179 protein-coding genes, 11 pseudogenes and 1 riboswitch (1 of these 191 only partly in view) are annotated in these 230,686 nt (G+C 71.1%); of the genes and pseudogenes, 95 read left to right on the top strand and 95 right to left on the bottom strand.

Translation table 11 applies throughout. The features are described 5' to 3' along the window. Positions 1-359: 359 nt before the first annotated feature. Positions 360-2,462, bottom strand: coding sequence for an MMPL family transporter (locus OG251_RS04610; protein WP_326675833.1), 2,103 nt, complete (start codon positions 2,460-2,462; stop codon positions 360-362). A gap of 145 nt (positions 2,463-2,607) precedes the next feature. Further along, positions 2,608-3,099 carry a MarR family winged helix-turn-helix transcriptional regulator gene (locus OG251_RS04605; RefSeq protein WP_326675832.1) on the bottom strand — a complete coding sequence of 164 codons (492 nt, stop codon included), beginning with the start codon at positions 3,097-3,099 and terminating at the stop codon, positions 2,608-2,610. Here OG251_RS04605 and OG251_RS44950 point away from each other — a divergent pair. Further along, positions 3,072-3,254 (top strand): annotated as a pseudogene (locus OG251_RS44950) (hypothetical protein); the annotation flags it as partial. The gene OG251_RS04605 and the pseudogene OG251_RS44950 overlap by 28 nt on opposite strands. A 71-nt stretch (positions 3,255-3,325) precedes the next feature. On the opposite strand, the gene OG251_RS04600 reads toward OG251_RS44950, so the two are convergent. Beyond that, positions 3,326-3,745, bottom strand: coding sequence for an IS3 family transposase (locus OG251_RS04600; protein ID WP_326675831.1), 420 nt, complete (start codon positions 3,743-3,745; stop codon positions 3,326-3,328). A 322-nt stretch (positions 3,746-4,067) separates the two neighbouring features. On the opposite strand from OG251_RS04600, the gene OG251_RS04595 reads away from it, so the two are divergent. The 4 genes and pseudogenes from OG251_RS04595 to OG251_RS04575 form a co-directional block, all read left to right on the top strand. Then, positions 4,068-4,256: a transposase gene (locus OG251_RS04595; RefSeq protein WP_326675830.1), complete on the top strand. Its 189-nt coding sequence runs from the start codon at positions 4,068-4,070 to the stop codon at positions 4,254-4,256. Between the two features lie 719 nt (positions 4,257-4,975). Continuing rightward, positions 4,976-6,394 (top strand): annotated as a pseudogene (locus OG251_RS04590) (NF041680 family putative transposase). A gap of 482 nt (positions 6,395-6,876) precedes the next feature. After that, a complete protein-coding gene (locus OG251_RS04585; RefSeq protein WP_326675829.1) occupies positions 6,877-7,320 on the top strand; it encodes a hypothetical protein in 444 nt (147 codons plus the stop codon). Positions 7,321-7,561: 241 nt separating this feature from the next. After that, positions 7,562-7,648: pseudogene (locus tag OG251_RS04575) on the top strand (cold-shock protein); the annotation flags it as partial. A 570-nt stretch (positions 7,649-8,218) separates the two neighbouring features. On the opposite strand, the gene OG251_RS04570 reads toward OG251_RS04575, so the two are convergent. From OG251_RS04570 to OG251_RS04560, 3 genes are all read right to left on the bottom strand, one after another. Then, complete coding sequence (locus OG251_RS04570; protein WP_326675827.1) at positions 8,219-8,851, bottom strand: hypothetical protein; 633 nt, start codon at positions 8,849-8,851, stop codon at positions 8,219-8,221. Continuing rightward, on the bottom strand, positions 8,848-9,099 hold the full coding sequence (locus OG251_RS04565; protein ID WP_326675826.1) for a hypothetical protein: 252 nt from the start codon (positions 9,097-9,099) through the stop codon (positions 8,848-8,850). Before OG251_RS04565 ends, OG251_RS04570 begins: the two co-directional genes overlap by 4 nt. A 187-nt stretch (positions 9,100-9,286) precedes the next feature. After that, entirely contained in the window at positions 9,287-12,115 is a 2,829-nt protein-coding gene (locus OG251_RS04560) for an AfsR/SARP family transcriptional regulator (RefSeq protein WP_326675825.1), read from the bottom strand. A 479-nt stretch (positions 12,116-12,594) separates the two neighbouring features. On the opposite strand from OG251_RS04560, the gene OG251_RS04555 reads away from it, so the two are divergent. The 5 genes and pseudogenes from OG251_RS04555 (at position 12,595) to OG251_RS44945 (ending at position 17,791) form a co-directional block, all read left to right on the top strand. Then, entirely contained in the window at positions 12,595-13,275 is a 681-nt protein-coding gene (locus OG251_RS04555) for a vWA domain-containing protein (protein WP_326675824.1), read from the top strand. Next, a complete protein-coding gene (locus tag OG251_RS04550; protein WP_326675823.1) occupies positions 13,272-13,694 on the top strand; it encodes a protein phosphatase 2C domain-containing protein in 423 nt (140 codons plus the stop codon). Before OG251_RS04555 ends, OG251_RS04550 begins: the two co-directional genes overlap by 4 nt. Before the next feature lie 419 nt (positions 13,695-14,113). Continuing rightward, entirely contained in the window at positions 14,114-16,204 is a 2,091-nt protein-coding gene (locus OG251_RS04545) for a polymorphic toxin-type HINT domain-containing protein (protein WP_326681153.1), read from the top strand. Further along, positions 16,201-16,533 (top strand): hypothetical protein, encoded by a 333-nt coding sequence (locus OG251_RS04540; protein WP_326675822.1) that lies wholly within the window; start codon positions 16,201-16,203, stop codon positions 16,531-16,533. The genes OG251_RS04545 and OG251_RS04540 overlap by 4 nt, the downstream gene beginning before the upstream one ends. Positions 16,534-17,498: 965 nt before the next feature. Beyond that, a pseudogene (locus OG251_RS44945) lies at positions 17,499-17,791 on the top strand (TreTu family toxin). 572 nt (positions 17,792-18,363) lie between these two features. On the opposite strand, the gene OG251_RS04530 reads toward OG251_RS44945, so the two are convergent. Beyond that, positions 18,364-18,996 carry a transposase family protein gene (locus OG251_RS04530; RefSeq protein WP_326681152.1) on the bottom strand — a complete coding sequence of 211 codons (633 nt, stop codon included), beginning with the start codon at positions 18,994-18,996 and terminating at the stop codon, positions 18,364-18,366. Positions 18,997-19,122: 126 nt separating this feature from the next. Between OG251_RS04530 and OG251_RS04525 the strand changes: the two genes are divergently transcribed. Continuing rightward, positions 19,123-19,422: a tyrosine-type recombinase/integrase gene (locus tag OG251_RS04525; RefSeq protein ID WP_326675821.1), complete on the top strand. Its 300-nt coding sequence runs from the start codon at positions 19,123-19,125 to the stop codon at positions 19,420-19,422. Positions 19,423-20,033: 611 nt separating this feature from the next. Here the strand turns inward: OG251_RS04525 and OG251_RS04520 are convergent. Beyond that, on the bottom strand, positions 20,034-21,290 hold the full coding sequence (locus OG251_RS04520) for an FAD-dependent monooxygenase (protein ID WP_326675820.1): 1,257 nt from the start codon (positions 21,288-21,290) through the stop codon (positions 20,034-20,036). Positions 21,291-21,505: 215 nt separating this feature from the next. Here OG251_RS04520 and OG251_RS04515 point away from each other — a divergent pair, with 215 nt between their 5' ends. The 6 genes from OG251_RS04515 (at position 21,506) to OG251_RS04490 (ending at position 36,032) form a co-directional block, all read left to right on the top strand. Next, positions 21,506-22,432: a LysR family transcriptional regulator gene (locus OG251_RS04515; RefSeq protein ID WP_326675818.1), complete on the top strand. Its 927-nt coding sequence runs from the start codon at positions 21,506-21,508 to the stop codon at positions 22,430-22,432. Positions 22,433-23,081: 649 nt separating this feature from the next. Continuing rightward, complete coding sequence (locus tag OG251_RS04510; RefSeq protein WP_326675817.1) at positions 23,082-23,942, top strand: DUF4132 domain-containing protein; 861 nt, start codon at positions 23,082-23,084, stop codon at positions 23,940-23,942. Beyond that, the gene (locus OG251_RS04505; protein WP_326675815.1) at positions 23,939-29,125 is read left to right on the top strand and encodes a hypothetical protein; all 5,187 of its coding nucleotides are present in this window, start codon (positions 23,939-23,941) and stop codon (positions 29,123-29,125) included. The genes OG251_RS04510 and OG251_RS04505 overlap by 4 nt, the downstream gene beginning before the upstream one ends. After that, entirely contained in the window at positions 29,122-30,345 is a 1,224-nt protein-coding gene (locus OG251_RS04500) for an ATP-binding protein (RefSeq protein ID WP_326675813.1), read from the top strand. Before OG251_RS04505 ends, OG251_RS04500 begins: the two co-directional genes overlap by 4 nt. Before the next feature lie 3 nt (positions 30,346-30,348). Continuing rightward, the gene (locus OG251_RS04495) at positions 30,349-34,236 is read left to right on the top strand and encodes a vWA domain-containing protein (protein ID WP_326675811.1); all 3,888 of its coding nucleotides are present in this window, start codon (positions 30,349-30,351) and stop codon (positions 34,234-34,236) included. Continuing rightward, positions 34,233-36,032 carry a hypothetical protein gene (locus OG251_RS04490; RefSeq protein WP_326675810.1) on the top strand — a complete coding sequence of 600 codons (1,800 nt, stop codon included), beginning with the start codon at positions 34,233-34,235 and terminating at the stop codon, positions 36,030-36,032. The genes OG251_RS04495 and OG251_RS04490 overlap by 4 nt, the downstream gene beginning before the upstream one ends. Before the next feature lie 238 nt (positions 36,033-36,270). On the opposite strand, the gene OG251_RS04485 is transcribed toward OG251_RS04490, so the two are convergent. Together OG251_RS04485 and OG251_RS04480 are read right to left on the bottom strand one after the other, a co-directional pair. Next, positions 36,271-36,711, bottom strand: coding sequence for a hypothetical protein (locus tag OG251_RS04485; protein ID WP_326675809.1), 441 nt, complete (start codon positions 36,709-36,711; stop codon positions 36,271-36,273). A 246-nt stretch (positions 36,712-36,957) separates the two neighbouring features. Next, positions 36,958-38,163 carry a Dyp-type peroxidase gene (locus tag OG251_RS04480; protein ID WP_326675807.1) on the bottom strand — a complete coding sequence of 402 codons (1,206 nt, stop codon included), beginning with the start codon at positions 38,161-38,163 and terminating at the stop codon, positions 36,958-36,960. A gap of 30 nt (positions 38,164-38,193) precedes the next feature. Here OG251_RS04480 and OG251_RS04475 point away from each other — a divergent pair, with 30 nt between their 5' ends. Further along, the gene (locus OG251_RS04475) at positions 38,194-39,561 is read left to right on the top strand and encodes a right-handed parallel beta-helix repeat-containing protein (protein WP_326675805.1); all 1,368 of its coding nucleotides are present in this window, start codon (positions 38,194-38,196) and stop codon (positions 39,559-39,561) included. Positions 39,562-39,688: 127 nt separating this feature from the next. On the opposite strand, the gene OG251_RS04470 is transcribed toward OG251_RS04475, so the two are convergent. The 10 genes from OG251_RS04470 to OG251_RS04425 all read right to left on the bottom strand — a co-directional run bounded on the left by OG251_RS04470 (position 39,689) and on the right by OG251_RS04425 (position 53,548). Further along, complete coding sequence (locus OG251_RS04470; RefSeq protein ID WP_326675803.1) at positions 39,689-40,510, bottom strand: hypothetical protein; 822 nt, start codon at positions 40,508-40,510, stop codon at positions 39,689-39,691. A 115-nt stretch (positions 40,511-40,625) separates the two neighbouring features. Further along, a complete protein-coding gene (locus OG251_RS04465; RefSeq protein ID WP_326675801.1) occupies positions 40,626-43,397 on the bottom strand; it encodes an SdrD B-like domain-containing protein in 2,772 nt (923 codons plus the stop codon). A gap of 424 nt (positions 43,398-43,821) precedes the next feature. Then, complete coding sequence (locus OG251_RS04460) at positions 43,822-45,387, bottom strand: carbamoyltransferase C-terminal domain-containing protein (RefSeq protein ID WP_326675800.1); 1,566 nt, start codon at positions 45,385-45,387, stop codon at positions 43,822-43,824. Beyond that, positions 45,381-46,238, bottom strand: coding sequence for a histidinol-phosphatase (gene hisN / locus OG251_RS04455; protein ID WP_326675798.1), 858 nt, complete (start codon positions 46,236-46,238; stop codon positions 45,381-45,383). The genes OG251_RS04460 and hisN overlap by 7 nt, the downstream gene beginning before the upstream one ends. A gap of 46 nt (positions 46,239-46,284) precedes the next feature. Further along, on the bottom strand, positions 46,285-46,974 hold the full coding sequence (locus OG251_RS04450; protein ID WP_326675796.1) for a methyltransferase: 690 nt from the start codon (positions 46,972-46,974) through the stop codon (positions 46,285-46,287). Between the two features lie 26 nt (positions 46,975-47,000). Continuing rightward, positions 47,001-48,290, bottom strand: coding sequence for a DegT/DnrJ/EryC1/StrS aminotransferase family protein (locus OG251_RS04445; protein ID WP_326675794.1), 1,290 nt, complete (start codon positions 48,288-48,290; stop codon positions 47,001-47,003). Positions 48,291-48,391: 101 nt separating this feature from the next. After that, a complete protein-coding gene (locus OG251_RS04440) occupies positions 48,392-49,360 on the bottom strand; it encodes a Gfo/Idh/MocA family protein (RefSeq protein WP_326681151.1) in 969 nt (322 codons plus the stop codon). Positions 49,361-49,503: 143 nt separating this feature from the next. After that, positions 49,504-49,977: an NUDIX hydrolase gene (locus OG251_RS04435; RefSeq protein ID WP_326675793.1), complete on the bottom strand. Its 474-nt coding sequence runs from the start codon at positions 49,975-49,977 to the stop codon at positions 49,504-49,506. Positions 49,978-51,267: 1,290 nt separating this feature from the next. After that, on the bottom strand, positions 51,268-52,110 hold the full coding sequence (locus OG251_RS04430) for an SAM-dependent methyltransferase (RefSeq protein ID WP_326675792.1): 843 nt from the start codon (positions 52,108-52,110) through the stop codon (positions 51,268-51,270). Positions 52,111-52,330: 220 nt separating this feature from the next. Next, entirely contained in the window at positions 52,331-53,548 is a 1,218-nt protein-coding gene (locus OG251_RS04425) for a 3-deoxy-7-phosphoheptulonate synthase class II (RefSeq protein ID WP_326675791.1), read from the bottom strand. A gap of 367 nt (positions 53,549-53,915) precedes the next feature. Between OG251_RS04425 and OG251_RS04420 the strand changes: the two genes are divergently transcribed. Next, positions 53,916-54,731, top strand: coding sequence for a mycofactocin-coupled SDR family oxidoreductase (locus tag OG251_RS04420; RefSeq protein WP_326675790.1), 816 nt, complete (start codon positions 53,916-53,918; stop codon positions 54,729-54,731). 57 nt (positions 54,732-54,788) lie between these two features. Here the strand turns inward: OG251_RS04420 and OG251_RS04415 are convergent, their stop codons facing one another. Further along, on the bottom strand, positions 54,789-55,415 hold the full coding sequence (locus OG251_RS04415; protein WP_326675788.1) for an HAD family hydrolase: 627 nt from the start codon (positions 55,413-55,415) through the stop codon (positions 54,789-54,791). An 84-nt stretch (positions 55,416-55,499) separates the two neighbouring features. Here OG251_RS04415 and OG251_RS04410 point away from each other — a divergent pair, with 84 nt between their 5' ends. Continuing rightward, the gene (locus tag OG251_RS04410) at positions 55,500-56,387 is read left to right on the top strand and encodes a MaoC/PaaZ C-terminal domain-containing protein (RefSeq protein ID WP_326675786.1); all 888 of its coding nucleotides are present in this window, start codon (positions 55,500-55,502) and stop codon (positions 56,385-56,387) included. Positions 56,388-56,454: 67 nt separating this feature from the next. Here OG251_RS04410 and OG251_RS04405 read toward each other — a convergent pair whose 3' ends face one another. Continuing rightward, positions 56,455-57,543, bottom strand: coding sequence for a GDP-L-fucose synthase family protein (locus OG251_RS04405; RefSeq protein WP_326675785.1), 1,089 nt, complete (start codon positions 57,541-57,543; stop codon positions 56,455-56,457). A 76-nt stretch (positions 57,544-57,619) separates the two neighbouring features. Then, entirely contained in the window at positions 57,620-58,891 is a 1,272-nt protein-coding gene (locus tag OG251_RS04400) for an acyltransferase domain-containing protein (RefSeq protein WP_326675783.1), read from the bottom strand. 110 nt (positions 58,892-59,001) lie between these two features. Between OG251_RS04400 and OG251_RS04395 the strand changes: the two genes are divergently transcribed. After that, positions 59,002-59,562, top strand: a complete 561-nt coding sequence (locus OG251_RS04395; protein WP_326675781.1) for an AAA family ATPase — start codon at positions 59,002-59,004, stop codon at positions 59,560-59,562. Between the two features lie 93 nt (positions 59,563-59,655). Here OG251_RS04395 and OG251_RS04390 read toward each other — a convergent pair whose 3' ends face one another. The 18 genes from OG251_RS04390 to OG251_RS04305 form a co-directional block, all read right to left on the bottom strand. Then, complete coding sequence (locus tag OG251_RS04390; RefSeq protein WP_326675780.1) at positions 59,656-60,771, bottom strand: hypothetical protein; 1,116 nt, start codon at positions 60,769-60,771, stop codon at positions 59,656-59,658. A gap of 4 nt (positions 60,772-60,775) precedes the next feature. Then, positions 60,776-62,044, bottom strand: coding sequence for an MFS transporter (locus OG251_RS04385; protein WP_326675779.1), 1,269 nt, complete (start codon positions 62,042-62,044; stop codon positions 60,776-60,778). A gap of 42 nt (positions 62,045-62,086) precedes the next feature. After that, the gene (locus OG251_RS04380) at positions 62,087-63,184 is read right to left on the bottom strand and encodes an inositol-3-phosphate synthase (protein WP_326675778.1); all 1,098 of its coding nucleotides are present in this window, start codon (positions 63,182-63,184) and stop codon (positions 62,087-62,089) included. A gap of 100 nt (positions 63,185-63,284) precedes the next feature. Beyond that, a complete protein-coding gene (locus tag OG251_RS04375) occupies positions 63,285-64,277 on the bottom strand; it encodes a Gfo/Idh/MocA family protein (protein ID WP_326675777.1) in 993 nt (330 codons plus the stop codon). Next, the gene (locus OG251_RS04370; protein ID WP_326675776.1) at positions 64,274-65,566 is read right to left on the bottom strand and encodes a nucleotide disphospho-sugar-binding domain-containing protein; all 1,293 of its coding nucleotides are present in this window, start codon (positions 65,564-65,566) and stop codon (positions 64,274-64,276) included. Before OG251_RS04370 ends, OG251_RS04375 begins: the two co-directional genes overlap by 4 nt. A 43-nt stretch (positions 65,567-65,609) precedes the next feature. Next, positions 65,610-66,350: a 3-oxoacyl-ACP reductase FabG gene (gene fabG, locus OG251_RS04365; protein ID WP_326675775.1), complete on the bottom strand. Its 741-nt coding sequence runs from the start codon at positions 66,348-66,350 to the stop codon at positions 65,610-65,612. Beyond that, entirely contained in the window at positions 66,347-67,390 is a 1,044-nt protein-coding gene (locus OG251_RS04360; RefSeq protein WP_326675774.1) for a hypothetical protein, read from the bottom strand. Before OG251_RS04360 ends, fabG begins: the two co-directional genes overlap by 4 nt. Further along, positions 67,387-67,677, bottom strand: coding sequence for an acyl carrier protein (locus OG251_RS04355; protein ID WP_326675773.1), 291 nt, complete (start codon positions 67,675-67,677; stop codon positions 67,387-67,389). Before OG251_RS04355 ends, OG251_RS04360 begins: the two co-directional genes overlap by 4 nt. A gap of 58 nt (positions 67,678-67,735) precedes the next feature. Further along, positions 67,736-69,094, bottom strand: a complete 1,359-nt coding sequence (locus OG251_RS04350) for a class I adenylate-forming enzyme family protein (protein WP_326675772.1) — start codon at positions 69,092-69,094, stop codon at positions 67,736-67,738. Beyond that, the gene (locus tag OG251_RS04345; RefSeq protein ID WP_326675771.1) at positions 69,091-69,891 is read right to left on the bottom strand and encodes a 3-oxoacyl-ACP synthase; all 801 of its coding nucleotides are present in this window, start codon (positions 69,889-69,891) and stop codon (positions 69,091-69,093) included. Before OG251_RS04345 ends, OG251_RS04350 begins: the two co-directional genes overlap by 4 nt. Next, positions 69,891-71,018 (bottom strand): beta-ketoacyl synthase N-terminal-like domain-containing protein, encoded by a 1,128-nt coding sequence (locus OG251_RS04340; RefSeq protein ID WP_326675769.1) that lies wholly within the window; start codon positions 71,016-71,018, stop codon positions 69,891-69,893. Before OG251_RS04340 ends, OG251_RS04345 begins: the two co-directional genes overlap by 1 nt. Further along, positions 71,015-71,266: an acyl carrier protein gene (locus tag OG251_RS04335; protein ID WP_073720599.1), complete on the bottom strand. Its 252-nt coding sequence runs from the start codon at positions 71,264-71,266 to the stop codon at positions 71,015-71,017. Before OG251_RS04335 ends, OG251_RS04340 begins: the two co-directional genes overlap by 4 nt. A 3-nt stretch (positions 71,267-71,269) precedes the next feature. Then, positions 71,270-72,505, bottom strand: coding sequence for an aspartate aminotransferase family protein (locus OG251_RS04330; RefSeq protein ID WP_326675766.1), 1,236 nt, complete (start codon positions 72,503-72,505; stop codon positions 71,270-71,272). A gap of 34 nt (positions 72,506-72,539) precedes the next feature. Then, positions 72,540-74,279 carry an N-acyl-D-amino-acid deacylase family protein gene (locus OG251_RS04325; RefSeq protein WP_326675764.1) on the bottom strand — a complete coding sequence of 580 codons (1,740 nt, stop codon included), beginning with the start codon at positions 74,277-74,279 and terminating at the stop codon, positions 72,540-72,542. A gap of 4 nt (positions 74,280-74,283) precedes the next feature. Next, positions 74,284-75,213 carry an FkbM family methyltransferase gene (locus OG251_RS04320; protein ID WP_326675763.1) on the bottom strand — a complete coding sequence of 310 codons (930 nt, stop codon included), beginning with the start codon at positions 75,211-75,213 and terminating at the stop codon, positions 74,284-74,286. A 94-nt stretch (positions 75,214-75,307) separates the two neighbouring features. Continuing rightward, the gene (gene gmd, locus OG251_RS04315; RefSeq protein WP_326675761.1) at positions 75,308-76,366 is read right to left on the bottom strand and encodes a GDP-mannose 4,6-dehydratase; all 1,059 of its coding nucleotides are present in this window, start codon (positions 76,364-76,366) and stop codon (positions 75,308-75,310) included. A 43-nt stretch (positions 76,367-76,409) separates the two neighbouring features. After that, positions 76,410-76,925, bottom strand: coding sequence for a hypothetical protein (locus tag OG251_RS04310; RefSeq protein ID WP_326675759.1), 516 nt, complete (start codon positions 76,923-76,925; stop codon positions 76,410-76,412). 289 nt (positions 76,926-77,214) lie between these two features. After that, positions 77,215-78,024 carry a streptomycin biosynthesis protein gene (locus tag OG251_RS04305; protein WP_442818307.1) on the bottom strand — a complete coding sequence of 270 codons (810 nt, stop codon included), beginning with the start codon at positions 78,022-78,024 and terminating at the stop codon, positions 77,215-77,217. 798 nt (positions 78,025-78,822) lie between these two features. On the opposite strand from OG251_RS04305, the gene OG251_RS04300 reads away from it, so the two are divergent. Then, the gene (locus OG251_RS04300; protein ID WP_326675757.1) at positions 78,823-80,016 is read left to right on the top strand and encodes a 4-hydroxybenzoate 3-monooxygenase; all 1,194 of its coding nucleotides are present in this window, start codon (positions 78,823-78,825) and stop codon (positions 80,014-80,016) included. A gap of 176 nt (positions 80,017-80,192) precedes the next feature. Here OG251_RS04300 and OG251_RS04295 read toward each other — a convergent pair. Further along, positions 80,193-80,729: pseudogene (locus tag OG251_RS04295) on the bottom strand (serine hydrolase domain-containing protein); the annotation flags it as partial. Between the two features lie 141 nt (positions 80,730-80,870). After that, positions 80,871-81,827 carry a helix-turn-helix domain-containing protein gene (locus OG251_RS04290; protein ID WP_326675755.1) on the bottom strand — a complete coding sequence of 319 codons (957 nt, stop codon included), beginning with the start codon at positions 81,825-81,827 and terminating at the stop codon, positions 80,871-80,873. 138 nt (positions 81,828-81,965) lie between these two features. On the opposite strand from OG251_RS04290, the gene OG251_RS04285 reads away from it, so the two are divergent. Genes OG251_RS04285 through OG251_RS04275 form a run of 3 tightly spaced genes read left to right on the top strand, consistent with a single transcriptional unit; the run spans position 81,966 to position 85,109 of the window. Next, positions 81,966-82,883 carry an MBL fold metallo-hydrolase gene (locus OG251_RS04285; protein WP_326675753.1) on the top strand — a complete coding sequence of 306 codons (918 nt, stop codon included), beginning with the start codon at positions 81,966-81,968 and terminating at the stop codon, positions 82,881-82,883. A gap of 29 nt (positions 82,884-82,912) precedes the next feature. After that, positions 82,913-84,391, top strand: a complete 1,479-nt coding sequence (locus tag OG251_RS04280; protein WP_326675752.1) for a carboxylesterase/lipase family protein — start codon at positions 82,913-82,915, stop codon at positions 84,389-84,391. A 34-nt stretch (positions 84,392-84,425) separates the two neighbouring features. Then, positions 84,426-85,109, top strand: coding sequence for a hypothetical protein (locus OG251_RS04275; protein ID WP_326675751.1), 684 nt, complete (start codon positions 84,426-84,428; stop codon positions 85,107-85,109). Here OG251_RS04275 and OG251_RS04270 read toward each other — a convergent pair. After that, on the bottom strand, positions 85,040-86,080 hold the full coding sequence (locus OG251_RS04270) for a TSUP family transporter (RefSeq protein ID WP_326675749.1): 1,041 nt from the start codon (positions 86,078-86,080) through the stop codon (positions 85,040-85,042). The two genes, OG251_RS04275 and OG251_RS04270, sit on opposite strands and share 70 nt — an antisense overlap. 201 nt (positions 86,081-86,281) lie before the next feature. Beyond that, positions 86,282-86,776 (bottom strand): Lrp/AsnC family transcriptional regulator, encoded by a 495-nt coding sequence (locus OG251_RS04265; protein WP_326675748.1) that lies wholly within the window; start codon positions 86,774-86,776, stop codon positions 86,282-86,284. A 235-nt stretch (positions 86,777-87,011) separates the two neighbouring features. On the opposite strand from OG251_RS04265, the gene OG251_RS04260 reads away from it, so the two are divergent. After that, complete coding sequence (locus OG251_RS04260) at positions 87,012-87,503, top strand: DUF2000 domain-containing protein (RefSeq protein ID WP_326675747.1); 492 nt, start codon at positions 87,012-87,014, stop codon at positions 87,501-87,503. Positions 87,504-87,631: 128 nt separating this feature from the next. Here the strand turns inward: OG251_RS04260 and OG251_RS04255 are convergent, their stop codons facing one another. The 3 genes from OG251_RS04255 to OG251_RS04245 all read right to left on the bottom strand — a co-directional run bounded on the left by OG251_RS04255 (position 87,632) and on the right by OG251_RS04245 (position 90,082). Beyond that, positions 87,632-88,519 (bottom strand): hypothetical protein, encoded by an 888-nt coding sequence (locus OG251_RS04255; protein WP_326675746.1) that lies wholly within the window; start codon positions 88,517-88,519, stop codon positions 87,632-87,634. Between the two features lie 412 nt (positions 88,520-88,931). Continuing rightward, positions 88,932-89,489 (bottom strand): TetR/AcrR family transcriptional regulator, encoded by a 558-nt coding sequence (locus OG251_RS04250; protein WP_326675745.1) that lies wholly within the window; start codon positions 89,487-89,489, stop codon positions 88,932-88,934. A gap of 14 nt (positions 89,490-89,503) precedes the next feature. After that, positions 89,504-90,082 (bottom strand): sugar O-acetyltransferase, encoded by a 579-nt coding sequence (locus tag OG251_RS04245; RefSeq protein WP_326675744.1) that lies wholly within the window; start codon positions 90,080-90,082, stop codon positions 89,504-89,506. 26 nt (positions 90,083-90,108) lie between these two features. Between OG251_RS04245 and OG251_RS04240 the strand changes: the two are divergent. Continuing rightward, positions 90,109-91,380 (top strand): annotated as a pseudogene (locus OG251_RS04240) (MFS transporter); the annotation flags it as partial. 160 nt (positions 91,381-91,540) lie between these two features. Here OG251_RS04240 and OG251_RS04235 read toward each other — a convergent pair. After that, positions 91,541-91,639: pseudogene (locus OG251_RS04235) on the bottom strand (MSMEG_1061 family FMN-dependent PPOX-type flavoprotein); the annotation flags it as partial. A 360-nt stretch (positions 91,640-91,999) separates the two neighbouring features. On the opposite strand from OG251_RS04235, the gene OG251_RS04230 reads away from it, so the two are divergent. The 6 genes from OG251_RS04230 to OG251_RS04205 all read left to right on the top strand — a co-directional run bounded on the left by OG251_RS04230 (position 92,000) and on the right by OG251_RS04205 (position 102,751). Further along, positions 92,000-96,295 carry a discoidin domain-containing protein gene (locus OG251_RS04230; RefSeq protein WP_326675743.1) on the top strand — a complete coding sequence of 1,432 codons (4,296 nt, stop codon included), beginning with the start codon at positions 92,000-92,002 and terminating at the stop codon, positions 96,293-96,295. 77 nt (positions 96,296-96,372) lie between these two features. Continuing rightward, positions 96,373-97,380, top strand: coding sequence for a LacI family DNA-binding transcriptional regulator (locus tag OG251_RS04225; protein WP_326675741.1), 1,008 nt, complete (start codon positions 96,373-96,375; stop codon positions 97,378-97,380). 268 nt (positions 97,381-97,648) lie between these two features. Further along, entirely contained in the window at positions 97,649-99,064 is a 1,416-nt protein-coding gene (locus OG251_RS04220) for an extracellular solute-binding protein (RefSeq protein ID WP_326675740.1), read from the top strand. Positions 99,065-99,150: 86 nt separating this feature from the next. Further along, positions 99,151-100,110, top strand: coding sequence for a carbohydrate ABC transporter permease (locus OG251_RS04215; RefSeq protein WP_326675738.1), 960 nt, complete (start codon positions 99,151-99,153; stop codon positions 100,108-100,110). An 18-nt stretch (positions 100,111-100,128) separates the two neighbouring features. Beyond that, positions 100,129-101,004, top strand: a complete 876-nt coding sequence (locus OG251_RS04210) for a carbohydrate ABC transporter permease (protein WP_326675737.1) — start codon at positions 100,129-100,131, stop codon at positions 101,002-101,004. Between the two features lie 142 nt (positions 101,005-101,146). Beyond that, entirely contained in the window at positions 101,147-102,751 is a 1,605-nt protein-coding gene (locus OG251_RS04205; RefSeq protein WP_326675736.1) for a glycoside hydrolase family 13 protein, read from the top strand. A gap of 207 nt (positions 102,752-102,958) precedes the next feature. Here the strand turns inward: OG251_RS04205 and OG251_RS04200 are convergent, their stop codons facing one another. The 9 genes from OG251_RS04200 to OG251_RS04160 all read right to left on the bottom strand — a co-directional run bounded on the left by OG251_RS04200 (position 102,959) and on the right by OG251_RS04160 (position 115,112). Next, entirely contained in the window at positions 102,959-105,310 is a 2,352-nt protein-coding gene (locus OG251_RS04200) for an arylsulfatase (RefSeq protein ID WP_326675735.1), read from the bottom strand. Continuing rightward, the gene (locus OG251_RS04195) at positions 105,307-107,106 is read right to left on the bottom strand and encodes a sulfatase (protein WP_326675734.1); all 1,800 of its coding nucleotides are present in this window, start codon (positions 107,104-107,106) and stop codon (positions 105,307-105,309) included. Before OG251_RS04195 ends, OG251_RS04200 begins: the two co-directional genes overlap by 4 nt. After that, entirely contained in the window at positions 107,103-107,933 is an 831-nt protein-coding gene (locus OG251_RS04190; protein ID WP_326681150.1) for a formylglycine-generating enzyme family protein, read from the bottom strand. Before OG251_RS04190 ends, OG251_RS04195 begins: the two co-directional genes overlap by 4 nt. A 95-nt stretch (positions 107,934-108,028) precedes the next feature. Next, on the bottom strand, positions 108,029-109,885 hold the full coding sequence (locus tag OG251_RS04185) for an ABC transporter ATP-binding protein (RefSeq protein WP_326675732.1): 1,857 nt from the start codon (positions 109,883-109,885) through the stop codon (positions 108,029-108,031). Then, positions 109,882-110,784 carry an ABC transporter permease gene (locus OG251_RS04180; RefSeq protein ID WP_326675730.1) on the bottom strand — a complete coding sequence of 301 codons (903 nt, stop codon included), beginning with the start codon at positions 110,782-110,784 and terminating at the stop codon, positions 109,882-109,884. The genes OG251_RS04185 and OG251_RS04180 overlap by 4 nt, the downstream gene beginning before the upstream one ends. A gap of 5 nt (positions 110,785-110,789) precedes the next feature. Then, positions 110,790-111,734 carry an ABC transporter permease gene (locus OG251_RS04175; RefSeq protein ID WP_326675728.1) on the bottom strand — a complete coding sequence of 315 codons (945 nt, stop codon included), beginning with the start codon at positions 111,732-111,734 and terminating at the stop codon, positions 110,790-110,792. Between the two features lies 1 nt (position 111,735). Continuing rightward, entirely contained in the window at positions 111,736-113,328 is a 1,593-nt protein-coding gene (locus OG251_RS04170; protein WP_326675727.1) for an ABC transporter substrate-binding protein, read from the bottom strand. A 406-nt stretch (positions 113,329-113,734) separates the two neighbouring features. Next, positions 113,735-113,818, bottom strand: coding sequence for a putative leader peptide (locus tag OG251_RS04165; protein ID WP_326681148.1), 84 nt, complete (start codon positions 113,816-113,818; stop codon positions 113,735-113,737). An 88-nt stretch (positions 113,819-113,906) separates the two neighbouring features. Continuing rightward, the gene (locus tag OG251_RS04160; protein WP_326675726.1) at positions 113,907-115,112 is read right to left on the bottom strand and encodes an ROK family transcriptional regulator; all 1,206 of its coding nucleotides are present in this window, start codon (positions 115,110-115,112) and stop codon (positions 113,907-113,909) included. 507 nt (positions 115,113-115,619) lie between these two features. Here OG251_RS04160 and OG251_RS04155 point away from each other — a divergent pair. The 5 genes from OG251_RS04155 (at position 115,620) to OG251_RS04135 (ending at position 120,466) form a co-directional block, all read left to right on the top strand. Then, entirely contained in the window at positions 115,620-116,579 is a 960-nt protein-coding gene (locus tag OG251_RS04155) for a TauD/TfdA dioxygenase family protein (protein ID WP_326675724.1), read from the top strand. Beyond that, positions 116,576-118,051 (top strand): sulfatase-like hydrolase/transferase, encoded by a 1,476-nt coding sequence (locus OG251_RS04150; protein ID WP_326675722.1) that lies wholly within the window; start codon positions 116,576-116,578, stop codon positions 118,049-118,051. The genes OG251_RS04155 and OG251_RS04150 overlap by 4 nt, the downstream gene beginning before the upstream one ends. A 324-nt stretch (positions 118,052-118,375) precedes the next feature. Next, positions 118,376-118,567 (top strand): hypothetical protein, encoded by a 192-nt coding sequence (locus tag OG251_RS04145; protein ID WP_326675720.1) that lies wholly within the window; start codon positions 118,376-118,378, stop codon positions 118,565-118,567. 92 nt (positions 118,568-118,659) lie between these two features. After that, complete coding sequence (locus tag OG251_RS04140) at positions 118,660-119,529, top strand: JmjC domain-containing protein (RefSeq protein WP_326675718.1); 870 nt, start codon at positions 118,660-118,662, stop codon at positions 119,527-119,529. Between the two features lie 34 nt (positions 119,530-119,563). Further along, positions 119,564-120,466: a JmjC domain-containing protein gene (locus OG251_RS04135; RefSeq protein WP_326675716.1), complete on the top strand. Its 903-nt coding sequence runs from the start codon at positions 119,564-119,566 to the stop codon at positions 120,464-120,466. Between the two features lie 157 nt (positions 120,467-120,623). Here OG251_RS04135 and OG251_RS04130 read toward each other — a convergent pair whose 3' ends face one another. From OG251_RS04130 to OG251_RS04120, 3 genes are all read right to left on the bottom strand, one after another. Beyond that, positions 120,624-121,448: a M55 family metallopeptidase gene (locus OG251_RS04130; protein WP_326675715.1), complete on the bottom strand. Its 825-nt coding sequence runs from the start codon at positions 121,446-121,448 to the stop codon at positions 120,624-120,626. A 93-nt stretch (positions 121,449-121,541) separates the two neighbouring features. Next, positions 121,542-122,816, bottom strand: a complete 1,275-nt coding sequence (locus OG251_RS04125) for a YhgE/Pip domain-containing protein (RefSeq protein WP_326675714.1) — start codon at positions 122,814-122,816, stop codon at positions 121,542-121,544. 222 nt (positions 122,817-123,038) lie between these two features. Continuing rightward, a complete protein-coding gene (locus tag OG251_RS04120; protein WP_326675713.1) occupies positions 123,039-124,049 on the bottom strand; it encodes a hydroxyacid dehydrogenase in 1,011 nt (336 codons plus the stop codon). 486 nt (positions 124,050-124,535) lie between these two features. Here OG251_RS04120 and OG251_RS04115 point away from each other — a divergent pair, with 486 nt between their 5' ends. The 8 genes from OG251_RS04115 (at position 124,536) to OG251_RS04080 (ending at position 133,871) form a co-directional block, all read left to right on the top strand. Further along, positions 124,536-125,864 carry a sugar ABC transporter substrate-binding protein gene (locus tag OG251_RS04115; protein ID WP_326675712.1) on the top strand — a complete coding sequence of 443 codons (1,329 nt, stop codon included), beginning with the start codon at positions 124,536-124,538 and terminating at the stop codon, positions 125,862-125,864. Continuing rightward, entirely contained in the window at positions 125,861-126,835 is a 975-nt protein-coding gene (locus OG251_RS04110) for a carbohydrate ABC transporter permease (protein ID WP_326675710.1), read from the top strand. The genes OG251_RS04115 and OG251_RS04110 overlap by 4 nt, the downstream gene beginning before the upstream one ends. Next, entirely contained in the window at positions 126,832-127,698 is an 867-nt protein-coding gene (locus tag OG251_RS04105; protein WP_266809758.1) for a carbohydrate ABC transporter permease, read from the top strand. Before OG251_RS04110 ends, OG251_RS04105 begins: the two co-directional genes overlap by 4 nt. Positions 127,699-127,849: 151 nt before the next feature. After that, positions 127,850-129,196, top strand: coding sequence for an alpha-L-fucosidase (locus OG251_RS04100; RefSeq protein WP_326675708.1), 1,347 nt, complete (start codon positions 127,850-127,852; stop codon positions 129,194-129,196). Between the two features lie 43 nt (positions 129,197-129,239). Continuing rightward, positions 129,240-130,673: a polysaccharide lyase 6 family protein gene (locus OG251_RS04095; RefSeq protein ID WP_326675706.1), complete on the top strand. Its 1,434-nt coding sequence runs from the start codon at positions 129,240-129,242 to the stop codon at positions 130,671-130,673. 128 nt (positions 130,674-130,801) lie between these two features. Further along, complete coding sequence (locus tag OG251_RS04090; RefSeq protein WP_326675705.1) at positions 130,802-132,226, top strand: polysaccharide lyase 6 family protein; 1,425 nt, start codon at positions 130,802-130,804, stop codon at positions 132,224-132,226. Between the two features lie 173 nt (positions 132,227-132,399). Next, complete coding sequence (locus tag OG251_RS04085; RefSeq protein ID WP_326681147.1) at positions 132,400-133,146, top strand: sugar phosphate isomerase/epimerase family protein; 747 nt, start codon at positions 132,400-132,402, stop codon at positions 133,144-133,146. Then, the gene (locus OG251_RS04080) at positions 133,143-133,871 is read left to right on the top strand and encodes an SGNH/GDSL hydrolase family protein (RefSeq protein WP_326675704.1); all 729 of its coding nucleotides are present in this window, start codon (positions 133,143-133,145) and stop codon (positions 133,869-133,871) included. Before OG251_RS04085 ends, OG251_RS04080 begins: the two co-directional genes overlap by 4 nt. Positions 133,872-133,921: 50 nt before the next feature. On the opposite strand, the pseudogene OG251_RS04075 reads toward OG251_RS04080, so the two are convergent. Further along, positions 133,922-134,087 (bottom strand): annotated as a pseudogene (locus tag OG251_RS04075) (nitroreductase/quinone reductase family protein); the annotation flags it as partial. A gap of 106 nt (positions 134,088-134,193) precedes the next feature. Between OG251_RS04075 and OG251_RS04070 the strand changes: the two are divergent. Next, the gene (locus OG251_RS04070) at positions 134,194-134,622 is read left to right on the top strand and encodes a pyridoxamine 5'-phosphate oxidase family protein (RefSeq protein ID WP_326675703.1); all 429 of its coding nucleotides are present in this window, start codon (positions 134,194-134,196) and stop codon (positions 134,620-134,622) included. A gap of 95 nt (positions 134,623-134,717) precedes the next feature. Here the strand turns inward: OG251_RS04070 and OG251_RS04065 are convergent, their stop codons facing one another. The 6 genes from OG251_RS04065 to OG251_RS04040 all read right to left on the bottom strand — a co-directional run bounded on the left by OG251_RS04065 (position 134,718) and on the right by OG251_RS04040 (position 141,741). After that, entirely contained in the window at positions 134,718-135,995 is a 1,278-nt protein-coding gene (locus OG251_RS04065; protein WP_326675702.1) for an alpha/beta hydrolase, read from the bottom strand. A gap of 153 nt (positions 135,996-136,148) precedes the next feature. Continuing rightward, positions 136,149-137,330 (bottom strand): hypothetical protein, encoded by a 1,182-nt coding sequence (locus tag OG251_RS04060; RefSeq protein WP_326675700.1) that lies wholly within the window; start codon positions 137,328-137,330, stop codon positions 136,149-136,151. 285 nt (positions 137,331-137,615) lie between these two features. Then, positions 137,616-138,581 carry an aldo/keto reductase gene (locus OG251_RS04055; RefSeq protein ID WP_326681146.1) on the bottom strand — a complete coding sequence of 322 codons (966 nt, stop codon included), beginning with the start codon at positions 138,579-138,581 and terminating at the stop codon, positions 137,616-137,618. Positions 138,582-138,746: 165 nt separating this feature from the next. Then, positions 138,747-139,538: a class I SAM-dependent methyltransferase gene (locus OG251_RS04050; RefSeq protein ID WP_326675698.1), complete on the bottom strand. Its 792-nt coding sequence runs from the start codon at positions 139,536-139,538 to the stop codon at positions 138,747-138,749. Between the two features lie 168 nt (positions 139,539-139,706). Next, the gene (locus OG251_RS04045; RefSeq protein ID WP_326675697.1) at positions 139,707-140,426 is read right to left on the bottom strand and encodes a response regulator transcription factor; all 720 of its coding nucleotides are present in this window, start codon (positions 140,424-140,426) and stop codon (positions 139,707-139,709) included. After that, on the bottom strand, positions 140,419-141,741 hold the full coding sequence (locus tag OG251_RS04040) for a sensor histidine kinase (RefSeq protein WP_326675695.1): 1,323 nt from the start codon (positions 141,739-141,741) through the stop codon (positions 140,419-140,421). The genes OG251_RS04045 and OG251_RS04040 overlap by 8 nt, the downstream gene beginning before the upstream one ends. A gap of 378 nt (positions 141,742-142,119) precedes the next feature. On the opposite strand from OG251_RS04040, the gene OG251_RS04035 reads away from it, so the two are divergent. Next, a complete protein-coding gene (locus OG251_RS04035; RefSeq protein WP_326675694.1) occupies positions 142,120-142,803 on the top strand; it encodes a response regulator in 684 nt (227 codons plus the stop codon). 43 nt (positions 142,804-142,846) lie between these two features. After that, on the top strand, positions 142,847-145,393 hold the full coding sequence (locus tag OG251_RS04030) for a DUF4118 domain-containing protein (RefSeq protein ID WP_326675693.1): 2,547 nt from the start codon (positions 142,847-142,849) through the stop codon (positions 145,391-145,393). A gap of 181 nt (positions 145,394-145,574) precedes the next feature. On the opposite strand, the gene OG251_RS04025 is transcribed toward OG251_RS04030, so the two are convergent. Then, entirely contained in the window at positions 145,575-146,135 is a 561-nt protein-coding gene (locus tag OG251_RS04025) for a hypothetical protein (RefSeq protein WP_326675691.1), read from the bottom strand. A 245-nt stretch (positions 146,136-146,380) separates the two neighbouring features. Between OG251_RS04025 and OG251_RS04020 the strand changes: the two genes are divergently transcribed. Next, positions 146,381-148,378, top strand: coding sequence for an APC family permease (locus OG251_RS04020; protein WP_326681145.1), 1,998 nt, complete (start codon positions 146,381-146,383; stop codon positions 148,376-148,378). A gap of 60 nt (positions 148,379-148,438) precedes the next feature. Here OG251_RS04020 and OG251_RS04015 read toward each other — a convergent pair whose 3' ends face one another. Then, complete coding sequence (locus tag OG251_RS04015) at positions 148,439-149,086, bottom strand: class I SAM-dependent methyltransferase (protein WP_326675689.1); 648 nt, start codon at positions 149,084-149,086, stop codon at positions 148,439-148,441. 148 nt (positions 149,087-149,234) lie between these two features. Then, positions 149,235-149,546: pseudogene (locus OG251_RS04010) on the bottom strand (response regulator transcription factor); the annotation flags it as partial. A 401-nt stretch (positions 149,547-149,947) separates the two neighbouring features. Between OG251_RS04010 and OG251_RS04005 the strand changes: the two are divergent. Then, positions 149,948-150,628: an HNH endonuclease gene (locus OG251_RS04005; RefSeq protein ID WP_326675687.1), complete on the top strand. Its 681-nt coding sequence runs from the start codon at positions 149,948-149,950 to the stop codon at positions 150,626-150,628. A 113-nt stretch (positions 150,629-150,741) separates the two neighbouring features. Beyond that, entirely contained in the window at positions 150,742-150,993 is a 252-nt protein-coding gene (locus tag OG251_RS04000; protein ID WP_326675686.1) for a hypothetical protein, read from the top strand. A gap of 49 nt (positions 150,994-151,042) precedes the next feature. Here the strand turns inward: OG251_RS04000 and OG251_RS03995 are convergent, their stop codons facing one another. Both OG251_RS03995 and OG251_RS03990 read right to left on the bottom strand, forming a co-directional pair. Further along, the gene (locus OG251_RS03995; RefSeq protein WP_326675685.1) at positions 151,043-152,680 is read right to left on the bottom strand and encodes a fatty acid--CoA ligase; all 1,638 of its coding nucleotides are present in this window, start codon (positions 152,678-152,680) and stop codon (positions 151,043-151,045) included. Between the two features lie 49 nt (positions 152,681-152,729). Then, a complete protein-coding gene (locus tag OG251_RS03990; protein WP_326675684.1) occupies positions 152,730-153,698 on the bottom strand; it encodes an esterase/lipase family protein in 969 nt (322 codons plus the stop codon). A gap of 207 nt (positions 153,699-153,905) precedes the next feature. Between OG251_RS03990 and OG251_RS03985 the strand changes: the two genes are divergently transcribed. After that, the gene (locus tag OG251_RS03985; protein ID WP_326675682.1) at positions 153,906-155,129 is read left to right on the top strand and encodes a PucR family transcriptional regulator; all 1,224 of its coding nucleotides are present in this window, start codon (positions 153,906-153,908) and stop codon (positions 155,127-155,129) included. A 154-nt stretch (positions 155,130-155,283) separates the two neighbouring features. Continuing rightward, positions 155,284-156,195, top strand: coding sequence for an FkbM family methyltransferase (locus OG251_RS03980; protein ID WP_326675680.1), 912 nt, complete (start codon positions 155,284-155,286; stop codon positions 156,193-156,195). A gap of 73 nt (positions 156,196-156,268) precedes the next feature. Here the strand turns inward: OG251_RS03980 and OG251_RS03975 are convergent, their stop codons facing one another. Continuing rightward, positions 156,269-158,158 (bottom strand): ABC transporter ATP-binding protein, encoded by a 1,890-nt coding sequence (locus tag OG251_RS03975; RefSeq protein ID WP_326675679.1) that lies wholly within the window; start codon positions 158,156-158,158, stop codon positions 156,269-156,271. A 411-nt stretch (positions 158,159-158,569) separates the two neighbouring features. Here OG251_RS03975 and OG251_RS03970 point away from each other — a divergent pair, with 411 nt between their 5' ends. After that, the gene (locus OG251_RS03970; protein ID WP_326675677.1) at positions 158,570-159,199 is read left to right on the top strand and encodes a DUF6629 family protein; all 630 of its coding nucleotides are present in this window, start codon (positions 158,570-158,572) and stop codon (positions 159,197-159,199) included. A gap of 73 nt (positions 159,200-159,272) precedes the next feature. Continuing rightward, the gene (locus OG251_RS03965; RefSeq protein ID WP_326675675.1) at positions 159,273-159,980 is read left to right on the top strand and encodes an RNase H family protein; all 708 of its coding nucleotides are present in this window, start codon (positions 159,273-159,275) and stop codon (positions 159,978-159,980) included. A gap of 187 nt (positions 159,981-160,167) precedes the next feature. On the opposite strand, the gene OG251_RS03960 is transcribed toward OG251_RS03965, so the two are convergent. Beyond that, on the bottom strand, positions 160,168-160,560 hold the full coding sequence (locus tag OG251_RS03960; RefSeq protein WP_442818410.1) for an ATP-binding protein: 393 nt from the start codon (positions 160,558-160,560) through the stop codon (positions 160,168-160,170). A 213-nt stretch (positions 160,561-160,773) separates the two neighbouring features. Here OG251_RS03960 and OG251_RS03955 point away from each other — a divergent pair, with 213 nt between their 5' ends. The 4 genes from OG251_RS03955 to OG251_RS03940 all read left to right on the top strand — a co-directional run bounded on the left by OG251_RS03955 (position 160,774) and on the right by OG251_RS03940 (position 163,650). Then, entirely contained in the window at positions 160,774-161,610 is an 837-nt protein-coding gene (locus OG251_RS03955; protein WP_326675674.1) for a Scr1 family TA system antitoxin-like transcriptional regulator, read from the top strand. Positions 161,611-161,674: 64 nt separating this feature from the next. Further along, the gene (locus OG251_RS03950) at positions 161,675-162,766 is read left to right on the top strand and encodes a PP2C family protein-serine/threonine phosphatase (RefSeq protein WP_326675673.1); all 1,092 of its coding nucleotides are present in this window, start codon (positions 161,675-161,677) and stop codon (positions 162,764-162,766) included. Positions 162,767-163,000: 234 nt separating this feature from the next. Further along, positions 163,001-163,255, top strand: a complete 255-nt coding sequence (locus tag OG251_RS03945; RefSeq protein WP_326675671.1) for a WhiB family transcriptional regulator — start codon at positions 163,001-163,003, stop codon at positions 163,253-163,255. 68 nt (positions 163,256-163,323) lie between these two features. Next, positions 163,324-163,650 (top strand): YkvA family protein, encoded by a 327-nt coding sequence (locus OG251_RS03940; protein ID WP_326675670.1) that lies wholly within the window; start codon positions 163,324-163,326, stop codon positions 163,648-163,650. 387 nt (positions 163,651-164,037) lie between these two features. Here the strand turns inward: OG251_RS03940 and OG251_RS03935 are convergent, their stop codons facing one another. From OG251_RS03935 to OG251_RS03925, 3 genes are all read right to left on the bottom strand, one after another. Next, positions 164,038-164,436, bottom strand: a complete 399-nt coding sequence (locus tag OG251_RS03935; protein WP_326675669.1) for an ATP-binding protein — start codon at positions 164,434-164,436, stop codon at positions 164,038-164,040. A 20-nt stretch (positions 164,437-164,456) separates the two neighbouring features. Then, complete coding sequence (locus OG251_RS03930) at positions 164,457-165,725, bottom strand: transposase (RefSeq protein WP_442818306.1); 1,269 nt, start codon at positions 165,723-165,725, stop codon at positions 164,457-164,459. A 148-nt stretch (positions 165,726-165,873) separates the two neighbouring features. Next, the gene (locus OG251_RS03925; protein WP_326675668.1) at positions 165,874-166,374 is read right to left on the bottom strand and encodes a GNAT family N-acetyltransferase; all 501 of its coding nucleotides are present in this window, start codon (positions 166,372-166,374) and stop codon (positions 165,874-165,876) included. A gap of 109 nt (positions 166,375-166,483) precedes the next feature. Here OG251_RS03925 and OG251_RS03920 point away from each other — a divergent pair, with 109 nt between their 5' ends. The 14 genes and pseudogenes from OG251_RS03920 to OG251_RS03855 all read left to right on the top strand — a co-directional run bounded on the left by OG251_RS03920 (position 166,484) and on the right by OG251_RS03855 (position 186,948). Beyond that, entirely contained in the window at positions 166,484-167,206 is a 723-nt protein-coding gene (locus OG251_RS03920; RefSeq protein ID WP_326675667.1) for an ArsR/SmtB family transcription factor, read from the top strand. Between the two features lie 798 nt (positions 167,207-168,004). Then, on the top strand, positions 168,005-171,358 hold the full coding sequence (locus tag OG251_RS03915) for a LamG-like jellyroll fold domain-containing protein (protein WP_326675665.1): 3,354 nt from the start codon (positions 168,005-168,007) through the stop codon (positions 171,356-171,358). 510 nt (positions 171,359-171,868) lie between these two features. Further along, positions 171,869-172,954: an ABC transporter substrate-binding protein gene (locus tag OG251_RS03910; protein ID WP_326675663.1), complete on the top strand. Its 1,086-nt coding sequence runs from the start codon at positions 171,869-171,871 to the stop codon at positions 172,952-172,954. Between the two features lie 94 nt (positions 172,955-173,048). Next, positions 173,049-174,749: a sugar ABC transporter ATP-binding protein gene (locus OG251_RS03905; protein WP_326675661.1), complete on the top strand. Its 1,701-nt coding sequence runs from the start codon at positions 173,049-173,051 to the stop codon at positions 174,747-174,749. Continuing rightward, the gene (locus OG251_RS03900; protein ID WP_326675659.1) at positions 174,746-175,729 is read left to right on the top strand and encodes an ABC transporter permease; all 984 of its coding nucleotides are present in this window, start codon (positions 174,746-174,748) and stop codon (positions 175,727-175,729) included. Before OG251_RS03905 ends, OG251_RS03900 begins: the two co-directional genes overlap by 4 nt. After that, the gene (locus OG251_RS03895; protein WP_326675658.1) at positions 175,726-176,787 is read left to right on the top strand and encodes an ABC transporter permease; all 1,062 of its coding nucleotides are present in this window, start codon (positions 175,726-175,728) and stop codon (positions 176,785-176,787) included. The genes OG251_RS03900 and OG251_RS03895 overlap by 4 nt, the downstream gene beginning before the upstream one ends. A gap of 44 nt (positions 176,788-176,831) precedes the next feature. Then, a complete protein-coding gene (locus OG251_RS03890) occupies positions 176,832-177,866 on the top strand; it encodes a LacI family DNA-binding transcriptional regulator (RefSeq protein ID WP_073728815.1) in 1,035 nt (344 codons plus the stop codon). A 37-nt stretch (positions 177,867-177,903) separates the two neighbouring features. Further along, on the top strand, positions 177,904-179,076 hold the full coding sequence (locus OG251_RS03885) for an aldose epimerase family protein (RefSeq protein ID WP_326675657.1): 1,173 nt from the start codon (positions 177,904-177,906) through the stop codon (positions 179,074-179,076). A 130-nt stretch (positions 179,077-179,206) separates the two neighbouring features. Further along, positions 179,207-181,225 carry a translation factor GTPase family protein gene (locus tag OG251_RS03880; protein ID WP_326675655.1) on the top strand — a complete coding sequence of 673 codons (2,019 nt, stop codon included), beginning with the start codon at positions 179,207-179,209 and terminating at the stop codon, positions 181,223-181,225. Between the two features lie 456 nt (positions 181,226-181,681). After that, positions 181,682-182,902 (top strand): cytochrome P450, encoded by a 1,221-nt coding sequence (locus OG251_RS03875; RefSeq protein ID WP_326681143.1) that lies wholly within the window; start codon positions 181,682-181,684, stop codon positions 182,900-182,902. A gap of 21 nt (positions 182,903-182,923) precedes the next feature. After that, positions 182,924-184,054 (top strand): annotated as a pseudogene (locus OG251_RS03870) (type III polyketide synthase); the annotation flags it as partial. A 100-nt stretch (positions 184,055-184,154) separates the two neighbouring features. After that, a complete protein-coding gene (locus tag OG251_RS03865; RefSeq protein ID WP_326675653.1) occupies positions 184,155-185,354 on the top strand; it encodes a S8 family peptidase in 1,200 nt (399 codons plus the stop codon). A 108-nt stretch (positions 185,355-185,462) separates the two neighbouring features. After that, a complete protein-coding gene (locus tag OG251_RS03860) occupies positions 185,463-185,780 on the top strand; it encodes a cupin (RefSeq protein WP_326675651.1) in 318 nt (105 codons plus the stop codon). A gap of 250 nt (positions 185,781-186,030) precedes the next feature. After that, positions 186,031-186,948 carry a YihY/virulence factor BrkB family protein gene (locus tag OG251_RS03855; RefSeq protein WP_365601842.1) on the top strand — a complete coding sequence of 306 codons (918 nt, stop codon included), beginning with the start codon at positions 186,031-186,033 and terminating at the stop codon, positions 186,946-186,948. Between the two features lie 51 nt (positions 186,949-186,999). Here the strand turns inward: OG251_RS03855 and OG251_RS03850 are convergent, their stop codons facing one another. Beyond that, entirely contained in the window at positions 187,000-188,232 is a 1,233-nt protein-coding gene (locus OG251_RS03850; RefSeq protein ID WP_326675650.1) for an MFS transporter, read from the bottom strand. A gap of 80 nt (positions 188,233-188,312) precedes the next feature. Here OG251_RS03850 and OG251_RS03845 point away from each other — a divergent pair, with 80 nt between their 5' ends. Then, positions 188,313-189,215, top strand: coding sequence for a LysR family transcriptional regulator (locus OG251_RS03845; RefSeq protein ID WP_326675647.1), 903 nt, complete (start codon positions 188,313-188,315; stop codon positions 189,213-189,215). A 96-nt stretch (positions 189,216-189,311) separates the two neighbouring features. On the opposite strand, the gene OG251_RS03840 is transcribed toward OG251_RS03845, so the two are convergent. Continuing rightward, a complete protein-coding gene (locus OG251_RS03840; RefSeq protein WP_326675646.1) occupies positions 189,312-190,148 on the bottom strand; it encodes a M12 family metallo-peptidase in 837 nt (278 codons plus the stop codon). Between the two features lie 530 nt (positions 190,149-190,678). On the opposite strand from OG251_RS03840, the gene OG251_RS03835 reads away from it, so the two are divergent. The 10 genes from OG251_RS03835 (at position 190,679) to OG251_RS03790 (ending at position 202,418) form a co-directional block, all read left to right on the top strand. Beyond that, entirely contained in the window at positions 190,679-191,566 is an 888-nt protein-coding gene (locus OG251_RS03835; RefSeq protein WP_326675645.1) for an ABC transporter substrate-binding protein, read from the top strand. Positions 191,567-191,732: 166 nt separating this feature from the next. After that, positions 191,733-192,665, top strand: a complete 933-nt coding sequence (locus tag OG251_RS03830) for a carbohydrate kinase family protein (protein ID WP_326681141.1) — start codon at positions 191,733-191,735, stop codon at positions 192,663-192,665. 280 nt (positions 192,666-192,945) lie between these two features. Then, positions 192,946-193,971 (top strand): beta-ketoacyl-ACP synthase 3, encoded by a 1,026-nt coding sequence (locus OG251_RS03825; RefSeq protein ID WP_326675643.1) that lies wholly within the window; start codon positions 192,946-192,948, stop codon positions 193,969-193,971. Beyond that, entirely contained in the window at positions 193,955-195,205 is a 1,251-nt protein-coding gene (locus OG251_RS03820) for a beta-ketoacyl-[acyl-carrier-protein] synthase family protein (RefSeq protein ID WP_326675642.1), read from the top strand. Before OG251_RS03825 ends, OG251_RS03820 begins: the two co-directional genes overlap by 17 nt. A 71-nt stretch (positions 195,206-195,276) precedes the next feature. After that, the gene (locus OG251_RS03815; RefSeq protein WP_326681140.1) at positions 195,277-197,304 is read left to right on the top strand and encodes an acyl-CoA dehydrogenase family protein; all 2,028 of its coding nucleotides are present in this window, start codon (positions 195,277-195,279) and stop codon (positions 197,302-197,304) included. Positions 197,305-197,428: 124 nt separating this feature from the next. After that, entirely contained in the window at positions 197,429-197,689 is a 261-nt protein-coding gene (locus OG251_RS03810; RefSeq protein WP_326681139.1) for an acyl carrier protein, read from the top strand. Further along, a complete protein-coding gene (locus tag OG251_RS03805; protein WP_326675641.1) occupies positions 197,686-198,909 on the top strand; it encodes a beta-ketoacyl-[acyl-carrier-protein] synthase family protein in 1,224 nt (407 codons plus the stop codon). The genes OG251_RS03810 and OG251_RS03805 overlap by 4 nt, the downstream gene beginning before the upstream one ends. A 221-nt stretch (positions 198,910-199,130) precedes the next feature. Beyond that, positions 199,131-199,317: riboswitch (cobalamin riboswitch) on the top strand. Positions 199,318-199,378: 61 nt separating this feature from the next. Further along, a complete protein-coding gene (locus tag OG251_RS03800; protein WP_326675640.1) occupies positions 199,379-200,419 on the top strand; it encodes an ABC transporter substrate-binding protein in 1,041 nt (346 codons plus the stop codon). Between the two features lie 116 nt (positions 200,420-200,535). Further along, the gene (locus OG251_RS03795) at positions 200,536-201,543 is read left to right on the top strand and encodes a FecCD family ABC transporter permease (protein WP_326681138.1); all 1,008 of its coding nucleotides are present in this window, start codon (positions 200,536-200,538) and stop codon (positions 201,541-201,543) included. Next, positions 201,540-202,418, top strand: a complete 879-nt coding sequence (locus tag OG251_RS03790; RefSeq protein WP_326675639.1) for an ABC transporter ATP-binding protein — start codon at positions 201,540-201,542, stop codon at positions 202,416-202,418. The genes OG251_RS03795 and OG251_RS03790 overlap by 4 nt, the downstream gene beginning before the upstream one ends. Before the next feature lie 129 nt (positions 202,419-202,547). Here the strand turns inward: OG251_RS03790 and OG251_RS03785 are convergent, their stop codons facing one another. After that, positions 202,548-203,555, bottom strand: a complete 1,008-nt coding sequence (locus OG251_RS03785; protein WP_326675638.1) for a PRC and DUF2382 domain-containing protein — start codon at positions 203,553-203,555, stop codon at positions 202,548-202,550. Positions 203,556-204,026: 471 nt separating this feature from the next. On the opposite strand from OG251_RS03785, the gene OG251_RS03780 reads away from it, so the two are divergent. Further along, positions 204,027-204,611 carry an adenosylcobinamide amidohydrolase gene (locus OG251_RS03780; RefSeq protein ID WP_385898619.1) on the top strand — a complete coding sequence of 195 codons (585 nt, stop codon included), beginning with the start codon at positions 204,027-204,029 and terminating at the stop codon, positions 204,609-204,611. 3 nt (positions 204,612-204,614) lie between these two features. Here the strand turns inward: OG251_RS03780 and OG251_RS03775 are convergent, their stop codons facing one another. From OG251_RS03775 to OG251_RS03750, 6 genes are all read right to left on the bottom strand, one after another. After that, the gene (locus tag OG251_RS03775) at positions 204,615-205,100 is read right to left on the bottom strand and encodes a nuclear transport factor 2 family protein (protein WP_326675637.1); all 486 of its coding nucleotides are present in this window, start codon (positions 205,098-205,100) and stop codon (positions 204,615-204,617) included. A 126-nt stretch (positions 205,101-205,226) separates the two neighbouring features. Beyond that, a complete protein-coding gene (locus tag OG251_RS03770; protein ID WP_326675636.1) occupies positions 205,227-206,492 on the bottom strand; it encodes a sulfite oxidase in 1,266 nt (421 codons plus the stop codon). After that, the gene (gene metX / locus OG251_RS03765; protein ID WP_326681136.1) at positions 206,489-207,676 is read right to left on the bottom strand and encodes a homoserine O-acetyltransferase MetX; all 1,188 of its coding nucleotides are present in this window, start codon (positions 207,674-207,676) and stop codon (positions 206,489-206,491) included. The genes OG251_RS03770 and metX overlap by 4 nt, the downstream gene beginning before the upstream one ends. After that, positions 207,673-209,034, bottom strand: a complete 1,362-nt coding sequence (locus OG251_RS03760; RefSeq protein ID WP_073728775.1) for a bifunctional o-acetylhomoserine/o-acetylserine sulfhydrylase — start codon at positions 209,032-209,034, stop codon at positions 207,673-207,675. The genes metX and OG251_RS03760 overlap by 4 nt, the downstream gene beginning before the upstream one ends. A 158-nt stretch (positions 209,035-209,192) precedes the next feature. Next, positions 209,193-210,086 carry a SigB/SigF/SigG family RNA polymerase sigma factor gene (locus OG251_RS03755; RefSeq protein WP_326675635.1) on the bottom strand — a complete coding sequence of 298 codons (894 nt, stop codon included), beginning with the start codon at positions 210,084-210,086 and terminating at the stop codon, positions 209,193-209,195. Positions 210,087-210,497: 411 nt separating this feature from the next. Next, positions 210,498-210,872 (bottom strand): VOC family protein, encoded by a 375-nt coding sequence (locus OG251_RS03750; RefSeq protein WP_326675634.1) that lies wholly within the window; start codon positions 210,870-210,872, stop codon positions 210,498-210,500. 392 nt (positions 210,873-211,264) lie between these two features. On the opposite strand from OG251_RS03750, the gene OG251_RS03745 reads away from it, so the two are divergent. From OG251_RS03745 to abc-f, 8 genes are all read left to right on the top strand, one after another. Further along, on the top strand, positions 211,265-212,185 hold the full coding sequence (locus OG251_RS03745) for an NADP-dependent oxidoreductase (protein WP_326675633.1): 921 nt from the start codon (positions 211,265-211,267) through the stop codon (positions 212,183-212,185). Positions 212,186-212,328: 143 nt separating this feature from the next. After that, positions 212,329-213,159 (top strand): GNAT family N-acetyltransferase, encoded by an 831-nt coding sequence (locus tag OG251_RS03740; RefSeq protein ID WP_326675632.1) that lies wholly within the window; start codon positions 212,329-212,331, stop codon positions 213,157-213,159. A gap of 98 nt (positions 213,160-213,257) precedes the next feature. Further along, the gene (locus OG251_RS03735) at positions 213,258-214,472 is read left to right on the top strand and encodes a PP2C family protein-serine/threonine phosphatase (RefSeq protein WP_442818305.1); all 1,215 of its coding nucleotides are present in this window, start codon (positions 213,258-213,260) and stop codon (positions 214,470-214,472) included. Between the two features lie 103 nt (positions 214,473-214,575). Then, a complete protein-coding gene (locus OG251_RS03730) occupies positions 214,576-215,247 on the top strand; it encodes a TetR family transcriptional regulator (protein WP_326675630.1) in 672 nt (223 codons plus the stop codon). Then, positions 215,244-216,020 carry an SDR family NAD(P)-dependent oxidoreductase gene (locus OG251_RS03725; protein WP_326675629.1) on the top strand — a complete coding sequence of 259 codons (777 nt, stop codon included), beginning with the start codon at positions 215,244-215,246 and terminating at the stop codon, positions 216,018-216,020. Before OG251_RS03730 ends, OG251_RS03725 begins: the two co-directional genes overlap by 4 nt. A gap of 67 nt (positions 216,021-216,087) precedes the next feature. Continuing rightward, positions 216,088-217,128, top strand: a complete 1,041-nt coding sequence (locus OG251_RS03720) for an NAD(P)-dependent alcohol dehydrogenase (protein ID WP_326675628.1) — start codon at positions 216,088-216,090, stop codon at positions 217,126-217,128. A 217-nt stretch (positions 217,129-217,345) separates the two neighbouring features. Then, complete coding sequence (locus OG251_RS03715; protein ID WP_073728759.1) at positions 217,346-217,663, top strand: DUF6191 domain-containing protein; 318 nt, start codon at positions 217,346-217,348, stop codon at positions 217,661-217,663. 396 nt (positions 217,664-218,059) lie between these two features. Continuing rightward, a complete protein-coding gene (abc-f, locus tag OG251_RS03710; protein ID WP_326675627.1) occupies positions 218,060-219,766 on the top strand; it encodes a ribosomal protection-like ABC-F family protein in 1,707 nt (568 codons plus the stop codon). Here the strand turns inward: abc-f and OG251_RS03705 are convergent. Next, positions 219,730-220,233: an NUDIX domain-containing protein gene (locus OG251_RS03705; RefSeq protein ID WP_326675625.1), complete on the bottom strand. Its 504-nt coding sequence runs from the start codon at positions 220,231-220,233 to the stop codon at positions 219,730-219,732. The two genes, abc-f and OG251_RS03705, sit on opposite strands and share 37 nt — an antisense overlap. A gap of 224 nt (positions 220,234-220,457) precedes the next feature. Here OG251_RS03705 and OG251_RS03700 point away from each other — a divergent pair, with 224 nt between their 5' ends. Next, on the top strand, positions 220,458-223,919 hold the full coding sequence (locus OG251_RS03700; protein ID WP_326681135.1) for a phosphodiester glycosidase family protein: 3,462 nt from the start codon (positions 220,458-220,460) through the stop codon (positions 223,917-223,919). A gap of 132 nt (positions 223,920-224,051) precedes the next feature. Here OG251_RS03700 and OG251_RS03695 read toward each other — a convergent pair whose 3' ends face one another. The 7 genes and pseudogenes from OG251_RS03695 to OG251_RS03665 all read right to left on the bottom strand — a co-directional run. Continuing rightward, on the bottom strand, positions 224,052-224,462 hold the full coding sequence (locus tag OG251_RS03695) for a PTS-dependent dihydroxyacetone kinase phosphotransferase subunit DhaM (RefSeq protein WP_326675623.1): 411 nt from the start codon (positions 224,460-224,462) through the stop codon (positions 224,052-224,054). Beyond that, a complete protein-coding gene (dhaL, locus tag OG251_RS03690; protein WP_326675621.1) occupies positions 224,459-225,109 on the bottom strand; it encodes a dihydroxyacetone kinase subunit DhaL in 651 nt (216 codons plus the stop codon). The genes OG251_RS03695 and dhaL overlap by 4 nt, the downstream gene beginning before the upstream one ends. 123 nt (positions 225,110-225,232) lie before the next feature. Next, positions 225,233-226,219 (bottom strand): dihydroxyacetone kinase subunit DhaK, encoded by a 987-nt coding sequence (gene dhaK, locus OG251_RS03685; RefSeq protein WP_326675618.1) that lies wholly within the window; start codon positions 226,217-226,219, stop codon positions 225,233-225,235. A gap of 129 nt (positions 226,220-226,348) precedes the next feature. After that, on the bottom strand, positions 226,349-227,368 hold the full coding sequence (locus OG251_RS03680) for a TolB family protein (protein WP_326675616.1): 1,020 nt from the start codon (positions 227,366-227,368) through the stop codon (positions 226,349-226,351). Next, on the bottom strand, positions 227,365-228,711 hold the full coding sequence (locus tag OG251_RS03675) for an MFS transporter (RefSeq protein ID WP_326675615.1): 1,347 nt from the start codon (positions 228,709-228,711) through the stop codon (positions 227,365-227,367). The genes OG251_RS03680 and OG251_RS03675 overlap by 4 nt, the downstream gene beginning before the upstream one ends. A gap of 69 nt (positions 228,712-228,780) precedes the next feature. Next, a complete protein-coding gene (locus OG251_RS03670; RefSeq protein WP_326681134.1) occupies positions 228,781-230,097 on the bottom strand; it encodes a discoidin domain-containing protein in 1,317 nt (438 codons plus the stop codon). Continuing rightward, positions 230,071-230,686 (bottom strand): annotated as a pseudogene (locus OG251_RS03665) (chitosanase) (its annotated part continues 224 nt past the right edge of the window); the annotation flags it as partial. The gene OG251_RS03670 and the pseudogene OG251_RS03665, both read right to left, overlap by 27 nt.

The following is a 230,686-nucleotide window of genomic DNA, read 5'->3' as shown; positions in this document are numbered from 1 at the left end:
CCGGCCAGGATTCGGGTCAGCGGCGAAGCGCGGCCGGCCCGGCTCTTGCACATGGAGGCGGTGACGGTGGTGCAGAGGACCACCGTCACCGTCCGTCCAGCTCCGCACGGTTCCTCCCGGCGGGCGGGGCCGGTGCTGAGGGTGCGGCGTCCGGCCGGCCGTACGACGGGAGGTACGGCGAGGGCGTCGGCCAGGCGTTCGGCGGCGAGCACCGCCAGGGGCGCGCCAGCGGGTATGGCGGGTCCTGTGCCCAGGGTGCGGCGGGTGGTCACCGGGCGGTTCTCGCATACCGGACGTCGGCACGGCGGCGGTACCGGTGTTGCCGGGCTGCTCGCGTGCAGTGACTGTCGGCTCGTCCTTCAGTTCCTCCCCTGCGGTCGGTGGCTCAGGGCTCCCGGCCACCAGGCCTTCGGGCCGATGTCCCGGACCAGCGCGGGCACGAGGAGGGACCTGACGACGAGGGTGTCCAGCAGTACGCCGAAGGCGACGATGAACGCGATCTGGACGAGAAAGGCCAGCGGGATGACACCGAGGGCTGCGAACGTGGCGGCAAGAACGACGCCGGCGGATGTGATGACGCCTCCGGTGGCTGTCAGGCCGCGTAGCACCCCTTCGCGCGGGCCGTGCTTCAGTGATTCCTCGCGCACACGCGACATGAGGAAGATGTTGTAGTCCACACCGAGTGCCACAAGGAAAACGAATCCGTAGAGCGGCACCGAGGCGTCGGTTCCGGAGAAGCCGAAGACGCCCCGGAAGACGAGGGAAGCGATGCCGAGTGTCGCCAGGTAGTTCAGCGCCACGGTCGCCACGAGGAGAACCGGCATAAGCAGGGAGCGGAGCAGCCCCACGAGAATGACCAGGATGATCCCCAGAACTACGGGCACGATCAGCGTGCGGTCGCGTTCGGCGGTCTGCTGCGTGTCGTACTGCTGGGCCGTGTAGCCCCCGACCAAGGAGTCGGATCCGGGGACCGCGTGCACGGCTTCGCGTAGACGGGCGATGGTCTCCTTGGCCGCGTCGCTGTCCGCCGGGGCTTCCAGCGTTGCGTTGATGCGGATCTTGCCATCGGCCACCTGGGGTGCCCCGATGCCGGGCTTGCCGGAAGCGGTCACTGGTAGCGCTGTCACTACGCCGGTGGTTCCAGCAGCCGCCGAAGCCACGCGATCAACTGTGTCGGCGTTGGCGATGACAACTGCCGGGTTGCCCGAACCCCCGGGAAAGTGTTTTCCCAGCACTGTCTGCGCGGCGACGGACGGTGCATCGTTGACGAAGAGTTCGTCGAGCGGGACCCCCTTGGATTCGAGGGTCGGCGCGAACGCAGCACAAGCGAGCAGCCCTGCGAGGGTGAAGCCCCATACCTTGCGGGGAGCGCGATCAACCAGAGCCGAGATCCTGAGCCATATTCCGTGACCGCGGCTGTTCTCCTCAGCGGCTCCGGTCGGCTTCGGGCGAGTCGGCCAGTAGGCGCTGCGGCCGAGCAGTACGAGGGCCGCGGGGAGGAAAGTGAGAGTGGTGAGGACGGCACACACGATGCCGATGGCTCCGACCGGCCCCAGCGCGCGGTTGTTGGTCAGGTCGCTGAGCAGCAGTGCGATCAGGCCCAGGGCGACGGTGGCGGCGCTTGCCACGATGGGCCCCGCTGATTCTCGTACTGCTGACCGTATGGCCGTCACACGGTGCTCGTGGCGCTCCAGCTCTTCTCGGAAGCGGGCTGAGAGAAGCAGCGCGTAGTCCGTCGCGGCGCCGATCACGAGGATGGAGAGAATCCCCTGTACCTGCCCGTCGACTCGTACCATGTCCCGATCCGCCAGCATGTACACCACGCCGCACGCCAGTCCGAGCGCGAAGACGGCGCTGATGATGATGACGAGCGGAAGGATGAGGCTGCGGTACACCAGGAGCAGGATGATAAGAACCGTCGCAAGAGCGACGCCGAGAAGCAGACCGTCGATTCCCGCGAACGCGCCTGACAAATCTGCCTGACTGGCCGCTGGTCCGGCAATCTGCACGGACGTGCCGGGCACCTGCTCTGCCGCCTTGCCGACCTGTTCCAGTGCGACGGGAAGCCGGTCGCCGAGGTTGGGGCGCAGTTGCACCACTCCCTGCAGGGCCCGGCCGTCCTTCGACGGGAAAGCCGCAGTTGCGACGCCCTGGGTTCCGGGCACACCTTCGAGCGAAGCCAGCGCTCTGGTTGCGGATTCGCGCTGGCCGACGGTTACTTCGCTGCCGTCCACAGTGGTCCAGACGACGATGGCGGGGAGAGTCTCGTCCTGACGAAAGGCCTTCTGCGCGTCGATGACCTTGGTGGACTCAGCGTTCTGCGGTAGGAAGGCCGCCTGGTCATTGGTTGCGACCTCACCGAGCTTGCCTGCGTATGGGCCGAGTATCCCGCCGATTCCGACCCAGGCCACGAGCAGGATCACGGGCGCAAACCACCGCACAAGCCGCGTGGAGTTGAACATTGCACTCCTGGTGAGAAGATGAGAGTACCTCGATGGGAGACTATCTCAACCGTTAAGATACCCGCCTTACGGCTGGACCCACAGCTGCTCTCGGCATACCCGTAGCCGTAGGCTGAGGTTTGCGGCATTGCAGGCGGAGAGTGGGTCAGCGTTCTTGACGTAGCTGACCCAGTTCGGCGTTCAGTGTCTCCACGAAACGCAGCACCGTTGCGAGCTCGTCGCTGCTGAACCGGCTCTGTGCGCGGGCGGTGGCCTGAGCGAGCGGCATGAAGTGGTGGCGAGCCGCCGACCGGGCATGCGGAAGGTAGTGCAGGTGCACCACGCGACGGTCGTGACTCTCCCGGGCTCTGCGGATATGCCCGGCCTTCTCCAGCCGGTCGATGCATGCGGTGACCGCCCCCGAGGTGAGGCCAAGGTGTTCACGCAGGCGGCCCGGCGTCAGGGGCGTCTCCGAATCCAGGATTGCGGCAAGCGCCTGGACGTCAGTGGCGTGCAGGCCCTGATCGGCGGTGAATGTGTGCGCGATTCGGTTGATCTCGCCGTTCATCTGCCGCAGCTGCACCGCGAACGCCTGCAGCTCATGTCCGTGGGACTCGGCGCTGGTGTCCGCTGCCTGGGTCTTTCTGGTGTTCGCCACCCCGTCAGCCTATAGAGAGGGTCACGTTTCGTGACTCGGAGCATGCGCGGCGAAGGCTGACCGTGCGGGAGATCCATGCCGAACCCGGGCCTGCAGCCTCACCACGGGGGCGTCAGATCCTCTCAAGGTTCCCGGACGCCGACATCGTCTCCATCGCAGCGTGACCTGCCGGTTCAAGACGGGCGGGCAGCGGCGGGAGACGCCGCCAGAGTTCGGAGCCTGGTCATCAACCGCCTGACAGGCCAACCTGACCGCTACTGGTGCCTGATCCTGCCCGGAACGCAGGCGTTCCGTCCGACCGCACTACGGGCACCGCCGGTTCCCGGAGCCCACACCCGCGAACCCAGCCCTTTGCAATCCTGGGCATGAAAGGGCGCTCGCGCATGACGCGGGCGATGCGCTCGCGGTTCACTCGCCGCCCCGGACACCGCAGCTCGGCGTGGATGGGCGGGGCGCCGTACGTCTTGCGGGAAGCGATGTGCAGCATGGTGATCTCGTGCGCGAGCGCGTCGTCGGCCGCCTGGCGGGCGGCCTCGCCCTCGCGCCAGGCGTAGTAGGAGGAGCGGGTCACGTGCAGCACCCGGCACAGCATCGTGACCGGATAGATCGCCTTCTCCGCGTGGATCAGCCGGTACGACGCGGTCACCGGTCGCTCTCCTTCACGAAGACGGCGGGCCGCGGTCCCCGGGGTGGGGCCCGGTGTCCGCGGCTCGATGAACTCCCGCTGCCCGCAGCGACGTTGCGGCCCGCCCCTTGCGTGTGGAACTCGTGTCGTGAACGCCATCGGCCCGGGCTCCATCTCGCCCCCGGTCGTCATACAGGACCGATCCCGGCACTGAGAGGGCGTTTGATCTAGGCGAATTAACCTTTCTGTCCTAAGTCCTGTCCCGCAAGGGGATGGGCCTTGACCCTGGGTTTAGGACACCGAAGAGACTTGGATCTTGATGGTCCAGGAGAACGGAGTCCCCGTGCGGATGAAGCATTGCCCGGCCGAGTTCAAGGCGGGCGCGGTCGCGTTGTACCGGCCCAGGCCGGGAGCGACGATCAAGTCGGTGGCCGGTGATCTCGTAGTGAACACCGAGACGCTGCGGAACCGGATCCGGGCGTCGTTCCGGCGCCCACTCCTCGCCGCCGGCCGTCGTTCCTGCCAGTGGTGACGCCGTCGAGGTGGAGCTGGCCGCTGCCCGGAAGAGGATCCGTGAGCTGGAAGAAGAGCGCGACATCCTCCGCAAGGCGGCCCGGTAATTCGCGACGGAGACGCGCTGGTGAACCGCTACCAGTTCGTTGAAGACAACCAGCGCCGACACGGCGTGAAGCGGCTCTGCGACATCCGTCGCAGATCTCGCCGGACGGCGGCCGAAGCAGGGCTGAGCTCATCAGTGTCTGTCTGGCATCCCTAGCCGTCGCGTCTGAGTTGGCCCTCGACGGCGCTCCTGCCGCTGCGTGCGACACGCACCTCATCGTTCGGGTGCGGGCCCAGGTTGCGCTGGTCAAGGTTCGAGTCTTTCTCGATCACGGTGACGGGGATGACCACGGAAGTGACAGAGAGCCTCTGACCACCGTGTTCGACGGGCATCTTCTGCTGAGTGACGGTCGGCTCGTAGTGGGGGATGCCGTTGGCGAGAGCCGATTCACCACTTCCCTGCTCGGGAAGCCAGGTAGGCGGCGGGTTCGGGTCTCGGTTGACGATCCGCAGGGATGGGCTCGCGCGGTTGACGTCGTCATCAGCGCCGAGGCAGTGTGACGGAGCCGCGTATCAGCTCGAATGATCTTCGAACTAGGTGGCTCACGTGTAGATTCGCCGGACGTGGGGGCGGCCTTCGTTTGATCCTGTGCTCCGACCAAGGTGCACGTGACCAAGACGAAGGCCGTGAGGGTGAGTCTGCTGCCTGACGCTGTCCGGAGGGAGGCGCTCGCGGAAGCGTCACGCTTCCGGGGCGAGTTCTACGAGTGTCTTACCGCGCGACGCGACGAGCTGTTCGATCTGGTGGACGCGATGCTGTGTGCGGACGGGGCGGTGAGGACGCCGGTGGACCTGACGTTGCTGCCCGAGCATCGACGTGGCCACGAAGCGATGTACGGCGGCCTGAACCACGGCAGGATTGACGCCGACCAGCTGCGTATCGCGCTGGCCGGGCTGTCGCTGCCGCGGTTCGACGGCGGACGCCTGGTCCTGGCGGTCGATGTCTCGCCGTGGCTTCGTTCGGACGCGCCTTGTTCGGCGGACCGGCTGTTCTGCCATGTCTACGGCCGTGCGAAGACGGCCTCGCAGTTCATCCCTGGCTGGCCCTACTCCTTCGTCGCTGTGCTGGAGCCGGGCGCCACGTCCTGGACCGCGATCCTGGATGCGGTGCGGCTGGGACCAGTGGACGACGCGACCGCCATCACGGCCGGCCAACTGCGAGGCGTCGTCGAGCGGCTCATCACCGCTGGCCAGTGGAAGGCCGGGGACCCGGCCATCGTGATCGTCAGTGACGCGGGCTATGACGTCACCCGTCTGGCCTGGGTCCTGCGCGACCTGCCGGTCCGACCGCGTCATGCGCCTGCCGAAGCCACCGAGGATGCACGGTGTCAATGGCCGACCGCCTAAGCACGGCCCGGAATTCCGCTTTGCCAAACCGGAGACCTTGCCCGAGCCGACCATCACCACGATCACGGACACCCCCAACTACGGCAAGGCCGAAACCCAGGCATGGGAGCGGGTCCACCCCCGGCTCACCCACCGGTCCTCATGGCTGGACCACGAAGGCGAACTGCCCTTGGTCGAAGGGACGCTGATCCGCCTGAAGGTTGAGCACTTGTCGAAGGACCGGGATGCTCCGCCGGTCTGGTTGTGGTCCTCGAAGACCGGCGCCACCGCGGATGACGTGGACCGCTTCTGGCAGGCATTTCTCCGTCGTTTTGATCTGGAGCACACCTTCCGCTTCGCGAAACAGACCCTCGGCTGGACCACCCCGAAACTCCGTACTTCTGACGCCGCAGACCGCTGGACCTGGCTCCTGATCGTCGCGCACACCCAGCTTCGGCTCGCCCGGCCTCTGGCTGCGGACCTCCGCAGGCCCTGGGAGAAGCCCACCACCTCCGGCCGGCTCACCCCGGCCCGGGTCCGCCGAGGGTTCAGGAACATCCGCGCTCATCTCGCCTGCCCGGCCCGCGTTCCCAAACCTCAAGGCGCCGGACCCGGACGGCCACCCGGCGCCAAGAACAAACACCGGGCCCCCGCTACGACGTCGGCAAAACCGTCAAGCGCCCCGAGACCCTCAAGGCCATCGGCAAGCCCGGAAGATCCTGGTAGATAAAGAACAAACTTAGTCAGATCATCTGCGTCGAGGTGTGGCCTCCCATGAGCTCTACCTCGTATCGTCGTCGAGCCGATCTTCCCCTTCTCGTAGTGCCGGGAAAGGGAGCTGACGACCTTGACGGAACTCCTGCCCCGGGTGTTTCACCCCGGCGGGGGGATCGCGGGCGGTGACGCCGTGCAGGGTGAGGCGGCTGCCTGGTGTGCCGCGGTAGGAGAAGACCGGGACGGTTCCGGCCGGGGTGGCGGTGGCGTGATGGTGTCGCTGTCCGTGATGCTCCGGTCGGTCGCCGACTGGTCGCCCAGGTGGAACACAAAGGCCGGCTGTCTTCCCGTGAGCGTGGGGCCGTGTCATTGCCGGTTTCCGGCAGGTTTCATCCGTCACGCTCTGCCGGTCGTGGCTCTTCTGGATCTCGCCTGTCCGTGCCAGCCTGGGGCGTCTGGGGGACTTGGTGGGTCACCGATGAGGGGAGGCGAGGGTGGGGGACGTCGCAGTGCGGGTGAACAGCGGCTTCGACGGCCGATTGAAGTGGCGCTCTCGCTATCTGATCCACAGAGCCCGCCGTCGAGGACGGTCCGGGCTGCTGTTGCAGGTGGACCTGCGTGATCCGCCCCGCAGCATGTCACTCAAGTGGTGCCTGGTGTCGGTCGCCGAAAGTGGGCGCCAGCTCTGCAGGGTCGATCGGACCAGCATCAGAAAGGTCCGTTTCATCGCTTTGCCTCCAGGGCCGCGCCTGCTGCAGCTGGAGGTCACGCGGTATCGCAAACGTTCTTCCACACAGGCCCAGCGGAATGTTGTGCTCGGTCAGGGAGACATTCTCCTGGTGACGTGCGACCCAGTGCAGCCGAACGTCTTCTACCGGCGCAGCCCCGTGGTGGACACCTGGAGTGTGCAGTTCCTTCAAGCGGATCCGAACGCCTGAGGAGCTGAAGCGCGCCAAGGGCTGCCCGAGTCTCGCTTTCTGCCGCGATGTGTCCCGACGGGCAACTGCTCAGACGGATATCAGGGCTGGACGCTTCGCAGTTCCGCGAGCTGGTCGTGCTTGGTGTGCCGTTGTGGCGGCGACGTCCGGTGTGGCCGGCCCTGGCGGCTCTGCCTGGGGGACCTGTTGCTGCGGGTGGTCACCTACCGGCGCACAGACCTGACGTTGCGGCAGATCGAGCCGCGAGCTCCAGGAGGGCCAGAAGGTCCAGTTCGACGTCACGAAGGGCCAGAAGGGCCCGCAGGCGGAGAACATCACCGTGGTCTGAGCGTTCCGTTTTCCTGACGCCCCGTCGGCAGCCGCCCCCGGCTCCCGGCGGGGCGTTCGCTTGTTCGGCCGTGACGGTCGGGTTCTCGCATGCCTGCCGCTGCCAGGCCGTTGAGTCCTATGCAATTTTGCACATTTTGTCCGCTGGGTTGACTTCGATGTGCGTCTGGGAGGCCGCGTGAGCCGTCGCAGCCGCAGGGCGTCCCTTCCGCCTGCTGATCACAGCCGTCCTGGGCGGACCAGTCCGAAAGGTTTGATGTCTGCCTGGAGCCTGGCCGGCCGCATCCGAGAGTTCCGGGCACGAGACTCCGGCGCCGGGAAGGGAAGGAAGAATGAGGGCATGGTGATGTGCAAGAAGTGCGGTGGGCGAAAGCGCCGTTGGCCCCGGTCCTGCCCGCGGTGCCGTTCCGAGTCGGACCGGGCGGACACGGCCGCGGATGCCGCCGAGCTGGCTGTGGAGGCAGGAGTGCTCGGGTGGATCGGGCGAGGGGCCGCGGGAGTTGTGCGGATGGTGTTGCGGGCGTTCGACTGACCGGACTCGCGCGGGCGTGATGCGCTGACGGCCGCTCGGTCACCAGGCGGTCAGGTCGACGGCGTGTACGCAGTGTGGGTCGGTCGTGTCCTTCTCCCAGCGTTCCTTCTCGTGGACGAGTGCGGGGAGTGCGGCCAGCAGGGCTGTCAGCGCGCCGGTGAGCCGCACGTCGGCCGCGATCAGGCCGCCGGCTTCCTCGACCGCGACGTAGAGGCGCATGCTGTCCTGTCCGGTGAGGAGGAAGCCGCAGAGGGCGGGGCTCGGTGGTGTCTCGACATACGGCCTGGCCAGTGTCCGCAGCACGCGCAGCGCCCGGTCCGTACGGGTCGGGGCGGCGGCTTCGAGGACGGCGGTGTCCACCGGGACCAGAGCCATGCCCATCACGGACGTGTTCACGTGGGGGAGAGCGCTGGATGCGAGCGTTCGTGTCCAGCCCAGGATCAGAGGGGCTGTGACCGCTTCGTCGTCCTCGTCCGTGAGCGGGATCTCGTAGGCGACCAGCTCTCCGGCCGCCGTCGCGTCGGCTGGGCCGGTCACGATGCGGACCGCTTCCCGCCCCGGGAGGACACCACGCAGATATGTCGCCCCGGCAAGGGGTACCGCGGTGTAGTCGAGAAGGAACCGCGTGATGTAGGCCTGCTGCTCGATCCCTTCCTCACCCGGGCCGTTCACTCGTTGACCCAGTTCGGGCACTTGGTGACGCCCTTGCAGTAGGCCGTGATGACACCGATCTTCTCGCCCCTGCCCGCGTCGTACTCCCCATCGGCGGTACGGCGGGCGTACTGCACGATGACCACGATGGTGACCAGCTTGGTCCTGTTGCGGGCAACCCCGTAGCACTCCAGGCGCCCCCCGCTCTTCTTGTCCACTTTCCCGGCCAGGGCCGCGTCACTGATCCGGCACAGCAACGAGCACGGCACCCACAACCGCTGCGGCCACGAAGCTGATCATCCTCATGACCCGACCGTGCCACACCACACACCGGCCCATGCCCCGCCCACCGCAAGATACGTTTCGCCGCTCCCTGAAAGGATGAACTCGTCCGGTCCGGGCGCGCGGGTTTCTCTGTCTCTGCGCCCGAATTCCCAGGAGCGCGCTTCCCACAGGTCATGCAGTCCCGCTGGCGCGCAGCCCTGCTTCGGCCCGTGCGTGTTCGAAGATGTGGGCTTCGGCGCCGGGTACGGCGAGGGCGGCTTGGAACTGTTCGCGCGCCTCACGGCGGCGTCCCGTCGCTGCGTACGTCTGGCCGAGACGGCAGCGGATGTCCATCTCCAGGCGGTAGTACTGCGGTTCGGCCAACGAGTCGAGCAGGTCGTGCCGGGCGAGTGCCTCATGGTGGTGGGCGAGGGCGCTGTCCGCGTCGCCGGTGCCTTCCTCCGCTGTGCCCAGCCGGGCCAGCAGGAGCGCCTGGAACAATCCGTCGTCGTCCTGTGCGATCAGGTCCATGGCGCGGCGGAACATGTCTCTCGCCGCGTCATTGCGGCCCAGGGCGAGTTGGACGTCCGCGATGCCGCACAGGGCCCGGCTCACCAAGTGGGGTCTGTCGCTGGCCTCGGCGTGGAGGTAGGCGCGGCCGAGGCAGTCCAGTGCCGCGGCGTTGTGTCCTTGTACGTGGTACATCATGCCGAGCGTGCCGAGCGACAGTCCGGCGAGCCAGCGGTCGCCTTCTGCCTCGGCCAGGGCTACCGCTGTGACCAACGGGCCGGCCGCTTCCTCACCCCGGCCGGAGTTCAGGTCGGTGGCGCCCAGCCCGGTGAGGGCACGGGCCTCTTCACGGGGTTGTGCCGCGTGGCGGCTGATCCGGAGAGCGGCGGCGAACCATGTGCGGGCCTTTGCGAACCGCCCCTGATAGAAGTCGATCATTCCCATGCAACTGCGCAGGGCGGCGGCCATCCGGCGGTCGGTCGCCTCGTCCGCAAGGGCGAGTGCGGTCTCCAGGGCGGTACGGCACTCGTGATAGCGCCCGCGGCGCAGCAGGTAGTCGCTCAGGGCCTCCGCGATCCAGCAGGCGTGATCCGTTTCCCCCAGCGCTACGGCGTAGGCCACGACGTCCGGCAGTTCCGCGCCTGCCGCGTCCAGCCACTTCTCCGCCTCCTTCCAGTCCGAGAACGCTGTGCCGGTCGGCTGCGGTCCGGTGGGGAATCCGTCGGGGCCCCAGTCGCTGGCGATGCGGCCCGCGTCCAGGTAGAGGCGGAGCACGGCGGTGCGCGCCGGGATCTCCTCGGCAGGAATGGTGCGGGCGAGCCGCCGGGCGTGGGTCCTGACGAGATCGTGGAGTCGGTAGCGGCCCGGGCCCGGCTGCTGGAGCAGACTGGCGTCGACCAAGCCCTCCAGTACCTCCTCCGCGTCAGCGGCCGGGCAGCCCAGCATGGCTGCCGTGCCCAGCCGGTCGACCTCGGCCGTCGGCGCGATGCCCAGGACACGGAATCCGTGCCGCAACGGCGGCGGGAGCTGTTCGTAGGAGAGACGGAACGCGGCTTCCACACTGCGGTCCCCGGCGCTGAGTTCACCGAGCCGCCCTTCGTCACCGGCCATGCGTTCCACCATGTACGCCAGCGTCCACGTGGGCCGGGTCTGCAGCCGTGCCCCGACGATCCGCAGTGCCAGGGGCAGCCCGTCGCACAGCCGGGCCAGTTCGTGCAGTGCCTCCGGCTCACGCTCGGCGCGGTCCTTCCCCGCGAGCCGCCCCAGGAGCGACACGGAGCCGCCTGTTTCCAGCGGCTCCAGGGTGATCCTGAGGTCGGCGTCGAGGTCTGCCAGCCTGCGGCGGCCGGTGACCAGAACAAGGCTGCCCGGCCCGGCCGGGAGCAGCGGCCCGACCTGCCGGGCGCCGGCGGCGTCGTCCAGCACCAGCAGAAGCCGCAACGAACTCGTCGCGGTGCGCCACGCCGCGGTGAGCTCGTCGAGGTCGCTGGCCTCCTCGCTGGGTTCCCCCAGGGACCGCAGCAGTCTGCGTAGCGCGCGTTGCGGGGCGAGGCTCCGGCGGTCTTCGCTGTATGCCTGCAGGTCCAGGTAGAGGCTGCCGTCCGGGTAGTCGCTGCGCAGCTGGTGGGCGGCCTGGAGGACGAGCGTGGTCTTGCCGACGCCCGCGGTGCCGTCCACCGTCACGACCGACACCGACCCGGACGGGGACGGCGCGGTGAGCCTGCCCAGTTCGTCGATGCGTCCGGTGAGCTGCGCCGCCGCTCCGGGCAGATCGTTCACGACGCGCCGCGCCCGGGCCGGGCGGGCCGGTGCGGGGTCGAGGAGGAACGCGTCGTCGCGTCGCAGGACCGCCTCGTGGACACGCCGGATCTGCTTGCCGGGGCTGACCCCGAGTTCGTCGGCGAGCCGCACACGCATGGCCTCGAACACTTTCAGTGCCTCGTCCTGCCGCTCGACCGCGTACAGGGCACGCATGCGCAGCGCGGACAGAGGTTCGTTGAGGGGGTCGGACAGGGTGAGCGCCGCCAGCTCGTCGAGGGTGTCACTGGAGCGCCCGAGTCCGACCAGGCACTCCAGTCTTCCTGTCTGGAGCGCGCTGCGGCGTGTTGTCAGCAAGTGCCGCTCGCCCTGGGCGAACGGGCCGGGCAGCCCGGCCAGCGGTTCTCCGCGAAACAGGGCGAGTGCGGCGGTGAATCTGTCCGTGGCGGTGGCCAGGTCGCCCGCGTCCTTGGCCCGTCGCGCCGCCTGGGTGTGTGCGTCGAGTTCCGCGATGTCCAGTTCGAGGGTGTCGAGGACGAAGCGGTATCCGCCGCCACCGCTGCGGATCACGGACGCCTTGGGCCCGGCTCCCTGCGGGTCGAGCGCCTTGCGCAACGCGAAGACGTAGCTGGGAAGTACGCGGTGGCCGGTTTCCGGCGGGTGCGTGCCCCATACGTCGTCGAGCAGCTGCCCGTAGCTGACCGGTCCGCTCCGGCGCAGAACCAGCGCCACCAGCACGGCCTGCCTTCGCACGGGACCGGCGTCCAGAGAGGTCGTGCCGCAGCGTACGGAGACCGGGCCGAGTACGTCGATACGAAGCCGCCCCGAAGCCCCGCCGCCCGTCGCTGGCCCCTGGCTTTCCCTCATGCCACCTCGCACATCATCAAAATTTCATCCGCGCTGAAACGCGTGCGGCCATCGTTGGCGAGACCGCGCAGGACCGGAGGCCAGGTCGCCTGCCTGCAACGGAGTTCGGCACGGCATCCCTCGGCAGTACGGGACGGGGGATGGGAAGGACACGAGTGGATCTCTTCCCCGTTCTGCTCGGCCCGTCCGCGCCGCACTGTTCCGGCCGCTGGGTGTTCGCAAGATCCGCCTTTCCTGCGAAGGGTAGCGCTGCGACACCCGTGGTCGGCGGGCAAATGGGGCAAGTCCCAGCGGTCAGAAGCTGGTTGGCCGGAAGCAGGCCATCAGGGTGCGACGTGCGGAACAGAAGTGAGGAACAGGTCCACATGGCGGAAACCAAGGGTGTAGTGCTGCCGGCCTACGTGCTGGCCGACGAATCCGGCTCGATGGCCCCGTACGAGGGCGATCTCACCAACGGCCTGCACTCGCTCTGCGAGGGACTGCGGGCCGAGCCCATGGTCGCGGCCAAACTGCGGCTGGCGGTACTGGGCTTCTCCGACGACGTACAGGTACGCCTGGCGGTGGCCGACATGCGACACGAGACCAGCCTGCCCAAGATCGAGATCCGGGGCCTGACCAACTACGAGGCGGTCTTCGAGGACCTGCTGGGCCGGATCCCGGCAGACGTCCAGTGGCTGCGCAGTGAGGGCTACAAGGTGCACCGGCCGGTGGTGTTCTTTCTCAGCGACGGACAGCCGACGGACGGTGGAGCCTGGCGGCGCCCGCACAGCCGGCTCACCGACCGGGCCCGGACGCCGACCGTCCCCAACATCGTGGCCTGCGGAATCGGCGACGCCCAGGCCTCCACGATGGTGGAGGTGGCCACCCGGCCGGAGTTCGCCTTCGTGGCCAAGCCCGGAACCGGCATCGGGCAGGCGGTCGCCGAGTTCTTCCACGCACTCACCGCGAGCCTCGTCGCCTCCGGCCACGCAGTGGGCTCGGGCATACCGGAGCTCGTGGTGAACCGCCCGGACCAGTTCAGCATGGCAATCGACGAGGTCCGATGAACGCGCCCGTAGACCGCCACCGGCTCAAGGTGCCTGCCCCGCCCACCTCGTCCCCGGCCGCCTGGGCCGTGCCGTGGCAGCAGGTAGCCGTGGGTACGCCGGGTCCCGAGTTCGAGGCCCGGCCGCCGGGCCAGTACGCGTGCGACTTGCCTGATACCGAGTGCGACGGCCGGTCGACGCCGGTTCTCTGTATTCGCTTCGCATCGGTGCGCGGCGCCAAGCACCGCTACTACCGCCGGCCCCGCCAGGACGCGGCGCGTGCCGCGGTCCACGAGGCCACCGGCAGCATCGTGTTCGCCGTCGCCGACGGCGTGTCCAGTGCCGCGAATTCGGAGCTCGGCGCCGTCGAAGCATGTAAGGCCGCACTGGAACGAACACACCGCGGGCTTCACGAACACAAACAAGGAAAGCGGGATTGACCATGGGAGACCACTCCTGGAAGTCCGGGTCGGACGGGCCGGGCGGAACCGGCAGACAGGGCAGCGCGGGCGAGTCCGGTCAACACCCACGGACAGACGGGGCGACACCAAGCACCTCGCAGCAACCCCCCCGCTCCACACCACCGCCACCGGCAAGGCCCCCCGCCGCGCACCCGACCCCTGACTCCGCCACTCCCTCATCCCCCGGCGCACCGGCAGCCCCGTCCTCGCCCGCGCAGGGGCCGCCGCCGGCACCAGCCGGCCCCACACCCGCAGGCTCCCCACCTCAACAACCGCCGCCCCCGACCGTGCCCGGTAGCAGCCCATCCGCAGGCGCACCCGCAAGCCCGCCGGGCCGGCCCCTGACGCTGTTACGCCGATACCGCCAACTCTCCCCACGCCAGAAGCTGGTGAGCCTGATGGGGACCGGAGTCCTGGCCCTGGCATTGGTGGCAGGGCTCCTGTCCCTCACGTCCTCGTCCTCCGACTCCCATGCGGCGAAGGCAGCTCAGCGGAACCTCAAGCCGTTCAGGGAAGCTGTTGACGACCTGGCCAACGCCCCTGGCCTGCGCTACAAGGACACCTCGTTCCTCGGCATCACCGAGAACGAGATCACCGTCACCGCCAGCGGCAGCCAGTTCGGCACCACCTCCTCCGGCCGGAACAGCACCGGCAAGGACAGCAACGGCCAGGATGTGCTGCGCATCGGCGGCAAGACGTTCCTGCGGTGGCAGTCCGACCCCGCCCCCAGGAAAGACGTGACGGCGGGCGAGGAGGCACCGCCCAGCGAGTGGATGGTGGGGCTGGACGACGGCTCCGATCTCATGGACAAAGCGCTGGCCCGCACCATCGCCCCGCCGGAACTGGCGAACGTGCTGGCCAAGGCTCTGACCAGCCTGGAGAAGTCACCGCAAGCAGCGAACGAGTCGAAGACCACGTCCGGGAGACAGCAGCTGAGCGTGAACGGTACGCCTGCGCTCGGCATCGACACCTCGGCCGGCCGCCTGCTGGTGACGAAGAAGAAGCCGCACCGGGTATTGAGGCTGGAGGCCTACGACCTCCGCGAAAACCTCTCCGACATGAAGGACCAGCTTGAGAACGGAGAGGAGCCGACAGCACCCCCCAAGGTGACCACCGGGCCCCTGGAGTCCGGCGACGGCGAGGGAATGGACCTGACCCCCATCCTCGCCGACGCCGCCGACAAGATGTTCGACACCCTGGTCGAGTACACCGCCCAGCTCAAGGACGCGACCGACCACGGCATCAACTTCACCATGGACAGCGCGGGCGAGATGGACTGCAGCCCGGCGGGCTGCACCGCCACCCAGAACTTCACCGGCGAGGTCAGCTCCATTGCCCGTAAGGAACGCGTCACCAAAGGCGCGGTCACCGCCGTGATGAGCGCGACCTTCTCCATCGACGGCAAACCCGCCGGCCAGTGCACCAGCCCACAGCGCACCTTCCCCGTCCGGGGCAACAGCGTCTCGGGCACCCTGAAATGCTCCAACCCAGGAGCCGGACCGCTCTACGCCTCGGTCTCGGACCGCAACAAGGCGCAGGCCAACGCCAGAGCCCAGGCTTGTAGCTGCAAGATCACCCTCAGCTACCCACTCCGCGCCAACACCCTGATCGACGCCCGCGCGCTGGCCAGGGTCGATGCGGAGAAACTCGCCAACCAGGCGAAATCCGAGCGCGACGCCGCAGACTGCGTCAAGCCGCACAGCTTCCCGTCGGGCACCCAGGTGCTGCTGGCGGACGGCTCCACCCGGGCTATCGAGGACATACGTATCGGGGACTGGGTCGCCGCCAGTGACCCGCAGGCACAGCGCACCGCCACGCGGCCGGTGACCAACACCTTCACCACCGAGGGCGACAAGGACTTCACCCAGCTCACTGTCACCACCAAGCAGGGCCCCGCCACCGTCACGGCGACTGACAACCACCCGTTCTGGCTTGCCGATGACCAGCGGTGGAAGAACGCCGGTGACCTTCGGGTGGGCGACGAATTGCGCACCCCGAACGGCGCTAGCGTGGCCGTGACTGAGGCCCGCGACCAGCAGGGCTTGCAACGCACACACGACCTCACCGTCAACGACCTGCACACGTACTATGTGCTGGCAGGGGCCACGCCTGTCCTCGTTCACAACTCGTCATGCCCACGGTTCATTGCAGACGCCTCCGGTAATGTCATCGAATTGCCGCAGGTTAAAGCGAGCATCAGCAGTCAGAAGCAGGGACGGCACATACTTGGCGGGAGGGGATATAAAGGCGGAGGTTATTTCAAGTCGCAAGAAGACGCGCAGGCAGTGCTCGACGCCTACCATTCCGGATCGGCGCAGGTCATGGGGATAACGAAGACGGGGAATATTCAAATTCGAGTTCCTTCCGTCGTGGGCTACGACAATAATCCAGCTATGAACCGTCTTGGAGTTCCCACGAATATCTTCATGATCAAGGGGACTAAGAGTCCGAGCGTTGTGCCGATGAATCCCAAGGCGGGCGCGCCGTGACCGACAAGCAAAGGAATCAGCGCGAGAACGAGATCACGCTTCTTGCAGTGCAAGCACTGCTCGGCATGATTTCGACTGATGTGATCGCCGTGGCTGTGCGTGTTGAGGAAGCTCGCGTGGAAGTGGTCTTCTGGACTCATCGTCAATCGAGTGAACTTGAAGACGATGCCGAAGAGGTTACCTTCGAGCTGGACGCGCTATTTTCCGAAGATCATCCGTTGGTGGAGTACGTGATCAAGATCGGCGAACCGGATCCGAAATCAAATTCGTCTGGGTATCGCATGATCTACTGGGCAAAGCCGGACGCCGCACGGATTAGTGATGAATAGGCAGGCCTGCTGAAGCCTTATGAGGTCCCGCTGGGCTGCACTCCGGCGGGACCTCAGACGTGCCTGACGGCAGTAGCTGACGGCAACGTCAGCGGACGAAGGTGCGCATGATGGCGGTTGACCCCCTCTGGGGCTCGCATCACCGGGCAGCCGAGTACGGTGCCGAGCAGGTCGATGGCTTGACGCTGTAGGCGGGTTTGGACGGGGGCAAGACGGCTGCGTTGACGCCGGTATGGGCGTGGTTGAGGAGCTCCTTGATCGCGACGAGTTCGACGCGCTGTACTAGGAGGAGCGTCGCGGTTGAGGGGCGGAGGTCGTCTGTCAGCGGCAGGAGGTCAGGTCCAGTCGTCACAGAGAATGAGCTGTTCAGAGTTTCTTTACTTGATCAAGGCGACCCGCTGACGCGGGTCGCGCGCGGCACGGCCGCCGCGGGCCGGTCAGCGACCAGGCCGCGCAGAAACAGCGCAGTGTTGTGCCGGAGGCGCGGAGAAGCCGGACGCGCCAGCACGGCGAACGCCAGGCCGACGGTGAGGCGACGGCGGGGAGTTGGCCGGGGCGAAGGCCGGGAGGTGGGGCCGGTCGGCTCCATGGGCTTTACCCACCTCCCCGGGCCGGGGCCCGCGTCGGACAAGGCCAGGGGGCCACTCGTTCAAATTCCGTGCAGGATCACGACCTGCCCGAGTTGCCGGGCCAGCGTAAGGCCCCCTGACCATGCCCGACCCCAACCCGGGCAGGGCACCGGCCAAAGCCCACTCCACCGCCCTCACGCACGTAGCCGTCTGACGGCAACGCCGACGGCAATACAGGCGCACAACCCGGCGCTTCCACGCACGCCCACGGACCCGCCGGAATTCACTGACCAGCGAAAATGCAGGTGACGACCGCCCGGCGCCCACACGTATTATGTGCTCGCAGGCAAGACGCCGGTTCTGGTTCGCAACGCTGGTAGTGATCCAGGTCCCGGAATGGCTAACGTTGGACGCTGGATGTCGCCAGACGAATATCAAAAAATGGTGAGTACGGGAATGGTTCAGGAGGGGAAGGGCGGTTATAGGTACGTAGTAAGCCCGGGGGATCCAGAAGCGTACAAGCTACATATAAAGGTTCCATTTATGTAGAATTCGATGTCCCTAAATCATCTCTCATAGCCGGCGGTCGTCCTGGTGACTACAAGATGGCAAATCCCGACACGTTGTACGGACGCATTCTCGCGGAGGAGTGGTACTTCCGGCATGCCGGAAGAAAGGAAAATTCGTAAAGGTGGTAGCGTATGCTAAGGGGCTTGCCGCTTCTTGCTGCTGTGCTTGAGGCCGTAGCGCGAATTCAGTCCGATGCGTCCCTTGTTGGAGCGGAGTCAACGATCAGGCGACCTGATAGTGATGATTTCCCAAACAAATCCGCTGCCTGGGCCGTAGAGGTGGGCAATTTGGGCGGTGAGGTTACCGTTTGGGAGGACGGCAGTTCGGAGCTTGGTCTGATCGATTTTACGACAAATGATGCACATTCCGAGCACCGACAGCTAGACGAATTGGGGAGTATTCAAGTTGCAGTAGAGCTCGTTCGTGACTGGGTAGTGGGACGTCGGCTCCCTACAATGGAGTAACGAAGTCGACCTAGAGATTCACAGTCGACCATTGGCGGAATGGTCGCAGGTCGATTCGATGAGCTTCCCAGCTCTCCCAATGAAAAATTGATACCTGACGCGAATTTTGGCCGCCCAGCGGAGAAATTCCCGATCAGTAACGGCCAGTGATTCCCCACAGGCCTCACCGGAATGATGGCGAATTCCAGGGGTCGTCACAACACGTGATCACTGAGCCCTTTCCAACCTCATGTTGAGGCGTGGTGGAGGACGAGGACTGCCTTCACGATGTCGGTGATCCGGTTGGTGCTGCAGCGGAGCTTCCGCAGGAGGCGCCAACCTTTCAGCACGGCCATGGCCTGCTCGCCGACGCAGCGGATCTTGGCGTGACTGCTGTTGTGCCGTCGCTTCCAGCGCTTGAGCCGTCGGCCCCGGAAGGGGACTCGGATGTGTCGGCCGGCGCCTTGGTAGGCCTTGTCCGCCCAGCACTTCAGTCCTGCGGCCGCGAGCGCGTCGACGATGCCATGGCTTCGGGCCGCGGTCAGGTCGTGAGTGGCTCCAGGCAGAGCCGGGGAAGCCCAGAGCAGTCGGTCGAATGGGTCGGTGAGGACCTGGACGTTCATGCGGTGCCGCTTGTGTTCTCCCGAGCAGCAGGGGGTGTCGGCGGCGATCCGGTCGATCGGCAGCAGAGTGCAATCCAGGATCACGAACGCTTTCGTCCGGGCCGTCTCCATCGCCCGGGCCAGGGCGAGCAGGGCCTGGCGGCCGGCGGGCAGGCGTCGCCACCGGGTACCGATCTCCCGTCGCCGGACTGCAAGCTGCTCGGCCAGGTGCTGCAAGGTACTGCTGGAAAGATCGATCGACGACGGGTAGGCGAGCACGCGAAGCTCCTGGCGGACACGGGTGATCTTGGTCAAGAACCCGTCTACCAGGAGCTTCGTCGTTCCGTACAGCCCGCACCAACCAACACCACAGCCCCACGGTCAGGTTGAAAAGGACTCATTCTTATGTACTCCCTCGTCGACCGACTGTGGCGTAATGCGAAGAAGGCTGCGGGCATCTCGCGGAGGATTACCACTCGTTGGCTTCGCCGTTTCTTCGTCTCCGCCGGCTTGTCGAAAGGTGTTCCGGTGACGGACATGGCTGAGTGGCTGGGGCATCGCGACCCGAGAATCACCCATCAGACGTACGCGCATGTCATGCCTGAGGCTCCCGAGCGCCTGAGGTCACTGATGGATGCCGTCTTCGCAATGCAGGCCGAGCTCAACTTGCCCCTCGAGTTTGACGCGGTGCTCGAGGTGGCCTGACGTACTATCCGCGCACGCGTGGGGGCATCAGCCAGACAACTGGTTGATGCCCCCACGCGTGCGGTTTGGTGGCCCAGACCCGTTAAGGAGGTCGGCAGGCAGCCGGTCGGCGTGGCGCTACTGACGCGGGAAGCGCTACGGTGAGTGACGATCTTCGGTGCCCGTCACCAAGCCCCACAGCCAGTCAGATTGAGCACGGCCTTGTTTCCTGTCGGGCACGAGATTTCTCGGTGCTGGGTTGGTGCTGACTTCGGAAGGTCAATGGCGGCAAAACCGCAGCTCGTAGCTCTGTTCGGATGAGTTGTCATACCACTCGACGGTGGTGCCGACGAGGCTGGCGGCGACGACTCGCTTGAGGGAGCCGGGTGTTGGGGGAGAGGCTGCGGGGGCGGCCACGGGACACCACTTCCGGACGGTTGGCGGGGACGTTTCGTGTCGCCACACCGTAGGAACGGGCAGTTCGGGGGCGTATGTGGTGGGGCACCACAGTTCCGGTCGCCGGGGTGCGTGTGCCCACCATGGGGGCGGTGCGGGGGCCTGCGTGCCGACCTCGTCAGCCGGCCGTCGCGTGCAGGCTCGATCAGCCCCGTACGGCCCCTCGCGTCCGGTCCTCAGCGTGCGGGTTCCGTGGCGTGGCGCGGAACCGCCCAGGACGTGTGGGTGTTGACCTGGGTCACGGTGGCCCGGGTCAGCTCCCTGTAGCGTTCCGCGATGTTCTCGGCCTGCCCGGCGGGCAGCGCCCCGCCGTGGTCCGCGGCCCGCGCGATGATCTCTTCCGGCCCCAGGGCCCGGTTGGCCAGCACGACCGGGTTGACGACCGGCCGGCGCATCAGGTCGTAGCGGCCGAGCGCGGCGGCGGGGTCGTTGTCCCGGGCCAGGCACCAGGCCAGTACGCGGGTGTCGACGACGGACTGCGATCCCCCGTTCATGCCCACGGGGAACATCGGATGTGCGGCGTCGCCCAGCAGGGTGACGCGTCCGAAACTCCAGCGCGGCAGGGGATCGCGGTCGAGCATCGGGTACTCGAAGATCGCCGGGGAGCGCTCGGCGAGCGTCGCGAGGTCGATCCACGGCAGGTTCCAGGACGACAGCCCGGCGCGGGCCTCCGCCTCCGTGACCGGGCGGCCGGGGCCGCCCGGGGGAGCGGCGGACGGCTCGTGCCGGACCTCCAGTACCCAGTTGACCAAGGCTTCGCCGTCCGGGGTCGCGGGGTCCTCGATCGGGTAGGCGACGAACTTGGCGCCGGGGCTGCCACCGGCAACCACGATCGAACGGCCGTCGAGGACATGCGGGTGGTGCGCGACCCCACGCCACATGTGGACGCCGTTCCACCGCGGGCCGCTCTCGCCCGGGTGGAGCTGGGCGCGGACGGCGGAGTCGATGCCGTCGGCGCCGACCAGCACGTCGCCGTCGACGGTCGTGGGCAGCCCGCTCGACCGGTCCAGGAAGTGGGCGCGGACGCCCCCCTCGGTCTGCTCGAATCGCTGGAAGAGCAGGCCCGTACGGACCGCGTCCAGACCCAGACGTTCGCGCACCGCGTCGAGCAGCAGCATCTGCAGACGGCCGCGATGCACGGAGTACTGCGGCCAGTGGTATCCGGCGGCAAGTCCCAGTGGCTCCTCCCAGACCGCCTCGCCCGCCCGGTCGTGGTAGCTCAGCCGTCGCGGGGGCAGCGCGGCGGAGACCAGTTCACCGGCCAGTCCGAGTTCGGAGAGCTCCCGGACGGCGTGCGGCAACAGGTTGATGCCCACGCCGACCGCCTCGACCGTCCGCGCCGCTTCGCACACCTGAGGTTGGAAGCCGGCCGCATGCAGGCTGAGGGCACAGGTCAGTCCGGCGATTCCTCCGCCGACGACGGTCACTCTCATCGGTCTGTTCTTGCCCTTCACCTGGGCCGCGGGGCCGGCCGACACTCGGATATCAGCCTCGGGGTGCCGACCGCGTACGTCCAATACGCAGCGGTGATGGCCGTTGTCACGATCCCTGATCGCACCGGGCCGGTCACCCGCCCGTTATCGGTGACGGACGGGCTCCACCTGCAACAACCCGTGCTGTCAGCAGCGGAGTTGGTAGCTTGTCGGCCATGGAGCTCCGTACCCTTGAGTACTTCGTCGCGGTGGCGGAGGAACGGTCGTTCACCAGGGCGGCGGCCCGCTGCCATGTGGTTCAGCCCGCGATCAGCCAGCAGATCCAGGCCCTGGAGAAGGAGTTGGGCGAGCTCCTGTTCGATCGGCTGCCCCGACAGGTGGTCCTCACCTCCGGCGGTGCCGCCCTGCTGCCGCACGCACGCGCCTGTCTGGCGGCGGCCGCGGCGGCGGCCCTGGAGTTCGCCGACCGTTCCGGACTGCTGGGCGGCTCGTTCGCGCTGGGGACCGTCGGCGGCCTGGAAGGCACCCGCATCCCCGGGCTGCTGGGGGAGTATCACCGCCGATACCCCCGGGTCGCGGTGAGCCTCACCGGGGCATCGAGCCCTTCTCTGCTGGCGAAGGTCCGCGACGGGGCGATCGACGCGGCCGTGGTCGCGGGGCCGCCGGACGGCGCGCTCGCCGCCGTCGCGTCGCGGGTGCTCCTGGAGGACCGGATCGTGGCGGTCCTTCCCGCCGGAAGCCGGGCCGCGGACCGGCCGATGACTCTTGAGGAGGTGGCCCGGAGCCCGGTCATCAGCTACGGCCCCGACAGCGGTGTGCACGCGTTTGTCCGAGAGGCCTTCGCCGCGAAGGGGCTGCGGCTGGACATCGCCTACGCGACGAACGATGTCGCCCTCCAGGTCGCGTTGGTCGCGGAGGGGATCGGTATGGCCCTGACCTCCCACGCGAGTCCGGTACTCGCCGCCGACCCGAGGTTCGTCGTCGTGCCGCTGGAGCCCGCCATCCGCTTGCGGAAGGTGTTCGTCTGGAGGCCGGTCACCCGGCCGAGTACGCCGCTGCGGGCCTTTCTCGACCTGTGGGCGGAACTGTACGACCCACCGACGCACGACGAGTCTTTCGCCGGGGCCGCCACGGGCGGATGAGTACCGGTGGGCCGAGCCGCCGTGCGAGTCGCTCCGCCGGTCGGCGTTCCTGCGGGCCCTTCGGTGCCTGGTACCGGTCGCTCGCCGTGCCGTTGGTGAGGGGGAGGCTTCCTGCCCGCGGGTCGGTGGGGAGGCGTTGTCGTCCGGCGGCGCCGTGCGGGGGTGCGGGTGCTGCCGACGGCGTGGTCGAAGGGGAGGCACTCGCCGCCCGGTCTGCGAAGGGCTCGTGAACCGCCCCCAGGGGCGCCAGGAGCACCCCGGCCGATGGCGTGGCACCTTCCCTGGTGGGGGGCGCCGACCTCGCCCAGGCCGATCACCGCCGGCCTCCGCTCGTTCACCCTGTCGTCCTTCCGGCCGCCCTGCGCGAGCGGGGCGGAAGAGACGGGCCCGCGCCGGCGTCCATTCACCGCCGGTGTTCCGTCGGTTGCGCCGGCGGGTTCCGTGGCGTCGCGGCCTCGGCGGGTCGGTGAGCACTGTCGGGCGGCCCTGCTGAGCTGCCGGTCCGCACGGCGAAGCGGAGGGGGCCCGGACCCATTGTCACTGGTGGCGCCTAGAGTCTTTTCCACTCGTCACGGTGCGTTGCCGCTGACGGGTTTCATCAGCGTGCCGCCGGTTCGGCGGCCGTCCGGAACGACGGGGAGAACAGCGCATGGGGTGGGTTCCGGCGGGCGACTACGAAGTCGCTCTGGAGGCGGGCAAGGTGGTCTGCCGCAATGGGAAGGGCCGACGGCTGAAGTCCGTCCCGGCCAGCTTGAAGGACGACCCGGCGGTCGTCGGACTCCGGCAGCTGACGGAGTGGCTGGAGCGGCACGAGCGACAGTGCCTGACCGACGTCGAGCAGTGGATGGTGCGTTCGTTGCCCGTCCCCACGGCCGTGCTCGCCCGGGTCTGGCCCGACCCGGCATGGCAGGCGGCCCTGCGGGACGTGGTGGTCACCGGCGTGGACGGTGGGGTCGCCGGTTTCCTGCGCGATGTCGACCCCGACCGCGGTCTCGGCCTCGTCGACCTGGACGGCGACACCGTCCGCATCACTCCGGACGTCGTCAGCGTGCCCCACCCCGTTCTCCTCGACGACCTCGACGAGCTGCGGGAGTTCGCGGTCGAACTGGGGGTGCGCCAGAACGTGGAGCAGTTGTTCCGCGAGGTGTGGCGCCGCCCGCCGGGCCTCCTCCCGGACACCACCTCCGTGGACACCTACGCAGGCGGCGTGTTCAAGGAAGCGCGCTTCCTGCACGGCCGCGTCACCCAACTCGGGTACCGGTCGCGCGGCGGATACGCGGTCTGCCCGGTCGTTGAGGGCAGCGTCACCGTCGAGGCGCGCATCTGGATCGGCGAGCACGACGGATACGACGAGTACGGCACCGAGACGGGCCCCTTGGGCTGGACCGAACCTGCGGGGCGCGCGCTGACGGCCGCCGAGGTCGGCCCTGTCGCGTGGTCCGAAGGCATGCGCATGGCGGCGGCGCTCTACGCCGGCCGCGACGTGGCGGACGAGGAGCGGGCGGCATGAGCACCACGACGACGAACACCAACGCGAACACGACGGCAGCGGGCGCGGCGCTCCTCCCCGCCCAGGCCCGGGGCGGGAGCGCCTCCACCCCGGTCGACGAGGCCCGCGCGGCGGCCCTGCTGGACGCCGGCACGATCCTCCCGGTCGGTACCACCGACCGGGACGACGCCGACACGCTGACCGCCCGCACCTACACGCACACCGCCCTCGGCGAGCGCCCCGTGGTCCGGCTCGTGCCCGGAACTCTCGGCGAAGCCGAGGACCTGGCCCTGGAGTTCCTCGGGCTGGCCCGGACCACCGAGGCCCCCGTCGTGGGCCAGGTCCGCCGCGAGACGCTGGGCTTCCCGGCCTGGGCGTTGGTCAACGACCCCGCCAACGGGCACCACGCCCTGGCCCTGGTCAAGGACATCGAGCGGCTGGGCCGGCAGGCGAGGACCCGCGCCGGAGCGGCCAAGGAGGGCTTCGACGCACTCGGCACCCGGCTCGGCCGGGCCGTGCCCCACTTCCTCCCCACCTACTACGAGCAGGTGGCACGCCTCTTCCTCCAGGCCGAGAACACCACCTACGCCGCCTCCTTCTTCGGCAAGGCCCGCGAGGCCGAGCGGGTGCACGGGCTGGTCGTGGACGAGGACCGGCAGCGCGCGGTCTTCCTGGAGTTCGCCTTCGCCGGCGCGCTGACCGTCAAGGCGCTGCGGCAGTACGTGCGGGACTTGGTGGCCCGGCTCGCACCGGCGGACGCCTGGGCGCAGTTCCGCCGTCTGCTGGTCGAGCGCTGCGCGGCCGGTGTGCCCCCGTACGCGGCGCTGCCGCAGGACGTGCGCGCACTGGTCAAGGCCGCCGGGCTGGACCGCGATGCCGCCGAACGCGACCTGGTGGCCGATCTGATCGGCTCCCCGGGAGTCGTCCGCGCCCCCGCCTCGTTCTGGGTGGCCTACCGCTCCGCGCTCATCGCCCTCGCTCGGCGGGATGCGACCGTGCGGGCCAGGCTCCTCGGCTTCTTCCCGGAGACCTTCAGCGAGAGCGGCCGGGACAAGGACGGCGAATCCGGCTGGCTCGCGCTGCTGGCCGAGTCCGGCGCCGAGGACCTGCTGACCGCCCTCCCGGACGCCTCCGGCATCGCTCCCTCCGACTCCGCCGCCCCGTCCGTCTCCCCGGCGGACTGGCTCGCCCGCTGGGAGGCACACCGCCGGCGCAACCGGGTCACCGCGGCCCGCAGCTCGCAGACCCTCGACCTGGCCGCCCGGATGACGGACCGGCTGCGTGCCGACGGGCGCCCCGTCGAGCTGTTCCAGGGCCGCTGGCAGCCCATCGCCGATCTGGACCTGCTCGACCTCTGCCTGGCCTCCGGCGTCCCCGTCGCCGAGCCGGACGACCAGGGAACGGGCGCCGCACAGCCCCCCGGTGTCACGTTCGGCCCGTGGCTCACCGACACCGTGCCCGGCGCACGGGATCTCACCGCCGTCGCCGAACGGCCATTCTTCCGCGCCCTTCTGCGCCGGAACCTCGGCAGCCTCGGCGACGGACACGGTCAGCGGCTGAGCGACGCCGGTATGGCGAAGCTGGCGGCGCACCCGGTGCTCTCCGCGGTACTGCGGGAGTGGCTGACCGCCCGCGCCGCGGAGTACACCGCCGCGCGAGGGCTCCCCGGGCTGCACACCGCTCTCAGCAGGCTCTCGGTCTTCCGCGACGTGGTCGCGGACGTCGCCCCGGAGGCCGTGCGACTCCTCAAGGGCCACGCCGTCGTGCCGCTGCTCGCGTCCAGCCTGCGTACCGGCGTCCTCGACGAACTGGGCTGGCCCGCGCTCGACGAGACCTACACCGAACTGGCCGCCGAGGCCGCCGCCGCGCGTCAGCAGGGCCACCGGCGGCAGGGCGTCGGTGTCACCGGCGCCTGGCCCGCGCTCATCCTGAACACTCTCGAACGGGCCGTCGTCATCGGCCCGGAAGGCGTTCTGCTGCGGCACACCCTGCGGCTGCCCGGCCCCCTCGACCACTGGCGGACGTTCGCCTTCCGGTACGTCGACGGCGAGTTGCTGGTCATCTGGTGGGAGGACGGCAAGCAGCGCGGCTACTGGTCGAACCGCCCCGCCGAGGTGTTCACCGTCGGCGGCGAACAGACCCCCCGCTGGGGCGGCTCCGGCCCCTCGGACGAGGTCTGCCTGCCGCTGCCCGGCGGTGGCCGCGTCACCGGCGGCAAGACCCTGCACGCGGGCGACACCTCCCTCCCGCCTCAGCGCGCCGTCATCTCCGACGGCACCGGCCACTGGCGGGAAGGCCGACAGGGCACGCAACGGGTGTGGCTGGAGTACGACCCGGTCAGCGGCACGCACGGCCGCGCATCCCTCCCCGCCTTCCTCCGCTCCGGGGTGCAGGACGGCGCCCGGCTGCTCCCCGAGCACTGCCAGGTGCTGCCCCTCCAGCCCGGTCTGGAGACCACTCCGTTCGGTACGGACGGCTCGGTCCTCGGCCGCTGGGTCCGCCGCACGGTCACCGAGCCCGGCACGGCCGCACCCGCCGACGGGCACCTGATCGTCGCCGGCACCCCCGACGGCCACACCGTTACCCTGCCGCACCCGCTGCCGGGCGACGGCTCCCCGATACCGCTCGGCGCCCTCATGCTGCCCGGCGGGTCACGGCCGGTCGCGGCCCTGCACCACCGCTCCGTGGAAGCGCACCCGGCGGACACGGACGGCACCGGCGGCAGCCTGTGGTCCGTCACCACCGACTCCTCCGGCGGGAGCAACGCGGCAGGCACCCCCTACGTGCCTCCCGTCGCCTACTGGCACGCCCTGCGCCCCAGGGACGAGCGGGGTTCCCTCGCCCTGCGGAATCTGACGGACTCCCGCGCGGGGGAGCTGTTCGAGGAGGTCGCCACCGTGGTCGCCCGGCACCTGGAGGCGTTCCGGGCTGTCGAGGAGTACACCGGGCCCTCGTCGCAGGAGCTGAGCCAGGAAGCCGTCGCCCGGGTGCTGCCCGAGGTGACCGACGTACGGCTCCTCGCGGGCGTCACCGGGCTTGTCCGGAGCGCGGTGGACCGCGCCGCCGCGGTCGCCCGGTACCTGGAACCGCCCAAGCCCGTGCAGCCGGCCACCCCCCGGAACACCGCCCGCACCCAGGGCATGTTCTTCGATCACAAGCCCGAGCACGGCGACGACACGACCCTGCGGAATGCCACCGCCTGGGGCTCCGAGCGGATGTACGGCAACTGGTGGGGAGGCGGGAGCCGGTGGACCGTGATCCGGCAGATCCTCGCCGTCAACCATGTCCTCGGCGGTGAGCCGGCGTTCGGCCCGCCGACGCCGTCCAAGGTCCCGTTCACCCCTGCGGACGGCTGGCAGCGGGACGAGTACACCGTGCCCGGCGACTCCCTGAACTGGACCTCCCTCCTCGACAAGCTGCCCGAACTGGCCTACCGGGCCGCCTCGGCGACCACCTCCCCCGAGCACCGCGCCGGGCTCCTCGTGCTGCTGGAAACCCTCGCCGCGGGCCCGTTGGCCGATCCGGCGGGCACGGTCCGGCAGGTGGAGCTCGTCGAGCCGTTCGTCGGAGGGGCATCCGGGCCGGGACGCCCCGAGGCCGTGCACCGCCTCGGTCAGGTGCTGCGCAAGGGCGCCCGCACCGTGGTGGTCCTCGCCAACCGCGACCGGAACTCCCGGAACGACGCGGCACGCTGGCTCGCCCTGGACCACGACCCGACCGGCGCCTTCGGCCCCGTCCCCGGCTTCACCCTGGACCACGAGCACGTTCACCGGCAGGGCATCGCCCGCGACCGGCTCACCCGGCTCACCGCCCTGGTACGGGAGCAGGGCCCGGCACCCTGGCTTCCGGAGGCCACCGAGGCAATGCACACGGCCACCGGAATCGGTCCCCTCCAGTCGGCCGCCCTGTTGTCGGCAGCCATCGAGGAGCCCGGCACCGAGGCGCTCGCGCTGCTCGGGGCGAAGACACGTGCCTTCGAGGCGGCCCAGGCCAGACTGGACGCACTCCCCGGAGACGACCGGCACGCCCTGCTCCGGGCACTGCTGCCCGCGGACCCGGCCGAGCTGTGGTCCACGGGCCCCGACGTCCGGGCCGCCGCCGAGGTCTGGCAGGAGCGCCTGGCCTCCCTCGTCCGTGTCCCCGAGGAACTCGACCTCGACCTGTCGGGCACCACCCCGAGCGCCGTCGACCTGGTCCTCAACACGGGCTCCCGGACGTGGCTCGCCCACGGCATCGAGGTGCAGGACGGCACCGGCCGCCCGGGCCTGCGCCGGGTGGGCGCACGTGGTGCGGTCTCCGCGGCCCTGACCGCCCTGAGCACCCTCGCCTACACACTGCCGTACGGGCATCCCCTACGCGCGCATCTGCCCGTCGGGCTCGCGGCCCTGCGCGACCGCCTCGCCGACCCCGGCCTGGTGCTGGACCTCGGCCTGGACTGGACGGAGTCGGGGGGCTCGATGGGCCCCGTGGTCCGCGCCGCCCACGGGCTCCCCGAGTCCGGCGGCGCCGGGGCCGACGGTCTCGTCCGGGCCGGCACGGCGCTGCTCCTCGCCCCCGGCCACGGCAGCAACGAGAAGCTGCTGATCCGCCCGGCCGGCCTGGCGGGCCCCGACGACCCGGCGTTCGGGCTCGTCGAGGGCACCGTCGGCCGCCACGGCACCGGTGATCTGCTCGCCCTGCGCGCACTGCTGGGTGAGGAGACCGACGCGTTGGCGTCGGCGGGCGCCCCCGACGGCTCCCCGCACCACCCGGCCCAGGACCCGACGCGTGCGGTGCCGGACCTGGTGGCCGAGGCATCCGACGCCCTCGGCCTGAGCGCGGACGCCGCCGCCCTCTACCTGATGCTGCTCGCCCTGCCCGACCCGACGGACCGCAACTGCCTCCGCTGGACCGAGTGGAAGCCGGCACGGATCAAGAAGGCCCGGGCCGAACTCACCGCCACCGGCCTTGTCGTGGAGGCGAAGCGATCCCGGGCCGGCCGCACCCTGTTCCTCCCCTGCGGCTGGCTCGAACGCGGCGCCCCCGGACTGCCGTTGGAGACCTGGAAGGAACGCCTGTACCCCGTGGCCGGGTCCACCCGGACCCTTCCCCACCTCCCCGTGCCCGCGCTGTTCACAGCCGCTTGGGCTCGGGTCCGCGGCGGCGACGCCCCCGCATTCGAAGAACTGGACACCCGCGCAACCCGGAAGGGCCGCCGCCGATGACGAACGACACCACGACCACCATGGACAGCACCACCACGGGCGGCGTCCCGGACCAGGCGACGGCGCCCGGCCGGGAGCACCGCCAGGTCACGCCGCCCGAGGACCGGTACGCCACCGAGCTGGCCTTCCTCGCCGCCCACGACTCCGGGCCCCGCCCACCAGGCTGGCTGCTCACCCCGCGAGCCGTCGTCACCTTCGTGACGGGCAGCGCGGGCGAGGCACTGGGCCTGCCGAAGGGCGCCCGGCCCGAAGCCGGGGTGCCGCGCCGCCTGGTGATCGAGCAGAAGTTCGTCGGCGAGCGCGCCCTGGTCGAACGGTGCGTGGTCACCCTTGCCGGAGAGCGCGGACTCCTGCTCGTGGGTGAACCCGGCACCGCCAAGTCCATGCTCTCCGAACTGCTGTCGGCGGCCGTCTGCGGGACCAGCGCGCTCACCGTGCAGGGCACCGCGGGCACCACCGAGGACCAGCTCAAGTACGGCTGGAACTACGCGCTGCTGCTCGCCCAGGGCCCCACCGAGCAGGCCCTGGTGCCCTCCCCGGTACTCACCGCCATGACCCGGGGGGCCGTCGCCCGCGTCGAGGAGGTCACCCGCTGCCTGCCGGAGGTCCAGGACGCCCTCGTGTCACTGCTCTCCGAGCGGCGGATCGCGGTCCCCGAACTCGCGGGCGGGGAGGGCGCCCAGGTGCACGCGGCCCCCGGGTTCACCCTCATCGCCACCGCCAACCTGCGGGACAAGGGCGTCTCGGAGATGTCCGCGGCGCTGAAGCGGCGCTTCAACTTCGAGACCGTGGGCCACATCGGGGACGTGGATGCCGAGACCGCGCTCGTCCGGCGCCAGTCACGGGCAGCCGTCGAACGCGTGGGCGCCGCCTACCAGGTGGACGAGGCGGTCCTCGAAGCCCTTGTCACGGCCTTCCGGGACCTGCGCGAGGGCCGCTCCGTGGAGGGCTGGGAGGTGGAGCGCCCCTCCACGGTGATGAGCACGGCGGAGGCGGTCTCCGTCGCGGGCTCCCTGGGCCTGGCCGCCGCCTACTTCCCCGGCGACCGGGACGTTCTCTCCCTCCTGCCCGGCCATCTGCTCGGCGTCGTCCGAAAGGACGACCCCGCCGACGCGGCACGGCTGCTGGGGTACTGGGACGGGCCGGTGCGCAGGCGCGCGGAGCAGGGGGCGGCCACCTGGCGTGCGCTGTGGGACCTGCGCTCGGTGCTGGAGAACTGACGGATGAGCGAGCCGACCACCTCCGAAACACGGTCCACCGCCGAAACCCGGTCCACCGCCGAAACCCGGTCCACCGCCGAAACGGGGTCCATCTCCGAGGCGCTGTCCACCGCCGGTGTGCCGGGCGCTTCCCCGGTACGGGGCCCGGCCGCCGGGCCCCGTACCGGGGAAGCCGCGGTGGAGGCCCTCGCGGCGACCGGACCCGGGCTGCCGTTCCTGATCGGGGTGCGCCACCACGCGCCCTCGCTGGCGGCCGCCCTCCCGGCACTGCTGGACGCGGCGGCCCCCGACGTCCTCCTCGTCGAACTGCCCGCCGAGTTCCAACCCTGGCTGGGCTGGCTCGCCCACGAGGAGACCGAGGCCCCGGTGGCGCTGGCGGCCGTGCCCGCCGACGGGCCCGGCTCGGCAGGCGAACGGGGGCCGGCCTTCTACCCGTTCGCGGACTTCTCGCCCGAACTGGTCGCTCTGCGCTGGGCGGCGAGGAACGGGGTCCCGGCCGTGGCCTGCGATCTCCCGCTGGCCGACCGGGCGTGGGCGGGAGGCGGTCCGGACACCCCCACCCCCACCCCCGCTCCTGTCCCGGGAGCCGACTCGGTACCCGTGCCGGGGGAGGGGCACGGGTTGTCCGCCGCGCTCCGGGCCCGGCTCACCGGCCGGGACGGCGACGACCTGTGGGACCGGCTGGTGGAGGCCCTCGCGCCCGGTTCGACGCCCGAGGCGCTCCGCCGCGCGGCCCTGCTCACCGGCTGGGCACTGCGCTACGAGGCCGAGGCGCGGGGCGGGGTGCACGGCACGGACCTGGTGCGCGAGGCATGGATGCGCGGACATGTCGCCGAGGCCCTGGCGAGCGGCCGTCGGCCCGCCGTGGTGGTGGGAGCCTTCCACACCCCGGCGCTGTTGCCGTCCGCCGCCGGGGGCCCCGCACGGGACGCGGACGGCCATGTGAACGGCGCTGCCGGGACGGCGGCGTGCACGGTCTCCCTGGTCCCGTACACGTACCCGCTGCTCGACTCACGGTCCGGCTACCCGGCCGGGATCCGGGACCCCGAGTGGCAGCACACCGTCCTGGACGCCGCCGGGGACCCGGCAGCGCTGCACGAGGCGCTGATCCGCACCGCCGTCCGCGTCTGCGCCGCCCTGCGCGAACAGGGCCACCCCTACGGCCCGGCGGACGGCCGGGAGGTCGTCCGGGTGGCCGGTGACCTGGCCCGCCTGCGCGACCTGCCCGCCCCCGGCCGCGGTGAATTCCTGGAAGCCGTACAGACGGTGCTCGGGCGCGGCGAGACCTACGGCACGGGCCGCGCCGTCGCCGCGGCCCTCGAACGCGTACTCGTCGGAGCCCGCACCGGACGGCCCGCGCCCGCCGCCCCGCGCAGCGGACTGGGCCCCGCCGTCGAGGCCGAGACCGCGGCGCTCTCCCTCCCCGGCCCGGAGGACGCGCACGAGAAGACACCGCGTGACCTCCGGCTCGACCCGGCGCGCTCCGCCCTGGACCGCCGCCGCGAACTGCTGCTGCGCAGGCTGACGGTGTGCGGCATCCCCTATGCGCAGGAGCAGGCGGTGACCGGCGCGGCGGGCACGGAAGGACTCACGACACGCTGGCAGGTGCGATGGACCCCGGCGACGGCCGCGATGCTCACCGCGGCCGGGGCCCGCGGCGTCACCCCGGCCCAGGCGGCCGAGGGCGTGCTGCGCCAGCGGCACGCGGCCGAGCGCGCGGAGGGCGGCCCGACGGCCGCCCAGGTCGTCCGGGGTCTCATGGAGGCCGCCGAGTGCGGGCTCCCCGCCCTGGCCGACGAACGGCTGACGGAACTGGCGGCCGTACTCCCCGCGAGCGGTACCCTCCCCGAAATCCTCACCGGGCTCGACCTGCTGGACCGCATCGACGCCGGCCATCTGCCGGGCCTGGCCGCGCCCGACGATGCCGCGCCCCCGGACGCCACCGCCGCCGCGCCCCGGGACGGCTCGCCCCCCGACGACGCCGCGCCCGCGGACGCCACCGCCATCGCGCCCCGGGACGCCTCGCCCCCCGTCGCCACCGCGCCCGCGCGTGCCGCCCGCACCGCGCGCGCGGCCGAACTCCTGACCTCGGCCGCCGTCCGCCAGGTCGACGGTCTGACCGGCTCCGAGGAGCCCGAGGACGCCCGTGCGCTGCTCGAACTGGCCCAGCGGGCCGACCGGGTGGGCGGCATCCGGCTCACCGACGCCCTCGCCCGGCTGGCGGCCGACGGCACCCCGTTGATCGCCGCGGCCGCCGGGGCGGTCAGGGTGCTCACGGGCCACGAAGAGGCCGAGACCTTCGGGGGGCGCGTCGCCTCCTGGGTGGACGGAGCCGTGGACAGCACCTCCCGGGCCGCGCTCACCGCCCGCCTCACCGGCGTCCTGACGGTGGCGGGCCCGCTCCTGACCGTCGGCGCCGGTGCCCTGGACCCGTTGCTGCGCCGGGTCGTCGAGCTGGAGGACGCCGCGTTCCTGGCCCGGCTGCCGGCCCTGCGCGGTGGCTTCGACACCCTGAGCCCGGCCGCCCGGGACCGGCTGCTGGACACCGTCGAGGAGCGGCTGGGCGAACGGGTGGACACCCTCGACGGACACGATCCGGTCGAGTCGGCCCGCCGCACGGTCGCCGACCTCGCGGCCCGCGAGCTCCTGACCGGCCTGGGTCTGCCCGTCCCGCCACCCGCGCACGACGTACGGTTCCCACCGCTGTCCGGCCACCCCGCCGCAGCGCGCCCCACCGTCACCCCCGCCACCGCATCCGCCATCGAGGCCGCCCCCGCGCGGACCCTCGCGCCCGCCGACCGGTGGCGGCTCGTGCTCGGCCGGCGTCCCGACCAACTGCCGTCCGGCGCCGCCCGCCTGGCGACCGCTCTGGACGAGCTCTACGGCGCGGGACACGGCGAGGGGTCCCGCGGCGGTCTGCCCGGCGGCTCCGGATCGCGCGGCGGCCGGGAACCGTCGTTCCCCGGCGTCCGCGAGTGGTCCGAGGAACTGGCCGCGCTGTTCGGCCCCGGCGTCCGCGAGGAGGTCCTCGCCGCCGCGGCCGCGACAGGGCGTCAGGACGTCCTCGCCGAAATCGACCCGGCGGCCGTCACCCCCTCCGTGGAACTGCTCCGGACGATCCTGCGGTACGCCGGCGGCCTCCCCGAAGCCCGCGTCGCGGCGCTCCGGCCGCTGGTCCGCCGCCTGGTCGACGAACTGACCCGGCAGCTCGCCACCCGGCTGCGACCCGCCCTCACCGGCACGATGCTGGCCCGGCCCACCCGCCGCCCCGGCGGCCGGCTGGACCTGCCGCGCACGCTGCGCGCCAACCTGGCCACCGCCCGCAGGGCGGCCGACGGAACGGTCCGGGTGATCCCTGAGAAGCCGGTGTTCCGCAGCCGCGGCCGCCGGTCGGCCGACTGGCGCCTGATCCTGGTCACCGACGTCTCCGGATCCATGGAGGCGTCCACGATCTGGTCCGCGCTGACCGCCTCCGTGCTCGCCGGGGTGCCGACCCTGAGCACCCATTTCCTGGCCTTCTCCACGGAGGTCGTCGACCTCACCGGCCATGTGCGCGATCCCCTCTCCCTCCTGCTGGAGGTGAGCGTGGGCGGGGGCACGCACATCGCCGCAGGGCTGCGGCACGCCCGCGGCCTGATCGCGGTGCCCACCCGCACCCTCGTCGTCGTCATCAGCGACTTCGAGGAGGGCGCGCCGCTCGGCGGACTGCTGGCCGAGGTGCGGACCCTGGTGGCCACCGGCTGCCACGTCCTCGGATGCGCGAGCCTCGACGACGCCGGCCGGCCCCGCTACTCGACGGGCGTCGCCGGGCAGCTCGTGGCCGCCGGCATGCCCGTGGCGGCCCTCAGCCCACTCGAACTGGCCCGCTGGATAGGGGAGAAGACCGCATGAACGCCGCCCAGTTGCCCCCCGTCGCGCCGGAGGTCACGGCCACGCTCGTGGAGGACCTCTCGCCCCGGCTGCGCAAGCGGCTGGACGCGGCGGTCACCAAGCTCGCCGCCCGCCCGACGCACCGCGACGGGGACACGGTGACGGTCACCGTCGACGACGAGACCGAGTTGCGCCTGCACGCCCCGGGCGGCGTGGTGGCGACGGCGGACGCCATCACCTGCGGCTGCCTCCTCGCCCCGGCATGCATCCACCGCGCGGCCGCCGCCTGTGCCGCCCCCACGGCGGACCCGGCGCCGGAACCCGCTGACCGGCCCACCCGGGCGGTCCCCGGACCCGACTCCGCAACGGACCCCGGTCCCGCCCCGGATGACGCTTCCCCGCCCGAGGTGGCGAGCCCGGCCCAGTGTGCCGCGGCCGACGCCCTGTGGTCGGCGGGTGCCGCCGTGCTGGAGGCCGGCATCGACGGGGCCGGCGCCGTCACCCAGTCGGCCCTCCTCCGCGCCGCGCACACCGCCCGGCTCCGGCATCTTCCGCGCGCCGCGGGCGCCGCACTGTCCGTCGTCACGCTGCTGCGCGCGGCCCGCGCCGGGGACCCGTCCTACCGCACCGCCGACCTCGTCACGGCCCTGGCCGAACTCCTGGGCACCGCACACCGAGTGGGTACGGCGTCCGGGGCGGAACTGGCCGTCGTCAGGGGCCGCGTACGCCGCCCGTACAGACCGGACGGCTCGCTGCGCCTGTACGGCCTGTTCACCGAACCCGTGGTCACCGCCTCGGGGCACGGCGGCGTCCGAACCTGGGTCGCCGGATCCGACGGCCGCCTCTGCACGGTCGGCGACGTGGCACCCGGCGGCGTCGGGCGCGCCCTGGGCGTGGCCGACCGGGCCGTGCGCCTGGGGGACAGCGCGCTCACCCACCGGGAGCTGGGCCGGGCGGGCCTGGCGGTCTCGGGGGCGACGGTCTCACCGGACGGCAGACTGGGCGCAGGGAAGGGCGTCAAGGCCGTCACCGCCCGGGGCGCGGCGTGGACGGAGCCGCCGCTCGCCGCCCTGTGGGAGACGCCGCCGTCCGAACAGGCCGCCCGCGCCCTGCGGTCCACCTCCCGCTACGCGGACCCGGACGGTGGCGGCAGCGACCTGCTCTTCCTGGATGTCGAACTCCTGGGCGCGGTACGGGAGTCGGGTGGAACCTGCCTGCTCGCGCTGTGCGAGGGAGGCATTTCCGTCCGGCTCACCGTCGCCGACGACGACCCCGCGCTGGCCCACCGCGACAACCTGATGCTGCTGGCCACGGCGCCGGGGACACGGCTGCGGATCATCGGCCGCCTGGTGCCCGCCCCCCACCCCCGGCTCGCCCTCCTCGCCTGCTCGCACCCCACCGGCGAGGGGCCGATCGACCTCGGCCTCGACCGGCTGCTCCGTGCCGACCTCCCGGACCCGGCCGCCCCCGTGCGCCCCGCCCCGTCACAGCCCGAAGGGTCCGGCGCGCACTCACCCCTGTACCTCCTGGAGCGCCGGGTCGAACAGGCGGTCCCGGCGGGCCGCGCCGCCCTCGGCATGCTCGGCGACGTCACCGCCGAGACCCGCCGTATCCGCCGCGCGGGCCTCCCCACGGCCGCCGGACTCCTCGCCGCCCTGTGCACCTCGGCGGCCCAACGCGATCGCGACCTCTTCGGCCGCCTGCTCCCCGCCGACACCGACGGCTTCGCCACCTACTGGCTGGCCGCCGCCCGTTACACGGCCTCCGTGGCCGAGTCCCTGTGCGCGGCGGCCTGGGAACCGGCGCAGGCCCGATAGGCGTTGCTTGCTCCGGCCCTCTGCTCGTACGCCTCGCGGGAAGGCGTGGCGCGGGCGGCGTACGCCTTCCCGCCCCTGCTCCCTGACTCCGCGGCCGGGGGTGGGTATCGGTGAGGGCACCGGCGCCCCGCGTGTGCTCGTCTCAACGCGTGGAGGCGTCGAGGCCGGCTGCGCACACCCCGAACGGGAAGTCGGCCGACGGTTCGGCTCGACGCGGGTGTGCGCCGGTGATGCCTGGTCAGCGGCGGCCGGCGGACAGGGTGACGAGGAACTGGCCGCCACCCGGCTCGATGCCGGCGGTCACCGGCAGTCCCGGTACCAGTCGGGAGAACCGGTCCACCAGCCAGTCCGCAGCCTCCTGGGCGTCCCGCCTGGTCGGACAACGGCCGACCATCTCGCGGCCCCCCTTGCGCTCCAGCCTCCCGGCGACGGTGATCAGCGGTGCGGGTTCGACCACGTACAGGTGGTCGGGCCAGGCGATGACCACCTTGACCGCACCCTTGCGGGTGTTGCATCCGCGGTGGGCGAGCCGCTCGGCGACCTTGGCCTTCCGGTCGGCCGTCCGGCTGTCGACACTGGGCCCCCGCGGGTCGTTCACCGATTCGTCGGGGTCGACCGCTTCGTCGCACACCCAGCATCGCCAGCCGTCGCGCTCGGCCACATCATCAAGGAGACTCATCCGAGTAAACTAGCCTGCCAGGCCGCCACCCCGCGCTCCAGGGCCACGGCAGGGTCCTCACACCGGCCGGCGAGCCGCAACGCCTGGCAACCTGCATCACCGATGCTGCGACCTGCGTGAATGCCGATGTCTTGAGGGCCCGTCACGGTATCGGATTCCGCTTCGCCGACCTACGTGACGACGAGATCGCGGAGGGGCGAGGTGTCGTCAACTGCGTTGAGCCGGCATGGCCCGGCGCGGCGGACTTCACGTCCAGAGCTGTTCGCCGAGGGTTGCGGTGCCCGGGGCGCCGGGCAGGACGTATGCCACGGCCGACGCCCGGTGCTGGAGGAAGGGATTCAGCGCGTCGCGGGCGGACAGGCGGTTCTGGACACGGGTGAACTGGGCCGGATCGCGCATGAAGGCGCAGAAGAGAAGGCCGCGGTCGGCGGGACCGTCGTCGTAGCTGTAGCTCCGGCGGAGCATACGGGCGCCGCGGTCGAAGCGTGGGCTGGCCAGACGCACGTGGGCGGTGGCGGGGATGACGTAGGAACCGTCCGGGTTCTTGGCGTAGATGTCCGGCTCGTCGTGCTCCGCGGTGCCGCTCAGCGGGGCGCCGTCATGTGCGCGGCGGCCTATCGCCCGGTCGCGGTGCGCCTCGGGAAGGGCCGCGAAGCCGGCGACGTCCATGTGGATCCTGCGGTAGACCAGGACGGTGCCGTTCCGGTGGGCTCCGGAGGGATTCCAGACCCACTGCTCGGCCGCCGTCCGATCGGGATTGGCGGTGCCGTCCCTGGAGCCGAACAGGTTTCGGGGGGTGGTGCCCGGGGCCGTGCGGGGCATGAAGCCGGACTGGGACCAGCGCGGTGCGGCACCGGCGGCGTGCGCGGCCGCGCCGACGAGTTCGGCGGCGACGGCGAGGGTCCAACGGTCGGCCGCGCACAGCTGGACCAGGACATCGCCGTCGCTGCGGCGCGGGTCGAGGCGGTCGCCGGGGAAGGACGGCAACTCGATGAGAGAAGCGGGGACGCCGAGACCGAGGCGGGCGGCGAGCGAGGGGCCGATGCCGACCAGTGAGGTGAGCCGGGTCGTGGCACCGCCCTGGAGCCGTGGGTCCGGCGGGGCGTCGGAGGTGACGGTGGCCAGTGTGCCGGTCAGCGCACCGAGGACATCGCGCAGGGTCTTCCGGCCGGTGGCGGTGGTGGTCCGCGGGAGGTCGAAGGAGAGCAGATGCGTGGCCGGTTGCTGGGGCGCGGTGACGCCCGCCTGCCGGGCACCGTGGAAGGGGATCGCGGCCGGCGGGGCGTCGGCGCCGGCCCGGCCGTCCGTGCGGTCACCGGCAGCCAGTTCGCCGGCCGCCGCGCCCATCCCGGCCGCGAGGACCGCTCCGCCGGCCAGCAGCGCCCGGCGCCGCCCCACCCGAGCTGCCGCAGGCCGGGATGAATCCTGCTCTTTTCCCTGTTCGGTGGGCATGTGCCTATTGGAGACGATAGAACAACATGCATGCAAATCCTGTCTGCACAAGGCCTGTTGGCGCGAGCGGCCGTTCCGTCGAGGGCGTCCCGGGCGATGCTGCGGCTGTCGGTGCTGATCGCCTCGGCCGCATTGGCGGCCACCGGCTGCTCCGGCCCGGAGCCGACGGCCACCGATGCGCGGCATCCGGCGGGGAGCGTGCTGCGCGTGCCGCAGGACTACCCCACCGTGCAGGAGGCGGCGGACGCCGCTCGCGAGGGTGAGACGGTGCTGATCGGTCCGGGTGTGTACCGGGAGAGCGTGCGCGTGACCGAGCCCCGCGTGGTGCTGCGCGGAACGGACCGCAACAAGGTGGTCTTCGACGGGGGTGTGCGGCTGGCCAACGGCATCACCGTGACCGGTGCCGGCTCGGTGGTCGAGAACCTCACCGTGCACGGCTATCTCGCCAACGGCGTGCTGTTCACCGGTGTCACCGACGAGCGGCTGCAACAGCGCGGCGCCGGGGGCTCCGCCTACGACCCGCTGGACACCGAGCGTTTCCCCGCCGTCCGGGGCTTTCGCGCGACCCGGGTGACGGCGTACAACAACGGCCTGTACGGCATCTACGCCTTCGACGCCCGCGAGGGCGTGATCGAGGACTCGTACGCCTCCGGGCACGCCGACTCCGGTATCTACGTCGGTCAGTGCAAGCCCTGCGACACCGTCGTGCGGGGCAACACCGTGGAGCGCAACGCCGTCGGCGTCGAACTGACCAACGCATCGGACCGTCTGTTCGTGCTGGGCAACCGCGTCGCCGGAAACCGGGTCGGCATCACGGTCAACTCCAATGACCTGGAGGCCCTCGCCCCGCAGCGCGGCGCGGTGATCGCGGGCAACGCGGTCCTCGACAACAACGCGGACGACACGCCCGAACAGGCGGACGGCGGTTTCGGGATCGGCATCGGCATCGGTGGTGGCACCGGGAACCGTGTCCAGCGCAATCTGGTCCGGGGCAACCGGGCGGCCGGGGTGGTGGTGACCGATCCGCCGGGACATCCGGCGAGCGGCAACCGCGTCGAGGGCAACCGCGCCACCGGCAACGGCACCGACCTCGTACTGGCCTCCGCGGACCCCGGCAACTGCTTCGCGGGCAACCGGCCCGTCACCCAGAGCCCGGACGGCCTGGAGGGTCTCGCGGGCTGCGGCACACGCCGCCGGGAGGCACCGCCGGGCGGCCGGACGACTGCGGTACAGGCGCCGCCCGGCGTCCCGTTCAGCCAGGTGCCGGCCCCGTCAGCCCAGCCGTCCATGCCGGACCCGACGGCTCCGGGCAGCCCGGCGAACGGTCTGCCCGGAGCCGTCGACCCGGCCGCCTACCCGCTCCCGAAGAACGTGGACGCCGTGCCGCGCACTCGCTGAGCACGACGCTCCGGCGGGCTGCGACGGCCCCCTGCCGCCCCGGCAGCCCGAGCCCGGGGCGGCAGGGCGACCGGGGGCCGTCGGCATTCGGCATTCGGCGGAACCCGGGGCAGGGGCCGGCGGGCGGTCAGCGGGTGGCCCACGGCGCGTCGGGGAGCTTCGCGCGGCCGTCGCGTCCGAGGAACTCCAGGGTGGCCGGGACTCCCAGCCCCGGCATCCGCATCGTCACCCGTCGCAGGCCGCCGTCGCCGTCCACCCAGTACGTCAGCGGTGACCGTCCGCCGTCGGTCCCCGTCCCCGGAGTGGAACCCTGGGCGCGCGGCCCGGAGAACCGGTCGTAGTCACGGCCGTCGATGCGTTCGCGCGCCAGCAGGCGTGCTCCGGACTGTGCGAGCAGCAGCGGGTTGTCGGGGCGGTCCGCGCCCAGCCCGATCAGCAGCTGGAGCCCGGCGTCCAGCGGGTCGGTCGAGTAGGAGCGCGCGGACCAGCCGGAGCGCGGGATGTGCTCGGCCTGCTGCCAGAACGGGCTGTCGTCGTCCTTGGGCGCGGGAGCCAGCCCGAGACCGCCGGTGTCCCAGACGATCAGCCCGTGGTCGAGCTGCGCCGCGGCGGACCCTGAGGCGCCAGAGGCGCCGGTGACCCGGTAGCTCCCCACAGCCCGGTGGTTCCGGTAGTCCACGACCCCCCGGACCCGCACCACCACATCGCCGCCCTCGGCGGCGGTGAGCGTCACCGCCACGGGACTGTCCCTGTAGAGGCTCAGCCGTGACAGCGCCAGCCTGGACGCCTCCTCCGTCGTCACCGGCCGCTCGGTGACGGTGTCGGCGGAGAAGGCCTGCCAGACCGCCAGGCCGCCCACCGCGACGCCGCACACCGTGACCGCGATCAGCGTGCTGAACCAGAGGGTCCGACGCGGCCTGCTGCCGCCGGTCTTCCTCTTTCGCACCATGCACTCGCCTTCTCTCGTCGGTCGCACAAGAGGGCGGGTTCGCGGACATCCGGTCCGCGAACCCGCCCGAGCCGGCCCGGAGAGTCACCCCGGAGCCGGTCGCCCCGTTACGGGGCTAGAGGGGCTGTGCCCTCCGCCTGCGGCGCATCGTCACCACCAGCACCGTGCCGAGGACGGTGAGCGCGGCGCAGCCGGCTGCCAGCGGAACCGCAAGGCTCACACCGGTGGCTGCCAGGCCGCCCGAACCGTGGCCCGGGGCACCGGGGGCACCGGGTTCCCCTGGTGAGCCGGGCGCGCCTGGCGCACCCGGAGTCGGCTCGGGCGTCGGTGTGGGCTTCGGATCGGGACCGGGCAACCGGTGGTTGACCGCCGTCACCGAGATCCCGTCGTCGAGCTTGTCGGGGGTGAGCACCAGCGGTCCGAACACGGGCTCCTTCGGCGCGGCGTAGCCGTCCGGCGGGCTGACCTCCTGCCAGTAGTACGTGCCCGGCAGGCCGGTTCCGCCGCAGTTGCCGTCGGTGCCGGTCACGCAGGGCTCGCCGACCTTCGTATCCGGTTCCGCCCCGGAGGTCTGCAAGGCGTCGGAGCCGTTCGTCTCCTTCCACAGCTGGAACGTGGCCCGGGCCAGGGGTTTGCCGTCCTGGTCGTGTTTGACCAGGCTCACCGTGCCTTCCTGCTGCCGGAAGCCGAAGTCGTACGTGTGGTCGTTCTCCCCCGGCCCCCCGGTGGTCAGCGCCCGCTCGGGGAACTTCCCGCCGGATGGGACGATGCCCTTGGAGTCGATGAAGCGGTTGTCGCCGACGTCCGCTTCCGTGGGCACCCACTGATGGAGGGGACCGCCCTCGGCGTAGTCGGCCGGCTTGTCGATGCGGATGGTGTACTTGGTCTTCGGCCGGAGGCCTCCGGTGACGTTGGAGTCGTCGAAGTAGTACTCGCCGCGCGCCGTCGTCACCGTCGTCCCCACGAGCTTGTCCGTCTCGTCGTACAGGTTGACGGTCGCACCCCCGACCGGGCGCTGGCCCGGCTTCTGGATGCCGGTGCGCTCGGGGTCGTACCAGACCCGGTTGCCGATCTGGAGCGGGGCCTGGTCGCAGAGCACCTCCAGGTCGCCCATCGAGGCGCCCTTGCCGAACGGGGCAGCGACCCCGGCCGGGTTGAGACGCAGACCGGACTTCGGGTCCTGCCTGCCGTCGCGCTTGTTGAAGGTGGTGCCGTACCCGAAGGCGGTGCTGTTGGGGTCGAAGCCCGAGGTGGCGATGGTGTCCTCGACCTTGGAGAACGCCATCCCCGCGAAGGAGGCGTTGTGATGGGAACCCATCCGGCTGGTGTCGAAGAAGCGGGTGCCCCGGGGGGAGAGCCCGCAGCCGTTGTTGGTGTCCATCACGTACGCGCCGTCCACCAGACACGCCTTGTTCAGGTCGCCGCCGGACAGGACGGTGCCGACCGAGCCGGGGGTGGGACCCGCCGGGGACCGGTCGCCGAAGCGGTCACGGAACGCCAGCAGCATGGAACCGTCGGATTCGAAATCGATCTCACCCAACTCCGGCTCGGGCTGGGCGATATAGGTCGCGCACGCCTGACCGTTCTGGGAGGCCGGGAACGTGTCGGTCCAGGGGAACCAGCCCGCCCCGTCGCACGGAGGCCCGCCGATCGTGGACTGGCGCGGGTAGTCCAGCGGCTGGTCCAGGACCGGTTCCTGGAACGCTCCGGTGGACAGGTCGAAGGGAAGGACCACCGCGCGCAGGTCCGAGACCTTCCCGGTGGACTCGCCGGAACAGACGCCGCCGACATAGCCGACGCCGTCGTGCAGGCCGAGGCCGAACGGCCGCCAGTCCACCGCTGCGGGACAGCCCGGATCCGGGATGGCCGCGACTGCCTCGGGCGCCGCCGCGGTCGCCGCGGTGGCGTCGTAATGGTAGAGCTTGCGGGTGTTGAGGTTGACGACGAACAGGTCCTGGCCGTCATCGGTGATCTTGATGCCGCCCAGGCTCTCCCTGCCGGGCGCGGCGAGGAAGGCGTCGTCGGTGCCCGAGGCGTGTGCCGTCGTTCCCGCGTCGGGGACGACCGTGAACAGGCTGGTCTTCTTCTGCGCCAGGTCGGTCACGTAGATCCCCCCGGCGCCGCCCGGACCGTAGTCCGTGGTGCGCTTGGCCACCGCCGAGGAGAACACCCGCTTGTCGGCCTTGTTCCACGCCATGCCGTAGAGCGTGCCGGTCTCGGCGTTGGTGGCGATGTCGGTGACGTCGACGTCGACGCCGTCCTGGCCGCGCGCCGAGTACGGGAAGGAGACCAGCGTGCGCTGTGTTCCGCCCTCGCGGGTGGCCGGCTGGCAGGTGGTCACCAGGGGCGCGTTCTTCTGGCAGTAGTCGCCGGGGCTCCACAGCCCGGTGGTGTACGCCACGTCCTTGTCGCCGGAGAGGTCGACGAACTCCTCGTTGCTGCTCAGCTGGTCGGGTGCGCCGTCCAGTCCCTGACGGGAGGCGAAGGCCGGGAACAGCACACCCGGTTTCGGATTCACCACCTGCACCCGGTACTTGCCGTTGGTGTCGCCGTCCGCCGTGGGGGTCAGGGACACGGTGCCGTCGGCCGCCGTGACCCCCTCGACGCCCACTCCGGCGTCGTCGGTGAGGGTCACCCTGACGCCGGCGATACCCGGCTCCAGCGCAGGTGTCCATACACCGCTGTCGTCCACGGCCCGGATCACCCGGACCGTCACTGATCCTTGCTCTGCCTGCGAGTAGGCCGCAGGCGCCATGGCCAACGAGCCACTGCCGATTCCCAGGGCGAGCACGCCCAGACAGCCGAGGGTACGGCGGCCGAGCACGCCCGACCGCGGCCGACGCGGTTCGGGTGTGGCTCTCCTGGCGGCGTCAAGTGTGTAGGTCATCCCCTGCTCTCAAGTGTTGGAAGGGGCTTTCGTCCTGCTCGTGACGGAGTACACAGAGATGCGGAGAACCGCCTCGCCGGAGATCTTAGAGGGGCTTTACATAAGATCGTGGCGGAATGGCGAAGTCATTCTCCGTAGATTCCCTACGCAACGGTCTCTGCGCCTGTCACGGCGGAGGGCGAGCCTAAAGCCCTTGAGCCAGGTGTAGTTGACGAGTCGTCAATGAACTCCGTAGTGAGCCGGGGCGCCCTCCACGCACCCGCCGCACCGGGCATCCCGGTTCGGGTGCCGGGGGCCTTTGACGGTCCTCGCACCGGCCCGCAGTCCGAAGCCCTCCTCCCACTGCGGGTCCCCGAACCGCCCGTCGGCCGAAGCGGGCCCCGACCGTGCCGGGGACCCGCGGCGGGTCCCCGTCGGCGGTTGCCTATCGTCGCGGGGTAATGAAGACGTCGTTCACGACGTATCCATCCAGCCCGTGGAGCTCGCCGTACGCGATCAGGTCGCTGTTGCGGTTGATGAACCCGCGCCCCGAATAGTTGAGCGAGGTGTTGCAGAGGACGCTGAATCCGGTCAGTTCGCCGAAGGAGGTCAGCAGGCCGGCCATTTCCGGGTTCGCCGTCGGGTCGACGGTCTGGGTACGCGCCGTTCCGTCGACGTGTGTCACCGCCCGCAGCTCGTCGGACTCGACCTGGCTGAAGTACAGCATGTAGGGGTCGGGGACTCCGCCGCCGAACCAGCGGCCCGCGTCCTGCTCCAGACAGATCGGGGCGATGGGGCGGTAGCTCTCGCGCTGCTTGATCCTGTTGAGCCTGACGGTCGTCTCCTCGGTGAAGGGCGCGGCCAGGATCGACCGGTTCCCGAGTGCGCGGGGGCCGATCTCCCAGCGGCCCTGTGCCCAGCCGATGATGTTCCCGTCGCGGAGGTAGCGGGCGACCTCGTCGTAGCGCGCCGGGCGGATCTCGTAGCGCTGCGGGTCGAACTCCATGTCCTCGACGAACTCGCCACCCGCGTAGACGTCCCAGTCCAGGTCGGCCGACCCGGTGTAGAAGTGCTGCGCGTCGATGGCGGTCCCGATCGCGGAGCCGCTGTCGTTGGGGCACGGCGGGACGAAGACCGCGGGGAAGAGCCCGCACTCGCGCCAACGGCGGTTCCACTCGCAATTGAGCCCGCAGCCACCTGAGATGAGCAGGGGGAGGCCCTCGGTCATATGCTCCCGGGCGTATGTGTGGAAGCGGTCGAAGATGGCGTTCGACAGGCGGGCGGCGAGGCTCTTGTACGCGGGTGATTCCACGCCGATGTCATGGAAAGGGGAATCGGTCATCCGGTCCTTCAGGCTGCCGGTGATGACCTGCTTCTGGCCGAGGATGAAGTCGACCACTTCCTGTTCCTCCCGGGTCGCCGATCGATCCTCGGCGAATCCGGCCAACGCCATCTGCTTGCCCGCGTCCTGGAAGCGGACGAATTCCTCGTGCGGACTGTACTTGGGGTCCGCGAGCGCGAAGCCGTAGGAGTACTTGTTGCCCGGGTAGTTGAGCACCTCCTTGAGGTGGGTCACCTTCCCGCGCTCGTCGATGCGGTAGAACGAGCCGATGTTCCCCTCCCACACCAGGCTGTAGAAGGGCTGATCCCGACGGAATGCCGACATTCCATAGGACGTCATGATGTGGGAGCGCTCATGCGTGGAGGAGAAGACGCGCACGCCCTTTCCGAAGAACCGGCCGGCCTCGTCCGAGATCGCGGATTCGCCCACACCGTAGTAACCGGCACGCGAGGGCTGGTCGGTGGCCTGCGTCCCCTTGATCCAGCCACTCATGGCGATGACGTCCGGCTGCTTGTCCAGCCGGTCCGCCGCTACGGCGAACACCTCGGCGGTCACTTCGCTGTAGCGGCCGAACGAGTCCTTCTCCGCCTCCAGGGAGAAGAGCAGCCTGCCGTCCTCGACAGCTGCGATCGCCCCGTCATGGCCTTCCTTCAAGGAAAGAATCAACATGATGGTCCGTCTCTCTGTGGGTTTCCGACCTGACAGTTGGGTGGGGCGCCTGAATCAGGCGGGACCGGTACCGAGAGGCATTCCAGGGCCAGTTGATGCAACCGCGGGTTGGCGGACAGGGCGCCGGTGCCGCCCTGGGGCGAGGCGCCCAGGAGATCGGTACAGACACCGCCGGCTTCCTCCACGAGGATCTGCACGGCGGTGATGTCCCAGGGATTCACGACCGGTTCGGCCGCGATGTCGAGGGTTCCTTCGGCGACCATGCAGTGCTGGAGGAAGTCGCCGAAGGCACGGTCCTCCCAGCATGCTTCGGCCAGGCGCAGATATGCCGCACGGGAGTGGAACATGTCCCAGGTACGGGTGCTGGTGGTGGACAGATAGGCATGGGCGAGGCGCGTGTTGCCGGAGACCCGCAGGGGCAGGGGGGCGCTTTCGACCGACCCGCGCCGCAGCCAGGCGCCCTGTTCGGCCGCCGCCCACCAGCGGCTGCGCAGGGCGGGGGCGCTGATCACGCCGACGGTGGGTCGGCCGTCCTCCAGCAGGGCGATCAGCGTGGCCCAGACCGGTACCCCGCGGAGGAAGTTCTTGGTGCCGTCGATGGGGTCGATCATCCAGGTGCGCCCGGCCGTGACGGAGCCGCCGGTCTCCTCCCCGGCGAAGGCGTCGCCCGGGCGGGCGGAGCTCAGCGCCTCGCGTACGGCCGTTTCGACGGCGATGTCCGCGTCGGTCACGGGCGTACGGTCCGGTTTCTCGCGGATCCGCAGGTCGCGGGCCTGGAAGCGGCGACCGGTGATGCTGTCGGCGATATCACCGAGTCGCAGGGCCAGTTCGAGATCGGTCTGCTGTGACATGGAGCGCCTCACCGCACACATCGTAGGTTTCGGGGGCTCGGCCGGGTCACTTCGCGTGCAGTTCGAGTACGTGGTACTCCATGACCCGTACCTCCTCGATCCGGCGCACCCGGTGCAGCAGTTCGACCCGCAGGCCGGCTTCCTCGGCAAGGGCGTCGAGCCTTTCGCGGTCCCCGAGGTCGGCCGTGCCCAGCAGCAGCCTGCCGCCGTCGGTGAGATGCTCATGGGCGCCCGCGAGGTACCGGGCCTGGCCCCGGTAACCCGGGTCGAAGACGGCGGAGTGCAGATCGGTGGAGAGCGAGAAGCCGTCCTCCACATAGGTCCAGGGCACGTTCCAGAAGATGGTGTCGAAGCGCTCCATGGGCCCGAGCGCCGTGTACATGTCGCTGTGGAGAACGCGTACCCGGTCGCCCACACCGTGCCGCTCGACGTTGGCAGCCGTGTTGGCCACTGCCTTTTCGTTGATGTCCAGCGCGGTGACGGAGGCACAGCCGTTGAGCGCGGCGGTCACGGAGATGACGCCCGTGCCGCAGCCGACCTCCAGGAAAGAGCCGCCCCGGGGGTAGGGCACGATCGAGGCCAGCACTTCGGTGGCGGCGCTCAGGGTGCTGGGGAAGACGCCTCGGTGCAGGCTCCACTCCCGCCCCAGCAGGGTGAAGGTGTCCGGCAGGTCGTCACCGGCGAGAGCGTGTTGCAGGACCTGGGCCACGGCCTCGGGGGACTCTTCGAAAGTCATGGTCTCCACCTCTTCGGTGATGTCGGTCATCGGGACGGGCCGGCCGCGTATCGCACGAGCGCTTCGCGGTGACGGCCGATCTTGCGGAAGGCTTCGGCGTACTGGTCGATGAGCCGTGTGTCCTCGGGCCAGTCGGTGAACGTGGGCAGGGACAGCGCGTGCTGCTCGACGTGCTCGGCGTGTGAGCCGGTCTCCGGCGCGATGCCCTTCTTCGGCGTTCCGGGAAAGAGGGGGTTCTCCGGGCGGGCGTAGAGCGGCAGGGTCGACAGCCGGGGGCCGGAGGGGGCGCCCACTTCCATGCCTTCGGCGCGCAGCGCCTCGATGAGCACGGAGCGTGGGACGCCGCCCAGGGCCTCGGGGCGGTAGAGCGGTTTGTAGCCGTACCAGGCGCCCATGTCGACGTGGTCGGCGACGTGTACCGGCTCCAGATAGGACACAGCACCGAGTTGCTCGCCGAAGTAGCGCAGACAGCGGTGCCGGGCCTCCTTCCGTGCCGGGAACGCTGCGAGCGCGTGCCGGGCGACGATGGCGTTGAACGGCGACATGCGCAGCTTGAGGCCGAAGCCGGTGACCCAGTGCGTACGCAGGTCCTCGTCGAGGACGTTGTCCCGGGAGCGGTCCCGGTAGTGCCCGAGGAGGGTGGCGCGGTCGTGCACCTGGGAGTCGCTCGTGACGAGGATGCCGCCTTCCCCCGCGTAGACGGCCTTGTTGGCCTGGAGGGAGAAGACCGCGGCGTCGCCGAAGGTACCGACGGGCCTGCCCTTGTAGTGGCTGCCATGGGCGTGGGAGCAGTCCTCCAGGACGCGCAGCCCGTGTCGCTCGGCGATCCGCAGGATCGCGTCCATGTCGCAGGGGTGGCCCCACTGGTGGACGACCGTGATGACCTTGGTGTGTTCGGTGATCGCGGCTTGAAGTGCTGTGGGGTCCAGGCCACGGGTATCGGGATCGATGTCGGCGAGGACCACGTCACCGCGGAGCGCGAAGACCGGACTCAGCGCCGCGTGGTAGGTGAGTGCCGGTCCCACGACGTCCACGCCTTCGCGCACACCGAGGGCGAAGTAGGCGGCGAGGAGGGCGCTGGTACCGGAGTTGAAGGTGACCGCGAAACGAACTCCGTCGTTCAGGAAGGCGAGGAAGTCGGTCTCGAACCGGCCGATGGGACCACTGTTCCCCTTGATGGAGATGTCGATGTTCCGCTGCTCGGCCAGTTCGGACAGCTCCGCCGCGTCGGCGGGAGGCGGCCAGACCTCGTGCGGCAGCGGCTGATCGATGGCGGGCTCGCCTCCCAGGAGGGCGAGTTGTTCGGCGGTGGTCATGTGTCCTTCCTGCCTTTCGCGGGTGGGTACGGGACCGGCGCGTCGGGGCCGGTGGCGTACACCTGTTGGGCGTACAACTCTCGGGCGTACGGCTGGCGGGGTCAGGCGCACCGGTCGGCGAGCTCGTTCCGCTCACGCAGCCGGTCCCGGTAGATCCCGTCGATCGTGCGCACGGAGGCGAGTTGACGCTGGAGGTGGTCCTGGCGGTAGTAGCGGTCGTCCAGGTGCCCCAGATGGTGGGCGATCATGGAACGCACGGCGTCGAGCTTGGGGCCTTCCCAGCTGAAGCGCTCCAACGGCAGCCCTCCGACGGAGTGCAGGGTGGCGACCCCGGGAGCGACGTTCAACGCGCCCTCCGTACCGAGCACGCAGAGGTGTTCGATCTTCTCGTGGTTGTGGCGTGAGATGCGGAGCGAGCCCGCCAGTCCCGTCGAGGGATAGCTGCACATGAGGCTGACGAGATCCTCCAGTCGACGGTCCCGCATCTCCTGGTACTGGTGCACGAAGGCGGAGTGCACCCGAGAGGGTTCGGGGAACATACCGCTGAGCACATCGATGAGGTGGTAGCCCATGTCGAGCAGCACACCGCCCCTCGCCTTCTCGCTGGAGGCGCGCCAACCCGTGGTCGGATGAGCCAGGTTGAAGTGGTAGTCGTAGGAGAACCAGTAGGGCTCCCCGATCCGCGCGAGGTTCTTCCGGGCGAACTGGAACACGGGGTCGAAGTTCCGTTGCAGCAGCGTGAAGACGCTGCGGTCGGCCCGTTGCGCCAGGGATATCAGTTGCCGGGCTTCTTGTTCGGTGACGGCGAACGGCTTTTCCTTGATGACGTGTCTGCCGTGCGCCAGGAGTTCCGCGCAGACCGGGAAGTGCTCACTGTGCGGCACGGTGACCACTGCGGCGTCGAAGTCGAATTTCTCAAGTGCTTCACTGAGGAAATCGACATGCGGGAACCCCCACTCGCCGGCGAGTGAGGAGGCCGTCGGGGCGGGGTCGACGCCGCCGATGATCTCTGCGCTCTCCCGCACGATCGGCAGATACTCTTTTCCTTGATGGCCGGCGAATCCGACCATCAGTACTCGCACTCGCGGTCGCACGTCCTTTGGTCGGCCACTGGGCATGCAGAATATCCCATCGCAGAATAGCGTTCGAGGATGAAGCGGGCAGCCGGAAAGGCTCGTGGAGATCCGGATCGGAGTCGTGGTCGTCAAAAAGTTCAGAGAGCTCCGCGGCTCTTCCCGGAAGTATCGGCGAGCCAGACGTGTGCTGCGGTCACCACGTCCTTGATGAAGGTGCTTCCGCTTCGCTGTGCGTTCTCGTCGAGCAGCGAGGCTTCCTCGGCCGCTATCCAGGCGAACTCGGTGTGCTTGTCCCGTTCGAGTTCGGGCGACGAGAGGTCCCCGTCCACCTCGACGACATAGTCCGACTCGATGTGCCGCATTCCGTCCGCCGTCCACTCCTTGTGCGACACCCGGGCGAGGACGCGGCGCAGCCGCCACCCGGTCTCCTCCGCTATCTCCCTGCGGAGCGCGTCCAGGAGGGATTCCCCCTTCTCCACGGCGCCGCCCACCACGTCCCAGCAGTGGGGGAAGAGGCGCCGGCCGGCCGAGCGGCGCTGGACGAAGATCCGGTCGTCCGGGTCGCGGATCAGCGCTCCCACCACCAGCCGGGGTCCGGTCGCCTCGGTCACGTCAGCTGTTCACCGCGCCCGGTCGACGGTGGGCACAGCCTGCAGCCACACGATCTGTTTCGCGGAACCAGCGGACCATTCTTCCCTCACCTCACTGCACACAAATTTCGCGTGCATCATGCATCCGGGTAGAATATTCACGAGTCGAACAGGTCGAACATGCATACTGGAGAGGTCTGGACTATCAGTGGATCGTGATTGTCGTCAGACCGACATTTCCGCCCTGTGACACTACCTGGCATCCCGGGTGGCGCAAATGGGGTAACATAGTCTTCGGACGCCTTGACTTCTTCTTGACACGGTATCAACTCCTATGCCGTGGAAGGTGACCCAGTGGGTGCCGCGCGTCCCGCCGGGCGCAAGTGGTTCGGGCGGCCCACGCCGATCCGCGGGTCGTTATCACCTCGGTCCCCTCCTTCGTGGAGGACGGGTTTTGTCATCGCGCCGCTTCTCAGCGATGATTTTCTGCCACCTTCTCCTGTCGCGCGGTGGAATATGTTGGCTGGATTGGTCAGGTGAAGTGATGTCGCCCGTCGATCGTATAAATGTGCGATAGGGGTGATTGGTGGGCCGGACCGCCCGGACCGCGACCTTGGGGCCGAATGATGTGCGGAGCCGTCTCAAGCGGTCCATTGTGAAGGCGAGTTGGTCCAGCGCCGGATGAGGAACGGCTCGAACCTCGAAGCTCGTGGCGCATTCGGAGCCGCTGAACTGGTGGAACCAGGCGAAGGGCCGGTGCGTGAGCCGCCTCTTTGGGGTCCGGGCACGAACATCCACCGGCTCACGCTCCTCAACGCACCCCGCCCTCAACGGTTTCGTCGATGCCGCCCGTATCGTGCTGGGTCGGCGGGAGGCTGGGGCCCGGTCGCGACCCATGAGATGTGGACGTCCGGTGCCGACACCGGGTGCCTCGCCGTGGCGATCGGCGGCAGCGACCATGCGGCCGTCGGGCGAGAAGCCCGGATGGGGGTGGCCGGGATGGGCGGAGCCCCAGCCGGCCGGACCGAGGGTACGCGGTGGGTGTACGCCGGTGAGGTCGTGTCGGGCGGCAGCGCCGGGGCCTTCGCCGACCCCCCCATGCGGCTCCGGTCACGGCTGCTGTTCACACCGGCCGCCCCCGGCGACGCACTGACCTGCCGGTTCCACCAGCCGGGCTGCGGGCGGGCGTCAACACGCTCCGCCTGACCCACCTCGGCCGGCACGCCGACAGCACCCGGACCCCGGGCAGCTGCGCGATCGACCGCATCGGCGTGCGGCACCCCGGCTGAGGGCTCGCGGATTGCCCTCCGTTCACCGGCGGCGGGCGACCAGGAAGGCATAGCCGACCTGTGGGAGCGCACCGAACCGGGGAAGGGAGCCGGTGGAGTTGAAGAACTCGTGATGGCGGTCATCGTCGGAGGGCGCGACAGCGTCGAAGGCATCGGCGAACGCCTGGTAGGTGCGCCGGACATGGTCTCCGATGTCATTGAACTCCACCACCTCCAGACCGGCGCGGTCGAGGGCCGTGCGAAGTTCCTCCGGTTCGGGCAGCGAGGGGGACTGGAAAGCCCGGCACGCCCGACGGACCGTCTCCGCGGCATCGCCCGCCACCGGCGACCGGAGCAGCACATCGGTGATGACCAGTGGGCTACCGGGGCGCAGGGTCCGGGCGATCTCGGTGAGGGCGGTGGTCCGGTCGGGGATGTGCATCATGGACTCGATCGCCCAGGCACCGTCGAAGGACGCGGCTTCGAAGGGCAGTGCGCAGGCGTCCGCGTACCGGAAGTCCACCCGGTCGGCGAGCCCGGCGGCGTCCGCCCGGCTTCGGGCGAGGTCGATATCCGGGTTGCTGACCGAGATCCCCGACACACGGGCGCCGGTGGCGCGGGCGATGCGCAGAGCGGGCCGTCCGGTTCCGCAGCCGACGTCCAGCAGGCGCCGGCCGGGTGCGGCGGTCAGCCGTTCCGCCACGAGGTCGGTCAGTCGGTCGGTGGCTTGGTTGAGCGAGCGGTCGTCCGCGGCGCTGTCCCAGTAGCCGACGTGGATGTTCCCGTCGACGGCCGTGCCGTCCACGCTCGCGGTGTGCTCGTCGTACAGCACCTCGCTGTCCGGGGACGACGGGACGGTGCGGTGCGCGGATGGGTCGTTGGTCATCGAGGTCTCCCGAGCATGAGGGTGTGCCAGCTGGTGAAGAGGACCATCTGCCGCATGTCACCGAGTGGGCGGTGAAAGGCGTGCGGGGCGCACGCGATGTTCTTGTCCGTGGGGCGGCAGAGAGGAGGGAGGGCATGGCGTTCCGGCAGGGCATCCGGCCCGGAGGTGTGGCCCGCGCCGGTACTCCCTCACCGGTAGGGGGACGGATGTGCCCGTCCCACTACCAGGATCCTCCTACGGGCCTCATCAACTCCGCCATGAGCGACACCAGTTCGAGCGACTGACTACGGTTGAGGCGGGGATCGCAGGCCGTGGTGTAGCGGCGGGGGAGGTCGGGGACGGCGATGTGCTGCGCGCCGCCCAGGCATTCCGTCACGTCGTCGCCGGTCAGCTCGACATGCAGGCCGCCCGGATGGGTGCCGAGCGCCCGGTGCACCTCGAAGAAGCCGCGTACCTCGTCCACGATGCGGTCGAAGTGCCGGGTCTTGTAACCGGTGCGGGTCAGCACGGTGTTGCCGTGCATCGGATCGCACTGCCACACGACCGAGTGCCCGGACGCGGTGACCTTCTCCACGAGGGTCGGCAGCACGTCCCGCACCTCGGCACTGCCCATCCGGGTGATGAGGGTGAGCCGGCCCGGCTCGTCGTGCGGGTCGAGGCGTTCGACGTACTCGACGATCTGCTCCGGTGTGGTCGTCGGGCCCAGTTTGATGCCGATCGGGTTGGCCACCAGTTCCGCGAAGGCGATGTGCGCGCCCTCCAGTTGCCGGGTGCGCTCGCCGATCCAGAGGAAGTGCGCCGAGGAGTCGTAGAGCCCCGACCGGCCGGCGCCGACGAGGTCCGGGGCGCGGGGACCCACTCGTAGCATCGCCCGCTCGTAGTCGAGCAGCAGGGCCTCATGACTGGTGAAGAACTCGCCCCCGGGCCCCGCCGCGCCGGGTGGGCCCACCGCCCCGGTGGCGACCAGCGCACGAACCGTCGTCATGGCGGCACTGGAGTTCACATAGGCGCGCAGCATCCTGGCCGGGTCGGGGGTCCGGGTCTCCGGGATCGGCTCGAAGCCGTTGACGATGTCGCCCCGGTAGGCCGGCAGCCCCAGAGCATCCACCGGGGCCGAGCGTGGTTTGGCGTACTGGCCGGCCATCCGGCCGACCTTCACCACCGGCAGCCTCCCCGCGGAGCTGAGTGCCGAGGCCATCCTGTGCAGGGTGTCGACCGTGCTCGCTATCGACCGTTCGTTGTTCTCCGTGAACGTCTCCGCGCAGCTTCCGCCCTGGAGCAGGAAGGCGGCACCACGTGCCACCGCGGCGAAGTGTGTACGCAGCCGGGCCACTTCCTCGGCGGTCACCACCGGAGCGACTCCCTCAAGGACCCGTCGTACCCGGTCCACGGACGGGAGGTCGGGCCACTGGGGCTGCTGGGCGGCGGGACGTGCCAACGCACGCTCCACCGCGGTGCTCAGACGGTGCGGTAGTGCCCCGTCGGGGAGGAGTCGATGAGCCGTCAGTTCGTGTCTGTTCAACGCTCTCCCTCGTACGTCTCGCGCGGGCGGCATGCGAGTGCTTCGGCATACTCCGGGACGGAGTCGATGACGTCGTGTGGGCGCGAACGAGCAGGCGCGGAAGGCCGCTCTGCCCGCATGTCGACCTTATCGTTGATGGCCTGTGTGCCAAATGCTGTACAGGCACGTCCAGTTGTCGGGCCTCGGTAAGGATGAACTACGGCGTCCGCTTGGCTACGTTGGTGGGATCGAACCGCGTCGGGACCGTATCCGGTCATCTCAGAATCGGGAAAGGACGTGTGCGTTGAGCGGACTCATGCAGGGGAAGGTCGTTCTGGTGACCGGGGCGGCCCGTGGGCAGGGGCGCGAGCATGTGGTGCGGCTGGCGGGCGAGGGCGCCGATGTGATCGCCGTGGACCTGTGCGCCACGCTGCCCGGGGTGGCCTACACCTCGTCGGAGCCCAGCGACCTGGACACCACCGTCGCCCTGGCCGAGGAGTCCGGGCGAAGGGTCGTCCCGGTCGTCGCCGACATCCGTGACCTCGCGGTTCTGCGGGAGTCGGTCGAGACGGCGGTGGAGAAACTGGGGCGCCTGGACGCCGTCGTGGCCAACGCGGGGATCTGCATCGCCTCGGCCTGGGACGAGGTCACCGAGGAGATGTTCCAGGACACGATGGACGTCAACGTCAGGGGGACCTGGAACACCGTGATGGCCACCGCACCCCATCTCATCGCGGCCGGCGGCGGCTCCATCGTCCTGATGAGTTCATCCGCCGGCCTCAAGGTGCAGCCGTTCATGCTCCCCTACACCACCAGCAAGTTCGCGGTGCGCGGGATGGCCAAGGCGTTCGCCGCCGAACTCGCCCGGTTTCACATCCGGGTCAACAGTGTGCATCCCACGGGCGTCGACACGCACATGGGAGGCCGTCCCATGCTCACCCAGGTGGCCAAGGCGAGCATGGCCGATCCCCGGTTGCGCGGGATGCTGGTGAACATGCAGCCGGTGGAGGGAATCTCGGTGGAGGACGTGGCCAACGCCGTCCTGTTCCTTCTCTCCGATTCCTCCCGGCACGTCACCGCGCACGCCATGGCCGTGGACGCCGGGGTCAGCGAGTTCTGAGCGGCTGCGCGAGTGGGCGGGGGACGGCGGAGTGCCGTTCCCCACCCAAGCTCGACTTCACGCCCAGGAGGCCTGGTTCTCCCGCAGACGGGCCCGCAGTACGTCGGGGCTGCTCACAAACAGCGTTCGCATCCCGAGGTCGCGGGCGGCGGCGAGCACCGTCTGCCGGTCGTCGATCATCAGCGCCTCGTGCGGCTCGATGCCGCACCGGCCGAGGGTCTCGGCGAAGTACTCGGCGGAGGGCTTGACCTGGCCCACGCGCCATGACGAGCAGAGGTGGTGGAAGAGCCGGTAGTGGTCGTGCCGGGTGTTCTTGAGGTGGTCCCAGTGCTCGGCCTCATTGTTGGCGAGTACCAGGGTGAGTTCGGGGAATTCATGGGCCACCTCGGCCAGGGCGGTGAGGTTCGTGCGGTAGCAGCGGACACTGTCGAGGTAGGTGTGGTCCACCCAGTCCCTGTCGAAGGCGTCCGCCGAGGGGCTTCCCGCCTCGGTGAGCAGCTCGCGCAGAACGTCGTGCACATGGACCGCGCCGCTTTCGTACAGATGGGCCGACGACAGAACGCCGCGCATCAGCCGCTTCGCGTCGGCGGCGTGGCGATGAGCGACCTTCCGTATGAAGGACGTCTCCTCCGTGATGTTGTTGAACAGGACACCGCCCGCGTCGGCCAGCAATGCTTGAATCATTTATCCGTTCCCTTTCGTCGAATGCGTATTTTCACCGCTGTTTATTCTCGCCATGGGGCGCGAGGTGTTGAAAGGTGAAATGTCATGGCGCTGTACCGTGAGCTCGTCGGGCGGGAATGGGATTCCGGAACCCGGCACTGGACGTTCTTCGACACCGCGCTCTACGCGTTGGGCGTCGGTGCGGGCGGCGACGATCCCACCCGTGAGCTGGCGTTCACCGCGCAGGGCTCCCAGGGGGTTCTCCCCGCGGTGCTGCCCACGTTCGCGACCACGCTCGTCTCCCTCCGGGCCCAGCCCGCACTCGGCGATTTCGACACGGCGCAGTTGCTGCACAGCCGGCAGTCACTGACCCTGTACGGCCCGCTCCCCGTCGAGGGCACGGCAACCACGACCTCCCGGCTGGCCGCACTGCACGACCAGGGCCGCAGCGCGCTGGCGGTGATCGAATCCCGCTGTGCGGACCCGCGCACCGGCCGGGTGCTCGCCGACATCCGCACCGGCCTGACCATCCGGCGGGAAGGCGGTTTCCGCCCCGACCCGGGGGAGACGCGACCGGGGGAGGCGCGACCGGACGAGGAGGAGCCGTGGGAGCGGCCTGCGGGGGAGCCCGACCACACCGTCCGTTGGCACACCCCGGCCAACCAGGCCCTGCTCTACCGGCTCAGCGGCGATCACAACCCCCTGCACTCCGACCCCGCCGTCGCCGCTCGCCTGGGCTTTCGTCGCCCCCTGTTGCACGGGCTGTGTACGTACGGCTTCGCCGGGCGGGCGCTGCTCCACACACTCTGCGGTGGCGATCCCGCCCGCTTCGGCAGCCTGTCCGGCAGCTTCACCGCGCCCGTCCTCCCCGGCCAGGAGCTGACGGTTCGGATCTGGGAGCGCGGGGAGTCGGCGCTGTTCGAGGTGCGCTGCGCGGGGCGGCCCGTCCTGGACCGGGGCCGTTTCGCACGGCGGGCCGACCTGGCCGGGTGACCGCGGCGCGGGCCCCCTTGCCGCGCGCCGCCGGCGGTCACGGCTCCTCCGGTCACGGCTCCTCCGGTCACGGCCCCTCCGGGCGCGCCCCGGTATCCGGGCCGGCGGCGTGGTCGGCGTACCAGCGCATCGTGCTCCGCACCCCGTCCGCCAGCTCGATCCGCGGCTTCCAGCCCGTGGCGCGCAGCCGGGAGACGTCGAGGAGCTTGCGCGGCGTCCCGTCCGGTCTGCTCGTGTCCCACGTGATGCGGCCCGTGAAACCGGCTGCCCCGGCCACCAGCGCCGCCAGATCGGCGATGGTGAGCTCCTCGCCGACCCCGATGTTGACCGGTGACGGGTCGTCGTAGTGGTCGAGGAGGTGGAGACAGGCAGCCGCCAGGTCGTCCACGTGGATGAACTCCCGTCGCGGAGCGCCGGTGCCCCACACGACGACCTCCTCGGCGCCGTCGCGCACCGCCTCGTGGAAGCGGCGGGCGAGCGCGGGCAGGACGTGCGAGCGGGTCGGGTGGAAGTTGTCACCGGGGCCGTACACATTGGTGGGCATCGCGGAGATCCATCGGCGGCCGTACTGCCTGCGGTACGACCTCACCGCGACCACACCCGCGATCTTCGCGATCGCGTAGGCGTCGTTGGTCTCCTCCAGCGGGCCGGTGAGGAGAGCGGACTCGGGGATCGGCTGGGGGCTGTGCTTCGGGTAGATGCAGGAGGAGCCGAGGAACAGCAGCCGGTCCACGTCCGCAGCGTGCGCGGCGGTGAACAGATTGGTCTGGATGGTGAGGTTGTCGTTGAGGAACTCCACCGGTTCCGCGTCATTGGCCGCGATGCCGCCGACCCGGGCGGCCGCGTCGATCACGACGGCCGGCCGGAGCGAGGTGAGGTAGTCGAGGGTCGCCGGGCCGTCGGTGAGGTCGAGGTCGGCCGAGTGGGTCCCGACGACGGAGGTGAAGCCCCGGGCCCGGAGGTGACGGAGTACGGCCGAGCCCACGAGGCCGGTCGAGCCCGCCACGAGGACGGTCGCCGAGCGGTCGAGGACGTGGTCTCCCCGCTCGGGAAGGGGAGCCGACCGGGCCGCGCCGGAGCGCGATCGGATCGCGGAGGACGAGGGGCCGGCCGGCTCGGACGGCCGTCCGTCCAGGGGGGACGAGGACGCGCGCATGGTTCTTCTTCTCCTTCTCGGATCGGGCCCGGCGGTCAGGTTTCTCGCATCGGCCCCGGCGGTCGGGCTTCTCGGATCAGGCCCGGCGGTCGAGCGGCGCCGGAAGGTCCAGACCCCGGCAGTGCAGGGCGCCCAGCAGCCGTAGCAGCGAGACCGGTTCGGGGGTCGCCCGGCTGCCCGAGGCGATCACCAGCGGGTCCTCGACCCCTTCGGCCCGCAGCGTCTGGCGGATCGGCGAGATGAGCACGGGGTGCGGGCCGATCTCCACGTATGCCCGGATCCCGCGCCGCGCGAGGGCCGACACCGCCTCGGTGAAACGGACCGGACGGCGCAGATTGTGCGCCCAGTACTCCGCGGTGGCGTCCACCGGCCGGCCGTCGGGCTCGTCCTCGACCGTCGAGATCCACGGGACGCGCGGCGCCGCGGGCGCGAGGTCCGCCAGCTCGGCGCGCATCGCGGGCAGCACGCCGTCCACGAACGGGCTGTGCGAGGCCGCGTTGATCCGGATCCGCCGGCACCGCACCCCCTCGGCCTCCAGCGCGGTCACCAGTGCCCCGGTCGCTTCGCTCTCCCCGGTGACCACCGTCTCCGTGGGCGCGGAATGGGCGGCGACGACCACCGTCCCGGGGATCTCCGCACAGCGCCGCTCGACAGTGCGCCGGTCGAGGCTCACCGTCGCCATGGTCCCCCCGCCCGCCGTCTGTTCGAGCAGACGGGAGCGTACGGAGACCACACGGGCCGCGTCGGCGAGGCTGAGCGCGCCCGCCACATGGGCTGCCGCGACCTCGCCGAGACTGTGCCCCACCACGGCGCTCGGGCGCAGTCCCATCGACCACAGCCAGTGGGCGGTGGCGACCTGTATCGCGAAGATCAGCGGCTGGGTCGTCGCCGGGCTGCCGGGCTCGCCGTCCGCCGCGTTCATCAGGGGGTCGATGACTCCGGTGGGCAGCAGCGAGTCGAGTTCGGTGAGGACCTTAGCGGCGGCCGGCGCCCAGTTCAGCAGGGCGCGCCCCATGCCGGGCCACTGGCTGCCGTGCCCGCCGAAGCACCAGGCGGCCCCGGTGGCGGCCCCGTCGGGGCAGCCCGAGGAGTAGCGGGGGCTCGCCAGTCCGTCGGCGAAGAACGACAGCCCCTCGACCAGTCCTTCCCGGTCCGCCGCCGTGACGGCCAGGCGCCGCACATCGTGTTCCGCCGACACCGGTCGGGTCTGGGGAACCGACCCGGGCTCGGCGCCGTCGGTCAGTAATGCGGCCGCCGACCGCACCTCGGCCGTCAATGCCGCCCGGTCGGCGGCGGAGAAGACCAGCAGCCACGGAGGAGGGGGGCCCACCGCACTGTCGATTGACATAAGTACTCCTGTGCACGGAATGGGATCGGATGGGTCGTCGATAATTGCTACGATCGCTGTGGCAATATCGGACTGTTGCTTGATAAATGTGATGAAGGAGTAGGGGAAGCATGCCGGAAACCTCGTTCCAGGGCCAAGCCGTCGACACCGAACCCGCATCCGATGTATTTCTCGTCATCGGTATTCCGGGGTCCGGCAAGAGCTCGGTTTCGGCCGGCCTGGCCCGTCGGTTCCCCCTCGGCGCGCACATCGAGGGCGACCACCTCCAGGACCTCATCGTGTCGGGCGGGCATCTGCCCTCGCCGGAGGAGGACCTGGAGGCGGACCGGCAGTTGCTGCTGCGGGCACGTAACGCGTCGGTGCTGGCGCGGAGCTTCCACGCCGCCGGGGTCACCGCGGTCGTGGACGACGTGGTGGTGCGCCGTGCGCATCTGGACTTCTACCGGGAGCAGTTGAAGGATCTGCCGCTGCGGCTGATCGTGCTGGCCCCGTCGGCGGGCGTGGTCTCGCGGCGGGTCGCCGAGCGGGACAAGGTGCTCGCCGACGACTGGTCGTTCCTGGACGACGCGCTGCGCAAGGAAATCGCGGGTGAAGGGGAGTGGTTCGACAGCTCTGAGCTGACGTTGGAGGAGACGGTCGACGCCGTCCTGGCGAACCGGTCGGAAAGCTGACCGTACGGCCGTGACGTCCCGCCGGAAACCCGGTGGGAACGCGCCCCCACCCGGGGTCCCGCACAGGGCTCCCGGGCAGGGGGCGCTGTCGGTTCAGGAGCCGTCGATACGGCGTACGGCGGTCAGCCAGGTGCGCATGAGATGGGCGCTGCGGTGCAGGAATGCCCGTGCCTCCGGCGACCATGCCCGGCCCCGCGCTTGTTCGGCGAAGTCCTGGAGGCCGTAGCTGAGTGAGGTGTACGCCTCCTGGTAGTCGTTGCCATCGAGCCTGAACTCCCGCAGCCAATCAAGGAGTTCGTCCATGAAGCGAATCGCCGGCAGCTCGATGGCGAGGTCGTTGAGCAGATCGTGCTCATTACGCTCGTGGTTGACCAGTGGCCCGCCGAACCGCACCGAGTGGTCGAGGTGTTTGGCGCAGGCCGCGACGAAGTAGCCGCTGAAGATGTCGCCGAAGCGTTCGACGGCGGCCCCGCCGATGGGCTGGCCCATGCGCAGGAAGTAGTAGGCGGGCAGCGCGTCGTGGTGGATCGCGGTGTTCTGCGAGTTGACGGGGCACCAGGTGTCCTTGGCGAGCACGGCGGGGTTGCCCCGGTAGGCGGTGACACGCGGCCGGACCGCGAGCCGTGTCACCGCGTCCACATCCGGATCGTCCAGCCACAGACCGGCGTTGATCCTGACATCGGCCACCTCCTCCGCGGCGGTGAGCTCCGCGGCCTCCCCCCTCGGGCCGTAGGGGAAGCCGCGCGGGAAGACCCGGCACGGCTCGACGTCGAGCAGGTCGCAGGCGTTGAACCAGCCGTCCGCCGCCGACACCACACGGTGGTCCACCGGTCCTTGAAGCACGATCCGGTGCTCGTCCAGGAAGGGGCGGTCGATCGGCAGGTTGTCGTCGTCCATGGAGACGGTCAGCGCGCTGCCGTTGAGGTACGACAGCAGATAGCCGATGTTCCGGCGGTTGTCGGAGTCGTACGGGATCAGATCGGGCACACCCAGCTTCGCCAGCAGCCGGTCCTGCTCCTCGACATCGGGGGAGACGATGTCGGCGCCCCGGGCGCGGGCCTTGTCACAGGCGTCGTAGAACGCCCTCGGGGTCTTCCGGTCGGGGATGACGACGAGACGGGCGCCGTCCTCGGCGAGCGTGTCGTCGTAGTGCTCCAGGAACGAGCCGGAACCGATGGTGGTGATGACGATATCGAGCGTCTCAGTCATGTGGTCACTCCAAAGTGGGATCGTCCCGCGTGGGGATGTCCCGCCAGAACCGTAGGTGCGAGGACGCGGTGATGATGGGGGCGGTGAGCCAGAGGAGCATCACGACGGTCAGCCCGAGGCGGGGGCCGAACAGACTGCCCAGTCCGCCGCCGACCAGTCCGCCGAAGAAGAGCATCCCGCGGCTGACGAACCGTACGCAGGCCACCGTCCGGTTCAACAGGTCGGGAGGGGTGAGCAGTTGGACGAGGAGGGCCTGACCGACCGTGAAGATGGAGAACCCGGCGTGGAAGAGCAGGGCGCCGCACAGGAACAGCAGCAGCCCCGGGCCCTGTTGGGTCAGCGGCAGAAGCAGGCCCGCCGGTGCCAGGACGGCGGCGGGCAGCCACACGGCGCGGGCGGTGCCCAGCCGTCTGCTGACCTTGCCCGCGCTGAACGCGCCGATCAGACCGCCGATGCCGACCGACCCGAGCAGCATGCCCAGAGTGCCCGGGGTGATGCCGACGTCATGGGCGAGGAAGATGATGACGAGCGCCTCGTAGGCGGCGAAGCAGCAGTTGCCGACCGCCGAGCCGGCGATCGAGGCCAGCATCACCGGCCGCTTGGCGATGAACCGGGCGGCCTCGGAGAGTTCGGCCCACAGGCCCGAGGTGCGGTTCGCGCTCTTGGCGGACCGGATGCGGGAGCGCATCAGCAGATTGCAGGAGGCGGACGCGATGAACCCCACGGAGTTGAGCAGGGGCGCGCTCTCGGGACCGGCCAGCTGCACGGTGAAGCCCGCCAGGGTCGGGCCGAAGGCCAGGGAGACCGCGCGGGCGATCTGGAGGCGGATGTTGCCGTAGACGAGTTTGTCCTTCGGCAGCATCCGTGGCGGCATGGACAGATACACGATCTCGTAGAACACGGTCGCGCAGCTGACCAGCACATTGGACAGGTACAGATGCCACAGGGCGAGATGGCCGGTGACCGACAGGACCGGTACGAGGGTCACGACCGCGGCGCGGCTCAGGTCGGCCAGCAGCAGCACGACGCGCGGGGGCAGCCGTGTGCTGTACACGCCGGCGGGCAGAGTGAGGATCAGCCAGGGCAGATACCCCGCCGCTGTGATGAGGCCGACCTCACCGACAGAGGCGCCCAGCGTCTGAGCCGCGAGCAGCGGGAAGGCGACCACCGTCGCCATCCCGCACAGCTGGCTGATACCGCTGCCGATCCACAACAGGCGGAAGTCCCGTTCGCGGACGGACTCGGGCGCCAGGGTGGCAGGATCGGAGCTCACAGGTGTCCCCTTCTTTCTCGGTCCGCGTACGGGGCCGGTGGTTCATTGATGTGCTCGCCGCCCGGGGGTCGGAGTGGCGGCGATGAAGGCCTCGACTGCGTCGAAGGCATCGGAGTCGCGGTACTGCTCCGGGGGCGACTTCATGAAGTACGACGACGGGGCGAGCAGCGGGCCGCCCACACCCCGGTCGAGTGCGATCTTGGCAGCGCGGACGGCGTCGATGATGACCCCCGCCGAGTTCGGTGAATCCCACACCTCCAGCTTGTACTCCAGGGACAGCGGTACGTCGCCGAACGCGCGCCCCTCCAGGCGCACATACGCCCATTTGCGGTCGGCGAGCCACGGCACATGGTCCGACGGTCCGATGTGCACGTTGTCCTTGCCCAGGTCGCGCTCGATCTGGGAGGTCACCGACTGGGTCTTCGATGTCTTCTTCGACAACAGACGCTCGCGCTCCAGCATGTTGCGGAAGTCCATGTTCCCACCGACGTTGAGCTGCATGGTGCGTTCGAGGTGGACACCGCGGTCCTCGAGCAGCCTGGCCAGGACGCGGTGGGTGATGGTGGCGCCCACCTGGGACTTGATGTCGTCGCCGATGATCGGCACACCGGCCTCGGCGAACTTGGCCGCCCAGTGCGGGTCGGAGGCGATGAACACCGGCAGGGCGTTGACGAACGCCACACCGGCGTCGATGGCGCACTGCGCGTAGAACCGGTCGGCCTCCTCGCTGCCGACCGGCAGATACGAGACCAGGACGTCGGCCCGGCTCTCGCGGAGCGCCGCGACGACATCGGCCGGGTCCTCCGCCGACTCCGTGATGGCTTCCCGGTAGTAGTGGCCCAGACCGTCCAGGGTGGGCCCCCGGAGAACAGTGACACCGGTGGGCGGCACATCGCAGATCTTGACCGTGTTGTTCTCCGACCGCGAGATGGCGGACGACAGGTCCTGCCCGACCTTCTTGGCGTCCACGTCGAACGCGGCGACGAACTCCAGGTCGTGTACGTGATAGCCGCCGAACTCGACGTGCATGAGCCCGGGGACACGGGCCGCGGGGTCCGCGTCGGCGTAGTAGTGCACTCCCTGGACGAGTGAGGCGGCGCAGTTGCCGACCCCGGCGATCGCTACGCGGATCCTGCCCATGGTGTTCCCTTCGTCAAGTCGCTCTACGGCAACGGGGTTGGGAGACTGTCGTTCGGAGGAGATGTCACAGGAGCGTGAGGAGTACGCGTACGGGCGACGGTCACAGCTTCACCGGTACGGATCCCGAGCGAGCCGACCGCTCGGCGGCCAGCGCACACCGCAGCGCCTCGTAGGAGTCGCGCCAGCCGCCCGAGGCCGGATCGGCGGGTCCGCCCGCCGCCATCGTCAAGAACGCCTCCACCTGGTGGCGGTACGCGGTGGCGAACCGGTCCCAGTAACCCCGGAAGCGCGGTTCGGGTGCGCCGCCCTCGCCGGGGGTGCGCGCATGGGTCAGGGCGGCCTCCAGATTGCCGTTCTCGGCCAGCACCTCGGCGCGCACGTCGTAGCCCACGGGTTGCAGGCGGCCGGCCGAGAGCGCGGCCAGGGCGCCGTCGTCCAGCCGCAGCAGCGCGGTGACCGTGTCGAAGTCGCCGATGCCGGCGAGCTCCGGCTCGGACAGTGCCGAGCCGTCGGCGACGACCTGGACGATGCCGCGCCCGGTCAGCCACCGCACCATGTCGAAGTCGTGCAGCATCAGATCGGTGAAGATCGAGCCGCTCTCGCGCAGCCGGGCCAGCGGCGGCATCGATACATCGTGCGAGACCAGCCGCAGCAGCTGCACCCGGCCCACCCTGCCCTCGGCGGTCCGGGCCCGCAGATCGGCGAAGCCGGGGTCGAAGTGGCGCTGGAAGCCCACCCACAGAGGCACCCCGTGCTCCTCCGCCCGCAGCCCCAGGGCCTCGGTCCGGGCCAGGTCGGTGGTCAGCGGCTTCTCGCACAGCACCGGGATCCGGGCGTCGACGAGCGCGCCGACCAGTTCGGGGTGGCTGGTGGTGGCCGCCGTCACCAGCGCCGCGTCACAACCCCGCTCCACCAGGTCCTCGACGGAGTCCGCGACCGTGCCCGAGGCCACCGACCGCGCCAGCTTCTCGGCCCGGTCGCGCTCGGCATCCACACACACCAGCCGGAAGGGGCCCAGTGCGTCGAGGTGTTCGGCGTACATCGCGCCGATCCGGCCGCAGCCCACGATCGCCACGCGCAGGTCCTCGTTCATCGGTGCGCCTCCGCCCGGTGCGGGGCGGCCGAATGGGCGAGGGACACCAGGTCGGCCGTTTCCCGGCGCGCCCGCAGCCGCTTCCCCCAGGCGGCCGCACGTTCGGTGTACGTCGCGTCGCCCAGGACCTCGGTGATGCCCCGGCGAATGTCGCCGACGCCGACGCAGGGCTGGTCGGAGGGGCCGGAGTAGCGGTCGCTGAAGGCGAGCCGTCCGTACGCGGTGGTCCGGCTGGTCCTCAGCAGCACCCCTGCGCCGGTCGCATCGACGAGCTCACGGCCGTTCATCTCCTGCTCGGACATGAACGGCATCACGACCGACGGCCTGCCGTGCAGCAGAGTGGCCAGCACCGTGGCCGAACCGCCGTGGCTGACCACCACGTCCGCCCACTCCAGCGGGGTGTCGAGCCCGGTGAAGCCCGCCACCACGACGTTGTCGGGCACCACCAGATCGCCCTCGAAGGCGAAGCCGCTGGAGACGTACACGGTCCACGGCTGGTCCGCGCACGCGTCGAGCACGTTCTGCAGGGCCTGGCGGCCCACCGTGCCGCCGCTGCCGATGGTGACGTAGACCTTCGGCCGGTCCGTGTCCGGGGGAGCGGACCCGGCCGCGCCCGGCGGGTTCCAGTACATCGGTCCGACGAAGTGGAGGGCGCCCCGGTGAGGCGGTCCCTCGACCGGTTCGAGGTCGGCGAGGCTGGAGACCAGGGTGACCTCGCCCCACAGCAGGTGCTCCGCCCGGCTCACCTCGCCCAGGCCCAGCTCGCGTGAGACCCGGTCCCACACCGGCAGGCTGGAGGGGTGGGGCAACAGGGTGCGCGGTGTGACCGTCGACCAGGGCATCCAGCCGTTCTCCCGCGGGGTGATGAAGTCCGCGTCGGCAAGGGAGACGACGGGGATCCCGGCGGCCCGCGCGGCGAGCGCCGCGGTCGGGCACATGTCGATGACGACCAGGGTGGGCCGGTACTCCTCGATGAGCCGGGCGTCGGCCGCGAGCCGTCGCTCCACCCGCTCGATACGGTGGTAGCTCGCGGCGATCGCGAACACGCGCTCCACGTCGGCGAAGGGCAGATACGAGGGCATCGGGTGCCGGTCCGGCGGGCGGGGAGCCTCGGGCTCGGACTCCAGCACCGTGAACCCGGCCTCGCGCACCATGGAGTTGATGCCGCAGTCCGCGAACGCCACCTCGTCGCCGGCCCCGGCCAGTTCGGAGGCCAGGGCGAGGCAGCGGCCGGTGTAGGCCGCGCCGCCTCCCCAGCCCCAGGGGAAGAACAACACTCGCTCGCTCACACGTCCTCCTGCTCGTCCCGCTCGTCGTGCCGGTCGGTTGTGCTCATGCCGTCATCCCGCCGTCCACCGCGATCACCTGCCCGGACACGTACGAGGCCGCCGGGGAGCAGAGGAAGGACACCACCGAGGCGATCTCCTCGGCCCGGCCCGGCCGGCCCAGGGGGGTGCGGTCCACCACCGCCTCGCGCGCCCCGGCGGACAGGCCGGCGTAGGCGGGGGTGTCGGCGATCAGTCCGGGTGCCACGCAGTTGCAGGTGATGCCGTACCGCCCGTACTCCCTGGCGGTGGTCCACGCCAGTCCGTGCAGACCGGACTTGGTGGCCGCGTAGGCGGCCTGGCCGGGCTGGCCGCGCAGCCCGGCCACCGACGACACCAGGACGATCCGCCCGCCGGAGTGCCGGGTCATGGCCCGCACCCCGGCCCGCACACAGCCGAAGGCCCCGGTCAGATTGACCGCGAGCTGTTCGTCCCACTCCTCCTCCGGCACGTTCAGGAGCAGCCGGTCACGGTGGACCCCGGCGTTGACGACGAGGGTGTCGAGGCGGCCGAACTCCTCGACCACTTCACCCACCACCCGCGCGCCGCTGCCGGGGCGGGACAGATCGCCGGCCACCGCGTGGGCGGCGGCGCCCGCGGCGCGCAGTTCGCGGACCGCGGCCGCCGCTCCCTCCTCGTTGCGGTGCGCGTGCACCGCGACGGCGTGGCCCGACCGGGCCAAGGCGTGCGCGATCGCCTGCCCCAGCGGGCCGGAGCCGCCGGTCACCAGGGCCACCGGCACGCTCATGCCGTCGCCTCCTCGCGTACGGGGAAGTTGATGCTCTCGATCTGCGCGAACCGTGCGCGCAGCCGGTCCGTCGCGGTGGGGTCGGCGGGACCCTCCCGGCCGCCCGCCGCCACCAGAGCCTCGCGCAGCCGTTCCATGGCGTCGCGCAGCGGCCGGCTCAGCGGCAGCACACGCGGATAGACCGCGAGCGGATCCGGCTTCTCGTGCGCCGCGATGAGGGCGATGCCCAGACGTTTGGCGTGCACCCGGGCCTCCAGCGCGGCCGTGCGCACCGCCGCCAGCTCCGGGGGCAGCACCAGTGGTTCGCCCGAGGAGGGCGGGACGGCGAGGGCATTGGCGTAGATGAACAGCTGGGGCTGGATGTCACCGAGCACCAGGAGGTGCAGGGCACGGGCGGTCACCGCTTCGAGCCCCGTCCCGGTCAGCTCCTCGATGAGGTCGTCGAGAGCGCGCGCTCCCACCGAGAGCAACGCGGTGTCCCGGTCCAGCCGTTCGGCGAAGTACTCCTGCGGATCCCGCCGGTCCGGCTCGCCCGTCACGGAGACCGTGCCCACCCAGGTGAAGAGCGCCCGCAGGGCGGGGGTCAGCGTCCAGTGCCTGCGGAAGCCGTCGGCCGGATCGGCGTCGGTGTCCAGTACGGACATCACGCTGTCCTCGGGCGACCAGTCCACCGCGAGGACCGCGTGGTCGTGGAAGTGGAAGCGCCCCTCGTACACATCGCCGGGCAGATGGAACCGGTCCGGCAGGACCATGACCGGCTCTCCCGCGGAGAGGCTCTCCAGGACGAACGGCACATTGCGGGAGCCGTCGTCGAAGTCGGTGCGGTAGTTCACCCGGCAGCCGTCGAAGTCCTTGGCCAGATCCCGGCCGACCGGGTCCAGCGGGCCGTTGAGCGCGCGGGCCACTTCCTGGGGTCCGAGCCCCCGGAACGCGAGGACGGACTCGACGCAGCGCAGTACGCAGTTCAGACCGTCGAGCGCCCGGTCCTGCCAGCCCAGCGCGCCCAGCTGGTCGAACCGGGGAACCGCCGGGGCCGTCACCGTCGTTCTCGCTCGACGGTACGGGCCCGGGCGACCAGGGTGTCGGCCAGGTGTCCCAGATTGTCGAAGGACGCCCAGTCGGCCTCCTCCCCGCTGTAGGGAACGTCCCACTTCTCCTCGAAGCGCGACAGCACCACGATCAGGTCCAGGGAGTCGATGCCGCTCTCGTCGAGCGTGGTCGTCTCGCTGAGCTGGTCGGGCACATGGGGCCGTTCCGCGAGGACGGTCCTGATGAGCTCCATCACGTGTTCGCGGTCCGCGGGTTCGGAAACGGCGTCGTCGGCCATGGTGTTCTCCTTCTCGTCGGCGATGGTGGGATGTCGGACAGGTGGGGTGGGGCGGCCGTCAGCCGCCCTCCTCGATGAGCAGGCCCCGGCGGATCTTGCCGCTGCCGGTCCGGGGCAGCTTGTCGACCCGGCGGAACACCGTCGGCACTTTCACCGCCATCAGCTGCTCCCGGGCCCGCCGGCGCAGCACGGCGGCGTCGAACTCGGCGGCGCCCGCTTCGACGAACGCCCATACCTGGTGGTCGCCGGAGGGTCCCGGCCGCCCCACGACGGCACAGTCCTTGACCCCGGGCATGGCGCGCAGGACCTCCTCCACCTCGGCGGGCGAGATCTTGTTGCCGCCGATATTGATGAGCAGATCGCTGCGCCCGGTCAGCCGCAGCCCGTCGTCGCCGAAGACCCCGAGGTCACCGGTGTTGACCCAGCCCTCCTCGTCGGCGAGCGGCACCGCCCGTCCCGCCTCCATGCGTACGGGGGACAGACCCGGGAAGCGCGCCGCGACCGGCCCCGGCTCGCTGCCGCCCGCCCTGATCCTCACCTCCGGCAGCGGGTGCCCGACACCGCTGCCGCCCCCGACAGGGTTGAGGGTCAGCTGGCCGAGCTCGGAGTTGCCGTAGTGGTCGTAGACGGTCAGCCCCGCCTCGCGCCAGGGCGCGGCCGCCTGCTCCGACAGGGCGTCGCCCGCGCTGACGCACCGCTTCCAGGAGCCCGCACGCACCACGTCACCCTGCCCCCACCAGTCGAGGACCAGCGGGACGCTCTGAAGGACGGTGGGCCGGTGGCGCTCCACGAGGAGTGCCGCCCGGGCCGGTGTCAGGGCTCCCGCGGGCACCACCTGACAGGCACCGGCGTAGAGGACGGCCAGGGTGCCCGCCTCGATGGCGTAACTGTGACCCAGCGGGCTGGTCGTGAGCACCACGTCGTCGGCGTCGAGGCCCAGGCCATGGGCGAATCCGGCCGAGTTGAGGAGGGTTCCCGACCACTCGCGCGAGATCACCTTCGGCCGTCCGCCGGTGCCCGAGCTGGTGACCGCGAAGGCCGGGTCACCGCCGTGGTCACCGCCCGGCCGCAGCCGGGTCACCACCGCGCCCTCGACGCTCAGCTCGGCGCCGAAGTCGGCCAGCGCGGCCGAGCGTTCCGCCTCACCGGCCTGCTCCTGGAGCACCAGCACCGGGGCGTGCAGGGAGGTCGCGGCGGCGAAGTCGACCACCGAGTCCAGCAGGTTCGTCAGCACGACCCCGGTCCGCACCCCGGGGCCGACACCCGATGAGGCCAGATCCCTCGTCCGTGCGCCGACCTCGCGTTCCAGTTCGGCGTACGTCACCGACCGGCGCCGGTCCACCAGGGCGGGCCGGTCGCCGCGGCCACCACGGCGGTGCCCGGCCAGGACGTCCATCAGGGTGTCGTCCACGGTCATCCCTTCCTGGACGCGGTGCAGCGGTAGCCGGTCCGCCCGCCCGCCGCCGTCACGGTCGCCGTCGTCGGTGCGCCGGTTCCGGTGAGCACCGAGACCAGCTCGGCCAGGGGCGCGGTCACGAGAGGGTCGCCGGGCCGCGCCGCGCGGTCCGCGGCGGGAAGCGGGAACGTCTCCACCGGACCGAGCGTGCCCAGGACACGGGCACCGCGCCCCCGGGCCCGCGCCGCCGTCTCCAGCACCAGGAACGCCGCCCGCCCGCTCACCGGGTCGCTGCCGCGGGCCCTGGCGGCGGCCGGGCTCAGCAGTTCATAGGTGCCGCACAGCACCGGGCCGGCATCCGCGGGCCGGAGCCTGCGCCGTGCGATCGCCAGGGCCTGAAGCCCGGCGCCCGCTCCCAGCACGGTGGCGCAGTAGCCGCGCAGCCGGTGACGCAGACAGATCAGCGACGTCACGCCGTGCGCGTTGAAGTACAGGAAGGACTCGGGAGCCAGCGACGAGCGCGCCCCCGCGTCGAGCCGGGCCCGGATGGTCTCGGCCACATGACCCGAGCCGTAGCCGGAGCCGATGACGCAGGCGGTGGCGGCGGGGTCGGGCGTGGCCAGGTCGGTACCGGCCGCGCCGGTCACCGCCGCGCCGGCGAGCGCCTCGCCCGCCATCTCGGCTATCCGCTCGGGCAGTTCCCTGGTCCACTTGTTGACGTCCTGCCAGCCGTCGCGGCCTGCCGCGAGCGCCTGCCACAGGTCCGCCGTGTCGACCTCGCCCGAGGCCGCGGCGGTGATCACGACCGAGTCGTCCATCAGGGCCTCCGGAAGATGAGTGCGGTGTTCATCCCGCCCAGACCGCACGACACGCTCAGGGCGGTCCGCAGCTCCGGCATCGGCCGGGGCGCGTCGTCGAGTACCAGGTCGAGATCGGCACAGATGGGGTCGACCGGCCGGGCGCCCCACGTCGGGGTCACCGCGCGGTGTGCCAGCGAGAGCACACAGGCCATGGCCTCGACGGCGCCCGCGCCGCCCTGGAGGTGCCAGAGCACGCCCTTGACACTGTTGACCGGAACCGACGGGAGCCGCGGCCCGAACACCGCCCGCAGCGCGGTGATCTCGGCGGCGTCGCCGCGCCGCGTCCCCGGGCCGTGGGTGTTGACGAAGTCGATCTCCTCGGGGCCGAGTCCGGCGTCGGCGAGCGCGAGCCGCACGGCCAGCTCGATGCCGTCCGCGCCCGGCGCGGCCAGATGCCCGGTGGCGTTGGTGAGCCCGCAGCCCGCCAGGACCGCGAGTGGCTCCCCGGCGCCCGCGTGCGGGTCGAGAGGTTCGAGCCGCAGCACCGCCGCGCCCTCGGACAGGCCGATGCCGCGCCGCTCGGTGCTGAAGGGCCGGCAGCCCTGTGGGCCCAAAGTGCGCAGGGAGTTGAGGCCGAGGAAGGCCATGTCGGTCACTGCGTCGGCGCCCCCGACCACGGCCGCCGGCGCGTCCCCGGCGGCGATCAGGTCACGGGCCACCGCGATGGCGGCGGCGCCCGACGCGGAGGCGTTGGCGATGGTGAGGGCCTCGCCGTGGAGCCCGGTGCGGTCGGCGCAGGCCGAGGCCAGATCGCCCGTGAAGTACCCGGGCCGCGGTGGCACCAGACCGGGGTCGGTGGTGCCGAGCACCAGCGCGGTCCGCTCGCGCCCGGCGCCGTCCACCCCGTCCAGGGCTTCCCGCACGGCGGTCTCGGCGAGGTCGAGCGCCCGCCACACCCCGTCCCCGCCCGTGTGCCCCGGCACCTGGCCCGCCGCCTGAAGGGTGGCGCCGGTGGCGTCGAACGCGGTGATGGGCGGGTGGTACGCCTTTCCGGTGGCCAGCGCCTCCCACAGCGCGGACACCCCGACCCCGGCCGGGCCGCACACGCCGAGTCCGGTGACGGCGACCGCTCCCGTGGCGCTCATCGTCGATCACCCCGGCTCAGTGCCGTGGCCAGCGAGCTGATGCTCGCCGAACCGAGGACCGCGTCGTCCGGCAAGGTCACGCCCAGCTCCCTCTCCAGCTCACTGACCACCGTGATGACCAGCACCGAGTCCACACCGGCGGGTGCCAGCGGCTCGGTGTCGCTCAGCCATGGAAGGCTCGGATCCTCCTGCAACTGGTGCGCGAGTTCGGCTCGTACGCGCGCCAGCAGTGCCGATCGGGTCTCCACCGCCTACGCCACCTTCGCGGCGGCCTTGAACGCCTCGTCGCAGGCGGTCAGGGTGTGATCGAGATCGGCGTCGGTGGTGGCGCCGCAGATGAACCAGTGGTGGGTCGGGTGCAGCAGAACGCCCCGGCGTGTGGTGTGGGTGAAGAACGCGTCCTGCATCAGCCGGGCGCGGGCCGGGTCGGGGTGGGAGAACGTCAGGAACGGCATCTGCGGAACTCCGCGCACCTGGGCAGGCACACCGTGCCGCCGCGCCTGCTCGCCGAGTCCCTTCTGCAGCCGTACGCCCAGCTCGCGCACCCGGTCGAGCACGGTCCCGTCGGCGAGGCGGTCCATGGTCGCCACCGCGGCGGCCATCGCGACGGTGTTGGAGTAGAACGTGGACGAGATGTGCGTCCGGCCGACCATGGCCATCACATCGGCCCGGCCGGTCAGCGCGGACACCGCCCAGCCGTTCGCCATCGCCTTGCTGAAGGTGGCGAGGTCGGCCCGCACGCCGAACAGCTCCTGCGCGCCGCCGAGTGCCACCCGGAACCCGGAGCGCATCTCGTCGAAGACCACCAGCGCGCCGTGTTCATGGGCGAGATCGATCGCGCCCTGGAGGAACCCGGGCTCGGGGCTGTCGAGTTCGAAGGGCATGAGCAGCAGACACGCCACCTGGCCGGGGTGCGCGAGGAAGACCTCGCGCAGGCTGTCCAGGTCGTTGTACCGGAAGGTGTCGACCTGCGTCCGCACGGTGTCGGGGATGCCGCCGGGGCGCTGGGCTGCCCAGTCGTGCCACCCGTTGTAGCCCCAGCGCACCACGCGGTCGCGGCCCGTGTAGGCGCGGGCGAGGCGGACGGCGGCGCTGGTGGCGTCCGAGCCGGTCTTGAGGAGGAACACCCGTTCCGCGCCGGGGACGATCCCCACCAGGCGCTCGGCGAGTTCGATCTGGGTCCGCTTGCGGAGCGTGATCGAGAAGCCCTCCTCGATCTCCCGCAGCGCCGCCTCGGTCACCGCCGGATCCGCGTGGCCGAGGATGATCGTGCCGTAGGCCAGGATGAAGTCGAGGTACTCGTTGCCGTCGGCGTCCCAGAGGCGGGCACCGCGTGCCCGCTCGCCGTAGACGGGGTAGGCGCCGTCCACCAGCCGGTCGCGTTCGATGACGTAGTCCTTCTCGGACAGTGTCGCGTCGACGAGCCGCCCGCGGGCGAGCAGCTTCATCGAGTTGTCGAGCCGGAGCCCTCCGGTCGTGTCGGTCACTGCGTAGTCCCCTCGGTAGTGTCGCGTCGTCGGTTCACAGGACGACCGGGCCCGGCCGGGTGCCACGGACGAGCCTGCCGGGCAGGGCGCCCGTCGCCTCGCCGTGGCGGAAGGTGATCTCCCCGGCGACGACCGTCGCCGCGTAGCCGTCCGCGCGCTGGATCAGCCGCCCGCCGCCCGCGGGCAGGTCGTGGACGAATTCGGGGGAGCGCAGGGACAGCCGGTCGAGGTCGATGACGTTGATGTCGGCCCGGTAGCCGGGACGCAGCAGGCCGCGGTCGCGCAGCCCGTACAGGCCGGCGGGCTCCGAGGTCTGCTTCTTGATGACGAACTCCAGCGGCAGCCGGGCGCCCCGGGTGCGGTCGCGGGCCCAGTGCGTGAGCATCGAGGTCGGTGTGCTGGCGTCGCAGATGAGCCGGCAGTGCGCACCGGCGTCGCTGAGCCCGAGCACCGCCTGGGGGTGCAGCAGCATCTCGCGGATCGGATCGAGGGTGTACTCCGTGTACCCGAGCAGCGGCCGGAAGATCATTCCGCTGGTGTCCTCGGAGCTGAGGAAGTCGTAGATGAGGGCTTCCGGGTTCTCGCCGGTGCGCCGGGCCAGGCTGTCGAAGGACTGGCCGGCGTCGGGTTCGTAGTCCGGTGATGTCGAGCCCATCGGGAAGTGCCGCTCGTAGCCCTGCGGGAACAGTGCCGAACGCGGGTCGGCGTTCTCCGGTAGCTCGGCGAGGATGCGCTCGCGCAGCGCCGGGTCGCGCATCGCCACCCGCCGCTCGTGCGCGGGCAGATGGGCGATCCTCTTGTACGAGGGCCGTTTGTGGAACGGGTGGGTCGAATCCAGACTGATGATGACGCTGAACGGGCGCCCGGCCACCTGCGGATGCAGATCGGCGCCCTCGGCCACCGCGTCCTCGGCGATCTGGAGCAGTTCGCGCCAGCCGTCGGGGTCGTTGTCGTTCTGGAAGAGCCCGAAGGTGATCGGGCGGCGCACGGCAGCCGAGAGCCTGCGCATCCACTTGATCTCGCCCAGCGGATCGTCGACCTTCTCGCCGCCCGCGCCCAGCGGCACCAGCTGGAAGACCCCGGTACCGGCGTCCCCGAGCACCCCGCCGAGCGCGAACAGTTCGTCCTCGGCGGCGAAGGTGCCGGGCACCGGGGCGCCGGTGATGGCCAGATGGGTCAGGGTGCGCGATGTGGAGAACCCGATGGCTCCCGCGTCGAGGCCCTCGCGCACCAGCGCGCACATCCGCTTCAGGTCGTCCTCGGTCGGCGGTTCGTTGTCGGCGCCCCGGTCGCCCATCACATAGGCGCGCAGCGCGCCGTGCGGGACCTGCGCGGCCACGTCCATCACACGGGGCACGCGCTCCACGGCGTCGAGGTAGTCGGGAAAGGACTCCCACTCCCAGGTGATGCCCTCGGAGAGGGAGGCACCGGGGATGTCCTCGACGCCCTCCATCAGCCCGATGAGCCAGTCGTGGCGGTCCGGCCGGGCGGGTGCGAAGCCGACCCCGCAGTTGCCCATCACCACCGAGGTGACACCGTGCCAGCAACTGGGGGTGAGCAGCGGGTCCCAGCTGACCTGCCCGTCGAAGTGGGTGTGGATGTCGACGAAGCCGGGCGTGACGATGTGTCCCTCGGCGTCGATCTCGGTGCGGCCCCGCCCGGCGACCCGCCCGACCTTGGTGATCACACCGTGATCCACCGCGACGTCGCCGATACGGGCGGGGATACCGGATCCGTCGTACAGCGAACCGTTCCGAATGATCAGGTCATGCATGGTGCTACGGCCTCCTGGGGTCGGACGGGTGCCACTGGCCCTCCGGTGCGAAGAGCAGGTTCTGGTACGTGTAGTGGTTCCGCGGCCGGTGGGGGGCCGGGGTGCCCCGGTGCAGTTCCCAGGGCTCGTATCCGGCGTCCACCAGCGTGTCGACCAGCTCCCGGCTGGTCGGCGCGCCGGCCACGTCGAGGTCGCCCACCTCCAGCGAGATGACGGGGCGCTGGCCGGACAGGATCTCGCGCATGCCGGCCAGGACGTGCGCCTCGGCGCTCTCGGCGTCGATCTTCACGAAGTCGACGGTCAGTCCGGCGTCGCGCACGTAGTCGTCCAGGCTGACCGCGTCGACGGTGAACGGCTCGGAGGGGATACGGGCGCGGACCGCGTCGGGCAGCCGTGCCTCGAACGTCGAGTTGTAGGCGCTGTAGCCGGGTCCGTGGTCGAGGAAGACGAGCCGGTCCTTCTTCGACCAGACGGCAGCGGGCACCACCGAGGCGTTGGGCAGGCGCGCCGCGTTCATGCGCAGCGTCGTGAGCGTCGACGGCGTCGGCTCGAAAGCGGTCACCGATCCGCTCGGGCCGACGAGTTCGCTCGCCCACATCGTGTAGTAGCCGATGTGCGCGCCGACGTCGAGCATCGTCGCGCCGGGCCGCAGGTGCGAGAGCAGGAAGGCGGTGAGGTCGTAGTCCACGAATCCGCGGCGGTGGATGGAGATGGAGACCTCTTCGGGCAGCGCGATCGACATCTCGCGGCCCCAGAACGTCCGCGCGGTCGAGGGGCTGCCCTCACCCCGGTGCCGGAGCTCGCGCAGCGCGCGGGTACTGGGGTAGGAGGTGCGGACCGGATGGCGTAGGCGTTGGGCGAGCCCGCGGATCCCCGACGTGTGCGAGCGCCGGTCGAGCGCTGTGCGCCAGGCGGTTCGGTCGTGTGTGGTCACAGACGGCTCCGGGTGCCGGGACGGAAGGGCGGATGGGACGGTCAGGGAAGCGGGGACCCGGTCGACAGGGCGTCCGGGTCCGTACGGGGCCGCGTCAGCGGGGGGCGATCCCTCTGGTCGCTTCGTGGTGGGCCCGGGAATCGGCGAACGGGATCGCGTGGTGGGGCTCGCGCGGGTTGGTGCCGATACGGGTGAGTTCGGCGTCCACCATGATCTGAGCCAGCCGGTCCACCGGCGTCCGCGCGCTCCAGCCGAGCTTCTCGCGCGCCTTGCCGGCGTCGCCGATCAGGGCGTCGACCTCGGCGGGGCGTACGTACGCCTCGTCGTAGCGCACATGGGCGCGCCAGTCGAGGCCGACGTGGGAGAAGCAGAGCTCGACGAACTCCTGCACGGTGGTGCCGACTCCGGTCGCCAGGACGTAGTCGTCCGGCTCGTCGCACTGGAGCATGCGCCACATGCCCTCGACGTACTCGGGGGCGTAGCCCCAGTCACGGACGGCGTCGAGATTGCCGAGGTAGAGATGCTGGTCCAGACCGTTCTTGATCCGTGCCGCCGCACGGGCGATCTTCCGCGTCACGAAGGTCTCGCCCCGGCGCGGGGATTCATGGTTGAACAGGATGCCGTTGACCGTGAACATCCCGTACGCCTCACGGTAGTTGCGCGCCATCCAGTAGCTGTAGACCTTCGCCGCGCCGTACGGGCTGCGAGGGTGGAAGGCGGTCTGCTCGCTCTGCGGGGGCGGTGTCGCCCCGAACATCTCCGAGGACGACGCCTGGTAGTACCGGATGTCCCTCGCGGACATGAGGATCGCCTCAAGCAGCCGGGTGGTGCCGATGCCCGTGATGTTGCCGGTGTTCTCGGGCTCGTCGAAACTCACTCGCACGTGTGATTGGGCCGCCAGGTGGTAGACCTCGTCCGGCCGGATGCGCACCAGCAGGGTCACGAGCCGGCTGGCGTCGCTGACGTCGCCGTAATGCAGGATCAGACGGCGCCCGGCCTCGTGCGGATCCCGGTAGATGTGGTCGAGCCGCCTGGTGTTGAACGACGAGCTGCGGCGCACGATGCCGTGGACCTCGTAGCCCTTCTCCAATAACAGGTCGGCGAGGTAGGAGCCGTCCTGACCGGTGATTCCGGTTATCAGAGCCCGTTTCACTCCGAGTCACTCCGGAGCGGCAGGCTGATTGTGGATGCCATGTCTATGACCCATCCTTTTTCGGTGGCACGAACCGGGGGTTGAACTTCTCATGGATGTACACACGTCCCGCGTCACCGCAGTCGATGATGTATTCCTTGCAGACGCACTCCGGTGAGGTGCTGCCCAGCGGCCATGTCTCATGGGACACGGCGAGCGGTTCCCGTTTCAAGGGCAGTCCTGCCCGCTTGAGATAGGGGCCGAGTAATTCTCCGGGCGGTGGTACGAGTTTGTCGCGGTCGCGCCCGGCGATCACCACATGGTTCACGCTGATCACGTCGTTGTTGGTGTTGAGGATCCGCGACTGGCGGTCCACGACCAGGGCTTCGGGTGCGACGCCCAGGATGTGGCAGCCGATACGTTCCAGGCGCGCGGCGGGAACTCTTTGCTGGTGGTCGACCCCTACGCTCAGCTTCTCGCCGATGAGGGCGTCGAGCAACAGGGTCGTCGATCCGTCCGAGGACAGGATCATTCTCGTCTGTGGAGGAGCTGAGGAGAATTGATTCAGCCGTTCTGTCATATCACGACCGTTCCACGCTGCGGGGCGACCAGTGCCCTCGGGTTCCTGACGTTGTCGTCACTGAGGATTCGGGCTGGGCAGGGGACGAACGGTGCGCGCGTGATCCGCGCGGTGGAATGAGGAGGAGGCGATTTCGGGCCGGGCCCGGCTGGCTGGATGATCAAGTGAAAAGAAGGCTAGGAGTTCGGGAAGCGGCGGGTCAAGCCAGTGTTCGACGGCGGGTGTTCGACCGCGCATTGTTGTGCAGTCGAACACCCTGAGGAAGCCCGGACGGGGCGGGGCGGGGGCCTCAGCGCTGTTCCAGGTTTCTGGCGAACTCCTCCAGATTGGCCATGCACATCCGCATGGCCTGTGCCGCCATTTCGGCGCAGTGCTCGGGGACGCTGTTCACGATCACCCGGCGGTTCTTGCTGATGGCCGCCGTCAGGCGCAGCCACTGCACCAGCATGCGGCCGGCGTCGGTGTGCCGTACCGACGGGTCCCGGGCCAGCAGTTCGAGGTGACGCAGTTGTTCCGGCCCGCCGGGGCGGGCCCCCTGCTGGGGGACGGTCGACAGCCGCGACGGCGGGAGCTCCGCGGAGCCGAGCTGCCGGGTGGCCCGCCTTCGCACGTCCTGCGCGGTCGATGGTGAGATGTTCGCCGCCCGTGCGATTTCCCGCAGAGAGGCATGCGGATTCTCTTTGAGATACTCTTCGGCAATCCTGCGGTTCTCTTTTGGATTCATGGGCCTGGCGCGCCCGTCCGCGCCGATGCGCGATTCCTCGGACCGGCCCGTGGGCAGTTGGTGTCGGATCTTGGCGACGGTCTGCTGGGCGAGTCCGGTGATTTTCGACAGGACGCGGTCCGACATGGTGGGAAAGGAGGAGATGATCCTTGCTGCGGCGGCCCGGCGATCTTCACGGGTGAGCGGGAGGCCGTGCTTCGTATTTGAATGGACGGCGAACAGGAATGCTTCGCTCTCACTGCCCGAGAAATACAGTGCGCGAATGGTTGTATCTCCGCGTGCGGCACCCGCTCGAAGCCGGTGCATTCCGTCGATGACCCGCATCGACTGCTGGTGGACGACGATCGGTTGGAGCTTGTCGTCGAGTTCCGCCATCAGTCGTACGTACTCCATGTTCTCCCCGTTGAGGCGGGGGGAGTCGCCGGGGAGCAGCGACTCGATGGGGAGGGATACGCAGTTCTCGCTGATGTACTGCTGGAGCGGAGGGAAGGTGGCGGTACGGCTCTCGCACGGTAAGTCAGGAACTGTCGACATGATTCCCCAAGTCGTGGCGGTGACAATTGCTGCCCCACTTACTCTTTGCCGGCGGAGTGGGGGGATTCACTACGCCGGTACCCGCTCCTGCGTCCCTGAAGCATCACGGGTGTCGGAGTGCGGGCACCCTGAGGTCCCGGCCCCGTTGAGGGGTCGGCGGGAAAGCCGGTCGAAGCATTCGGTCTCCCCTCCGGTTCGGAGATCCATTGCATGAGATTTTCTACAGCCCATGAGCCGGACGCAAGGTCGGATTCTGGACAGTCGTGATGATCACGCGGCCCCGAGTGTCGCTGCTGCCGGTGTCTCGCGATTCTGTTCGCATTACTTGACCTCGTGCGGGTCATCCCCTTGGTGAGGACTTCCGCGGAACGGGCCACTGAGTTGCCGGAGTTGGTCAGCAGCCGCTATATGCGTGCGGATATAGCCATGTGGGGCCGGATCGTGACCACGCCGGAAGTGCAGGCTTGGCCGACAGGCAACCCGCACGCGTTTGATTCCGCTTCACCCCCGCCGGGTCTTCCCCGATCGATCGGATCGAGATCCGGGTTCGGCGTCCCGACCCCCCCCGTGCGGGACCGCTGTGGCGAGGCATGTGCACGACATCAGTGCGTGACCGAGAGCAGAAGGAAGGACGAACCGATGCCCACAGCCCTCACTCGGACCACCGTCGGGATCATCGGCGCCGGCCCGGCCGGTCTGATGCTGTCGCACCTGCTGGCCCGCGCGGGCATCGACTCGGTGGTGGTCGACCACCGCACCCGCGCCGAGATCGAGGCCACCGGCCGCGCGGGGATCCTGGAGGCCGACAGCGTCCGCCTGTTGACCGCGACCGGGGTCTCGGACCGGGTACTGCGCCAAGGCCATCCGCACGCCGGTATCGATCTGCGCTTCGGCGGCGAGAGCCACCGCATCGACTTCCAGGACCTGGTCGGGGAGAATGTGTGGCTCTACCCGCAGACCGAGGTCTTCGCCGATCTCGCCGACGCGCGCCAACGGGACGCGGGAGACGTGCGGTTCGGCATAGCGGGGACTCAGGTCGTCGACCTCACCACGCCGTCCCCGGGCATCCTCTTCACCGATGCCGACGGCGTCGCCCAGGAGGTGCGCTGCTCCATACTCGTCGGCGCGGACGGTTCGCGCGGGGTGTGCCGCCCGGCCGTGCCCGAGGCGGCACGTACGCACTTCTTCCGTGAGTACCCCTTCGCCTGGTTCGGCGTCCTGGTCGAGGCGTCGCCCAGCGCACCCGAGCTCGTCTACACCCACTCCGAGCGGGGGTTCGCGCTCATCAGCCAGCGCACCGAGTCCGTACAGCGCATGTACTTCCAGTGCGACCCGGACGAGGATCCGGATGCCTGGCCGGACGAGCGGATCTGGGCGGAACTCCAGGCGCGGGTGTGCGGGGCGGACGGGTTCTCGCTCAAGGAGGGGCCCGTCACCGACCGCTCGGTGCTCCCCTTCCGCAGCTTTGTGTGCGAGCCCCTGAGGTACGGGAGCATGCTGCTGGCCGGGGACGCCGCGCATACGGTCCCCCCGACCGGGGCCAAGGGCCTGAACCTTGCCCTGGCCGACGCGCGGGTGCTGGCCGAGGTGGTGGAGCGGGCCGTCAGCCGTCGGGACCACGCGGTCCTCGACGAGTACGGCCCCCGGGCACTGGCCCGGGTGTGGCGAGCGCAGCACTTCTCGTACTGGATGACCACGATGCTGCACCGTGCCCCCGGCGCCACCGACTTCGATGTGCGGCGCCGACTGGGCGAGTTGGAGGGCGTGGTGGGATCCAGGGCGGGGGCCGCGTACCTGGCGGAGGGATACACGGGCTGGAGCGGTGCGGCGTGAGGACGGCCCGCGCCCATGGCCGCCCGAGCGACGGCCGGCCCGGCATGTGCCGGGCGTCGTCCCCGCCGGGCTCCCGGAGCACGCCCTTCCCCGACCGGGATACGGCCTGAGCCGAGCCGGGTCACCGCACCGAAGGCCCGGTTTTCGAGCGGCGCTCCCGGCACCCTCTCGACGTGGCCCACCGCCGTGCGGTGGACGATCGCCTCGTAGGGGTCGCTCGCGGTGCGGCTCATGCCCAGCGGAGTGAACAGGTGCCGCCGGGCGCAGACGTCGAACGGCTCCCCGCGCAGCACCTCGACGATCCGTCCGAGCACGCAGTACCCGGCGTTGTTGTACGAGAACATCGCGCCCGGCTCGAAGAGCTGCGGCACGTCCCGCAGGACGCCCAGATACTTTTCCAGGCAGTCGTCACCCTTGCCGGTGTCGGTGAAGATGTCTCCCTCGAAACCCGCGACATGACTCAGCAGATGCCGCGTGGTGATCACGCGCGCCGCTTCCTCGTCGGCGATCCGGAACTCCGGCAGGACGGCCCGTACGGGAGCGTCCAGATCCAGTCGTCCCTCGTCGGCCAGCTGCATGATCAGCGTCGCCGTCATCACCTTGGTGATCGACCCGATCTGGAAGAGCGAGTCCACCGTGGCGTCGACCCCGGTGGCCGTGCTCAGCACACCCGCCGCGGCTTCGGTCCGGGCGTCACCGGCCTGGACCGCCACGGCCGCCCCCGGCACCCGGCTCTCGACGAGCAGCTCCGGCAACCGACGGCGCAGCCAGGCGCCGATCTCTTCCAGCTTGTTCAGCTGATCCGACCCGTCCAGCTTGTGCACGGCATCCTCCCCGCTCGACTGCGCAGGAGCTTAGAACGTGCGGAAACCGCCCTCTTCGTCCGCTTCCACCACATGCGGACCGGGCATTGGTGCGACTGGCCGAAGCGGGCGCGGGCCGTCCGCGTGCGGCGCCCTGTTGCCGCTCGTCTGCCGGAGGAGCGCGAGGGCCTCTTCGGACGAGGAGCCGGCGGGGGTTGTGCACACGACGAGCGCCTGCTCCGGTGAACGGGCGATCGACAGTGTCTGCTGTGTCACCGTCACCGTGCCGACGACGGGATGGTGCAGCTCGTAGGTCGCGGCATCGCACGGCACCACACGGTGGTCCCCCCACAGGGCGACGAACTGCGGGCTTCTCATCGTCAGTTCACCGATCAGCTCCGCGAGCAGCGGGTCCTCCGGGTGTCTGCCGACGGCGACGCGCAGATTGCCGACCACCGCGCGCGCCTTGCGCTTCCAGTCCGCGTACAGCTCCTGGCAGTGCGGGTCCAGGAACAGCATCCGGCTCATGTTCGGGCGTCGCGCCGGGTCGTCCGGGCCGAGGAGGTCCAGGTGACCGGCGAGCAGGGCATGCCCGAGGGTGTTCCAGGCCAGCACGTCCGTACGGCGGCCGAGTACCACCGCCGGGACGCCGTCGACCGCGCGGAGGAGGTCGCGTGTTTCGTCGGCGAGCCTCTCGGGCCGCGGGCGGCGCAGCCGGGGCGCGTGGCGGGCGGCGCCGGCGAGCCGGTCGAGGTGCTCACGCTCGTGGCCGTCGAGCAGGAGAGCGCGGGCGATCGCGTCGAGCACCTCGGCGGAGGCCCCGCGTGACTGGCCCTGTTCCAGCCGTGCGTAGTACGAGACGCTGACGCCCGCCAGCTGGGCCAGTTCCTCCCGCCGGAGCCCGGCCACCCGCCTGCGGGGTCCGAGGTCGCGCAGGCCGACGTCCTCGGGGCGCAGCCGCGCCCGTCGGGCTTGGAGGAAGGCGCCGAGAGGCCCGGGTCCGTTCATTCCCCCAGTATTCGGCGCGCGCCCCGGCCCAGCCACACCCTGCGAGGGGGAGGACAACCCGGGAGTGGTGCGTGCCCGCCCGCGTTGCCAGGCTCGGTCCCCGTCAGCGACGTAACTCCCCGACCGAGGACGGACCCCATGGACCAGAGCCCCGAGCAGATCACCCTCGGCGATGTCACCGTCAGCCGGATCAAAGAGTTCTTCGGCTCGTCGGAGATGTCTCCGGGCCAGTTCTTCCCGGACAGCCCCCACGGCTCGTGGGACGAGCACCGCGACTGGCTGGCACCCGACTTCTGGAACCCGCGGACGGACGAGTGCCGTACGGCGATCCAGTCCTGGCTGTTGCGCAGCGAGGGGCGCACGATCCTCGTCGACACCGGCGTGGGCAACCACAAGGAGCGGCCCTACGCGCCGGTGTGGAGCCGCCTGGACACGAACTACCTCGACAACCTCGCCGCCGCCGGGGTGCGGCCCGAGGACGTCGACATCGTGGTCAACACCCACCTGCACATCGACCACGTCGGCTGGAACACCCGCCTCGACGGGCGGACCTGGGTACCGGCCTTCCCGAACGCCACGTACCTGATGACCCGGCGGGACTTCGACTTCTGGAACCCCGCCAACGAGAACCGGAGCGTGCTCGGCCGCGGGAACCAGAACGTCTTCGAGGACAGCGTCGCACCGGTCCACCGGGCGGGACTGACTCATCTGTGGGAGGGGACGTACCGGATCGACAAGAACCTGCGTCTCGATCTCGCACCCGGGCACACCCCCGGCTCGTCCGTGCTCACCCTGCAATCCGGCGGCGACCAGGCCCTGTTCGTCGGGGACCTGGTGCACACCGCGTTGCAGATCGCGGAGCCGGACACCAATTCCTGCTTCTGCGAGGACCCGGCGGAGTCCCGCGCCACCCGGCACAGGCTGCTCGGCCGCGCCGCCGAGAACAACGCGCTCGTCTTCCCGGCGCACTTCGGCGGCCGGGGCGCGGCGGAGGTCGCGCGCAGCGGTTCGAAGTTCGCGATCAAGGAGTGGGCGGGCTTCCCCCGCTTCTCCTGATGTCCCCCTCCGGAAAGGAAGTGTCTCCCGTGCCCCGACAAGCAGATCCGGTCGTCGAAACCCCGGCGGGCGCCGTGCGCGGCCTCAGGGACGGATGCGGCGAGCGCTACCGCGGCCTCAGGGACGGATGCGGCGAGCGCTACCGCGCCCTCCCCTACGCTGCGGCCCCCACCGGCGCCGGCCGTTTCGCCCCGCCCGCACCGCATCCGGGCTGGTCCGGCGTCCGCGACGGTACGCGGCCCTCGCCCACGGCTCCCCAGCCGGCCCGCGACTTCGGCCGGCTCGACATGGTCCCCTACTTCGGGCCGGGCTGGGTGCCCGGCGAGGAGTACCTGACCGTCGACGTCCACACGCCCGCCGCCGACGGCGGCAGGCGCCCCGTCATGGTCTTCGTGCACGGCGGCGGGTTCGTCACCGGCTCGAACCGTGCCGCGCTCTACGACGGCAGCGCGTTCGCCCGCGACGGCGTCGTCCTCGTGACGGTGAACTACCGCCTCGGCATCCCCGGTTTCCTCGATCTGGCGGGTGCTCCGGCCAACCGCGGACTGCTGGACGTGCTCGCCGCGCTCGGCTGGGTACGCGACACCGTCGCCACGTTCGGCGGTGACCCCGGGAACGTCACGCTCTTCGGCCAGTCCGCGGGTGCCACGCTCGTCGGCGCACTGCTCGCGACACCGGAGGCAGGCGGTCTGTTCCGGCGAGCGATCGTCCAGAGCGGCAACGGCACCGGCGCGTTCACCCCGGAACAAGCACGACGGGTCACCGCCACGGCGGCCGTCGCACTGGGCGTCGAGCCGACCGCCGAGGCGTTCGCCCCGATCCCGGACGAGCGTTTCCTGACGATCCTGCCCGCACTGGCCGGCCTCGACCTCCGCACCGGCACCGCCACGGACCCGCTGGCCGGGCTCAGCCCGTTCGGTCCGGTCCTGCCGGTCCAGCCCGCCGACGGTCTCGCCGACGGCCCGGCCGGCGACGTCGACCTGCTCATCGGCACCAACACCGAAGAGGGTCACCTCTACCTCGCGCCGCGGGGCGACCTGGAGTCCACCACGGAAGCCGACCTGCTCGCCGTGGCCGCCCGGGTGCATGCGGACCCGGAAACCGTCCTCGCCGCGCACCGCGCGGCACGGCCGGACAGCACACCGGGCGAGACGCGCTCCGCCCTGCTCGGCCAGGTCCTGTTCGAGGCCGGTACGAGACGCATGGCGCACGCCCACGCGCGGATCTCGGGCGGCCGTACCCACGTCTACTCCTTCGGGTACCGCTCGACGGCCCTGGACGGGCGACTCGGCGCAGCCCACACCGTCGAACTCCCCTTCGTGTTCGACATCGCCGACAAGCCCTGGCTGCACGGGGACACCCGCCTGCTCGGCCCCGACCCCGCCCCGGCGGGACTCGCGGCCCGGGTACACGGCGCCTGGGTCGCGTTCGCCCGCACCGGGAACCCCGGCTGGGCTCCCTACGCCCCGCAGCATCCCGCGGAGGAGATCCTCGGCGCCCCGAAGTGAGCCGGGGGGCGGGCCTGGGCGGCCGCCGGCGCTGGTGGCCGCCACCGCCGGATGCGCCTTCGCGGACCTGCCGGTCGCCGTGACCGCGCTGACCGATGTGCCGCTCGCCATCGCCGTGGTGGGAGTGGCCAACATGTGGGCACAGAGTGGGATGCGCTCCGTCCACACGGCGTGGTTCGCGGGCATGCTCTGCTGCTACGACCTGGTGGCGACCGGACTCACCACCGTCATGGACCGGTTCGCCGCACAGGTCATGGGACTGCCGTTCGCCCCGCTTCCGGCCGTCACCCAGGACGGACCACCGGTGGCGCTCGGACTGGGTGACCTGCTGCTCCTCGTGCTCTTCCCGCTGGTGGCGCTCAAGGCCTTCGGACGGGCCGCCGCACTGCTCGCGGCCGGAGTCGGACTGGTGGTCTCGGCGAGCGTCAGTCTGCTGTTCGGCCTGGGCGTGCTGACGGGCGCCATCCCGCCGCTGACGGCCCTGGGACCGCTGATCGTGTTGCAGCACGTGCTCCGGTCACGGTCCGGGTCCGCGAGCGGACCACCGAGCCGGAGTCCCGGCACGGCAGCACCACATACGGCTCCCGACGGACCGGCCGGGTCGCGGGGTCCGGCGGCGCGGCGCTCGATTGTTCACGGAGCCCGGCGTCACCGCGCCGACCCGCCGACGGCACCGGCCGGGACGCGTTCGTCCGGTGTCGCGGGCGGCGTGGCGTAGCGGCCCTGCCGGACGAGCACGAGGCACAGGCCGGTGATCAGGACCAGGGTGATCGCGCTGGCCACGACCATGCCCCAAGTGAACGGCACCAGGAGTACGGTGCTGGCCAGTTCCGCAGCGATCAGGACGAAGAGGACCACCCTGATCGTGAGCGGCGTCAGGTGGGTGCAGATCCACGCTCCCAGTGGGGCGCCGACCGCGACGACCGGAGCGGCAGCCACCCAGTAGCCGACCACCGGCCCCGTGAAGTCCCCGGTGACGAACACGTGGGTGAGGAACGCCGTGATCGACACCACGGTCATCATCACCACCGTCGTGGGGGTGGCGACTTTCTCCGATACCCGGAACAGCAGTACCAGCAGCAGGAACATCACGCAGTTCTCCCCCACGCCGACGACTCCGCTGACGATGCCGCCCGCGAACCCGGCGCACACGACCAGCAGCAATTCGCGCCCCGTCCACACGGGGATGGTGGCGTTGCGCCGGTAGCCGCGCTGGCGCAGCTGGACGACGAGTGCCACGGCGAGCGCCACCAGCAACATGGTGAACAGCGCGCGCACGGTGGGCAGCGGTACGAGTGGGGCGAGCAGGGTCACGCTCAGCATCACCCCCACCGCCCCGGCGGCCGAGCCGTAGAGCACCACACGCCGCTCCACCGGTACCCGGCACAGAAGGATGGACAGCGACGCGGCCGCCATACCGATGGACTGGATGGCGAAGGTGAAGATCCGCGCCTGGTCCGGCGGGACGGCCAGACCCTTGGTCAGGACGGGGAACGCGATCGCCCCGCCGCCCTCACTCGTTCCGCCGCCCACCAGCGAACCGAACACCATCGTCACCGCCACCCGCCAGTCCTGGGCGAGGACATCGAAGTAGCGCGCCCCCCACACCATGGCCCAGATCAGCCACACCGTTCCGGCGAGCGCGGCGTTGACCACCAGCACCCGAGGAAGCCTGGAATTTCCCGACACGGCTCTTCCCTCCGTCGCGCGGCGTCCCGGGGGACACCCCTCTGTCGAACCAGTCGTCCGGCGGACGGGCCGAGTTCCCCGGACACCGCGGATGCGCACGATGCGATAAGGGTGACGGCCACCCGGTCCGCGGTCGGATCGTCCGGGGAGCCGTACGGGGCGGCCGGACTTCACCCACGGGGCCGGAGCGGAGCCGGCCGGTCAGCGGGCTCTGCGCGAGAAGCGGGGGCGATCGGGACCGGCAGGCTCGATGCAGCGCGACTGGACGTGCTCATAGGCCATGGTGGTCTGCACGTCGGCGACTTCCCTGCGTTCGGTGAGACGGTCGATGACGAAGGCGTACACGCCGTCGACGTCGGCGACGGCGATGTGCAGGAGGAAGTCGTGCGTGCCGGAGGTGACGAACAGGCCGATCACCTCCGGCAGGCGTGCGGCCCATTCCCGGAACCCCTCGATGACGGGACGGGCCGGGGGCCGGATGCGCACCGAGATGAGTGCCTGGACGGGCCGGCCGGCCGCGTCGAGGTCCAGGACGGCGTGGTAGCCGGTGATCACGCCTCGCTCGCGCAGCAGCCGTACCCGCTCGAGCGAGGTGGAGGGGGAGACCCCGGTCTTGGCCGCGAGGTCGCGGTTGGTCTGCCGTGCGTCGTTCTGCAGCTCCCGCAGAAGGGCCAGGTCCAGCGCATCAAGTTCCATGAAATCGACCCTACGGCGTACGAAGTGCGGCCACTGGCCGCATCGCTCGGGAGTTTGCCTAGAGTCGCCGACTATGGACGGACGAACGAACGGCCCGTCGCTCGGTGCTGACGCATCACGTCCGCCGCTGCCTTCGAACCTCTCGCATCCGGCGAACGAAGTTCAGAGCCGACGTCGCAGTTCCGTACGTCTGCCCAGCCCTTCCCTCCCTGGTCGAACAAGCAAAGAGGATCACATGTCTGTGGTGAACGCTCCCGGGACGACGACTGCCGTCGGCTTCGCGCCCGAGGAAATGGACTACTCCCTGTCCACCCGCCAGGCCCGGCTGAAGTGGGTCGTGGTCGTCGACTCGGACCTTCCACCCGGTCGGGCCGCCAATGCCGCCGTCTGCGCCGCGGCCCCCACCGTGGCGTCGGTCCCCGGCCTGCTGGGCGCCGACGCCGCCGACGCGGAAGGCGGAGTGCACCCGGGCCTGCCCTGGACCGGCTGTTCGGTGCTCGTCGCCGACTCCGCCACGCTGCGCGCCATCCGTGCCAAGGCGGTGTCCCGCACTGACACCTTTGTGGCGGACGTGCCCGCCGCGGCCCAGAGCACCCGCGTCTACGGTGACTTCATCGCAGCCGTGGGCACGACCCGTACCGAAGACATCGAGTACTGCGCCGTGAGCGTCGTCGGTCCGCGCAACCGGGTCGACAAGATCATTGGCAAGCTTGCCCTCATGCCCTGAGTCAGGAGCGGCGGTCTCGCCGATGCGTCGGCAGCAGCAGGCCGGCAGCGGTTCCGGGCGGGCGATGGCCGCCGCGTGCGATGGGCGGGACATCGGTGGATGCGCCGAGGCCCGGGTCACTGAGCGGTTCAGTCGTGGAGGGTGACGTGGGGCAGGGGACGGCCGACGGCGTCGAACAACGTGACTCCGCAAGTGCAGCGCTCGTCGGCCAGGGTCTGTGCCGCCGGCAGTTGCCAGACCTGCGTCTCCGAGCAGTTCGGGCAGTCCAGGCTGATCAGGGTCTCTTCGGGTTGCGAGCCCCAGGCCCGTACCGGGATGTCCTGGTGCGTCAACCCCGTCGGCTCGCGCTCACCGGTCAGCGCGACCAGTACCTCGTAGGTGTCGTTGCCGCTGTCCGGCACCATCAGCGTGCAGCCGAGAGGGGCCAGCACTCCGGACAGGTGATCGAGCTGGCGGATGGGGAAATCACCGCGGCGCGGAGTCGGGCCGGCCTCGGCCGCGCGGTGGACGACGTCGGTGTCGACGTCTGTCGGCTCCACCCCGAAGGCCCGTACCCGCGCGGCCACGAACGCCGCCAGCTCGCCCGGGACTTCCTCACCGCTCCAGTCCATGGTGAATATCACGCGGTCGACTTGGACTCCCCGGGCGCGCTCGCCGGGGGGCAGGACCAGTTCTTCCAGCTCCGTCACGACGATCACGCTATCAACCGCCGGGCGCTGCCCGGTTGTCAGAACGATCGGCCCCACCGGCGGGCGGACATGACGCGTGCCACCGCGGGACCCCTCGATCGTGTCGGCGTCGGCGGTGCGGGAGAGCCACCGCGGTACGGCCGTCCGGTACGCGGAAGCGGTCCACGGCCCGGCGTCGTAGGGCCGGCGGCAGGCCCAGTAGGCCTCGGCGAAGGCGTCCGCGGGCACGTTGCACCGGGCGGCCGTCTTCACCAGGGTGCCGGGGCGTTGACAGCGGGCGATGACCCCGTAGAGGTCGAACAGCACGATGCGCCGGTGGGTGGACATGGTGGGTCCTCCTCCGGGTCCGGGGCTCGGGTTCAGCCGACTCCGGCCGCCGCGTCATCGTCGCCGCGGACAGCACCGAACTCAGCCGCACCGCCCACGCGTACGTCGGCCCCTCCACGCTTCTGCACACCCTCGTCACCGGCACCACCGCGCCTGCCGAAGGGGTGACCGCACTGGAAGCGGCCGGCACCGTCGTCAGGACCGTCCGAGGAAGTCGCACGCCGGCACGCCGCACCGCGATCCGCGCCCGAGGCCGGATTCGGCCGCAGCGGCACCGGTCGTCCGCGTTCGTCGGGGACGCGTTTCGGCGATGAGTTCAGGCGGCAGGTGGCGATGGTCGCGCGGTCACGGACATGACCTGGCCGGCACCTTGGTCAGGTGGGGTGCCGGCCAGGGGCCTCGGGGGCGCGGGTCAGGGATTCCCGCTCGCGCTCTGTGTGATGCGGGCGACCGCCTCGACGGTCAGTGCGCGGTCGTGCGGTTCGGTCTCCAGTGCGCGGTGGATGGCGAGTCCCTCGATCAGTGCGTCGAGCTGCCGTGCCGTCGCCGGGTCGAAGTGCCACTCCAGCGCGCGGCGGCTCCGGCGCATCCACTCCCGGGTCAGCTCGCGGTAGGCGGGTTTCCGGGCGGCGAGCGTGTAGAGCTCGTGGGTGAGGACGAGTTCGCGCTGATTCCCGATGGACAGATGGTGGACGAGGCCGACGACCGCCTCCCGGGCTTCGTCGAGGGTGTTCGCGGCGCCGAGACGCTCCTCGAAGACGGCGACGATACTGCTGGAGAAGCGGGTGAACGCTTCCCGCAACAGCTCGTCCATACCGCCGAAGTGATACGTCATCGATCCGAGCGGCACCCCGGCGCGGGCGGCGACCTTCCGGTGCGACGTCCCGGCGACCCCCTCCTCCGCGATGAGGTCGAGCGCGGCGGTGATGATGCGCTCCCGCCGCTCGGGGTCGTTCCTTCCAGTCGCCACGGTGCTTCCCTTTTCTAGATCGAGCGGATCACCCGGGCCGGATTGCCCACGGCGACGACGTTGGCGGGAACGTCCTTCGTCACGACGGCTCCGGCGCCGATGACACTGTTGTCCCCGATGGTCACCCCGGCGAGCACGATCGCTCCGCCGCCCAGCCAGACATTGTCGCCGATCGTGATCGGCCCGGCCGCCTCCAGCTTGTCCCGGCGCGGCTCCGGCTCCACCGGGTGGGTGGGGGTGAGCAACTGTACGTTCGGCCCGATCTGGCAGTCGCGCCCGATGGTGATGGGTGCCACGTCGAGCGCGGTGAGGTTGTAGTTGATGAACGTGTCCTCGCCGACCGTGATGTACGTGCCGTAGTCCACGTGGAGCGGCGGCCGGATGTGGGCACCCGCGCCGAGACCGCCGAGGAGTTCGGCGACGACGGGCTGCGCGGCATCGGCGTCCTCCGCGTACGCCGCGAGGTACCGGGCGGCCAGGCGCACGGCCCGCTGCTGGGCCTTGGCGATGTCCGGGTCATCGGAGATGTAGAGGTCTCCGGCGAGCATCCGCTCGTGATTGGTACGGGGGTCCCCCGCGAAGTGGTCCTTCATGCGTACGATCGTACACTCAAGGCGTACGATCGTACGCTCCTGTCGCTCCCCTTCTTCGATCCGTCTGCCGAGGCCCCACTGTCATGGATGCCGTTACGCGCCGCCGGCGTACCGCCCTGTTCCTCTTCATGCTGGCCGCCGGTACCGGTATGGCGTCCTGGGTGGCCCGCACCCCGGCGGTGCGGGACGGCCTCGATGTGTCCACCGGAGCAATGGGGCTGGTGCTGTTCGGTCTCTCCATCGGTTCGATGGCCGGCGTCACGGCCTCCGGCCCGCTCGTACGCCGTTACGGGGGCCGGGCGGCGATCGGCGTCGGCGCGGCCCTGGTCGTCGTCGGGCTCCTGGTCGTCGCGGCGGGCACCAGCCTGTCGCTGGCGGGCGGGGTCTTCTGCGGACTGGCCCTGTTCGGCGGCGGGATGGGGCTCGCCGAGGTGGCGCTCAACATCGAGGGGGCGGCCATCGAGAGCGTCATCGGCAAGCCCGTACTGCCGGTGCTGCACGGCTGCTTCAGTCTCGGCACGGTCGTCGGTGCGCTGCTGGGCATGGGGCTGACCGCCGCCGCGCTCCCCGTCGGCCGGCATCTGTCGGCCGTCGCGGTGCTCATCGCGGCCGCCGCGGTCCGGGCCGTCGTCTCGATCCCGCACGGCACCGGGAAGGAGGCGGCCGGTGCTGTCAACGGCGCTTCGGGGCAGGGCGGTCGGCGGTCCGGGCCGCGGGTGTGGCGGGACCGGCGGCTGGTCCTCATCGCGGTGATAGTCCTGGCCATGGCCTTCGCGGAGGGCGCCGCCAACGACTGGCTGCCGCTGCTCATGGTCGACGGCTACCACGTGAGCGCCACGGCGGGGTCGCTGACCTTCCTGGCCTTCGCCTCGGCGATGACGCTCGGCCGCTTCGCCGGCGGCCCCCTCCTGGAGCGCTTCGGCCGGGTCGAGGTCGTCCGGGTCAGTGCGCTCACCGCGGCCGTGGGGCTGGTGCTGGTGATCGTCTCGCCCAGCCCGCTGGTGGCGGGCGCCGCCACGGTGCTGTGGGGACTCGGTGCCTCGCTCGGCTTCCCGGTCACCCTCTCCGCGGCGGGTGACCACCCGCACGACGCGGCGGCGCGGGTCGGCGCGGTCGCCACCGCGGGGTACGTCGCGTTCCTCGTCGGCCCGCCCGCGCTCGGCTTCCTCGCCGACCACATCGGACTCCGGCTCACCATGACCGTCGCCCTCGCCCTGCTGATCGTCGCCTCCACGCTGGCCGGGGCGCTCGGGCCCCAGCGCCGCACCGGCGCGGAACCGGCCCCGGTCACCTCGTAGCGGCGGACGAGAACACGGGCGGGGATGTTTTCCAACCCGCTCCGGAGCATGACGATGTGATCCGCCCCCGGACATGCGGGAAACCGCCGGGACGGCCACCGGCCCAGAGGCGTGGCACAGCGCCACGAGGTTCAGTCGGCGGATCATGAGACCGGCCCCGCTACTCGTACCGGTACCTCAGTGAGTCCGCCTCCGCCTGTTCGATGTCGGCGATCGTCAGCTCCGGCGTCCGCAGCTGGGCCGGCGTCACCTCGGCCGATCGACCTCGGTCGGTGGGGGCGGGGACGGGGAGACGGCCGCCGGCCCGCGCCGCCCGCCCGACCCAGGTGCATGCGCAAGCGGCTTGCAGTTCTTGCGGTGAACTTACGTTTTCTGAAAGCCGTCGCGAAAGTCCCTGGTGTGAACGGGTGTTGGCTTGCGTGGGGCCGATCCGACGCCTAGATGCGGGTGCGCGATCGGTAGACGGGTCAAGGGTTCTCTGCAACCCTCTGATCGATCCACGCAAAAGATCGAGTGCATCGTGCATAAACCTGCATCATGCATAAACCTAATCCGCAGCACGACATCGACTGAGCCGCGCCTCGTCGCCGTCAGGGCGCGAGGCCGAGGACGGGGTTACATGAGAGTGCGACGCTGGCGGTCGCGGGGCATGAGTACCGTGATCGTGACCAGTCTCCTGACGCTCGGATGGCCGGCGCTGACCGCATCGGCGGCGGACGGCCCGAACATCGCCGTCGGCCGGTCGGCCGCGGCGAGCAGCGCACAGAGCGCTAACGCCGCGACAGGCATCACCGACGGCAACCAGAGCACGTACTGGCAGAGTTCGGGAACCGATCTACCCCAGTGGGTCCAGACCGACCTCGGGGCCACGACCCGGACGGACGGGGTCGTCCTGAAGCTTCCGGCCGGCTGGAAGAGCCGCCGTCAGACGCTCTCCGTGCAGGGCAGCGCCGACGGGACGAGCTTCACGACCCTGAAGAACTCCGCCACCTACACCTTCAGTCCCGCAACGGCCAATGCCGTCACGGTGAACTTCCCCGCCACCAAAGCCCGTTACGTCCGGGTCAACATCACCGCCAACACGAGTGGGCGCACCGCTCAGCTCTCCGAGCTGGAGGTGCACACGGCGGACGAATCCTCGGTCAACCTGGCGACCGGACGCACCCTGACCGCGAGCAGTCATACCGAGGTCTACGCGGCCGGCAACGCCAACGACGGAAACCGGGTCACCTACTGGGAGAGCCGCAACAACGTCTTCCCGCAGTGGATACAGGCCGATCTCGGCTCTGCCGTCCGGGTCGACCGGGTCGTCCTGCGGCTGCCCGGAGGGTGGGGCGCGCGCAGCCAGACGCTGAAGCTCCAGGGCAGCACGAACGGCACGGACTTCACCGATCTGACCGCGTCCAAGGCGTACACCTTCGACAGCGCGGGCGGGCAGTCGGCGACGATCACCTTCGACGCGACCACCACGCGATACGTTCGCGTCCTGGTCACCGCCAACAGCGTCCAGCCGGGCGCCCAGCTCTCGGAGCTGGAGATATACGGCCCGGAGTCGGGTGACACGCAGGCGCCCGCGGCACCGGCGAACCTGGCCTTCACGGAGCCGGCGAGCGGTCAGGTCAAGCTGACCTGGAGCGCGTCCTTCGACGACACCGGCGTCACCGGCTACGACATCTACGCCAACAACGAGCTCCTGACGAGCGTGGGCGGTGGCGTCACCACGTACACCGACAACCGCCCCGCCGACCAGACCGTCTCGTACTACGTGCGGGCCAAGGACGCGGCCGGAAACCAGTCGGGCAACAGCAACACCGTCACCCGGCGCGCGGACTCCGGTGACACGCAGGCGCCCACGGCACCGGCGAACCTGGCCTTCACGGAGCCGGCGAGCGGTCAGGTCAAGCTGACCTGGAGCGCGTCCTTCGACAACACCGGCGTCACCGGCTACGAGATCTACGCCAACAGCACGCTCCGCGGCAGCGTCGCCGGGAACGTGACCACCTACACCGACACCCAGCCGGCCGCCACCACGGTCAGCTACGTGGTCCGGGCCAAGGACGCCGCCGGGAACCGGTCCGGCGACAGCAACTCCGTCACGCGCAACGGTTCCGGCAGCGCCGGGTCCAACCTCGCGGTCGGCAAGCCGATCAGCGCGTCCTCCGTGGTCCACACCTTCGTGGCGGCGAACGCCAACGACAACAGTGTCACCACCTACTGGGAGGGGGCCGGCGGCAGCTACCCCAGCACCCTCACCGTCAAGCTGGGCGCGAACGCCGACATCAGCGGCCTCGTCCTCAAGCTCAACCCGGACAACGCCTGGTCGGCCCGCAGCCAGACGATCGAGGTCCTGGGCCGGGAACAGAGCGCCACCTCCTTCACCGGGCTGGTCGCGGCCAAGAGCTACCCGTTCGACCCGGCGAGCGGGAACAGCGTCACCGTCCCCGTCCCCGTCACCGCCCGGGTCGCCGACGTACAGCTGAGGTTCACCGCCAACACCGGCTCCTCGGCCGGACAGATCGCGGAGTTCCAGGTCATCGGGGTCCCCGCGCCCAACCCGGATCTTGTGGTCACCGGGCTGACGGCCTCGCCCGCCGCACCGGTCGAGTCGGACGACATCACCCTCAGGGCCACTGTGCGCAACAGCGGCCCGCTCGCGGCGCCCGCCGGCAAGGTGGACTTCCGTCTCGGCGGCACGAAGACCGTCACGGCACCGGTCGGAGCGCTGGCCGCCGGCGCACAGACCACCGTCAGCGCCTCCATCGGGGCCCGGGACGCGGGCACCTACCCGTTGAGCGCGGTCGTCGACGAGGCGAACGAGGTCATCGAGCAGAACGAGTCCAACAACACCTTCACCAGCCCCGACCCGCTCGTGGTGAAGCCGGTCGCCAGCTCCGACCTGATCGCGGCCGCCGTGAACACCTCACCGTCCAGCCCGGCCGCGGGCGACGACGTGAGCTTCTCCGTCGCGATCAGGAACCAGGGCACCGTCGCCTCCGGGCCGGGCGGCCACGGTGTGACGCTCACCCTGGCCGACTCCAAGGGCGCCACCGTCAGGACACTCACGGGCGCGTTCACCGGCACCATCGAGCCCGGTGCCACCGCCGCTCCCGTACGGCTCGGGACCTGGGCCGCGGCCAACGGCTCGTACACCGTCAAGGTCGTCGTCGCCGACGATGCCAATGAGCTGCCGGTGAAGCGGCAGAACAACACCTCCACCCAGCCGCTCTTCGTCGGCCGCGGTGCCGACATGCCGTACGACATGTACGAGGCGGAGGACGGCGCGGCCGGTGGCGGTGCCCAGACCGTGGGCCCCAACCGCACGGTCGGCGACATCGCGGGCGAGGCGTCCGGCCGCAGGGCCGTGAATCTGGACGCGACCGGTGAGTACGTCGAGTTCACCACCCGTGCCTCGACGAACACGCTGGTGGCCCGCTACTCCATCCCGGACGCACCGGGCGGCGGAGGCATCGACTCCACGATCAACGTCTACGTCGACGGTGTCATGAAGAAGGCGCTCCCGCTGACGTCCAAGTACGCCTGGCTGTACGGCGCCGAGGCCGGGCCCGGCAACTCCCCGGGTTCGGGCGCACCGCGCCACATCTACGACGAGGCGCACATCATGCTCGGCGAGACGGTCCCGGCGGGCAGCAGGATCCGGCTGCAGAAGGATGCCGCGAACACCTCCACGTACGCGATCGACTTCGTCAGCCTGGAACAGACCGCGGCGGTCGCCAACCCGGATCCGGCGACGTACACCGTGCCCGCCGGTCTCACGCACCAGGATGTGCAGAACGCGCTGGACAAGGTGCGCATGGACACCACCGGAAAGCTCGTCGGTGTCTACCTGCCCGCCGGTGAGTACCAGACGTCGAGCAAGTTCCAGGTGTACGGCAAGGCGGTGAAGGTGACCGGCGCCGGGCCCTGGTACACGAAGTTCCTGGCCCCCGGCACACAGGAGAACACCGACATCGGGTTCCGGGCGGACGCCACCGCGAAGGGATCGTCGTTCGCGAACTTCGCCTACTTCGGCAACTACACCTCGCGGATCGACGGACCGGGGAAGGTGTTCGACTTCGCCAACGTCAGCGACATCGTGATCGACAACGTCTGGAACGAGCACATGGTGTGCCTCTACTGGGGCGCCAACACCGACCGGATCACCATCAAGAACTCCCGGATCCGGAACATGTTCGCCGACGGCATCAACATGACCAACGGGTCGACGGACAACCTCGTGTCCAACAACGAGGCGCGTGCCACGGGTGACGACAGCTTCGCGCTCTTCTCCGCGATCGACGCGGGCGGGGCGGACATGAAGAACAACGTCTACGAGAATCTGACGTCGATCCTGACCTGGCGGGCCGCGGGTGTCGCCGTCTACGGGGGCTACGACAACACCTTCCGCAACATCCGCATCGCGGACACCCTCGTCTACTCCGGGATCACCATCTCCTCACTGGACTTCGGCTACCCGATGAACGGCTTCGGGACCGAACCGACGACCTTCGAGAACATCTCCATCGTCCGGGCGGGCGGCCATTTCTGGGGAGCGCAGACCTTCCCGGGCATCTGGGTGTTCTCCGCCTCCAAGGTCTTCCAGGGCATCAGGGTCAACCACGTCGACATCGTCGATCCGACCTACAGCGGGGTCATGTTCCAGACGAACTACGTGGGCGGTCAGCCCCAGTTCCCGATCAAGGACACGATCTTCACCGACATCTCCATCTCGGGTGCCCGCAAGAGCGGGGACGCGTTCGACGCCAAGTCCGGGTTCGGCCTCTGGGCGAACGAGCTGCCCGAATCCGGGCAGGGACCGGCGGTCGGTGAGGTGACCTTCAACGGTCTGCGGTTCACCGGCAACGCGGTCGACACCCGGAACACCACCTCCACCTTCAAGATCAATATCAACCCGTAGAAAGGACGGGGAGTCCGCACGATCGATACGCAGGACTAGCGCAAGCCGTTTGCGGGGCTTGCGTTAGTCTTGCGTTCATGACGCGACGACTTGCTCAGGTAGCGAAGAAGGTGGGTGTCAGCGAGGCCACGGTCAGCCGGGTCCTCAACGGCAAGCCGGGGGTGTCCCAGGCGACCCGGCAGTCCGTGCTCACCGCGCTGGACGTGCTCGGATACGAGCGGCCGACCCAGCTGAGGGGCGAGCGGGCGCGCCTCGTGGGGCTGGTCCTGCCCGAGCTTCAGAATCCGATCTTCCCGGCCTTCGCCGAGGTGATCGGCGGTGCGCTGGCGCAGCAGGGCCTCACGCCTGTCCTGTGCACCCAGACCAAGGGCGGTGTCTCCGAGGCCGACTACGTGGACCTGCTGCTCCAGCAGCAGGTCTCCGGCGTCGTCTTCGCCGGTGGCCTGTTCGCCCAGGCGGACGCCCCGCACGAGCACTACCGGCAGCTCGCCGAGCGCAAGATCCCGGTGGTCCTCATCAACGCCGCGATCGAGAGCCTCGACTTCCCCTGCATCGCCTGCGACGACGCCGTCGCCGTCGAACAGGCCTGGCGCCACCTGGTCTCGCTGGGCCACGAGAGCATCGGGCTGGTGCTGGGCCCGACCGATCACGTCCCCTCGCGGCGCAAGCTGGCGGCCGCGCAGGAGGTCGCGCGCGCCAACGGCGGCGGGCTGTCCGGCGAGTGCGTGGAGCGCACGATGTTCTCCCTGGAGGGAGGCCAGGCGGCCGCCTCGCGTCTGCTCGACCGGGGTGTCACCGGCATCATCTGCGCCAGCGACCCGCTGGCCCTCGGTGCCGTCCGGGCGGCGCGCAGGCGCGGGCTCGCCGTGCCGGGCGACGTCTCCGTGGTCGGCTACGACGACTCGGCCTTCATGAACTGCACGGAGCCCCCGCTCACCACCGTGCGCCAGCCCATCGAGGCGATGGGGCGCGCGGCCGTCGACCTGCTCTGCGCCCAGATCCGGGGCGGCGAGGCCCACTCCGGTGAACTGCTCTTCGAGCCCGAACTGGTGGTGCGGGGCTCGACCGCCCAGGTGCCGAGGTAGAAGCCGGCCGCCGTCCCGCTCCCGTACGTCGCGTAGCCCCGGGGCCCTGTCCGACTCGGACGGGCCCCGGGGCATTTCTCTGTCCGTATCGCCGGGAACGTTCAACGGGCCCCGCACCCCCGGCGCGCCTCATGCGGTCATCTGTCAAACAATTACGAAATCGGCGCGACATATTGCGTCCACCTGTCGGCGGTGGTTGAGTGTGCGACGCCCCACAACGCATCGGCGGTGGGGCGACTCCCACGTTCATGCCCGAAGGGGTCCACCCATGAGAAGTGCCCGGTTCCGTCGTACCCGCCGCTCCAGTGCGGTCGCCCTCGTCTCCGCGCTCACGCTGACCGCACTCGCCGCCTGCGGCACCAGCAGCAGCAACAACGGCAGCGGTGGATCCGACGGCGGCGGGAACTCCGACCCCGCCGCCCCGTTGGACCCGAAGGCCAAGGTGACACTCACGATCGACTGCATGCCCCCCGCGGCGAAGGCGGCCGAGCTCAAGGAGTGGAAGGAGGACGTCGCCGAGTTCAACAAGACGTACCCCAACGTCACCGTCGAGGGACGCTCCACCCCCGGCCAGTGCCTGGAGCCGCCGCGCTTCACCGCGATGCTCAAGGCCAAGTCGCAACCGGACGTGTTCTACACGTACTTCACCGACCTGCCGCAGGTCCTCGACAACGACGGCGCGGCGGACATCACCGCCTACGTCAACGACAAGAGCGTGCCCCTGCTCAAGGACATCGACCCGAACGTCCTCGACTCGCTCAAGCAGGACGGCAAGCTGTACGGCCTGCCCACCAGCAACTACACCATGGGCCTGCTCGTCAACCGCAAGCTGTTCCAGCAGGCGGGCCTGGACCCCGACGCCCCGCCGCGCACCTGGGAAGAGGTCCGCACGGCGGCCAGGAAGATCGCGGGCCTGGGCAAGGGCATCGCCGGGTTCGGGGAGTACAGCGCCGGCAACACCGGCGGCTGGCACTTCACCGCGCAGATGTACAGCGTCGGCGGTGAGGTCGTCGACGCGAGCGGCAAGAAGGCCGCCTTCAACAACGAACTCGGCAAGCAGGTCGCCGAGAACCTCCACGCCATGCGCTGGGAGGACGACAGCATGGGCAGGACCCAGCTGCTCAAGTGGGGCGACCTGCAGAAGCAGATCGCCACCGACAAGCTGGGCATGTTCCTCGCCGCCCCCGACGACATCGCGTACATGGTCCAGCAACTCGGCGCGAAGTACGAGAACTTCGGCATGGGACCGATACCCGGCGCGAAGAACACCCTGGCCGGTGGCAACAACTACATGGTCAAGAAGGGGATCCCTGGCGACCGGATCAAGGCCGCTGTCGCCTGGCTGAACTTCAAGAACCTCACCGTCGGCAAGGGGCAGTTCGCCTGGGCCCGCACCAAGGCGGACAAGCTGCCCGTGGGCGTTCCCCAGCCCAACTTCTGGCTGAACGAGTCCAAGACCAAGGACGACGCCGCCCGCATCGAGCACGCCACCATGCCGGTCGCCAACTTCAAGACCTTCATGGACAACCCCGTCGCGGGCAAGGCCGAGCCGCCGAAGGCCCAGGAGGTCTACAAGGTCATCGACAACGTGATGTCGGGCATCCTCACCAACAAGGACGCCGACATCGACAAGCTGCTCGCCACCGCCGAGGCACAGGTCAACCAGGTCCTCGCCAACCAGTAGCCGGCATCGGGGGCCGGGCCGCCCGGCCCCCGCGTCTCGTCCCAGCCCGGACCGCGCTCCGGCACTTCCGCACCGAGGAGGCGACGATGTCGGCCCCCACTCTCTCCACGACGACCGCGAAGGAGCCCCGCGACTCCGGGCTCCACGGGGACCGTCCCCAGCCGTCCGGCGGAGCGTTCACCAAGCACCTGCGCCGCAATCTCACGGCCCACGGTTTCCTGATCGGCGCCGTGATCTGCTTCTCCCTGTTCTCCTGGTACCCGATGGTGCGGGAGTTCGTCCTCGCCTTCCAGAAGACCGAGGACGGACAGACCACCTGGGCCGGTCTGTCCAATCTGAGCACCGTCTTCAACGACCCGGCGTTCTGGCAGGCATGGCGCAACACCCTCCTGTTCACCGCACTCGCCCTGGTCCTCGGCTTCGCCGTGCCGTTCGTCGTCGCCGTGGTCCTCAACGAGTTCCGGCACGCGCAGGGATATCTGCGACTGCTGGTCTACCTGCCGGTCATGCTGCCGCCGGTCGCCTCCGTACTGCTCTTCAAGTACCTCTACGACCCGGGGTACGGCCTGCTCAACGAGATCCTCGGCCTCTTCGGCCTGCCCGCGCAGCAATGGCTCCAGGACCCCGACACCTCCATGCTCTCCGTCGTCGTCGCGGCGACCTGGATGAACATGGGCGGCGCCACCCTGATCTACCTCGCCGCGCTCCAGGGAATCCCCGGTGAGCTGTACGAGGCCGCCGAGCTGGACGGGGCCGGTCTCCTCCGCAAGATCTGGCATGTCACCATCCCGCAGACCCGGCTCATCCTCTCGCTGCTGCTGCTCATGCAGGTCATCGCGACCATGCAGGTCTTCGTCGAACCGTTCCTGCTCACCGGCGGCGCGGGCCCCGAGGGCTCGACCACCACGGTCGTCTACCTGATCTACCAATACGCCTTCAACTTCAACAACTACGGCGCCGCGGCGGCGCTCGGTCTGGTCCTGCTCGTACTGCTGGCCGGGGTCTCGGCCGTGTACGTGAAGCTCAGCCGCGCCGAGGACGAATAGGACCGGGGGATACGACAGATGTCCACACGCACACTCATCTCGCCGGCCCAACTGGCAAGGCCCCGGGGCAGGATCGTCTACTGGGTGACGTTCGTACTCGTCGTCGGCCTGTTCACCCTGGTCTTTCTCGGACCGCTCTACTGGATGGCGTCCGGCGGCCTCAAAACCACGCAGGAGGTCGTCCAGACACCCCCGACCTTCGTCCCCGAGTCGTTCAACCCCGCGAACTACTCGCGGGCCTGGGAGGTGATGGACCTCTCCCGGCTCCTCTTCAACACGCTGTACTACGCCTTCGGCGCCCTGGCCTTCCAGCTGATCTTCGATGTGGCCGCGGCCTATTCGCTCTCCAGGCTCCGGCCGGTGTTCGGCAAGGCGATCCTCGGAATGATGCTCGCCACCCTGATGATCCCGGCGACCGTGCTCGTCGTCCCGCAGTACCTCACGGTCCTGGACGTGCCGATCGTGGAGCGCAACCTCCTGAACTCGCCGTGGGTGATCTGGCTGCCGTCCGTGACGAACGCCTTCAACATCTTCCTGCTGAAGCGGTTCTTCGACTCCATCCCGAAGGAGCTGCTGGACGCCGCCTCCATGGACGGAGCCTCACCGATGCGCACGCTGTGGTCGATCGTGCTGCCCATCTCGCGGCCGATCCTCGGCGTCGTCTCCATCTTCGCCGTGGTGGGGGTCTGGAAGGACTTCCTCTGGCCGATGCTCACCCTGCCCGACCCGGCCATGCAGACACTCAACGTCGGCATCTACTCGCTCTCCACCGGGGTACCCGAGAACGTGCTGATCGCCGCGCTCACCATCGCGTCCCTGCCCACGCTGCTCATCTTCCTGATCTTCCAGCGCAACATCATGAGCGGCCTCACCGCGGGGGGAATCAAGGGCTGAGCGCCCGCGCGCACCCGAAGAACCCCGCACCCAGCACTCCCGCAGTCCCGCATCTCCATGAAGCCTCCGCCGCCGGCCCGTTCTCCGACGTCCTGCTGTCCGGGCCGGTGGCGGAGAAACCCCTGCCCGAAAGGACCGTCACGTGGCAGCCCCTCACTCGGAACACACCGACGACTGGTGGCGCACCGCCGCCATCTACCAGGTGTACCCACGCAGCTTCGCCGACGGCGACGGCGACGGCACCGGGGACCTCGCGGGCGTCCGGACGAAACTGCCCTACCTCGCCGAACTGGGCGTAGACGCCCTCTGGTTCACGCCCTGGTACGTCTCCCCGCTCGTCGACGGCGGCTACGACGTCGCCGACTACCGCACGATCGACCCCGCCTTCGGCACGCTCGCCGAGGCGGAGAAGCTCATCGGGGAGGCCCGCGAGTCCGGCATCCGGGTGATCGTCGACATCGTCCCCAACCATGTGTCCGACCAGCACGCCTGGTTCCGGGCGGCCCTGGAGGCCGGGCCCGGCAGCCCCGAGCGCGAGCTCTTCCACTTCCGCCCCGGCCGGGGCGAGAAGGGCGAACTCCCGCCCAACAACTGGCCCTCCCAGTTCTCGGGACGCACCTGGACCCGGGTGCCGGACGGGGAGTGGTACCTCCACCTCTTCACGCCCGAACAGCCCGACCTCAACTGGGCCCACCCCGCCGTCCGCCGCGAGCACGAGGAGGTGCTGCGCTTCTGGTTCGAGCGGGGCGTCGCCGGCGTACGCATCGACTCCGCCGCGCTGCTCGCCAAGGACCCGGCGCTCGCCGACTTCGTGGAGGGCGTCGACCCCCACCCCTACATCGACCAGGACGAGCTCCACGACATCTACCGGTCCTGGCGCGCCATCGCCGACGAGTACCGGGGAGTGTTCGTCGGCGAGGTCTGGCTGCCGGACTCCGACCGCTTCGCCCGCTACCTCCGCCCCGACGAACTGCACACCGCCTTCAACTTCAACTTCCTCGCCTGCCCGTGGGAGCCCGACCGCCTGCGACGGACCATCGACGACACGCTGGCCGAGCACGCCCCGGTCGGCGCCCCCGCGACATGGGTGCTGTGCAACCACGACGTGACCCGGACCGTGACGCGGTACGGCCGCGAGGACACGGGGTTCGACTTCGCGGAGAAGACCTTCGGAACACCCTCGGACCCGGCGCTCGGCACCCGCCGGGCCCGCGCCGCGGCCCTGCTGACCCTCGCACTGCCCGGCTCGGTCTATGTGTACCAGGGTGAGGAACTGGGCCTGCCCGAGGCCGACGTACCCCTGGACCGCATCCAGGACCCGATGCACTTCCGCTCCGGCGGCACCGACCCGGGGCGCGACGGCTGCCGGGTGCCCCTTCCCTGGGTCGCCGACGCTGCCGCCTGCGGCTTCGGTACGCCGGGCGAGCCGTGGCTGCCGCAGCCGGAAGGCTGGTCGGCCTACGCAGTCGACCGCCAGAGCGCCGACCCCGCCTCGATGCTGACGCTGTACCGCGAGGCGCTGCGGCTGCGGCGCGGCGTCCCCGGCTTCCGGGGCGAGCCGCTGACCTGGCTCCCGTCGGAACGGGGAGTCATGGCCTTCCGCCGCGGCCCCGGCCTGACCTGTGTCGTCAACCTCGCCGAGGAGCCCGTGGAGCTCCCGGCCCACGGGGACGTCCTGATCGCCAGCGGCCCCCTGGACGAGGGCGGCGCTCTCCCGCAGGACACGGCGGTGTGGCTGCTTTCCTGACCCCCGAGGCCGGACCGCCGGACAGCCGATCCCCCGGCCACCGGCAACACCGCGACCCCGGACCTGCCGCCGGGCACCAGCACCCGGCACCTGCGGGTCACCGCCACCGCCGACACCGGCCGGCCCGCGGCCCAGATCGGCGAACCGGAGGTCTACCGCTCCTGATCCGCTCCACCGGCGCCCCGCCCGCACGCCCGGCGGGGCTCCTCACTCGAACGTGGCCGCCGCCTCCCTGAGCGCGGCGGCCACCGCCTCGGGGGAGTCGGGTCCCGGGGCCCCCGGGCGGTAGGTCACCGACCTCAGCCGGCCGCGGTACCGGAAGGAGCGATGACGTTCGTACAGTGGCCAGGAGACCGGGGACTTGCGGTCGATCCCGACACTGATGCCCTGGAACGGGGCCATGCCGATGAGCTGGTGGACGCTCGGCGGGGCGGCCCGCACCACGCCGTCGACGCTCACCGTGAACCCCCAGCGCAGCCCCCGCTCGGCCGCGGCGGCGAGCACGACGACATGCTCCCCGCGCGTCAGGGGCCCGGCGTCGCTCCCGTGGAGCACGCCGTACTCGTTGTAGGCGAAGTGGAGCCGGCCGTCCTCCACGTACAGGCTGTAGCCGCCGCCCTGGTCGCCGTGGGAGACCAGCACCCCCTCACCGGCCTCGTCGAGGACGACGGAGATCTCGAAGGACCGCAGCGCGATCAGACGGGAGGAGCGGTAGCGCTCCAGCTCCGGGGTGCCGGGCAGCAGGGTCAGCGGGCGGGACAGCCGCCGCTCGGCCGGGTTGCGGCGGGCGAGCGCGCCACTGCCGTCGGGCAGCGGAAAGACCCCGTTGCGCCGAGCCGCCTCCTCCCAGGAAGCAGCCAACTCCGCTACCAGATGAGGATGCTCTGCGGCCAGGTCGTGGATCTCGGTCGGGTCGGCAGCGATGTCGTACAGCGCCCACTCGGATTCGTCGTAGGGCGTGCCGGGCCGGTGCAGGGTGACGAGCTTGTGTCCGTCCCGGTAGAAGCTGCGGTTGCCGGTCATCTCGCAGTACTGCTCGCGATGGGTGGAGCGGTGCTCCGCGTCCGCGAGTACGGGGGTGAAACCGAACCCGTCCGGCTCCTGGAGCGTGACGCCGCGCCGCTCGGCCGGCCGTTCGAGACCGGCCAGCCGCAGCAGGGTGGGGGCGATGTCGGTGACGTACTGGTACTGCGTACGCGGCCCGGGGGCGATCAGCCCCTCGCGTGCCCCCTTCGGCCATGACAGCACGAACGGGACGCGCACACCGCCGGCGTAGGTGTGTCCTTTGTAGAGGCGGAAGGGGGTGTTGGAGGCCATGCCCCAGCCGCGCGGGTAGTGGACCAGGCTGCGCGGGCCGCCGATCAGTTCGGGGTCGCGGTCGACGTCCGGGGTCCAGTCGCCGGGGAGGGCGGGGTGGTGGACGAAGCGGCTGAAGTAGGAGCGGGTCCCCTCGGCGCCGCCCTCGCCGGTGCCGCCGTTGTCGGAGGTGAAGACGATGACGGTGTTGTCGAGCTCCCCGAGCGCTTCCAGGGTCTCGGTCAGCCGGCCCAGGTTCTGGTCGATGTTGTCGACGAGTGCCGCGTACACCTCCATGTAACGGGCGTAGAGCTTCCGCTGCTCGTCGGTGAGGTCGGCCCAGGCCGGTACGTCCAGCCCGGCCTCGCTGTTGCGCTCGGGAAGCCGGGTGCCGGGCGGGAACAGCCCGTCGGCGAGCTGGGCGGCGAAGCGCCGCTCGCGCAGCACGTCCCAGCCCTCGTCGTAGCGTCCGCGGTGGCGGGCGATGTCCTCCTCCTTGGCCTGGAGGGGGCCATGGACGGCGTTGTGCGCCAGGTAGAGGAAGAACGGTTTGTCGGGGTCGTGGGCGCGCAGCGACTTCACCATGGAGATCGCCTGATCGGTGATGTCGTCGGTGTAGTAGTAGCCGTCGGGGAACTCGTCGATGTCCAGGGGGCTGTTGTCCCGGACCAGCTGGTGGGGGTGGAAGAGGCTGGTCAGCCCCTCCAGGACGCCGTAGTACCGGTCGAAGCCCTTGCGCAGCGGCCAGTTGTTCCGGTCGTCGGCGGCGTTGGACGCCGAGTCGCGGACCAGATGCCATTTGCCGACCGCGTAGGTGGCGTAGCCCGCGTCGTGGAGCAGTTCGGCGAGGGTGGGGATGTCGTCGGCGATCTCCATGCCGTAACCGGGAAAGCCGGGATCGGAGTTGGCGACCATGGCGTAGCCGACACGGTGCGGGTTGAGCCCGGTGAGCAATGCGGCGCGCGCCGGTGAACACAGCGGCATGGTGTGGTAGTTGGTGAGCCGGACCCCCTCCTCGGCCAGCGCCGCGAGGGTGGGGGTGGCGATCTCGGAGCCGAACGGGCCGATGTCGCTGTAGCCCATGTCGTCGACGAGGACGACGACGATGTTCGGGGCCCTCGGCGGCGGGGCGGTGCGCCGCGGCCAGGCCGGCTCGGACTCGGCGAAGGTGCGGCCGATCCGGCCGGGGAAGCCGTCGTGGGGATCGCGTCGGGTGCCGGCGTTCCCCCGGCCGTTCGGGGCCGGACTGTCGCTGGTGGTCATCGGCGGGGGTCTCCGTCGTCGTGCGTCGGGAAGAGCCGGGCCAGTTCGTCGGCCAGGGCGGTGAGCTGGGCCCGCCCGGGATGTCCGGCGAAGCCCGCGATCTGGAGCAGGGTGCCGCCGCCCCGGACCGTCAGCAGTTCGGTGTCGAGCAGCCCGGGAACGATCCGGCGGATCGCCTCGGCGGCGGCGGGCTCGGCCAGGAGCCGCACCAGCGGGGTGCGCAGATTCAGCGCGCCCTCGGTGAACTCGTCCGAGCGCGGGGCGGGTTCACGGGCCGCCTCGCCCCGTTCGCGCTGGGCGGCGGCCGGCAGATGGGCGTCGCCGACCTCGTCGGGGTCCTGCGGGAGGCCGAGCCGCTCGTACTGGTCGGCCGGTGCGTCGCTCGCTCTCAGGCGCTCCACCAGGAGCCGGATCATCCGCAGTTCGACGGTGTCGTCGACGAGCGGTTTCTCCTGGTGCGGGTCGGTCTCCAGGTCGAAGAGGAGGGTGCCGAACCGCTGGGGCCCGAGCAGCGGTGAGGGATGGGCGGCGATCCTGAGGGTGCGTACGCCCTTGGTGAAGGTGAACGGTTCCGCCAGGGTCAGGCCGGACAGTTCCCCGGGGGTGAAGCGGCCCCGGATACGGGTGGGCATCAGGGTGTGTTCGTACAGCGGCCCGTTGCTGTCGTCGTGGCAGGACCGCATATAGACGTACCGCCCGTCGGTGACGTTCACATGACCGCCGAACATGCCGAACAGGGCTGACTCACGGGGCTGTTCGGCCTCCCTGAGGGGGCGGCCCTGCATGTCCGGGGTGCGGTCGGCGCCGAAGAAGTCGAGGAGGGTCGGCGCGAGGTCGATGGTCTGGACGAGTGCGCCGTCGCGGCTCCCGGCCCGGTCCGGGCGGCGCGGGTCGTGCACGAAGAGCGGGGTGTGGACCAGCTCGTTGTACCAGGGCTGGACGACCTTCGCCCACCAGCCCTTCTCGCCCAGCAGATAGCCGTGGTCGGTGCAGACGATGAGCATCGTGTCGTCCCACAGGCCATGGGCGTCCATCGCGTCGAGGACCCGGCCGAGCGAGTGGTCGCACATGGAGAGCAGCGCCGCGTACTCGTAGCGTGCGTGCGTCTCCTGGTCCTTCGTCTCGGTGACCCGGTTGTAGTCGGGCCAGTCGAAGTGCGGCCCTTCGTAGTCGTGCGGGTAGAGGTCCTTGTAGTGGTCCTGGGTGAAGAACGGTTCGTGCGGGTCGAAGGTCTCGATCTGGACGAACCAGTCGTCCTCGGCGTGATTGGTCCGCAGGAATTCGAGCCCGGCGTCGAAGGTGAGGGTCTGCGGCTGCTTCGCCTCGGTGTCCAGGTACTGACGGTTGACCCAGTCCTGTCGCCACAGGTCGTTGCGGGTGGCCCGCAGGTCGTCGGGGACCTCCGGGTCGGCGACCTGTCCCTTCCAGGCATCGCCCTCCTGGCCGCGGAAGAACTCCCAGGAGCTGTAGCGGCCGTGGTAGGTGGCGCCGCCGTCCTCCCAGTAGTGCTGATGGTCGCTGACGAGGTGGGTGTAGACACCGTGCCGCTTCAGGATCTCGGGCATCGAGTCGTCGAACGGCTCCAGCGGCCCCCAGCCGCGGTGCAGGAAGTTGTGGCGCCCGGTGTGCAGTTCGCGGCGGGCCGGCATGCAGGGCATGGACCCCGCGTAGCAGGTGTCGTAGGTGACCGTGCGGTCGGCCAGACGCCGGAAGTTCGGGGCGTGGATCCAGCCCGCGCCGTAGGGCGGCAGCAGATGCCGGTTGAGGCTGTCGAACATCACCATGACGGCCTTCACTGGGTGGTACGTCCTTCCGGAGCGGTGGGCGTGGGGAGGTCGCGGGCGCAGCGGAAACCGCCGTGGCCGGTCGAGGAGTCGGGGGTGTTGCGGGAGCGGGCGGCCACCCGGTAGCGGTTGCAGTACGAGGCGTGGCACAGGTAGGAGCCGCCCCGGATGACGCGCTCGCCGGGCCCGAAGGCGTCGGAGCACCACTCCCAGACGTTGCCGGAGGTGTTGAAGAGGCCGTAGCCGTTGGCTTCGTACGCGGTGACGGGCACCGTGCCCGTGCGGCCGCCGGGCCGGTCCGAGCGGTGCGGGAAGCGGCCCCGCCAGGTGTTGCACATCTCGCGTCCGCCGGGCGTGAGGTCGTCGCCCCACGGATAGCGGGCGCCCTCCCGGCCGCCGCGGGCCGCGTACTCCCACTCGGCCTCGGTGGGCAGCCGGACCCCGGCCCAGTCGCAGTAGGCCAGGGCGTCGTCGTGCGAGACATGGACGACCGGATGGTCCGCCCGGTCCGCGACTTCGGAGCCCGGCCCCTCGGGCGCCTCCCAGGACGCCCCCGCGACCCCCAGCCACCAGGGCGCACCGGGGACCCGCCCGATGATGTGCGGCCGGGCCGCCGGGTGGAGGCACTGGTGGAACACGTAGGAACTGCCGTGGCGCTCGGCGTCGGTGCGGTATCCGGTGGCGTCGGCGAAGGCCGCCCAGTCGGCGTTGCTGACGGCGGTGGTGTCGATGGCGAACGGCGCCACGGCCACCTCGCGGGCCGGCCCCTCCCGGTCGGTGGGACAGCCCTCGCCGAACGCGTCGCCCATCCGGAAGACCCCGCCCGGCAGTTCGGCCATCGCCCGGTGCGCGACGGCCGGGGCCGGAGCCGCGCGGGGTACCGGGGGCAGCGGGAGCACACCCGTACAGGCGCGGCCTGGCGCGCAGCACGCGTTCACGCGGGCACTCCCGTCCTCCGGGCGAGCGGAAGCCGCGCGGTCCTGGGTACGGGTTCGGGCACCGCCGCCAGCAGGGCGCGGGTGTACGGGTCCCGGGGGTGCTCGCAGACCTCGTCGGCGCTGCCGCTCTCCACGATCCGGCCGCGGTGCATCACGGCGATGCGGTGGCTCACCTGCCGGACGACCGCGAGGTCGTGCGCGATGAAGACCAGGGCGAGACCCAGGTCGCGCTGGAGGTCGGTGAGGAGCCCGACGATCTGCGCCTGGACGGAGACATCGAGTGCGGAGACGGGTTCGTCGCAGATGAGGACGGACGGTTCGGGGGCGAGGGCGCGGGCGATCCCGATGCGCTGGCGCTGCCCGCCGGAGAAGGAGCGCGGGTGCCGGTCGGCGACCGCCGGATCGAGACCCGCCCGGCGCAGCAGTTCCGCCACCCGCTCCTCCCGTTCCTCCCGGCCGCCGAGGCCGAACGCGATCAGGGGTTCGGCGACGATCTCACCCACCGTCATCCGCGGGTTGAGCGAGGCGTAGGGGTCCTGGAACACCATCTGGACCTGGCGGCGCACCGCGTGCAGTTCACGGCGCGAGGGCCGTGTGACGTCCGCGCCGCGCAGCCGCACGGTGCCGCCGTCCGGCCGGTGGGCATGGGCCAGGACCCGGGCCAGGGTGGACTTCCCGGAGCCGGACTCGCCGACGATGCCCAGGGTCTCCCCGGCGGCGAGGGTCAGCGACACCCCGTCGAGCGCGGTGAAGGCACGCCCGCGGGCCCCGCGCCCCTTGTACGTCTTGCGCAGCTCGTGGGCCTCCAGGACGACGGGCCCCGGCGCGGGGCGGTCGATGCGGCCGGGCGGGGCGGGGACGGGCAGCGGTCCGGTGCGCCCGGCGGCGGGCGGACAGGCGGCGCGTACGCCGTCCGCGACCGGGGTGAGCGGCGGCGTTCCGGTGCGGCAGCGCTCCTCCACCAGCGTGCACCGCTCGGCGAAGGCGCAGCCGTCGCCGAGCAGCGTGAGGTCGGGCGGGGTGCCCGGAATGCCGGTGAGCCGGGTGCCGGAGGGGCTGGACAGGCGGGGCACCGCGGCGAGCAGGCCCGCGGTGTACGGGTGGCGTGGGCGGGTGAGCACCTCGGCGGTGGGCCCGTCCTCGACGACCGTGCCGCCGTACATGACCAGGACGCGTTCGCAGGAGCGGGCGACGACGCCCATGTTGTGCGTGATGAGGACCAGAGCCGTGCCGGTCTCCCGGTTGAGGTCGGCCAGCAGGGTGAGGATCTGGTCCTGGACGGTGGCGTCGAGTGCGGTCGTCGGCTCGTCGGCGAGCAGGATGTCGGGCTCGCCGGCCAGGGCCATCGCGATGAGGACGCGCTGCCGCTGGCCGCCGGAGAACTGGTGCGGATGGTCGTCCGCACGACGGTGCGGGTCAGGGATGCCGACCCGGTCGAGGAGTTCGACCGTGCGGGCACGGCGTGCTCCGCGGTCGTGGTTCCCGTGGGCGCGCAGTACCTCGTCGAGGTGACGGCCGGCCGTCAGGACCGGGTTCAGGGCCGTCATCGGGTCCTGGAAGATCATCCCGATGCGGGCGCCGCGCACTGCGCGCAGCTCCTCCTCGGTGGCCGAGGCCAGGTCCTGGCCGTCCAGCCGGACCGAGCCGGTGGTGATGCGGCCCGTGCCGGGGAGCATCCTCGTCAGGGCGAGCGCGGTGGTGGACTTCCCGGACCCGGACTCGCCGACGACGGCCAGGGTCTCGCCGCGGCGCAGGCCGAAGGAGACCCCGCGCACGGCGCGCAGGGCCGAGCCGTCGGGGGCGGTGAACTCGACGCCGAGGTCGCGGACCTGCAGCAGCTCCTGGGCGGTCATCGGCGTATCTCCCGGTTGAGCGCCTCCGCGATGAGCGAGAGGCCGAGGACGAGCGCGGTCACGGTGATCAGGGGGCCCGCCGCGAAGTGGGGGGCCTGGGCGAGATAGGGCATGGACTGGCTCAGGACGGCTCCGAGCGTGGGCTCCGGCGGCCGTACCCCCACGCCCAGGAAGCTCATCGCACCCTCGATGAAGACGGCCACGGTCAGCGATACGGCGATCTGGACGATGAGCGGGTCGGCGGCGTTGGGCAGGATGTGCCGGACCAGCACCCGGGGGCCCGAACTGCCCCCGACCCGGGCGGCGGTGACGTACTCGCGCTCCCGCTGGACGAGGATCCCGCCGCGCAGCAGCCGCCCGAAGACCGGGATCTCGGCGAGGGCGATGACGAGGACGACGGGGAGCCGTCCGGGTCCGAGGACCGCCGTGACGGCGAGCGCCAGAATCAGGCCGGGGAAGGCGAGAAGGAGGTCGAAGATCCGCTGGACGACGGTGTCGGCGACCGGGTGCGCGGCGGCGACGAGGGCGGACAGGCAGCCGAGCACGGCGCCGACGGGGACGGCCGTGGCGATGATGCCGAGGTCGGCGCGGATGCCGTACAGGAGCCTGCTGAGCAGATCCCGGCCGAGATCGTCGGTGCCGAGCGGATGCCCGGAGGTGCCGAGGGTCGCGAGGCTCCGGCCGCTCTGCTCGGTGGGCCCGTACCCGGCGAGGAGCGGCGCGAGCAGCCCGGCGAGGACCACCGCTCCGACGAGGACGAGACCGGTGCGGCCGCGTGCGGTGGACAGCGCGTCGCGGTACGGGTGGCGGTTGCGGGCCGGGCGGCGTGCCGTGCGGGTCGTGGTGGCCGGGGGCGGGCCGCTGGTGAGGCCGGTGGTGAGGTCGGCGGTCGGGGGCATGACGGTTACTCCCACCTGATACGGGGGTCGAGCCAGGCGTACACGAGGTCCGTGACCAGCTGGACGAGGACGAAGACGGCGACCAGGAGCAGCAGGAGGTCCTGGACGACCGGATAGTCCCTGCGGGCGAGGCCCTGTTCGGCGAGCCGGCCCAGTCCGGGCCAGGCGAAGATGGCCTCGACGAGTACGGCGCCGCCGAGCAGATGCCCGGTCTGCATGCCGAGCAGGGTGACGACGGGCGGGAGGGCGTTGGGCAGGGCGTGCCGCCACAGCAGTCGGCGCGGTGCTATCCCGGCCGCGGTCGCGGTCCGGACGCAGTCCTCGGCCAGCGCGCGTTCGATGCCGTCCTTGAGATAGCGGCCGAGGACGGCGGCGCTGGGCAGGGCCAGGCAGAGCGCGGGCAGCAGCAGGTACTGGACCGCGAGGTCGGGGGCGGTCAGGAAGGCCACCCGGCCGCCCGGCGGCAGCACACCCAGGACGACGGCGAACAGCATCACGAGGAGTACCCCGCTGACGAAGGGCGGCACGGCCAGGGCAGCGGTCGTGATCACCCGGATCGCGGTGCGGACCCAGCGCCTGCGGGAGGTGGCCCCGAGTATGCCGAAGGCCGTACCGAGCACGATCACCAACAGCAGCGCTGCCAGAGTGAGTTCGGTGGTGGCCCCGAGCCCGTCCCCGATCAGGTCACCGGTCCGGCCCCCGATCGCGTACGACGGTCCCAGGTCACCCGTCAGCAGGGAGCCCAGCCAGTGGACGTACTGGGTGGGCAACGGTGCGTCGAGGCCGAGCCGTTCACGGATCGCGGCGACGGTCGCCGCGTCCGCGTCGGGGCCGGCGAGCGAGGTGGCGGGGTCGCCGGGGACGAGCCGCAGGATGGCGAAGATCAGGAACGAGGCCCCGAGCAGGACGAGGAGGGCGGACGGCAGCCGTCGGAGCAGATAGCCGCGCATGTCACACCAGGTAGGCGTGGTCGAGGTTCAGGTACGAGAACTTGTTCAGGGTGACGCCGCGCAGCCCGTCGGCGGCGACCTGGACCTGCCCGCGCACGACGAGGTCGATGATGAACGCCTCGTCGAGCAGGATGCCGGAGATCTTCTCGTGCAGGGCGTTGGCCCGCGCCGCGCTCGACTCCGGCTTCGTCCACGCCTCCTGCACGACAGCGGTGTAGTCGGCGGAGCGGTACTTGGAGGTGTTCTTCTTCTCGTTGAACGGATAGGCGCTCACGGCGAGGGTGGAGGGCTGCACCTGGGAGAAACCGTGCCCCATGGTCCACAGGGCCGGCATGTCCTGGGAGATCAGCTTCTTCTGTGCGGTGGCCGGGTCGGTGGGCTGGAGCGTGACGTGGATTCCCACCTGCTGGAGGTCGTACTGGAGGGCTTCGGCGATCGCGGTGTCGCCGGGCAGCGCGAGGTGCAGCAGGGGAAGTTCGAGCTTGCTGTGCCCGGCCGACCTCAGCAGCTCCCGGGCCTTGCCCGCGTCGTGGGTGTAATGGGTGCGATGGGCCTCGGTGAAGGCGGGCGAGGACTTGGGCCACGGGGCGGCGGAGGCCAGCCCGTAGCCGCCGAGCGCCTGCGCGAGGAGCCGCTCGCGGTCGACGGCCCAGGCGATGGCCTGTCGTACGGCCCGGTCGTCGAGCGGTGCGACGGTGGTGTTGACGCCGATGTAGACGGCACCGGAGCCGGTGTCGTAGGTGGTGATGGTGAGTCCGGGGTCGTCCTTGACCGTGCCGAGGCTCTTGCCCGGCACGTTGTAGGAGAGCTGGGACTGGCCGGAGCGCAGGGACGAGATCAGCGCGTCGGCCTGGGGTATCACCCGCAGTTCGACCCCGTCGAGATAGGGGCGGCCGGGCTGCCAGTAGCCGTCGTGCCTCGTCAGACTCAGACCGGAGCCGGGGCTCCACTTCTTGAGCTTGAACGGGCCGGTGCCGATGAGCTTCCTTCCGGTGACGGCGTCCTCGACGGTCTCCGGGTCGGTGATGATCATGAACTCGAAGAGGTCGAAGAGATTGTTCACCGGATGCGCCAGCTTGAGCACCAGCTCGTGATCACCGCGCTTCTCGAACCCGGTGATCGTCGCGGCCGTGCTGCGCAACTGGGCCGCGCGTACCGGATTCTGAAGGTTCTTCACGGCGAAGATGACGTCGTCCGCGGTGAACTTCCGGCCGTTGTGGAAGGTGACGTCGTCGCGCAGCCGGAGCGTGATCCCGCGTCCGTCCTTCGCGTACGTCCAGGAGGTGGCCAGCTCGGGCTTCGGGCGGAGCCGGTCGTCGTAGCGGGTCAGGGTGTTGTAGATCAGCCGGTGTTGATAGGACTGCCCGCTCTGCGAGAACAGCAGGCCGGGCGTGAAGTCGCTGTTGACGGCGACGTCGAGGGTGCCGCCGCGACGGGGCGAGGCACCGGCGTCCCCGGAGCCGGACGAGGTCTCCGAGACCGCCGAACGGCAGCCCGCCAGACCCAGTCCGAGAAGCAGGGTGCCGCCGCCCGCGGCGCGCAGCGCGGAGCGCCGGGTCGGTCCGGTGGACAGGGAAGGGTGCGGTTCGGTCATCGGAAGCCTGCCTGTGACGGTGAAGGGTGGTGAGGGACGGTGAAGGGCGTCGAAGGTGAGGTGAAATGGGCGCAATCGCGTATTGATTCCGCTGCGGGAGGAATTGAGGGAGCAAGAGGCCACGGTTCGAACGACGCACGAGATCCCGGGGCGTTCGGGCTCCGGGGGCGTACGGCTCCGAAGGGCTACGGCTCCGCTGATGTGGGGCTCTTCGGGCGTGCGGGATCAGCGCGGACAGCCGCGGGGGTTGCCGCCGGAACGGAAGGGGGGAGCGGGCCGAAGGATCAGTCCGGAACGCGGTGCGGGGACGCGGGGCAGCGCTCCGGCGGGACGCGCCGCTCCGCCGGTGCTGTGTCAGGCACGCGCTGCGGACACCCGGCAGGGCCCGCAGAAGAGACGGTCCGGGTCAGTGGTGGACGGCACAGACCGCGCTGGCCTGTCGACAGAGGTCGACATGCCTGCGGGAGATGAGGCGCAAGTCCGGGTTCACGGGAGCAATATGGCAGTGGCTCCGCCGGGCGGTCAACCTGGTCTGTCCGGATCCTGGTACGGATCATCCTCCCGCCGCCCGCCCGCGGCTATCGGTCGAACGTTGCCAAAGGGCTCCTGAACAGCGGGTTCAGGAGAATGGTGCCGGCGGCCACGGGCAGAACCGCCGTACCGGCATGCGGACTGACGATCCGCTCGGGGTCCCCGCAGACATGCGACAGATCGATCGCGGCGCCCCGGATCTCCTCCAGGTACTCCGGGTTGACCAGGCTGGAGTGCTCGGTCACCACGACCAGATCGGGGTTGAGGACATCGAGCAGCAGGGCCGTCGCCCGGCCGACCGCACGGGCCCGCTCGCGCAGCAGCCGGTCCGCGCGCCGGTCCCCGGCAGCCGCCGCGTCGACCACCAGGAACACATCGGGCTCGGGCACGATCCCGCGCCGCACGGCGGTCAGTGCGACGGCCGTGTTGGAGGCCGTCGCCTCCAGACAGCCGGACCGTCCGCACGGGCAGGGGGCCGTGGAATCCGGTACGGGCAGATGCGCCACGTCCCCCGCGCCGGACCCGGGGCCCTGGTGGACCACTCCGGCGATGCCGAGCGCGGCGTCGACCACATTGCCGACGAAGAGATGGACCAGGCTGCGGCGCGCCGCGGGCCTGCCGAAGAGGATCTCGGACTGGGCGATGGCGCGGGCGTGATTGTCGATCCGCACCTCAAGTCCGCCCAGCCCACGGGCGAGTTCGGCGGCGAGCGGACGTTGGTGCCAGCCCAGTGCGTCATGGCGCACGGCCGTACCCAGGCCGGGATCGACCCACCCGCCGAGTGCCGCGCCCACGCCCAGCAGACGGCGGCCACGGCCCGCTTCGGCCAGGAACGTGCGCAGCCCGCCCAGGATCCGGCCCGACAGTTCCGCCGGGGCGATGCCGTCGTGCGGAAGCGAGCGACGGGCCAGCAGCCGGCCGCGCAGATCCAGCAGCCCGAACGTCGAACCGGGCACGCCGATGTGCACGCCGCCCGCCACCGGGCCCGAGGTCTGTCCGGTGTGCAGGTCGACCGGGATCTGGGGTCTGCCCACCCCGGTGCTCTCCACCAGGTCGGGCAACTCCCTCACCAGGCCCAGGCGGACGAGATCGGTGCACTGGCGTGAGACGGCGGCCGGGCTCAGACCGGACAGCCGCGCGATGGATCTGCGCGCGACGGGCCCGTGATCGAGCACGGCACGCAGCACCGTGGCGGCGTTGGCCTCCCGGCGTCCGTCACCGGTCGTCCGGGAGATCTGCGGGGGAACGGTCATGGGGGTGTTCCTTCGGTCCTGCGACACGGAGCGGTCGCAACATTACGGCGGCATGAAATCGCGCCGGGGCTCGTGCCCTGCCCCGGGGCAGGGCACGAGCCCCGAGTCGGCGCACCGGGAAAGTCGCTGCTCAGAGGTGCTTTGACGGTGCGTGGGCGGAGGGGGCGCGGGCCTCGCGCAAGCGCCGATTGAACCACTGCGGGGGACCGTCGGGGGAGCGGTCGCGTGCTTGACGTCCGGCGCGGGGCGCTGGAAGTCTCCGGGACATGTTCGCGACGGCCGTTCCCCGAGCGCGGCCCGCCCGCGCCGGCCGCTCCGCCGTGCCACTCGTGTGTCCGGGCCGCTGTACCGCTGCCTGACCTCGCTCCGGCCGCCCCCGCACATCCCGCAGCCCCGCCCCATCGCACTCCACCTCGTCGCGCGTCCCTGACGGACGCACGCTCGGCCCAATTACTTCCTCTCCAAGATTAATCAGTGACGATCTTGGCCTCCGAAAGGAACCCCGTCATGTCGACCACCTCCGCCTCCACCGTCACCGTCCAGAAGCTCGGCGGCCGTATCGGCGCCGTCATCTCCGGCGTGCGCCTCGGCGGCGACCTCGAACCGGAGACCGTCGCGGCCGTCCGGGCCGCCCTGCTGGCCAACAAGGTCGTCCTCTTCCGGGGTCAGGACCACCTGGACGAGGACAGCCACGAGGCGTTCGGCCGCCTGCTCGGCACACCGGTCGCCCACCCCACCGTCCCGTCCGCCGACGGCCGCTACTCGCTCGGCATCGACTCCGATCACGGCGGCCGGGCCAACCAGTGGCACACCGACGTCACCTTCGTGCCGGCCTACCCGGCCTTCTCGATCCTGCGCGCCGTCGTCATCCCTCCGTACGGCGGCAACACCCTGTGGGCGAACACCGCGACGGCGTACGCCGGACTCCCCGAGCCGCTGCGCGTCCTCGCCGACAGCCTGCGCGCGGTCCACTCCAACGACTACGACTATGCCGCGCTGCGCCCGCAGGCGCGGCCCGAGGCGCTGGCCCAGTACCGGAAGGTGTTCACCTCGACGAAGTTCCTCACCGAGCACCCGGTGGTGCGCGTCCACCCCGAGACCGGCGAACGCACCCTGCTCCTGGGCAACTTCGTCCAGCGCATCAGCACACTGACCGGCCGCGACTCCCGTGCACTCCTCGACCTGTTCCAGGCGCACATCGAGCGCCCGGAGAACACCGTGCGCTGGCACTGGCAGACCGGCGACGTCGCCATCTGGGACAACCGTGCCACCCAGCACTACGGGGTGGACGACTCCGACGCCCACGAGCGCAAGCTCCGCCGCGTCACCATCGACGGTGACGTCCCGGTCGGTGTCGACGGGCGCTCCTCCACCCTCATCAGCCCCGAGGAGGTGCCCGACCCCGCCTTCGGCATCGCCTCCGGCGCCTCGGCGGCGGCCCCGGCCGCCGAGAAGGCCGGAGCGTGAGCGGGTCCGCCCCGCGCGACGGGACGACCCCACCGGTGGGAGGCGCCCCGGTGCCGCCCACCGGGGCGCCTCCCCAGGTGATCGTGGTCCTCACCGACCAGCAGCGATGGGACACGACCGGCGCCCACGGCAACCGGGCCGGGGTGACCCCCGAATTCGACCGGATCGCCCGCGAGGGCACCCTGTTCGAGCAGGCGATCACCTCCAACCCGGTCTGCGCCCCGGCCCGTTCGGCCCTGCAGACCGGCCGCTACCCCACGGCGACGGGCGTGTTCCGCAACGGGCTGCCGCTTCCGCAGGACATCCCGACGCTCGCCGGGGAGTTCGCCGCGGCCGGGTACACGACCGGCTACATCGGCAAGTGGCATCTGGGGGGCGAGGACGGCCCGGACGGCCCCGTGCCGCCCGGCCGCCGGGGCGGCTACCGGAAGTGGCTCGCCTCGGACCGGCTCGAATTCACCTCGGACGCCCACCGCACCGTGGTGTACGACGAGGAGGGCGAGCCGGTCCGGCTCCCCGGCTACCGCTCCGACGCGCTGATCGACGCGGCGATCCGGTTCGTGGCCGACCACCACGACCGTCCGTACCTGCTCTTCCTGTCCCTGCTGGAGCCGCACCACCAGAACCCGGCCGACGACTACCCGGCCCCCGCGGGCTACCGCGAGCGCTACGAGGGCACCTGGCTGCCGCCGGACCTCGCCGCGCTCGCACCGGGTGCCGCGCAGGGTGGGGCCCATCGCCATCTGGGCGGCTACCTCGGCCAGATCAAGCGGGTCGACGAGGGGGTGGGCCGGCTGCGCGACGCGCTGCGGAGCCTGGGCACCGAGGACGGCACGGTGCTGGCCTGGACGGCGGATCACGGCTCCCACTTCCGTACCCGTAACAGCGAGTACAAACGCTCGGCGCACGAGGCGTCCGTTCGCGTGCCGCTCGCCCTCACCGGGCCCGGCTTCACCGGAGGCGGGCTCGTCCGGGAGCCGGTCGGCACGGTGGACCTGATGCCCACGCTGCTGGCGGCCGCGGGCATCGCGGTACCGGACGGCGTACAGGGGCGGTCCCTGCTGCCGCTGACCGGCGGGGGCCGTGACCCCGGTCGTCCCGGCTCCGTGTTCATCCAGATCAGCGAGGACCGGGTGGGCCGTGCGGTACGCACCTCCCGGTGGAAGTACGTGGTGGAGGCACCGGGGGCGGACGCGTGGAACGACCCGGACGCGGACCGCTACGAGGAGAGCGAACTGTACGACCTGGCAGCCGATCCGTACGAGCTGGACAACCTCGCCGGGCTCGCCTCGCACCGCGAGGTCGCCGACGGGTTGCGCCAGGAGCTGCTGGAGTGGCTGGAGCGGGTCGAGCACACGGAACCCGAGATCGGACGGGCGGCCCCGCGCCCGTCCGGTCAGCGCCGTGCGGAGTCGTTCCCGTCCCAAGTGCCGTGGAAGGGAGTGGCGTTCGGCCATCGGTCCGCACACTGACAGCCCGTCGGCGGGGTGCCCCACGACCGGGTGGCGGGCCGTCCTCGCCCGCACCATCTGCCGACGTTCTGCCGCTTTGCCACTCTGCCACTCAAGGAGAGCGCGGATGTCCGGAGCCGGGCCCGCTCCGATCGCTCCGAACGTCACCCGCCAGGGTTTCCGCGCAGGTGAGGGCGCGTCAGGGATCCGTAAGCGGCGTATGGAACACGTCAGTGCCGCTTCTCCCGTGCGCGTGGCCCGAAGCAAGATCAGTCCCGGCCTCGGAACCGGGGCCGATCGAACACCCGGCCGCGGCGTACATCGCAGCCGGGGAAAGGAGTGGTCATGTCGTCTTTCCAGGTCGCGGAGCCGTCCAAGCGTACGGAGATCTCCAAGCGCGCGGCGCTGAGCGTGGCGGCGCTCGCCGTCGCCGGAGGTGCGCTCTTCGCACCGTCCGTCGGGCACGCCGCCGCACCTCCGGCGTCGGACCAGAAGGTCGAGGCCGGCTGCGGGGACTGCTACCCCGACGTCATCTGACCGGCTGACCGACGCGCACGCGAGGGCTCGCACGCATGACCGGGACCCGCCGATGTCCGCATCGGCGGGTCCCTTCGAGGAAGGACCGACCGATGGACTGGCTGGAGCGGTGTGTACCGGACGTGGAACAGCTCCTGGGCTCGTACTGGCGGAAGAGGCCGGTGCTCCTGCGGCCGGGGAACCCACCGTCGGAGGTGCTGACCCGCGCGGACGTGGACGCCCTTCTGGACGGCGGGCTGCTGCGCGTTCCGTACGTCGGCCTGTACACCGCACAGGGCGGCATCGCCGACGAGCGTTTCTGCCCGGCGCGCGTGATCACCGGGCAACCCGCCGAGGGATACGTCGATGGGGCGGCGGTGCGCCGGCTCATCCGTGAGGAGCGGGCGACGCTGCAGTTCCGCTACGTCGACCAATGGCATCCCCCGGTGCGTGAGCTCACCGACGGCATCGCCGAGCGGCTCGGCAGGCTCGTCGAGGCGTTCTACTTCCTGAGCCTTCCCGGCCGCCGGGGTCCGGTGCACCGGGACGACGGGGACCTGCTGGCCATCCAGCTCAGCGGTGCCAAGCACTGGCAGGTGTACGCGGGGCCGGGCGACGGCGACTGGGCGCCGGTCCGTGCGGAGGATCCGGGAGAGCCCCTGCTGGACACGGTCCTCCGGGCGGGCGAAGTGCTCTATGTGCCCAGAGGATTCGCCCACACCGCCGCGGCCGTGGGCGACGATTCGTCGGCCCATCTGACGGTGGTCGTCAGGGAAGCCGGTGCGGAACATCTGCGCAGCGCCCTGCTGGCACAGCTCGTGGACGGTCTCTCCCTGCCGGGCCGCCCACTGGACGATGACGCCCTGCTGCGCTCCGCCGCCGGACTCCTGGACCATCTGCGCGCACGGCTCGCCGCGGCCACTCCGGAGGAAGTCATCGGCCGGGCACGGCCGCGTGCGTACAGCAACCGCCAGACCGTCTGATCAGGCCGACGGCACGGAAAACGAAGAGGCAACGATGGACTGGCTCGCACGATACGTGGACGACGAGCAGGCATTTCACCACACACTGTGGCGCCGCACCCCCGCCGTGCTGCGCCCCCGTACCCCTCCGCCGGACGTCCTGACGGTCGCCGAGCTGGACCGGATCCTGGACGCGGGACTCCTCACCGCCCCTTACGCGACCCTCGTGCACAAGGACGGCCCCGTACCGCACGAGAGCTACTGCTCCCCTCGCGTCATCCTGGGCGGGATCGACGACCGCTACCTGGACGCGGGGGCCGTACGACGACTGGTCGGCGAGGAGGGTGCGACGCTCCTTCTGCGGTACGTCGACCAGTGGCACGCGGGCGTACGGGAGCTGACCGACGGACTCGCGGAGCGATTCCGACGCCAGGTGGAGGCATTCTTCTTCCTCACCCCGCCGGGAACACAGGGCCGTCCCGTGCACCGCGACGACGCCGACGTGCTGGCCGTGCAGATCCACGGCTCGAAGCGGTGGCGGGTGTATCCGGGACCGCCCGACGGGAACTGGCAGCCCGAGCGTGTGGACGGCGACCCGGGCGAGCCGTTGCTGGACGTGGTTCTGCGGCAGGGCGAAGTCCTCTACGTACCACGCGGGTTCGCGCACATGGCCGAGACGGCCGGGGGAAGCGCCTCGGCCCACCTCTCGCTCACGGTCCGCGAGGCCGGTTCCGCCCATCTGTACGCCGTGGTCGAAGCACTCCTGCTGGACGGCGACGGACTGCCCGCCCGCCCCAACGACGACGCGGCACTGTCCGGGGCCGCGAGCGACCTCATCGCGCATTTCCACCGCACGCTCACCGGCCTCACGCCGGACGAACTGGTGCGTCTGGCCCGTGGCGCGATGCGCGGCGAACAGCGCACCGCCAACGGTTCCTTGAGCGCACTTCTGGGCTGACCCGGCCATGAGCGCGAGGCCGGGCGCGGGCTCGTCCGCTCCCTGTCCGGTGCGGCCGAACGCGGCTCGTCCGCTCCCTGCCCGGTGCGGGCCGAACGCACGAGGGGCTCGGCCCGCACCGGGCATCCGGCCGTCACGGAGACGGACGGGACGGCCCTCAGGCGGGTTTGATGCCCGCGAGCTGGCCGATCAGCAGGATCAGTCGGTAGGCGTCGGCGAAGTGAGCGGCGGTGAAGGTGATCGTCCGGCCGCCCTCGGCACGGGAGACGCCCGGCACGAGCGTCGCCAGATCGACCGTGTGCGGGTAGAGGTCCACCTCGACATCGAGCGGTCCGGCAAGGGCGAGCGGCGAGACCCCGGCCCTCCGGGCGAGGGCGTCGGCCGCCGCCCGGCGCAGCCGCTCCCGGGCCTCCTCGGGGTGCAGAGCGACAGCGGCGGCCTGACCGAGAGCCTGCTTGACCGCGACGGTGACCGCGGCGGGGACCAGGTCACCGAATTCGGCGCAGGCGGCGTCGTCGCCGCTGAGCAGCACGACCGGCGCGCCCAGGTGCCCGGCCATGGCGGCGTTGAGGCCGATCTCCCCCATGGGGCGCCCGGCCACGCGTACGTCGAGGATGCCGTCGTTCATGGTGTGTGCCAGCACGGCCGGCCCACCACCGGCGCGGGCGTGGTAGCCGACCAGCATGACGGCGTCGGTGTGTTCGTCGAGGCCGCCGAGCATGCCCAGCGGGCGCGGTTTGCCGCGGACCAGGTGGGCCCGGCGGTCGAGCTCCTCCGGCAGCAGGTTCCGGAACGGCCCGTGTGCGTCGGTCACCAGAACCGTGGCGGAGGGTTCGGCCTCCAGCACACCGGCGATCACGGCGTTCGCCTCGGCCGTCATCAGGGCCCGGCCGCGCTCGTAGTCGTAGCGATCCGGGTTGGTCTCGGTGGGATGCACGATCCCCGAGATGCCTTCCATGTCCACAGAGATCAGTACGTTCATGACCGGGGAGTCTATGCGGGCGCACTCACCCCTCGGCCCGCCCCGGCAGCGACCCGTGGACCTGGGGCGAGCGAACGCGTCCGGGGCCGATACTCACGCGGGTTGCGGGGTGAGACGGCGCAGGCCCCGGCGGTCGTAGTAGTGGGTCATGGCGAATCCGAACGCCAGGGCGAGGACGAAGCCCACGGCGATCATGGTCCAGCCGCGGGTCAGACCCGCGTCGGCGCGGGCGTCGAAGTAGAGGAGGGACCGTACCCCGGAGCTGAGTTGGTGCATCGGCTCGAAGGTGGCCAGGAAGCGGTAGAAGCCGGGGGTGGCCTCCAGCGGGACGGTGGCACCGGAGGAGGGGAGGGCCAGCGCGATGAAGACGAACATCGAGACGAGCTGTCCGATCCCGCCGAAGGCGGCGTTGATGGCCTGGACTCCCAGGCCGACGGCCACGGTCGCGCAGTAGGAGAAGAGCCACAGCATCGGCAGGTGTGTGGCGTCCATGCCCAGGATCGAGACCGTCGCCACCATGACGAGCGTGGTGGTCAGCACGGAGATGCCCGCTGTCATCAGCATCTTCAGCAGCAGCGTCTGGGTGCGGCTGATGGGGACGGTCGGCCGGCGGGTGTGCCAGGGGCCGATCTCGCTGTCGGCGTATCCGAGCGCGGTGTCGACGCCGCTGTTGACGAGGTTTCCTCCGATGAAGCCGCTCAGGACGAGCAGCAGGGTGTAGTAGAAGGCGGTCAGCCCGAGGCCGCTGTGCCGGCCGATCGGATGGCCGACGCGGGTGGTGACGGTCACGGGGTCGGTCAGGAGCAGGCGTGTGGTGGGGTCGGCGGCGGAGGCCGTGAGCTGCTTGCCGAGCTCCAGTGAAGCCTGTTGGGCCGCCCTCTGGTTGATCTGGGCCGCGAGTGAGGAGCCGAGGCTGCCGAGGCCGGGGTTGGTCAGCACGGTGAGCGTCGGCCGGACTGTCGCCCGGCTGGTGGTCAGGGCACCGACGGACCTGGTGAAGCCGTCCGGAATGATCAGTGCGCCGAAGACCTTGCCGGAGGCCAGCTCGTCCTCGGCCGCCGCGAGGCCGAGCCGTCGCCACTGCACGGTGTCCGAGGGGCCGGCCGAGCTGACCGAGGCGGCGAGCTGCTTCCCCAGGTTCTGCCGCTGCCCCGGCAGCGGGTGGCTCCGGTCCTCGTCGACGAGGGCGATGGGCAGCCGGCGCAAGGAGTCGCTCGGGTTGAGGATGCCGCCCATGTAGAGGAGCGACAGCACCAGCGCGACCAGTGCGCTGAGGACGGTCGGTACGAGCCACAGCTTGGCGTGCCGGACGAGGGCGCCGGCACCTGCCTGTGGGGCCGGGGCGTCCGGAGGGATCGCAGAGGCCATGGTTCTCCGTGGATGCTGGTTCGGGCATGGTGGGGCGGCGGGACGGGAACCCCGTGAAGGGTGGTGCTCCCGTCCCGTTCCGCGCCTGCCCATCGTCGGCGGACGGAGTTCACAAATTGCGCATTGCCAGCAATATCTGTGCGGCGGGCGCGTCGCCATGACCTGTCGTCCGGCCGCGCCGCGCCGCGGCGTGGTCCGCGGCACCGGGCCGCAGGCACCGGGTCAGGCCAGCGACGCGGCGTGGGCGGGGTCGATGGCGTACTGGAGGGGCTCGTTCCGGGTGAAGCGGCGGAGTTCGTCGAGCACGAGCTCTCCGAGGCGGTGGCGTTCGGCCCCGAGGGCGCCGGCCAGGTGGGGGGTCAGGACGACGTTGGGAAGGGTGAAGAGCGGCGAGTCGTCGGCCGGAGGCTCCGGGTGGGTCACATCCAGTACGGCGGTGAGGTCGGGCCTCGCGCGCAGGACGTCGGCTGCGGCGCTCTCGTCGAGGAGCGCGCCACGCGCGGTGTTGATCAGCGTGGCGCCCGGCCCCAGGGAGTTCAGCAGCCGGGTTCCGATCATGCCGTGGGTCTCGGGCAGGAGGGGCGCGTGGAGACTGACGACATGGCAGGTGGCGAAGAGCTCCTCGATGCTGACGAGCCGGACGCCCGCCCGCAGGGCCGTGCCGGTGGAGGCGACGGGGTCCGTGGCGAGGACCTCGATGTCGAAGCGGCCGAGGTGGGCGGCGACCAGGCGGCCGATGTGCCCGAGCCCCACCAGACCCACGCGTGAGCGGTAGGCGCCCGGGACCTGGGGATTGTGCGGGAAGCGACGGCTGCTCGCCACGTCCCGGGTGATGCGGTGCACCTGCTTCAGCCCGAGAAGGACCTGGGCCAGGGTGAACTCCGCCACCGGTACGGCGTTGGCCGCGGCCGCGGAGACGATCGGGATGTCGCGTGCCCAGAACGCGGGTGTGGTCAGGTGCCGCACCGAGCCCGCCGCGACGAGGACGGCCCGCAGCCGAGGGGCGTGCGACAGGAGGGCGGCGTCGAGGACGGGTGCGCCCCAGCCCGTGAGCAGCACGTCGATCCCTCGCAGCACATCGGGATCCTCGTCGAGTCGCCGCCGGGTGAGGGGCGGTCCCTGCCGGTCCACGAGCCGGTCGATCCCGGCCAGAACCTCGCGGGGGTAGACGTCTGCCCTGCGTTCTTCCTCCATGACCAACAGTGCTGTCGGCCTGGCTGCCGGCTCGTTCATGCGGATTGCGCTCCTCAGCACCTCAGTTGACGGTTCATCAGTGACGCGACGTCCGGCCCTGGTTGGGCGTGTGGGGAAATGTCCGAGCGGATGTCGCGGATTGGCGTGGCTTGTTCGGCATCGCGGTCCGCGTGCCTGCAGCACGATACATCGGATGACTGGAAAAGCCCCTAGGCGGTTCCCCGTTGCCTTGTGCTCGTCGTGCCCCGGCTGCTTCCGTGTCCGTGCGTGAGGGTGTGGAGAAGGGTGACGGGCGTCCTGAGTGGCTGGTCTGCCGGTTCATCAGGCGGTATCTGGGGGTGGACATTCCTCTTGTGGAGGCGTTGCGTCGCAGAGGTGACATGCGGGGGTGTGTCAGTCGCGTGTTCGGCGGTCCGTAGCGAGATTTTTGTATTCATCGGACTATTGACCGCGGATTCCGACCCCGTTAGCGTCCCCAGCAAGCGCTTTCCAGGCCAGCTGTGATGCGGCGAAACAGGAGTTGTCATGCAGAGATCGCACTGGGTCGGTGCGGGGTTCCTCGCCTCGGCGCTGGTCCTCACCAGCTGTACATCAGGGCCTGCGGGAGTGTCCGCCGAACAGGACTCCAAGGCACCGCTCGAACTATGGACCAGGACGACACCGGGCGGACCGGGGGAGCAGGGCACGCTCAAGCTCGCCGCCGCGTTCGAGAAGGCCACGGGCTTCAAGGTCGAGGTCACGGCGATCTTCGACGACTTCGAGACCAAACTGCAGCAGCGGGCCGCGCAGAAGAACCTGCCCGACATCGTCATGAACGATGTGACGCAGCTCGGTGCCATGCACAGCCAGGGCCTGCTCCGCGAGATCGACCTCGGCAAGATCAAGAGCGCCGAACAGATCATCGGCCAGGGGCTGGACTCCGGCAAGAGCGTGGACGGCAAGCAGTTCGGCCTGCCGTACTCGGCACAGGCGTCCGCGTTGCTCATCCGCAAGGACTGGCGGGAGAAGCTGAAGCTGGAGGTCCCGCGGAGCTGGGACGACTTCGCCGCGATGGCCTCCGCCTTCACCACCGAGGACCCGGACGGTGACGGCAAGAACAACACCTCCGGCCTTGCCGCTCCGCTCTCCACCAAGCGCGGATACGCCTCCTGGTACTTCTCCAACTTCCTCTGGGCCGCGGGCGGCGACTTCATCACCGAAGCCGGAAAGGGCACGTACAAGCCCACGATGAGCACAAAGGAATCGGTGGCGGCCACGCAGTGGTTCCGCGATCTCGGCTGCAAGGACAAGGTCATCCAGCCCGGTGCCGTGACCATGGAGACCCCGCCCACGAACGAGACGTTCGAGGCGGGCCGGACCGGCATGTTCGTCGTCGGGCCCTATCTGCTGCCCCGCTTCGACGAGACCCTCGGCAAGGACAAGTACGAGGTCGTGCCGATGCCCAAGGGGCCCAAGGACGCGACCGTCCTCGCCGAGGGGGCCTCCGTCTATCTGATGGCGGGCTCCGAGAACATGGCGGGCCAGGACTCCTTCGCCGACTTCGCCCTCTCCGCCGAGGGGCAGAAGATCGGGATGCAGGGCGACACCGGCTTCACCGTGCAACTGCCCGTCAACAAGACGGTGGACGTCTCCGCGGTCCGCCCCGACCCCCGCTGGAAGACGTACGCCGACGTGTACGAGAACTCCGGCCGGTACGCCCCGTCCATCCCCAACTGGACCCCGGTGCGGCAGACGACCGCGGAGACCGTCAACGCGCTGATGGCCGACTGCGACCTGGACGTCGAGACGAAGCTGGGGGAGCTCGACAAGCAGCTCGCCGACATCCTCAAGGAGCAGGGAATCGCCGCGTCATGAGCCTTGACCAGGCGGATCCGGCCGCCCTCCCGGCGGCCGGCCCCGCCGCCCGGAAGACGGGCCGCAAGGACGGCGGGGCCGCCTCGGCCCGCCGAGGCAGCAACCGCCGGGCGGGCCGATGGTGGACGCCGTGGCTGTTCCTGGCCCCCGCGCTGCTCCTCTTCCTGTACTTCAAGTTCATCCCCATGGCCAACGCGCTGACCATGTCCTTCCAGGAGGTCCAGCCCTACCTCGGAAACAAGTGGGTCGGCACCGAGAACTACTCCACGGTGCTCCACTCCGAGGGATTCCGCGAAGCCGCGTGGCACACCGTCGTCCTCGCCGCCGGGCAGACGGCCGGTTCGATGGCGCTGGGTCTCGCGCTCGCCCTGCTGATGGAAGGGCAGGGCCGCCGGCTGGGATTCGTGCGCTCCGCGGCGTTCCTGCCGGTGGTGGTGCCGATCGCGGTCGTCGCCGAACTGTGGCGGATCATGTACCACCCGACCGAGGACGGCATGCTCAACGGCATCCTCGGCATGGTGGGGCTCGGCCCCTCGGGATTCATCAACGACCCCGACACCTCGATGGCCTCGATCATGCTCACCGGCATCTGGCGGGGCGCCCCCTACGACATGATGATCATCCTCGCCGGGCTGACCAGCGTGGACCGAGGTCTGTACGAGGCCGCGAAGGTCGACGGCGCCTCCAGGACGCAACGGGTGTGGCATGTGACGGTGCCCGGACTGCGGTCGGTGTTCTCGATCCTGTTCATCCTCGCCGCGATTCGCGGACTGCGGGTGTTCACCGAGGTGTTCCTGCTCACCAACGGTGGGCCCGACGGCTCCACCGAGGTAGTGATGACCCTGATCTACAAGCTCGGGCTGGAGCAGAACCGACTCGGCGTCGGCGCGGCTGGAGCCGTCCTGCTGTTCATCGCGACGCTGATCCTGACCATCGTCGTCCATCTGTTGCGACGCAGGGAGAGCAAATGAGTGCGCCGACCGAGACCGCGCTGGGGCTGACCGAGAGCAGGAGCACGGGCGGGCGGATCCTCAAAGCCGTCACCTACCTGCTGGTCCTGATCGTCTTCGCCGGGCCCCTGCTGGCCCTGCTGGTCAGCGCCTTCAGCCACGTCAAGGACCCGACGGAACTGAGCGTCATCCCCTCGGGCGCCACGCTGGACAACTTCAGGATCGCCTTCGACCAGGGGGTGCTCGGCTACCTGCTGAACTCGTTCTTCGTGGTCGGCTTCGGACTGCTGCTCCAGGTGGCGGTCTCCGTCCTGGCCGGTTACGCGCTGGCCAGGAAGGTCTTCCCCGGGATGACGCTGGCGCTCGTCGCCATCCTGGCGACGCTGATGCTGCCCGAGGAGATCCTGGCCCTCCCGCTGTCCCTGATCCTCGCCGACCTGCCGGTGGTCCACTTCAACCTCATCGGCACCCTCGCCGGAATGATCGTCCCGCTGGGCGCCTGGGGTTTCTCCATCCTGGTGATGACGGAGTTCATGAAGGACGTACCCCGGGAACTCGAAGAGGCCGCCCGGATCGACGGTGCCGGAGATCTGCGTATCTTCGCCCAGATCATCATGCCGATGTGCAAGCCCGCGCTCGGCGTCATCGGAGTCTTCGGCTTCACCATGATCTGGGACCAGTACCTGCTGCCGCTCCTCGTCTCCACGGACTCCTCCTCCTACACGCTCCCGCTGGCCCTGCGCACCCTGCGGATCGACCCCGCCGTCACCCCCGGCGTGGTGATGGCCGCGTCCCTGCTGGCCCTGCTCCCCTCCGTGGTCGTCTTCCTGTTCTTCCAGCGGTCCTTCGTCCACGGTCTGACCTCCGGCGCCCTGAAGGGCTGACCCGGCACAGTCTCCCGACCCCGGGCCGCGAGCCCGCCCGCCCCCGCTCTTCGCGACCCCCGCACCACCAGCCCCTCCGGTCGCGTCCGCCGGAGCGCCGAGCGCGCCCCGAGCACGCCACCCGATGCCGACGACAAGGAGCGATACCCCCATGACCCCGAGCGCTGACACCCCCGCGGCGCAGTCGCCCGCGCCCGCCGCGACCCCGGCGCCCGCAACGGCCCCGGAGACGGCCTGGTTCACCCATGACCGGTTCGGCATGTTCGTCCACTGGGGCCTGTACTCCCTCGCCGCACGGCACGAGTGGGTGAAGAACCGGGAGAAGCTGACCGACGAGCAGTACCAGGTGTACTTCGACCACTTCGACCCCGACCGCTACGACCCGGTCCAGTGGGCCAGGGCGGCGAGAGCCGCGGGCATGCGGTACGTCGTCCTCACCACCAAGCACCACGACGGCTTCTGCCTGTGGGACAGCGCCCTCACCGAGTACAAGGTCACCAACACCCCGCACGGCCGCGACCTCGTCGGACCGTTCGTCGAGGCGTGCCGTGCCGAGGGGCTCAAGGTCGGTCTCTACTACTCCCTGATCGACTGGCACCACCCCTCCTTCCCCGTGGACGGCACTCATCCGCAGCGCGACGACGAGGAGTTCAAGACGGCGACGGCCGACCGCGACATCCGCGACTACCGGCGCTACCTGCACGGCCAGGTCCGAGAGCTGCTGACGTCCTTCGGGCGCATCGACTACCTGTTCTTCGACTTCTCGTACGCGGGCCGCACCTGGTGGGGCGGCAAGGGCCCGGACGACTGGGACTCCCCGAAGCTCATGGAGACGATCCGTGAACTCCAGCCGCACGTCCTCGTCAACGACAGGACGGGCATTCCCGGCGACTTCGTGACCCCCGAGCAGTACCAGCCCTCCGGTCCCATGACCGACGACGGGCGGCCCGTGCTGTGGGAGGCCTGCCAGACGCTCAACGGAAGCTGGGGCTACGACCGCGACAACCTCGACCACAAGAGCGCCGATCTGCTGATCCGCATGCTGGTCGACGGGGTGTCCAAGGACGGCAACCTGCTGCTCAACGTCGGCCCCACCGGCCGCGGCGACCTCGACCCGCACGCCGTCGCCGTACTCGGGGAGATCGGCCGGTGGATGGAGCTGCACGAGCGCTCGGTGCGCGGCTGCGGCCCCGCCCCGTACACCGCACCCTCCGAGTGCCGGTACACCCGGCGCGGCAACCGGCTCTACGTCCATCTGTTCGCCTGGCCGTTGCGCCATCTGCACCTGCCCGGACTCGCCGGCCGGGTGCGCTACGCCCAGTTGCTGAACGACGCGTCCGAGATCACCCAGGTCCACATCGCCCCGGACCGGCCCGCGGTCAACACCGAGATGGGCGGACAGCCCGCCGGAACGCTCACTCTCCAGATCCCCGTCCAGCGCCCCGACACCCCCGTGCCCGTCATCGAGCTGTTCCTGGACGAGCCGGCCGACGGCTGACCCGGTACCGGCCCCGATCCACCACTACACTCTCGGAGGCATCATGCAACGCCGCACGTTCCTCATGGGCACAGCGGCGGGGGCGGCGCTGGCCGCCGTCCCCACCGGCTCTCTCCTGACCGGCAGCGCCGCAGCCGCCCCGGCCGTCGCCGGCTCGCTGGACGAACTCCAGGCCGCGATCGACCGGGCCCGGCCGGGTGACCGGATCGTCCTGGCCGACGGCAGCTACACGGTGCCCCCGGACCGGCCCCTCACCATCCGGAACAAGCGGGGCACCGCGCGCGCACCCATCACCATCGCCGCCCAGTCCCTCGGCGGGGTCGTCCTCGGCGGCGTACAGAGCTTCGTCCTCGACGCCTCCAGCCACCTCACCCTCAGCGGGTTCTCCTTCCGTCAGAGCAGCACCCTGGAGATCCCCGACAACTGTTCGCACATCAGGCTGACCCGCAACGACTTCCAGCTTGCCGACATCGAGGGCCTGCACTGGGTCATGGTGCGCGCCGACGACAGCGAGGTCGACCACAACCACTTCCACGGCAAGACCACGCTCGGCGTCTACCTCTGTGTGGAGGGCGCGGGTACGGAGGAGATGGCCCAGCGCGTCCATGTGTTCAGGAACTACTTCTCCGACCACAGCTTCGCCGGGTCCAACGGCGGTGAACCGATCCGCCTCGGCGTCAGCCCACGGGCGCTGTCCCCCGCCCACGCGGTCGTGGAGTACAACCTGTTCGAGCGCGCCAACGGCGACCCCGAGGCGATCTCCGTCAAGAGCTCGGACAACACCATCCGGTACAACACCGTCCGCGACAGCCTCGGCGGGATCGTCCTGCGGCACGGCAACCGCAGCAGGGTGGAGGGCAACCACCTCATCGGTGGCACGGACGGCCTGCGGATCTACGGCGACGACCATGTGATCGTCAACAACCACCTCGCCGGACTGTCCGGTCGGGCCCTGGTGATCGGCAGCGGTTCGGCCCGCGACCACCTGCCCGGAGAGCCGGCCGACCAGCGCCGCGGCAACGACGCACCCGACCGGGTCGTCATCGCCCACAACACCCTGGTGAACAACCACGGCATGCTCTCCGGCGAGAGCCAGCGCCCGCACGAACCGCGGGACGTGACCGTCGCCGACAACCTGCTCGTCGCGGAGTCGGGCGAGCTGGTCACGATGGCGAACACCGTACGTTTCACCTGGTCGGGCAACATCCTGTGGGGTGCGGCCGCCGACGGCAACATCCCGGCCGGCGGCTTCACCCGCGTCGACCCGAAACTGAGGACGGGCCGGGACGGCATCGCCAGACTGACCGCGGGCAGCCCGGCGATCGGCGCGGCCACGCTCCGGCGGCGCTACGTCACCCATGACATCGACGGGCAGCCGCGCGGGCGGGCCCGGGATGTGGGCGCGGACGAGTACACCCGCGGGCCGGTCAGGCGCGAGCCGCTGACCCCGGCCGACGTGGGCCCCCGGTCCCGCTGAACACACGTCCGCGGGGGGACAGCCGGACCGGTGCGCCGGCGGCTGTCCCCTCCGCCGGTCGCAGCACGTCCAGCCGCGGGGGCTGCACGGAGCGGCCCGGCACCTTCCTGTCCCTACATGGAGGCATCATGCAACGACGCACGTTCCTCAGAGGCACCGCCGTGGCAGCGCTGGCCGCCGTGCCGCTCACCCACCTGCCATCGGCGGGCGCGGCGGAGGCCGCACCACCGGTCGCTACCCTGGCCGCGCTCCAGACCGCGATCAACGCCGCCGCGCCGGGCGACCGGATCGTTCTGGCGGACGGCACCTACACCGTCCCGTCGGGCGGCATCAGCGTGTCGGGCAGGAACGGCACCACCGACGCACCGATCACCATCGTCTCGGAAACCCGCGGCGGTGCGGTGCTCCAGGGCGAGCGCAGTTTCGTCTTCAGCAACTCCAGCAACGTCACCGTCAGTGGCTTCGCCTTCCGCCAGAGCACCTCGCTGGAACTCCCGGCGAACTGCTCGCGCATCCGGCTGACCCGCAACGACTTCCGGTTCGCGGACATCGAAGGGCTCTACTGGGTCGTCGTGCGGGCGGACGACGCGAAGATCGACCGGAACCACTTCCACGACAAGACCACCGCGGGCATCTTCATCGTGGTCGACGGCCCCGGCTCGACCGCGATGGCCCAGCGCCTGCACATCTTCCGGAACCACTTCTCCGACCACAGCTTCGGCGGGGCCAACGGTGGCGAGCCGATCCGTCTCGGCGTCAGCGGCCGGGCGCTGTCCGGCGCCAACGCGGTGGTGGAGTACAACCTGTTCGAGCGGTGCGACGGCGACCCCGAGACGATCTCGGTGAAGTCCTCCGACAACATCATCCGGTACAACACCATCCGCGACAGCGTCGGCGGAATCGTGCTGCGGCACGGCAACCGTTCCAGGGTGGAGGGCAACTACCTGCTCGGTGGCACGGACGGCCTGCGCCTCTACGGCAACGACCACCTCGTCCTCAACAACTACCTCGGCGGGCTGTCGGGCCGGGCCCTGGTCGTGGGCAGCGGCACCACCCGCGACCACAACTCGGGTGAGACGACCGAGGAACGGCGGGGCAACGACGCCTGCGACCGCGCGGTGATCGTGCACAACACGCTGCTCGACAACTCCAGCACCCTGTCCGGCGAGACACGGGCGTTCGAGCCCCGCAACGTCGTCATCGCCGACAACCTGCTCGTGGGCAGCGCGGGCAGCCTCGTCGCGATGGGGACGACCACCGCCTTCACCTGGCAGAGCAACATCCTGTGGGGAGCCGCGTCCAACGGCAACGCGCCCTCGGGCGGATACACCCGCGTGGACCCGAAGCTGGCGACAGGGACGGACGGCATCGCCCGGCTGTCGGCGGGCAGCCCGGCGATCGGCGCGGCCACGCTGGGCAGCCCCGTGGTGACCGACGACATCGACGGCGACGCACGCGGCAGCGCCCGTGACATCGGCGCCGACGAGTACGCCACGGTGCCCCCGGTCCGCCGCCCACTCACGACCGCGGACGTGGGCCCGAACGCCGCGTGACCCGTCACCGGTGACGGGGCGCCGGTGAGACGGTCCGCCCGTCCGCCCCGGGCGGACCGCTTTCCCCGCAGCCACCGAACGGGCCCCGGGGATACACCGCGGAAGAGCAGCAGCAGACCGACAGAAGAGCCGCCGAGAGGCGACCGCAGGGAGAAAGGGATGCCGTGACCAGGATGGGACTGTGTTCGGTCACCTTCCGGGGGCTGCCCGCCGCCGACGTCGCACGCCGCGCCGCGCAGGCGGGCCTCGATGTGGTCGAGTGGGGTGCCGACGTGCACGCGCCGCCGGACGACCCCGGCGCCGTCCGCGCGGCCCGCGACGCTTCCGACCGGTACGGGATCACCTCCTGCTCGTACGGTTCGTACTTCCGCGCCACGCCGGGTGAGGCCGCCGAATTCCCGGCGATCGCCCGAGCCGCGGTGCTCCTGGGGGCGCCGCGGGTGCGGGTCTGGGCGGGTGGAGCCGGCTCGTCGGCCGCCGCGCCGCAGGAGCGGCGCGGGACCGCGGACTGTCTGCGGGAAGCGGCCCGGACCGCCGCGGACCACGGCCTGGAGATCGCGCTGGAGTTCCACTCGAAGACCCTCACCGACACCGTCGCCTCAACCGTCCGGCTGCTGGACGAGGTGGGCGCGGACAACCTCCGTACCTACTGGCAGCCACCGCTCGACGTTCCCGACGACGAGGCGCTGGCCGGGCTCGCGGAGCTCGGCGACCGGGTCGCGGCGGTACACGTCTTCTCGTGGTGGCCGGGCAACCGCCGACTGCCGCTGGCGGACCGTGAGGCCCTGTGGACCGGGGTCTTCGACCTGCTGAAGCGGCGGCCCGCCCGGCTGGAGGCGCTCCTGGAGTTCGTACCCGGCGACGATCCCGCCGTGCTGGCGCGCGAGGCCGCCACCTTGCGGCGCGCGGCGGCCCGATGACCGGCTCCACCCCCTCCACCCCCGACGCCAGGACGGCGGACATGCACATCGGGCAGAACGACAGGCTCCTGTTCATCGGTGACTCCATCACCGACGCGGGCCGCGACCGCTCGGACCCCGCATCGCTCGGCGACGGCTACGTCCACGAGATCGCGCGGACACTGCGCGCCCGGCAGAGCGCCGGACCCGGCCCCACCGTCATCAACAAGGGCATCGACGGCAATCGCGTGTACGACCTCGAATCCCGCTGGGCCGCCGACGTCATCGGCCACCGGCCCACCGTGGTCACGGTCAAGATCGGAATCAATGACACCTGGCGGCGCTACGACCGGGGACTCCACAGCCCGGCCGACGAGTTCGAGGCATGCCTCGCGCGCCTCCTCGCCGGCACCGCGCGGCAACTGTCCGCGCGACTGGTCGTCATCACTCCGTTCCTGCTTCCGGTCACCTCGGACCAGGAAGGCTGGTTCGAGGACCTGTCGCCCCGCACCGACGCCGTCCTTCGTGCCGCGACGGCCAACGGAGCCCAGGTGGTACGTGCCGACCTCGCCCTGCTCCGCGCGGCGGAGGACAGCGAGGCGGCGGAGCTGGCCCCGGACGGGGTCCATCCCAGCCCCCTCGGTCACCGGCTCATCGCCGACGCCTGGCTGCACGCGGTCGGCCGGGACCGCCCGGACGGCTCCCGCGCCCGTGAGGGGCACGGTGGGCCTTTGGGTCCACGGTGACCCGTGGGTCTGCGTTCGGACCGAGGCCACCGGCGAACGGCCGCGCGGGGTCAGTCGGTGAGGTCCACCCCTACGGTCAGCAGGTCGGTACCGAAGGCGCGGACCGCCGCACTGTTGAAGCGCGGCAGCTGCTTCAGCCGGGCGCGCGTCGTCGTCCGGGACCAGGTGCGCGGTGCCGTTGTGCCGGCGCCCCTTGATCCGGACCCGGACCTGCGGGGGCCGCACCGACGACACGCCACCGCCAGGGGCGGGACGGTCGGGGCGACGACGGGCGGCCGGGGGCACACTGGGTGGCCCGGTCCACGTACGAATGGAGTCTGCCGTGGCACTCACCCGCGAAGAGCGTGAACAGTTCCTTGCCGAGCCTCACATCGCCGCGTTGGCGGTGGCGGCCGGGGACGGGGACCGGGCGCCGCTCAGCGTGCCCATCTGGTACCAGTACACCCCGGGCGGCGACCTCAGGATCCTGACGGGCCGCACCTCACGCAAGGCCGAACTCATCGGTGCCGCAGGCCGGTTCACGATCCTGGTGGACCGGGTGGAGCCCACGATCCGCTATGTGTCCGTCGAGGGCCCCGTCGTCGAGACCCGTCCCGCGACGCGCGGTGACCTGGAAGAGGTCTCGGCGCGCTACCTCGCGGCGGACAAGGTCGCCGGCTATGTCGATTTCGCCTCGGAGAACCACGGTGAGCAGGTGGTGATCCGGATGCGGCCCCAGCATTGGGTCAGTTCGGATCTCGGCCAGGTCTGACTCCGCGCCCGGGGCGGCGGCCGGCGTATCGCGAAGCCCCCGCGCGCTCACCGCGGCGGCTTCGCCCGGGTGAGCGCGCGGCGGCCCGTCCCCCGTCAGCCGACGAAGCGCACCTCCGGATAGCGGGCGGACGGACCTTCGAGGACGCGGGCCGGCCGGTCGCGCAGATGGAGGTCGAAGAAGGCCCGCAGGAAGCGCCGCTGGATGTCGATCGACCGCGCGCTGTCGAGCGGGCCGATGAACTCGGCTACCTGCTCGTCGGTCGCCCCGAGGCGCGCGGCCGCCTGGGGCAGGAAGCTCTCGTAGTCCGTGTACGAGAAGTGCCGCGTCCCGGTCATACGGAGCCGGCGACGCCAGCCCCGCAGATGGGGCCAGACCTCCACCCAGCTCGGGTTGGTGTCCGCGTCCTCGCTCATCAGGAGGAACGGCCTGCGCAGCCCCGATGTCACCACGGGGCCGAAGAGGGTGCCGTCGAGGTCCACGCCCGCGCGGAGCGGCACCCCCGACGCGATCGCCGAGGCCGCGGTCGCGCCGCCGAGCGAGTGGCCGAACATCGCGAGCGCGGAGAGGTCGAGGAGGTCGGCGAGGCCGCGCGGGAGCGGTCCGGCGCCGGAGCGCCGCAACCGTACGATCCGGGACAGCTCCTCCACGACGAACCGGGTGTCGGCGACCCGTACGTCGACCGCTTTCAGGATGACCGGGTCGTCGTCCTCCTCGCCGAAGGGCGGCATCGCGTAGGGGGCGACCCGGCCGCCGGGGAACTCGACCTGCCCGGCGTCGTAGGTGTGGTCGATCGTGACGACGACGTATCCATGACTGACGAGGTCCTCGACCAGGGTCATGCTGGACGCGCGGTGCTGACCGTGTCCGTGCGAGAAGAGGATCACCGGGCGCCGGCCCGCTCGGGTGTCGGCCGGGGCGCCGGTACGTCCGTGGGTGACCGGCAGCGTGACGTATCCGGCGGGCAGGACCCCCGTCTTCTGGAAGACCTTGGCGGCCTCCGCGGTCATCCATGGAGCCCTGGGGTGGCCCGGCCTGCTCCGGACGGCGGCTTCGCGGGCGGGGTACCAGAACTGGACCATCAGCTCCCGCACCGGCTGGGTGGTCACCCATGGATCGCGGCGGCTACGGTCGCTGAGGTGCAGGGCCACGGTGCCGATGGGGTGACGGCCGGTCGGGCGGGGCAGGACGAGCCGCACGGGCGGTTCGGTGCCGGTGGGCCGGACGGCACCCGGTGCCCCTCCGGACGCCGCCGCGGCGGCGGGTGCCGCGGTCACGGCGAGGCCGGAGGCGATACCCGCGGCGAGGGCCGCGCCCGTGCTCACCACGTGCCTCCTGCTGAGCCGGTGCGGAGTCGGGGCCGGGCTCGACATGATGTCTCCTTGGCGTTCGTACGTGCGGTGTGCGGTCACCGGGTGTGCCCGCTCCCTCGAACGCTAAGTGCCGTCGGGCCCGCGATCCGTTGGGATCTCTCATGGCTTTCGCTGATATGTGTCACTGGCGGCGGGGGCCGTGGGCGCGCTATGTCACGGAGGGCCGGAGCCGTTCAGCCAGAACGCTCCGTACACCGAACTCACGACGGTCATCGCCGGGAGCACCACCACGGTCCAGGCGGGGCGCGCACGGGCCATCCCGATCGCCGCCACCAGCAGAAGGGGAAAGGCGGGGATCAGCAGACGGGGCTTCGACCCGAAGTATCCCGATGCGCCGACCGCCATGATCGTGATGATGGCGGAGTAGACCACGAGCGCGATCGGCTGCCGTTGCTTCCAGGCGATCCGGTGCGGCCACACACAGAGCAGGACAAGGGCCAGAAGGATACCTGCGGAAAGAATTCCGGAATTCCCCAGGGAAGCGGCCAGGAATTTCGCGAAGGCGATTCCGCCGTCGAATCCGTTTCCCCACTCCGCCTGCACGTCGAGATAGCCGAGAAATTTCCCTCTCTGCTGTCCGACCCACACAATGTAGCCGGCCGCGCCGAGCGGGGAGACGAGAGCGCCCGCGATGACGCTGATGTGCTTCCTTCTGCTGAGCTCGGACCGCCTGGTCGCGAGCACGACCGCCGCGGTGACGACGATGGCCGCACTGATCGCGATCCCGACAGGCCGCGTGAGCCCGGCGAGGAGCGAGAGAACGCCTGCCGTCATCCACTGATCGCGCAGCAGGGAGAGCAGCGCCCAGACCGCCAGCGCGACGAAGAGTGATTCGCTGTAGGCCATGGACTGCACGATGCCGACCGGCAGGGCGCCCCACAGACAGGCCAGGATGACTCCGGCGCGTGCACTGTGGACGTGGCGTCCCAGGTGGAAAAGTCCCAGCGCGGCGGCCAGCGAGGACACCGCGCTGATGGCCAGCCCGGTGTCGGACGCGTTCCAGGGGCCGATGCGGGATCCCGCATCCTCCAGCCAGGGGAGGAGCGGGAAGAAGGCCATGCTGGAGAGATTCCGCCCGTCGGGGGCCTGGACCGTGAACGAGTAGCCGCTCTCGGCGACGCGCGTGTACCAGAGCGAGTCCCAGCGCCGGCCCAACAGCTCATGGGCGCTCTTCTGATGGAAGGCGGACCAGGTGATCAAGCCGATGAGGCCGATGATTTTGATCGCCGCGTAGAGGGATACGGCCGCGAGGGCGCTGTCGAGGCGATTGCTCTTGACTTCTACGGAGGGTCGGCGGGGTTGTGATGTGCCGATCGACTGCGCTTGGATTGCCAACCCCCGGGTAAGAGTGGTTCATGGGAAAATGACGCGTAAGGCGCTTTCCTGATCTCGGGAAAGCAAGGGAGAGCGCGGCATCCAGGCGAATTCTCCGTACGGTGGAACGATGATCCCGGTGACGTGTTCGGGGTACACGGTACTCAACGGCCTGGAAACCGCGGGCCGCGGCTCTCACATCGGCGCCCCGACAGAGAGACCCCCTCCGCGGGTGCGGAAGGGGTCTCGCCGAACACGGGCGGGGGCCGATCGCCCGACGGTGGTGCCGTCGGGCGGCCCGGCGGATCAGCTGTAGAAGTTGCGCTCCCACCGGTGCTTGGCCAGCACCGCGAGCTGGTCGACGGTCAGCGGGCGTCCGTCGCTCACCGCCGTGTTGCGCTCGACGTTGCGCAGGGTGCGCATTCCGGGGATGACGGTGGAGACCGCCGGTGAACTCAGGACGAACCGCAGCGCGTTCTCCGCGATCTCGTCGGGGGCGATACCGAGGTCGGCGACGATCGCGGACACCCGCTGTTCGATCTGTGCCGGGCGGTCACCGCGGAAGTAGCGGTTGCGCCAGTCGCCCTCGGGGAACGTCGTACCGGCGGTGATCCGGCCGGTGAGACCGCCCTCGTCCAGTGCCACGCGCACGATGACACCGACACCGTGTTCCGCGCAGAGCGGCAGCAGCTCGTCGGCGGGGGACTGGTCGAAGATGTTGTAGATGATCTGCAGGCTGTCCACGGAGCCGCTGCGTACGAGTTCGAGTGCGCTGTCGGGCCTGTGGTCGTTGATGGAGACGCCGAACAGTCCGATCTTTCCTTCCTTCTTCAGTTCGGTGATCGTCTCCAGCCAGTCCCCGCGGCCGACCCACTCGTCGTTCCAGACATGGAACTGCAGGACGTCGAAGTGGTCCAGGCCGGCGGCGCGCAGGCTGGTCTCCAGGCTCTCGCGGATGTGCTCGCCGGGGAAGGCGGCCGCCGGGTCCAGGCCGTCCGGTGCGGGCCATACGGCGTTCTTCGGCGGCACCTTCGTCGCGACGCGTACCCCGTCACCGGCCCGCTCGCGGACGACCCGGCCGACGATCCGCTCGCTCTCGCCGTAGCCACGGGCGGTGTCGATGAAGTTCACCCCGAGGTCGATGGCGCGGTGCAGGGCGCGTACGGATTCGTCCTCCGTGGCACCCACCCAGCCGGACTCACCGATGCCCCACGCGCCGTAACCGATCTCGGATACGGACAAACCGCTGCGTCCCAGCTCGCGGTAGCGCACAATCATCCTCCACGTCATGGTCCTTGCCCTGGCGCGGGCCGAGGCCCGCGCCAGGAATCACGTCGACGATAGGTGACCCGGGCCGCTCGGTCAGGCGGGTTTCGGAGCCCGCTGTCCTGATGACAGCCCCCGCTCCCACCCGTGCCCGTACCGGTGGCGGAGCCGTCAGCCGTTCTCGGGGGCGTGGACGCGGATCTTCGACTGGCCGTGCGGCCGGTCCTCCCAGTCCTCCATGAACCGGGCGACGAGTCCGTGTTCGGCGGCGAGGGCGATCAGGGTCTCGGTGCGGTAGTAGAAGTCCTCCCGCAGCACCGCGTGTTCGACGCCGTCGGTGCGGTCGAAGGTGAAGTCGAAGAAGCCCCCGGGCGCGAGGATGCGGCCGACGTGGGCCAGGCACTCCCCGATGACCTCGATCGGCGAGTGCGAGAACACGCTGTGCGCGTGAACCACGTCGAAATGGCCCTGCGGAAGGAAGTCCAGGGTCAGGTCATGGGTGATCGTGAGATGCGGAAGCTTGTCCTGCAGGTGGTACGTGCTGACGGTGCGCTTGGCGGAGATGAGGATGTCCGGCGAGATGTCGATCCCGTAGTAGTTCCCGGCGTCGAGGTAGTCGATGAAGCGCCAGCCGGCCCGCAGGTTGCCGCAGCCGATGTCGAGCATCCGGTGGCCGGGCTTCAGATGGTGCTCCGCCAGGTAGTCGAACTGCATCGCGCCGAGCGCGAGCCAGCGCTCATGGGTCTGGCTGCCGACGGCCGCCTCGGGGTTGCGGCTGGTGTCCGACGCCATCACCGCGCGGTAGTAGTCGACGTGGTTCGGGTGCTTGGCGCTCAGCCAGGTGTCGCGCACGGAGCGGCGCACATAGGGAGCGATGCGCGCGGGGTTGCGCAGTGCGTAGCCGATCCGGTGGGTCAGGGCGGAACGGTTCACGGCCAGGGATGCGGGGGTCTTCTTCGGCATGATGCGACTTTCGGCGTCGGGTGAAATGGGCATGGCGGGGTAGGGAGACGGCGCCCTGGGGCTCCGGGAAACGGGGAAACAGGGGAGTGGTGGAGTACGGAGAGGGAGGAGAGGGAGAGGAAGGCGGGGACGGGAGCGGGCGGGGTGCGGATCGGGGGCGGGCCGGGATCAGTCCCTGCCGCCGATGACCACCACTCCGTTCTCGTAGGCGTAGATGGCGGCCTGGGTACGGTCACGCAGCCCGAGCTTCACGAGCACCTTGCTGACATGCGTCTTGACGGTGGACTCGGTGACGAAGAGATGGCTGCCGATCTCGGTGTTGGACAGGCCCTGAGCGATCAGGGCCAGCACGCCCGTCTCCCGTTCGGTCAGCTCGGGAAGGCTGGTTCTCGCCGGTGGCCGCGGCCCGTGGTGGGGACCGCTGTCGTTCCCGGTCGCGGCCTCGGTCCCGGCGAGGCGGGTGAACTCGGTGATCAGCCGGCGGGTGGCGGACGGGGCCAGCAGGGATTCGCCCGCGGCGACGATCCGCACACCTTCCGCCAGCTGCCGTGCCGAGGCGTCCTTGAGCAGGAAGCCGCTCGCCCCGGCGCACAGCGCCTGGTACACGTACTCGTCCAGGTCGTACGTGGTGAGGATGAGCACCTTTGTGTCCGGGGTGCTCGCGACGATCTGCGCGGTGGCCTCCAGACCGTCCATCTCCGGCATCCGTACGTCCATGAGCACGACGTCCGGGCGCAGCTCGGCCACCTTGACGAGGGCTTCGAGGCCGTCCGCCGCGGTGCCCGCGATCTCGATCCCGGGCTGGGACGCCAGGAGTACGGCGAACCCCTCACGGACCATCGCCTGATCGTCCGCGATCAGTACTCTCACCGGCGGCTGCTCAGACATTCTTGATGTCCTCCTCGTCGGTGCGCGACACGTCGGGCAGGAAGGCGGTGACCTCGAAGCCGCCCTCGGCGGTCGGCCGCGCGGTGAGCCGTCCTTCGAGCATGGAGACGCGCTCGCGCATCCCCACGAGGCCGTGTCCGGCGCCCGGCGAGGCGCTTGCCGGGCGGTGTGCGGGACCGTTGACCACCCGCAGGCCCAGGCCGGTCGTCACGTAGGAGAGTTCGACGTCCACCGATGCGCCGGGCGCGTGCCGCAGGACGTTGCTGAGTGCTTCCTGCACGATCCGGTAGGCGGACAGTTCGACGCCCGGGGCCAGTACGCGCACTTTCCCGGTCACGGTCCTGGTCACCGCGGACCCCGATGTGCGCACCCCGGCGATCACCGTGTCGAGGCGGGCGAGGGTGGGCTGGGGCGCCCTGCTCCCGGTACCGGTCGCAGGTTCCGAGTCCGCCCTGATGACGCCCAGGATCCGGCGCATCTCGGCGAGTGCGAGGACGGCGTTCTCGCGCAGGGTGGCGAAGGTTTCCGTCAGCTCGGGCGGGGGGTTCTTCACACGGTACTGCGCGGCCTCCGCCTGAATCGCGACGACCGACATGTGGTGCGCCACGACATCGTGGAGTTCACGGGCGATGGCGGTGCGTTCCTCCAGCCCGGCCCGCCGGTCGCGCTCGTCCTGGGCGGCCGAGGTCTGCTCGGCGGCGCGTCGTCCCGCGCGCAGCCAGCCGCTCAGCAGCACGGTGACGACCGCGGCGAGAGCGAGGACGAGGAGGGATACGGGGGCGGGGACGGCCAGGCTCCCCTCACCCCCGAGAACGACGGCACCGGTGATCAGCCACATCCAGGCGGCACCCCCGGGACGCAGCCGCATCGTGGCGACCATGAGCACCAGCGGGCAGGTGACGTGGATGAGGAGGAAACCCGAGCCGCCGAGGCCCGCCAGGTCGAACGAACCCACTACGAGCGCGAGCAGCGTCAGCAACCAGGCCGTCACCGGCATCAGCAGGGTCAGCATGACGGGCCCGCCGATCAGGAGGAGGCCCGGTATTCCCGCCGCCGGGCTCACGAACCGCAGCGACACCAGTACGGCCACCAGGGCGAGCGCGCAGACCGCGAGGTGCGGGGCCCACCGGGCGGAGTGCTCCAGCCCGGACGGCAGCAGCGCGCGGGCCCGGCTCAGAGCGGGTGACTCGTTCAGCGGGGGGAGGGGGCGGACGGCGAACGCGTGACGGCAGAGGTCGTCGCGCAGGGCGGCGAACGCCGGTGCCGGGATGCCGCGCCCACCACTCTTCGTACCGCTGGGTGTATCGCGCACCATGTCCGCCGTCCGAGGGGGGTCGAGTTGATCGGGTTTCACAAGGAAGACGCTAAAAGATGCTGGTGGCCGGGGCATCAGTCGTAGGTCCCGTTGCCCGATCTCATACTCACGACCTACGCGGACGGCACCTCGGTACCGGCTCCGGCGGTGTGCGCCGACGGCCCGGGTGCCGGAGAGGTGTCGGACGGCCGGGGCGTAAGAGAGGCGTCAAAGGAGCGCCGGTGTACGTCAGGGAGGCGTCAACGCGGGGCGGGTCCGCCGGGTGAGGGGGTTTCCTCAGGGAGTCCGTTCAGCCCCTCCTCCGCTCAGGAACGTGCGAGGGCAGGCCGTCGCGCCGGGGCTGGCTCAGCACCTCGATGACAGGAAGGCGGCACGCCGATGACCCGGGTGCTCGTGGTGGAGGACGAGCCACAGCTGGTCCGGGCCCTGGAGATCAACCTGAAGGCGCGCAGGTACGAGGTGGACACGGCGCCCGACGGGGCCACGGCGCTCCGGCTGGCCGCCGCCCACCACCCGGACGCGATCCTGCTGGACCTCGGTCTGCCCGACATGGACGGACTCGACGTTCTGAGGAACCTTCGCCGCTGGATCCGGGTGCCGGTGCTCGTGGTCTCCGCCCGCCAGGCCTCCGACGAGAAGATCGAGGCGCTGGACGCGGGGGCCGACGACTATGTCACCAAGCCCTTCGCCATCGACGAACTTCTCGCCAGGCTGAGGGCCGCGATCCGTCGCGCGGTGACCGTCACGACGGCCGAGGAGGAGGTGATCGTCACCACCGACGAGTTCACCGTCGACCTCGCCGCGAAGAAGGTGCACCGGGGCGGCCACGACGTCCGGCTCACCCCGACGGAATGGCATCTGCTGGACGTACTGATCCGCAACCCCGGCCGGCTCGTCAGCCAGGTTCAGCTGCTCCAGGAGGTCTGGGGGCCGTCCTACCGGACCCAGACCAATTACCTCCGCGTCTACATGGCCCAGTTACGGCGCAAACTCGAAGCGAACCCGGCGCACCCCCGGCATCTCATCACCGAGCCCGGCATGGGATACCGCTTCGAGAAGTGATGCCTCCACCCACACTGTCCCGACCGGAAGAGAACCGAGAACCATGGCGCGCGGCAAGCTTCGGATCTATCTGGGTGCGGCACCCGGTGTCGGTAAGACGTACGCGATGTTGTCGGAGGCTCATCGTCGGGTGGAGCGGGGTACGGACTGTGTGGTGGCGTTCGTGGAGCATCATGGGCGGCCGCGTACGGAGGTGATGCTGCACGGTCTGGAGCAGGTGCGGCGCAGTGAGATCGAGTACCGTTCGGCGGTTTTTACCGAGATGGATGTCGATGCGGTGCTGGAGCGGGCTCCGGCGGTGGCGTTGGTGGATGAGCTGGCGCATACGAATGTGCCGGGTTCGCGTCATGCGAAGCGGTGGCAGGACGTGGAGGAGCTGCTGCGGGCGGGTGTCGATGTGATATCGACGGTGAATATCCAGCATCTGGAGTCGCTGGGTGATGTGGTGGAGTCGATCACGGGGGTGCGGCAGCGGGAGACGGTGCCGGACGAGGTGGTGCGGCGGGCGGATCAGATCGAGCTGGTGGACATGTCGCCGCAGGCGTTGCGGCGGCGGATGGCGCACGGGAATATTTATCAGCCGGACAAGCTGGACGCGGCGTTGTCGAATTATTTCCGTCCGGGGAATCTGACGGCTCTGCGTGAGCTGGCGTTGTTGTGGGTCGCGGACCGGGTGGATGAGTATCTGCAGCAGTACCGGGGTGAGCACAACATCCGTTCGACGTGGCAGGCGCGTGAGCGGATCGTGGTGGGGCTGACGGGGGGTCCGGAGGGGCGGACGCTGATCCGTCGTGCGTCGCGGATGGCGGCGAAGGGGTCGGGCAGTGAGATTCTCGCGGTGTATATCGCGCGGAGTGATGGTCTGACGGCGGCGTCGCCGAAGGAGCTGACGGTCCAGCGGACGTTGGTGGAGGATCTCGGGGGGACGTTTCATCATGTGATCGGTGATGACATACCCGCGGCTCTTCTGGAGTTCGCGCGGGGGGTGAATGCCACGCAGATCGTTCTGGGTTCCAGCCGGCGCAAGACGTGGCAGTACATCTATGGTCCCGGTGTCGGGTCGACCGTCGCGCGTGACTCCGGCCCCGACCTCGATGTCCATATCGTCACGCACGAGGAAGTCGCCAAGGGGCGTGGTCTGCCCATCGCCCGTGGTGCCCGGCTGGGCCGTGCCCGCATCATCTGGGGCTGGCTCGTCGGCGTCGCAGGACCCGCCCTGCTGACCACCCTGCTCACAAGCTTTCAGCCGGGCCCGGGACTCGCCAACGACGTGCTGCTGTTCCTGTCGCTCACGGTGGCCGCGGCGCTCCTCGGTGGTGTGCGGCCCGCGCTCGCCTCCGCGGCGGTGGGCTCACTGCTGCTGAACTACTACTTCACTCCGCCCATCCATACGCTGACCGTCTCCGACCCGAAGAACATCGTCGCGATCGTGATCTTCTTCGCGGTCGCGGTGGCGGTCGCCTCCGTGGTGGATCTGGCGGCCCGCCGCACCCATCAGGCGGCCCGGCTGCGTGCCGAGTCGGAGATCCTCTCCTTCCTCGCGGGCAGCGTCCTGCGCGGCGAGACCAGTCTGGAGGCGTTGCTGGAACGGGTCCGGGAGACCTTCGCCATGGATTCCGCGGTGCTGCTGGAGCGGGGCAGCGACGTCGAACCGTGGACCTGTGCGGGCAGCGTGGGAAACGCCCACCGGGTCGAACAGCCCGAGGACGCCGACGTGGACGTACCGGTCGGCGACCACATGGCGCTCGCCCTGTCCGGCCGCGTCCTGCCTGCCGAGGACCGCAGGGTACTGGCCGCGTTCGCCGCGCAGGCCGTCGTCGTCCTGGACCGCCGGCGCCTGGTCAGCGCGGCCGAGGCAGCCCGCACCCTCGCCGAGAGCAACCGCATACGCACCGCGCTCCTCGCCGCCGTCAGCCACGATCTGCGCACCCCGCTGGCCGCCATCAAGGCCGCCGTCAGCTCGCTGCGCTCCGACGACGTCGCCTGGTCGGAGGAGGACGAGGCCGAACTCCTCGAGGGCATCGAAGCCGGTGCCGACCGCCTCGACCATCTGATCGGCAACCTCCTGGACATGTCCCGCCTCCAGACCGGCACCGTCACCCCGCTGATCCGCGAGACGGATCTCGACGAAGTCATCCCGATGGCACTGGCCGGGGTGCCGGACGACAGTGTCGAACTGGACATCCCTGAGTCGCTGCCGATGGTCGCCGTCGATCGCGGCCTGCTGGAACGGGCAGCGGCCAACGTCGTGGAGAACGCCGTCAAGTACAGCCCCGGCGGAGAAGCGGTCCTGGTGTCGGCCAGCGCGCTCGGCACCCGGGTCGAACTGCGCGTCGTGGACCGGGGCCGCGGGGTTCCGGACGAGGGCAAGGAACGGATCTTCGAGCCCTTCCAGCGGTACGGCGACGCTCCGCGCGGCGCCGGGGTCGGCCTCGGTCTCGCCGTCGCCCGCGGCTTCGTGGAGGCCATGGGCGGCACACTCGACGCCGAGGACACCCCCGGCGGCGGCCTGACCATGGTGCTCACCCTCCGGATCGCGGACGGGCGCCCACCCACGCGGCCCGACCTCCCGGCCCAGGCCACCTCGTGACCAACGGCTGATCACGGGACGCCGCGCGGCCCACCGTCCGGAGCGGGCCGCCCTCCTCGGCGAGCGGCACCGGACCCGTGGGGACGACAGGACGACCCACCGGGCGAGCCGCCCGCCGACCACCGGGGACGACGGAACAGCCGGGGGCGGCGGAACAGCCGGGGGGACGGCGGAACGACCCCTACTCGTCGAAACGCGAGATCTTGAAGATCGTCAGGGCGGTCGCCCCGTCGATCTGCCGTGACAACTCCAGCAGCGCCGACTCCCCGTACCGCAGCCGCCCGCGCGCCTGCGAGACACGGGCCGCCGCGTCCACCTGATGCCACAGCGCGGGATTCGAGGCCAGCACCCGCGGATCCAGCTCGGCCCGGCCCCCGTCCTCGTCGCAGATGACGAGCCGTCGCACCACCTCGCCGGACCATCGCGCCGAGACCAGCCGGTCGGTCCGTACCCGCTGTCTGCGCAGTGGCCCGCGCGACTCCAGCCAGTTCTCGCCCGCGGCCACCCGTGGGGGCAGCAGGATCACGAACAGCAGCAGCGCCAGCCCGGACCACAGAACCGCGCGGGGTGCCGTCAGTGTGCCGTCGCCCGCGTCGACGGTGACCAGCAGCCCGAGCAACAGCACCGCGCAACCGCACGCCGCCCGGAATTCCCCCGGCCAGTAACTGTCGTGGACCGCGCCGGGTGTCGCGGGATCTCCGGCGGGCGTCCGGGTACGGCCCGGTGTGATGCGTCGATGCATGAGGCGACATTAGGAACGCCACCCCTCGATCCGGCACGGTCTGACGTGACTTTGACGCGGTGGCCGCCCGTCTTGACGGAGGTCTGATACGGCGGGCCCCCATCGGTGCGCAGACACGCGCTGCCGGGAGTGTGCGCACTACGCCGAATGCTCCACCGCTTCCGGGGTCCCCACGCGCGGCGACTTACGCTCGCCCTGTGTTCAACGTGCCGGAACTCCTCAAGCGCCTGGTGATCGGCCGGGCCATGCGCAGCGAGGAACTGGGCGAGACGCTGCTCACCAAGCGGCTGGCCCTGCCGATCTTCGCCTCCGACCCGCTGTCCTCGGTGGCCTACGCCACCCAGGAGATCCTGCTCGTGCTCACGCTCGGGGGCCTGGCGTACCTCCACTTCACCCCATGGATCGCGGCCTCCGTCGTGGCGCTGATGACGGTGGTGGTGCTCTCCTACCGTCAGGTCGTGCACGCCTACCCGAGCGGTGGCGGTTCGTACGAGGTGGCCTCGACGAACCTGGGACCGTCGGCCGGACTGGTGGTCGCCGCCTCGCTGATGGTCGACTACGTCATGACCGTGGCCGTGTCCGTGGCGTCCGGGGTGGACAACATCATCTCGGCGCTGCCCGCGCTGGTCGACTACCGGGTGCCGATGGCGCTGGTCTTCGTCGCGCTGCTGACCGCGATGAACCTGCGCGGTGTGCGCGAGTCGGGCCACATGTTCGCCGCTCCCACGTATCTGTTCATCGGCGGCGTGCTGATCATGGTCGCCACCGGCCTGCTCCGCTATGTGCTCGGCGACGCACCGGTGTCGGAGAGCGCGGCGTACGGCATCAGGCCGGAGGCCGGGGAATCCGACCTCATGGGGCTGGCCCTGGTGATGCTGGTCCTGCGGGCGTTCTCCAGCGGCTGTACGGCCCTGACGGGTGTGGAGGCGATCTCCAACGGCGTGCCCGCGTTCCGCCGCCCCAAGTCGAAGAACGCCGCGACCACCCTGGCCGCGATGGGCCTCATCGCGATCACCATGTTCGTCGGCGTCACCACACTCGCGCTGATCGCCAAGGTGCACATCACCGACAACGCCTGCCGGCTGACGGGCCTCGGCGGCGACTGCGAGGGCCACACCCAGCGCACCGTCATCGCCCAGGTCGCCGCCGCCGTCTTCGGCGGCGACAGCGTCGGTTTCTACTTCATCCAGGCGGCCACCGCCCTGGTCCTGATCCTGGCCGCGAACACCGCGTACAACGGCTTTCCGCTGCTCACCTCGATCCTCGCCCAGCACCGTTACCTGCCGCACCAGTTGCACAACCGGGGTGACCGGCTGGCCTTCTCCAACGGCATCCTGGCGCTGGCCGTGGTCGCCGGACTGCTGCTGTGGGGCTTCAAGGCGAATGTGACGAGCCTGATCCACCTCTACATCCTCGGCGTGTTCACCTCCTTCACGCTCTCCCAGTCCGGCATGGTCCGGCACTGGAACCGTGAACTGCGCACCGAGACCGACCTCGTCGTACGACGCCGGCACCACCTGGCCCGCACCATCAACGCCACCGGAGCGGTCGTCACGGGGCTGGTCCTGGTCATCGTGCTGGCCACCAAGTTCACCCAGGGCGCCTGGCTCGCCGTGCTGGCCGCCGGGGTGCTGTGGCTGCTGATGCGGGCCGTCCGCCGCCACTACGACAGTGTCGCCGCCGAGCTGGAAGTCACCGACCCGCACAGCGAACTCGCCCCTCCATCAAGAGTGTTCGCGATCGTGCTGGTCTCCACGCCGCACAAGCCGACCCTGCGTGCCCTGGCCTACGCCCGAGCCTTCCGGCCGTACCAGCTGGAGGCCCTGACCGTCGCGGTCGACCCCGAGGCACTGGCGGACCTCCAGCACAAGTGGCAGGAGTACGACATCCAGGTGCCGTTGAAGGTCATCAGTTCCCCGTACCGCGAGATCACCAGGCCGGTCGTGCTGTACGTCCGCTCGATCCGGCGCGCCGGTCCGCGCGATGTCGTGGCGGTGTTCATCCCCGAGTACGTCGTCGGCCACTGGTGGGAGAACGCGCTGCACAACCAGTCGGCGCTGTGGCTGAAGAGCCGTCTGCTCTTCACGCCGGGCGTGATGGTGATCAGTGTGCCGTGGCAGCTGCACTCCTCCCGCCACGCCAACCATCCGGCAGTACGGGCGCCGGGCGCCGTACGCCGCGGCGAACCCGCCCCGCCCGGCCAGTCGGCCGGGAAGCCGGTCGGCCACGACCGGCCGACGTGAACCCGCCCCGCCCCGCCTCGGGGGGCCGGGCAGGGGCCGTGACCGGCCGGTGCCGGTATGTCAGAGGCGACGGCAGTGCAGGAACAGCTGCGGCTCGGGCTCGCCCGCCGGGTGGGCGGGGGTGAAGAGGCTGTCCTGCTGCCACTGGACCGCGAACCCGGCCCGCACCACCAGCGCGGTGAACTCCTCCGCGCCGAAACTGGTCACCCGCACGGGCCGGCCCATGAAGACGACGCCGGCATCCTCCACGTCCAGCGGCACCGTCGCCACGACCAGCCGACCTCCCGGCCTCAGCGACCGGCCGAGCTTGCTCAGCAGCCGGGACTGGTCCTCGCGGGACATCTGGAGCAGTGAGAAGTACGCGCAGACGGCATCGAAGCCCTCTTCCTCCGCGTCCGTCCCGGGCAGCGGCAGCGTACGGATGTCGGCGCACCGGAAGGCCGCGCCGGGCACCTGCCGGGCCGCGATCTCCGTCATGACGGGCGACACATCGACACCGAGCACCTCATGGCCCGCGTCCGCGAGGGTCTGTGCGGTCGGCCGCCCCGTACCGCAGCCCACGTCCAGGACCCGGCTGCCGGGCGCGAGGTCCTCCAGCAGCCGGTGGAGCGAGGCGTGGTGGGCGGCCGAGTGGGCGAAGGCCCGTTCGTAGTCGGCCCCCAGCGAGTCGAACGCCGCTGCGGCCGAGAGGTGGCGGTCCTCATCCATGAAGTCGGTCCTTCCCTTGCCCGGCGGTTCCCCGGGATCGTCGCATCATTCCCGGCGGCCCTCAACGTCCACGCGGCAGTCGACGCCCATCGGGACACCCGCCGTCCGCACCGGAGAACCGGCTGACCTGTCGGGAGACCCGCTGCCGTCACCGGGCGGCGGGCGGCCGGGGCGGTGTCACGCGGACGAGACCCGTCCGGTAGGCGATGACCACCAACTGGGCCCGGTCCCGGGAGTGCAGCTTGGACATGGCCCGGTGGACATGGGTGCGTACGGTCAGCGGGCTCAGGTGCATCGGCCCGGCGATCTCGGTGTTCGAAAGCCCCTCGGCCGCCTGCGCCATGACTTCGCGTTCGCGTGCGGTCAGTACGGCCAGGTCCTCCGGCGCCGAGAGCTCCGGCTCGGGACGGGCGAGATAGCGGCTGATGAGCGAACGGATCGCGACGGGCGAGAGGAGGGACGGCTTCCGGCGTGAGCGCGGAGCCGCCCGGCGGCGAGCAGCGCCACCCAGATCAGGACGACGAGTCGCCGTTTCCGGAAGGACAGACGGCCTAGCCGGTAGAGGAAGGTAGCCACGAAGGAGGCGCTCCAGACTGGATCGTGCGACGGGACGGTGGTGCTGCGCCCTCCGGGCCGGAGCCCGCGACGAGGCGGGGCGGATCCGGGACCGGGGGAGTACCGCAATCCTTCGTGACGGGGGGCGTCACGTCGTCGTGCACGTGCAGGCCGTTGTCCGTACTGCCCCTGCCGTACACGCCGGGCGCGGGCGCATGACCCTCCGCGGTGAACTTCCGCCCCCGCGCGGGTGAGTCAGCGGTTTCGGGACCCGCCCACGGTCCGGCACCCGCTATCCAGAGGGACATGATCACGAACTGGTGCCGCGGTGCCGGCGCCCTCACCCTCGTCGGCGTCCTGGCTCTCGCCCTCCCCGCCTTCGGCCCGCCCTCGCCCGCCCGTGCCGCCGGGGTCACCACGCTGGCGGACGCCGTGGGCAAGGTCCCCGTCGTCCCGGAACACAGCGGCGGCTTCACACCCGGTGCGTTCCCTCACTGGAACGCGGGCCAGGACCCCGAGGACGGCTGCGACACCCGGGGCGAGGTGCTGCTGGAGGAGGCGATCGAGGAGCCGAGGACCGGCGCCGGATGCGTGCTGTCGGGCGGCAGATGGCGGTCGAACTACGACGGTCAGGAGACCACCGAGCCCGGTGCCCTGCAAGTCGTCCACACCGTGCAGCTCGCCGAGGCATGGGGATCGGGGGCGTCGAAGTGGACCGCGGCCCGGCGTGAGGCGTACGCCAACGACCAGGGCGCGAGCACCTCGTTGACCGCGATCACGGCCCGTACCGCCAAGCAGCGCGGCGACCGCGACCCGGCCGACTGGCTGCCGCCGGTGCCGGCGGAGCACTGCCGCTACATCGCCGAATGGGTGGCGACCAAGCTGCGGTGGCGGCTCGACGCCGACACCGACGAGCACGAAGCGCTCAAGGTCTTCGCCGAGGGGCCCTGCGAGGACACCATCGTTCAGCACGTGACAGTGCCGTAGCGGCCGCGAGGGGCAGCCGGCTTACTGCCCCGTTCGAGTTCTGAGTAGGTGACAACCGGCGGCTGAGTATCTTCTCCGATTCGCCGTGGGCCGCCAACTGGTGGGATGACGGCATGAACAACGACTCCGAAGCGCCGCGGCACCCGCGCATCCAGCACGTCACCACCGCCGGAACCGCCCTGGCCGTGACGCTGCTCCCGCTCGTGGTCGGAGTCCTGCTGGCCAGGACGATGGCGGCGGACCCCATGACGTCGGTGAACGCGCTGGTCACCAACGGCGGCCATCGGGTCCGTGTGCCGCCGAAGGAGTGGCGCCGCTGCGGCAGGCACGCGCTGCGGCGGTGGAGGACCGCCGAGCGCGTCTGACGGAACACCCCGTCGCGGGCTGCGGACCCCGGCCGTGCGCGAGGCCCGGCTACACCACCGCCGACGGCGACAGCCGCTCGACGGGAAGCTCGTCCTGTGCGTACCGGCGGCGCAGTTCCTTCTTGTCGAACTTGCCGACGCTGGTCCTGGGGATCTCCGGCAGGGCCGACCAGCGCTCCGGGAGCTGCCAGCGGGCGACCCGGTCACCGAGGTGGGCACGCAGCCCGGTGTAGTCGCCCGCCTCCCCGGCCCAGACCACCACGGCGAGCGGGCGCTCGTCCCACCGGTCGTCCGGGACGCCGATCACCGCCGCCTCCCGGACCGCGGGGTGGGCCATCAGATGGTTCTCCAGCTCGACCGACGAGATCCACTCACCGCCCGACTTGATGACGTCCTTCGCCCGGTCCGTCAGGCGCAGATAGCCGTCGGAGGTGAGGGTGCCGAGGTCGCCGGTACGCAGCCAGCCACCGTTGAACTTGTCGGACGGCGCCCCGACGAGGTGGTACGAGCCGGTCACCCACGGGCCCCGGACCTCGACCTCTCCCACCGTCGCACCGTCGTTCGCCAGAACCGTGCCGTCCTCACGGGTGAGCCGGAGTTCGACCCCCGCCGGGGGCCGGCCGGCCGTGGAGCGGTAGAGCATGGCCCCTTCCGGGGAGCGGACATGATGCGGCGCCCTGGCGACCGTACCGAGCGGTGAGGTCTCGGTCATGCCCCAGGCGGCGACGACCCGTACGCCGTGCCGCTCCTCGAAGCCGGTCATCAGCGACGGCGGGCAGGCCGCACCGCCGACCAGGACCTCGCGCAGCGAGGACATGTCGCCGCCGTGCGTGTCGAGGTGGGCCAGCAGCGCCGCCCAGACGGTGGGCACGGCGGCGGCCGTGTGCGGCTTCTCGGCGGCGATGAACCCGGCCAGCGGTTCGGCCTGGAGATGGGGGCCGGGCAGGAGGAGGGAGGCGCCGGCCATGAAGGCGGCGTACGGCATTCCCCAGGCCATGGCGTGGAACATCGGCACGACGGCGAGGGCGCGCTTCGTGTCGTCCAGGCAGAGGGCTTCCGGCATGCACACCTGCATGGAGTGCAGATAGATCGAACGGTGGGAGTAGACAACTCCCTTGGGATCGCCGGTGGTTCCGGAGGTGTAGCACATCGCGGCAGCCGCGTCCTCGTCGATCTCCGGCCAGTCGAAGTCCCTCGGTGCGCAGGCGAGCAGTTCCTCGTAGCGGTGGACCCGTACTCCGGGGAGGTGCGGCAGCGGTCCCTCGCCCACGACGACGAGGTGCCCGACAGCGGGCAGTCCGGGCAGCAGTGGGGCGATCAGCGGAACCAGGCTCGCGTCCGCCAGGACGACGCGGTCCTCGGCATGACGGGCGATGTGCCGCAACTGATCGGCGGGCAGCCGCAGATTGAGCGTGTGGAGCACGGCGCCCATGGAGGGGATGGCGAGATACGCCTCCAGGTGTTCCTGGTTGTTCCACATCAGGGTGGCCACCCGCTGGTCGCCGGTGACGCCGAGGCCGCGCAGTGCGGCCGCCAGCCTGGTCGCCCTGAGAGCGACTTCCGCGTAGGTGGCGCGCCGGGCCGCCCCGCCCGTCCAGGTGACCGCCTCGCTGCGGCCGTGCACGGTGGCGCCGTGACGCAGCAGGGTGGTCACGGTCAGGGGATGACGCTGCATGGTGCTGAGCACAGGGGTCTCCTGGTGAACGGGAAGGGCGGCTACGGGCGTTGCGGCGGTGTCACGGGAGGATGCGGCAGCCCGTCCTGGTGGCGTTGGCCGGATCGAGGACGTTCATCACCTCGTGCAGCACCTCGGAGTCGACCTGCATCGTGGCGTGCTGGGCCAGGTCGTACCAGCACATGTCCTGGGTGTAGAGGTTGCGGACGTTCGGCCCCTGGAGGAACTGCGAAGCGACCGGTGTCACGATGTAGTCGAGCTTCGTGGAGATCACGGTGTACTCGACGCCGGGCGCGGTGTCCCCGCCCGCGTTGACCTTCTGCAGGAACGCCGAACCGGGGGTCTGGTCCAGGCAGCCGGGGCACCAGCTCTCCAACAGCGCCTCCGGTGCGCCCTTGATGCTCTGCAACAGGGTGGCGAGGCCGGACAGGGTGGTGCCGTGGCTGGTCGGAGCGAGCGCGATGTACCTCTCGGTCTTCTCCGCCCCGCCCAGGAACTTCTGGTAGTAGCGCGGCAGCAGCCCGCCCTGGGAGTGCCCGACCATGTCGATCTTCGAAGCGCCGGTCGCTGCGAGAACACCGTCGACGAAGGTCTTCAGCTCGGCGGCCGACCGCTCCATCGGGGCGATCGCGGCCAGCGCCGGGATGTTGGGCATCCGGCCGTACGTCGGCGCGAACACGCAATAGCCCCTGGCCTTCAGCAGCGGGGCCAGCTCGATCCAGTTCAGGGTGCCGGTCACAAAGGTGCCGTGCACCAGGACGACCGGGCGCGGGTGTGCGGCGCCCGGCTTGCAGTTCCAGTCGTTCGCGCCGGGCAGCGCGACCGCCTGCAGCGCCTTGGCCGCGTCGATCGCACCTCCGGCGTCGGCGGTGGACGCGGCAGCGGTGGTGGTGGGGGTCGTGGGGGTGGGGGAAGCGGTGGGGGTGGCTGCCGCGGCGTGGGTGGCGCCGAGGCCGGCGGTGATGAGGATCCCGGCCGCGCACAGAGCCGCGGCGCGTCCCGTGCGCCGAAGCCGGATGCGGATGGACATGATGCCCTCCCGGATGTCGTCGACCCGGCGGCTCCGGGTCGGCGCACATGGCAGCACCACCGGGTCCCGGACCGCGAGGCCGGAGGCGGGATCGGTTGCCGGGTGCCAAACCCGACGGTGCCGCGTTGTGCGCCGTGCACAGTGGCGGCAAGGAATTCCGGTCAGGGGTCTCCCGTTTCCGGCCGGGGCGTGCCACCCTCACCGGCCATGGAGCCGACGACGCTGTCACCCCGCACAGACGGTGCGCCGCCCGTCAGTGTGCCCCTGCTCATCGGGGAGGTACGGGACGAGCTGCGGAGCCGGTTCGCCCCGGCGGCCGACCGGATGGCCGCGCAGATCCTCGTCGAGGACCCCGCGTACGCCAGGCTGATCGGCCGCAAGGAACTGGGCGACCGCATCCATCGCAACCTCTGCCAGGCGCTCACCGGTGTCGCCCAGGCCGCGCAGAACCTGCCGGTGGACCTCCACGACGCCATGAGCACCGGGAGCCGTCGCATCGAACAGGGGCTGCCGCTGGCCTCCCTGCTGCACAGCTACCGCCGGGGCGGCAGGCTGCTGTGGGAGATGATGTACGAGGTGATCGCCGAGCGTCACCCCACCGCCCTGCCCGTGCTGCTGCCCGCGGCCGCCGTCGTCTGGGACGTCCTGGAACAGATCACCGACGCCGTCGCCGAGTCCTACCGCCAGGCCGAGGCCGCCCGTGCGGCCCGCGACCAGGAGCGCCGCCACTCGCTGCTCGACGCCCTGCTCGACGGATCGGGAGTGGCCGCCGGGCTCGCGTCCGAGGCCGCCGCCCGCCTGGGGCTCCCCGAACGCGGCCGCTACGCCGTCATCGTCCTGCGCCCGGTCCCCGGTGCGCTCCCGCCGTCGTCCGATCCCGGCGCCGAACTCTTCTCGGGCCTGCGCATCCTCTGGCGGATCAGGGCGGACGGCGAGACCGGGCTGGTGCCCCTGGGCAGTGGCAGCCCCGAGGACCTCCGCAAGCACCTGGCGGGCTACGACGTACGGGCCGGGGTCAGCCCGGTGGTGGGCTCCCTGGCCGACCTCGGGCGGGCCCGCTGGCTGGCCGAACTGGCCCTGCGGACCTGGCGGCCCGGCGGGGCGCCGACCGTGCTGCTCGACGAACGGCTGCCCGACGCCCTGGTCGCCGCCCAGTCGGACCTGGCCAGACGGCTGCGTACGGTGGTTCTGGGGCGGGTCCTCGCGCTCCCCGCGGAGGAGTGCGGCACGCTGCTGACCACGCTCGGCGTCTGGCTCCGGGCGGGCGGCTCCTCGCTCGTCGCGGCCGAGCGCCTGTACTGCCACCGCAACACCGTCTCCAACCGGCTGCGGCGCCTGGAGCAGCTCACCGGACGGACACTCACCGACCCGGCCGGCGCGGTCGAACTGTCCCTGGCCCTGGCCGCCGTGGAGCAGCTCGGGGCGCAGTGAGATCCATGGCCCGCCGTCCCGCCATCCGCCGTCCCCGGTGCTGAACGGGGGAGGTTTCGCACGGTGTTCACCCTGCCGACCCCCGGCGCACTCCCACTGTCGGCAGCATCGACGTGCCCGGCCGCCCCTTCCTCATCCCTCCCCTGGAGCACGTGTGAAGATCCTCCGCAAGACCTCGTCGGACGGCGCGTCGCGCGGCACCCGGGTCCGTGATCTCGACGAGATGAACCGGCGGACCGTACGGCAGGCCGCGCGGACCCGGCCGGTCACGACCTCGGACATCCTCACGGGCCACCGGAAGGCGTTCCCGTACCACGGGTGGGTGGAGGTCGAGTCGGGCCTCTGCCCCGCGTTCGTCATGTTCTGCGTCAACGACGAGGCCGTCGCCCTCGACACCGTATGGAACGGCCGGTTCGGCTACGAACAGGGAAGCCTGTACCACTGGAGCCGGCTGGCCGCCGCGAGCCGCACGGTGCTCGACGTCGGTGCGCACGTCGGCTACTACGCGATGATCGCGGCCCTCGCCGCCCCCGGGGCCACGGTGCACGCGTTCGAGCCGGTGCCCCCGATCCACGCCAGACTGGCGGTCAACCACCGGGCGAACGGGATCAGGAACCTCGTGCTGCACCAGAACGGGGTCTCCGACCGGGCCGGGAGCGCGGACATCAACATCCGCTTCCCGCTGGCCAATCTGCTGTCCACCGGCTCCTCGCTGGAGGAGTTCGCCCGGCCGGTGGCCGGCGCGTTCACCACGCGCGTCCAGCTGTGCACCCTGGACGAGAAGCTGGGGGACACCCCGGTCGACCTGATCAAGATCGATGTCGAGGGGCACGAGCCCCGGGTGCTGGCCGGGGCCCGTCGCCTCATCGAGCGTGACCGCCCCGTCATCATTCTGGAGGCCCTGCAGTCCACCCAACTGGCCTCCCTCACCGAGCCGTTCGCCGATCTCGACTACACCTTCCGCTGGATCTCGGAGGCGGAGGGCCGGCTCGTCCCGGTCACCGAGGAGCGACCGGACAAGAGCCGGAACCTGATCTTCGCGCCGCGGGAGAAGGAGTACGCCTGACACGTGAGGCCGGGCCGGTATCGGCCGCCGGGCCGGTGGGGCGGAGGGCGGGGCGCTCCCGGCGGCCGGTGGTTCAGTGGACGGGGTGCGCCTCGGGGGCCGAGGGCCGCTCGAACTGGGTGCGGTGCAGCTCCTCGTACCGTCCCCGGGCGGCCAACAGCTCGGTGTGCGTGCCGCGTTCCACGACCCGGCCCTCCTCGATGACCAGGATCAGATCGGCGGCACGTACGGTCGAGAGCCGGTGGGCGATCACCACGGCCGTCCGGCCCTCCAGCGCTTCGGCCAGGGCCTCCTGAACGGCCGCCTCCGAGGTGGAGTCGAGGTGGGCCGTCGCCTCGTCGAGGATGACGACCCGCTGGCGGGCCAGCAGCAGCCGGGCGATGGTCAGCCGCTGCCGCTCGCCCCCGGAGAGCCGGTAGCCGCGCTCGCCCACCACCGTGTCCAGACCCTCGGGCAGGGACGCGATCAGGCCGTCGAGCCGTGACCGGCGCAGGGCGTCCCAGATGTCGTCCTCGGTGGCCCCTGGCCGGGCGAGGAGCAGGTTGGCGCGTACGGACTCGTGGAAGAGGTGCCCGTCCTGGGTGACCATGCCGAGCGTGTCCCGGATCGAGTCGGTGCTCAGATCGCGTACATCGACGCCGTTCAGCCGTACCGAACCGGAATCCGCGTCGTACAGCCGGGGCAGCAGCTGTGCGATCGTCGACTTGCCCGCGCCCGAGGAGCCGACCAGGGCGATCATCCGGCCGGGCTCGGCCCGGAAGGAGATGTCGTGCAGGACCTCGGTGCCACCGCGGCTGTCGAGCGTCGCGACCTCTTCGAGGGAGGCGAGGGAGACCTTGTCGGCGGACGGGTAGCCGAAGGAGACCCCGTCGAACTCCACGGACACCGGACCGTCGGGAACCTGTCGGGCGTCCGGCTTCTCGGCGATCAGGGGTTTCAGGTCGAGGATCTCGAAGACCCGCTCGAAGCTGACCAGGGCGCTCATCACCTCGACCCGGGCACCGGCCAGCGCGGTCAGCGGGGCGTACAGCCGGGTCAGCAGCAGGGCGAGGGCCACGACGGCGCCCGGTTCCAGGCTGCCGCGCAGGGCGTAGTAGCCGCCGAGCCCGTAGACCAGGGCGAGCGCCAGGGCGGAGACCAGGGTGAGGGCGGTGATGAACGTGGCCTGCGCCATGGCCGTACGGATGCCGATGTCCCGTACCCGGCCGGCCCTGGCGGCGAACTCGGCGGACTCGTCGGCGGGGCGCCCGAAGAGCTTGATCAGGGTCGCGCCGGGGGCGGAGAACCGCTCCGTCATCTGGGTGCCCATCGTGGCGTTGTGGTTGGCGGCCTCGCGCTGGAGGCCCGCCATCCTCGCTCCCGTCCGGCGGGCGGGCACGACGAACACCGGTAGCAGGACCAGGGCGAGCAGGGTGATCTGCCAGGAGATGGTGAGCATCACGGCGAGCGTCAGCAACAGGGTCACCAGGTTGGACACGACGCCGGACAGCGTATTGCTGAAGGCGCGCTGGGCGCCGATCACGTCGTTGTTCAGCCGGCTGACGAGCGCGCCGGTACGGGTCCTGGTGAAGAAGGCGACCGGCATCCGCTGCACATGGTCGAAGACCGCGGTGCGCAGATCGAGGATCAGCCCCTCGCCGAGGGTGGAGGACAGCCATCGGGTGAGCAGACCGAGCCCCGCCTCGGCGACCGCGATGAGGGCGATCAGCAGGGCGAGCCGGGTGACCGTGCCGGTGTCCCGGCCCTGCACGATCGCGTCGATGACGCGCCCCGCGAGTACCGGCGTGGCGACCGCGAGCAGCGCGGTGACCACGCTGAGCAGCAGAAAGCGGGTCATCCGGCGGCGGTGCGGCCGGGCGAAGGCCACGATGCGGCCCAGGGTGGCCCGGGAGAAGGGCCGCCGGTCCTGCTGGGCGTTCATCGCGCTGTGCAGCGATGACCACGCCGTGACTTCCATGTCCATGGGATGCTCCGGAATCTGATGGCCGACGTGCGGATCCCGTCGGCCGTGCGGCCTCCGGTACACAGCACGCTAGGACCTCAGGCAAGCTTGAGGTCAAGCGGGCGCGTGCGGGCGGGGACTCCCGTACCTTATGGGCGCGCGAAGAGAGAACGCCGTATGTGCGTACGAGAGTTGGGTGTCGGGCTCGACGGCCGGCCGGGGCGGGGGTACACGATCGCCGATGCGCTGGGATGCCCGGTGGCTGCCGGGGCGACGGGCGCCGGGTGGAGCGGGTGAGGTGCGGGGCGGGCGCCGCGCGGGGTGGACGTCACGTGGAGCGGACGACACCTGGGGCGGCGTCCGCAACCGCGGAGCCGTAGCGTTGCCCCGGAAGCGACCGTTGCGCGCGAGTCCGGGCCCGGGGGTGACGTCATGTGCTGGAGTGCGACCGCCGACCTGGCGGCGGGCACCGTCATCGTCGCGATCGGCGTGGCCGCCGTCGCGCGCACCCGCCGGGCCCGCGATCTTCCCCTGGCCGCACTGCCCCTGCTGCTCGGGGCGCACCAGATCATCGAGTCGGTGGTCTGGCGCTCCGACGGCGGCACCGGCCCGGCCACCGTCGCCTGGGCGGTCATCGCGCTTCCGCTGCTGGCCGTGTGGGTGCCGCTCGGCGTGTTCTGCGCGGCTCCGCCCCGTGCCCGCGCCCGGCTGCTGGTGCCCCTCGCCGCCGGAGCGGTCACCGCCGCGTTCCTCGGGTACTCCCTCTCCGCCCGCCCGGTGACGGCCGAGATCAGGGGGCACACCCTCGGGTACGTACTGAACCTGCCGCATCCGCAGCTGCTCGTCGCGGGCTATCTCCTGGCCACCGTCGGCTCCCTGCTCCTGTCGGGCGACCGGCGCCTGTCGCTCCTCGGAGTGCTGGTCGCGGTCGGTGCCGTCGTCTGTGCGGCGCTGTGGCGGCTGGAGTTCATCTCCACCTGGTGCGCGTTCGCGGCGGTGTGCTCGGTCGTCCTGCTCGGCTGGGCCGGCCGAAGGCCCCCGGTGGCCGTGGCGTCGCCGTGAGCGAGGGTGACGCCGACCGGTACGCCGGAGCGACGGAACCGACCGGTCATGCGGTGCTGGCATGATCGGAGGTATGGACGAGTGCATCATCGCCGCGTGTGACGGGGCGTCGAAGGGTAATCCCGGGCCGGCCGCCTGGGCGTGGGTCGTGGCCGACGCGCAGGGGCGCCCGGAGCGCTGGGAGGCGGGCCCGCTGGGCACCGCCACCAATAACGTCGCGGAGCTGACGGCTCTGCTGGAACTGCTGGAATCCACCGATCCCGCCGTGCCCGTCGAGGTGCGGATGGACTCGCAGTACGCGATGAACGCGGTGACGAAGTGGCTGCCGGGCTGGAAGCGCAACGGCTGGAAGACCTCGGGCGGCAAGCCGGTGGCCAACCGGGAGCTGGTCACACGGATCGACGACCGGCTGAGCGGCCGGAACGTGACCTTTCGCTATGTGCCCGCCCACCAGGTGAACGGGGACCCGCTGAACGCGCTGGCCGATCAGGCAGCCAGCGAGGCGGCGGTCACGCAGCGGGCGGCGGGCACGGCACACGGTTCCACGGAACTGCCGACGCCCGCTCCTGCCCGGTCCACCAAGGCCGGCCGGTCGGAGGGTACGGACGGGACGGCCGGCAAGGCGGCAGGTGCCTCGCGCTCGGGGCGCTCCACCAGCAGCACGATCCGGGCCAGATTCGCGGGCCGGTGCCACTGCGGAAAGCCGTACGCGGCCAAGGACATGATCGCGAAGAACCCGAACGGCTGGGGCCACCCTGAGTGCCGGGCCGCCTCGGTCTGACGCGGTACTGGGCGGCGGGGGCGCTCGGCCCGGACGTGGTGCTCGGCCGTGCGGGCAGGGGGCGCCGAGCCCTGAAGCGGTACAGGGGGCTCCGCGGCGGTACCAGGGGCCCGGGGGCGGTGCCCGGTGGTCCGTGGCGCCGTCCGGCGGCGTGATGGCCACGCCCGGCCCGGTGCCGGCGCTCGGATCAGATGTCGGCCCAGACCAGCCGGCCCGCCAGGGCGACGCGCGTCCCCCACCGTGCCGCCAGCGCGTCCACGAGCAGCAGGCCCCTGCCGTCCTCCGGCAGTGACATGTCCGCGTCCCGGACAGCGGAACCGCCGGGTCCGTCGGGGCAGCCGGAACCGTCCGGCGTCTCCGCGGCGCCGGGCTCGGGCCCCGCCCGGTCTCCGGGTGGGGCCGGGGACGGAATGGCGGCCCGGCCGCGGTTCCATACGCAGATGCGTACCCCGTCGGCGGAGCGGAGCAATCGGCACCGGATCCGTCGGGTGCTGGTGTGCTGCACGGCGTTGGTGATCAGCTCGGTCACTATCAGGGCCGCGGCTTCGACGCGGTCCGCCGGTTCGCCCCACGCCCGCATCGCCTCCTGCACACGGTGACGGGCTTCCGGAACGCCTTTGGCGATGCGGGGAACCCACCAGCTGTGTGCCCGTGTGCTGCCAGCATCGGGAGCGCGTTTCGCGCAACTGACTATTTCCGACATGTATGTACTCTCGGTGCAAAGCGCATACTTTGCAAGCGACAGAGTGTGTGGATTGCTCCCTATTGAGGCCCCACCGAGGAAGGCACGTGCATGAGACCCCGATCCGGCCCCACCGTGGAGCACCGCGTCCTGGCGGCACGACTCCGGCTGCTGCGGGAGCGGGCAGGCGTCAGCCTGCAGGCCGCGGCCGAGGCGCTGGACGCACACCCGGCCACCGTGCGGCGCATCGAACGGGCCGAGACCGGACTGGACGCCCGGCAGGTCGGGGAACTGCTCGACTGCTACCGGGTCCCGGCCGCGGTGGCCGAACCGATCATGGCCGGACTCGGCGCCGCGAACCTTCCCGGCTGGTGGCACCAGTGGCGGGACGCGATGGAAGGCTGGCAGCAGGACGTCATCGGCATGGAGTCCTCGGCCGGCCTGGTGCGGACCTGGCACCCCGCGCTCGTGCCGGAACTGCTGCGCACCCCCGCGTACGCCGATGCGCTGTACCGGGCGCAGTACCCCGAAGACACCCCCGCCCAGCGGGAGAGGCGCGTCGAGCTGCTGCGGGAGCGCCAGCGCCGCCTGCGCGACCGAGGCGCCGCGCTGTGGGCGCTGCTGCCCGCCGCCGCCCTGCACACGCTGGTCGGCAGCCACGACGTCATGGACGAACAGCGCGGGACACTGGCCGACGCCGCGCACCGGAAGCACCTCACCGTGCAGGTGGTTCCGCTCGGCCATCCGCCGCACGCCATGACCGGCGTACCGCCGCTGCACCTGCTGCGGGTGCCCGCACCGGAGATCGGTGACCAGGCCATCCTGGAGACCCCGGGCGTCCGGGTGGACATCATCGACGACCCGGACACCGTGATGGGCCACCGCATCCGGCTCGACGCGGCGTGCGCGGCCGCACCGCACCCCGGCACGCCGCTGCCCGGCTGGTGAGCGGGGCCGCGCACCGGCGGTGACCGGGATGGCGGCGGGCGCCGGTGCCGGACAGTGTGGGGGAGTGGTGCAGCCGCGCAGAGCCCAGTGGATCCCCGTCGGGGTCATCGTCCTGGCCGTCGTGTTCGACCTGGTGACCCCGACCGATGTGACCTCCGCGCCGCTGCTCACGGTGGCGCCCGTCGCCGCCGCACCGCTGCTGGGGCTTCGGGGCATCATCGCGATCGGCCTCGTCTCCATGGCCGTCCATGCGGTGCTCGCCCAGGTGGACGGCACTTTCGGCTGGGAACGGGGTGTGGCCAACCAGATCACCCTGCTGGCCGTAACCGTCCTCGCCGTCTTCATCAACCGCACGCTGGAGGGCCAGCACGCCACGACCCGGCGCGCCCGCCAGGTCGCCGCGGTGGCCCAGCGCGCCGTGCTGCCCAGGCCCCCGTCGCGCCTGGGCGAGCTGCGGATCGCGGCGCTCTACGTGCCCGCCGAGGACGAGGCCATGATCGGCGGCGACCTCTACGTCGTACAGGACACACCGTTCGGCACCCGTGTGATGGTCGGGGACGTACGGGGCAAGGGGCTCGGTGCGGTGAGCGCGGTCTCCGCGGACCTGGGGGCCTTCCGGTATGCCGCGGACCAGGCCGAGGACCTGCCCGGTCTGGTGTTCTCACTGGAGCGGGCGCTCCTGCGCGAGGGCGGGCGGCGGGGCGGCCAGGAGCAGGAGGAAGGGTTCACCACCGCCCTGATCGCGGAGTTCGCCGCGGACCTCACCGCCGTACGCATCGTCAACCGCGGCCACCCGCCGCCCCTGCTGCTGGACGAACAGGGGGCCGCCACCGCGCTCGAACCGTCGGAGGAGGCGCCTCCGCTGGGGATGAGCGCGCTGGGAGCCTGGACGTCCCCCGTCGACACCTTTCCCTTTCCGCCCGGCGCGACGCTGGTGTGTTTCACGGACGGCATCACCGAGGCCCGCGATGCCGACGGAATGTTCTACGACCCCGTCGTGCGCCTGCCGGAGCTGCTCCGGAACCGTGCGCTCGTCGGCGACGCGGCCACTCCGGCGCAGATCCTCCACATCCTGATCGAGGACGTGGGACGCCACACCGGTGGCAGGGCCCAGGACGACCAGGCACTTCTCGCCCTGCACCGCCCCCGGCACTGACCCGGCCCCGGAGCCGCACCGGCCCCCCCCCCGGGCCTGCCCCCGGTACTGACCCGGCCCCGGAGCCGCGACTCCCGGGCGCCGGCTCCGAGCGGCCCGACCGACCGCCGGGACCGGCCCGGTTCCGCCCCCGATGCGTACTGCCGCGCCTTTCGTGGTTTCAGGTGCCGGTTGGCGGTCAGGCGCACCGGTACGGACCGAACCAACCGACCCCGAACATCGGGAGTGAGTCACATGGAGAACTGGCGCATGCGCGCGGCCTGCCGCGAGGTGGACCCCGACCTGTTCTTCCCCATCGGGAGCACAGGCCCGGCACTCGTCCAGACCGAGGACGCCAAGGCGGTCTGCGCGACCTGCCCCGTGCGGGAGCAGTGCCTGCGGTGGGCCCTGGAGAACGGACAGGACTCCGGCGTCTGGGGCGGCATGGGCGAGGACGAGCGGCGCGCCCTGAAGCGCCGCACCCGCAGGCGCGTCAAGGAGACCCGCTGACCGCCGCCGCGCCGATGCCGCACCACCCGCGGCCCCGCCTTCCACACCGTTCCGGTGCACGATGAGTCATGGACACCACCGCTTGGCTTCTCATCGGCGCGGCCGCCGCGCTGCTCACCCTGGGCGTGGCGGCGATTCTCCTCGTCCGCGTGATCAAGGCCAGAAAGCTCCTGCTGGACGCGGGAATCCCGCTGCGTGACAAGGCACTGGTGTGGGCTGCGGTGATCTACACCGTGTCCCCGGTGGACCTGCTGCCGGACCCCGTCTACCTGGACGACATCGGGTTCCTGATGCTGGCCCTGCGCTCGCTCCACGCCGCGGCCGCAGTCGGGGCGGGAGGGACCCGCCGGCGGGCGGCGACCTTTCGGCGGCCGGGAACGACTGACGGTACGTGACCCGCCCCGGCCGGAAGGTGCGTACCGTGGATCACCCGCAGCCCCCCAACCGCCGCCGTCGCCGTCGGGCCGCCCCTGCCTGCCCGTGCGCCGCACCCGAGTTTCACGATCGGTGCGGCGCGCCGGTCGCCCCGCGGCCCGATGTGAGCACTCCGTAGCGGTCGGGGCCCGGCATCCTCCCGGTCGGCGTCGGCGGTGGGCCCTGCCACGGTCGTCGTACGCTTCCGGTCGTCGTACGCTCCCGCCGGGGCGTCCGCCACGGACCCGGCCACCGGCGCCGGGGAACTCTGCGGCGTCGCGGACATCGGCGGGCGGTCATCGGCGGGCGGTCATCGGTGTCCGCCGTCGTCCCCCGGTGGTCAGTGTCCGCCGTCGTCCCCCCGGTGGTCAGTGCGGAACGCTGGCCGTGATGACCTTGCCGCCACCGGACCGGTCGCGCACGCTGACCCCGGGGGCCAGCCGCCGCACCATCAGCCATCCGAAGCCGCCGGTCCGCCCCGTCAGGTCGGGTGTCCGGGGCTGGGGATGGACGGAGCTCGGATCGGTGACGCTGATGTGGACGCCGCTACGGTCCACCTTCAGCCACAACGCGGTGACACCTCCGGCGTGCCGGAGCGCGTTGGTGACCAGCTCCGACACGAGCAGCAGGAGATTCTGGAGCGTGTGCGCGGCCGGTGCGGGACTCAGCCGCAGCAGGAACGAGGCGACCGCCTCGCGCGCTTCGGCGGCCCGTTGAGGCCGGCAGACGAACTCGGTACGCGTCTCTCCCATGGGTGAACGCGTCATCGGAATATGCTCTTCGGTACTCATGCACACTCACCCCGTCGAGTTGGTACCTTGACAAGGGTTCGCCTACCCCCGCTCACGGATTGCATGGACCGTGTCCGGAGAATTCTGGCGGTGCGCGGCGGTCGCCCGCCCCCCCCGTCCAGGGTCACGGCCCGTGAGGCAGCAGGCGGCGCCTGCCGGATGCGTATCAGGATCGGGCGTGCGCCCCTGCTCACGAACACGGCGCCGCACTCCTCGTGCCGGGCCCGGCTGACGTCGATGCCGGAGCACGCCGGATCGGGACGACCGGCGGAGCGCTGGGAGCTCCGGGTGCGAGCCGGCGTCCCGGGCCCCGGGAGGAGGGTGGCGCGGGCAAGATCGCGCAGGGCGCTCATGACGGCGGGGGTGCGACGCCGGCGGATCTGACCGGCATCTTCGGCGAAGGTCACGTCTTTCGTCCAGTGGACGGTGTTCTCGATGATCCAGTGGCCGCGCGCCCATGCGCGATCTCTGCGGGAGACGCCTGATGGGTCGCGAGACCGGTGACGGCGTAGACAGTCTCGGTCTGCCACTTCGATGTGCCGATTCGGCGGCGTTCGCGGTGGATGCGAACAACCTGGCGGGCATGGGGGAACAACAGTCCGTCCACACTCACCACCTTCGCCTCGCGGACCTCCTCCCGGCCGTGCCCGCGGTCGCGGGACTGGTCGAGGACCGGGTACCTGCTTCCAGGGCAGTTTGGTCAACTGGCGTACCAGGGCGGGCTGGTTGTTCTTCACCGACAGCAGGCAGTGGGCCTGTCGGTCCTGGACGAGGTAGCGAGTGTGGCTCGTCTGGGCGTGCAGGGCGTCGACGGTGACGACGGAGTCGGTCAGGTCCTGATCATCGAGGGTGTCCAGCAGCGGAGCGAACTCGGGTATCTCGTTCGTCTTCGCACCGATCTCGCGTGGAGCGGCGGTCAACGCATCGTGGTGGCGCACTGCGGACAGGACGAAGACGCGGCTGCCGTCCGCACGGACGGCTCCGCGCAGGCATTTGCCGTCCACGGCGAAGGCCGTACGACGTGGTCGCGGCGGGTCCGTCCCGTGCTGGGCGGTGCGGTGGGCGCGGCGCTGTTCGCGCTCTACGGTCCCGTCCGGGGTTGCTGCGGATATCGGGCGGGCCTGGAGTCCGGTGTAACCGGTCCGGGCCAGGACATCCTGGTCGCAGCGGCGTACCCACTCGGCCATGGCGGTCAGGGAGTTGTGTCCGGCGCTGGGGAGTGCACATACGCCGACCGCGAGCAGCGTTGCCGGCCGGAACCGCACCCCACGTGGATTCCTCGGATCTGGCACCTGGGCCAGTGCGTCGAGCAGACCGGACGGCACCACCGCCTCGGGCCGTGACGCTCCAGACGCGGCCTGTGGCAGGTGCGGAGCGGACGGATCAGATGATGGTGCAACGAGCACGGCGACCTTACCGGAACCGGGTTGGTTCACCGGTCGGTGCCGTGAGTTCCTTGGTCATGAAGACGCGGCTGGTGCCCGGCGGATCGCAGGGCACCTCTCCGAGCCGCTTCCACCCGTGGTTCTGGTAGAAGCCGGGGGCCTGGAAGGTGATCGTGTAGAGCACGGCCGTGCGGCAGCCACGGGCACGAGCCTCGTCCTCGGCCTGCCGGAGTAGCTCTGTTCCCAGCGCGCTGCCACGCAGCCGGGGCGGCAGGTAGAAGAGGTCGAGGAAGAACAGCCCGAGCGAGGTACGCCCGGTCAGTCCGCCGACCACCTGGCGCGTCTCGGGATCACGGACCAGGACGGCCAGAGGTCTGCGGTCGGCGATTCCCGTGTGCTCGATGTTGAAGCGGTCCAGCGCGTCGGAGATTGCCGCGACGTCCTCCGACAGGGGGGAGTCGGTGAGCACCCAGTCCGTCGGGGGTTTGGGCTGGTGGGAGGCGGTGACGGCAGTGTCGGACGCAGACATGGTTGCTCCAGTACGTGAGCGGATGCGGGTGCGGGGCCGGTGAGCCCGGCGCACGGGCCGACACTAGGACCCGGACGCTTCGACGGACGTCGAAGGGACGTCGGCGACAATGGGCACCGTGGACATTCAGCGCGCAGACCAGGATGTGGGTGTGGACCTGGCGGGCGTGGCCAAACTGGTGGCCGACAACACCCGGGCCGCCTTCTGCCTCGCACTGCTCGACGGCCGGGCGTGGACGGCGAACGAGCTCGCGCGCTACGCCGGAGTCGCACCGTCCACCGCGACCTCGCACCTGAACCTGCTCGTAAACGGCGGACTCCTCGTCGAGGAGCGGCACGGACGCCACCGCTACGTACGGGTGGCCGACCGCAGAGTGGTCGAACTGATCGAGAGCCTTGCCGCGCTGGCCCCGAAGCACAGCCCCCGGCCACGCTCACTGGCGGCCTCCGGCCGGCAGCAGGCACTGGCCCGCGCCCGGCTGTGCTACGACCACCTGGCCGGAACCACCGCGCTGGCTATCACCGACGCGATGGTCGAACACGGACTCCTGGAGTGGGGGCGCGAGCCGGGCCTGACCGGCAAGGGCGCCCTCTGGCTTGCCGAGGTCGGCATCACGGTGCCCGTCGGCTCACGCCGGCCACCGGTGCGCGCCTGCCTCGACTGGACCGAGCGCCGTCCCCACCTGGCCGGCGCGGTGGGCGCCGCCCTGTCCGCCCACGCACTTGCCACCGGGTGGATGACGCGCATCGGGACCAGCCGCGCCCTCCTCGTGACACCCGTCGGCCGCCGGGCACTGCGCGATTATCTGGGCCTGTCACCAGCTGAACTCTGATCCTGAACCCCCTGGGCTCAATCTCACCTTTCGGGAAGTGCGGAAGGCGAATCGGGGATGGTGTCCAAGGAAATGATCGAGAGAATCAAGGGTGCGTCGAAAAATTCGGCGACCGGCCGCTTATGGCGACCGGCCACTTATGGGGTGTCGGCGGGAATCGCAGTGGGGTGACTGGCGGCCATGCCCGGTACGTGACGGCCGCCTCGTCCGTGGCCTCCTACCGCGGTGTCTGCGGCTGCGGTTACGCGCTGATCGGCTCTGTTGACCTGGGCGGTGAAGCGGCCTTCTGTCTGCCGTACGACAGTGGTAACGGGAGAAACCGCGCAGTGACCATTCGTTGTGCGGCGGGGGATTCGGAGTTGACGGGCACAGTCCTGAGGCGCTCAGGGATGACGTGTCGACGGTGTGGGGCGGCGGAAACTGCACCTCCTGTGCCGATCCGGTTCATCTCTGTGCGAAGGGGTCGTGCACAGACGGAGGGATTTTCCGTAGGAGGGTGACCATGGGTAATTCCCACTGCGGGTAACGCGGGGGCCGGACCGTCGGGACGTGTGGGCGTAACAGGCCGGAAGGGCGGCGCTCGCGTCTCCGCGTCCGCGTGCGTCCCGCGCTGCCCCGACCGGGCCGGTCGCCGGGCTGTCCGGTCGCGGGACCGCGCGGCGACGGGTGGGCGGACGGGTTCCGCCTGCTCCGGGCCGTGTCCCCGGCCGGGCGGCCGGGGGACGCGGCCGTGTCAGATTTCTATCGTTGGAAATTTTGCGTGCACGACCGTTGTGGTGCGTTTGGCGGTGTGGCTCAATGTTCGACCATGTGCTGTGCCTCACAGGTCCGAGGCACTTCGGCTCCTTCGACGAGGACGACGCCTTGAGACGACAACACCCCCGCCCCCGAGCCCTGTTCAGGGCGCTGGCCTGTGCCGCGGCCCTGCTGATACCCGTCGGTGCCACGCTGGTCCCGACGGCTGCCGCCGCGCCTGCCACGCCCGCCGCCGCGCCCGCCGGAGCCGCGGCGACCGCCTTCGCCCACGACGACCCGGCCATCGAGGTGAACGGGCTGAAGGGCGAGTACTTCAGCATGTCCGCCCCCGGTGCCCGCGACTTCGCCGAGCTCGGTGCGACAGTCCTGGATCCCGAGATCAACTTCCCTGGACTCACCGGTGCGTTCGAGTCCGCGACCGGCAGGACCGAACACACCACGGCCCGCTGGACCGGCCTTCTGGAGGCGCCCGAAACGGGCGAGTACACCTTCGCAGCCAGCGGCGACAACGGGTTCAGACTTTTCCTCGACGGCAACGTTGTCATCGACCACTGGCAGCCGGACTGGGACAACGAACAGACCAGCGAGCCCGTCGCGTTGACCGCCGGGGAGCCGCACGAGTTCCGGCTGGAGATGTTCCAGGACACCGGCGGCGCCAACATGTTCCTGCGCTGGTCGAGCGAGAAGCTCAAGAAGCAGATCGTGCCCGAGTCCGCCTTCACCCCGCCCGCCGGCTTCGAGGTCTACCCGGTGGGCCTGGGTGTCGCCGAGGACGGCACCCGGATCCAGGCCACCTTCGAGGGCCGGGTCAGCGGCGTCGCGGGCGTCAAGGACCACCTCAGGATCGAGACCGACACCTCCCCGATGCCGGTGAAGTCGGTCGTCAGGGCCTCGGACAACCCGAAGGCGCTCATCGTCACGCTCGCCGGGCCCGTGCAGAAGGGCCAGCAGGTCCGGTTCGCGTACGACGGTGAGGGCGGTCTCCGGTCGGGCGACGAGACCGTCCCGGAGATCAGCCGCACGGCCAAAAACCTCTCCACGCACCGGCTGACCACCTCGTGGGGAGACAAGCTCGACCGGCAGCACCCGCTGCCCGAGTACCCCCGGCCGCAGCAGGTGCGGGCCAAGTGGCAGAACCTCAACGGCCCCTGGGAGTTCGCCGGCGCCACCGAGGGCGAGCGGCCCGTCTTCGGCAAGAGGCTCGCCGAGCGCATCACCGTGCCGTTCCCCGTGGAGTCCCAGCTGTCGGGCCTCGAACGCCACGAGGACCACATGTTCTACCGCAGGCTCGTCACGGTGCCGAAGAACTGGTCCGTCGGCGGCCGTGGGGCCCAGCGGCTGAAGCTCAACTTCGACGCCGTCGACTACCGGGCCACGGTCTGGGTCAACGGGACGAAGGTCACCGAACACACCGGCGGCTACACCGGATTCAGCGCCGACATCACCGACGCGCTGAAGGGCCGCGGCCCGCAGGAGATCGTGGTGGCGGTCACCGATGTGACCGGACCCGACCAGCCCAAGGGCAAGCAGTCCACGAACCCCGGCGGCATCGTCTACACCCCCTCCTCCGGCATCTGGCAGACCGTGTGGATGGAACCGGTCGCCCCCGCCTCCGTGGACACGCTGACGACCACCCCGGACATCGGCAGCGGCACGCTCGCGCTGACCGTCAACTCCGCCGACGCCTCGGCCGGGGCCCGCGTCAAGGCCGTCGCCCGCGACCGCGGGGGCAGGACCGTCGGCACGGTCACCGGACCGGCCAACCGCGCGCTGACCCTGCCGGTGCGGAACCCGCACCTCTGGTCGCCGGACGACCCGTACCTGTACGGCCTCGATGTGACCCTGACCGACGGCCGGTCCACGGACACCGTCGAGAGCTACTTCGGGATGCGTTCCCTGAAGATCGACACGGTGGGCGGTTACCAGAAGCTCGTGCTCAACGGAAAGCCCTTCTTCTCCCTCGCCATGCTGGACCAGGGATTCTGGCCCGACGGCCTCTACACCCAGCCCAGCGACGCGGCGCTCACCTTCGACCTCAAGGCTCAGAAGGACCTCGGATTCAACGCGGTGCGCAAGCACATCAAGGTGGAGTCGCCCCGGTGGTACTACCACGCCGACCGGCTCGGTCTGCTCGTGTGGCAGGACTTCGTCTCCGGCGACATCAGCGGCGACCAGGGCAGGCGGGCCTTCCTCTCCCAGGGTCGGGAGATGATGAAGCAGCTGCACAACTCGCCCTCGATCGGCGGCTGGATCGTCTTCAACGAGGGCTGGGGCGAGTGGGACCGCACCGAGACCGGAAAGATCGCCGAAGCGGTCGGGGCCGATGACCCGTCCCGTGTCGTCAACGCCCACAGCGGGGTCAACTGCTGTTCCTCGAAGGGTGATTCCGGCAAGGGCGACATCATCGACCACCACGACTACGTGAACAACGACGCGCCGTTCCCCGACCACCGGGCCGCGATGGACGGCGAGCACGGCGGATTCACGCTCCGTACCCCAGGGCACATGTGGCCGGGCGCTCCCGCCGCCATCTACAGCGGGGTCGCGGACAAGGCCGCGCTTACCGCGAAGTACGTCGACAACACCCGTACGTACTACCTCGCGGCCGCCGGCGCCGAACTGTCCGGCTCCGTGTACACCCAGGTCAGCGACCTGGAGAACGAACTCAACGGCCTCTGGACATACGACCGCAGGGAGATCAAGGTCGACCCCGTCGAGGTCCGCCGGATCAACCGGCAGGTCATCGCGGCGGGCGCGGCGGCCGGTGACCGCGACGCGCTGAAGGGCGGTGCCGCGTGGTCGTTGGACGAGGGCAGGGGCACGACCGCCGCCGACAGCGGCCCCAACAGGGCGCCCCTGGGACTCGTCGCGGGTGCCTCCTGGACGCCGGGCGTGAAGGGCTCCGCCCTCGGGTTCGACGGCGCCGGACAGTACGCCGAGACCCGCGGCCCGGTGGTCGACACCACCGGGGCCTACTCGGTGTCGGCCTGGGCGTCGCTGGACTCGCTCCCGGGCAACTACGCCACGGTGGTCAGTCAGGACGGCCGGCGCCAGGAGAATCCGTTCTATCTCCAGTACGGACAGGGCGCGTTCGCCTTCAGCACCCCGGGCGGCCACCGCGCGCGGCTGGAGATGAAGCCGCGGACGGGCACGTGGTACCACCTCGTCGGCGTACGCGACGGTGACGAGCTGAAGCTGTACGTCGACGGGAAGCCGGTGGCGACCGCCGCGGCGGGTCCGGCCGACGTCAGCACCGGGCCGCTCTCCGTGGGCCGCGCCAAGTGGGGTGGTAGCAACGGTGACTTCTTCGACGGTTCCATCGACCAGGTGAGGGTGTACGACAGGGCGCTCACCGACGACGAGGTGAGCGCACTCCACAGCGGCGAACGGCCGTAGGCGTCCGCGGAGGGGCCGGTCGGGCGGCGACGCGGCGCTCATCGCCGCCCGGCCGGCCCGCCGTCGGTGCGGTGGGCCTCCGATGCGACCGGCCGGGTCACTCCGGCGGATCGACCCGCGTCGCAGCCTTCGCATCGCCGACCTCCGTACCGAGCCCCCTGGTCGCGAGCCCGCCGATGTGCCGGCGCGGAATCGACGTGCGCAAAACCCTTATGCACGACCGGAGTTGGCCAACCTGCTCGCTGCCGGAGCCGGGCGTCGACACAGGAGGGAAACCCTCCGAACGCGCTCTTGCCGCCTGTACCGCACCGCATATATAACGTTGTAAACCGAGCCGCCGACAGGCCGCGCAAGCCCCCTCGACCGCCGTTCACGCAGGACGGCACAGGGGGGCGTGAGCGATGCGGTCCCCCTCGGCCGTCGAGCGGCCGCCGCGTCATCCAGTCATCGTCCCTGTTCCGACCGCACGCCGATCGGCGTGCGGTCAATCCGCCAAGGAGCGTCCCGCGCATGATGATCCAGCGCCGATCCCGTACCCTCGCCGCGGCCTGCCTGCTCGCGGCCACCGCCACCCTGGCCGCCGCCGGCTGCGCCAAGTCGGAGACCACGAGCAGCGCGGGTTCCGACAGCGGCCAGGGCGCCCAGGCGGCCGAGTCCCCCGAAAGCAGCTCCGGTTCGGGCTGTTCGCTACAGACCTACGGCGCGCCGAAGCTGGACCTCAAGGACGCGGTGGTCGGCTTCTCCCAGTCGGAGAAGGAGGCCAACCCGTTCCGGATCGCCGAGACCCAGTCCATCAAGGACGAGGCCAAGAAGGTCGGCGTCAGGAAACTGCTCACCACCAACGCGCAGTCGCAGCTCTCCAAGCAGATCAGTGACATCCAGGACATGCTGTCGCAGGGCGCCCAGTTCCTCATCGTCGCCCCGCTGAACTCGGACGGCCTGGAACCCGCCCTGAAGGCCGCCGCCGCCAAGAAGGTGCCCGTCCTCACCGTCGACCGCAAGGTCAACTCCACTGCCTGCAAGGACTATGTGGCCTTCCTCGGCTCCGACTTCGTCGAGCAGGGCAAGCGCGCCGCCGACGCGATGATCAAGGCGACCGGAGGCAAGGGCAAGGTCGCCATCCTCCTCGGTGCCTCCGGCAACAACGTCACCACCGACCGGACCAAGGGCTTCGTCGACCGGATCAAGGCCGAGGCGCCGGGCATCGAGATCGTCGCCCGGCAGACCGGCGAGTTCGCCCGGGACAAGGGTCAGCAGGTCATGGAGCAGCTCATCCAGTCCAAGCCCGACATCACCGCCGTCTACGCGGAGAACGACGAGATGGGCCTCGGTGCCGTCACCGCGCTCAAGGCCGCCGGGAAGAAGCCGGGCAAGGACGTCAAGATCGTCTCGGTCGACGGCACCCGCAACGCGGTGCAGGCACTGGTCAACGGCGAATACAACGCCGTCATCGAGTCCAATCCGCGCTTCGGGCCGCTGGCCTTCGCGACCGCGCAGAAGTTCTACGGCGGCGAGGAGATCCCGGAGAACGTGATCATCACCGACCGCGCGTACGACGAGTCCAACGCCGGGGCCTCCCTCGGCGGCGCGTACTGACCCCCCTCCCCCCGGCTCATGGCCGTCGCGGCGCCGCCCGATGCCACGACGGCCGTCGGGCCCACATTCCCGTAACACCGGAAGGTCAGGTTCGATGGCACCACCCGAAGCAGTACCCGAGCCGTCGCAGGCCCCCGCCGGGCCCGTCGCGGCCGCCCCTGCCGAAGCCCCGGCAGCCGACGGAGCCCCTACGGCCACTGCGGGCCCCACAGCAGGCGGAACCGCGGAACTTCCGGTCGGCACCGTGCTGGAGGCCCGCTCGGTGAGCAAGCGGTTCCCGGGGGTCGTCGCCCTCGACGACGTCTCCTTCGCCCTGCGCGCCGGGGAGACCCATGCGCTGGTCGGTGAGAACGGCGCCGGGAAATCCACCCTCATCAAGGTGCTGACCGGGGCGTACCGGCCCGACGGGGGCGAACTGCGGATGGCCGGATCCCCGGTCCGCTTCGCCCGGCCGTCCGAGGCCCAGCAGGCCGGGATCTCCACCATCTACCAGGAGGTGAACCTCGTCCCGCTGATGAGCGTGGCACGCAACATCTTCCTCGGCCGCGAGCCCAAGAACCGCCTCGGGCTCATCGACTTCGCCCGGATGCACCGCGAGACGACCGAACTCCTCGACGGCTTCGGCGTCCGCCTCGATCCCCGAAGGCCCCTGCACACCCTGGGAATCGGCACCCAGCAGATGGTCGCGCTGGCCCGTGCCGTCTCCGTCCGCGCCCAGGTCGTCATCATGGACGAACCCACCTCCTCCCTCGAACCGCGCGAGGTGGAGACGCTCTTCCGGGTCATCGCGAACCTGCGCGGCCAGGGCATCGCGGTCCTCTACGTCAGCCATCGCATGGACGAGCTGTACCGCGTCTGCGACCGCGTCACCGTGCTCCGCGACGGCCGCCACATCCATACGGGCGACCTCGCGGACCTGGACCGGATGCAACTGGTGTCGATGATGCTCGGCCGCGACATGGCCGAGGTGCGACGCTCCGGGGTCACCGGCTTCGCCGCCGAGGGACACGACGCGGCCCGTACCCCCGTGCTCACCGCCACGGGACTCACCAGCCGCCACCAACTCCACGACATATCACTGTCCTTGTACGCCGGCGAGGTGCTCGGACTCGGCGGGCTCCTCGGCTCCGGTCGCAGCGAGACGGCCAAGGCCCTGTCCGGCGCCCTCGGCCTGGACGCCGGAGACGTGAGCGTCGACGGCCTCCGGCTGAGCCGCCTCACCCCGGCGGCCGCGATCCGGGCGGGCATCAGCCGGCTGCCCGAGGACCGCAAGGCCGACGGGATCGTCCCCGGCCTCTCCGTCCGCGAGAACATCGTGCTGGCGGCCATGCCCCGCCTCTCCCGTGCCGGTGTCATCTCCCGGGCCAGACAGGACCGCATCGTCGACATCTTCATGAAGCGCCTGCGGATCAAGGCGTCCAGCCCCGAGCAGAAGGTCGGTGAGCTGTCCGGCGGCAACCAGCAGAAGGTGCTGCTGGCCCGCTGGCTCTGCCTGGAACCCAAGGTCCTGCTGCTGGACGAACCCACCCGGGGCATCGATGTCGGCGCCAAGGCCGAGGTCCAGAGCCTCATCGACGACCTGGCCCGTGAGGGCCTGGCGGTCCTGCTCATCTCCTCCGACATCGAGGAACTCGTCGAGGGCGCCGACCGCGTCGTCGTGCTGCGCGGGGGCTCCGTCGCGGGCGAACTGGCGGGCGACGACGTGGCGGAGAGCCGCCTGCTCGCCGTACTCGCCGACCACACACCGGAGCCGCCCCGAGGGAAGACCCCGGCCGCTCAGGAGGACCCCCGATGACCACCCCCGCCACGCTCTCCCCGCCCACGGAACCCGCGAACCCACTGGCGCGGCTGCGCGACCCCGCCTGGTACCAGGAGTACGGCGTGTACGCGGCCGTCGTCGTGGTGCTGCTCTTCAACGCCCTGTTCACCGAACACTTCATGACCGCCGACAACCTGCGTACCCAGCTCGTCCAGGTCGCTCCCATCGTGATCGTCGCCCTGGGCATGGCCCTGGTCATCGGCACCGAGGGCATCGACCTGTCCGTCGGCTCCACCATGGCCCTGGCCACGGCGCTCCTGCCGCTCTACCTCGGATACGGGCTCGTGCCCGCGCTCGTCGTCGCGATGCTGGCGGGCGCGGTCGTCGGCGTGATCAACGGAAGCCTGGTCTCCCTCGTCGGGCTCCAGCCCATCGTCGCCACACTCGCGCTGTTCGTCGGCGGCCGGGGCCTGGCCCTGGTCCTGGCCGACGGCCGGCTCAAGCAGATCGTCAACCCGGACCTGCTCGCCCTGGGAACCGGTTCGTTCCTCGGCATCCCGCTGGTCGTGCTGATCGCGGGCGCGCTCGCCGTAGCCGTCGCGTTCCTGGTCCACCGCACCACCTTCGGCCGACGGCTCGTCGCCATCGGCGGCAACCGCTCGGCGGCCACCCTGGCCGGACTGCCCGTCACCCGTGTACTCATCGGCGTGTACGTGCTCTGCGGAGTGCTGGCCGCGCTGGCCGGCATCCTCGCCACCGCGAGGCTCACCGCCAGCGACCCGTCCTCGCTGGGCACCCTGATGGAACTGTCCGCCATCACCGCCGTCGTGGTCGGCGGCACACCGCTCGGCGGTGGCTCCATCCGGGTGCTCGGCACCGTGGCGGGCGCCCTGCTGATGCAGCTGCTGCGCGCCACGCTCGTCAAGCACGACCTGCCCGACTCCACCGCACAGATCGCCCAGGCGGCCATCATCATCGCCGCCGTCTACGTCGCCCGGGAGCGTCGGTCCCGATGAACGAAACCACCCCCGCCCCCGCGGCCCAGACCCCGGCACCGCGGAAGACACCCACGGCCGGACACGGCGGCGCGCCCCGCCCCCTCGCCGGCCCCGAACCGGCACCCCGGCAGCGCATCGCCGAACTCGTCCAGCGGCAGGGCGTCCTCGCGGTCCTGCTGACCGTCGTCGTCATCGCCTCGTTCGTCTATCCGACGTTCGCCTCCCTGGACAACGCCCGCGGCGTGACGGTGCAGGCGTCCTTCCTCGCCGTCGTCGCACTCGGCATGACGCTGGTCATCATCACCGGCGGCATCGACCTGTCGGTCGGCTCCGTCTTCGCCCTCGGCGGAGTCCTGGCCGCCTGGGCCTCGCAATGGGGCCTCCTGCCCGCACTCCTGGTGCCCCTCGTGGCGTGCGGCGCGATCGGACTGCTCAACGGCTTCCTGATCGCGCGGGCGGGAATGGCACCCTTCATCGTCACCCTCGCCACCCTGCTCGCGGCCCGGGGCATCCTCCTCGCCCTCACCGACGAGGGCGCCACCACGTATCTGGTGCCCAAGGGGTCCGCCTTCGCCGAACTGGGACAGGGCAGCGTCCAGGGCTTCGGGTACCCGATCCTGATCGCCCTGGTGCTGTTCGGGGCGGGCGGCCTGCTGCTCCAGCGCACCTCGTTCGGGCAGACCCTGTTCGCCGTCGGAGGCAGCGGCGACGCCGCCACCCTGATGGGACTCCCCGTCGCCCGTACGAAGATCCTCGTCTACACGCTGAGCGGGCTGCTGGCCGGACTGGCCGGGGCACTCAACGCGGCCAGGCTGTCCTCCGGCGTGACCATCGTCGGCGTGGGCATGGAGCTGGACGCGATCTCCGCCGTCGTCATCGGCGGAACGCTGCTCGTCGGCGGCGCCGGTTCGATCAGCGGCACGCTCTGGGGTGTTCTGCTGCTCGCCGTCATCCAGAACCTCATCAACCAGATCGGCTCGCTCAACTCCTCGTACCAGTCGGTGGTCAGCGGGGGCTTCCTTATCGTTGTCGTCGTGGCCCAGCGCTATCTGGCGCGCAGTCGCAGAACCACCTGAACCGGTCGGGGCCGGGCAGAGCCGAATCCAAGTCAAGGAGTGCCGTGGGCGTCAGCCTCAAGGACGTTGCGCAACGGGCGGGCGTGTCCATCAAGACCGTGTCGAACGTGGTGAACAACTATCAGCACGTCACACCCAAGATGCGGGCCAAGGTGCAGCAGGCGATCGACGAGCTCGGCTACCGGCCGAACCTCACCGCCCGCCATCTGCGCAAGGGCCGCACCGGCATCATCGCCCTCGCGGTGCCCGAGTTCGGCAACCCGTACTTCGCGGAACTGGCCGGAGCCGTCGTCGACGCGGCCGCCCGGCACGACTACACCGTGCTGGTCGACCACACGGCGGGCCTCCGGGAGAAGGAACTGCTGGTCAGTCAGGGATTCCGGTCCCATGTGATCGACGGCCTCATCCTCAGCCCCATCCACCTGGAGACGGAGGACCTGATGGCGCGCACCGAGACGGCACCGCTGGTCCTGCTGGGGGAGCGCGAGTACGAGGCCCCGTACGACCACATCGCCATCGACAACGTGGCCGCGTCCCGCGAGGCCGTACGCCACCTGATCGACAACGGGCACCGCCGGATCGCGTTCCTCGGCTCGCGCACCGGCCGCGAACGCCAGCCCGCCCACCTGCGGCTGCGGGGCTGGCGCGAGGAACTGGTGGCTGCGGGCATCGAGCCGGACGAGTCCCTGGTCGTGGTCACCGACGGCTACGGACGCGAGGACGGGGCCGCGGCCATGGCCTCCCTCCTCGACCGGGGCGAGCGGCCCGACGCGGTGTTCGCCTACAACGACCTCATCGCGGTCGGGGCCATGCGCACGATCACGGAGCGCCGGCTCGCGGTCCCGGCCGACATCGCCGTCGTCGGCTTCGACGACATCGAGGAGAGCCGGTACGGCACGACCACCCTCACCACCATCGCCCCCGACAAGGAAGCCATCGCCCGGCTCGCCGTGGACAGCCTCGTGGAACGCCTCACGGGGGACCCGGTGTCCGAGCCCCGGCGGCCACGCCCCGGATACCGCCTCATCGTCCGCGAATCCACCGCGCCCCGAACCGGCCCCGACCCCCTCGGCTCGTAGGGCCCCGCCCGGCGGCGCGCTCCCACAAGGAAATCCGATGCCCCGCCCCACCGCGCACCGCACACCGTTCGGCTCCGCCCACGGGCATACGGAGGCCGACCTCTGGACCCTCGACTCCGGTACGGGGGTCCGGGCCGAAGTCCTCACCTACGGCGGCGTCCTGCACAGCCTCACCGTGCCGGACACCGCCGGGCGCCCCGGTCACATCGTCCGGTCGCTCACCGGGATCGACGACTACACCGGAGAGAACCCCTACTTCGGTGCCGTCGTCGGACGCTACGCCAACCGCATCGCGCACGGCCGCTTCACCCTCGACGGCACCACGCACCACATTCCCGTCAACGACCGCGGCCACGCGCTGCACGGTGGCCCCGACGGCTTCCACACCAAGGTGTGGCGGGCCACCGCCCGGGTCACCCGCACCGCCGCGGCCCTGCGGCTCACCCTGCGCAGTCCCGACGGCGACATGGGCTTTCCCGGTGCGCTGGACGCCGCCGTGACCTACACCCTCGACGCCACCGGCACCCTCGCCCTCGACTACACCGCGACCACCGACCGTCCCACGGTCGTCAACCTCACCAACCACGCCTACCTCAACCTGGGCGGCGGCGACATCCTCGGCCACACGCTGGAGGTCGACGCCGACCACTACCTCCCGATCGACCCCGACGGCATCCCCGAGGGACCCGCGGCGCCGGTGCGGGGCACCCCGTTCGACCTCACGGCACCGCGCCGGGTGGGGGAGCGGATCGCCCTCCCCCACGAGCAACTACGCCTGGAGGGCGGCTTCGACCACTGCTGGATCCTCCGCGACCCGGACGCGGACCCGGAGCCGGATCAGGACGCCGAACAGGACGCCGGCCCGGAGCCCGGTCCGGACCCTGCCGCCGGCCCCCGGCACCCCGGCTCCCTGCGCCGCGCCGCACGGCTCACCGCCCCCGACGCGGCCCGGACGCTGGAGATATGGACCACCGAACCGGGCATCCAGGTCTACACCGCCAACCAGCTCGACGGCACGTTCACCGATGCCAGGGGCCGCCGCCACGGGCGCCACGGCTCGGTCTGCCTGGAGACCCAGCACCTCCCCGACTCACCCAACCGTCCCGCCCACCCGAGCACCGTGCTGCGCCCGGGCGACACGATGCGCAGCCGTACGGAATGGCGCTTCCCCCACCTCACGGGCGCCCCGGGGAACGCCCGGGCCGATTAACCGGTTGCGGGCCGCCGCGGCGCCCTGCTGTAATCCCGGCACACGCATTCGACCCAGGAGATGATTATGCGCGGAGCTTTTGTGTCCACCCAGACAGGAATTCACACCTATCTTGAGGGCATGAAGCTCAGTGCACACGTTGAATCTGGGAATTCTGGCGCACGTCGACGCCGGTAAGACAAGCCTGACCGAGCGGCTGCTCCACGCCGCCGGAGTCATCGACGAAATCGGCAGCGTCGACGACGGCAGCACACAGACCGATTCGCTCGACCTGGAACGGCAGCGCGGCATCACGATCAAGTCCGCCGTCGTCTCCTTCGTCATCGACGACATCGCGGTCAACCTGATCGACACCCCTGGCCACCCGGACTTCATCGCCGAGGTGGAACGGGTCCTCGGCGTGCTCGACGGCGCCGTGCTGGTGGTCTCCGCCGTGGAGGGCGTCCAGGCGCAGACCCGCGTCCTGATGCGGACGCTGCGCAGGCTGCGCATCCCGACCCTGATCTTCGTCAACAAGACCGACCGGGCCGGAGCACAGTACGAACAGACCCTCGCGAGCATCGCGGAACGGCTCTCCCCGGACGTCGTCGCGATGGGCTCGGCCCGGGGGCTGGGCACCCGCGACGCGTGCGGTACCCCGTTCACGGCGGCCGACACCGCCTTCACCGCCGCGCTGACGGACCTGCTCACCGCCCACGACGACGACCTGCTCGCCGCGTACGTCGAGGATCCGACGGCCGTCCCGTACGAGCGGCTCCGCGGCGAACTGGCCGCGCAGACCGGGCGGGCGCTGGTGCATCCGGTGTTCTTCGGCTCCGCCGCCACGGGCGCGGGCATCGCCGACCTGGTCGCCGGAATCACCGGACTGCTGCCCACCACGGCGGGCGACGCCCACGGTCCGGCCTCCGGCACGGTGTTCAAGGTCGACCGGGGCCCGGCGGGGGAGAAGATCGCGTACGTCCGGATGTTCACCGGGACGGTGCGTACCCGCGAAGTGCTCCGGTTCCGCAGCGCGGACGGCACACAGGGCGAGGGCAAGGTCTCCGCGATCAGTGTCTTCGACCGGGGTGCTCAGGTGCGCGGCCATGGTGTCGACGCGGGCCGGATCGCCAGGATCCGGGGGCTCGCGGACATCCGGATCGGTGACACGATCGGCGACGCGGCGGCCGGACCGGCGGTGCACCACTTCGCCCCGCCGACCCTGGAGACGGTCGTCGTCCCCCGCCGCCGGGCGGACCGGGGCGCCCTGCACCTCGCCCTCGGCCGGCTCGCCGAGCAGGACCCGCTGATCGCCCTGCGGCACGACGACATCCGGCAGGAGGTGTCCGTCTCCCTCTACGGCGAGGTGCAGAAGGAGGTCATCCAGGCGACGCTGGCGGACGAGTTCGGCGTCGAGGTCACGTTCCGCGAGACCACGACCATCTGCCTGGAGCGGCCCGTCGGCACGGGCGCCGCCTTCGAGATCATCGACAAGGCCCCCAACCCCTTTCTCGCCACCGTCGGACTCCGGGTCGAACCCGCCCCGCCCGGCAGCGGAGTGGAATTCCGGCGGGAGGTGGAACTCGGCTCCATGCCGTATTCCTTCATGAGGGCGGTGGAGGAAACCGTACGGACCACACTGCATCAGGGAATCCACGGCTGGCAGGTCACCGACTGCGTGGTAACGATGACGCATTCGGGATACTGGCCCAGACAGAGCCATTCCCACGCGACCTTCGACAAGACGATGTCGAGCACCGCCGGTGACTTCCGCCATCTGACGCCGCTGGTACTGATGAGCGCCCTGCGAGAGGCCGGAACCAGGGTGTACGAGCCGATGCACCGCTTCCGGATCGAGCTGCCGTACGACACCTTCGGACCGCTGGTGCCGGTGCTCGCCCGGCTGCGCGCCGTGCCGGGGACACCCGTGGTGCGGGGCTCGGCCTGCACGCTGGAGGGAGATGTCCCGGCCGCCCGTGTACATGAACTCCAGCAGCTGCTGCCGGAGATGACGCGGGGGGAGGGCGTCCTGGAGTCCGCCTTCGCGCACCACCTGCCGGTCACCGGAACGCCCCCGGAGCGCTCGCGCACGGACCACGATCCGCTGCACCGCAAGGAGTATCTGCTGCGCACCCTGCGCCGGGTCGGCACGGGCGGCGACGGCAGCTGACCACGGAAGGGGTGGTGCGGGTCCGGTTCAGCGGCCCGCGCCACCCCCGACCGCTCTCCGCTCTCCGGGACCGATGCGTTCGGCAGGGTGCCGGCGACGGGCAGTCGTCTTCTGTTGATCACAACGCGGCTCCGCTACGACTCGATGATGAATCGGTTCACGACGATGCGGCTGGAGTTGTGGGTGTGCTCCATCGGTAGGCATGTTGGGACTGAAACCTTTCATGACTGCTCGGGCGTGCGGCGGCATGGCCCCGCGCGGCCCGTGGCGCCGGAGCGCGGAAATTCATCCGTGTGCGCGGCAAGCTCCCTCCACCAGCCCTGTCGCTCCGTCAGATCCCCCTCTGATCGGTTGACTACGGAGTGTGGGTGACATGTTCCGCTGCGTTATGGGGGAGATAGGGGAGGTCTGTTTCCGGGCCCGGAGCCGGCACGCCCTGAATTCCCCGAACCGGTCATTGGGAGAACCTCGGTGGAGAACACGGAATCCGTACGCAGCTGTCCGTTCGACTATGCCCAGCAACTGGAGTTCGACCCACAGCTTCGGGAGTTGCTGACCGAAGCGCCGGTGTCCCGCATCCGTATGGCGTACGGAGAGGGCGAAGCCTGGCTCGTCACCCGCTACGAGGACGTCCGGACGGTCACCACCGACCGGCGCTTCAGCCGCAGCGCCGTCACGGGCCGCGACTTTCCGCGGATGACCCCGGAACCCATCGTCCAGGCGGAATCCATCAACCTGATGGACCCGCCCGACAGCAGCCGCCTGCGGAGCCTGGTGGCCAAGAGCTTCACTCCCCGCCGGGTGGAGCACATGCGCCACCGGACCCAGCGCATCGTGGACCAGCTGCTCCAGGACATGGAGGACGGCGGGTCCCCGGCCGACTTCGTGGCCCGGGTGTCCGCTCCGCTGCCGCTGATCACCATCTGCGAGGCGCTCGACATTCCCGAAGCGGACCGCCCCTGGCTCCGCGCCCACGCCCTGACCATGATGAACACCGGCGCCGCGGGCAAGGACGCCGCGGTACGCGCCAAGGCCGAACTGCGGGCGTACTTCAGCGAACTGACGGCCGAACGGCGCCGCTCGCCCGGCGAGGACCTCATCAGCACGCTCGCCACGGCCAGGGACGGCGCCGAACTGCTCGACGACAACGAACTGGCCGTCATGGCCATGGTGCTGCTCATCACGGGCCAGGACACCACCACGTACCAACTCGGCAATATCGCCTACACGCTGCTCACCAAACCCGCGCTCCTGGAATCGCTGCGGGCGGCCCCCGAGCAGCTGCCCCGGACCCTGGAGGAGCTGCTGCGGTACATCCCGTTCCGCAAGGGCGTCGGCATCCCGCGGATCGCCACCGAGGACGTGGAGCTCAGCGGCGTCGCCATCCGGGCCGGTGACGTGGTCCACGTCTCCTATCTCACGGCCAACCGGGACGCCAGGAAGTTCGAACGCCCCGACGAGCTGGACCCGGACCGGCCGTCCATCCCGCACATGACGTTCGGCTGGGGCGCGCACCACTGCCTGGGTGCGCCGCTCGCCACGATGGAACTGGAAGTGGCCTTCTCGTCGCTGCTGACCCGTTTCCCGGCCCTGAGCCTCGACGTACCGCCCGAGGACGTCCAATGGAACACGACCTCCATCTGGCGTTATCCGCTCGCCCTGCCCGTCACGTGGTGACGAGAGCCCCGCTCCAGAGAACGAGGAGAACCCATGGCGACTCTGTGCCGACCGGCCATCGCTGTGCCCGAACACGTCATCACGATGCAGCAGACCCTGGACCTGGCCCGGGAGACACACGCCGACCACCCCCAGCGCGGCCTCGTCCTGCGGCTCATCCAGAACACCGGAGTGCAGACCCGGCACCTCGTCCAGCCGATCGAGGAGACCCTGAGGCACCCCGGGTTCGAGGTACGCAACAAGCTGTACGAGGCGGAGGCGAAGGCCCGTGTCCCCGAAGTCGTCCGGCAGGCCCTGGCGAACGCCGAACTGGAGGCCGCGGAGGTCGACCTGATCGTCTATGTCTCCTGCACGGGCTTCATGATGCCCTCGCTGACCGCATGGCTGATCAACTCGATGGGCTTCCGCTCCGAGACCAGGCAGCTCCCCATCGCCCAGCTCGGCTGCGCCGCGGGCGGCGCGGCCATCAACCGGGCGCACGACTTCTGTCTCGCCTACCCGCGGGCCAATGTGCTCATCGTGTCCTGCGAGTTCTGCTCGCTCTGCTACCAGCCGACCGACATCGGGGTCGGCTCGCTGCTCTCCAACGGACTGTTCGGGGACGCGGTTTCGGCAGCCGTGGTCCGTGGGCAGGGCGGCACCGGCATGTACCTCGAACGCAACGGTTCCCATCTGGTGCCCGACACCGAGGACTGGATCTCCTACGCGGTACGCGACACGGGATTCCACTTCCTGCTCGACAAACGGGTGCCCGGCACCATGGAGATGCTTGCGCCGGTGCTCAAGGATCTGGTCGACCGGCATGGCTGGACAGTTCCGGCCATGGACTTCTTCATCGTGCACGCGGGCGGCCCGCGCATTCTCGATGACCTCTGCCACTACCTGAACCTGCCGCCGGAGATGTTCCGCTTCAGCAGGGCCACGCTCACCGAACGAGGCAATATCGCCAGCTCGGTCGTCTTCGACGCGCTCGCGAGGCTGTTCGAGGACGGGTGCCCGGCGGAATCCGCGCAGGGCCTGATCGCCGGATTCGGACCCGGCATCACGGCCGAGGTGGCGGTCGGCCGCTGGGCCGTCCACGGGGAACAGGTCCGGGAGCACGGCGACCGTACGGACCGGGAGCTCACAGAGAGCGTTGCGCTGTCCGGCTGATCCCGCTAAGGCATCCCCGGGGTGGGGACGAAGGAACTGGTGTTCGCACTTCGCGGATCTGCCTCTTCCCCGCACGATCCCCCCACCCCGAGGAGAACGTATGCGCCTGCGCGCCCACTGGGCACCAGCCGCTCTGCTGCTGATCGTCCCCCTGATCGGCACCACCACCCAGGCCACGGCCGACACCGGATCGAACGGTGTCGCGGTGCGGCCCTCCGCCCGCGCCGTCCCCGACCAGTACATCGTCACCCTTCGGCCCGAGGTGTCGCCGGACACCGTCCTGCGGCAGTTCGGGCTCCGCGCGATGTACACCTACGGACGCGTCGCGCGCGGCTTCGCCGCCACGCTCACTCCCACACAGCTCGACCAGGTGCGGGCCTTCCCCGGCGTCCGGTCCGTCGAGGAGAACGGCGAGGTCGCCGTCGTCCCCACGGCATCGAGGACGCGGACCACCGGCCTCCGGGCCGCGGCCGCGTCCTGGGGGCAGGACCGGATCGACCAGCGACAGCTGCCGCTGGACAAGTCCTTCACCACGACCGCCACGGGCGACGGCGTGACGGTGTACGTCGTCGACACCGGGATCGACGCCGGACACAGCGAGTTCGGCGGGCGGGTGGCAGCCGGATTCGACGCCATCGGCGACGGCCGCGACGGTCAGGACTGCAACGGCCACGGCACCCATGTGGCGGGCACGGTCGGCGGGGCGACATACGGCGTGGCCACGTCCGTCTCGCTCGTCAATGTGCGGGTGCTCGACTGCGAGGGCAGGGGCACCTGGGCCGGGATCCTCGCCGGATTCGACTGGGTGGTCGAGGACGCCAGGAACTCCGGCCGTCCCGCCGTGCTGAACTCCTCGCTCGGCGGGGCGAAGTCGCAGGCCGTCGACGACGGGATCAACGCAGTCGCGGACGCGGGCGTGCTGCCCGTCGTCGCGGCCGGCAACGACAACATCGACGCGTGCGACATCTCCCCGGCGGGTGCCGAACGCGTGGTCACCGTGGGGGCGAGCGACAGCCTCGACCGGCAGACCTCGTTCAGCAACTGGGGCGAATGCCTCTCGCTGTACGCCCCCGGCGAGGGCATCGTCTCCGCCAAGCTCGGCGGCGGCTCCGTCGCCCTCGACGGCACCTCCATGGCCAGCCCGCACGTGGCCGGTGTCGCCGCCCTGCACAGGGAGGCGGACCCGGCGGCGAGCCCCGCGACCCTCGCGAGCCGGCTGGCCGACGAGTCGACCCCGGACGCCCTGTCCTATCTGAGTCCCGGCTCGCCCGACCGGCTGCTGTACACCGGCGGACTCTGACGGTCCGGTCCGCGTCGCAGGTCCTGCGGCGGATGCCCGGGTCGGATCCCGACCCGGGCGGCGTACCGCAGGATCGCGGGGCAGCGGGGGCTGCGGCACAGTGGGCGTATGGATGACCTCAACGCCCTCGCCGACGAGCACCTGGCCGCCGCCCGCGTCGCCGCGCACGGGCGCAGCGCCCACCTCCTGCTCCAGCAGCCTCCGCTGCGCCAGACGGTGATCGCCTTGACCTCGGGGACGGCGCTGGACGAGCACAACGCGCCGCCCGCAGCCTCCCTCCAGGTGCTGCGCGGCTCGGTCCGGCTGACGGCGGGCTCCGGCGACGTGGAGCTGACCACCGGGGAGCTGCATCCGATCCCGCAGGAGCGGCACGGCCTGCTGGCCCTGACGGACGCGGTGGTCCTGCTGACGGCGGTCAACGACTGACGGCGTCGGGGAGCTGCGGCCCGGGAGGGCTGCGGCCTCGGGGAGCCGCGGCGGTCGATGACCGGCCGCAGTCCACCGCCGGATGCGGGGGCCGCGGCGGACGGATCTCACCGGCCGGCGGAGGCCGGACCGCGGGACCGGTGTGCATCGGCCCGGACGAGGCATGAGAGAAAGGTGCAGCCGGGGGCGTCCGAGGAACGGGCGAAGGATCCCGGCCCGCCGCACCTGCCCACGCCCCCGGAGTACGAGCTTGTCCAGCCGGACCGCCACACCCGCCGCCGAACGCACGCCCCGCACCACCGGGCACACCGGGGTGCGGCGCCGCTGGTTCAGCGCCCTGCGCCGCACGCCCGTCGCCCTGTGGAACGACGACATCTCCGACTGGGCGGCCGCCCTGACGTACTACGCCATCCTCGCCCTGCTCCCGGCCCTGCTCGTCACCGTCTCCGTGATCGGTCTGGCGAATCCCGGGGCCACGAACGCGCTGATCGCCGACATCACCGCCTTCGCCCCCGCGGAATCCGGGGCCGCGCTCCGCCAACCGCTGGAGGCGGCCACCCAGGAGCGCACCGCCGTCTGGCTGCTCGTCGCGACCGGGACCGTCAGCGCCGTATGGTCCGCGTGCAGCTACCTCGCCGTCTTCCGCAGGGCGCTGCACGCCATGCACCACGTCCAGGACACCCGGCCGGCGCTGCGCAAGGCCCACATCATCGTCGCTTCGGCCGTCGGGCTTCTGGTGCTGCTGATGGCCAGCGCCTTCGCTCTCGTGCTCACCGGGCCGCTGGCCCGCTGGCTCGGGCACCGAATGGGGCTGCCCCATGCCGGCGAGGCCCTGTGGGCGGTCCTGAAATGGCCCGTACTGCTCTGCCTCGTCGCCTGTCTGATCCTGGTCCTCTTCCGCACCGGTCCACGATCGGCCCGGGGGAGGAGCCAGGGGCTGCCCGGTGGCGTCCTGGCCGCGTTCCTCTGGCTCGTCGCCTCGGCGGGATTCGCGCTGTACGCGACCCACATCGGCAGCTACAGCCGGCTGTACGGTTCACTCGCGGGCCTGGTCGTCTTCCTGATCTGGGTCTGGTTCACCAATCTCGCCCTGCTGGCCGGGGCGCAGTTCAACGTGGAACTGGCCCGGCCCGCCCGTGAAGCCTCCGGCGAGGCCGCCCCGGACTGAAGCGCCACGCGCCGCGCCCGGCCCCCGGACGGGAGGCCGGGCCGGAAAGACTCAACGGGCCCGGACCCGCTCCAGTACCCACAGCGCCGTGCTCATGGCGGCCAGCGAGGCGCCGAGGACACACACGCCCGACCAGCCCGCAGCGGCCCACACCACCGCGGCGAGTGACGCGCCCACCGCGCCGCCGACGAAGAACAGCGTCATGAAGGCGGAGTTGATCCGGTTGCGGGCCTCCGGGCGGAGCGCGTAGATCACGTTCTGGCTGCTGTTCAGGCCCGCCTGCTGGGCGATGTTGAGCACGATCACCCCGGTCGCCAGCCACCACAGCGAGGTCTCGCCCGCGAGCAGCGGCAGCCAGGCGAGTGTCAGGAGGATTCCCGCGGCGCCCGACACCGCCTGGACATGGCCGCGGTCGCCCAGCCGGGCCGCGAAGTTCATGCCCACCACGCCGATGATGCCCAGCAGGCCGAAGAATCCGATGGCGGCCGCGGTCCAGTCGTAGGGCTGCCGGGTGAGCAGAAAGGTCAGCGCGGTCAGCTGCACGCTGTACGAAGCCATGGAGAAGGCGCCGATGGCGGACCGTGAGCGCAGCAGGGGTTCCCCGCGCAGCAGGGCGAGCGTGGAGCGCAGCAGCGAGCCGTAGGTGGTCGGCGCCGCACCGCTCGCGACGGGCAGCCGGGGCAGCTTGCGGTGGAGCAGCACGGCCATGACCGCCATGAGCAGGGCGTTCACCCAGTAGACGGTCCGCCAGCCGCCGAGTTCGGACAGGGCACCCGCGGCCATGCGCCCCACGAGGCCGCCGAGCAGCACCCCGGACATGACGACGCCGACGACCCGGCCCCGGGCCTCCGGGGCGGCCAGGGTGGCAGCGAAGGGGACGACGACCTGGGCGCCGACCGAGGTGAGGGCGACGAGGGCCGTCCCCACGAGGAGGAGCGGGCCGGAGGGGGCGGCGGCCGTCAGCAGCAGGAACAGCGCCGTCGCGGCGAACAGTCCCACCGCCAGGCGTCTGCGCTCGGTGATGTCGCCGAGCGGTACCAGCAGGATCAGGCCCAGCGCGTAGCCGGCCTGGGCGGCCGCCACGATCAGTCCGGCCAGGGTGACGCCGATGTGCAGGTCCTGGGTGATCAGGTCCAGGAGGGGCTGTGCGAAATAGTTGCCCGCCGCCGACAACCCGGCCGCCAGCGCCATCAACAGGATCAGACCGCGTCCCAGGGAGGCCGACGAGGCGGCGGGGAGCGCCGAGCCCTGGTGCGGTGTGCGGGTGTTCGAGGAGTGAGCCATACGCAACAGCGTCGCGCCGCACCCATCGATCGGTCCAACACATGTTTTTCATTCCAGCGATCGTGATTCACGATGGCTGGATGGAACTGCAGCAGATGCGCTACGTCGTCGCGGTGGCGGAGACGAGGAACTTCACCCGGGCCGCGAAACAGTGCCTGGTCGTCCAGTCCGCACTCAGCCACCAGGTCGCCAGGCTGGAGAAGGAGCTCGGCGCCCGGCTCTTCGACCGGTCCAGCCGCCATGTGCGGCTCACCGCGGCGGGGGAGGCGTTCCTGCCCGCCGCCCGGCAGGCCCTGGACGCGGCGGAGCGGGCCCGCGCCGAAGTGGCCGCCGCGGCCGGTGAGGTCAGCGGGCGTCTCGCGATCGGGGCCATTCCCACGGTCACCGCGGTCGACGTGCCGGGCGCGCTGGGGGAGTTCCACCGCCGTCATCCGAAGGTGCGGATCGTGCTGCGCGACGGGGCGAGCAAGGACCTGGTGGAGGGTGTCCGGACGGGCGCGCTCGACCTGGCCTTCCTGGGGGTCCTGCCGGACTACCGGCCCAAGGGCGTCAGTGACCATGAGCTGGCCCGGGGCGAACTGGCCGCGATCACGGCCGCCGATCACCCGCTGGCCGACGAGGACGAGGTGGATCTGGAGCGGCTGGCACGGGAGACGTTCGTCGACTTCCCCGACGGTACGGCGGCGCGGGCGCAGTCGGAGGAGGCGTTCACCGCGATGGGACTCGTCCGTGACGTCGCCTACGAGGTCACCGGCGCCGACTTCATCGCCCGGCTGGTCCGCAAGGGGCTCGGGGTGGCACTCCTGCCCACCACGTTCGCCGAGGAGGTGCCGGGGGTGCGGGTGCTGCGGGTGCGCGATGCCCCGGAGCGGGTGGAGCGGCTCGTCTGGAGCCGGTTCCGCCCCACCCCGGCCGCCTCGGCGTTCCTGGCCGGCCTGGGCCTCGGGCCGTGGAGCACGGACGCCACGGACGCGGGTGGCTGAACGGGGCGCCGTCGGCGACGCTCAGGGCCCTGGACGGCTGCTGGTGGCGGGCGGCGTCGCGCGATGGTCGTGGTGCGGCCGCGTCCGCGCCGGGGGTCAGCTCCGGTCGCGGTATCCGGCGACGACGGGCAGGGTCTCGCGCAGGGCGCGGGCGCTGTCGTTGGACGTGTCGCCCAGGCTGCGGCCCCGCCAGCGGCCCTCGGCGCTGGAGAACCGGCTGATCCGTTTGCAGTGGTCACCGCACGAGGACCGGTACGCCATGATCGTGTAGTACTTGCGGTCCTCGGTGACCCAGCCGGTGTTGTACGGGCGGACCGGGCTCACGTCCATCGAGCCGTCCGCGTTGTCCTCGATGGTGCCCCGGTCATGGGCGAGGCCCAGATTGTGCCCGATCTCGTGGCTCACCGAATCCAGGGCGATGCCGTCGACATCGACGACCGAATAGGCGTACTCGTCCGAGGAGCTGTCGAGCGTCGACGCGTAGTCGGCGGTGCCGCCGCCGCGCTCCGGCTGGTCCACCACGAGGGTCACCAGATCGGCCCCGTACCTGGCGCGCCGCTCGTGGACCTCCCGGCCCAGGCGCGAGCCGGTGTGGTCCTTGAGGCTGCGGTAGGCGGCGTGGAACTGCTCCGAACCGTCGTACGCGCCGTCGGTGTACGGGCGGACCATCCTGATGGCTCCGCAGACCCCGCTCTCGCGCAGGGAGCGGTTCATCCGGGTGGCGATCTGCTGAGCCGACGCGGGGACCCGGTGAGTGCCGCCCACGCGCGCGGCGGCCTTCGGGGTGTAGACCGCGAGCACGTCGACGACCGGGCAGCGGGCCGAGACGTGCCGGGCCGGGATGTCCCGCGAAACCGCGTCATGGGCGGAGGCCGCGGAGAGCGATGCGCCGAGGAGGGCGGCCATGGTGGCCTTCAACGTGGTCGATTTCATGGGGAGTTGTCTCCAACCGGGCGGCCGAGCGGGCGATGACACGGAGTGCCCTATTTCTAACAGCCGGTGATGGGTCGCGCCCGCTGTGCCGGCCCGTGCGACCGGCGCGGCGGTGGTCCGGCCGCACGGCGCGTCATCGTGTTCACGGAATTCCCACGCGGGTGCCCGGTGCGCGTCCAGGGGGGTGCGGTGCCGGGTGGATCAGGTACAAGTCCGTTGAATGTAGGACCGGTTGACGGCCCGTCCTACAGGCGGAAGGACGCGGTACGATGATCGGCCCGCGAGGTCTCGCGGCCGCGGATCGGATGAAATGTAAAGAATTGTGAAGGTGTGTCGAAGGAGCGGCCGGGCGGTGCGATCGCGTGGCGCGCCACCGCCGCGGGTTCCGGGGGCGTGCGACGGCGGGCGTGCGGCGGCGGGCGTGAACGTGAGGGCGGGCCGAGGGGTGTGGCGGCGGCGGGCTGGGCAGGTACACCTGTGCGAGTGCGGACGAGCGGGCCGGCGGTCGGCGGCAGAGGGGCGTGTGTGACGTGACAGTGCAGAGCGAGTGGCGGTTCTCCGACGACCGGGGCCGGCTGTCCACGGCCGCACGGCGCCCTTCCCGGGTGCTCGCGTACGTCCAGGCCGGCGCGACGCTGTGGGACTACGGGATACGGCCGCGGGGGATATTCGGCTCCGACCACGACGGCTCCGATCCCGACCGGGCCAAGACCGGGACGCTCCCGCTGGACGAGGTCGACTATCTCGGCGCGGGCGACGCCCTGGACGTGGAGACGCTGCTGCGCGACGAGCCGGACCTCGTGGTGGCCGTCAGCTACGGCGGCGGCCATGTCTACGGGCTGGCCCAGGACACCGCCAAGCATCTGGAGGAGCGGGTCCCGGTCGTCGTCCTGGACGTGGGCACGGCCCGGACGTTCACCGAGATCGGCGACCGGTTCGCCGAGCTGGCCCACTCCCTCGGTGCCGAGGTCCGGCCAGCGGCGACCGGTGACCAGGAGGCTGCCCGGGAGCGGCTGCGCGCGGCCGTGGGCGAGGGGTCCGGCGACGTGGTCCGGGTGGCCGCCCTGTCCCCGGCCGGCGTGGCGCAGGCCCATGTCGCCCGCCCCCGGATGTGGCCCGAGCTGCGGGTGCTCGCCGAGCTCGGCGTACACCTGGTGGAGCCGGCCGAAGGGCCCGGTGCGAACTGGTCCACCGTCGGATGGGACGCGGTCGCGTCCCTGCGGCCACAGGTCGTCCTCACCGACATCCGGTCGAACGCCACCCCGCTCGACGAGCTCCGGGAGAACGCGGACTGGACCGCCCTGCGGCGGGGTGCGCGCATCGTGCCGTGGAACCCGGAGCCGCTCTACGGCCCCCCTGCCCATGCCCGCTTTCTCGGCCTGGTGACGGACGCGGTCCGCGCCGCGCGCGGAGAGTGAACGGCCTGCCCGCCGTCCGGCCCGGCGGGCGAACGCCCCGGCCCTGAGTGAGAAGGCGTACGGGGCGGGGCGGCACGCGGCAGGATCGGACGCAACGTGTCCGGAGGCCGAGCCTCCTGCCAGGACACCGTCGTCACGGCACTCCAGGAGCCCCCTCATGTCTCGCATGCTCGACAGTCCCGACCTGCTGGTCATCGGCGAATGCGTGGCCGACGTCGTCCGGATGCCGGGCGCGGCCGACCAGGTGCACCCGGGCGGCAGCCCGGCGAACGTCGCGTACGGCCTGGCCCGGCTCGGCCGCGCCACCACCCTGCGCACGCAGCTCGGCCCGGACGCCCACGGCCGGCTGATCCGCCGCCACCTGGAGTCCGCCGGGGTGGACGTGCGGACCGACGGGTCGGCCGCACCCACCCCGTCCGCCGCCGTGGCGCTGGACGCCGACGGCCGGGCCACGTACGCCTTCGAGATCACCTGGACCCTTACCCCGGCGGTGGAGGACCGGCCGCCCCACCATGTCCACACCGGGTCGATCGCCGCCGTGATGGAACCCGGCTCGGCCACCGTCATGGACGCCGTCCGGGCCCTGCGGGCCACCGCTACGGTCAGCTACGACCCGAACGTGCGGCCGGAACTGATGGGTGATCACGACAGTGCGCTGCGCCGGGTCGAACGCTGCGTCGCACTGAGCGATGTCGTCAAGGCCAGCGACGAGGACCTGGAATGGCTCTACCCGGGGGAGTGCGCGCAGGAGATCGCGAGACGCTGGCTGGCCCGGGGTCCGGCCGTCGTCCTCGTCACGCGGGGCGGCGACGGCGCCGTGGCCGTACTCCCCGAAGGCCGGGTGACGACGCCCGCACTGCCCACCGCGGTCGTCGACACGGTGGGCGCGGGCGACGCCTTCATGTCGGGCACCCTGCACGCCCTCGCCCGGCACGGACTGCTCGGGGCCGAGGCCCGGCAGCGGCTGCGCGCCCTCGACCGGGACACCGTCACGGACGTGCTGCGCCACGCGGCGGCCTCCGCCGCCGTGACCGTCGCACGGGCGGGCGCCAGCCCGCCCGACGAGGCGGAACTGCGCGCGGCGCTCGCCCGGACCTGAAAACCACGAGTGCTACCTCCCCGGGTACGGGAGCGGCGGCACCGTCAGGTCCCGATCCGGGACTCACCGGCCGGCCTCTCCCCATCGGGGGCCTCGGGAAACATCTTTAACCCGTTCGGCCCAGTCGAACGCACCCCCACCAGGCATTCCGCCGTTCGTCAACGGGTTGGCACGTTCGACGACGGAATCGGGGCAGTGGGTGGCGAGGGGACAAGCAGTCGACAGCGGTACGGGGCCGGGTGCGCGACGGGGAGTCTTACGGGCCGGCGCACGCACGGCGGTGCTGGAGAGCGTGGCGGGATGGGTGCCGGGGGAGCCGGTGGGCAATGACCAACTGCCCGCCGCCTGGGGGGTGGACGACACCTGGGTGCGGTCACGGACCGGCATCGGCAGCCGTCACCGGGCCGGGCCCGGACTGGCCACCGGCGATGTCGCCTTCGAGGCGGCCGGCCGGCTGCTCGGCAGGTCCCCGGCGCCCGGACCGGTGGACGCCCTGGTCCTCGCCACCGCCACCCCCGACCACCTCTGTCCGGGTACCGCGCCCGCCCTGGCCGCACGTCTGGGGCTGGGCACCGTACCGGCGCTCGACATCGCCGCGGTGTGCAGCGGTTTCGTCTACGGACTGGCCGTCTGCCACGGCCTGGTGGCCTCGGGCCTGTACGAGCGGGTGCTGCTCGTGGGTGCGGATGTCTACTCGGCCTGGCTGGACCCGGCGGACCGCTCGGCGGGCGTGGTCTTCGGCGACGGGGCGGGGGCGGCCCTCGTGGCGGCCGGGCGCACCGGAGCGCCCGGCGAGCTGCTCGCCTTCGACCTGGGCAGCGACGGCACCGGGTACGACCTGATCACGGTGCCGGGCGGCGGCGCACGGGCCCGGTCGACGGACCGCCCGGCGGCGGCGGGCGACGAGTTCTTCCGGATGCAGGGCCCCTCCGTGTACCAGCACGCCGTCCAGCGGATGACCGGATCGTGCCGCGAACTGCTCACCCGGGTGGGCTGGGACGCCGCGGAGGTCGACCACTTCGTCCCGCACCAGGCCAACGCGAGGATCCTGCGCGCGGTCGCCGAACGCGTCGGCATCGGGCCGCAGCGCTGTGTCACCCATCTGGAACGGGTGGGCAACACCGGCGCGGCCTCCATTCCCCTGGCCCTGGCGGACGCCGAGGGGCGGGGCCGGTTCAGGGCCGGCGACCGGGTCCTGATCACCGCCTTCGGGGGCGGATTGACCTGGGGTTCCGCGGCACTTCGCTGGCCGGGCACCCCGCAGACGATTTCTATGGAAGGAACACAGAATGGCGCGGTCCGCTGACAAGGACACCGGCACCGACACCGCTGTCGCGGTGACGGGAGTGGGCCTGGTGACTCCCGCGGGTGCGGACGAGCACAGCTTCTGGGAAGGGCTGTGCTCCGGATACTCCATGGCCCGGCGCTGCGACGAACTCGCCGGTCTGCCCGTCGACTTCGCCTGTTCGGTCGACGGCCTGGACCTGGACGCGGCGGTGGGCGGACGCTCGGTGTGGCGGATGGCCCGGTTCGTGAAGCTGGCCGTGGTCGCCGCCCGGCAGGCGGTCGCGGACGCCGGGTTGGACCCGGCCCGCTGGGACGGCGACCGGGTGGGCGTGGTGCTGGGCGTGGGGGTCGGAGGCGTATCCGTACTCGTCGACAACGCCGCCCGGCTGGCGGCGGGGGGCCCCGACGCGGTGTCCCCGTTGCTGGTCCCGATGATGATCCCCAACGCGGCGGCCGGAGAGGTCGCCATCGCGCTGAAGGCCCACGGCCCCAGCCTGGCGCCCGTGACGGCGTGCGCCTCGGGAGCCACCGCCATCGCCGTGGCGCGCGATCTGCTGCGCAGCGGCGAGTGCGACGTGGTGGTGGCCGGCGGCTCGGAGTCCGTGCTGACCCCGCTCGTGGTCACCGCCTTCGCCAGGATGGGCGCCCTGTCCACGCGGACCGACGATCCGGCGGGCGCATCCCGGCCGTTCGCGGCGGACCGTGACGGCTTCGTGATCAGCGAGGGCGCCGCCATGCTCGTCCTGGAACGCGAGGACGGGGCCAGGGCCAGGGGCGGACGTACCCGCGCCCTGCTCACCGGGGCCGGGTCCAGTACGGACGCCCACCACCCCACCGCACCGGAGCCCGGCGGCCGGGGCGCCCAGCGGGCCGTCGAAGCGGCCCTGCGGCAGGCGGGCTGGGAGCCGGGCGATGTCGACCACATCAACGCCCACGGCACCTCCACCCCGCTCAACGACGCCATGGAGACTACCCTCATCTCCCGGCTCTTCCCGCACCGCCCCCCGGTCACCGCGCCCAAGGGCGTCGTCGGACACACCCTGGCGGCGGCGGGCGCGATCGAGGCGGTGGCCACCGTGCTGACCCTGGAACGGTCCCTCATCCCGCCGATCGCCAACCTGGATTCCCTGCCGGACGCCTTCCCGCTCGACTGCGTGACCAAGGAACCCCGCCACCGACGGGTCGAGACCGCGGTGAGCCACTCCTTCGGCTTCGGCGGCCACAACGTCGCACTCGCATTCCAGAAGGCCTGACCAACGCCCATATCCGGGAACGGCGAGGGGTGTCCTCGCCGTTCCTTGATCGTTCTACGTCCGTGACCGTAATGATGAATAGCTCGGCTCCTACGTCGACCACAGATCTGCTGACCCGGGTGCTCTACGGGGAGAACTTCCGCCAGGAGCACGGGTTCTGGCGACGTCTGCTCACCACGGAACCGTTCCGTCGTCCCGCCTCGGGAACCCCCGACGAGCGGCTCGCCCTTTCCTACGACCGCCTGCGCATCCTCAACGAATCGATCGACAGCGCCGCCCGGCTGGCCGCCGATCCGCGTGCCCTCGCCGCCCTGCACGAGTGGCTCAGTCCGGCCGACCCGTCGCTGGCCACGGTCGCGGGCATCCACTACAACCTGTTCCTCGGCAGCCTCCTCGACCACGACAACGGCAGCCGCCGCGATCTGTCGGAATTCCTCCAACTGCGGCGCACCGGAACCTTCCTGTGCACGGAGGTGGCGCACGGCAACGACGCGCCGGCCGTCGAGACCACGGCGACGTACGACCGTGAACGCGACGGCTTCGTCCTGCATACCCCGCACAGCGGGGCGCAGAAGTTCATGCCCAACACCGGCCCGGCCGGCGGACCCAAGGCCGGACTGGTGGCCGCCCGGCTGCTGGTCGACGGCACCGACCACGGCGTCTTCCTCTTCCTCGCACCGCTCACCGACGACGTACGCCCCCTGCCCGGTGTACGGGTGCGCCGGCTGCCCGCCCGGATGGGCAGCCCGGTCGACCACTGCCTGACCTCCTTCGACCGGTTCTTCGTGGGGCGCGACGCCCTGCTGGCCGGTGAGCAGGGCGCGGTCGGCGAGCGCGGGAAGTTCACCAGTGAAGTGGCCAACCGCAGGCGTCGGTTCCTCGCCTCCATCGAGCGGGTCGCCCCCGGCAAGATCTCCATGAGTGCCTGCGCGGTCGGATCGGCCCGGGTGACCCTGGCCATCGCCGTCCGCTACGGGGGCCACCGCCTCATCACCGGCTCCCGCGCCTCCCAGCGGGTACCGGTCTACGCCCACCGGACCCACCACGGCCCGCTCGCCGGGGCGATGGCCACGGTCTTCGCCATGAGCCTGCTGCACCGCAGAGCGCTCCAGCGGTGGGAGGAGCGCACCGACGCCGACCGGGACGAGGCGGAGCGCCTGGTCGCGGTGGCCAAGGGATGGATCACCTGGCAGGCCCGCGATGTCATCGTCGAGTGCCGGGAGAGGTGTGGAGCGCAGGGGCTGCTGGAGAACAACGGCATGACCGAGGTGTTCAGCGGTGTGGAGGGAGTGATCACCGCGGAGGGGGACAACGTCGCCATCCACGCCAAGGCGGCCGCCGAGATGATGTTCGGCTTCGCACCGCGGGCGAGGTCCGCCGCCCCCGCGGCCCCGGGCGATCTGTCCGACCCCCGGTTCCTGCGCCGGCTTCTCGCGGCCGTGGAGGAGATCTGCTTCACCCGGGCCCGGGAGCGGATGAGCGCGGCACCGTTCGGCGACTTCCTCGGCCGTTGGAACGCGGCGTCCGGGCCGGCCCTGCGCGGTGTCGAGGCGTACGCGTACCGGCAGGCGGCCGAGGCGTACGCACACGCCGTGGACGGCCTGCCCGCAGGACCGGCCAGGGACCGACTGGGGGAGCTGCAGAGGCTGTTCGCCCTTCAGTGGGTGGACCGCAACAGCGGCGACCTGCTCGCGGCCGGACAGGTGACCGCCGAACAGGTGGAAGAGCTGCCGGACGCCATCGAACGGCTGATCGCCACCGTCGCGGCGCACGCCCCGGAGCTGGTCGATTCGTTCGCCCTGCCGGACGCGCTGCTCGCCGACCGGCCGATCGCGGGCCCGGACTACGCGGATGCCTACGACGACCCCGACGGCGCCTGGCACCAGGGCGAGGACCGGGCGCCGCAGTGCGGGCGGGAGACCCGGTCCGCGCGTCTGCGCGTCCGCGACCGCATCCGCCGCCGGTCGGTGCGCGAAAGCGTGGGGGCGGTCGGTGTCGGCGGCGTTCTGCTGGCGTACTGGGGAACGACATCGGTGTTGTCCCGGTGGCTGGAGAAGCCGCAGGTGAGCGTAGACGAATCGGTTCGCCGGAAGGCGTAACCGGAACGCCTGCATCCAGTTACTTCGGCGGTGGGTAGATGCGTTCAACTACCCGCCGTTCGAGGTACATGCCGATGAGAGGTAGACAGTGAACACCGCGAAGACCGTGACGGCCGCGAGGACGATGAACACGATTCACCCGAAGATCACCGAGGTCCTGGCCGGGACCTTCAAGGTGCCCGACTCCGAGATCTTCCCGGAGTCGACGATGGACAGCCTGGAGATGGACTCCCTGGCCGTCGCCGAGTTCGCCGTCATCATCAAGGAGACGCTGGGCGTCGAGGCCGACTCGGACACGCTCTACAAGGACGCCACACTCACCGACATCTCGGAGTTCATCCGTGCTGCCGTCGACGGTGCGGTGCCGGTGAGCTGCGCCCGATGAACAAGCCCGCCATCGCCGTCACCGGCCTGGGGATGATCACCCCGGCCGGCAACGACACCGACACCACCTGGGACGGCGTCTGCGCCGGGGTCTCACCCGCCCGCACCGTCCCGGAGCTCGAAGGCTGCGCGGTCGACTTCGCCTGCACGGTCTCGGGCATCGATCTGGACGCCGCGGTCGGAGGCCGTGCCGCGTTCCGCATGGGCAAGTACGTCAAGTTCGCCGTCCTGGCCGCACGGGAAGCGGTCGCCGACGCCGGACTGGACCCCGCCGACTGGGACGGGACCCGGGTGGCCGTGGTCGTCGGCACCAGCAGCGGAGGCTCCGCGGGGCTGACCGAACAGGCCGTCGCGCTGGACCGGCGCGGACCCGCGGCCACCTCACCCGCGGGCATCCTCCTGACGATCCCGAACATGCCCGCGGCGGAGATCGCCATCCAGATGCGGGCGCACGGCCCCAGTCTGGCGCCGTGCACGGCCTGTTCGTCCGGAGTCACCGCGCTCTCCGTGGCCCGGGACCTGCTGGCCACCGGCCAGTGCGACATCGCGATCGCCGGAGCCACCGAGTCGATCGTGTTCCCGGTGGCCATGACCGGCTTCGCCCGCTCGGGAGCCGCAGCGCTCCGGGACGGCGACCCGTCCAGGCTCTGCCGGCCGTTCGCGGCGGACCGGGCCGGACTCGTGATGGGCGAGGGCGCCGCCATCATGGTGCTGGAACGGGCCGAGGACGCCCACGCCAGGGGCACGACCCCCAGAGCGCTGCTCGCGGGCACCGGCGCCACGACGGACGCCCACCATCCCACCAGCCCGCATCCCTCCGGCACCATCGCCCGAGCAGCCGTCGACGCCGCACTGCGGGATGCCGGATGGCGCGCCGAGGACGTCGACCACGTCAACGCGCACGGCACTTCCACAGCGCTGAACGACGCCACCGAAGCCGCCCTCATCAGCCGGGCCTACCCGCACCGGCCGCCCGTCACCGCCCCCAAGGGCGTACTGGGACACTGCATGGGGGCAGCCGGTGCCATCGAGGCCGGGCTGACGATCCTCACGCTTCAGCACGGTGTCGTACCGCCGATCGCCAACCTGGACGCCCCGGCGCCCGAGTTCGACATCGACTGCGTCACCAAGCTCCCGCTGCGGCTGCCCGTACGGCGGGCCGTCAGCCACTCCTTCGGCTTCGGCGGCCACAACGCCGTGGTCGCTCTCCAGCGTCCGTAGCCGACGGAGACACTTTCGGGCCGGTGCGGCGGGACGACCTCCCAGCCGCACCGGCCGCACAGGCATCTGCCGCGCAGGCATCGGCCCGCACACGCACCGGCCGCCATCGCGGAGCCCTTCCTCGCACGGCCGTTCATCGCGCTCTCCTCGCGCGGGCCGCAACGCGTCAGCCGTCGTCGCGGAGGCCGCAACGCACTGCCGCCGGGACCCGACGCAGTGCGTGATAGCTTGCCGAAGCCAGTCGAACTCCACGCAAGGAGTCAGGGAATCCGGTGCGAAACCGGAACTGACGCGCAGCGGTGAGGGGGACGGGCGGGGCCACGGCCACTGGAACACCGCGGTGTTCCGGGAAGGCGCCCCGTCCGAAGGAACCCGAGTCCGAAAACCTGCTGGCACCTGCGGCCCCCACCGGGACGCAGCGCTCCGTACCACGGGCTCCGCGCATGGGCCCAGAGACGCAGGGGGACCCGTGCCGCCCATAGCCCAGCCCATACGTGCCGCTGCCCTGCTCACGGCGGGACTCGTCCTGCTGACCGGCTGCAGCGGCGGAGACCCCGCCCCGACGGCCGGTGGGAGCGGAGCCGGGGGCTACCCCGTCACCATCGAGAACTGCGGCCGCACCGTCACCGTCGACGCCGCCCCGCAACGGGCCGTCTCCCTCGACCAGGGGTCGACGGAGATCCTTCTCTCCCTCGGCCTCGCCGACCGGCTCGCGGGCACCTCCACCTGGACCGACCCGGTCATGAAGGGGCTGGAGAAGGCCAACGCGACAGTGGAGCGGATCGCCGAGAACCGGCCCTCGTCGGAGAAGGTCCTCGACAGGGAACCCGACTTCGTCAGCGCGTCGTTCGCCTCGACGCTCGCCAAGGGCGGCGTCGCCCCCCGTGACCAGTTCGAGCAACTCGGCGTCCCCACCTATGTCTCGCCCGCCGACTGCACCGGCAAGGACAACAGCAAGGGCGGCGACGGAGCCCGCACCGCGAAGCTGACCATGGACAGCGTCTACGCCGAAGTACGCGACCTGGCCCGGGTGTTCGGTGTCGAGGAGCGGGGCGAACAGCTCGTCGGCCGGCTGCGGGCCCGGGTGGCGAAGGCGACCGCGGACAGCGACGCCTCCGACGCCACCCTCCTCTACTGGTTCTCCGACTCCAAGGCCCCGTACCTGGCCGGGTGCTGCGGCGCCCCCGGCATCATCACCAGGGAACTCGGCGCGAGGAACGTCTTCGACGACACCCACGAGGAATGGCCGCAGATCAGCTGGGAGACCGTCGCCGACCGCGACCCCGACGTCCTGGTCATCGGTGACCTCACCCGCAAGGCACAGACCGCCGAGAGCGCCGCGAAGAAGATCGCCTTCCTGGAGTCCAACCCCGTCACGAGGAACATGGACGCGGTCAGGCACCGGCGGTACGTGCTGCTCAGCGGCCAGGCCCTGAACCCGTCCATCCGGACGGTCGAGGGCCTGGAGCGCGTCGCCGCCGGACTGCGCGACTTCGGACTCACCGGGTGACGGACACCGAACGCGCCACCGCCGCACCGGCGGGGAAGACCCGGCCGGCCCGACCCGCCGGTCCGGGCGGGGCGCCCGGGCCCCCGACCCCGCGGGCCGGTGCCCGCGTACGGCGCCTGCGCGTCGCACTGCTGTGGAGCTGCGGTATCGCGCTGCTCCCGCTCTCCGTCGCGGTCGCCGTCACCATCGGGCCGGCCCGGATCTCCGTCCCCGACGTCTGGTCCGCCGTCGCCGCGCATCTCGGCGCCGGTGAATCGACACTCACCCCGATCCGGGACGGCATCATCTGGAACCTGCGCATGCCCCGCACCCTGCTCGCCGCCGTGTGCGGCGCCGGACTCGCGGTGTGCGGCACCGTGATGCAGTCGCTCCTGCGCAACCCGCTCGCCGACCCCTTCGTCCTGGGAGTCTCGTCGGGCGCCTCGACCGGCGCGGTCGTGGTGGTCGTCCTCGGGACCGGCGGGGGAGCGGTGTCCCTCTCGACCGGGGCGCTCATCGGGGCCCTGTGCTCGTTCGCCCTCGTCCTGCTGCTCAGCCACACCCTCGGGGGCACGGTCGACCGGGTCGTGCTCTCCGGTGTCGCGGCGATGCAGCTGTTCTCGGCGCTCACCTCCTTCGTCGTCATGACCGCGGCCGACGCCGAGCAGACCCGCGGGGTGCTGTTCTGGCTCCTCGGCTCGCTGGCCGGGGTCGGCTGGAGCGACGTGGGGCTCTGCGCCGCCGTCCTCGCCGCCACGCTGCTGATCTGCCTGGGCCACGCCCGTACCCTCGACGCCTTCGCCTTCGGCCAGGACGCGGCGGCGGCCCTCGGTGTCCATGTCGCCCGCACCAGGCTCGTGCTCCTGTGCACCACCGCCCTGCTCACGGCGGCGCTGGTCAGCTCCGCGGGCGCCATCGGGTTCGTCGGCCTCGTACTCCCGCACGCCGCCCGTGCGCTCGCCGGCTCCGGGCACCGGCGGCTGCTCCCGGTCACCGCCCTGGCCGGGGCGGTGTTCCTGGTCTGGGTCGACACCCTCGCCCGGACCGTCCTGGACCCCCAGGAGGTGCCGGTCGGCGTCGTCACCGCCCTGATCGGGGTGCCCGCCTTCGTACTCGTCCTGTACCGCACCCGGAGGACCGCATGACAGGCCGGGCCACCGAGGCAGCCGAAGGCACGGGAATCCCCGAAGACACCGGGGCGACCGCGAAGAGCACCGGGGGCGTCAGGGGTGTCGGGGGCCTGTGGGCCGAACGCGTCAGCCGCGAGGCGGGCGGCCGGCTCATCCTCGACGGGGTGAGCATCACGCCGCCGCCCGGCGCCACCGTCGCCCTGCTCGGCCCCAACGGGTCCGGCAAGTCCACCCTGTTGCGGGTCCTCGCGGGCGTCCTCGCCCCGGGCAGCGGCACGGTCACGCTGGACGGCCGCCCGCTCGGCGACATCGGCCGCCGCACCGTGGCCCGGCGCGTGGCCGTGGTCGACCAGCACGCGGCCACCCAGGTCGAACTCAGCGTGCTGGACGTCGTACGCCTCGGGCGCATCCCGCACCGCCGCGCCTGGTCCGCACCGGACCGGGCCGACGAGGAGGCCGTCCGCGAAGCGCTGGAGCGCACCGGACTGGCCGACCGTGCCGGACAGTTCTGGCACACCCTGTCCGGCGGTGAGCGCCAGCGGGTCCAGATCGCCCGCGCCCTGGCCCAGCAGCCGCGCGAACTCCTCCTGGACGAGCCGACGAACCACCTCGACATCCAGCACCAGCTGGAGCTGCTGGCCCTGGTCGCCTCGCTGCCGGTCACCAGCGTGATCGCGCTGCACGACCTCAACCTCGCCGCGATGTTCTGCGACCGGATCACGGTGCTGAAGGCGGGCCGGGTGGTCGCGGCCGGCACCCCGGCCGAGGTGATCACCGCAGAGCTCGTCGAGGACGTCTACCGGGTACGGGCGGTCGTCACGCCCGAAGGTCCGGACGGGCGGCCGTCGGTCCGCTTCCTGCCGGGGCGCGGGCCGGCCGCCGCGCGGTAGGGACACCGTCGTACCGGCCAGGAGCGCCGCGGCGGAAAGCCCGCTCCGCACCGCGCCGGACGGGCTGCGACAACAGCCCGTCCGGCGATCGAGACCATGGGAGCGGCCTTCGGCCGCGGTGTGCGGGGGTCAGTGGCGGCGTCCCTGGCCGAACTCGCCGCCCATGTCCTTGCCCGTGCCCATGTCCTTGCCGTCCGCGTAGTCGATCTTCTCCTTGCGGACCTCGGCGGAGACCTCCTTCTGCTCGGTGACCTTGTTGGTCTCCAGGCGGACGCGCTCCACCGGGACGGCCTCCTTGCGGACGGTGGCGCGTTCGGCGTGCAGCGTCACCTCCATGTCCTGCTCACCGATGTTCGTCGTCCCGGCCGACTTCTCGCCCGGACGCAGCGGCTCGCGGACCACCCGTACCTCTTCGTGGGACACCGGCACGGTGCGGGTGACGTTCTCCGTCACGACGTACTTGTGCAGACGGGCCCGTCCGCTCTCGTACTCCTCCGTGCCGACGTGCAGCTGCTCCTCGGAACGGATCATCTCCTCCTTGCCACCGGAACCGGTGGCGGACCGTTCGGCCCCGGCTCCGGCGAGCGGACGTGCCGTCGCGGAGGTGTCCATGTCGCGGTGCTTGCCCATGCCGGTACCCGCTCCTGCCATGCCCGTGGTCGTGCCGGTGCCCGTGGTGGTGCGGCCCGTCGAGGCCGCGTCGCGTGTCCCGGCGCCCGCGGCACCCGCAGCGCCCGCCGCGCCCATCGCACCGGTCTTGGCGGCGTTCGGCGCGCCGGCCCCGGCACGCCCCTTGTCACCGATGGCGCCGGCCTTCCTGGTCAGCCCGTAGTGCCGGTAGAGCTCTTCCTCCTCCGAGACGGACAGGTGCGCGTCCGCGTCCACCCTCGGGGCGTCCTTGACGCTGTCCTTCGGATACGAGACGTGCAGGTCGGAGCCCACCCGACGGGCTCCGGCGAGCGGTACGAAGCTCTCCTTCATGCCGAACAGCCCGGTCTTGACGGTGACCCAGTCGGGCCTGCCGGTGTCGTCATCGACGTACACCCGGCCCACACTGCCGACCTTCTCGCCCTCGTTGTCGTAGACGGTCAGACCGTCCAGCTCTCCGGAATCCGTGAAACCGTCAGCGGCTCCCATAACCGATTCCTCCTCGCCCGGACATGCCCTGTGGGTGGATCCACCAGGTGAGGCGCGTCCGACTTCCATCGCGCCTCACCCGGATGGACGCTGCAACTTCCCGGCTCGCGGGGCCGGGACACCGAAGCCCCGGTCATGGCGCCAGGCCCCGTACGACGCGGCCTCGATCCGGCCGCCGCGGTTAGGCCGATCGGGTGAGGTCGGACGGGTGCGGGCCCGGGGGCCGAGGGCGCGTCATCCGCGCGCAACGGCCGGATCATGTGGTATCGGGGATCGGGCGAACCGCCCATGGAGTGAGGTGATCGCGGTCTCTCCTAGAATCGACGCGAGCCTCCAAGGGCCGTCCCTCACCGTCCGCCGTTCTGCCGTTCCACCCGGGGGTACCTCATCCGATCCACCAGCACACCTCTGCCCGGACAGCGCGGAGCCCTGCTGTCCCGGCGGGAGGACGGACAGGACCTGCACCACCTGGTGTGGCGGCTGGGGGCGGGCGTACGGGTGTGCAGCAGCGCCGTACTCGGCGGCGGCATCGGACCCCGCGCCTGGATCCTCAACGCACAGGTACCCGGTGGCTATCCCCGCCTGGACCCCGAGCGCCACCTCGCCGAGATCGCCGCCGCGGAAGGGCTCACCGGACCGGGCGCCGGGCTGATGACGGCGGCCGACGTCACCGCTCACACCCGGGCCGCCGACGAGGGTGTGACAGCCACCGTCACCTGCGGGCTCGGCGTGCGGGGCTGGGCCGCGGCCCCGGCCGAGGCGATCGCCGGAGCGCCGCTCCCCGGCACCGTCAACATCGTCGTCACGGTACCCGCCGCCCTGTCCGACGCCGCTCTGGTCAACGCCGTCGCCACCGCCACCGAAGCCAAGGTCCAGGCGCTCCTGGACGCCGGTCTCGACTGCTCGGGCACCCCCACGGACGCCGTGTGCGTCGCGGCCCCCGAGCCGGGGCCCGAAGGCGGCGAACCCTTCGCCGGGCCGCGCTCGCCGTGGGGCTCCCGCATCGCCAGGGCGGTGCACGCCGCCGTGCTGGCGAGCGCGCGGACCGCTCCCTGAGGCTCAGGCGCCGGACGGGGGCGCCGGCGCGATCCGCTCCGTGGCGCCGCCGAAGGCCAGCACCAGGGTGCGCGAGGCGAGCAGCCAGACCCCGTCGACCTTGCGGAACGTGTCCTCGTAGTGGCCGACATTCGCCGGCAGCCGCGGAGCGGGCAGCGTGTCCCCGGCACCGTCGACCCGGAAGGTCGCGAAATACGTCGTCGACGAGGCCGTGGTGGGCGAGTCGACGGTGACCAGGATGTTCGTGCACATCCGACGCGAGTGCCGGTCGGCGGGCCGGGACCCGAAGTAGGTCCGCAGCGCCTCCCGCCCCTCGATACGGCGCCCGCCCGCGGGCCACTCCCACCGGCCGTCCGGGGTGAACAGGTCGGCCACCGCGGGCGGATCGCCGAGGTCGAGCCTGCGGACGAACTCGACGACGAGCCGTTCGCACGCCCGCTCCGCCAGCAGCTGTTCCATCGGGTCGACCGGGTGCGCGTCATGGTTCATGCCGGGTTTCTACCAGCCGCCCGGCCGGGCGCGCGCGCCCTTTTCCCGGCCGCGCGCCCATCCCGCCGTCGTACGCCGGGTCCCCGGCCGTACGACGGCGGGACCCGGCGTACGACTGTCACCGGGTCAGAGCACCGTCACCGGGTGCCGGACCACCGCGTCGAACAGATAGCCCTGTGTGTTGTGGACCGCCACCTCCGGCTGCGTACGCCCCGAACGGTCCGTCGCGCGGGCCAGCAGCACCCCGGGCCCCCGGTCCCCGGGCACCCAGTCGGCCGACCACCGGACCCAGCTGCCGGACCGGGGTTCGTCGCGCAGCCGGGCACGGCGCCAGCGGGTACCGCCGTCGGTGCTGATCTCGACGGAGCGCACCGGCGCCCCACCCGACCAGGAACGGCCCGTCAGCAGCACCCGCCGGTGCGCCGGGAACGAGGCGCCGAGGTTCAGCTCGAACGCGCTCTTCAAGGTCTGGCGGGTCAGCGGCGCGCTGCCCTCCGGCGGATGCTCGGGGCCGAACAGACGGTACAGACCCGTGTTCCACGGCGTGAACAGCGGCTCCGCGCTCACCTCGATGTCACCGACCCACTTGATGTTCGCGACCCCCACCCACGAAGGGACGATCAGACGGACCGGATGGCCGTGGTCGGGCGGCAGCGGCTCACCGTTCATCTCGTAGGCGAGCAGTACGTCGTCCAGAGCCTTCGCGACCGGCAGCGGTCTGCGCACCCGGCCCAGGTTGACGCCCTCGCTGATGACCTCCGCGTCCAGGCCGCGCGGCAGCACGTCGACCGCGTTCCGGCCGATCCCCGCACGGTGGAGCACGTCCGCCAGCCGCACCCCGCGCCAGCGCGCTGTGCCGATCGCGCCCATGGTCCAGGCGGTGCCGCTGACCTGCTGATTCTGCTGAGAGGCGTAGAAGCTGCGGCCATTGCCCGCGCACTCGACGAAGGCCGTGCGGGTCACCGCGGGCAGGGCGCGCAGATCGGCGTACGAGAATTCGACCGGCCCTCCCGTCAGCCCGCTGCCCCACACGGTCAGCCGCCAGCCGGCCGCGTCGATCCGCGGGGTGGCGGTGTGGTTGCGGACGAAGAAGCGGTCGACGGGGGTGAGCAGGCCCGTGGAGCGCAGCGCCGCGAAGTTGGTCTCGGCGTTGGTGCCGCGCACCGTGAACAGCTCGGGAGGCAGCGGCTTCACCACGTCCGGCGCGATCGCGGCCGCCCGCGCGGGCGAGGCGGCGGCCGCGACCAGCGGCGCGGCCGCCGAAGCCGCCGCGACCAGTTTCAGCAGGTCCCGGCGGTCGAATCCGGCCGAGCGCGCACGGCCGCGCGACCACTGGCGAAGCCGTATCCGCTCGTAGTGGTCCTCTGACTCGGACAGCGGCACGGAAGTCATGGGCGCTCCTGGGGAAGATGAGAGGGACGGGGAACGGGAAGCAACTCCCGCATCAGCATGCCCACTTGATCGGTCTCGATCAGGAATCCGTCGTGCCCGTACGGTGATTCGACGGTCCTGAGCCGGTCCGCGCCCGGCAGCAGCGCCGCCAGCTCCGCCTGCTGCGTCAGCGGATACAGCCGGTCCGAATCGACACCCGCGACCAGGGCGGGCATCCCCGCCCGGCGCAGCGCCCGGGCGACACCGCCCCGGCCCCGGCCGACGTCGTGCCCGTTCATCGCCTCCGTGAGCACCACATAGCTACCCGCGTCGAAGCGGTGCACCAGCTTGTCCGCGTGGTGGTCGAGATAGGACTCCACCCGGTAGCGGCCGCCCCGCTCCGGCTGTTCACCCGGCTGGGGCTCCCTGCCGAACCGGGAAGCCAGCTCCGGCTCGCTGCGGTAGGTGACATGGGCGATCCGCCGGGCCTGGCCGAGACCCCGGTGGGGGCCCTCGCCCGGTGCCGCGTCGTGGTAGTGCCCGCCCCGCCACCCCGGGTCCGTACGGATCGCGGAGATCTGCACCGACCCCCAGGCTATCTGCTCAGCGGAGGCGGCGGCCGGGGCCGCCAGCACGAGGAGGGACCCCGTGCGCTCCGGATGGCCCACCGCCCATTCGAGGGCCCGCATGCCGCCCATCGAACCCCCGACGACCGCCGCCCAGCGTTCGATGCCGAGCGCGTCGGCCAGCGCCACCTCCGCCGCCACCTGGTCACGGACCGTCAGATACGGGAATGCGTCACCCCAGCGGATGCCTTCAGGCCGCCGGGACGAGGGGCCGGTGCTGCCCTGGCAGCCGCCCAGCACATTCGGCGCGACGACGAACCAGTGGTCGGTGTCGAGTGCCTTCCCCGGACCGACCAGCGCATCCCACCACCCCGCGGTCGGGTGCCCCGGTCCCGCGGGTCCGGCCACATGGCTGTCACCGGTCAGCGCGTGCAGGACCAGCACGGCGTTGGCCCCGTCCGGGGCCCGCCGCCCCCATGTCTCGTACGCCAGGCCCACGTCCGGCAGGGCGGGGCCGGACTCCAGCGTCAGCGGCCGCTCCAGGACCACCCAGGAGCGTCCGCCGGGCGGGTCCTCCTCCCGCCGGCCTCCGGCGGCCGGCGGGAGGGGAAGGACACGGGACGTGGCCGTCGGGTTCAGGACGCCGCCTTCGCGGCCCGGAACCCCGCCTCCAGATCCGCCGTGAGGTCGTCCACGTTCTCCAGCCCCACCGACAGCCGTACGAGGCCCGCGGTCGCACCGGTGGCGGCGAGCTGCTCCTCGGTCAGCTGGCTGTGCGTGGTCGACGCGGGGTGGATGATCAGGCTCCGTACGTCACCGATGTTGGCGAGGTGGCTGAACAGCTCGACCGCGTCCACGAACCGCTTGCCCGCCTCGGCCCCGTCCCGCAGCTCGAACGACAGCACCGCACCAGCACCGCGCGGCAGATAGTGCTGCCCCGCCTCGTACCAGCGGTTCGACTCCAGACCGGCGTAGTGCACCGCCGCCACCTCGTCGCGCTGCTCCAGCCACCGGGCGAGCGCCAGCGCGTTGGAGGTGTGCCGCTCCAGCCGGAGGCTCAGCGTCTCCACCCCCTGGAGCAGCAGGAACGCCGAGTGCGGAGAGAGCGCGGGCCCCAGGTCGCGCAGCAGCTGGACGCGGAGCTTCACGGCGAAGGCGGACGGTCCGAGATCCGGCCAGTAGCGCAGCCCGTGGTAGCTCGGGTCGGGGGTGTGGAAGTCGGGGAAGCGCTCGGAGTGCGTACCGAAGTCGAAGGTGCCGCCGTCCACGACCACCCCGCCGAGCGTGGTGCCGTGCCCGCCGAGGAACTTCGTCGCGGAGTGGACGACGATGTCCGCGCCGTGCTCGATGGGCCGCAGGAGGTAGGGCGTGGGCACGGTGTTGTCGACGATGAGGGGCAGCCCGGCCCCGTGCGCCGCGTCCGCGACGGCCCGGATGTCCAGGACGTCACCGCGCGGATTGCCGAGCGTCTCCGCGAACAGCGCCTTGGTGTTGGGCCGGATCGCGGCCTGCCACTGCGCGATGTCGTCGGGGTCGTCGACGAACGACACCTCGATGCCGAACCGGGGGAGCGTGTGCCGGAACAGGTTGTACGTGCCGCCGTAGAGCGACGTGGAGGAGACGATGTGGTCCCCGGCACCGGCCAGTGTCAGGATCGCCAGGGTCTCCGCCGCCTGCCCCGAGGCGAGCGCGACGGCCGCGACGCCGCCCTCCAGCGCCGCGATCCGCTGCTCCAGAACGTCCTGGGTGGGGTTGTGGATGCGGGTGTAGATATTGCCCGGTTCGGCGAGCGAGAACAGGTCGGCGGCGTGCTGGGTGTCGCGGAAGACGAACGACGACGTCTGGTAGATCGGCACCGCACGGGCACCCGTCGTCGGGTCGGGGGACGCGCCGGAGTGGATCTGCTTGGTCTCGAACGACCAGGCGGGTCCGGCCTCCTGCCGGTCGTGGTCCTCGGGCGTGTGCCCTGCGGTGACGGAGTCGAGGGGCTGGCTCATGTGTTTCCTCGCACGCTGGTTCAGTGGCTGATCGGCAAGAAGCACGCGCTGTCGACGGGCTGACTACGGACCGTAGAGGGCATGGTGCGGGTCCGAGAAGCGTGTCGCGTGCTTGGCCACGAAGCTGCAATACGGAAGCAACACAAGGGCTCCGGCGGCTACTCCTGGGTGAGCATGCCGCTGCGCAGCCGGAGCAGCATGCGGCTCAGCAGCCGCGACACATGCATCTGGGAGATCCCGAGTTCCGCGCCGATCTGCGCCTGCGTCAGCTCCTGGCCGAAGCGCATGTCGATGATGCGGCGCTCGCGGGCGTCCAGCTCCCCGAGCAGCGGAGCGAGAGCGTGCAGATTCTCCACGCTCTCCATGGCCGGGTCCGGTTCGCCCAGGATGTCGGCGAAGGTGCGCCCGCCCGCGTTGTGGCGTCCCGACTGCGAGGTGTCGGTCGGCATGTCCAGCGAACCCGCCGTGTACCCGTTGGAAGCGACGATGCCCTCGGTCACCTCCGCCTCCTCGATGCCCAGATGCTCGGCCAGTTCGTGAACGGTGGGGTCCCGGTCGAGATCGCCCGCGAGGGACTCCTTCGACTTGGCGAGGTCGACACGCAACTCCTGCAGCCGGCGCGGCACATGCACGGCCCAGCTGGTGTCCCGGAAGAATCGTTTGATCTCGCCGACGATGTACGGGACGGCGAACGAGGTGAACTCGACCTCGCGGGAGAGGTCGAACCGGTCGATCGCCTTGATCAGACCGATCGTGCCGACCTGGACGATGTCCTCCATGTCGCCGCTGCCCCGGTTGCGGAACCGGCCCGCGGCGAACCGGACCAGGGACAGGTTCATCTCGATGAGCGTGTTCCGTGCGTACTGGTACTCCTGGGTGCCCTCTTCCAGGTCCTGGAGCCGGTCGAAGAAGAGCTTCGAGAGCTTGCGCGCGTCCTTCGGCGCGATCTTCCCGGCATCCTCGATCCATGGCAGCTGCTCGGCGAAGTCTGCTCGTTCCACTGCGCCGGTCCGTTCCGCAGCGGTGGCGGTCTGCGCGGTGTGCGCCGTCATCTCGTCACGCTCCCCTGGTCGTAGGCCATGAGGTTTAAGCGCCTGCCCTCACTCATGACTCCCATGCGTCCCGGACGGATCGAACGGGTCACACGTGGGGAATTGGCCGGGAATCGCCGTGTTCGGCTCTGCGCGGCCGTCATGAGGGAGTGTCACGAAGAGGCGTCATGAGGGGGCGTGCGGTACCGGGAGAGCCGCCGGGCGCCGACGGTGGTGGGACACCGGAGACGCGGAGGACACGAAGAACCGCCCCACCGGTACGGGGGAGCCCGGTGGGGCGGTCTCCACCAGACTGCCACAGCCGGGGGGCGATTGGGGCCCGACCGGCGCGTATTGAACGGTGGTTGAGTCGAATTCGACGGTTGCCCGACCATGTGTACGCGTGTCAACGGGCTCTGCCGACCGGATCCGTCAGGGGGTGATCCTGCTGACGAGCTCCGGGACCCACTCCACGTACTCGACCTCCGCCCCGCCCGCATGCCGTGCGTAGAGGTAGCGGCCGGTCGGGCCGGTGGCCTCAGGTGTGGTGATCCGCCCGTCGCTCGCGGCGAGCCGGGCGGACAGCTCATCGAGGTCGGAGACGACCACCGTCGCCGAGGCATGGGCGTACCGCGCGCGTTCTTCCGCGGGACCGGCGATGACGAGGAAGTCGCCGATGGCCGCGAGCTCGATCGAACCGAAGGCGAAACGCAGATCGGGTTCGCCGCCGACGAGCTGCCGCAGCAGTGGCAGGCTCGCGTCCATGTCGTCGGCCCACAGGCGTGCGTATGTCTTGAGGATGGTCATGGGGGATGCCTCTCCGCGGCTTTTTGGCACAGCGAGCGGGGCCCGGAGCGGGGCGTGCTCGCCATGGGCTACGCGGAAACCGTAGAAGACCGGCCGAGGGTGCCGGAAGAAGGCACTTTTCGGAAAGAGAGGCACCTCAAGGTGACCCGAGCCGTATGGGCTGTACCCGAGGAGGCGGTCCCACCCGCCCCCGCGGGCCGGACCTGACATCGAGCCCGCCCGCCGGGGCCGGGAAGCGGCGGCCGGTCCGGCGCCCACGCCGTGACCACTTGATTGCGGGCCCGTGAACAGTCCGCCGCCCGGGGAATACGATCCGGTCCCTCGCCTTTCCGCTGCTGTCGGGCGCCCGCGGCCGTCCGGCGGACCCGAGACGGACCGGAACGAGGGACCTCATGCCCAAGGTGTACATATTCCACCGCTACGGCGGACCCGAGGCGGAAGCCTTCAGCGAGCGGCCGGTGCCCGTCCCCGGGCCCGGTGAACTGCTCGTCGCCGTCCGGGCGGCCGGGGTCAACCCGGTCGACTGGAAGCGGCGGTCCGGTCTCCGCCGACCGGGAAGTGATCCGGCGCCCCTGCCGGGTGTCTTCGGCAGCGAGGTGTCGGGGACGGTGGAGGCGGTCGGGCCGGGTGTCGAGGGCTTCGCGCCCGGTCAGCCGGTCTTCGGCTCCCCGCTGACCGGCGGTTACGCCGAGTACGCCCTGCTGGCGGCCGACGCCACCGCCCACAAGCCGGACGGGCTGTCGTTCACGGACGCGGCGGTGCTGCCGGTCGCGGCGGCCACCGCGTACGACGGACTGCGCCAGCTCGACGCGGCTCCCGGCTCCACTCTGCTGGTCACCGGAGCCGGTGGCGGTGTCGGTGTGGCCGCGGTGCAGCTCGCGCGCCACTTCGGGATCCGGGTTCTCGGTACGGCGAGCGCGGCCAAGCAGGACCTCGTCGAATCGCTGGGCGCCGTTCATGTGACGTACGGGCCCGGAGTCGAGGACCGGATACGGGCCGCGGCCCCCGAAGGCGTGGACGCGGCCTTCGACCTGGCCGGCGGCGAGGCGCTGACGGCCGCCGCCGCCGTGGTGGGGGACCGGAAGCGGCTGATCAGCGCCGGGTCGCCGGGGGAGGTCACCGAGCTGGGCGGTGCGGCCGTGCGCCGGACCCGTTCCGCGGCCGTGCTCGACGAACTGGCACGCCTCGTCGTCGGCGGAGCGCTGCGCACCCAGGTGACGCGGACGTTCCCGCTGGCCGAAGCCGACCGGGCACTGCGTACGGTGGAAGGCGGCCACGCACGCGGAAAGATCGTGATCGAGGTGGCCGGATGAGCGCTCCCGCCGCCGTATCAATCCCGGCCCCCGCCGTATCCGCCCCCGCATCAATCCCGGCCCCCGCCGCGTCCGCCGCATCCGTCCCGGCCGCCGTGTCCGCGTCCGTATCCACCCCCGCATCCGAGACAGGAAAGACGCTCGTGCCCGTACATTCCTCCGCCGGCCACCCGGCCCATCCGCTGGACAACCCCGCCCGCTCCTCGCTGACCGGCCCGCACGCCCACTTCGCGGAGCACCGCGGCCGCATTCTGCGCTACCCCGTCGACGTCACTCCGTGGCTCGCCCTGCCGGACGCCCCGGACGCCCAGGACTGGTCCGATGTCGCCGCTCTCGCCGGTCCCGGGGCCTCGGTCACCCTGACCGCGTTCCGTGAGCCGCCGCCCGGGGACTGGGAGATCCTCTTCCACGCCGAGGGTGTCCAGCTCGTCGACGAGTCGGTGGCCGCGGCACCGGACCCCGAGGCCGTGCTCCTGGGGCCCGCCGATGTCCCCGAGATGCTGGAGCTGGTGGCCCGCACCCGCCCCGGACCCTTTCTGCCGCGCACCATAGAACTCGGCACCTACCTGGGCATCCGCCGCTCCGGCGTCCTCGTCGCGATGGCGGGGGAGCGGCTGCACCCGCCCGGCTGGACCGAGATCAGCGGGGTCTGCACCGACGAGTCCGTACGGGGGCAGGGGCTCGCGGGCCGGCTCGTCCGGGCGGTCGCCCACGGGATCAGGGAACGCGGCGAGACCCCGTTCCTGCACGCCGCCGCGTCCAACACCAACGCCGTCCGGCTCTACGAAGCCCTCGGCTTCCGGCTGCGCCGCAGGACGGAGTTCCTGTCGGCCCTCGTTCCCCAGCAGGTCACGGTCCCCCGGCCCGCTCCCGCCCCCGGCCCGGCAGCCGGGGCCTTCGGCGCCCCCGCCCGTGCCGAAGGCCCCGGGCCGAAAGTCCCGACCGGGACCTTCGGCCCGCGCTCGGGGTCGTAAGACTCGTGTGCCGACGCCGCGGTCCCCGGTCCACTGGGTGAGGAACCGTCCTACCGACGGCCGACACCCGGGACCGAGGACCGAACAGGAGGCACACCGTGGCCATGGGCCTTCAGCGAGCGGCAGCCGTGCGCGAGGCGGAGCTGCCGGGCGCGGACGCGAGCGAGGCGGCGGCGGGCGCACCCCGGATCGGGAACTGGCCGCTGGCCGGGGGGCTGGCGCTGCTGACCCTCGCGGTCGTGCTCCTGCACGTCTTCACCGGTGACGACTTCGAGGTGGCCCCGCTGCTGGTCGTCGTCCCCGCCCTGGCCTCCGTCTTCTGCACGGTCCGCCAGACGGTGGGGGTGGCCGGCTGGATCATGATCGTGGTCGTCGGCTCCCGTATCGCCTCGGACGGGTCCTTCTGGGACCTGGTACTGGGCATCGGCTTCACCGTGCTGGCCTGCGCCCTGGGTGTCGGTTCCTGTGCGGCCCGCATCCGGCACGCCCGGCAGATCGCCAGGCTGCGCTCCGCCGCCGTCGCTCTCCAGCGCCAGATCCTGCGCCCACTGCCGGTCCTGACCGACCAGGTCTTCGCGTACGGGCTCTACGAGCCGATCGAGGAGGACCGGTTCGTCGGCGGTGACATCTACGAGGTCGTCGAGTCTCCGTACGGCACCCGGGTGATCATCGGCGATGTCCAGGGCAAGGGGCTCCCCGCCATCGGCGCGGGCTTCGCCGCGCTCGGCGCGTTCCGTGAGGCCGCCATCCGCGAACCCACGCTCACCGGTGTGGTGGACGCCCTGGAGGACGCCGTCGTGCGGCACAACGAGTTCTCCTCCCAGACCGGTGAGACCGAGCGGTTCGTCACGGCGCTGATCCTCGGGTTCGACGGCGGCGACCGGGTGGAGGCGGTCAACTGCGGCCATCTGCCGCCGCGACTGCTGCACAACGGCGAGGCGTCGGCGATCGCCCTCCAGCGGGCCTACGTTCCCCTCGGCATGGCCGAGCTGAGCCGCGAGGCGCGTACGGCGGAATGGTTCGACTTCCCCCCGGGCGCGACGCTGCTGGTCTTCACCGACGGCGTCACCGAGGCCCGTGACGCCTCCGGCCACTTCTACCCCCTGGACGAACGGCTCGGCCGCTGGGCGCGGCGGGGCCCGCGCGAGGTCCTGGACTCGCTCCACGCCGACCTGGAGGACTTCTCCGGTGGCGTCAGGCGCGACGATGTCGCCGCCCTCGCCCTGCGCCGGGCCCCGTCCGGCGGCGCGCGGCGGCCCGAGGCCGTGCCCGGGAACGCCCTGCGGGCCGTGGAAACCCTCGGCGACCGGTAGCCGAGGGGCTCGGCGACACACCCGACACACCCGACACTCCGTCCCATGATGTCCTGATGGGACGAGTGTCGCGGTGGGACATTTTCGGGTGTACGGTGCAGGTATGAATCCGGAACGGAACATCCCGGAGAGGCGCAGCCGCAAGGCCCGCCGGACCCGGGAGACGCTGGCGCAGGCCGCGTTCGAGCTCGTACTCGACCGAGGACTGCGGAAGGTGACGGTCGAGGAGATCGCGGAGACCGCCGATGTCGACCGACGCACCTTCAGCCGGTACTTCCCGAGCAAGGAAGCCGCCGTACTCGACTCCGTACGGGGCGACGGCGACCGGATCAACGAGGCCCTGAAGGCCCGCCCCGCCTCCGAGCCGCCGCTCACCGCCTACCGGCGCGCCGTGCTCGACTGGCTCGGCGACCCCTCGGCGGAGCCCTGGCACCGCCGCCCCCGGTTCTTCGACCTGCTGGTCGTCGCCGAGCGGGAACCGACCCTCTACGCGGCCTTCCACCACATCCGGGTGGACGCGCAGGAGGACTCGGTCGCCATCGTCGCGGACCGGCTCGGCGTCGATCCCCGGCTGGACATCCGCCCCGCCGTCACGGTGGCCGCGGGAGCGGGCGCCCTGCTCGCCGCCCAGGCCGCCTGGGTGCGGGGGAGCCGCCAGGACGCGTTGCCCGAGCTGGTCGTCCAGGCGTTCGACGCCCTCGCCTCGGATCTGCTCACCCAGCGGCAGGCCACTACGGCACCGCACAGCACCACAGAAGGAAAGGCAACATCATGAGCACCGACACCCCCGCCACGTCCGACACGGAGTTCGCCGGCCGGATCGCCCTCATCACCGGTGGCGCGTCCGGCATCGGCCTCGCCCTGGCCGGGCGGCTCGCCGCGAGCGGTGCGGCCGTCGTCGTCGCCGACTACGACGAGGAAGCCGCGCGCAAGGCCGCCGCCGAGCTGGAGAGCACCGGTGCGAAGGCCGCCGCGGTCGCCATGGACGTGACCGACCCGGCCTCCGTCGAGGCCGCCGTCCGCTTCACCGTCGACACCTTCGGCGCACTCCACCTCGCCGTGAACAACGCGGGCATCGGCGGTCCGAGCAACCCCACCGGTGAGTACGCCATCGAGGACTGGAACCGCGTCGTGGCGACCAACCTCAGCGGCGTCTTCTACTCGATGCGCTACGAACTCCCCGCCATCGTCGCCGCGGGCGGCGGTGCGGTGGTCAACATGTCCTCGATCCTCGGCACCAACGGCTTCGCCGGTTCCCCCGCGTACGTCGCGGCCAAGCACGGCGTCGTCGGCCTCACCAAGACCGCCGCCCTCGAATACGCCGCACAGAACGTCCGGATCAACGCCGTCGGCCCCGGCTTCATCGACACGCCCCTGCTGCGCAACACCGACGGTCCGGCCCGCGACCACCTGATCTCCCTGCACCCGGCCGGACGCCTCGGCACGGCGGAGGAAGTGGCCGAGCTCACCGCCTTCCTCCTCTCCGACAGGGCCTCCTTCATCCACGGCAGCTACCACCTGGTGGACGGCGGCTACTCCGCCTCATGACCGCCCCGAGTGGCGAACCGGGGGCACGGGGGCGAGAAAGAGAACAAGGAAAGACTGAGGAGACCCCATGAAAGCCGTTCAGTACCGCGCCGTCGGATCCGCTCCCGAGGTCGTGACCGTCCCGGACCCCGAGCCCGGCCCGGGGCAGGTCCTGCTGAAGGTCACCGCCGCAGGTGTCTGCCACTCCGACATCGCCGTGATGAGCTGGCCCGCGGACCAGATCCCCTTCCCGCTGCCCCTCACCCTCGGGCACGAGGGCGTCGGCACGATCGCCGCGCTCGGTGACGGCGTCACCGGCTTCGCGACCGGCGACTCCGTCGCCGTCTACGGCCCCTGGGGCTGCGGTACCTGCGTGAACTGTGCCGAGGGCAAGGAGAACTACTGCCTGCGCGCCAAGGAGCTCGGCATCGCGCCGCCCGGACTCGGCGCCCCCGGCGCCATGGCCGAGTACATGATCGTCGACGACCCGCGCCACCTGGTGCCGATCGGCGACCTCGACCCCGTGAAGACGGTGCCGCTCACGGACGCGGGGCTGACCCCGTACCACGCGATCAAGCGCTCCCTGTCCAAGCTGGTGCCCGGCGCCACCGCCGTGGTCATCGGCACCGGCGGTCTCGGCCACGTCGCGATCCAGCTGCTGCGCGCCATGACCGCCGTGCGCGTGATCGCGCTCGACGTCACCGAGGACAAGCTCGCCCTCGCCCGCACGGTCGGCGCCCACGAAGCCGTCCTGTCCGACGAGCACGCGGCCGCCAAGGTGCTCGAACTGACCGGCGGTCTCGGCGCCCACGTCGTCCTCGACTTCGTCGGCGCCCCGCCCACCGTGAAGACGGCCGGAGCGGTCGCCCGGGTCGACGGCGATGTCACGATCGTCGGCATCGGCGGCGGCGCCCTGCCCGTCGGCTTCGGCACGCTGCCCTACGGCACGACCGTCACCGCGCCCTACTGGGGTTCGCGCAAGGAACTGGTCGAGGTGCTCGACCTCGCCCACGCCGGTTCGGTCGACGTCCATGTGGAGACGTACTCCATCGACGAGGCGCCGCTCGCGTACGAGCGACTGCACTCCGGCAAGATCAACGGCCGGGCCGTCATCCTTCCCAACGGCTGAGATCCGACCTCCTCCCCACCAGCCGGGAGCCGGTCCCGTCGCCCGACGACGGAGGTTCTCCGTCACTCACGGTGGGCCCCCGTCGCCCGACCCGACGACGGATGGCCCCACCGGACCGTGCGGGCCGCCGCAGCACAGCGACGGCCCGCATCCTCCGGTCCGAACCCACGTCGCGAAACCGGTGCGCCCGGCCATGGACATGGGTGAGACTGGCCCCATGGGGTTTCTCGTACTGATGACTTTGCCTGGACTGGTGATCGGGCTGACCCTGCTCGCCTTCGTCGACCAGCTGCTGCTGCGCGCCGGGCGGGCCGGGATACTGCCCTGGCGCAACAGCGCCCGGCAGGGCCAGGTGTCGGCGACCGGCTTCGAGCAGCTGCACGCGACCTTCTCGCCCGGCAAGCAGAGCGAACTCAAGGAGCGTCAGAGCGCACTGCTGCTCAGGGACGACGAGGAGGACGGCGCCCCGCCGAACAGGTCCACCGTCGACCTGACCGGCGGCCGGGCGGTCATCCGCCTCCCGAAAGCAGGCTGACCCTTCTATTGCCGAGCGAGTCCTCCCGGCCCTCGCTGAGGGCTGTCCCGTCATGCCTGGCGGGCGCACGACGACAGTTACGGCACCTCGCGGCGTTGTCGGAACGCCCGAATACATCCCGTATGCGGACGTCCCTCCGCCTTGCGATGCACCGCATCCGACGCCGTGTGCCGATCCACCAGGGATGACGGGACAGCCCTTAGACTTCCGTCCATGCGTTCGTACTACTTCTTCCGCTGATTCCCGGCCAGGACGCCGCCGCCCGACGCTGAGCGTCGCCGGATGCCCCCCCGGGGCACCCCGCGCGTGCCGCAGTCCCTTCCGCCGTCCGGCATCCATGCCCCGCCGTGCGCTTCCGCGCGCCTTCACGGGCTTGTCCTCAGGGAAGAAGCACCCATGCACCCCCAGCGCGACCGCGCTCAACTGACCTTGAAAGACGTCTCCAAGAGCTACGGAGACCGGTCGGTACTCGACCAGGTGACACTCACCGTCCGCCCCGGTGAGAAGGCCGGCATCATCGGTGAGAACGGCTCCGGCAAATCCACCCTTCTCCGGCTGATGGCGGGGGTGGAGACGCCCGACGGCGGGGACCTCACCGTCCGGTTCCCCGGCGGCACCGGATACCTCGCCCAGACCCTCACCCTCGCCCCCGACGACACCGTTCAGGACGCCGTCGACGCGGCGCTCGCCGAACTGCGCGAACTGGAACGCCGCATCCGTGCGGCGGAGACCGCGCTGTCCGCCGCGGGTGAACCCACGGACACGGAACTCACCGCCTACGGAGACCTCCTCACCGCCTACGAGGAACGCGACGGCTACCGGGCCGACGCCCGCACCGACGCGGCACTGCACGGCCTCGGCCTGGCGCACCTCACCCGCGAACGGCCGCTCGCCACCCTCTCCGGCGGCGAACAGTCCCGGCTCGCCCTGGCCTGCGTGCTGGCCGCGGCCCCCGAACTGCTGCTGCTCGACGAACCGACCAACCACCTGGACGCCCGGGCCGTCGGCTGGCTGGAGGACCACCTGCGGGCCCACCGCGGCACCGTCGTGGCCATCACGCACGACCGGGCCTTCCTGGAGCGCGTCACCTCGGTGATCCTGGAGGTCGACCGCGACCTGCGCGGCGTCACCAGGTACGGGGACGGCTGGGACGGCTACCGCACGGCCAAGGCCGCGGCCCGCCGCCGGTGGGCCCAGGAGCACCAGGAATACCTGGCGGAACTGGCCCGCACCGAGGAACTGGTGGACGCGGCCGGGCAGCGGCTCGCGGCCACCGGAAAGGACCCGAAGGAGGGCTACGGCAAACACCGCCGCTCGCACGAGGCCAAACTCTCCGGCCAGGTCAGGGCCGCCCGGACCCGCCTCGAAGCACTGCGCCGCTCACCCGTGCCCGCCCCGCCCCCGCCCCTGTCCTTCACCGCCCGCCCGGCCGTCGCCACGCAGGACGACCGGCACCACCCGGAGCCGCTGCTCGCCCTGGAATCCGTCTCCGTCGGCGACCGGCTCCAGCTCCCGGCCCTGCGCGTCGAGCCCGGACAACGGCTCCTGGTCAACGGCCCCAACGGCGCCGGGAAGACCACCCTGCTGCGGGTGCTCGCCGGGGACCTCGCCCCGGACACGGGCACGGTCCGGCGGCGGGCACGGATCGGCTACCTTCCGCAGGAACTCCCGCAGCGACCGACCCGGCGCACCCTGCTGGAGACCTTCGCCGCCGGCCGCCCCGGCTTCCCGGACGAGTACGCGCAGGACCTCCTCGGCCTCGGGCTGTTCCGCCCCGAGGACCTGACCGTTCCCGTCGCGGCCCTCTCCATCGGCCAGCAGCGCAGGCTGGCGCTGGCCCGGCTGGTGACCCGGCCCGCCGATCTGCTGGTCCTGGACGAGCCGACGAACCACATCGCGCTGAGCCTGGTGGAGGAGCTGGAGGAAGCCCTCGCGCGGTACCGGGGAGCCGTCGTCGTGGTCTCGCACGACCGCGGCTTCCGCGACCGCTTCACCGGGGACGTGCTGGAACTGCGGGCCGGCCGCCCGGTCCGGAGCCCGGAGAAGGCCCACGGCCGGGGCGAGGGCTACCCGTCCGAGGAGGCGTGCCCCTCGCGGACCTGACCGCGCAACCGGTCGAGGAAGACCCGCTGGCCCGTGACCAGGAGCTCGGCGGCCCGCTCCGGTGTGCACCAGGCGAACCGGTCCATCTCCGGGAACTCCCGCTGCACACCGGACCCCCTCGGCCACTCCATCGTGAACGTCCCCGGAACGGCCGCCGCCGGATCCAGTTCCGCCTCCACCGCCCACACGGTCACCGTCTTGCCGCTCGGCTGACGCGCCGCGCCGAGCGGCACCCAGGCACCGTCCGGAACCGGTAGCCCCACCTCTTCCCGGAACTCCCGGCGGGCGGCGGCGGCTGGTTCCTCCTCCGGGCCGTACTCGCCCTTGGGGATCGACCAGGCGGCCTCCTCGCGACGCGCCCAGAACGGGCCGCCCATGTGCCCGATCAACACCTCGACATCCCGCTCGCTCCCCGTGCCCGTCACCCGGAAGAGGAGGAGACCCGCGCTGCGCCTGAGCGTCGACATGTCGTCAAGTCTGCGGTCCGGAACGGCGGGCCGCCACGCCGACGCGGCGCACCTGGGTGATCATGTCGGTCATCAACCCGCCGCGCGGTGTTTCCTCCGATGTCCCCGTTGCCCCCTGGTGTGTCCCAGTCCGCCCGGCCATGCTGTCCGCCGACAGCGCTTTCCCCCGTGCAACCCGCTTGATTCCAGGAGGATTTGTGGGCCTTGGCATACTGGGCACCGCCATGCGGCCGCTCGTGCTGCTCGCGACGGTGACCGCGGTGACGGCCGGGGCCCTCGCCCCCGCGGCCGCCGATTCGACCCCCGACCCCCGCCCCCGTAACGCCGCCGAAGTCCTCAGACCCGTTGCCCCGCCCGCCGCGAGCGCGGCCGGCGGGACGCGCTCCGTGGTGTTCGGCGACGGCATCGAGACCGCCCGCACATCCCGGCCGATCGCGCCCGGGGTGCGCCTCAGCTCGTACGACCGGCTCGAATCGGACAAGTGGCTGCGGGTCGACGCGCTCTCCGTGGACCTCGACGGCGAGGATGTGCGCGCCGACTACCTCTCCTCGGGCAAGGTCGCCGAGCGGCACCCGGTCTCCGAGCTCGCCGCCCGGCACGACCCGGGCAGCGGACGCCGTACCGTCGCCGCGATCAACGCGGACTTCTTCGACATCAACGAGACCGGTGCCCCCCTGGGCCCCGGCGTCAAGGACGGCGTCCCCGTCCACTCCCCGGCGCCCGGCGTCCACCGAGCCGTCGGCATCGGTCCCCAGAACGCGGGCCGGGTCCTGGAGCTGTACTTCGAGGGCACCCTGACCCTGCCGTCCGGACAGCACCCGCTCGCCGCCCACAACGCCGCGAACGTCCCGGCGCAGGGTGTGGGCGCGTACACCTCCGCCTGGGGCAGCGCGGACCGCAAGCTGACCGTGGACGCCGCGGCGCCCGTCGCGGAAGCCGTCGTACGGGAGGGCAGGGTCATCTCCGTATCGGGCACCCCGGGGTCGGGCCCCGTCCCGGACGGCACCACCGTCCTGGTCGGCCGCGAAGCGGGAGCGGCCCTGCTGAGGGCGCTGCGGCCCGGCGACCCGGTCTCTCTCGCGTTCCGGGCGCGCGCCGGGAGCGGGCCCGTTCCCCGCACCGCGGTCGGCGGCCGTGAGCTTCTGGTCGTCGACGGCACCGCCCAGAACCACGACGGCGAGGGCAACAACACCGCGGCGCCCCGCACCGCGGTCGGATTCTCCCGGGACGGCCGCACCATGCAGGTCGTCACCGTCGACGGCCGGCAGGCCGACAGCGGCGGCGTCACCCTCACCGAACTCGGCCTGATGATGCGCCGTGCCGGTTCGTACAGCGCACTCAACCTGGACGGCGGCGGCTCCTCGACGCTTGTCGCGCGCGAGCCCGGCAGCGACGCCCTCCAGGTGGAGAACAGTCCGTCCGACGGCAGCGAGCGCACCGTCCCCAACGGTCTCGCCCTCACCGCCCCCGACGGCAGCGGCAGACTCAAGGGCTTCTGGGTGGAGACCCGGACCCCCGCAGGGGCCGCGCCGGGCACCGACCCCGTCAAGGGCGGCCACCCGGAGCGGGTCTTCCCCGGCCTGACCCGTTCCCTCACCGCCGCCGGTCACGACGAGACGTACGGCCCCGCCGCCGGAACCCCGCACTGGCGGACCGCGAACCCGGCCACCGGCACGGTCGACCGCCATGGCCTCTTCACCGCACGCCGCAGCGGCAGCACCGACGTGACCGCCCGGCGGGGCGCCGCCCGCGGCAGCACCCGGCTGACCGTCCTGGACGAACTCGCCCGCATCGAGCCGACCACCCGACGCGTCGGCCTCGCGGACGCCAAGGCCACCGGAACCTTCGGCGTCGTCGGCCTCGACGCCCACGGCACCAGCGCTCCCGTCGAGCCGCGCGACATCGAACTCGACTACGACCGGGACCTGTTCGACATCCGAGACAACGGGCAGGGCTCCTTCGACGTCGCCTCCCGCACCGGCAGCGGAGCCGGCCGGGTCACCGCCACCGTCGCGGGCACCACCACCGTCCTCGCGGTCAGCGTCGGCCTCGCCGAACAGCCGGTCGCCGCCTTCGACGACGCCGCGTCCTGGAAGTTCAGCCAGGCCCGGGCCGAGGGCTCCCTCGCCGCCACACCCGAGGGCCACACCGGCACCGGACTGAAGCTCACCTACGACTTCACCCGGTCCACCGCGACCCGCGCGGCCTACGCGAGCCCGCCCCGGCCGGTGACCGTGGCCGGACAGCCCCAGTCGTACCGGCTCTGGATCAAGGGCGACGCCAACGGGGCCTGGCCGACCCTGCACCTCAAGGACGCCGCGGGCTCCGACCAGTTGCTGCGCGGTCCCTACGTCACCTGGACCGGGTGGCGGCAGGTCACCTTCGCCGTACCGCCGGGGGCCGCCATGCCGCTGAGCGTGCACCGGTTCTACCTGGCGGAGACGGCGGCCGCCCGGCAGTACACGGGCGAGATCGTCGTCGACGACCTGACCGCCCAGGTCCCGCCCACCGTCGACCTGCCCGCACGGACGGAGCCGGCCGACGCGTTGATCGACCCGGCAGCGGTGACGGAGCGCCGGGACTGGCGGTTCGCCGTGATGTCGGACGCCCAGTTCGTCGCCCGTGACCCCGACAGCGCCATCGTCGCCCGGGCCCGCCGCACCCTGCGCGAGATCAGGGCCGCGCGGCCCGACTTCCTCGTCGTCAACGGAGACCTGGTGGACGAGGGCTCGCCCGCCGACCTCGCCTTCGCCCGGCAGATACTCGACCAGGAACTCGGCGACGCCCTGCCCTGGTACTACGTACCGGGCAACCACGAGGTGATGGGGGGCAGGATCGACAACTTCGTCACCCAGTTCGGCCCGGCCCAGCGGACGTTCGACCACAAGGGCACCCGGGTCATCACCCTCGACACCTCCAGCCTCAGCCTGCGCGGCGGAGGCTTCGCCCAGATCAAGCAGTTCCGGGAGCAGCTCGACGCGGCAGCCCGGGACCGCCGCATCGGCTCGGTCACGGTGATCGAACACGTACCGCCGCGCGACCCGACCCCGCAGCAGGGCAGCCGGCTCGGCGACCGCAAGGAAGCGGCCCTCATCGAGCAGTGGCTCGCCGACTTCCGCCGTACGACGGGCAAGGGCGCCGCCTTCATCGGCAGCCACGTCGGGGTCTTCCACGCCTCGCACGTCGACGGAGTCCCGTATCTGATCAACGGGAACTCCGGAAAGGCACCCGCCGGCCCGGCCGGCGAGGGCGGTTTCACCGGGTGGTCGCTCATCGGCGCCGACCGGGTACCGGCCGGCGAGCAGGCGGCGGCCCGGCAGCGGCCGTGGCGGGGCGGCCCCGACTGGATCTCCGTCCAGACCCGGGCGCACGTCGACTCCCTCACCCTCGACGCACCGACGGTGATCGTCGCGGGGGAGCGTACGAAGGTGGGCGCGAGCGTCGTCCAGGGCGCGCGCACCGTCCCGGTGGCGTTCCCGCTCAGCGCGGACTGGACAGGGTCACCGAACGTGTACGTCGGGGACTTGGAGGACGCCCGGCACCGCCACACCGCCGTCCTCGACCCGGTCACCGGCACGCTCACGGCCCTGCGCCCCGGCACCGTCACGCTCGCGGTGACGGTCAACGGCACGACACAACGGGCCCGGATCGAGATCGTGGCGAAGGCGGCGGCCCCGGCCGCCTGACACACGGCCGCCCGGTCCCGCGTCCACGAGTCGTGGACGCGGGACCGGGCGGTGTGCGATGGACGCGGCACCGGGGCGGGGTGGCGCCGTGTGCCGAACCGCCCGGAGCGGTTCCGGGCGGTTCACGGGCCCCTACGCCTTCCGGTAGCCGTACGCCTCCGAGGCCGCGGCCTCCACCGCCGCGAGATCGCCACCGGCCGAGGCGGTCACCACGGCCGCCACGGCGCCCTCCACGAACGGCGCGTCGACCAGTCGCGCCCCTTCCGGCAGCTCGTCGCCCTCGGCGAGCATGGCCTTCACCGTGAGCACCGCACTCCCGAGGTCGACCAGTACCGCGATACCGGCCCCGCGGTCGACCGACTCGGCGGCCCGCGCGATCAGCTCCGCGCTCGTTCCGAGTCCACCGTCCGGCAGGCCCCCGGCCGCGGCGACGGGCGCGGTCGCCCCTCCGGCCGCGAGCCCCCGGGCCAGCTCGGCGACGGACTCGGCCACCGGCCCGCTGTGCGAGACCAGGACGATTCCGACCTGTGCGGGCCCGCTCATGCGCCACTCCCGTCGGCCGTCGATCCGTCGGCCGCCCGCCCGTCCTCGGCCGGCTTTTCGGCCTCGGCCAGCGCGGCGACGAGGAGCGCGGAGGAGGTGGCCCCCGGATCCTGGTGACCGATGCTGCGCTCCCCCAGATAGCTGGCCCGTCCCTTGCGCGCCCGCAACGGCACCGTCGCCACCGCACCGGCCCGCGCCGCGTCCCGCGCGGCGGAGAACGATGTGCCCAGGGCGTCGGCGGCGGGCAGCAGCGCGTCGAGCATCGTCTTGTCCCCGGCCTGCGCCCCGCCCAACTGCCCCACCGCCGCGACACCGGCCGTGAACGCCTCGGCCAGCTGCCCGGACGTCACCTCGGCCGACTCGCCCAGGGTCTTGCCCGTACGCCGGAGCAACGTTCCGTACAACGGCCCGGACGCCCCGCCCACGGTGGAGATCAACTGTCGTCCGGCGAGGGTCAGCACGGCTCCCGGCGTCCGAGGGGATTCCTTCTCCAGGACCGCCGTGACCGCGGTGAAGCCGCGCCGGAGGTTGTTGCCGTGATCGGCGTCGCCGATCGCCGAGTCCAGCTCGGTCAGATGGTCCGCCTCACGGTCCACGGCAGCCGCGGTGGCGGCCATCCACCGGCGGAAGAAGTCGGCGTCGAGCACATGATCTCCTGTTCCTCTGGCCCCTCCGGCACAGGTGGGGCTGTCCCGCACGGGGCGGGGCTGTCCGGCACGGGCGGGTGCCGGACCGTACGGCGGACCGGCCGCTGTGGGCGTACCGGCGTTTCAGCGGCCCCAACGGAGCGCGGCCGTCTGCACGGGCGCGTCCCAGAGCCGCAGCAGCTCCTCGTCGACCTGGCAGAGCGTCACCGAGCAGCCCGCCATGTCGAGCGAGGTCACGTAGTTCCCCACGAGCGTACGAGCCACGGGCACACCCCGCTCGGAGAGCACCCGCTGCACCTCGGCGTTGAACCCGTACAGTTCCAGCAGTCCTGTCGCCCCCATCCCGTTCACCAGCGCCAGCACCGGTCCGGTGGGCCGCAGATCCTCCAGTACCGCGTTCACCGCGAAGTCGGCGATCTCCCCGGACGTCATCATGGGACGCCGTTCCCGGCCGGGTTCGCCGTGAATGCCGATGCCCAGCTCCAGTTCACCCGGTGGCAGATCGAAGGTGGGACTGCCCTTGGCGGGGGTGGTGACCGAACTCAGTGCCACTCCGAAACTCCGCGACGACGCGTTCACCTGCCGTGCGATGTCGGCCACCCGGTCCAGCGGCGCCCCCTCGTCGGCGGCGGCTCCGGCGATCTTCTCGACGAACAGCGTCGCGCCGGTACCCCGCCGCCCGGCCGTGAACGTACTGTCGCTCACCGCCACGTCGTCGTCGATCAGCACCTGGGCGACCCGCACCCCTTCGTCCTCGGCGAGTTCGGCCGCCATCTCGAAGTTCAGTACGTCACCGGTGTAGTTCTTGACGATGAACAGGACTCCCGCCCCGCTGTCGACGGCGGCCGCCGCCCGCACCATCTGATCGGGCACCGGGGAGGTGAACACCTCCCCGGGACACGCGGCGGACAGCATTCCCGGCCCGACGAACCCGGCGTGCAGAGGCTCGTGCCCGGACCCGCCGCCGGAGACGAGCCCGACCTTCCCGGCCACGGGCGCGTCGCGGCGCACGACCACCCGGTTGGCGACATCGACGGTCAGTTCGGGGTGTGCGGCGGCGATGCCCCGGAGCGCGTCGTCGACCACGGTCTCCGGGACGTTGATGAGCATTCTCAACGGTTCCTCCTGGGAAGAGTGCCGGCCGGCCCCTGAGCTGGGTTCGGAGTGCATGACACCGAGTATCGAAGAGACCCGCGTGATCGGGAAGCGACGTGGCGCAGGGATCACGCATCCGTCATGTCATCGGGGTGACGTGTCCGACCGGGCGGGCGGGACCCACGAGGGGGAGGAGGCGTCGCGGGCGATCAGGCGGGGCGTGCCGGTGCCGTCGGCCGGTACGGACCAGATGTCCGAGGAGTTCGTCCCGCGCGGGAGGGCGTAGGCCACGGTGCCGTCGCCCAGCCAGGCCGCCTGGTCGTCGACGCTGTGCGTCTCGGCGAGCGGTGTCTCGCGCATGGTCGCCAGGTCGAGGACATGGAGCCGCCACGGGTTCCCGGCCCCCTCGCGGACGCGCTTCTTGAACGCGATGCGCTTTCCGTCGGGGGAGAGGGAGGGGCACTCGACGTTGGTGCGCAGGGTGTGCGCCTTCCACGTTCTGAGGTCCCCTTCGACGAGGTGGGTCCTGCCACCGGTCGACACGGTCGCGTAGAAGCGGTTGTCGTCGTCGGTGAAGGTGACGCCCCAGTAGTTCACGTCGGGGGCGTGGTGGCGTTTGCCGTCGAGGTAGAGCTGGATGGTCTCCATGCTCTTGATCAGATAGCCGGTGCGGGTGTCGAGGATGCCGGTGCGGGTGGAGAACGCGGACGTCGCGTACGAGTCGCCGGAGACGAACACCGTCCACGACACCACCCGGCCCGACGGCGAGACACGGGCGCGGTTCGGTGTCCCGCCGAAGTCGACCGTGCGGCGGGTGCGCAGGGTGTCGTCGAGGATGACCGCTCTGGTCATCGGCCGCAGGCCCGGCCGGGTGGTCAGGCAGACCGCCGTGCCGCCGCTCGTGTGGAAGCGGCGGCACGACAGGGCTGTCTCCTCGCGTGCGGTCCCACCCGTCCTCGTCGTCGGCTGGACGGCGACGGTGCCCTTCGCCGTCCGCAGATACAGCCCGGCGGTGTCGCCGGGTGTGACGTGCGAGGACGTGACGGCGGAGGAGGTGTCGGCGCGGTCGGCGGCGTGCACGGTGTACACGACGGCGACCGCCGCCAGCATCGCGCCGGCAGCGGTCACGGCCACCGCACGGACGCGCGGGGTCACAGGGCTCATGGGGTCTCCCGGAAGGCATGGGCGGGGATCAGGAAGCAGGCGGCGGCGAAGACGGCGGCGAGCGCCACCGCGGCCGCGGCCAGGGCGGTGCTCACGCCCCACGCCGTCCACGCGGCGCCGAACAGGACGGAGGCGAACAGCCGGCCCGTCGCCTGGCCCGTCTGGAGCAGGGCGAGCCCGCCCGCCCGCCGGTCCGGCGGTACCAGCGGACCGGCCAGGGCCATCAGGATGCCGTCGGTGGCCGCGTAGTACGTGCCGTGGAGCAGCAGCACCGCGCCGGCCAGGGGCCAGCCGCCGATCGGGAACAGCAGGGCCGCGTACGCCCCGAGCAGCGCGAGGTGTCCCGCCAGGAACGGAACGCGTCTTCCGACGCGGTCGGCGGCGCGGCCGAGCGGCACGGCGAGCAGCAGGTAGACGGTGGCGCTGCCCAGCGGGAGCAGGGGGAACCAGGCCGCGTCCAGTCGCATGCGGTTCTGCAGGACGAGGTAGAGGAAGCCGTCGGTGACGCTGACCAGGCTGAGGAGCGCGGCGGCGAGCAGGATGCGGCGGAACGGCGGGAGCGACAGCAGCCGCAGGGTCGAGCGGAGGGTCGCGGTGGGCCGCTTCGCCGCGGGTGCGGCGGGCGCGCCCGGGAGCGTACCCAGTTCGTCGCGACCGGGGACGAACGCGATCAGGAGCAGTACGCCGAGCACGCCGAAGCAGAAGCTGACGACGAAGACGGCGTCGTAGGCGTCCGCGGTCGCCCACAGCAGGGCGAAGGCGAGGAGCGGCCCGATCATGGCCCCGGTGGTGTCCATGGCGCGGTGGACACCGAAGGCGCGGCCCAGATGCCGTTCGTCGCTGCTGAGCGAGATCAGGGCGTCACGGGGCGCGGTGCGTATGCCCTTGCCGATCCGGTCCGCGGCGAGCGCGGTGGACAGGGCGGGGATGGAGCCGCCCGCCGGCAGGAGGGCCAGCTTGCACACCGCGGAGAGGGCGTATCCGGAGCCGGCGACGAGTTTGTGGCGCCGCCAGCGGTCGGCGATGTGCCCGCCCGCGAGCCGGACGAACGCGGTGACGCCGTTGTAGAGGCCGTCCAGGAAGCCGAATTGGAGCGGGCTCAGGCCGAGGCCGAGGACGAGGTAGAGGGGCAGGACGGCGGTGACCATCTCGGAGGAGATGTCGGTGACCAGGCTGACCGTGCCGAGCGCGATGACGGTTCCGGCGACGCGGCCGCGTCCGGTGCCGGTGGCCGTGGCGCTGTCGGTCGTGCCGGTCCCGTTCGTCGTGCCGATGGCGGAAGGGGTGGAGGGCGCCGGGGGCGCGGTGGTGTCCTGGCGTGCCTTGTTTGCCGAGAGATACATGTGGGGTCCCGGTGCGTGGGCAGCGGACGGGCGCGGCCGCCCGGAGGGGCAGCGGCCGCGCCCGAAGTGTCAACGGCAGGTGTACGTGGGGCTGGTGTCGCGCACCGTGCCGTCGGTGCCGACGAACTTGGATGTGAAGGAGTTGTCGGTGAAGTCGAGCCTGACGACGCCGAACGTGTCCCAGATCCGCTTGAGGCTGTTGTCCTGGACCGTGTCACCGGCGCCGTAGAGGTCCTTGCCACCGGCGCCGCCCAGGATCTCGACGATGCCGTTGGGGTCGGCCACACCGTCGGCGGTCTGCGGGGCGAACCGCTCGTAGTGGTGGTCGTGACCGCTCAGCACCAGTTCGGCGCCGCCCTGTTGGAGCAGTTTCCACACCGGCTGGCTCACCGGGTCGTTGCCGTGGCTGCCCGAGCTGAAGAGCGGGTGGTGGAAGTAGGCGGCCACACAGCTCTTCTTGTTCGCGGCGAGGTCGGCCTTGAGCCAGTCGATCTGTTCCTGCTGGTCGAACCGGTTGGAGTTGAGGGCGACGAAGTGCCAGTTGCCGTAGTCGTAGCTGTACCACATCTTGCCCTTGGGGGTCGCCCGGGAGCCGAAGTACTCGCGGTAGGCCCGCTCGTCCTGGTTGTCCCAGTCGTCGTACGCCTCGTGGTTGCCGGGCACCGGATACGTCTTGTCCTTGAACGTGCCCCAGGACTTGTCGTAGTAGTTGCGGAAGTCCTCGATGTGGGCGTCGTCGTACTGGTTGTCGCCCATGGTGATGTAGAAGGCCGGATTGATGGCCTTGGCGCGGGCGGCGGTCTTGAAGTGCTGGCACCCGGACTGACCGGCGGTGCACTGATCGGCGATGTCACCGGCACCCACCACGGTGAACGCGCCGGCGGGGTCCGGCGGATCGGTCGGCCCCGGGCCGTCGCCGCGGGCGCCGAACACCTCCAACTCCTTGATCGAGTAACCCCATTCGGTGCCCCGGGAGGTGCCGTACACGCGCAGGTAGCGGCCCTTGCCGGTCAGTCCGGTCCACTCGTCCGTGCCACCGTTCCCGGCGGTCTCCGCGGCCAGCACGGTCCATTTGCTGCCGTCCGCCGACATCTCGACCCGGTACGCGTCCGCGTAGGCTTCCTCCCATTCGACCGTGACCCGTGACACCGTCGCGTCCTTGCCGAGGTCCAGCCGGATCCACTGCGGGTCCTTGCCCTCCGCGCTGCCCCATCGGGTGTTCCGGTCGCCGTCGACGGCCTTGGCGGGCGCCAGGGAAGCGCTCTCGTCGGACGACGAAGTGGCGGGTGCGGAACGGGAGATGAGCTGATCGGCGCGCTTTTCGACTGTCCCGCCGAAGCTGCCCGGGGCGGGCTCGTCGGCGATGTGGAACTCATCGCCGTACACCTTCCAGGTCAGTGGCGTCCGGAGGTCGAAGTTGCCGTTCTCCAGGAACACCCGCTGTGCGGTGTCCACCCGGCTGGTGTCCTCGTGTGCCTCTTCGGACTTCATCTCGGCCACGCGCGCGTCGAGGAACGCGTCCAGGTAGTCGCTCTCGTCGCCGCCGTCCGCGGGGGTCCCGGCCTCGGCGAGGGCGGCGTCACGGATCGCATCGAAGCCGCTTCGGCCGTGCATCACGATGGCGTCGTAGTAGATGAACTGCCCGAGTGTGCGCAGTCCGTCGTCCTTGGCCTGGTCGACCGACGGATCGAAGTAGACCCGGTCGCGCTCGTGCTCCTGCGCCGCCTGGAACCCCTGGGTCCGCGCCGCCTCCTGCCATGCGTCGGTGAAGCCGGGGTCGAGACCCTCGTGGGAGTCGCTGCCGTCGACCTCGCGCAGCGCCGGCAGGTACGCGGCGAGCGGGTTGTCCGGCTCCTGCTCGGTGTAGTACTCGACGAGTTCGAGCATGTCGTGGGTGCCGGAGCAGAAGCCGACGATGCCGCCGGTGTAGCCGCGGCCGTCGTCGATGTCCTCGATGTAGTCGTACTCGCCGCGC

Origin of the sequence: Streptomyces sp. NBC_01237 (assembly GCF_035917275.1) — a bacterium.
Lineage (GTDB): Bacteria > Actinomycetota > Actinomycetes > Streptomycetales > Streptomycetaceae > Streptomyces.
The sequence above is the reverse complement of the archived record's forward strand: the minus strand, read 5'-3'. Positions and strand labels throughout refer to the sequence as shown.

Bases quoted from the DNA above. Each gene is read 5' to 3' on its own strand.
- OG251_RS04085 (WP_326681147.1), top strand. From the start codon at position 132,400: ATGGGACTGTGTTCGGTCACCTTCCGGGGGCTGCCCGCCGCCGACGTC.
- OG251_RS04125 (WP_326675714.1), bottom strand. From the start codon at position 122,816: ATGGCCTCTGCGATCCCTCCGGACGCCCCGGCCCCACAGGCAGGTGCC.
- OG251_RS04105 (WP_266809758.1), top strand. From the start codon at position 126,832: ATGAGTGCGCCGACCGAGACCGCGCTGGGGCTGACCGAGAGCAGGAGC.
- OG251_RS04325 (WP_326675764.1), bottom strand. From the start codon at position 74,279: ATGCATGACCTGATCATTCGGAACGGTTCGCTGTACGACGGATCCGGT.
- OG251_RS04190 (WP_326681150.1), bottom strand. From the start codon at position 107,933: ATGGCCGAACTGCCGGGCGGGGTCTTCCGGATGGGCGACGCGTTCGGC.
- OG251_RS04005 (WP_326675687.1), top strand. From the start codon at position 149,948: ATGATCACGAACTGGTGCCGCGGTGCCGGCGCCCTCACCCTCGTCGGC.
- OG251_RS04040 (WP_326675695.1), bottom strand. From the start codon at position 141,741: ATGGTGCGCGATACACCCAGCGGTACGAAGAGTGGTGGGCGCGGCATC.
- OG251_RS04200 (WP_326675735.1), bottom strand. From the start codon at position 105,310: ATGACCACCAGCGACAGTCCGGCCCCGAACGGCCGGGGGAACGCCGGC.
- dhaK (WP_326675618.1), bottom strand. From the start codon at position 226,219: ATGCTCATCAACGTCCCGGAGACCGTGGTCGACGACGCGCTCCGGGGC.
- OG251_RS04405 (WP_326675785.1), bottom strand. From the start codon at position 57,543: ATGCGCGCGTCCTCGTCCCCCCTGGACGGACGGCCGTCCGAGCCGGCC.
- OG251_RS03970 (WP_326675677.1), top strand. From the start codon at position 158,570: ATGTGCTGGAGTGCGACCGCCGACCTGGCGGCGGGCACCGTCATCGTC.
- OG251_RS04145 (WP_326675720.1), top strand. From the start codon at position 118,376: ATGTCGTCTTTCCAGGTCGCGGAGCCGTCCAAGCGTACGGAGATCTCC.
- OG251_RS03915 (WP_326675665.1), top strand. From the start codon at position 168,005: ATGTTCGACCATGTGCTGTGCCTCACAGGTCCGAGGCACTTCGGCTCC.
- OG251_RS04340 (WP_326675769.1), bottom strand. From the start codon at position 71,018: ATGAGCGCCACGGGAGCGGTCGCCGTCACCGGACTCGGCGTGTGCGGC.
- OG251_RS04475 (WP_326675805.1), top strand. From the start codon at position 38,194: ATGCAAATCCTGTCTGCACAAGGCCTGTTGGCGCGAGCGGCCGTTCCG.
- OG251_RS04155 (WP_326675724.1), top strand. From the start codon at position 115,620: ATGTCGACCACCTCCGCCTCCACCGTCACCGTCCAGAAGCTCGGCGGC.
- OG251_RS04120 (WP_326675713.1), bottom strand. From the start codon at position 124,049: ATGAACGAGCCGGCAGCCAGGCCGACAGCACTGTTGGTCATGGAGGAA.
- OG251_RS04450 (WP_326675796.1), bottom strand. From the start codon at position 46,974: ATGACTTTCGAAGAGTCCCCCGAGGCCGTGGCCCAGGTCCTGCAACAC.
- OG251_RS04350 (WP_326675772.1), bottom strand. From the start codon at position 69,094: ATGACCGTGGACGACACCCTGATGGACGTCCTGGCCGGGCACCGCCGT.
- OG251_RS04550 (WP_326675823.1), top strand. From the start codon at position 13,272: ATGAACGCGCCCGTAGACCGCCACCGGCTCAAGGTGCCTGCCCCGCCC.
- OG251_RS03760 (WP_073728775.1), bottom strand. From the start codon at position 209,034: ATGAGCCAGCCCCTCGACTCCGTCACCGCAGGGCACACGCCCGAGGAC.
- OG251_RS03815 (WP_326681140.1), top strand. From the start codon at position 195,277: ATGATGAATAGCTCGGCTCCTACGTCGACCACAGATCTGCTGACCCGG.
- OG251_RS03960 (WP_442818410.1), bottom strand. From the start codon at position 160,560: ATGCGGGCGTGGGGCGAACCGGCGGACCGCGTCGAAGCCGCGGCCCTG.
- OG251_RS03790 (WP_326675639.1), top strand. From the start codon at position 201,540: ATGACAGGCCGGGCCACCGAGGCAGCCGAAGGCACGGGAATCCCCGAA.
- OG251_RS04470 (WP_326675803.1), bottom strand. From the start codon at position 40,510: ATGGTGCGAAAGAGGAAGACCGGCGGCAGCAGGCCGCGTCGGACCCTC.
- OG251_RS03725 (WP_326675629.1), top strand. From the start codon at position 215,244: ATGAGCACCGACACCCCCGCCACGTCCGACACGGAGTTCGCCGGCCGG.
- OG251_RS04610 (WP_326675833.1), bottom strand. From the start codon at position 2,462: ATGTTCAACTCCACGCGGCTTGTGCGGTGGTTTGCGCCCGTGATCCTG.
- OG251_RS04305 (WP_442818307.1), bottom strand. From the start codon at position 78,024: ATGGCGGAACTCGACGACAAGCTCCAACCGATCGTCGTCCACCAGCAG.
- OG251_RS03850 (WP_326675650.1), bottom strand. From the start codon at position 188,232: ATGGCTCACTCCTCGAACACCCGCACACCGCACCAGGGCTCGGCGCTC.
- OG251_RS04465 (WP_326675801.1), bottom strand. From the start codon at position 43,397: ATGACCTACACACTTGACGCCGCCAGGAGAGCCACACCCGAACCGCGT.
- OG251_RS04310 (WP_326675759.1), bottom strand. From the start codon at position 76,925: ATGACAGAACGGCTGAATCAATTCTCCTCAGCTCCTCCACAGACGAGA.
- OG251_RS04290 (WP_326675755.1), bottom strand. From the start codon at position 81,827: ATGAACGGACCCGGGCCTCTCGGCGCCTTCCTCCAAGCCCGACGGGCG.
- OG251_RS04080 (WP_326675704.1), top strand. From the start codon at position 133,143: ATGACCGGCTCCACCCCCTCCACCCCCGACGCCAGGACGGCGGACATG.
- OG251_RS04545 (WP_326681153.1), top strand. From the start codon at position 14,114: ATGGGGACCGGAGTCCTGGCCCTGGCATTGGTGGCAGGGCTCCTGTCC.
- OG251_RS04130 (WP_326675715.1), bottom strand. From the start codon at position 121,448: ATGAACGTACTGATCTCTGTGGACATGGAAGGCATCTCGGGGATCGTG.
- OG251_RS04445 (WP_326675794.1), bottom strand. From the start codon at position 48,290: ATGACCACCGCCGAACAACTCGCCCTCCTGGGAGGCGAGCCCGCCATC.
- OG251_RS03910 (WP_326675663.1), top strand. From the start codon at position 171,869: ATGATGATCCAGCGCCGATCCCGTACCCTCGCCGCGGCCTGCCTGCTC.
- OG251_RS04000 (WP_326675686.1), top strand. From the start codon at position 150,742: ATGAACAACGACTCCGAAGCGCCGCGGCACCCGCGCATCCAGCACGTC.
- OG251_RS04345 (WP_326675771.1), bottom strand. From the start codon at position 69,891: ATGGACGACTCGGTCGTGATCACCGCCGCGGCCTCGGGCGAGGTCGAC.
- OG251_RS04035 (WP_326675694.1), top strand. From the start codon at position 142,120: ATGACCCGGGTGCTCGTGGTGGAGGACGAGCCACAGCTGGTCCGGGCC.
- OG251_RS03945 (WP_326675671.1), top strand. From the start codon at position 163,001: ATGGAGAACTGGCGCATGCGCGCGGCCTGCCGCGAGGTGGACCCCGAC.
- OG251_RS03720 (WP_326675628.1), top strand. From the start codon at position 216,088: ATGAAAGCCGTTCAGTACCGCGCCGTCGGATCCGCTCCCGAGGTCGTG.
- OG251_RS04115 (WP_326675712.1), top strand. From the start codon at position 124,536: ATGCAGAGATCGCACTGGGTCGGTGCGGGGTTCCTCGCCTCGGCGCTG.
- OG251_RS03845 (WP_326675647.1), top strand. From the start codon at position 188,313: ATGGAACTGCAGCAGATGCGCTACGTCGTCGCGGTGGCGGAGACGAGG.
- OG251_RS03820 (WP_326675642.1), top strand. From the start codon at position 193,955: ATGGCGCGGTCCGCTGACAAGGACACCGGCACCGACACCGCTGTCGCG.
- OG251_RS03785 (WP_326675638.1), bottom strand. From the start codon at position 203,555: ATGGGAGCCGCTGACGGTTTCACGGATTCCGGAGAGCTGGACGGTCTG.
- OG251_RS04430 (WP_326675792.1), bottom strand. From the start codon at position 52,110: ATGACCAACGACCCATCCGCGCACCGCACCGTCCCGTCGTCCCCGGAC.
- OG251_RS04215 (WP_326675738.1), top strand. From the start codon at position 99,151: ATGTCGGCCCCCACTCTCTCCACGACGACCGCGAAGGAGCCCCGCGAC.
- OG251_RS04175 (WP_326675728.1), bottom strand. From the start codon at position 111,734: ATGCGCGGCTATCTGCTCCGACGGCTGCCGTCCGCCCTCCTCGTCCTG.
- OG251_RS04225 (WP_326675741.1), top strand. From the start codon at position 96,373: ATGACGCGACGACTTGCTCAGGTAGCGAAGAAGGTGGGTGTCAGCGAG.
- OG251_RS04285 (WP_326675753.1), top strand. From the start codon at position 81,966: ATGGACCAGAGCCCCGAGCAGATCACCCTCGGCGATGTCACCGTCAGC.
- OG251_RS04015 (WP_326675689.1), bottom strand. From the start codon at position 149,086: ATGGATGAGGACCGCCACCTCTCGGCCGCAGCGGCGTTCGACTCGCTG.
- OG251_RS03885 (WP_326675657.1), top strand. From the start codon at position 177,904: ATGCCCCGCCCCACCGCGCACCGCACACCGTTCGGCTCCGCCCACGGG.
- OG251_RS04230 (WP_326675743.1), top strand. From the start codon at position 92,000: ATGAGAGTGCGACGCTGGCGGTCGCGGGGCATGAGTACCGTGATCGTG.
- OG251_RS03965 (WP_326675675.1), top strand. From the start codon at position 159,273: ATGGACGAGTGCATCATCGCCGCGTGTGACGGGGCGTCGAAGGGTAAT.
- OG251_RS04490 (WP_326675810.1), top strand. From the start codon at position 34,233: ATGAACGCCGCCCAGTTGCCCCCCGTCGCGCCGGAGGTCACGGCCACG.
- OG251_RS03990 (WP_326675684.1), bottom strand. From the start codon at position 153,698: ATGTCCATCCGCATCCGGCTTCGGCGCACGGGACGCGCCGCGGCTCTG.
- OG251_RS04220 (WP_326675740.1), top strand. From the start codon at position 97,649: ATGAGAAGTGCCCGGTTCCGTCGTACCCGCCGCTCCAGTGCGGTCGCC.
- OG251_RS03940 (WP_326675670.1), top strand. From the start codon at position 163,324: ATGGACACCACCGCTTGGCTTCTCATCGGCGCGGCCGCCGCGCTGCTC.
- OG251_RS03925 (WP_326675668.1), bottom strand. From the start codon at position 166,374: ATGTCTGCGTCCGACACTGCCGTCACCGCCTCCCACCAGCCCAAACCC.
- OG251_RS04110 (WP_326675710.1), top strand. From the start codon at position 125,861: ATGAGCCTTGACCAGGCGGATCCGGCCGCCCTCCCGGCGGCCGGCCCC.
- OG251_RS04265 (WP_326675748.1), bottom strand. From the start codon at position 86,776: ATGGAACTTGATGCGCTGGACCTGGCCCTTCTGCGGGAGCTGCAGAAC.
- OG251_RS03830 (WP_326681141.1), top strand. From the start codon at position 191,733: ATGCTCGACAGTCCCGACCTGCTGGTCATCGGCGAATGCGTGGCCGAC.
- OG251_RS04415 (WP_326675788.1), bottom strand. From the start codon at position 55,415: ATGATTCAAGCATTGCTGGCCGACGCGGGCGGTGTCCTGTTCAACAAC.
- OG251_RS04170 (WP_326675727.1), bottom strand. From the start codon at position 113,328: ATGACCGAACCGCACCCTTCCCTGTCCACCGGACCGACCCGGCGCTCC.
- OG251_RS03810 (WP_326681139.1), top strand. From the start codon at position 197,429: ATGAACACGATTCACCCGAAGATCACCGAGGTCCTGGCCGGGACCTTC.
- OG251_RS04030 (WP_326675693.1), top strand. From the start codon at position 142,847: ATGGCGCGCGGCAAGCTTCGGATCTATCTGGGTGCGGCACCCGGTGTC.
- OG251_RS03905 (WP_326675661.1), top strand. From the start codon at position 173,049: ATGGCACCACCCGAAGCAGTACCCGAGCCGTCGCAGGCCCCCGCCGGG.
- OG251_RS04135 (WP_326675716.1), top strand. From the start codon at position 119,564: ATGGACTGGCTCGCACGATACGTGGACGACGAGCAGGCATTTCACCAC.
- OG251_RS04555 (WP_326675824.1), top strand. From the start codon at position 12,595: ATGGCGGAAACCAAGGGTGTAGTGCTGCCGGCCTACGTGCTGGCCGAC.
- OG251_RS04300 (WP_326675757.1), top strand. From the start codon at position 78,823: ATGCCCACAGCCCTCACTCGGACCACCGTCGGGATCATCGGCGCCGGC.
- OG251_RS03975 (WP_326675679.1), bottom strand. From the start codon at position 158,158: ATGGACATGGAAGTCACGGCGTGGTCATCGCTGCACAGCGCGATGAAC.
- OG251_RS04510 (WP_326675817.1), top strand. From the start codon at position 23,082: ATGGGGTGGGTTCCGGCGGGCGACTACGAAGTCGCTCTGGAGGCGGGC.
- OG251_RS03860 (WP_326675651.1), top strand. From the start codon at position 185,463: ATGGATGACCTCAACGCCCTCGCCGACGAGCACCTGGCCGCCGCCCGC.
- OG251_RS04065 (WP_326675702.1), bottom strand. From the start codon at position 135,995: ATGTCGAGCCCGGCCCCGACTCCGCACCGGCTCAGCAGGAGGCACGTG.
- OG251_RS03755 (WP_326675635.1), bottom strand. From the start codon at position 210,086: ATGACGGCGCACACCGCGCAGACCGCCACCGCTGCGGAACGGACCGGC.
- OG251_RS04500 (WP_326675813.1), top strand. From the start codon at position 29,122: ATGACGAACGACACCACGACCACCATGGACAGCACCACCACGGGCGGC.
- OG251_RS04440 (WP_326681151.1), bottom strand. From the start codon at position 49,360: ATGGTCGGATTCGCCGGCCATCAAGGAAAAGAGTATCTGCCGATCGTG.
- OG251_RS04410 (WP_326675786.1), top strand. From the start codon at position 55,500: ATGGCGCTGTACCGTGAGCTCGTCGGGCGGGAATGGGATTCCGGAACC.
- OG251_RS04505 (WP_326675815.1), top strand. From the start codon at position 23,939: ATGAGCACCACGACGACGAACACCAACGCGAACACGACGGCAGCGGGC.
- OG251_RS04375 (WP_326675777.1), bottom strand. From the start codon at position 64,277: ATGAACGAGGACCTGCGCGTGGCGATCGTGGGCTGCGGCCGGATCGGC.
- OG251_RS04400 (WP_326675783.1), bottom strand. From the start codon at position 58,891: ATGTCAATCGACAGTGCGGTGGGCCCCCCTCCTCCGTGGCTGCTGGTC.
- OG251_RS04095 (WP_326675706.1), top strand. From the start codon at position 129,240: ATGCAACGCCGCACGTTCCTCATGGGCACAGCGGCGGGGGCGGCGCTG.
- OG251_RS03900 (WP_326675659.1), top strand. From the start codon at position 174,746: ATGACCACCCCCGCCACGCTCTCCCCGCCCACGGAACCCGCGAACCCA.
- hisN (WP_326675798.1), bottom strand. From the start codon at position 46,238: ATGTCACAGCAGACCGATCTCGAACTGGCCCTGCGACTCGGTGATATC.
- fabG (WP_326675775.1), bottom strand. From the start codon at position 66,350: ATGAGCGTGCCGGTGGCCCTGGTGACCGGCGGCTCCGGCCCGCTGGGG.
- OG251_RS03680 (WP_326675616.1), bottom strand. From the start codon at position 227,368: ATGAGCCCTGTGACCCCGCGCGTCCGTGCGGTGGCCGTGACCGCTGCC.
- OG251_RS04260 (WP_326675747.1), top strand. From the start codon at position 87,012: ATGTCTGTGGTGAACGCTCCCGGGACGACGACTGCCGTCGGCTTCGCG.
- OG251_RS04100 (WP_326675708.1), top strand. From the start codon at position 127,850: ATGACCCCGAGCGCTGACACCCCCGCGGCGCAGTCGCCCGCGCCCGCC.
- OG251_RS04090 (WP_326675705.1), top strand. From the start codon at position 130,802: ATGCAACGACGCACGTTCCTCAGAGGCACCGCCGTGGCAGCGCTGGCC.
- OG251_RS04180 (WP_326675730.1), bottom strand. From the start codon at position 110,784: ATGCCCCCGACCGCCGACCTCACCACCGGCCTCACCAGCGGCCCGCCC.
- OG251_RS03675 (WP_326675615.1), bottom strand. From the start codon at position 228,711: ATGTATCTCTCGGCAAACAAGGCACGCCAGGACACCACCGCGCCCCCG.
- OG251_RS03985 (WP_326675682.1), top strand. From the start codon at position 153,906: ATGGAGCCGACGACGCTGTCACCCCGCACAGACGGTGCGCCGCCCGTC.
- OG251_RS04255 (WP_326675746.1), bottom strand. From the start codon at position 88,519: ATGTCCACCCACCGGCGCATCGTGCTGTTCGACCTCTACGGGGTCATC.
- OG251_RS04460 (WP_326675800.1), bottom strand. From the start codon at position 45,387: ATGTTGATTCTTTCCTTGAAGGAAGGCCATGACGGGGCGATCGCAGCT.
- OG251_RS04020 (WP_326681145.1), top strand. From the start codon at position 146,381: ATGCGCAGCGAGGAACTGGGCGAGACGCTGCTCACCAAGCGGCTGGCC.
- OG251_RS03750 (WP_326675634.1), bottom strand. From the start codon at position 210,872: ATGACCATCCTCAAGACATACGCACGCCTGTGGGCCGACGACATGGAC.
- OG251_RS04495 (WP_326675811.1), top strand. From the start codon at position 30,349: ATGAGCGAGCCGACCACCTCCGAAACACGGTCCACCGCCGAAACCCGG.
- OG251_RS04140 (WP_326675718.1), top strand. From the start codon at position 118,660: ATGGACTGGCTGGAGCGGTGTGTACCGGACGTGGAACAGCTCCTGGGC.
- OG251_RS04480 (WP_326675807.1), bottom strand. From the start codon at position 38,163: ATGCCCACCGAACAGGGAAAAGAGCAGGATTCATCCCGGCCTGCGGCA.
- OG251_RS04050 (WP_326675698.1), bottom strand. From the start codon at position 139,538: ATGCCGAAGAAGACCCCCGCATCCCTGGCCGTGAACCGTTCCGCCCTG.
- OG251_RS04210 (WP_326675737.1), top strand. From the start codon at position 100,129: ATGTCCACACGCACACTCATCTCGCCGGCCCAACTGGCAAGGCCCCGG.
- OG251_RS03895 (WP_326675658.1), top strand. From the start codon at position 175,726: ATGAACGAAACCACCCCCGCCCCCGCGGCCCAGACCCCGGCACCGCGG.
- OG251_RS03920 (WP_326675667.1), top strand. From the start codon at position 166,484: ATGGGCACCGTGGACATTCAGCGCGCAGACCAGGATGTGGGTGTGGAC.
- OG251_RS03730 (WP_326675630.1), top strand. From the start codon at position 214,576: ATGAATCCGGAACGGAACATCCCGGAGAGGCGCAGCCGCAAGGCCCGC.
- OG251_RS04520 (WP_326675820.1), bottom strand. From the start codon at position 21,290: ATGAGAGTGACCGTCGTCGGCGGAGGAATCGCCGGACTGACCTGTGCC.
- OG251_RS04185 (WP_326675732.1), bottom strand. From the start codon at position 109,885: ATGACCGCCCAGGAGCTGCTGCAGGTCCGCGACCTCGGCGTCGAGTTC.
- OG251_RS03695 (WP_326675623.1), bottom strand. From the start codon at position 224,462: ATGAGCGGGCCCGCACAGGTCGGAATCGTCCTGGTCTCGCACAGCGGG.
- OG251_RS04395 (WP_326675781.1), top strand. From the start codon at position 59,002: ATGCCGGAAACCTCGTTCCAGGGCCAAGCCGTCGACACCGAACCCGCA.
- OG251_RS03805 (WP_326675641.1), top strand. From the start codon at position 197,686: ATGAACAAGCCCGCCATCGCCGTCACCGGCCTGGGGATGATCACCCCG.
- OG251_RS04390 (WP_326675780.1), bottom strand. From the start codon at position 60,771: ATGACTGAGACGCTCGATATCGTCATCACCACCATCGGTTCCGGCTCG.
- OG251_RS04355 (WP_326675773.1), bottom strand. From the start codon at position 67,677: ATGGCCGACGACGCCGTTTCCGAACCCGCGGACCGCGAACACGTGATG.
- OG251_RS03955 (WP_326675674.1), top strand. From the start codon at position 160,774: ATGAGACCCCGATCCGGCCCCACCGTGGAGCACCGCGTCCTGGCGGCA.
- OG251_RS03715 (WP_073728759.1), top strand. From the start codon at position 217,346: ATGGGGTTTCTCGTACTGATGACTTTGCCTGGACTGGTGATCGGGCTG.
- OG251_RS04025 (WP_326675691.1), bottom strand. From the start codon at position 146,135: ATGCATCGACGCATCACACCGGGCCGTACCCGGACGCCCGCCGGAGAT.
- OG251_RS03935 (WP_326675669.1), bottom strand. From the start codon at position 164,436: ATGACGCGTTCACCCATGGGAGAGACGCGTACCGAGTTCGTCTGCCGG.
- OG251_RS03770 (WP_326675636.1), bottom strand. From the start codon at position 206,492: ATGACTTCCGTGCCGCTGTCCGAGTCAGAGGACCACTACGAGCGGATA.
- OG251_RS04045 (WP_326675697.1), bottom strand. From the start codon at position 140,426: ATGTCTGAGCAGCCGCCGGTGAGAGTACTGATCGCGGACGATCAGGCG.
- OG251_RS04160 (WP_326675726.1), bottom strand. From the start codon at position 115,112: ATGACCGTTCCCCCGCAGATCTCCCGGACGACCGGTGACGGACGCCGG.
- OG251_RS03705 (WP_326675625.1), bottom strand. From the start codon at position 220,233: ATGTCGACGCTCAGGCGCAGCGCGGGTCTCCTCCTCTTCCGGGTGACG.
- OG251_RS03745 (WP_326675633.1), top strand. From the start codon at position 211,265: ATGCCCAAGGTGTACATATTCCACCGCTACGGCGGACCCGAGGCGGAA.
- OG251_RS03840 (WP_326675646.1), bottom strand. From the start codon at position 190,148: ATGAAATCGACCACGTTGAAGGCCACCATGGCCGCCCTCCTCGGCGCA.
- OG251_RS04485 (WP_326675809.1), bottom strand. From the start codon at position 36,711: ATGAGTCTCCTTGATGATGTGGCCGAGCGCGACGGCTGGCGATGCTGG.
- OG251_RS04380 (WP_326675778.1), bottom strand. From the start codon at position 63,184: ATGGGCAGGATCCGCGTAGCGATCGCCGGGGTCGGCAACTGCGCCGCC.
- abc-f (WP_326675627.1), top strand. From the start codon at position 218,060: ATGCACCCCCAGCGCGACCGCGCTCAACTGACCTTGAAAGACGTCTCC.
- OG251_RS04525 (WP_326675821.1), top strand. From the start codon at position 19,123: ATGTACTCCCTCGTCGACCGACTGTGGCGTAATGCGAAGAAGGCTGCG.
- OG251_RS03700 (WP_326681135.1), top strand. From the start codon at position 220,458: ATGCGGCCGCTCGTGCTGCTCGCGACGGTGACCGCGGTGACGGCCGGG.
- OG251_RS03865 (WP_326675653.1), top strand. From the start codon at position 184,155: ATGCGCCTGCGCGCCCACTGGGCACCAGCCGCTCTGCTGCTGATCGTC.
- OG251_RS04245 (WP_326675744.1), bottom strand. From the start codon at position 90,082: ATGAAGGACCACTTCGCGGGGGACCCCCGTACCAATCACGAGCGGATG.
- OG251_RS03775 (WP_326675637.1), bottom strand. From the start codon at position 205,100: ATGAACCATGACGCGCACCCGGTCGACCCGATGGAACAGCTGCTGGCG.
- OG251_RS04515 (WP_326675818.1), top strand. From the start codon at position 21,506: ATGGAGCTCCGTACCCTTGAGTACTTCGTCGCGGTGGCGGAGGAACGG.